Here is a 230,686-nt window from a genome sequence, read left to right as displayed (position 1 = left end):
ATCCATTCGTAATAGGAGACCGTCACGCCGCCCGCGTTGCCGATGATGTCGGGGATGACGCTGATCCCTCGCTCCGCGAGCACCTTGTCTCCCTCGGTCGTGGTCGGGCGGTTGGCGCCCTCGGCGACGAGCTTCGCCTTGATCCGCTCGGCCACCTCGCCGGTGATGGCGTCGCCGAGGGCGGCCGGAATACAGATGTCCGCGTCGACGCCCCAGAAGTCGTCGCGCGCGATCGCCTGGGCGCCGCTGTAGCCCGCGACCGATCGCCGGAGGTTCGCCGGGTTCTCGTTCACGTAGGCCATGAGCGCGCCGACCTCGACGCCGTTCGGGTCGAGGATCGCGCCGTCCGCGTCCTGCACCGCGACGCACCGCGCCCCCATCCGGCACAGGATCTCGGTGGCGGCGGAGCCGACGTTGCCGAAGCCCTGCACGATGAAGCGCGCCCCCGCGAGGGGGAGGCCGCGCTGCGCGTACCACTCCTCGATGCAGTAGGCGAGCCCCTGGCCGGTCGCCCTGGCGCGCCCCTCGGAGCCGCCGATGCGCACGTCCTTGCCTGTGACCACGCCGCGGTGGTTGTGCCGCTCGCGCTCGCCGTCGCTGTACTGGCGGAGGAGCCACGCCATCACCTCGGCGTTGGTGCCCACGTCGGGCGCCGGGATGTCGACGTTGGGGCCGATGAGCTGCTTGAGCCGGTACATGTACCGGAGCGAGATCGACTCGAGCTCCTCCTTGCTGTGCTCGCGCGGATCCATGCGAATGCCCCCCTTGGCGCCGCCGAACGGGACATCGGCGATCGCTGTCTTCCACGTCATCTCGGCGGCGAGCGCGTTGAACAGGTCGAGCGACACGGCCTTGTGGAAGCGAAGCCCGCCCTTGTAAGGCCCTCTCGCCTGGTTGTGCTGGACCCGGTACGCCTTGAAGCGGGCGAACTCGCCGGGCTGGATCCGGTAAAGCCCCTGGTCGCCGAGGCGGATCACGCCGTCCTGCACGTGGATCGAGCCGCTCCGCAGCGCCTCGGGGCGGAGGATGAGCTTGCCGTTGAAGAGCGGGGTGATGGCGGCGCGATTCGGGATCACCGACGCAGGGAGCCGCTCGTACGCCGCGGCCGCCTCGCCGCGGAAGGGGACGAGGCGGTCCTGGAGCTGCGTGGTGACGTAGAAGATGTGCTCGTAGTCGGGCTGCTCGAGCTCCAGCCGGATGCGGGGCGCCAGGCCGATGAGGTCTGCGGCCGTGTGAAACACCACCATGGATTCGCCGAAGATGTTGGTCTCCGGCTCGCGCTCTAGCAGGGGGACGTCTTCCATCGCCGTATGCTGCCTCGACCGCGCGGCGGGGGTCCAACGTTTCGCGCCGGTCCCCGCGCGCCGCTCGACCGCTCGAGCGCGCGACGGACGGGCCGCCGGCCTCGCGCGGAGAGCTGGTGCGGCTCTCCGCGGAAGATCCGGCGGCCCGTCGGGTCGCTCACCGCTGTTTCTGGCCGGCAGCGTGGCCGACGCGCTCAGCGCACGATGTCAGGGGAACATGCCAGGGGCGAACGCTCCGGCCGGGAAGCCACCCGCGCCGCCGAGGCCACCGGGGAAGCCGCCGAGACCCCCGAGGCCCCCGACGCCGAGACCGCCGGGGAAGCCGCCGAGACCACCGAGACCCCCGAGGCCACCGAGGCCCCCGGCGCCGAGACCGCCGGGGAAGCCGCCGAGACCACCGAGGCCACCGGGGAAGCCGCCCATACCACCGAGGCCACCCGGGAAGCCGCCGAGGCCGCCGAGGCCGCCGAGGCCGCCGAGGCCGCCGAGGCCGGGGGCGCCCCACCCGAAGCCGCCCGGCGCACCTCCGAAGCCGCCGGCCCCGAACGGACCGAAGGGCGACCCGCCGTACGGCGACCCGCCGAACGGCCCGCCGGCCTGCCCGACAGGGAACGGCACCTGGCCGACCTGCCCGGGGATCTGACCGATGGGCGCGCCCTTGTCGACGGGACCCGCGATCGGCCCCTGGAGCGGCCCGCCCTTGCCGATGGGCGGCACGCCGAGGCCCGGGTCGAGCGGCCCGCCCTTGCCGATCGGGACCTGGCCGCCGATATCGCCCTTGCCGGGGATCAGGCCGCCCCGCGTCTCCTCCTGGTCTTCCCCCTCCAGCGCTTGAACGCTCGACGCCACGTCGACGTCGGCCTGCTCCAAGTCGGCCTCTTCCGGTGTCACTGCGTCGACCGCGCACCCGGTCATGAACACAGAAAAGAGCATCGCCGCTTGCGCCATCTTCATATCGATTGAGCTAACCATCCGTCCTCCTTCCATGCCCCGCGAGGGCCTTCAGGCCCGCGGTGTCATGTTGAGCGGCGTGGAGAGCAGGCTGCGTGCCCGAGAGCGCGTGTGCAGAGCCTGCCGCGTCGCCCTCTGTCGCTGCCGGCCCGCGACCGGCGAAAGTGCATTGTCTGAATCCGCGCCGGAGGGGAGTTCTGCCCCGTTTCACCGCGCCCGAGCGCCGCCGCGCCGGCGCGTATCGACAGCGCCGCGCAGCGCCGATGTGGGATGCGCCCGGGCGCTGGAGAAAGGCAAATGTCGTCGCGCGCGCGCGGCGCGGCGCGCGGCCGGACGGCATGAGAGCGGCCCGACTTGCTGCTTTATCGGGCCCTCGCAAACCGCATTTCCGAAGACCTGGTCGATCTCTGCAATCGAGGGTCGCCGCGACTCGACATCTTCGCTCCCCGGCCGCGACGCCCGCGCTCCCGCGCACACGACCGCGCGCGCTGGTCACGCCATGCGCAGCCCACTTCAGCCGATAAGGTCCCCGCGCGTCGCTCCTCGTGCGGCAGCCTCGTCGATGGCGCGCGCCGCGCCGCGCCGCGCGCTGTCGCCGTCGTCCGGAACGACGGCGCCGCCGCCGGCGTCGGCGGCGGACGGCGGCCGTTCGCAAGGCAGCAGCGAGCGCGGCCTCCTCCGCGGAGCGTCCAGCGCGACGCAGACGTCCCCGGCGTCGCCGGGAAAGTCGGCGCGATCGCGGCACCTCTTCCTGGCAGGAGCCTGTCTCCTGTTGTAAGACTCATTACGCTAAAGGAGCTCACGCGGCGCCGCCCAGGCGCTGTCCTCGCCACCCCGCGGTGGGCTCACGATGATCTCTGGTGCTCGAAGCGCCGGTTCATGCAGGACACGCGCGGTCTTCGCGCTGCTGCGGGCGCGCTGAAGAGCCGCTCGCCCGGGGGCGGGGCCCGCGACGCGCGATCCGAGGCAGCGCTCTTTCTGAGGAGGGGAATCGCATGCGCCGCTGCGCGACGTGCCCGGGTTCAAGCTGGCTGGCCGTCTGCATTGCTGTCCTGTCGCTGCCCACCGCGGCGTGCAGCGACCCCTCGTTCCGCTCCGATGCGCCGCTCGAGCGCGAGATCGTCCCGGTGAGCTGCGCGCGCGGGCACGTCCTCGGCCCTGGCGGCGCGTGCATGCCGGTGGGCATCCAGGGGTGCGCCGCGCTGTTCATGGAGGACGACGGCCTCTGCCACCCCTCGATGGCGAAATGCCCTGCGGGGACGATCCCGAAGTTCGATGAGGGCTGCGTTCCCGTGGGCATCCCGCGGTGCGCCAAGGAGCTCGAGGGCGACGACGGGCTCTGCAGGCCGACCATGGCGAAGTGCCCGACTGGCACCTTCGCCACGCCGGAAGCGGGGTGCGTGCCGGTCGACGGCCCCGACGGCTGCGGGCCGGGGCGGTGGGGGAGCATCCCTCGCGCGCCCGGGACCCTGTATGTCGACCCGAGCTACCCCGGCGCGGACAGCGACGGCTCCGAAGCGAGGCCGGTCACGACGCTCGCGGCGGCGCTGGAGCTCGCCGCCGAGGGCGGCACGATCGCGCTCGCGGAGGGCACCTATGACGAGCCGGTCGTCGCGACGAGGCCGCTCGCGATCGCCGGCGCGTGCGCCTCGCACGTGCGGATCCGGGGGGTCAGCCAGCTCAGCCACCCTCCCGCGACCGTGGCCGTGCTCGACGCGGGGGAGGTGACGCTGCGGGGGATCGAGATCGGCGGGGACGGCGCCGGCGTCGTGGCGACGGGCGCGAGCGCCGTGACGCTCGAGCGCGTCCACATCCGGGGCGCCGCCCACGCCGGCGTCCTGTCGGGCGGGGGCGCGCGGATCTCGGTGGCGCGGAGCTGGATCGAGGGGACGCGCTCCGGGATCGCGGGGGACGGTACGGGCGCCCTCGCGAGGGACGGCGGCGCGCTGTCCGTGAAGGAGAGCGCCGTCACGGGCAACCACGGCGCGGGCGTGGCGGCGCACCAGGCGGGCGCCACGGCGGCCGTGGTGGGCAGCCTCGTCGAGGGGACGCTGGCGTCCGAGGCCCACCGCGATGGCCAGGGGATCGTCGTCCGCGACGGCGCCGAGGCGTCGATAGAGGCCTCGGCCGTGGTGGGAAACCGGCTTTCGGGGATCTTCGCCATGACGGGCGCCTCGGCGACCCTCTCCAGCGTGCTCGTCGAGGGGACGCTCCCCGGGCTCCACGATCTGAATTTCGGCGTCGGCGTGTTCGCGGCGGAGGGGTCGCGCGTCGCGATCGACTCGAGCGCGGTCGTCGGCAACGCGGAGATCGGCGTCGCCGTCATCGGCGAGGGCGCCGCTGCGACGATGGCGCGGAGCCTTGTCGCGGGCACGGTGGCGGCCGCGCCGGAGTCGCCGCTCGCCGGGTTCGGTGTGGCGGTCGCCCGCGGCGCGGCGATGCACCTCAACGACAGCGCGATCTTCCGGAACCGGGCGGCCGGGGTTCACGTGGTCGATCTGTCCGCCGAGCTGATCGCGGAGCGCAACCTCATCGAGGGCACGCTCGCCGAGGGGGCCTGGGGCGACGGCGCCGGGGTGATCGTGATGGAGGGCCGCGCGACGCTCGCGTCGAACGCGGTCCGCGCCAACGAGGGGAGCGGCCTGTTGATCGGGTATCCCGGGTCCGAGGCGACCGTGACAGGCAACCTCGTCGAGGGGCACGTCGCGCCGGACCGCCGCTCGCCGGTGGGGCGGGGGATCGTCGTCTACCGCGGCGCCAGCGCGGTGCTCGCGGGCAACGTCGTCAGCCGCAACCGCTCCGTCGGCGTCCTCGTCGGCTCGGAGATCCCGGGCGGCAAGGTCGAGATGACGGGTGACCTCATCCAGGACACCTTCGGCGACGGCGACGGCGACGGCGACGGCGACGGCAGCGACGGCGCCAGCGCGGGCTTCGGCGTCGCGGCCGCGGGCTACGAGCTGCGGCTCGACTCGGCCGTCATCCGCGCCAGCCGCACGGCCGGCGTGGCGCTGTTCGGCGCCGACGCCGACGTCTCCAGGACGATCGTCGACGGGGTGGCGGCCGACGCGCGCGCCGGAGACGGCGCGAGCAGCGACGATCTCGTGGCCGACGGCATCCTGGCGCTCGCCGGATCCACGGCCACCGTCGCCGACGTGCGGGTCGCCGGCTGCGCGCGGGCCGGCATCCTGTTCGACCGGAGCGCGGGTGGCCTCTCCAGGGTGCACGTCTCGGACAACCTCTTCGGGCTGGTCGTGCAGGGCTCGCCCGCGCTCGACCGCGGCAAGGAGAGCGTGTTCACCGACAACGTCGCGGCGGACGAGCTCTTGGGGGGCGAGCTCCCGGTGCCTGCATCCGCTCCCCCGCTGTGGTGAAGCGCGAGCCCGTCTGCCCGCTTCGAGTCCTCGCGCGAAACCGTGAAGACATCGAATGGAAACTCCCGCGGTACGTGGTATTCAGGGGAGACGGCAGCGGGGGCTCCGGGGCCCAGGCGCCCAGTCGCCAGCCTGCGATGCGATCCCGAGCCCACCGCGCTTCCTCACAGGGGTCCGGGGCGGACCCCATCGCGCCGCGCCTTCCGGGCTCGATCTGCTTACACCAGCACGGAGCGTGTCCAGGTCTCGCCCCTCGAGACGACCCGTCCTCGATCGCCGGTGCGGAGGTTGAAATTTCTGGTCTTGTCACCGCTCGCGGGTCTCTGTTATAGACGTCCCCCGGCCGAACCAGGAACGCCGCGTCAGCGGTGCTCTGCTTTCTTACGATGGTCGCAGAAAATAACAGTGTCAGTGTTGGGCCTGTCGTCCCATCATGACGCGTGATGACAGCACGAGATCGAGTTGCTGCGATGAGGCTTGACGCACCACGACATCTCCGCTGAAACCCGCCTGAATGAGCAGCGAGAGAACTTGACAACGACCTCGAATCCCCGTTGACACTGATGTGCGAAGACGGCTACAGTGCCGACGTCTGGATGCCGGTATGGTGCGCTGCGTTGCGCGCGTCGAGCTCCAGCAGGCCGCTCTGTCGCGTGGCGGCTCCCCGGAAGATCAATGAAGTGGGATAGGGACGGTGGGCGCTCGGGTGTGCTCACGAGGGCCCCGCGAGGAGCATTCTCATGAGGAATCGGTTCTTGCCCCGTCGGACGTTCGTTCTGTCGGCGCTGCTTCTTTCGGTCGGCGTTACATCGGGCTGCGGGAAATCCGATGTTCAGCAGGACCCCTTGAAGCCCGTGGGTTCTGCGCCCGGCGCGCAAGGCAAGGCCACCAACGCGGACACCTTCCTCACCGTCTCGATCGAGCAGCAAGCGTCGTGGGTTCGCAACTTCAACCCTCTGCTCGCGGCAGGCAACGTTCGCTGGCCCACCGTCGCTGGCATTTACGAGCCGCTCCTCGTTTACAACACGATGAAGGGCGAGTTCACCCCGTGGCTCGCGTCGAAGTACGAGTGGAGCAACGGGAACAAGACGCTCACCTTCACGACGCGCCCTGGCGTCAAGTGGTCCGACGGCCAGCCCTTCACGGCGAAGGACGTGGCCTTCACCTTCGCCCTCCTGAAGAAGCACACCGCCCTCGACCTGCAGGGCGTCTGGAAGTGGCTGACCGCGGTGGAGGCCAAGAGCGACTCCACGGTCGAGTTCTCGCTCACGCGGCCGTACGTCCCCGGGCTCGTGTTCCTCGGGCACCAGCCGATCGTGCCGGAGCACAAGTGGAAGGACGTGGCGGATCCGGTCACGTACACCAACGAGAACCCTGTCGCGACGGGGCCGTTCACCGAGGTGAAGACCTTCCAGAACCAGATCTACGAGCTCGGCCGTAACCCGCACTACTGGCAGCAGGGCAAGCCCGCGGTCAAGGGGCTCCGCTTCCCGGCCTACCCGGGCAACGACCAGGCGAACCTGGCGCTCCTGAACGGCGAGGTCGACTGGGCCGGCAACTTCGTCCCCGAGATCGAGAAGGTCTACGTCGGCAAGGACCCGGCGAATCACCACTACTGGTTCCCGCTCGTGGGCAGCACCGTGTTCGTCTACACGAACACGACGAAGAAGCCCCTCGACGATGTGCGGGTGCGCAAGGCGCTCAGCATGGCGCTCGATCGCGAGCAGATCGTCAAGGTCGCCATGAACAACTACACGCGGCCAGCGGACGCGACGGCCCTCAGCGACGCGCACGAGCGCTGGCGCAGCCAGAAGGTCGTCGAGGGCGGCGACTGGGTGAAGTTCAACGTGGCCAAGGCGAACCAGATCCTCGACGAGGCGGGCTACGCCAAGGGTCCGGACGGCATCCGCGTGAAGGACGGGAAGCCGCTGCGCTTCGACCTCAACGTCGTCACCGGCTGGTCCGACTGGGTGCGGGCGGCGCAGATCGTCACGCAGCAGGTGAAGCAGATCGGCGTCGAGGCGACGCTGAAGACGTACGACTTCAGCGCGTTCTTCGAGGCGCTCCAGAAGGGCACCTTCGACCTGTCGATGGGCTGGTCGAACGAGGAGCCGACGCCGTACAACTTCTACCGCGACCTCGTGGGCACCGCGACCGTGAAGCCGGTCGGGGAGGCGTCGGCGCGCAACTGGCACCGCTTCGGCGCGAAGCAGGCGGACAGCCTCTTCGAGGGGTTCGAGGCCGCGACGGATCAGGCGGAGCAGAAGAAGCTCCTCGAGCAGCTCCAGGAGATCTTCTCCGAGACGGCGCCCTCGATCCCGCTGTTCCCCGGGCCGTCCTGGGGCGAGTACAACACCCGTCGCTTCACGGGGTTCCCGAGCAAGGAGAACCCGTACGCGAAGCTGTCGCCCAACAACCCGCCCGAGTACCTGCTCGTCCTCACCGAGCTCAAGCCGAAGTGACGTTGGCGTGATCTGATCCGGAGAGCAGGTTAGAAGAGAGAGCTTCTGTGCGTTACCTCCTTCGACAGCTAGGCTTGTACTTCATCGCGGCGTGGGCGTCGCTCACCCTGAACTTCCTCATTCCGCGGCTCATGCCGGGCGATCCCGCCTCGGCGATGTTCGTGCGCTTCCGCGGCCAGCTCCAGCCGGAGGCGATCGACGCGCTGCGGAAGGCGTTCGGGTTCACGGGTGAGCCGCTCTACAAGCAATACATCACCTACCTGAGCCACACGCTGACGGGCGATCTCGGCCTGTCGGTCGCTCACTTCCCCGCGAAGGTCACGGACGTGATCGCGACCGGGCTCGGCTGGACGCTGCTCCTGTCGGGCGCCGCCGTGATCCTCAGCTTCGGCCTGGGGACGCTGCTCGGGATCATCGCGACGTGGAAGCGCGGCGGCCTGCTCGACTCGGTCATGCCGCCCGTCCTGATGTTCCTCGGCGCGTTCCCCTACTTCTGGCTCGCGATGGTGTCGCTCTACATCCTCGGGTTCGTGCTCGGGGCCTTCCCGCTGCGCCACGCCTACAGCGACACGCTCTCGCCCGACTGGAGCCTCGAGTTCATCGGGAGCGTGCTGTCGCACATGGTCCTGCCCGCCCTGTCGATCGTCGTCGCCACCATCGGTGGCTGGATGCTCGGCATGCGCAGCGCGATGGTCACGGTGCTGTCCGAGGAGTACATCACGATGGCCCAGGCCAAGGGGCTCTCCCAGTGGCGGGTCATGTTCACCTACGCCGCGCGGAACGCGCTCCTGCCCAACGTCACCGGCTTCGGCATGGCGCTCGGCTTCGTGCTCGCCGGGTCGCTGCTCACCGAGATCGTCTTCTCGTATCCGGGTCAGGGCTACCTGCTCATCCAGGCTGTTCGTAACCAGGATTATCCGCTCATGCAGGGGATCTTCCTCACCATCACGTTCGCCGTGCTGGGGGCGAACTTCCTGGTCGACGTCATCTACGTGTTTCTTGATCCTCGCGCCCGCGGGCGCTGAGGGCTGGGTCCAGGAGAAGCGATGGCTGCGCAACAAGGCAACAGCGGGGGCAATGCCACCCGCGAGGCGGGGTGGATCCGCCGGCTCCTCTCGAATCGCAAGGCGATGGTGGGCACGCTGATCGTGCTCTTCTTCCTGCTGATCTCGGTGCTCGGCCCCACGTTCGTCGGCCAGGACCCGCACGCGTTCGTGGGCATGCCGCACGAGGCGCCCTCGGCCGAGCACCTCTTCGGCACGACGGGCCAGGGGCAGGACGTGCTCGCGCAGACGATCGTCGGCGCGCGGACCTCGCTGGCGGTCGGCTTCGCGGCGGGCTTCGCCGTGATGGCGATCGGCGCGGTGATCGGCATGGCCGGCGGCTACTTCGGCGGCTGGATCGACAGCGTGCTGTCGCTGCTCACGAACGTCTTCCTGATCATCCCCGGCCTGCCGATGGCCGTCGTCATCGCGGCCTACCTGCCGGCGGGGCCGATGACGATCCTGCTCGTCCTCATCATCACCGGCTGGGCGTGGAACGCGCGCGTGCTCCGGTCGCAGGTGCTCGCGCTGCGCGACAAGGACTTCGTGTCCGCGGCCCTGGTGAGCGGCGAGGGGAGCGCGCGCATCATCTTCCGCGAGATCCTGCCGAACATGACGTCGCTGCTCATGTCCGGCTTCATCGGCGCGACGATCTACGCGATCGGCGCGCAGGTCGGCCTGGAGTTCCTCGGGCTCGGCGACCTCAGCGCCGTGACCTGGGGGACGAACCTGTACTGGGCGAGCAACAACGCCGCGCTCCTCACGGGCGCCTGGTGGACCATCGTGCCCACCGGCGTGTGCGTCGCGCTCGTCGGGTTCGCGCTCACGCTGATCAACTATGCGATCGACGAGATCTCGAATCCGCGGCTCCGCGCGGAGGGGGCCTGGTCGCGTATGCTCAAGAGCCGCAAGGTCGCGGTCGGTCCGTCAACGCCGGTAGTGAGGGCTCATGGCGCCTAGTCCGCTTCTCTCAGTTCAGGATCTCCGGGTCGAGTTCATGACCCCGACCGGCCCGGTGTGCGCGGTCGACAACGTCTCCTTCGACATCGCGCCGGGCGAGGTGCTCGGCCTCGCGGGCGAGTCGGGGAGCGGCAAGTCGACGGTGGCGATGGCCATCATGCGGCTGCTGCGCCCGCCGGCGATCATCACGGGCGGGCGCGTGCTCTTCGCCGGGCAGGACGTCCTGTCGATGAACGAGGAGCAGCTCCGCGCGTTCCGCTGGCGGAAGATGGCGCTGGTGTTCCAGAGCGCGATGACGGCGCTCAACCCGGTGCTGACGATCGGCGAGCAGATCGCCGATCCGATCATCGCGCACGACGGCGTGACGAAGGCGCAGGCGATGGAGCGCGCGGCCGCGCTGCTCAAGCTCGTCAACATCGACCCGTCGCGCCTGACCAGCTACCCGCACCAGCTCTCGGGCGGCATGCGTCAGCGCGTCGTGATCGCGATCGCCATGGCGCTCAAGCCGCCGTTCCTCATCATGGATGAGCCCACGACGGCGCTCGACGTGGTCGTGCAGCGGGAGATCCTGCAGCAGATCGCCGAGCTCAAGGAGCGCCTCGGCTTCTCGATCCTCTTCATCACGCACGACCTCTCGCTCATCGCCGAGTTCTCCACGCGCATCGCGATCCTCTACGCGGGCAAGCTCGCGGAGACCGCCCGCGCCAAGGACCTCTTCAGCGATCCGAAGCACCCGTACACGCAGGGGCTCCTCGGATCGTTCCCCTCGGTCCGTGGGCCGCGTCGTCGGCTGCAAGGCATCCCGGGCTCGCCGCCCGACATGCGCAACCCGCCGCCCGGCTGCCGCTTCCACCCCAGGTGCCCGCAGGCCTTCGCGACTTGCCAGCACGAACTGCCGGTCCTCCGTGAAATCGCGCCCGAGCACCGCGGCGCCTGCCACCTCTACTGACCATGACGATGACGCAACCGTACGCTTCACCTGTCCTCGACGTGGTGCGCCTCGGCAAGTACTTCCCTGTCGGCGGCGGGCTCCGCGCGCAGCAGCTCCGGGCGCTGCACGACGCCTCGTTCACGCTCTCGGAGCGCGAGGTCATCGCGCTGGTCGGGGAGTCGGGCAGCGGCAAGAGCACGATCGCCCGGCTGCTCGCGCGGCTGATGCCCCCGAGCAGCGGGCAGATCCTGTTCAAGGGCCGCGACGTGCTCAAGGAGGAGCCGAACCGCGCCTCGCTCGCGTACCGCGGGCAGGTGCAGATGATCTTCCAGGACCCGTTCGGCTCGCTGAACCCGGTGCACACGATCGGCTACCACCTGGAGCGGCCGCTGCTGCTCCACAACAAGGCGCCGAACGCCGCGATCCTCAAGGAGAAGGTTCACGCGCTGCTCAAGACGGTCGATCTGACCCCGCCGGCGGAGGTCGCGGCCAAGTTCCCGTACCAGCTCTCGGGCGGCCAGCGGCAGCGCGTGGCCATCGCGCGCGCCCTGGCGGTGGACCCCAGCGTGATCCTCGCGGACGAGCCGATCTCGATGCTCGACGTCTCGATCCGCATGGGCGTCCTCAACCTGATGGAGCGCCTCAAGGAAGAGCGCGGCATCTCGTACCTCTACATCACGCACGACATCGCGAGCGCGCGCTACGTCGCGGATCGCACGATGGTGATGTACGCCGGTCACATCGTGGAGGGCGCGCCCAGCGAGGAGCTGATGCAGCAGCCGGCGCACCCGTACACGAAGCTCCTGCTGTCGGCGGTGCCGGACCCGAACGGCTCGATCCGCGGCGAGCTGCCGGCCCGCTCCGGCGCGCCGAAGCTCGTCAACCCGCCGCCGGGGTGCCCGTTCGCCGACCGCTGCCCGAGCGTGATGAACACGTGCCGCGAGCAGATGCCCGGGGCCGTCGACGTCGGCTCGGGGCACTGGGTCCGCTGCCATCTCTACTCGCCTGGCATGGTCGCGGCGGCCGCGCCCTTCCAGGCCACGGTGCCGGCCCCCGTCGGGACCCTGCCCGTCTGAGGAGAACCACGAAGCCACATGCCGTCTCTGAGATTTCCCGACAAGTTCGTTTGGGGCGTCGCGACGTCGTCCTATCAGATCGAGGGCGCCACGAGCGAGGATGGCCGGAGCGAGTCCATCTGGGATCGCTTCGCGAAGACGCCGGGCCAGATCACCGACGGGACCAACGGCGACATCGCGTGCGACCACTACCACCGGTGGCCTGACGACATCGCGCTCATGAAGAGCCTGGGCATGATGGCCTACAGGTTCTCGATCGCGTGGCCGCGCATCCTCCCGAACGGTCGGGGCGCGGTGAACCAGAAGGGGCTCGACTTCTACAGCCGGCTGGTGGACGGCCTGCTCGAGGCCGGGATCGAGCCGTACGCGACGCTCTTCCACTGGGATCTGCCGCAGGTGCTCCAGGACGAGGTCGGGGGCTGGCTCCACCGCTCCACGGCGGACGCGTTCGTGGAGTTCACCGACGCGATCACCCGGAAGCTCGGCGACCGCGTGAAGAAGTGGATCACCCACAACGAGCCGTGGTGCACGGCGTTCCTCAGCTACGAGAAGGGGATCCACGCGCCGGGCATGCGCGATTTCAGCAAGGCGCTCACGGTGAGCCACCACCTCTTGCTGTCGCACGGCCTCGCGGTGCCCGTGGTGCGCAGCAACTGCCCCGGCGCCGAGGTGGGCATCACGCTGAACTCGAACTACGCGATGCCCGCGTCGCCGAGCGCCGCGGACCACGACGCGGCCCGCCACTACGATGGCTATTTCACCCGGTGGTTCCTCGACCCGCTGTACGGCCGGCACTACCCGGCGGACATGATCGCGGACTACATCAAGCTGGGCTACCTCCCGCCGGAGGGGCTGACGGTGTGCAAGCCGGGCGATCTCGACATCATCGCGACCCAGTGCGACTTCATCGGCCTGAACTACTACTCCCGGGCGGTCCTGCGGAGCACCAAGGTGCCCGAGGAGCAGAACCTGCCGCGGACGGTGCACGTGGCGCCCGTCTCGGAGCAGACCGAGATGAACTGGGAGGTGTACCCGGAAGGTCTGCGGCGCCTGCTCCTGCGGCTGCACGTGGAGTACGGGGTACCGAAGATCTACGTGACGGAGAACGGCGCGGCCTACTCGGAGGGGCCCGACAAGAGCGGGCGCATCCCGGACGAGCGCCGGCTCAAGTTCCTGCGCGACCACTTCGTCGCTGCGCGGCAGGCGATCGACGCGGGCGTGCCGCTCGCCGGGTACTTCGTGTGGTCGCTGATGGATAACTACGAGTGGGATCGCGGCTACTCGCAGCGGTTCGGCATCGTGTGGGTGGACTACGAGACGCAGCGGCGCACCCCGAAGGACAGCGCGCTCTGGTACAAGGGCGTCATCGCCGCCAACGCCGTCGACGACGGCGCCTCGCAGGCGACCTGACGGGCGGCGCGCCGCGGACCGCGCGGCGCGCCGCGGCTTCGCTGGGCGGGGCAGCTCGGCGAGGCCTCCTCCCGCGCCGTCACGTCACGCGGAGCACCTCGTCGAGGGACGTAACGCCCTCCTTCACCCGGGCGAGCCCGGCCTCGCGGAGCGGTACGAGCCCGACCTTGCGCGCGGCGTCCCGGTACGCGCGCTTGCCGGCCCGCGCCTTCACGAGGTCGCGCAGGTCGTCGTCGAGCTCCAGCATCTCGAACAGCCCGATCCGGCCCCGGTAGCCGGTCATGTGGCACGTCTGGCACCCGACGGCGCGCTTCAGCTCGGTGCCCTTCTCGACGAGGACCCGATCCTCCTCGCCGGTCACGTCGCTCTCGAGCTCGTACGTCTCCGCGCACTCGGCGCAGAGCCGCCGCACGAGCCGCTGCGCGATCACGGCGAGCAGGGCGTTGGCGACGATCCACGACTCGGCGCCGAGGTCCACGAGGCGCGCGACGGTGTCGACAGCGTCCGAGGTGTGCAGCGTCGACAGCACGAGGTGCCCCGTGAGGCTCGCCTGCAGCGCGATCTGCGCGGTCTCGGGGTCGCGCATCTCGCCGACCATGATCACGTCCGGGTCCTGCCGCAGGATGGCGCGCAGGCCGGTGGCGAAGGTGAAGCCCTGCCGCGGGTTGGTCTGCCCCTGCGTGATGTCCCCGAACTCGACCTCGATGGGGTCTTCGAGCGTCACGATGCTGAGCTCGCTGGTCTTCATCACCTTGAGCAGCGAGTAGAGCGTCGAGGTCTTCCCCGACCCGGTCGGCCCGCACACGACGATGAGCCCCGACGGGCGGTCCGCGAGCCGCTCGAGCCGCGGCAGGTCGGACTCGGGCAGCCCGAGCTTCTCGAGCGCGATGAGCTGGTGGCTGAGCAGCACGCGCAGCACGAGCGTCTCGCCGTGGATCGCGGGGAACGTCGAGGCGCGCAGGTGGATGAGCGGGTGGCCGTGCAGCTCCAGGCTGAACTGGCCGTCCTGCGGCAGCCGCCGCTCGGTCATGTCCATCCGCGCCAGCACCTTCACGCGCGAGGCGAGCGACGGCGCGAGCTCGAGGGGGATCTGCCCCTGCGCCACCATCACGCCGTCGACGCGGTACCGCACGCGGAGGCTGTCGCGCTTCGGCTCGACGTGGATGTCGCTCGCGCCCATGGAGACCGCGCGGCGGACCAGGTGATCGAGGACCTTGACCGCATCGAGGTCCTCGGACGACGAGGGGGGGCGGCTGAGGCTCACCGCGCGCCTTTCTTGCCGCCGACGTCGACGGTGCGGAGCGAGACCATCTTGAGCTCGTTCGAGGGAGGGAACGTCGCCCAGACGCTGACGCCGTAGAGGCCGGGCCGCTTGCGGTCGTCCAGCGGGACCTGGATGTCGAATCGATTGCCGGTCACCTGAAGAGGAATAGGCGTCTTGAAGCCCTTCGGGAAGAACGTCGCGTAGGGGGGCGGGATCGGGTAACCGCCCATCTTGAGCAGCTTCTCCGGCGGGATCGGCTTGCCCGCCTCGACCCGCGAGATCCCCACGCCCGCGATCTTCGCCGGCGCCCTGAGCTCGCCGGCCACCCGGATCACCTCGCCGACCTGCGCCCGCCCGGGGAGCGGCTGGTATGTCCCGTAGTCGTCGACGAACTCCTGCGCCATGCAGGCGATGTCGAACCCCTTCGCCTTGGCCAGGCCGACCCCGAGCGAGGTGTGCGGCGCTGTGAGCACGTTGCGCCGGTGCCCGTCGGCCGGGGGCTTCTCGTTCATGAAGGCGTGGTGCACCCGCTCGAGGCTCTCCGCGGAGAAGCGCGGATCCGGGTCGAGCTCGCGCGGGATCGCGTCGGCGAAGCAGCCGGCGTTCTCCATCACGAACCCGTCGCCGCCCGCCGCGGTGTAGCGCTCCTCCGGGACCGATCCGTCGCTGCCCCAGTGTCCGGTGTAGCCGACGCCCACCATGTCCTCGGCGTGCCGCCGCCCCGCGCGCGCCGCGGTCTCGTCCCACGTGACGGGCGGCAGCTTGTGCGCCGCCCGATCGCGGTTCACCAGCGCGAGCACGTACCGCCCTGCCTCCGCGCGCGTCATCCCCCGGCCCGGCGCCGGCGGCGCCGCGGCGGCCTGCGCCTCGCCGCCGTCCTCCTCGCCGCGCGCCTCGCCCTCCTCGGGTCGCGCGCCGTCCTCGCTCGCGCCCTCCACGGCGAAGGCCGCGGGCGGCCCTTCCGCCGGCTCCTTGCCGGCGCCCGCGCCGCACCCGGGCGCGTGGGCGATCGCGGCGACGAGCCCGAGCCACGGCGCCCCGGGCCAGCGCCACCGCCGATCGTCCATCGCCCCGGTCCTCCCTCGTGTGCCTCTCGTGATCCCGCGCATCGTCGCGACGGTAGCGCCTCGGTGTCGCGCGCGCACCCGGGCAGCGCCGGCACCGCGCACGCCGCGCGCCGCGCGCCGCGCGCCGCGCGGCGGCGTGCGCGGCGCCGAGGTGGTAAGCGATGCGCCACGTGAGCACCTCCTCGTCGTCACAGGGCGCGGTCGCCGCGCACCCGCCCGGGGCCTCCGCGATCGTCCTCGCCGCGGAGCGCGAGGGGCGCGCGGCGCGGCCGACCGCCGGCGTGCTGTGGATGATCCTCGCCCAGGCGCTGTTCGCCGTGATGAACGTCCTCTCGCGGCTTTCGTCGGAGCGCGCCCCGTGGCCCGAGGTCGCCGCCTCGCGCGCGCTGGTGGGCGCGGCCACCGCGCTCGGCGTCGCGCTCGTCCGCCACGCGCCGCTCTCCATGGAACGCGGCGACCGGCGCCTCACGTGGGCGCGCTCGCTCTGCGGCACCGGCGCGATGCTCTGCGTCTTCTACACGCTGGGCTCGCCGCAGATCGCGCTCGGCGACGCGGTCACGCTCGGGGCGACGAGCCCGATCTTCGTCGCGATCCTCGCGCCGCGGATGCTCGGCGAGCGGAGCAGCCGGGGCCTCTGGATCGCGATCTTGCTCGCCTTCGCTGGTGTCGCGCTGATCGCCGCGCCGAGGCTCGCGATCGCGGGCGAGACGGCGCTCGTCGCCACGCTGGGCGCCGTCTTCTCGGCGTTCGCCATGATCTGGCTGCGCCGGATCGGCGCCAGCGGGACGCGCGCGAGCCCCGAGTCGGTGGCGCTGCACTTCTCGCTCGTGGCGAGCGCCGCGATGATCGCGCTGTCGATCCCGGTCTGGCGGACGCCCGACGCCCTCGGCGTCGCGCTGCTGATCGGGACGGGCCTCGCCGGCGGCCTCGCCCAGCTCGCGATGACGCGCGCCTACGCGCTCGACAACGCGGCGCGCATCGGCGCGATCGGCTATGTCGGGGTCGCCCTGTCGCACGTGCTCGCCGCCGCCTGGCTCGGCGACGTCCCGTCGGCGCGCCAGGTCCTCGGGGCGGCGCTGGTGATGGCGGCCGGCCTCTGGCTCGCCTCCCAGGCGCTGCGCGACGCGCGGCGGCCAGCGCGTCGATCGACGCGTTGACCGGGTCCACCTCGCGTGAGATAGCCCTCCTCCGCTCAAGGAGGATCTGCATGAAAGCGTTCGCAGTGCAGGGTTCGTTCGGCCTCGACGCGCTCGGCCTGGTCGATCTCCGCGATCCGGCGCCGGGGCCCGGGCAGGTCGTCCTCAGGATGAAGGCGGCGTCGCTGAACTACCGCGACCTGCTCGTCGTAAAGGGTCTTTACAACCCGAAGTTCCGGCTGCCGCTCGTCCCGTTCTCCGACGGTGTCGGCGAGGTGATCGGCGTCGGGGAGGGGGTGACCCGGGTGAAGGTCGGCGATCGCGTGTGCCCGATCTTCAACCAGCGCTGGATCGACGGGGAGCTCACCGCGTCGAAGGCGAGGGGAGCGCTGGGCGGCGAGCTGCCCGGGGTGCTCTCCGAGCAGGTGCTCGTCAGCGAGGAGGGGGTGGTCGCGGCCCCGGCGCACCTCACGGACGAGGAGGCCGCGTCGCTGCCCTGCGCCGCGGTGACGGCCTGGCACGCGCTGTTCGCGGCGAGCCACCTCAAGGCGGGCGACACGGTGCTCGTGCAGGGCACGGGCGGCGTCTCGATCTTCGCGCTGCAGCTCGCCCGGCTCGCGGGCGCGCGCGTCATCGTCACGTCGAGCAGCGACGAGAAGCTCGAGCGCGCGCGGTCGCTCGGGGCGTCGGAGACCATCAACTACCGCGCGACGCCCGACTGGGACACGCAGGCGCTCTCGCTCACCCGCGGCGCGGGGGTGGATCACGTCATCGAGGTCGGCGGCGCGGGCACGATCGCCCGTTCGCTCCGCGCGGCGCGGATCGGCGGGCGCGTGAGCATCATCGGCGTGCTCTCGGGCGGCGCGCCCGAGCTCAACCTGTTCCCGTTCCTGATGAAGCAGATCGTCGCGCAGGGCATCTTCGTGGGCTCACGGGCGATGTTCGAGGACATGAACCGCGCGATCGCGGCGGGCGGCCTGCGGCCGGTCGTCGACCGCGTCTTCCCCTTCGGCGAGGCGCGGCAGGCGCTCGACCACATGGCGAGCGGCGGGCACTTCGGGAAGATCGCGCTCCGGTTCTGACACGGACCGGGCCGGGCGCGGCGTCCGCCCGGGGCTCCGGCGCGGTCCGCTCGGAAGTGGCCTCGCCGGCCCAGGTCGTCTACGAGTCGTGACGCATGGATTCCGCGGCCGGCGCGCTCGCCTGCGCCGCGCGAGAGGTGGTGGACGATGCAGCGCGATCTGGAGACAGAGGTCCTGTGTGGCCAGCTCATCGTGGGCGGATTCGACGGCGCGGAGCCGCCCTCCCGGTATCTCCGGGCGCTCGCCGAGGGGCGGAGGGGCGGCGCGATCCTGTTCCGGCGCAACGTCCCTGACATCGACGCCACGGCGCGGCTCTGTCAGGCGCTCGCCGCGGCGGGCGGCGCCGAACGGCCCCCGTTCATCGGGATCGATCAGGAGGGCGGCCGCGTCACGCGCCTGCGCGCGCCGTTCCTGGCGTTGCCCCCGATGCGCTCGCTCGGCGAGCTCATGGACATCCCGCTGCTGCGCCGCGCGGCCCGCGCCGTCGCGTCCGAGCTGCGGGCCGTCGGCATCAACCTGAACTTCGCCCCGGTGCTCGACGTCGACTCGAACCCCGAGAACCCGATCATCGGCGATCGCGCGTTCGGCCGCGATCCGCGCACGGTCACGAGGGCCGCTGTCGCCTTCCTGGAGGGGCTCCAGGAGGAGGGCGTGATCGCCTGCGGCAAGCATTTCCCGGGGCACGGCGACACCGCGCTCGACAGCCACCTCGCGCTGCCGACCATCGCCCACGGCCGCGGCCGCCTCGACGAGATCGAGCTGCCGCCGTTCCGCGCGGCCTCCCGGGCGGGCGTCGCGTCGTTGATGACGGCGCACATCGTCGTCGAGGCGCTCGACCCCGGCGTCCCGGCGACGCTCTCCCGCGCCATCTGCACCGGCCTCCTGCGCGACGAGATCGGCTTCGAGGGGGTGCTCTTCTCGGACGACCTCGAGATGGCCGCGATCGCGGCGCACTACCCGGTCGAGGAGGCCGCCACCGCGGCGATCTGGGCGGGCTGCGACGCGCTGCTCATCTGCAAGGACGAGGACCTGCAGGACCGCGCGCACGAGGCGCTCGTGCGCAGGGCCGAGCGCGACCCGCGCTTCCGCGAGCGCTGCGTCGAGGCGGCCGCGCGCGGCCTGGAGCAGCGCCGGCTGCGCCCGCCGCGGCCGGCCGCGTCGCCGGCGGAGCTCGCCGAGGTCGTCGGCGGGCCGGCGTCGCGGGCCGTGCTCGAGGACATCGAGCGGGCGCGCGCCGCGCTCGCCGCGGGGGCGGCGACGTGATCGCGCCGCCGGGGGCCGGGCGAGCGGAGCCCGCGGAGCACCCCGACCGCCCGTTCGTCCTGGCCGCGCGCCGGCTCGTCACGTGCGACCCGTCGCGCGCCTCGGCCGGCGATCCGCTCGGCGTGATCGAGGACGCCGCGATCGTCGTGCGGGGCGGCGCGATCGAGGCGGTCGGGCGCCGGCACGAGATCCTGCGCCCCGGGTCGGGCCTCGCGGTCGCGGTGGAGGCCGCGGGGGTCGTGACGCCGGGGCTCGTCGACTGCCACACGCACGCGCCCTGGGTCGGCTCGCGGGACGCGGAGTACGCGGTCCGCATGGCGGGCGGCGACTACGAGGCGATCGCCGCGGCCGGCGGCGGCATCGTCGCCAGCATGCGCGCGGTGCGCGCCGCGACCGCCGACGAGCTCGCGGGCGCGCTGCGCGCGCGCCTCCGCCGGATGGCCGCGCTCGGCGTGACCGCCGTCGAGGCGAAGAGCGGCTACGGGCTCGACGAGGCCTCGGAGCGCAAGCAGCTCGAGGCGGTCGCCGAGGCGGGGGGGGACGCGCGCCTGCCCCGCGTCGTGCCGACGTACCTCGCGCTGCACGCGCTCCCCCCGGAGGCCGGAGGCGACCGCGCGACCTACGCCGCGACCGTCGCGCGCTCCTGGCTGCCCGCGATCGCCGCGGCCGGCCTCGCGCGCTACGTCGACGCGTACATCGACCGGAGCGCGTTCTCGGTGGACGAGGCGCGGCCGGCGCTCGAGCGGGCGCGCGCGCTGGGGCTCGGCGTGCGCGTCCACGTCGGGCAGTTCGCCGACGTGGGTGGCGCCGAGCTCGCGGCCGCGCTCGGGGCCGCGTCGGCCGACCACCTCGAGCACGTCGCGCCGGAGGGCGTCGCGGCGCTCGCCCGGGCCGGCGTCGCGGCCGCGCTCCTGCCGGTCGCGAGCTTCACGCTCCGGCAGGAGCCGCCGCCCGTCGCCGCGCTCCGGGCCGCCGGCGTCCCGCTCGTCGTGGGCAGCGACGCGAACCCCGGGACGGCGCCCACCGAGAGCCTGCCGCTCGCGCTCGCGCTCGCGGTGCGGCTCTACGGGCTCACGGTGGCCGAGGCGATCCTGGGCGCGACGCGCGAGGCGGCGCGCGCGCTCGGCCTCGGCGAGGTGTGCGGCGCCGTGCGGCCGGGGCTCCGCGCCGACCTCGTCGTCTGGGACCTGCCGCACGAGAACGCGATCGTGCAGCCCTGGGGCGCGCCGCGCGCGCGGGCCGTGCTGCGCGACGGCGAGGTCATCGCCGCGGCCGGCTGAGGCGGCCAGCAAGTCAAGCCTGGACGCGCGTACACCCTGCGCGTATGCCGCGCGCATGAGTGACACGCAGAGCCCTGTCGCTGTCCCTGGCCGCACGGACAGCTCCTTTGATCCGGTCCCGCTGCTCGCCGAGGAGCTGAGCCTCCCGCGCCAGGGGGTGTCGGCGGTGGCCAAGCTGCTCGCCGAGGGGGCGACGGTGCCGTTCATCGCCCGTTACCGCAAGGAGGCGACCGGCGGGCTCGACGAGGTGCAGATCCGCGCGATCGAGGAGCGCCGCGCCTACATCCTCGAGCTCGAGGAGCGCCGCGCCACGGTGCTCGCCGAGATCCAGAAGCAGGGCAAGCTCACCGACGCGCTCGGCTCGAAGATCCGCGCCTGCCGCACCAAGGCCGAGCTCGAGGACCTCTACCTCCCCTTCAAGCCGAAGCGCCGCACGCGGGCGATCATCGCGAAGGAGCGCGGCCTCGAGCCGCTCGCGGATCGCGTCTGGTCGCAGCCGCAGGACGGCAGCCCCGAGGAGGAGGCCCGCGCCTTCGTCAGCGCCGAGAAGGAGGTCCCCGACACCTCCGCGGCCCTCGCCGGCGCCCGCGACATCTGCGCCGAGCGCATCGCCGAGCACGCCGACGTGCGCAAGCTCGTCCGCGAGGCCTACGCCAAGGAAGGCGTCATCAAGGTCCAGAAGAACGAGGAGCACGAGGGCAAGCAGACGAAGTTCGACATGTACGCGAGCTTCGAGGAGCCCGTCGCGAACATCCCCTCGCACCGCTACCTCGCGATCCGCCGCGGCGAGGCCGAGGGCGTGCTCCGCGCCGCGATCGAGCTCGCGCCCGAGCCGCTCGTCCCGCCCATCCACGCCGCGATCGGGCTGAAGCCGAGGTCGCCGTGGGCCGGCGAGCTGACGAAGGCCGCGGAGGACGCCGTGAAGCGGCTCCTGCTCCCGGCGGTGCAGAGCGACGTGCGCGTCGACCTCAAGATGCAGGCCGATCGCGCCGCGGTCGAGGTCTTCGCCCAGAACCTCCGCGAGCTGCTCCTCGCCGCGCCGTTCGGCACGAAGGCGGTGCTCGGCATCGACCCGGGCCAGCGCACCGGCTGCAAGTGCGCCGTCGTCGACGAGACGGGCAAGCTGCTCGAGCACACGACGATCTACCTGGTCGGCAGCAGCGACGCGCTCGAGCGCGCGCGGCAGGACCTGCGCCGCATCTGCCGCAAGTACCCGCTCCGCGCGGTCGCCGTGGGCAACGGCACGCACGGCCGCGAGACCGAGGCGTTCGTGAAGGACGTGCTCGCGTCGGAGGGGCTGAAGGAGCAGACGGCGAACGCCGATCCGCGGCCGTCGGAGAAGCTGTACTGCGTCCCGGTGAGCGAGGCGGGCGCGAGCGTCTACTCGGCGAGCGACGTCGCGCGCGAGGAGTTCCCCGACCTCGACCTCACGGTGCGCGGCGCGATCAGCATCGCCCGGCGCCTGCAGGACCCGCTCGCGGAGCTCGTGAAGGTCGACCCGAAGAGCATCGGCGTCGGCCAGTACCAGCACGACGTGTACCAGGGTCTGCTCGCGCGGAAGCTCGACGAGGTGGTCGAGAGCTGCGTGAACCTGGTCGGCGTCGAGCTCAACACCGCGAGCGCCCCGCTGCTCGCGCGCGTCGCCGGCATCGGCCCGAGCCTCGCGAAGAAGATCGTCGCCCACCGCGACCTGAACGGCGCGTTCAAGAGCCGCAAGGGGCTGCTCGACGTGCCCGGCGTCGGCCCGCGGACGTTCGAGCAGGCGGCGGGCTTCTTGCGGGTCCGGGGGGGCGAGCACCCGCTCGACGCGAGCGCCGTGCACCCCGAGCGCTACGGCCTGGTCGAGCGCATCGCGACGGATCTCGGCGTCCCGGTCGGGTCGCTCATCGGCGACACGGCGGCGATCGCGCGGATCGACGCGAAGAAGTACGAGGCCGGCGACGTCGGCTCGTTCACGCTGAACGACATCCTCAGCGAGCTGAAGAAGCCCGGCCGCGACCCGCGCGCCACCTTCGAGCCGCCGAACTTCCGCGACGACGTGCGGACGATGGAGGATCTCAAGCCGGGCATGGAGCTCGAGGGGGTGGTGACCAACGTGACGGCGTTCGGCGCCTTCGTGGACATCGGCGTCCACCAGGACGGCCTCGTGCACGTCTCGCAGCTCGCGGACCGCTTCGTGAAGGATCCGAACGAGGTCGCGAAGGTCGGCGAGAAGATCAAGGTGCGCGTGCTGGAGGTCGACCTCGTGCGCAAGCGCATCTCGCTCACGGCGAAGAAGGGCGGCGCTCCCGCCGGCGCGCGCCCGCAGGCCGGCGGCCCGCCCGCGGGCAACGACGCGCGCTCTCGCAACGACAACCGCCGGCCGGGCCAGGGGCAAGGGCAAGGGAAGGGGCAGGGCGGCAGCTCGGGGGGCGGCTTCCGCAACAACCCCTTCGCGGATCTCCTCCGCAAATGAGCGGTGCCCACGCGTCTTCCAGAGCCCCGGGGGGGCGCTCTAGAAGCCGTGGTCTGCGAAGAAGCGCTCGATCCTGAGCGAGACGAGCTCCGGGAACTCGAGCGCGGTGGTGTGGGTCCCGCCGCGGACCACGAGGATCTCGGACATCGCGATCCGGCGGGCCATCGATTGCGTCAGCGCCCGGGGGGTGAACGTGTCGCGGTCGCCCGCGATGAGCAGCGTCGGGACGTCGATCTGCTCGAGGACGTCCTCGGCGTCGTGCGTACCCAGCGCGCGGAGGTTCCTGAGGAACGCCTCCATGTCGAGCTGACCGAGGGGCTCCAGGCGCTCGGCGGATACCTCGCGGTCGAGCGCCTTCCCGAGCAGCCCCATCCGCTGCAGCCAGATCCTCGCGTCGGGCTGGCCGACGGAGCGACGCGTCATCCGGGTGGCGGCCGTGTGAGCGCGCGCCGCGAGGTCCACGAGCGGCGGGAATAGCCGCCCGACCCCTGGCAGCGGCCCCATCGTCTCGAGCGGCCGGCGGTAGGTGCCGTTCAGCAGGACCAGGTTCGCGGCGAACCCCGGGAGCCGGCGGAACGCCTCCAGCGCGACCTGGACGCCCATGCTCCAGGCCATGAGCGAGCCGTGCCGGACCCCCTCGACAGCGAGGATCGCCTCCAGATCGCGGACATGGTTCGCTACCGCATAGGCGTCCGGGGCGTCCGGCGACGGGCGCTTCGACGCGTACGTCCCGCGGTAGTCCCAGGTGATGAAGCGGTACTGGTCGGACAGGTACTCGATCTGAGCCCGCCACGCGAGGTACGACCCGCCGAGGCCGTTGACCAGCACCACCGTCTTTGCCCCCTCGAACGGCGTCGGCGTCACGCGGTACGCGATGTCGGTTCCATCAAAGCTCGCAACCCGACGCGTTTCCATCCGGAGCGACGAACGCCGCGAGGGCGGCGGAGGCCGACCCCCGCCGGACGAAGAAGAGGGCGGCGCTTGCCGGCCCCCGTTGGATGAGCCGGACGAACAAGGGGGCGGCGGAGGCCGGCCCCCGCCGGATGAAAGGGGCGGCGGAGGCCGGCCCCCGCCGGACGAAAGGGGCGGCGGAGGCCGGCCCCCGCCGGATGAAAGGGGCGGCGGAGGCCGGCCCCCGGATGGAGCGGGTGGCGGAAGCCGACGGCCCCCGGACGAAGCGGGCGGCGGGGGCCGACCCCCGCCGAACTTGAACCACACCATGAGCCCCTGCTTCCTACCCGGTCCCTCCATCGACGGCCATGCTGCCGGCGACGGCCCGCGCGCGGGTCAGGGGCGGGCTCACCCTCCGGCGATGACGCGGCCGCTGGACGGGGTGGCCGCGCGGCGTCGCGATCGCGTGCCGAAACACATCCCGCGCTGCGATCGCCATCGCGTTGACATTCCACGCGGCGCGCCGCTAACGTGCCCGGCGGGTCGTCCGCTCGCCCGACGCTCCCGTTGTGTTGCTGATCTTTTCGTCCCCGCCCGCATCTCGGTCCGCTGGACGCCGGCCCATGTCCTCTGCTGTTGCCGCTCGCGCAGGGGCAGCTCCGGTTCGGGCCGTGGTGGGCCGAACGCCTCGGGCGGGCTTGGAGTTTCTGGGCGAAGTGGTGCAGCGATCCCGTCCCCGAGGAGCCGATGGCTGAAGAAAAGAAGAAGAGCAAAATCGATCTGAAGGCTCGGCTGGGCAAAACGGCGGTAGGCGGGGCACCGGGAGCGGCCGTCCCCCTCCCCGTGCCTGGCCCGCAGCCCGGATCGGGGCCGCCTCCCGACGGGAGCCCGATCCCGGGCGGCATGCCCTCGCCGCATCCGAGCGCGCGTCCCCCCATGCCCTCCGTGGGCGGCATCGCGCCCCCGCCCGGGATCTCGCCAGGCATCCCGCTGCCTCCGTTTGCGCCGCAGCCGCGTCCCGTGATCCAGACGCCGCCGCCCAAACCGACGGCGGCCGCGCAGACCATCAAGGTCGAGGTCGGCGAGGAGGTCGAGCAGGAGCGTCGGAAGGCCTCGAAGCGGACGGCGCTGTACGCGGGCCTCGCCGCGATCCTGGGCATCGGCCTCGGCTTCGCGGCGGGCGGCGCGAAGGAGCGCGGCGATCGCGGCAAGCTCGCGGTCGAGGGCGCCGGGGCGCTCGAGAAGGACGTGCGCACCGCGAACGAGAAGATGCAGGAGCTGAACGACAAGCTCGGCGCCGCCGCGGAGCAGCTCTCGCGGAAGAGCTTCCCCACGCAGCTCACGACCGATCTCGGCGCCATCAACGTCCCGTTCGACGCCACCAACCTGGAGAACAAGCAGATCGGCAGTCTTCCGGGCAGGGTGATGCGCCAGCTCCTCAGCTACACCACCTCGGTCCAGGACCTCAACAAGACCAAGGACAGCCTCAAGAACCTGCTCGCCGCGGCGCAGGCCCCCGTCGAGAAGTCGTGGAAGGAGCAGGACGACCCGGTGGTGAACTTCTCGGTCGTCTTCCGTCGCGACGGCGACAAGACGGTGGCCGAGCTCGTCCCCAACAAGGCTCCGTTCCCGTTCGGCAAGGACTGGCCGGCCAAGTACACGGTGACCCGCCTCGAGCGCACGCAGCAGGGCCTGAAGCCGGCCGAGAAGGAGGCCGCCCGCTGGACCAAGGGCGACATCGCGGGGGGCGACCTGCAGGCGCTCCCGGTCGACCCCCAGTCGGTGGCCGCCTTCACGAGCGAGCAGATCGTCTTCAAGCTCCGCAGCGCGATGATCGACGTCCGCCAGCTCCTCGAGGGCAACAAAGAGAATCCCGCCGCCGAGACAGCCGGCCTCATCAAGGAAGGCGACGATCTCGCGAACGAGCTCCACAAGATCTCCCTCGCCCGGTAAGCGGCGTTCACCCGCTTCGGATACGGGCCCACCTCGACGTTTTCGGTGCTCGGCGCACAGGAGTGCGCCTGTGCGCCGAAAACGCCGATCTGGGCCCGTCTCCTGTGCGGGTGAACGCCGCTTGGCCGGCCGCGTTCAAGACGGCCGTGACCGCCTCTCACCGAGGCGCGTCGCACGCCCGGGCCTCTCGGGCTCATCCCCGCATGAACGGTAGGGCCGAGGGGACCCTGTGCGGCGCGCGGTGCGGGGAGGGCCGTCCGAGCCAGAGAGCGGCCGCGGCGCCGTTCAGGCAGCGCCGCCGGCGCCCATGGCTCGGGGGCGGACGATCTCCACCTTGCCGATCTGCCGCTCGTCGCTGTCCCGCACGATGAACCGCAGCCCGAACTTGCTCACGGCCGTGCCCACCTCGGGCACCTTGCCGACATGCTGCGTGAGCATCCCACCGAGCGAGTCGTACTTCCCCTCCCGGTCGAGCTCCGCGCCCAGGTAGGCCGAGAGATCGCTCATCGACACGGCCGCATCGGCGACCAGCCGGCCGTCGCCGAGGTCCTGGATGGCCGCCCCCTCGTCCGTCTCGTCGTGCTCGTCGCGGATGTCGCCGACGATCTCCTCGAGCACGTCTTCCAGGGTGACGATCCCCGACATCCCACCAAACTCGTCGACCACGATCGCGAGGTGCTGTCTCCGGCTCCTCATCTCCCGGAGCAGCGACGAGAGCGGCTGCGACTCCGCCACGAAATTGGCAGGGCTCCGCGTGATCTCCCGGAGCGTCGTGTTCTTGAGCCGGCGCTCCTCGAGCACCTTGAACAGGTCCTTCGCGTAGAGGAGACCAGCGATGTTGTCGATCTGATCCTTGTAGACCGGATACCTGGAGTGGCCGCCCTCCGTGACGATCTCCAGCACCTTCTCGAGCGGTGTGGAGATCTCGATCGCCTCGACCTTGGACCGCGGCACCATCACGTCCCGCGCCGTGAGATCGGCGAACTCGAGCACATTCCGGATCATCTCCGCTGGTTCTCGTCCGAACAGGCCTGATCGCTCGACCTCATCGACGAGGATCTCGACCTCGGCCTCTGCCACCCGCGGGTCGGACGGCTGCTCGCCGTCCTTCGTCCCCAGCCGGGAGCCGATCCAGCCGAGCGGCACCGCGAGCGGAAGCATCGCGATCTCGAGCGGGCGCAAGAAGCGGACCGCCATCGAGGCTGCCCGATCGGCGTGCTTGCGGCCCAGCGTGGAGCTGACCTCGTAAAGGGCACCGCTCACGACGATGGTCGTCGCCAGCCCGAGATACAGCGCAGCGCCGGGGACGCTCCGCCGGAAGAACAGGTCGAAACAGGCGGCGGTCAGGCTGGTCGACACGACCCAGCCGAGCAGGTAACGGGAGCGAAGCTTGGCGTCTTCTTGACGAATCCGCTCGTAAGCGGCCTTCGTGGGGCCCGTCGACTGCTCGATCAACGCGCCGAGCCGGGTGGCGCTCAGCGTCGTCAGTGCGGTGTCGGCGCCGACGAACAGCGAGCCAAGTACAGCGGAGAGAACGGCAGCGGCGAGCGCTGGCAATGGAACGAGATCGGGACTCAAACCGAGGCTCCTAACGGACGAATCGTAACGGAACAGGCGAGGGGAGCGCAACCGGACCGGGGCGCGAAATCTCAGGAGATGCTGGATCCACGCGCGCTCGCCGGACTCTTTGCAAGACGGACTCCCAGGCTCGACCGGTGGGATCGAGTGCGGCCAGTGAGATGATCCGTGGGTTTACCGAAGTCCAGGATTTTGCTGAATCGTGTGGTTTTCTCTCACACAGAAGGATTTTCGCGGACGTCTGCCGACCCGGAAAAGCCACGCAGGACGGAAAAACGCGGCTCGGGCGGCGTGGACGAGGTGTCGGCGCCGGTGTCGTCAGCGACCTCGGAGGCGCCCAGCGCGATGACATGTCCCCCCGGGTCGAGCCATACAGCGGCCCCGGATTGCGCAGGAGCTGCGGAAAAGTCGGACGCGGTGAGCGTCTGCCCGAGGCGCGCGCGCCGGGCGCCGTGCTCGGTCAGGCGGGCGACGGGCAGGCTGGACGCGGCCGCCTCGGCGAGCGGGCGGATCGCGGCGCGCAGCGCCTCGGCGCCGGCGTCGAGGAGCACCGCCTGCTCCAACGTGAAGGCGCCGCTCGCCGTGCGACGGAGCGCCGACAGGTGCGCGGGGACGTCGAGGTGCGCGCCGAGGTCGCGCGCCAGCGAACGCACGTAGTAGCCCTTGCTCACGTCGAGCTCGAGCTCGAGCGCGGCGGGCTCGCCGCGCCAGGCGCCGGCGAGCGCGAGCGACCGGACCTCGACGGGGCGGGCCGACAGGTCCACGGCCTGGCCGGCGCGCGCGAGGGCGTAGCTGCGCTGCCCCGCGACCTTGATGGCCGAGTACGCCGGCGGCGTCTGAGCCCGGCGCCCCCCCTCCGCGTCGAGCGCCGCGGCGATGCGCGGCGCCGCGGCGGCGAGCGCCTCGCCCCCGGCCGGGACGCCGGCCGCCGCGAGCGCGCCGAGCTCCTCGTCGAGCCACGCGGGCAGGGGCTGCGTCGCCGTGACCTCCCCGTCCGCGTCGAGGGTGTCGGTCCCGACGCCGAGGGCGACGCGCGCCGTGTAGCGCTTGTCCTGCGCGGTCAGGTAAGGGGCGAGCTTCGTGGCCTCGCCGACGAGCACCACGAGGACGCCGGACGCCATCGGGTCGAGCGTCCCGGCGTGCCCGATGCGCTTCACGCCGAGGGCGCGCCGCAGCCTCGCCACGACGTCGTGGCTCGTCGGGCCCTGCGGCTTGTCGATGACCAGCACGCCTTCCGGCCGAGGCCGCCCGCCGTGCGCCCGCTCGGGGCGCGGCGCCGATTCCGCTTCCGCAGTGTGCTCGGGCATGGGTGGAGGATCCGCCTGCGCCGTCTGCTTCATCCGAACCAGACCGATTTCCGCGTGGCCAGCGTGTCGTCGATGAGCCCCTGGATCGTCGCGCGCACCCGCTCGGCGAGGCGCCGCACCAGGATCTCGTCGTCCGCCGCCTCGGGGCCGTAGGCGTCGAACCGCACCGGATCGGCCAGGCGGATCTTCCACTTCGTGGGCGCGGGCACGAGGCCCAGGGGCCCGAGCGCGGGGAACGTCGGCGTGATCGGCAAGTAGGGGATGCCGAGCGCGCGGGTGACGTGCTCGACCCGGTAGAGGAGCGGGTTCGTCTCCTCGGCGCCCACGATGGCGCAGGGGATGAGCGGAGTGCGCGTGCGCAGGCAGAGCCGGATGAACCCGCCGCGGCCGAACCGCTGGAGCCGGTACCGGTCCTTGAAGAGCTTCCCGCTGCCCTTGGCGCCCTCCGGGAACACCGCGATGAGCCGCTCGCCCGCGAGCAGCCGCTCGGCGTTCTCCTGGCAGGCCCGCACGGCCCCGAGCCGGTTCATGAGCGTGCCGGCGAACGGCAGGTAGTACACGAAGTCGTCCGCCAGCCAGCGGAGCTCGCGCTGCGCCGGGTGCTCCCGCCGCACGGCGGCCCGCAGCATCAGCCCGTCATACGGGATGGGCCCGCCCGAGTGGTTGGAGACCACGAGGCACCGCCCTTCGCTCGGGATGTGCTCGACGCCCTCGAGATCGATCCGGAAGTAATGCTTGTACAGGAAGTCGAAGAGCGGCCTGTACCGCGCCTCGGACTTGGGATCGAAGCCGAACTCGTCGACCTCCTCCGTGCGGCTGCGCAGGCCGGCGCGACCCCACTGCCGCAGGTAGAAGTCGGTCGACAGGACGTCCCGCGCCGTCCCGGGCTCGGACAGCGGCGGCTCGTCGGCCGCGGCGGCAGGCGCGCCGCCCTCGCGGGGGCTCCGCTCCGTCTCGGGCCCGCCCGGCGCCGCGCCGCCCGCGGCCTGCGGCGAGGCCCCGGCGAGCATGCTCTTGAGCCGCGCCTCGAGCTCCCGGATCTGGCGCTGCAGCTCCTCGGTCGTCACCGGCACGACCGGCGCGTGCGCCTCGGAGGACTGCGTCTTCCGCCCGTCCGAGGGCTCCGTCGGGCCGATCGGCGCGAGGTAGCGGGTCTCCTCGTCCTCGACGTCGATGCTCGGCACGACGTGCGTGGACCCCGGCCGATCGGACCTCCCCCGCGTCGACGCCGGCGGCCCGTTCACTGCGCCCTTGCGCTCTCGATCGTGTTCAGCGCCCATCCCTCTACCCCCCGACACGCCTCACGCGGGTGTCTCCTGCAAGAGCCGAACGTCCCGCAGGCGCTGCGCGTTGGTGTAATCGAGCAGCGCCTCTCGCGTGGTGTAGACCGGCCGGAACCCCATGACCCGCGCCGCCTTCTCGCCGTCCGCCACGCAGACATAGCGCAGGTACTGGAGGAAGCTGGGCGGCGCGATCGCCGCGTGCGCAGCCCAGAGGGCCGAGACGAGCGGGCCAGCGGCGCTGTGCAGCACGGGCAGGGGCGTCCGGCCCGCGAGGCGCACGATCGTGGAGAGCGGGAGCACGCCGTCGCCCACGATGTTGAACGTCCCCGCGAAATCGCTGTCGATCGCGAGCTTGAAGGCGGCGATCGCGTCGACCTCGTGGATGAACTGCCAGAGCGGGTCGAAGCCGAGCATGGTCATGACCAGCCGCCGCGCCAGGAAGCGGGTGAGGTAGTTCTGGACGGTGGGGCCGAGGATCGGCGCGGTCCGGAGGATGGTGACGGTCGTGCCCTTGGTCCGCGCGCCGAACGCGTTGAACTCCCGCTCGGCGGCCATCTTGTCCGCGAAGAAGCGCTCCTCCGGGTCGGCGCGCAGCGGGTGCTTCTCCGTGAGGAAATTGGGGTTGGTCGGGTGCGCGCCGTAGAGGATCGTCTGGCTCCAGAGGATCAGCTTGCGCAGGCCCGCCTGGCGTACGCCGTGGAGCAGGTGCATCGTGCCGACCGACTCGAGCTCGTGGGCCCAGGCGGTGGCCGGGGTCGGCGACGAGAGGAAGCAGAGGTGGACGAGCGTGTCCACCTGCTCGGCCGCGAGCACCTCGGCGATGCGCTCCTCGGACGCGGGCGCCGTGAGGTCGATCGTGTGGAGCCGCAGCTTGGAGCCGCCCGTGTCCGGCGGCTTGATGTCGATCGCCACCACGCGGGCGATGCGGGGATCCTCCTCGAGGATGCCGATGAGGTTGCGCCCGAGGAACGAAGCGGCGCCCGTGAGCGCGACGACCCGGCCCCTCGGGCTGGACGAGGCGCGCCGGCTCCCCGGCGAGGCCTCCGTCGCCGCAGGGCCGCCGGGGCTGCTGGCCGCCGCGCCCGCCTCGCGGGCAGGCGCAGCGCGGTCCACGCCGGCGGCGAGGCGCTGCTCGGCAGCGTCGTGGGTCGGAGCGGCGGGGTGCTCGGACAGGGAAGCCATGCGCGCGGGCGCGACACTAGCTGGTCGGCCGGCGCGCGCAAGCGCAGCGCGATCGCCGCGCGGCCGGCGTGGGGCTCACGGCCGGGCGGCGCGCGGCGGCGGCGGCGTCACAGCGCCCGGCGAAGCACCGGGTACGGCTCGAACGCGTGCACCTCGACGAATCCGTTCTTCGTGAACGCCGAGGCCGGTCCGGTCCACAGCTCCTCGTCGCTCACCGGCTCCCTCGGGCGGCGCGGCAGGGCCTCGAGGGCGCGCGCGCCCCAGGCGGGCGCTAGCTGCACCGCGCCCGCGACGAGCGCCGTCGCGACGCCCCGCCGACGGTGGGCCGGGTGCACGACGGCGCAGCCGATCAAGAAGACGCCGGCGCGATCGCCCGCGAAGCACGGCAGCCCCTTGTAAAGCCGGCGCTCGTAGGCCTTCGCCACGGCGGCGGCGGGCGCGACCTTGAGCCACCCGACGACGTGCGCCGCGTCCGGCGCGAGCGCCACGAGGCCGCGCGCCTCGTCGCTGCCCGAGGCGAGCGCCTCGGCGAACTCCCGGCGGTTCTCCCCCTGGCCGTCCGAGCACCGCGCGAGCCACTCGTTGTTGGTGCCCCCGAAGTGGTAGTACCGGCAGTAACAGGGCGTGCCGGCGGCCTCGAAGAGCGCCTCGAGCCCGGCCAGGTGCTCCGGGCCCGCCGCCGCCACCGTGATCGATGCGCTCATCGGGGCGCTCCTCCCTCCGCCTTCACGCGACCGGCGCGCGCAGCCCGCGGACCGGCGAGATCTGCTCCCAGGCGTGGGCTGCCCTGAAGAGCCGCGCCTCCTCCAGCGCAGGGCCGATGAGCTGCAGACCGACGGGCAGCGGCGGCCCGCCGTCCGGCGCCGGCGCTGTCGCGCAGGGGACGCTGATCGCGGGCAGCCCGGCCATGCTGGCGGGCAGCGTGTAGACGTCGGCCAGGTACATCGACAGCGGGTCGTCCACCCGCTCTCCCAGCCGGAACGCGACCGTCGGCGAGACCGGCGCCGCGATGACGTCGACCTCGCGGAACGCCTCGTCGAAGTCGCGCCGGATCAGCGTCCTGACCTTCTGCGCGCGCAGGTAGTACGCGTCGTAGTAGCCCGCCGAGAGCACGTACGTGCCGAGCAGGATGCGGCGCTTCACCTCCCGGCCGAACCCCTCGCCGCGCGTGGCCCCGTAGAGGCCCTGGAGATCCGCCTTCCCGCCGCGCTCGCCCTCCACGCGCAGCCCGAAGCGCACGCCGTCGAAGCGCGCCAGGTTGGACGACGCCTCCGCGGTCGCGACGATGTAGTACGCCGCGACGGCGTACCGCGTGTGCGGCAGGTGCACGGGTCGGATCTCGCAGCCGAGCCCGCGCAGGCCCTCGATGGCCTCCCGCACCTTCGCCTCGACCTGCTTGTCGATCCCCTTCGCGAAGTACTCCTCGGGCACGCCGATGCGCAGCCCCGCGACGTCGCGGCCGCACGCGGCCTCGTACTCGCCCACCGGAGCGTCGAGGCTCGTCGCGTCGCGCGGATCGCGGCCCGAGATCACCTCGAGCAGGCGCGCCGCGCCCCTCACGTCCTGCGCGAACGGCCCGATCTGGTCGAGGCTCGACGCGAAGGCGATGAGGCCGTAGCGGGAGACGCGGCCGTACGTCGGCTTGACGCCGACGACGCCGGTGAGGCTCGCCGGCTGCCGGATGGAGCCCCCCGTGTCCGAGCCGAGCGAGCCGGGCGTCATCCCCGCCGCGACCGCGACCGCGCTGCCGCCGGACGACCCGCCGGGGATGCGCGTCAGGTCCCACGGGTTCTTCACCGGGCCGAACGCGCTGTTCTCGTTCGACGAGCCCATCGCGAACTCGTCCATGTTGCACTTGCCCGGCAGGATCGCGCCGGCGGCGCGCAGGCGCGCGACGACCGTGGCGTCGTACGGCGGGCGATACCCGCGCGCCGGATCGGGCGTCTTCGAGCCTCCCGCGGCCGCGCGCGTGAGGATCTTCGAGCCGGCGGTCGTCGGGGCGCCCTCGGTGCAGAGCGCGTCCTTGAGCCCGATCGGGACGCCGGCGAGCGGGCCGAGCGCCTCGCGGCGCGCGCGCCGCGCGTCGACCGCGCGCGCCGCCTCGAGGGCCTGCTCGCCCTGCACCGTGAGGAAGGCGCCGAGCGCGCCGTCGCGCTGCTCGATGCGCGTGAGCGCCGCCCTGGCGACCTCCTCGGCGCTCACCTCGCCGCGCTGCACGAGCGCGGCGAGATCCGGGATGGATCGATCGAGGATCGCTGTGTCCATCGGCGTCACCCCTCGTCCACGAACGCCGGCACGGCGAACCCGTCGTCCTCGACCCGCGGCGCCTCGCGCAGCGCCACCTCGCGCGGCAGGCTCGCCGCCTCGTCGTCGGCGCGGAGCGGCAGCCGCTCGATCTGCACGTGCGCCGTCGGCGGCACCGCCGAGACGTCGAGCTCCTCGAGCTGCCGGACGTAGCTGAGGATGTTGCCGAGATCACCGGTGAGGCGCTCCATTTCCTCAGCGGAGAGGTCGAGGTGGGCGAGGCGCGCTATCGTCAGCGCCTCGTCGCGGCGGAGAGGGGGCGAGTCAGCGTTCGACATGGCGAGCGCCGGATGTAGCACCGCCCGTTCCGCGGACGCCAGCGCTTGGTTGGCCCGCCGCGGCCGGCCGTGGCTCACCGAGGAGCGCCGCGCGCCCCCGAATCTGGCCGCGGTGCGCAAACGGTGATAACGCCGGGCTCCCGCGCGCCCGGCCGCCCTCGGCCCCCCCGGGCAGAAGCCCCGCCCCTCTGCGCGTTGCTGGCGAATGCAGCCCCCGAAACCGCCCTCTCTGCGCCGCGAGCGCATCGGCCTCATCGTCCTCTGCGCGTCCGCGGCCGTGGCGATGTCGCCCGCCGTGGGGGGAGGCGCCCGCGACCGCTCGACCGCGCTCGCCGCGGAGCTCGCGGCGCGCGGCATCACCGCGGCGCCGGGCGACGTGGTGTGGGTGGACCCGCCGCGGGGCGCGTTCAGCCCGCTCGGGGTGCGCTCGCGCGCGGTCGCCCGCGGCGCCGTCCGGGGCGAGCCCACCGACCTCTATCTCGTCGACACGAGGCTCTCGCCGGAGGGCGTCCTGCTCGACGTCTCGGGCGTCCACAACCTCACGGAGACGAGCGGCGCGGACGAGTCGAGGCCCGTGCTCCGCGGCGACGCGCTCGCGTACATCACGCGTCCGCTGATCGAGGCCGCGTCGCCCACCGTGCACGTGCTCGACCTCGACGGGCAGCGCGTGCCGGCCAGCGCCGACTGGACCGCGATCGAGCGGATCCAGCACGCCCTCACGAACTGGCAGGCGACCGGCCGGCTGTGCGGCATCGGCCGGCGGACGTTCGCGATCGACCCCGCCCCGATCGACGAGACCGGCCCCGGCGAGCCTGGCGAGGGCGAGCCCGGGGAAGGTGAGCCCGACGGCGGGAGCCGCCGCCCCGCGAACGCGGGCGACGTCGCCATCGCCCTCGAGGACGACACCGCGGTGGTCGTGCGCGCGAGCGGCCGCGAGGCGCGCCTGCCGCTGCACGGCGTGGACGCGCCGCTGCCCCCGTGGATCCGCGCCGAGTCGTTCGAGGCCGCGCGGCCGGGGAACCTCGTCACGTGGGCGGTCGACCGGGTGCGGCTCGTGATCGGCGACGCCGCGATGCAGACGGTCAAGGCCGTGGCGTTCACGGCGCTCGACTTCGTCCTCCGCAACAAGGAGGCGGTGACGGGCGACACGGGCGCCGAGGACATCGCCTCGGATCTCGGCCAGAGCACGCTCGATCCGCCCGTCCGTCAGGCCCCGATCGACCCCGAGATCGGCTGGCCGCCGTCGCCGCTCGAGCCGTGGGTGACGCCGGCGCTGCCCGGAGAGGGGCAGTGGAACCCGCAGGGCGGCGACGCCTTCGTGCGCAAGCTCGAGGGGCTCCCGCCGGCGTTCATGACCACGTTCGTCCGGGCGGATCGCTCGCGCAAGGCGACGCGCGTCTACATCGCGCTGTGGGATCCGCGCCAGGTGGAGCTCCACATGATGGCGGGCACGGTGGAGCCGAAGGGCGCGACGGGCGAGGCGGGGCCGGGGCTCATCCCGCGCACCCCCGAGGTGATGAAGCGCGTGGTCGCCGCGTCGAACGCGGGGTTCCAGGCGATGCACGGCGAGTTCGGCATGATGGCCGACGGGGTCGTGTACCTGCCGCCGAAGCCCTACGCCGCGACCGTGGCCGTCCGGCGCGACGGCAGCACCGTCTTCGGGACTTGGTCGGAGGACGAGACCATCCCCGACTGGATGCTCTCGTTCCGCCAGAACATGACCGTCATGGTCCAGGACGAGAAGTGGAATCCCTTCGGGCGCACGTGGTGGGGAGGCACGCCGCCCGGCTGGGCCGACAAGACGCACACGGTCAGGACCGGCATCTGCCTGACCCGGGAGCGCTTCGTCGCGTACTTCTACGGCGCCGACGTCAGCCCCGAGGCCCTGGCCCAGGCGATGATCCAGGCCCGCTGCGCCTACGGCATCGCGCTCGACATGAACGCGGGCCACAGCGGGCTCGAGTTCTACCAGGTGGCGCCCAGCGGCGCGCTGCCGCCGCTCGGGCGCCCGCTCCAGGGGGAGTGGGAGGCCGAGGGCGAGGTCTCGGGGCTCTCGGGCTACCGCTTCCGTGGTCGCCGGCTCATCCGCGGGATGGGCCTCATGAACTTCCCCCGCTACATCCGGCGGGAGGCGCGCGACTTCTTCTACATGACGCTGCGGCACCTGCTGCCGGGGCCGGCGCTCGCCACGCGCGCGGCGCCGGCCGAGGCGGGGGAGGGCGTCTGGCGCACCCAGGGGCTCCCGCAGCACGGCTTCCCGTACGCGCTCGCGACGACCGAGATCCGCCCCGATCCGGCGCGGCCCGACGTGCGGCTGCGGGTGCTCAAGGTGGACCCGAGGACCGTCCTGGCCGCGCCGCTGAGCGAGCCCGCGTCGGCCCCGCCGGCCGGGACAGGAGCGACAGTGGCCGTGCTCGCCGACGGCGCCGCGGCGCCCGGCGCCGGCCAGGGCGAGCTCTCGAGCATCTGGCACTCGGCCGGGGCGTTCTCCGCCTCGCCGACCTCCCCGGTGCGCGGTGCGGTCCGGATCGCGACAGGCCACGCCAGCAGCGCGCGGGCCGTGGCCGCGCTGGGCGTCAACGACGAGGACGGGATGCTGATCTACGTCGAGCGGGCGGCGGCCGGGCCGTCCGGCGCCCCGGACCCCGCGCTGTCGCCGGACGCCTCGGCGCCGCCCGCGGCGCCCGTGGATCCGCGGGACGCGAAGCTGCTCCAGGATTTCCTCGCGGGGCTCGGCTGCTCCTCGCGGATCTACCTCCACCGGCCGCTCGCGGTGGCCCTCGGCGGCGATACCGACCTATCCGGCGCCGCGGTTCACCCGCCGTCCGGCCCGCGCGCCGTCCGGCTCACGCGCGCCGAGGCGGCCGGCGCAGGCCGGATGTTCGAATCCACACCGATCGTCCCGCACAGCGTCTGGTATCCGCTGCAGCAGAAGCGCGTTCGGTACTTCAAAAAGCCGAAGAAAGAGGAAAGCGCGGACGGCGATCACTGAGCCTGGCGGCGCCTGGAATCCCGCCTGGGGTGCAGTAGGCGCTTGTGCGTCGGCGGCCCGAGGGATTAAAAAAAGGCGGCTGGTGCACCGTTTGCAGTCCTTCGGAGCTTGCGACATCTCGGCGCCGAGCGGCGCGGGCTCGCTGGGTGAGCGGGGCGCGCTCGACGCGCGATCTGGCGGCGCCGCGTCGAGCGGAGGTTTCCCGGAGATGACGCCGCGCGAGCGCCTGTCCGGGGGCGCGCGCGTCGCGGGCGCCTCGCGACGGACACGGCGGAGGGGCGCGGGCGGCGCGCTGGATCCGCGCGAGATCGCGCCGCGCGCGCGGCATTGGCGTCGCCGCGCTCGTCCTGTTGGCGCTCGCGCGGTTATCGGAGCAGCGGTACGCTGCAGTGGATCAGGTTCACGCAGCGCGCTGCGAGCTGGCCCGCGACGGGGGCCTGCTCGTCCACATCACGCACATCATCCTCGTCGCGCGGAGCAGGCGCGATCGTTTCCCGGAAGCCGCGGCGAACGGCGCCGCATGTCCTGAGGAGTTCCCGAACATGGCCGATACCAAGGGCGGCAGCGATCTAGATGTCTTCGAGGGGCTCGCGAAGAAGTCGTCGCGCACCACGAACCCCGCGCTCGTGCCTCCCTCGCCGCCGACCCGGCAGCGCACGCTGACCGGAGGCGTCAGCTCGCTGCCGCCGGCGCCCAACCAGGGGACGACGCTCCCCGGGGGAATCGCCTCTCCGCTGCCGCCGCCGTTGACGACGAAGGGGACAAGCCCTGGTTCGCTGCCGCCGCCGGTGCCGACGAAGGGGACGAGCCCTGGCTCGCTGCCGCCGCCTGTGACGACGAAGGGGACCAGTCCTGGTTCGTTGCCGCCCCCCTCGCTGCCGCCCGGCTCGCTGCCGCCGCCGGCGACCACGAAGGGGACCAGCCCTGGCTCGCTGCCGCCGCCGATGCCCCCTTCGGCCAAGCCGGGCACGCTGCCTCCCGTGGTGCCGCCCCCCTCGCGACAGCCGTCGCTGCCCGCGATCTCCGTCCCGCCGATCCCGTCGGCGAGCCCGCTGCCCCCGGCGCCGACCAGCGCCGCGCCCGCCTCGCTGCCGCCGGTGGTTCCTCCTCCGATGCGGTTGCCGTCGGTCAAGCCGCCGCAGAAGGCGGCTGACGAGGCGAAGCCCCGCCGCGCGAAGGGCGCTGCGGTCGACATGGACTGGGATGACGACGAGGAGTCGACCCACGTCTACGACAGGGAGGGTAACGACAGGATGCCGGGGCGGACGACCCCGCTGCCGAACGTGAGCTCGTCCACGATCCCGAAGGCGGCCGCGGCGCTGCTCGCGAGCTCCGGCGGCGCGGCGCCGGCCGCGCGGACGCGCACGCCCATCCCGACGCCGCCGCCGATCCCGAACGCGCCGCCGATCCCGGACATCGGCCACCGTCCGCTGTCGCGCAACGACGAGCCCACGGCGATCCGCCCGCGCCCGGCGACGCAGCAGGGGGCCGGCAAGGCGGGCGTCATCCTCGGCGGGCTCGCGCTCGTGGCGGTGCTCATCCTGGCCGTGGTCCTGCTGGTGCCGAAGAAGGGCGCGCTCACCATCGACCTGAAGACCCTGGGCGGCGCGTCGGTCGCCAGGGCCGAGATCTTCATCGACGGCCAGAAGCGCTGCGACACCGTGCCGTGCATCGTGCGCGATCTCGATCCCGGCTCGAAGGCGGTGAAGATCCTCGCCCCCGATTTCCCGCCGCGCGACGCGGTCGAGGTCGTCGAGGGCGGCAAGGAGAAGGTCGTCGTGATCACGCTCGACAGCGCTGGCCAGGCGCGGTCCCAGACCGCGACCGGCCTCAAGATCGCGGGTGCGCCCGGCGTGAAGGTGCTCGTCGACGGCGTGGAGAAGGGCACGCTGCCTGTCGAGGTCAGCGTGCCGCCGGGGGAGCACAAGATCCGCTTCGAGGGCGGTGAGCGCTACGAGCCGCTGGAGAAGACGGTGGAGGTCGGCCAGGGCGAGGCGAAGGACCTCGGGACGGTCGCGCTCAAGGTGGTGAAGGGGCAGGTCACGCTCGATCTCGCCACCTCGGGGGCGTCGGTCAAGCTCGTGAACGCGAAGGGCACGGAGAAGAAGCTGCCGGAGTCGGCCTGGAAGAAGCCGCCGGTCAAGGTGGATGTCAATCCGTCGGAGGGCTGGAAGGTCGTCGCGACGAAGAAGGGATACGAGGACTTCTCCCAGCCGATCTCGTTCGAGGACGGGCAGGCCGAGAAGACGATCCGGATCGCGCTCGCCGAGGTGAGCAAGCCCGAGCCGGCCGCCGCGGTGGCCGCGGCGGCCGCTCCGGCGACGCCCAGGGGGGAGACGGCCGCGCCGAAGCCCGAGGCCCCCGCCGCGCCGAAGGCCGAGGCCCCGGCCGCCGCGCCCGCGGCTGCCGCAGGCGCGGCGACGCTCAACATCAACTCGATCCCTGTCTCGAAGGTCGTCCTCGACGGCCGGCCGCTCGGGAGCACGCCCAAGGTCGGCGTCAGCGTCCCCGCGGGGTCGCACACGGTGACGTTCATCCATCCGGATCTCGGGAAGAAGTCGGTCACCGTCTCGGTCAAGGCCGGAGAGACCAAGACCGCAGCCGTCAAGTTCGACTGACCATCTCGCCGCCAGGCCAGGAGAAGAGTCCTTCTCGGGCGCTCCTGGCCTCGCTCTCCCTCGTTGCCTGTCAGCCTCGCTTGCAGGAACAGCCGCGCGCTCCCGCGGGGCGATTCGATGCTTCGCGGGTGGGAACCCCGGGGCGCTTCGGTTGCGGCGCCCGTGCCCGGCGCCGGCGCGCGCGGCGTCAGCGCTGGACGCGGCTCACCTGTCCTGCTCGATCCGCTCCGCCCACGCGCGCCAGCTCGTCGCGCAGCGCGGCTCGTCGGCGTGCGCGCCCCCCGCGCAGTACGCCGCGTCGCGCGGGGGGCCCAGCACCAGCATCGTCGTCTTGCTGACGAACGGCAGATCGCGCCGCCAGATCTCGCTGAAGCCGTCGAGTCGCCGCCGGTACCCCTCCGCGGCGCGCTCCCCGAGGAGCTTGTCGAGCTGCGTGCGGATCTGCTGCCGCAGCTCCTCGTCGTCCGTGACGGCGAGGGTGCGCTGGAGGAACCGGATCTGCGCCTCGCGCTCGCCCGCTCGCCCAAGGATGCCCGCGCCGCCGAGGGCCTGCCAGCTGATGTTCGCGTCGCCGCCCCCGAGCTCTGCGGCGCGCGCGAGCATCCGGGCGCCCTCCAGGCGCCACTGCGTCCTCTCCGCGGGGTCCGTCACGTACGAGGCCGGCGCGATGAAGGCGACGAACTGGCCGAGCGCCAGCCACAGCTCGCCGTCGAGAGGGCGGTTCTGCACCCCGCGCTCCAGGATCTCGCGCGCCTTGAGGACCTCCTCGCGCGGGGTCGTGGTCGTCTGGAACGTGATGAGCGCGTCGGCGAACAGGTAGGGGTCGCGAAAGGTCGGATCGAGGGCGTTGATCGCGTCGAGCAGCAGGGTGAGGTTCTCGAACCGGCGGCGCTCGAACGTGTGCAGCCCCTGGGACACGAGCACATGCGACCAGAGCAGATCGGCCAGCGCGGAGCGGTAGCCGAGCGACAAGGTGACCACCTCGTCCGGCGGCGGCAGGACGTACACGTCGGAGGTCTCGGCGACGCGCTTCTCGAGGTCCGCGGCCGGCGCGCGCACGCTGCCAATCGCGACGGCGGCGACGGCCGAGAGGGCGGCCGTGACGAGCGCGTCGCGCGCACGCGCAATGCGGGAGAGGAGAGGGCGGGCTGCCGGACGGTCCGCTGTCCCGGGCGCCGGGGAAGCCCCCATCATTCCACCTCGCGGTCCACGAACATGCCCGGAAGCACCCGGGCCGGCTCCCCGGGGATCCGCTCGCCGCGCACCTCGAACGTGGACAGCGCGCCGTCGCCGTCGAGGTCGCCGTGCGCCGTCGCGACGAAGCGCATGGTCTTCGACGCGTCGAGCTCGCTCGTGAACTGGAAGGCAAACGCGTGCGGCCCGTCGAAGCCGAAGTCGAGCGACTTCCACGTGAGGTGCTCCCACGAGTGCGGCGGATCCACCGCACGCACGCCGCGCGGCACCTGGGCCGGGGTCAGCGGGGCCGACGGCGGGAAGCTGATCTCCTGCGGCCGCGATTCGGCGTAGGCGACCGCGCTGGTCACCAGCCGGTCGAGCCCCTCGATCGGCTCGCTCAGCTTGGACGCGCTGAGGTTCCGGAAGAACGCCGGAACGGCGACGGCGAGGACGCTGCCGCCGACCGCGAAGGCCGCGCTGAGCTCCAGCGCGCTCCAGGAGCGCCAGGTCATGGCTCCTCTCTACTCACCCTGCGGCGATGGAACAAGCGCCAGCGCGGCCTGCGTCAGTCCGGATCGTTGTTCGTGTAGATCACGGTGCTGGTCACGATCTCGCCGTTGCGCACCTCGCCGGTGCGGACCAGCGTGCACGTCAGGCCGTCGCCGTCCAGGTCCCCGCGCGCCCCTGCCTCGAACCCCTCCGGGCCGCTGGGGATGGACGCGCCGGGCAAGCCCTGGCTGAGGTAGCCGCTGCCGACCTGGTACGAGTACTGGAAGTAGATGGGCGCGACCGTCGCGAAGCCGAGGCACTGCCAGCCCGCGAGCGTGGAGCCCGTCATGAAGTCGGCGCCCTGCGCCCCGCTCGGCTGGTACTTCGTTCCCTGGACGTCGGCGAAGTTGAAGGGAACCGGCACGGCCGAGGCGCAGAGGAGATGGGTGTTCGCCGCGTCGACGCCCGTGGCGGGCAGGAGCTGCCCGATGTCGCGCTCGCGCTCGTACTGGATGATGGCGCTGCGGGTGATGGCGCCGACGATCTGCTTGGCTTCAGCCGTCTTCGCCGTGGCGAGGTAGCTGCGCACCCCGACGATGGCCAGGGCGGCTAGCACGCCGATGATGGCGACCACGATCATGAGCTCGATGAGCGTGAATCCGCGACTGCGAGATGCTTCCTTCTGCCGCACGGTACGCCCTCATGCTGGATGTGGTCTATGATGCCCGGTCGCCCGATGCGGGGCGCTCCGGAGATGTCCTCGCGCTGGAAGTGGTCCACGAAGCCTGGTCGCCCGACTCGGGGAGAGCCGGGCAACCAGGGAGCACGTCACTCGTACTCGTTTTCGATATGGATCTGCGTGGCCAAGGCGAGCTGTCCCGTCGCGGCCACCACCTGGCCTGCCCGCGAGAAGGAGCTGGTGACGGCGTCGGCGTCGAGGTTCCCGACGGCCGCAGCTTCGAAGAACTCGGCCTCGGTGACGGCGGGGCCGGTCGGCACGACGCGGGCGTTGTGGAGGTAGTGGTACTGGTAGTAGATCGGCTGGGTCATCGAGAACCTCAGGCACTTCCAGCTCGCGGTCGAGGTGCCTTGCTCGAAGTCAGAGCCCTCGGCCGTGTTGGGCTGGTACTTGACGCCCAGCGGGGGGCCGCCGCCAGGCACCGGGGGGGCGCTGTCGCACAGGCTGTGGCTCGCGATGCCGGAGTTGTTCCCGGCCCCAAGGATCTCGGAGGCCGCCGTCTCGCGCTCGAACGCCGCGGCGGCGCCGCGGGTGATCGCGCCCACGGAGTTCTTGGCTTCCGAGGTCTTCGCGCTCGCCAGGTACCGGCGGACGCCGAAGATCGCGAGCGCGGCGAGGACGCCGATGATGGCGACCACGATCATGAGCTCGACGAGCGTGAAGCCTCTTCTGTCGTATCGCTTCAGTGCACGCATGAGTGTCGATCCTCCGTGATGCTTTCTTTAATTGGATGCGTTGCCGAGACTGACCGTCACGACGCCAGTGCGGGGCCCGGCCAGCCCGCAGTGCGAAAACCTCTCCCGCGGAGCAGGCGCGCTCGGCGCTCGCGACGCGGCAAACCATCCTGCTCCGTCACTCCGTGTCGTTCTCCCAGTAGATCCCGGACATCGTCGATGTCGTCAGGAGCAAGGCGTAACTCCCATCCCGATCGCGATCGCCGACCGCCTGGACAACGTACCAGGGCCCCCTGGGCAAAAATTGCGGATCGCCCAGCGGAGCCTGCGACAGCCCGCTCCACGTGAAGCCGCTGTTCGGGGTCGCGGAGAAGCTGTTCCCGATACCGGCCACCGACGCGTAACCGAAACGGACCGCGCCGTCGGTGGTCACGTTGAGCATCCGCCATCCCGCGTAATCGGTGTGGCCCGGGTCGTCCCAGGCGCGCTTCATGTCGCCGAGCGTCCCGCCGGGATACCAGTGGCTCTGATCGAGCGACCCCTGAGAGACGTTCAGGTACTCGAGCATCTCCGCCCGGTAGGACTCCTGCCCACCGCGGATCCCCTGCATCACCGCCTTGGGCTCGGCGATGCCCGCCGAGGCCATGTACCTGCGGTAGCCGACGAGCGCGAGGGCCGCGAGGACACCCACCATCCCGACGACGACGAGGAGCTCGACGAGGGTGAACCCTCGTCGCGCAGCGCGTCGCTGTCGTTGCCCGCTCCGCATTCTCCAGGACCTCTCAGCAGGCGACGTGCCAGGGAGAGCGCGGCCCGGAGTCTTCTTCGACTTGCGCGGAAAGCCCATGAGTTGCCTCGGTTTTCCTCGAGACAGGCGCTCGAGATGCTGGAGGTGTGTGGTTGTGTTCGTTTCCGGCGGTGACGAAAACCGTCACTTCGGGGCATCGGGCGGTGACGATTCTCGTCAGGATCCCTCCGACTCGTCGTCGGTCTCCCCGTCGGCGGCGAGGGCGTGCTTGGCGAGGCGGTAGCGCAGCGACCGGAACGAGACGCCGAGCAGCTTCGCGGCCGCCTTGCGGACGCCGCCGGTGCGCTCGAGCGCCTGGAGGATGAGCCGGCGCTCGACCTCGCCGATCACCTCGTCGAGCATGCACCCGCCGGGCGGCAGCTCCGCGAGCAGCGGGGCCGGGCTCGCGCTGAGCCCGGCGACGGCGGCCGGGAGGTCGCCGAGGCCGATCGAGGGCCCCCCGGCGAGCGCCACCGCGCGCTCCATCATGTTCTCGAGCTCGCGCACATTGCCCGGGAACGCGTAGCCGTCGAGCGCGCGCACGGCGTCCGTCGTCAGGCCGCGGACGTCCTTGCCCAGCTCGGCGGCGAAGCGGCGCAGGAAGCGCTCGGCGAGCCGCGAGATGTCCCCGGGGCGCTCGCGCAGCGGCGGCAGCTCGATGCGGATGACGTTGAGCCGGTAGTAGAGGTCCTGCCGGAACCGGCCCTCGCGGACCTCCGTCTCCACGTTCCGGTTGGTCGCGGCGAGCACCCGGACGTCGACCGCGATCTCAGCGGCGGCGCCGACCGGGCGCACCTTCCGCTCCTGGAGCACGCGGAGCAGCTTCACCTGCAGCGCGGCCGGGAGCTCCCCGATCTCGTCGAGGAGCAGCGTCCCGCCGTCGGCCTCCCGGAACAGCCCCATCGAGCGCGCGCCCGCGCCCGTGAACGAGCCCTTCTCGTGGCCGAACAGCTCGCTCTCCATGAGCGCCTCGGGCAACGCCCCACAGTTGACGACAAGGAACGGCTTCGCCGCGCGGTCGCTCTGGTCGTGGATCGCGCGGGCGACGCGCTCCTTGCCGGTCCCGCTCTCGCCCGTGAGCAGCACGGTCGTGCGCGTCGGCGCGATCTTGGCGATGAGCTCCGAGATCCGCTGCATCGCCGGGCTCGTCCCGAGCGGCTCGCGCGACGGCAGGTCGAGCCGCTCGAGCTGCGCGCGCAGCCGCTGGTTCTCGGCGACGATCGAGCTCTTCTCGAGCGCCTTCGCGGCGAGCGCGGTGAGCTCCGCCGGCGAGAACGGCTTCGTCACGAAGTCGTAGGCGCCGTGGCGCATGGCGTCGAGCGCGCTATCCACGGTGGAGTGCGCGGTCATCACGATCACCTCGGTCGCGCCGCTCCGCGCCTTCGCGGCCCGCAGCACGTCGATGCCCGAGCCGTCGGGCATCACGAGATCGGTGAGGATCAGCGGGAACGGCTGCGGGTTCTGCCGGATCGCCTCGAGGGCGGCGCGCGCGCCGGGCGCGATCACGACCTCGTAGCCCTGGCGGCGGAAGGCGATGGTGAGCACCTGACGCAGGCCCGGTTCGTCATCGACGACCAGCACCCGGGTGGCGTTCGGCGGGATGCTCGGCGGGATCGACGCCATCACGCCAGCCACACTATCACGACCCCCTGCGCGCGCGTCACGGCGGGCGCCGCGCGCAGCGCGCTGTGTCGTCGCGCGCAGCGCGCCGCGTCGTCGCTTCGCTCACGCCCGCTGGCGCTCGAGGCGCCTCGCGCCGCGGCCTTCAGGGGCAGGCGTTGTTCACGACGCCGAGCGGCGTGCGCTCCTCGACGACGAAGCGCTGCGCCTCGCTGTCCTTGTCGCTGCTGCCCTCTTCCTGCAGCTCCTGCCAGACGAGGAGCGTGTCGCAGAGCTCGGCCTCGATCTCGACATGGTACCGGCCGTTCCCGTCGCTGTCGTCCTCGATCACACCCCGCTGCGTCCGCTCGTTGAAGACGCTGACGCGCGCCCCGGGGGTGCAGTTGCCCGAGATCTGCCACACCCCCTCCGCGTCCGCGGAGGGCCGCATCGTGTCGGCCGGCTCGGGCGGGGGCAGCGGCAAGGTCGGGCTCAGGCACGCTGCACCGGCGAGCAGCGAGGTCGCGAGGGCGAAAGCGAAGTGAAGCGCAGCGCGGCGGAGAGTCGGCACGGCACGAGGTGATAGCACACCGTGTGCCGCCCTCTCTCTGCCCGCGAGCGCCGCGAAGCGCCGGAATTCCTCGCCGTCGGGCCGCCACCCGGCGGCCCGACCGTCAATTCTGTTGGCGCTCGCGCCCGTCGGTTTGCAGCACGCGCAGGGCGACGCGCCGCTTCGCCGTCACCGCGCCGAGGTCGCCCGCCAGCGGGGGCGCGGCGCCGCGCTCGTCCTCGTCGAGCACCTCGCCCACCAGATCGTAGTCGCTCGCCTGCGTGATGCGGACCCGACACATCTCTCCCGGACGGACCTCGCCGCCGGAGAGGTAGACCTGCCCGTCGATCTCGGGCGCCTGGCCGGCGTGGCGGCCCATGAGCACGTACTCGTGCTCGTCGCTCGTCCCCTCGACGAGCACCTCGAGCTCGCGGCCGATCATCGCGGCGCTCTTCTTGTGGGAGATGCGCCGCTGGAGCGCCATGAGGCGGCGGTAGCGGCTCGCGGCCGTGCGCGCGGGGACCTTGCCCTCGAGCGCGTGGCTGCGGCTCGTCTCCTCGTCGGAGTAGCGGAAGACGCCGACCCGCTCGAACTCGGCCCAGCGCACGAAGTCGCAGAGCTCCTCGAACTCGGCGTCGGTCTCGCCCGGGTGGCCGACGATGAACGCGGTGCGGAACGTGAGGTCGGGGACGCGCTCGCGCAGCGTGGAGACGACCCGCCGGAGGCGCTCGCCGCCGTGGCCGCGCCGCATCCGGCGCAGCATCGCGTCGGCGGCGTGCTGGAGCGGCATGTCCACGTACGGCACGACCCGCGGGTGGCCGGCGAGCAGCTCGACGAGGTCGTCGGTCATCGTCTCGGGGTAGAGATAGAAGATCCGCACCCAGCGCACGCCCGGCACGTCGGCGACGCGCTGGACGAGCTCCGCGAGCGTCGAGCGCGCCTCGCCGGGCCCGCGGCCCGCGGCGTCGCGGCCGTAGGCGATCGTGTCCTGCGAGATGAGGTTGATCTCGCGGACGCCCGCCGCCGCGAGCTGCTCCACCTCGCGCACCACGTCCGCGATCGGGCGCGAGCGCTGCGCGCCGCGCAGATCCGGGATCACGCAGAACGAGCAGGTGCGGTTGCAGCCCTCGGCGATCTTCACGTACGCGCTGCCGCCGGGGGTCGAGAGGGTGCGCGGATCGGCCGAGCGGATCAGCCACTCGGCGGGGTTGCCGACGAGCATCCGCTCCGCGTCGCCCGCGAGCACCTGTCCGAGCTTGAGCATGTCGCTCGAGCCGAGGAAGTGATCGACCTCGGGCATCTCGCGGGCGAGCTCCTCGGGGTGGCGCTGCGAGAGGCAGCCGGAGACAACCAGCCGCTTGCAGCTGCCGTGCTCCTTGTGCTGCGCCATCTCGAAGATGGCGTCGATCGACTCCTTCTTCGCCTCGCCGATGAAGCCGCAGGTGTTGACGACGATCACCTCGGCGTCGGCGGCGTCGTCGACGTGCGCGTAGCCTGCGGCGCGGGCGACGCCGAGCATCACCTCGGAGTCGACGCGGTTCTTGGGGCACCCGAGGCTGACGAAATGGACCTTGCGCGAGCTCATTGAGTTGCTGCTTCCTCGCTGTCGACGAAGACGACCCGGCCCGCGGCCAGCGTCATCTTGACGCGCCCCGTGAGCTGTCGGCCCAGGAGCGGCGTGTTCTTGCTCTTCGAGCGCAGGCGCGCCGGGTCGAGCACGAAGCTCAGGTTCGGGTCCACGAGGCAGAGCTCGGCGCGGGCGCCGGCCTTGATCGTGGGCGCCTCCAGCCGCGCGACGCGGGCGGGGGCGCGGGTGAGCGCGTCGACGAGCCGCCCGAGGGGGAGGGCGCCCTGGCGCACGAGGTCGAGCAGGACCGGGACGACGAGCTCGAGGCCGATGAGGCCGGGCGACGCCTCGGCGAACTCGCAGTCCTTCTCGAGCGTGGAGTGGGGCGCGTGGTCGGTGGCGATCGCGTCGATGGTGCCGTCCGCGAGCGCCTCGCGGAGCGCGTCGACGTCCGCCTGCTCGCGCAGGGGCGGGTTGACCTTGCACGCCGTGTCGTAGCCGATCACGGCGGCGTCGGTGAGCGTCAGGTGGTGCGGCGTCACCTCGGCGGTCACGGCGATGCCGCGGGCCTTCGCCTCGCGGAGGATGCGGACCGCGCCGAGCGACGAGACGTGCGCCACGTGGTAGCGCGCCCCTGTGGCCTCGGCGAGCAGCACGTCGCGCGCGACGATGATGTCCTCCGCCACGCGGGGCCAGCCCCGGAGGCCGAGCCGCGTCGAGATGGCGCCCTCGTGCATCTGCGCCCCCTCGGTGAGCGCGTGATCCTCGGCGTGCTGGATGACCGGGAGGTCGAACGTCTTCGCGTACTCGAGCGCGCGGCGCATCACCGCGCTCGACGTCACGCAGCGCCCGTCGTCGGACACCGCGACCGCGCCGGCCTCCTTGAGGTCGGCCATCTCGGTGAGCTCCGCGCCCTTCTGGCCGATGGTGATCGCGCCGATCGGGTGGAGCGCGGGCCCGCCGATCGCGCGGGCCCGCGCGACCATGGCCTCGGTGATGGATCGGGTGTCGTTGACCGGCCGCGTGTTCGGCATCGCGCACACGTGCGCGAACCCGCCGGCGGCCGCGGCGGCCAGCCCGGAGGCGATGTCTTCCTTGTACTCCTGCCCGGGCTCGCGGAGGTGGGCGTGGAGATCGACGAACGCGGGGAGGAGCAGGAGCCCGTCTCCCTGGATGATCTCGGCCCGGGCGGCGCGCCGCAGATCGTCGGTCGCCGCGCCGCGACCGACCCGGGTGATGACGCCGTCCTCGATGACGATGTCGACCACCTCGTCGAGCTGATGGGCCGGGTCGACGGCGCGCACGCCGACAAGGAGAAGGAGAGGGGGAGTTGAGCCGATGGCCGCCATGGGAGCGCGCTCCCCCTAGCACATGCGCTTCACGTCGTGCACCGCCGCGGGTCAGCGGGGCAAGGAGGTATGGAGAATGATGGCCGGGAGGCGGCTGCGGGCTCGACGCGGACCGGCCACAGAGGAGACCGCTGCCGGGTCGGCGGGCGAAGACCGGGGACGAGGACGGCAGCGGAGGGGAAGGAGGGGGACGAGGGCGACGAACGGCGACGGAAGAAAAACGCTCGGGGCGTGACGCGGAGCTTGACGAACCGCGAGGGGGCGAGGTAGTGATGCGCTCCCGCTCGCGAAGCTGGCGGAATTGGCAGACGCGCTGGATTCAGGTTCCAGTGGGGTAACTCCCGTGGAGGTTCAAGTCCTCTGCTTCGCACCAAGCGATCGCCTCGCTCTTCTTTAGCCACTGTAGTGGCTCTTTCTCTGCTTGCCTTTGTCGGCGTTTCCTGTGATCGCAGCGCCTCCCGTCCGGGGGGCGCCGCGACGGCGGCTCCCGGCTCGAGCGAACCGGCGTCCCAGGTTGCGACCCCTGCATCGAGCGCCTCGGTCGAGCCCGCGGCGGCGACCGCGCCAGCCGAGCTCGAGCCCCCGCGCGGGGCCGGCGTGCAGGAGTTCGTTTCCCTCGCCACCCTCGCGGATTGCAAGGTCAAGACGGGGGACATAGCGACGTACATCCTGCGCGAGGGGATGGGCATCGCCGGGCGCGCCGACGGCACGTTCGGCGCCGTGTGGCTCGTCGACCTCAAGGGAGGGGAGGCGCAGATCGCGTTCGCCGGCTTCGACAGCGACGCCCGGCAGATCGCCCGGGCGAGGGCGATCTCGATCACGCGCGAGCCGGGGCTCCGGCTCTTCTCCGCGGGGGAGACGTGGACGGTCACGTGGTTCGACGCCGAGGGGCTCGCGTACGCCCGGCCCCGCTGGGAGACGAACCCGCCCGCGGAGACCCTGCGCGTCGGCGCCATCGGCAGGGACGTCAGCGATCACGTCGCCCTCGCGCCCGCTCCGGGCGGCGCCCTGGTGGCGGCGGCGCCCTTCGGGGCCGAGCGCACCAAGCTCGGGGTGTTCCAGTTCGCGCCGGTCGATCCTGCGCAGCCGCAGCTCAAGGCGGTCGGGGTCACGCGCCACACCAGGAAGCCGCGCTGGCCGGCGGTCGCCGTCGACGCTTCCGGCAGCTACCTCGTCGCGTGGCACGACGAGGACGACGGGAGCATCCGGGCCTCGCGGTTCGACGCGTCCGGCAGGGAAGGGAGCACCCACCTCGTCGCGAAGCCCCAGGGCAGCGACCGCTCGGCCGTCGCGACTCAGGAGACGCCGGACAGGGACCAGCGGCTCGGGCTCGTGGCCACCGGCGGCGCCGGGGCGATCCTTGTCTGGAGCGAGGGCCCCACGCTGATCGCCCGCGCGCTGGACGCCGAGGCGCGGCCGCGCGGGGCGCCCTGGGTGATCGGCAAGGGCAAGTGGCGCGCGCTCGCCCCGGGCAAGGACGGAGCGCTCGTCGCGTGGGTCGGCCACGACGGCAAGGCCGATGGGCAGACGCTCCTCGTCAAGCTGGGCGCCGACGGAGCGCCGTCTGCCCGGGGGATCCGGGTGTCGGATGGGGTGAATCCCGTAAAGGATCCTCCTAGCGTGGCCATCGCTGGCGAGCGCGTGGGCGTCGCATGGACGGAGGCGATGAGCCCCGGTGTGAGCACGAAGCGCGCAGTCCTGCGGGTGATCGAGCGCGCCTGTATCCCCTGAGCCCGGCGCGACGGCAGGCCCGCGTATGGCGGGCGTAACGCGGACTCCGGCGCTAGGATGAGGGACGTGAGCCACGCATTCGGCCCGAGTCAGTCACCGCCGAACCGCGATGCGAACGAGCCGGCAGAGGCGCTCCGAGATGCGCGGGCGGACATCCTGCCCTGCGAAGGCGAGCTGCCTGTCAGCGCACCCCCCTGCGACCAGGCGGCGCGCGCGGCTGTCGCGCCCGCAGCGGCGTCGTCGGGCGGCGCTTCCACGCAGCTTCCGTTCATCCAGGACCCCTACCTCACCCCGCCGCTCCCGCCGGAGCGGCGGCAGCTCTCGACGCTGGCGGTGAGCTCGGTCGTGGCAGCCCTCTTCGGTCCGCTCGGGGCCGTCGCCGCGATCGTCTTCGGCTGGGCGGCCCGCCGCGAGATCGAGCGCGCCCCCGGCGCCCGCAGGGGATATGCGCTCGCCAGCGTGGGGCTCTCGCTCGGCGTGCTCCTCACGCTCTGCTGGAGCTCCGCGATCGGCTTCGGCGTGTGGGCGTGGACGACGTACAGCGGCGGCGAGACCGCCTCGGCCGTCGGCGAGGGGGAGACCTCGCCGGAGCCGGCGAGCGCCGCGTCCCCGGCGGCGCCGCTGCCGGACGCGCCTCCTCCGGCGGCTGCGCAGCCCAGCGGCAGCGTCCCACAGCACACGACCCACCGGCGCGTCGGAGGGCTCTCCATCGTCGATATCGGCGTCGACATCTCCACGCTCAGCGAGGAGCTCGCCAGGCAGCGCGCGGAGGCGCACGCCCGCGGCGAGAAGGTCCTCGTGATGACGACGAGCGATCCGTGCGAGCCGTGCCGCGGGGTCGATCGGGCGCTCAGCGACCCGCTGATGCAGACCGCGCTCCGGAGCGTGCGGCTCGTGCGCGTGGACATCGACGTCTTCAAGGAGGACCTCGATCAGATCAAGATGCCGCGGCGGCTCTACCCCGGCTTCTTCCTGCTCTCGCCCGATCTCACGCCGCAGGACGGGATCAACGGCGGCGAGTGGGACGACGACATCGCGCGCAACATCGCGCCTGTTCTCGGGGCGTTCGTGCGAGGCCAGTACACGACCCGCCGCCAGCCGTGGCACCCGCTGCCCGGCTCGGGCATGCGGCTCTGACCGACCTCGCGCGCGCCGCCCGGCCTTCCGTGCGCTGAACAGGGTAAGCTCGTCCCGTGAAGCGCTTCGTCCAGCTCGCCCTCTTCGTCGTCTGTGTCGCGTTCAGCGCCTCGGCGGCCTACAACGTCTTCTCCGACAACGCCGGCGTCGAGCGCGCGGCCGCGCTCGTGGCGTGCGGCGAGGACGCCGCCGCGGGCGCGCCGGAGGGGCGCAGCGCGAGCGACGGCTGCAGAGCGCGGATGACCCGCCTGGAGCGGACGCCGTTCGGACAGACGTTCGAGTTCACCACGGCGAAGCGCACGGTGGATGTCAGGTGCGAGCGGGCGCTCGTGCTCGCCGGCGAGTACCGCTGCAAGCTCCGGTGATCGGCGACGGCGGAGCGCCCCGTCGCCGAGGACCGCGCGCAGGATTGCGCGACGCAACAGGGTCTTTCCGCGCGGAAGTTACGCTATGGTGGGCGGCCGTGACGAACCCGGAAGCGCGCCTGCCTCGCTCGAGCAGCCCCGACGCCCGGCGTGCCGCCGCGCGCGCCGCGTGCGTGCTCGCGGTGGCCGCGCTCTGGGCGTGGCCGGCGTCGGCCGCGCAGGCGCCGCTCGACGCGCCGGTGGCCGCGCCCGCGTCGCCCGGCGCCGCGCCGGCATCGCAGGGCAGGGCGCCGAACCCCGCCCCGTCGCCCGAGGCGGAGGAGAAGCGGCGCCGCATCGAGCGCGCCACCGCGCTGCACGACCAGGCGCAGGGGCTCTACCAGCACGGCGAGTACCGCGCGGCGATCGCGAAGCTCGAGGCCGCGGTGGAGCTCGATCCCGAGGGGAAAGAGCTCATCTACAACCTGGCCGTGATCCACGAGAGGCTGGGCGAGATCGACAGGGCCGAGCACTATTACGTTCGCTACCTCGCGATGGAGACGCTCCCGAAGGAGCGCGAGCAGGTCATGGCGGTCCTCAAGCGGCTGAAGGGGGCGAAGCGGGAGCTCGCCAGCGCGAAGCCGTCGCCGGCGGCGCCCCCGTCCCCCGCCGGGATCGCCGCGCCGCTGCCGCTCCTGCCGCGCGTGTCGCTCCTGCCGCGGCGCTCCGTCGTCGCGGCGAACCCGGGGCCTCCCACGCCCTGGCTCTTCATCAGCGGCGGCATCGCCGCCGGGTCCCTCGTCGTCGGCGGCGTGTTCGCCGCGCTCGCCGTGGCGCGCGATCCCAGCCCCCGCGAGCGCACGGGCGACGGCCTCTCCGTCGCCGATCTGCAGGCCGACGCGAGCGCCGCCCACCGCTACGCCGTCGTCGCGGACGTGGCCGTGCTGGTCGCCGGGCTCTCCGGGGCCGCGGCGCTCTACCTGTACCTCTCGCCGCGCGCCCCCGCGGCGCGATCGGGCGCCTCTCGCCCGGCCTCGACCGCTCGCGCGCTCTCCCCCGTCCCGGGTCGCGGCGAGGGCCCGCCGTCGCGCGGCGCGCGCCCAGGGGAAGCGGCGCCGGAGGTCAGCTTGTCGCTGGGCGCAGACGGCGCCCGGCTCCTGGTGCAGTTCTGATGGGCCCCGGCGCCGCGGGGCGGCGGCTTCACCGGCTGCTCGCGGCGCTCCCGGCGCTCGCGGCGCTCGGCGTCGGGTGCGAGCTCCTCGTCGACGGCGAGCTGGACGCCGTGCTCTGCTCCGAGGAGGGCGCGATCGGGCCCCCGGCGTGCCCCGAGCGCGCCCTCTGCCGGGACGGCGCCTGCGTCGAGATGCTCGGCGAGCGCGCGCTGGGCGCGCCCTGCGCGGCGCACAGCGACTGCGGAGCGCTCGACTTCTGCCTCGATCCCGCCAGGTTCGGCGGCGAGGGGCCGAGCGTCTGCGCGCGCGCCTGCTGCAATTCCAGCGACTGCGATCCCGTCCGCGACGCGGTCTGCTGGGTCCCCGACCAGGGCGGCGGCGGTCTCTGCCGGGTCGGCCGGGACGTCGGCCGGCCGGAGGTGGGGACGGGGCGCACCGGCGATGCGTGCGCCGCGCCTGGTGACTGTCGTTCAGGCATGTGCGTCAACAGCGCCTGCGTCGACACCTGTTGCTCGGACACCAACTGCGCGTCGCCAGCGGTATGCCGCCTGACGACAGGCCTCGTCTCGGCCGGGACGGCCTGGGCGTGCCGGCAGCGCGGGGCGGGCAGCCGCGGCTACTTCGAGGAGTGCGAGGAGCACGCGGACTGCTCCTCCGGGCTCTGTGCCACGCTCGAGGGGATCGGCGACCGGTGCACGATCCCGTGCTGCGCATCGGACATGTGCCCGGCGTCGCCCGGCGACGTGATGCAGATCGTCGGCTGCGCCGAGGTCGGCCTCCGCGAAGGCTCGACCGTCCGGGCCTGCACCAAGCTGCTCGACGAACACAGCTTCTCGGCCGTCGGTGTTCCGTGCACCACGGATGATGCGTGTCGTGGCGGCATTTGCGTCAGGGATCCTGGAGAAAGTCAGGGATTCTGTAGCGATGTCTGTTGCGGCGAGGCGTCGTGCGGCGACATCGCGCGCTTCGGCTGTCGCCCTCACGGGACCGATTCGTCGTGGGCCTTGCGGTGTGAGCCCAAGTAACGGACGATCTCCCCCATCGCGGTGGTAGCTCCTACAGCGGACGGCCAGTTCCCAGCCAGCGCACCCGGGCCAACGGGCGAGCCCAGCCGGGCCATGGCGCTGATTTGCCCGCGATGTCACCACCTTGCGTCGGTCGCTCTGGACGCGAGGAGCTCGTCCAGCGTGCCACCGCCCCCCGCCAGCGAGGGCGGCTCCCGGGCTGCCGCGGGCGCGCGGCTGCCGCGCTGCCCGCACGACGGGCTGGCCCTCGTGAGCCGCGAGGTGCTCGCCGAGGCCGAGGGAGATCCGTTCCTCGGGCTCACGATCGCGGACCGGTTCGTGATCGTCGGCAAGCTCGGCGCCGGCTCGATGGGCACGGTCTACCGCGCCCGCCAGGAGGCGATGGGCCGCGACGTCGCCATCAAGATCCTGCGATCGGACCGGGCCTTCGACGCGCAGGCGAAGGCGCGGTTCACGCGCGAGGCGCGCGCGATGAGCCTCCTCCGCTCGCCGCACACGGTCACCGTCTTCGATTTCGGCGAGATCGTGGACGACTCGTCGGACCCGACCTTCGGCCGCGGTCGCTCCGCGGAGCAGAGCTCACCCGACGGGGCGACGTGGAGCAGCGGCTCCCTCTACCTCGCGATGGAGCTCCTCGAGGGCGAGTCGCTCGGCCAGCGGCTCAAGCGGCTGCGGCGGCTGCGCGTCGGCGACGCCGTCCGCTTCGCGCGCCACGCGCTCCTGTCGCTGGCCGAGGCGCACGACAAGGGGATCATCCACCGGGACCTGAAGCCGGACAACCTGTTCCTGGCCAGGCCGCCGGCGGGCGAGCACGAGGAGATCTGCAAGGTGCTCGACTTCGGCATCGCGAAGGTGATGACCGGCGCCGAGCGGCCGGTCGACGCCCTCGAGACCCAGGCCGGCACCGTGTTCGGTACGCCGCGGTACATGTCGCCGGAGCAGGCGCAGGGCAGGGCGCTCGACGCGCGGAGCGATCTCTACTCGCTCGGCGTGCTGCTCTATCAGATGCTCGCCGGGCGGCCGCCGTTCATCGACGACGACGCCGTCGTCGTGATGGCGAGGCACATCAAGACCGCGCCCGTGCCGGCGATCGAGGCGGCGCCGGAAGCCGGGATCCCGCCGTCGCTGTCGCAGCTCCTCCAGCGCGCGCTCGCCAAGCGACCCGAGGACCGGCCGCGGAGCGCGCAGGAGTTCATCGCGGAGCTCGATCGCGCGATGGACGAGGCGAGGCCGAGCCTGAGCCGCGAGCGCTCGAGCCGCCCTCCGCCGACCGAGGTCGGCGCGACGAGCGAGCTGCTCGCGGTCGTGGGCGACGGCGCGGACGCCTCGCACACGCCGAGCACGCTGCGCCCCGCGCCGCGGCGGCGCGCCTCGCGCGTGGTCGTCGGGACGGTCGCGCTGTCCCTGATCGTGACGGCGTTCGCCGTGCGCGAGCTCCGCCGCCCTGCCGGCGACGGCGTGCGCAGGCTCGAGAAGGGCGTGGCGCACGAGGCGAGGGCGCTCGCGGACGCGGTCGCGAGCGACGCCCCGCCGCGCGCCGTCGAGCCCGCGGTGACAGCGCCGCCGCCCGCGGTGGCAGCGCCGCCGCCCGCGGCGACAGCGGCGCCCGCGTCGCCGAGCCCCGCGAGCGCGGCCAGCGCCGCCGAGCCGACGGGCGCCGCCTCCGCGCCGACGCCGAAGCGAAGGCCGCCGCAGTCGCGCAAGCCGTACGTGAAATTCGACTGATGGCGGCACGCGCGCAGCCTCGCTGCGCGCGCCGCACGCGAGCGCCGGAGGCCCGCTCTCCCGCGAGGCTCGCCGCGAAAAGAGCGGCGGCGACCGATGGCGAATTGCGCCGAGAGTCGCTGTACGAAGCAGAGACGAACGTGTAACTTCGCCGCGCACCGATGGATCCCCGGGAGATGGAAACGCTCATCCAGCGCCTCGTCACGAATCCGCATGACGGGGAAGCCCTGGCGTATGCGCACCGAGCCGGGGAGCAGGACCCACGTTCGTACGCGATGCTGCTCGAGCGCGTCGGCAGCTCCACCGCAGATCCGTCGTACGCGGCGCACTGGCTCAGCGAGGCCGCCAACGTGTGGTCGACCACGATCGGCGACGCGCACCACGCCGCGCGCACGCTCATGATCGCCATCGACAAGGACCCGACGCAGCGGACGGCCGCGGAGCGGTTGGCGCAGCTCTACCGCGAGAAGGGCGATCAGAAGGCGCTCGCCGCGCTGCTGGAGCGGCTCGTGAAGGCGCTCACGCCGCTGCTCTTCGAGCGGCCCGAGGTGCGCGCGCAGCTCACGACCCTGCACGAGGAGCTCGGCAGGCTGTGGAGCGAGCCGCCGCTCTCGCGGCCGGAGCGCTCCCTCGAGAACTGGCGCCGCCTCGCGGAGCTCGATCCGCACAACGTCTACGCCATCTACGCCGCGCGCGAGATGCTGAAGGCGCAGCAGCAGTACGCCGAGGCGATCCCTTACTTCGCGATGGAGCAGGCGCTCGTCGACGACCCGGAGCGGCGGCTCGCCCTGCTGCGCGACGAGGCCGACATCCGGCGCCGCGCCGGCGATCTCGCGGGCTCCACGGTGGCGCTGCGGAACGCGCGCGCGTTCCTGCCGCACGACGTCGGGCTGATCCAGGCGCTCGGCGTCGCCATCGTCGATCGCATCGAGGCCGGCGAGCCGGTGCCCGAGCCGGAGCGCGACGAGGCCGCGGAGCTCTTCGTCGCGCTCGCGGAGACGTACGACGGGGAGTATGGCTACTCGTACTCGGTGTACGCGCTCCGCGCGGCGCCCGGGCACGATCGCGCGATGCAGCTCGCCGATCACTACGCGAAGCAGCTCGGCCGCACCGCCGAGCTCCGCCCGCGCTACGTCGCTTACCTCCAGGTCAACCCGAACGGGTTCATGGCCGCCGAGGCGCGCAAGCGGGCGTCCGTGCTGCCGCCGCCGCCGCGGCTACCGTCGGTGCCGCCGCCCGTCAGCGCGATCGCCGCGTCTTCGCGCGCGGCGTCGGCGCCGCCCGCCGCGGGCGCGGCGCCCTCTTACCCGCCGTCCCCGGCCTCCAGCGTCCCTGCGCCGGTGGCCGCGGCGATCGCCGCTGAGCCCGCGATCGCCGCGTTCGCGCCAGCCGCGCCGCTCGCCCCCACGCCGGCCGCGCCTGCGCCGCTCTCGAGCGCCGCAGCGCCGAGCTCCCGCCCGGCGCCGGGCGCGCCCGGCTCCACGCCGGCCCCCGGGGCCCTCGGCGGCTCGGCCCTCGCAGACGCTCCCCCGCCCCTGGACGACGAGCAGCAGGCCGAGCTCCGCAGGCCGCAGCCGCTCGCCAGGCTCCGCGAGGTGCTCACGGCCGATCCGGCCAACCCGGACGCGCTCGCGCAGGTCGAGGAGCAGCTCCGCCAGAAGCGCAGCTTCGCCGAGCTGCGGGACGTCTTGCTCGCGGCCGCGCGCGTCCCCACGGCGCCCGTCGAGCGCAGGACGGCGCAGCTCCGCGAGGTCGCGGGGCTGTGCGAGTCGCAGCTCCGCGACGTCGACACGGCGGTGCAGGCCTGGAGGCTGCTCTCCGAGCTCGATCCCGCCGACGCGCAGGCCCAGGCCGAGCTGCGGCGGCTGCTCGAGCGGAGCGCGCGCTGGGACGACCTCGCCGCGCTGCTCGAGCAGGAGGCCGCGGCCACGCCCGACGTCGCGCAGAAGATCGAGATCGAGAAGAAGCTCGTCTCGCTCCACGAGCAGAAGCGCCGCGATCCGATCGCGGCCGCGGAGGCGTGGGTCCGCGTCGCGGCCCTGTCGCCCGAGGACGGCACGGCGATCCAGGCCGCCGTCAAGCTCTTCGAGCGGGGCGAGCGGTTCGACCTCGCGGCGCAGGTCCTCGCCGACGCGGCCTCTCGCTTCCAGGACAAGCTCACCCGCGCGCCGCTCCTCCAGAAGCTCGGCGAGCTCCGGATGCGGCTCGGCGAGCCGGGCGCCGCGGGCGACGCGTTCAGCCAGGTGGCCGAGCTCGTGCGGCAGCCGAAGCTGTGGGAGCACGCGGAGAAGGCCTACGTCGCCGCGGGGCGGCTCGTCGAGGCGGCGAGGGCGCTCTGCGAGCGGGCGCTGCTCGTCGACCGCAAGGCGCGCCCCGTGCTCTTCGTCCAGGCCGCGGAGCTGCTCCTCGGCGCGGGCGACGTCGAGGGCGCGCTCGACCGGGTCGCGCGCGCGCTCGAGCTCGACCCGGCGGGCGACGCCGCCGCCCCCGCGATCGAGGACCTCTACCGGCGCACCCACCGGCTGCCCGAGCTCGCGCGGTTCCTGCTGGCCCGCGCCGAGCAGCTCGGCGACCGCGCGCAGCGCGTCGCGGCGCGGCGGGAGGCGGCCACGGTGCAGCGCGAGCTCGGCGATCGCGACGGCGAGCGCGCGACGCTCTCGCTCCTGCTCTCCGACGGCGACGACGCCGAGGCGCTCGCGCGGCTCGCCGAGGACGCCAGCGAGCGCGGCGATCACCAGCTCGGCGCGGAGCTCCTGCGGCGGCTCAGCGCGCTCACGGACAGCAACCCCGGCAAGATCTCGATCGCCATGCGCGAGGCGCGCATGCTCGCGGAGGGCTCCGGCGACATCGACGCGGCGATCGCCCGCTACGAGGCGATCGTCGCCGACCTCGATCCGCAGAACCGGAACGCGCTCCGGGCGATCGCCGCCCTCGAGGAGCAGCGCGGCAACCTGAGGGGCGCCGCCGGCGCGCTCGAGCGCGAGCTCGCGCTCGTGGACGGCCCCGAGCAGCTCGACATCGCGCAGCGGCTCGCGGCCCTCTACGAGGGGCCGCTCGACGATCCGCACGGCGCCGTCAGGGCGCTCGAGGTCGTCCACGCCGCCGAGCCCGACGACCTCGACGCGGTCGCCCGGCTCCAGCGGCTCGCCGAGCGGCTGAACGACTGGCCGAAGGTCGCGCGCCTCATGGCGCTCCTGATCGAGGTGGAGGGCGACGAGGACGAGGCGGCGACGATGACCCGCCGCCTCGCCGAGATCCTGGACCAGGCGCTCGGCAGGAGCGACGAGGCGATGTCCCTCCTCGAGAAGCTCGCCGATCAGGGCGACGAGGCGTGCCGGGAGGCGTACGTCGCGCTCGGCGACCGGCTCGGCTGGAAGGGCGTCGTCGCGACCAAGCTGGTCGCCTGGAACGAGTCGATCGCGCGCGCCGGGCGCGACGTCGCCCTGCGCGGCGCGTTCGAGCGCTTCGTGGAGGTCGGCCGCCACCGCGACGCGGCGCGCGTCGCGATGGAGCTCGCGCGCTCGCGCTCTGCCGACGCCGCCCTCGGGGAGAAGCTCGAGGCGATCGCGGTGGAGCTCCAGGATCGCGAGGCCCTCTCCGTCGCGCACGACCTCCTCGCGCGGGATCTCGCGGGCCCGGCGCGCGCGGTCGAGCTCGTGCGGCAGGCCGAGGTCCGGGTCTCCGTGGGCGTCGATCCCCTGGAGGCCGTCCACCACGGCGAGGGCGCGCTGGCGAGCGTGCCGACCGCCGAGGTCGAGCCGCTGCTCGTGCGCCTCGCGGCGCTGGCCGACGCCCCGAGCCTCATCATCGACCTGTTCGAGCGCCAGGTGGGCCGGTGCCGCACCCCGGCCGATCGCCTCGCGGCGCTCGCCCGCGCCGCCGAGATCGCCTGCGAGCGCGGCGCCATCGACCGGGCGCGGAGCTTCTTCGAGCTGGCGCTCGGCGGCGGCGTCCAGGAGGACACGATCGCCACCCTCGAGCGGGTGGCGAGGGACGGCGACGAGCGGTCCGGCTCGACCGCGCTGCGCTCGATCCTCGCCGAGGCGCTCGCGGCGGGCGGCCACGGCTCGCGCGACGGCGGCCGCACCCGGGCTGCGCTGCTCCGCCGCGCAGCCGCGATCGCCCACCAGGATCTCGGCGACGTCGACCGCGCCTTCAGCTGGCTCGGCGACGCCGTGCTCGCGCACGTGGACGACGCCTCGCTCGACGCGCTCGAGGCCCTCGGGCGCGAGGTGGGCGATCCGCACCGCGTGGGCGCGACGTTGAACCGCGCGCTGGACGAGGTGTTCGACGGCCCGCTCGTGCGCAAGCTCCTCCAGCGGCGGTCCAGGCTGCGGCGCGACGTGCTCGGCGACCGGCAGGGCGCCGCCGCGGATCTGAAGAAGCTCCACGATCTGGCGCCGTCGGACCAGGACGTGATGAACGAGCTCTCCGGCCTCCTGCAGGAGCTCGGCGATCACCGCGGCATGATCCAGCTCTACGAGGACCAGATCCTGCGCGGCCGCGACCCGGCGCAGCGGGCGGAGCTCGCGCGCAAGGTGGCGCGCATCTGGGAGGAGGAGCTCGGCGAGGCGCGCGAGGCGGCGGACGCCTGGCGCCGCGTCCTCCGCATGAAGGCGGGGGATCCGGACGCGACCGCGGGGATCGAGCGGGCGAAAGCCGGCAACCTCAAGCGCACCCCGCCGCCGCCCGTGCTGCCGACAAGGCCGCCGGGCCCGTCGCTGACCGAGCCGCCGCTCGCGCCCCGGGTGCCCAGCCTCGAGACGCTCGGCGCGGAGGCCGCCGTGACGGCGGCGGCCGCTGGCGCTGTCGCGGCCGTGGCGGCGAACGGCCACGCGGGCCCCGGGATGGATGCCGCTGCCGAGGCGCTGCCGGAGGAGCCCGCCGGGCTCGCCGAGGCGTCGGCGCCGCAGCCCGAGCCGCAGCAGGCCGAGGCAACCCACGGCAACGCGTCGTACGATGCCGCCGGGGCCGACGCGAGCGGGGCCGACGCGAGCGGGGCCGACGCGAGCGTCGGCGCTGTCGGCGTGGCGCTGGAGTCCGGGCAGGAACTCGCCCCCGAGGGCGCCGGGCTCGTTGAGCCGGCCGAGCTCGCCGGTGAGGAGGCCGCCCCAGCACAGCCCTCGGACTTCGATGGCCACGCGCCGCAGCAGGCGGCTGTCGGGGACTTCGCGCTTCCGCTGACGGTCGACCCGCCTGCGGTGCCGCCGCTGCCTCTCTCCGACGAGGTCGACGTCGACGCGGAAGAGGTGGAGTTCCTCGACGACGAACCCGGTGCTCCCTAGTCGCATCGATCGGGCGGAGACGCCGCGTGCCGGGGAGATCGTGAGTCACGGAGGCACAGGAGGAGATATGCCCTCTCTGATCCTCCCCCCGGCGCTCCGTCCGGGCGACACCATCGCCGTCATCGCCCCCTCCAGCCCGTTCGAGCCTGTCCTCGCGTGGGTCGGGCTCATCTGGCTCGCCCAGCGCTACCGCGTGCTCTTCGACACGGGCGGTGGTCCTCCGCTCGCCGGCGACTCCCGCGGCGGCGGGGCGCCGTCGCTGTCGGCGCCTTCCAGCCGTGGGCTGTTCGCGCGGACCGGCTACCTTGCCGGCAACGACGCGCGCAGGAGGGACGAGCTCGTCCACGCCCTCTCGCACCCCGACGTGCGCGCCATCTTCGCGGCCCGCGGCGGCTACGGCGCGAACCGGTTCGTCCACCGGCTCGACTGGAGCATCCTCGCCAGGCACCCTCGCTGGATCGTCGGCTTCTCCGACATCACCGCCCTCCACGTCGAGGCCGCGCGCGCCGGCGTCGCGTCGCTCCACGGCCCCCACGTCACCGCGCTCGGCCGCGGCGACGCCCGCGCCCGCGCCGCGCTGATCCGCGCCCTCGAGGATCCGCTCGGTGAGCGCCGCTTCGACGGCCTGAGCACGCTGCGCGCCGGCGCCGCGGAGGGGCCGCTCTTCGGCGGCAACCTGGCCCTGCTCCACGCCTGCGCCGCGGCCGGCCGCCTCCGGGTGCCGGAGGGGTGCGTCCTCCTGCTCGAGGACGTCACCGAGCGTCCGTACCGCATCGATCGCATGCTCTCGACGCTGGAGGTCGGCGGCCACCTCGCCCCGGCCGCGGCCGTGGTCCTCGGCGACTTCGAGCAATGCGACCCGGGTCCCGACGGCGTCACGGTGGACGAGGTCCTCCGCGACAGGCTGCTCCCGCTGGGCGTCCCCGTCGTCGCAGGGCTGCCGATCGGCCATGGCCTCCGCAACGAGCCCGCCATCCTCGGCGGCTGCGCGCGTGTCTTCTCGTGCGGCCCCGACGCCGTGGTCACGCTCGCGGGCGCCTGAGCACCCGGTCGCCACGCCCGCGCCGCGCGGTCACCCCGGCCGCGCGCTCACGCGCTCACGCGCTCACGCGCTCACGCGCTCACGCGATCACGCGATCACCAGAAGATGCCTCTTCGCTCCTTCAGCCCGCGGTTCAGCATCGACTGGATGCGACCCTTCACGAGCGAGACCTTCTCCTGGATCACCGCGTCGTCGTCGTCCGGGTCCCCGCGAAACGTCATCGGCTCGCCGAAATAGATCCGGTATTTGGTCGGCAGCGGGAGCTGACCGCCGGGGAGCAGGAGCTGCGGGATGACGGGGAACGTCGGCATCCCGAGCGCCTTCGAGACCGACTCGAGGTTGCCGAGCGAGATGTACTGCTCCTCGCCCCCGATGACGGCGATGGGCACGATGGGCGTGTCGGTCTCGAGCGCGAGCCGCATGAACCCGAGCCCGAAATCGAGGAGCTGGTAGCGGCTGGAGAACCCCTTCGAGATCCCGCGCGTCCCTTCCGGGAACACCAGGATCGCGGCGCCCATGTCGAGCAGCCGCCGCGCGTTCTCGGGCACGCCGACCACCTGGCCCACGCGCGAGAAGAACGTCGCCACGAACGGCAGCGTCTGCGTCCACTTCTCGACCATGCTCCGCATCACGCGCGGCGGCTCCGCGTCGAGGAAGAGCGAGGCCGCGATGAGCAATCCGTCGAACGGGAGCTGGCCGGAGTGGTTGGCGACCAGCAGCACCCGGCCGGTCGGGACGCGATCGATCCCGAACACCTCGGTCCGGAAATAGAAGCGATGAAAGAACGCGGCGACCCCGATCGCGTACTTCGCCCACTCCCGGTCGAGCCCGAACGGGTCGACGCCGTCGGCCGCCTGCGGGAGCGCGACCCGGCGCAGCCGGTCCTCGAAGTCCTGACCGAGCAGCCGGATCGTGGCGTCGTCGAGGGTGCCGCGCACGCCGTCGACCCCGAGGCGCGCGAGCGGCAGCGCGGTGTGGGTGGCGAAGTGGCTCAGCCTGGCGAGCGTGGTTTTGCCGCCCATGGGCGCGGGACGATAGCAAAACTCGCGTGCGCCTGCACCGCAGGAAGGGCTTGACCATCGGCCGCCTCGAAGCGACCGTCGACCCGATGAGCGAACGAACGCCCGGTCGAGGCCGCCGCCCCGGCGCAGACTCCGATCCGTCCCTCCGGCCCATCCTCATCACGGGCATCTGCGGCCGCCTCGGACGGCGTCTCGCGCGGCGGCTGCACCGCGACCAGCGCGTGATCGGCGTCGACAGGCGCAGCTTCGACGGGCGTCCCAAGGACATCGAGCATCACCAGATCGACATCCGCCGCAAGAAGACCCAGGACATCTTCCGCCAGGAGCAGCTCGCCGCGGTCGTCCACCTCGGGGTCATGCACGATCCGCGGGTGAGCCAGATGGAGCACCACAGCTGGAACCTCGCGGGCTTCCAGCGGCTGCTCGAGTTCGTGGCGCAGTACGACGTGCCCAAGCTCATCGTGCTGTCGAGCGCCAACGCCTACGGCCCGCGCCCGGACAACGCGCAGTTCCTCACCGAGGACGCGCCGCTGCTCGGCGGCGCGTCGTTCAGCGAGATCCGCGACCTCATCGAGGTCGACATGCTGGCGCAGTCGTTCTTCTGGAAGCACCCGCAGACCGAGACGGTCATCCTCAGGCCGGTCCACATCCTCGGCTCCGTGCGGAACGCGCCGTCGAACTACCTCCGGCTCAACGTGATCCCGACGCTCCTCGGCTTCGATCCGATGGTGCAGGTCATCCACCAGGACGACGTCGTCTCCGCGATCGTCGCGGCGCTCCGGCCCGGCGTGCGCGGGATCTTCAACCTCGCGGGGCCGCCGCCGCTGCCGCTCTCGCGCGTCATCGAGATGACGGGGCGGACGCGCGCGACGATCCCCCACTTCGTCATGCAGACCATCATCCCGCGGCTGTGGCGCTTCAGGGCGACGTCGTTCCCGGCCCCCGAGCTCGATCACATCCGCTACGTGTGCATGGTCGACGACCGGCGGGCGCGCGAGATCCTCGGCTACACGCACGGGCACGACATCCAGGAGACCGTGCAGGCGGTCGACGACATCACCTGAGGCGCGCGCCATGAAACGATCGACCCGGATCGCGCGGCTCGTCGACTACTACGAGGACTTCGCGCCCGAGTATGTCTCCACCTGGAAGGACATCCAGCACTACGAGAAGCCCGTCCGCGCCTTCCTGCGCGAGGTCGTCTCGGAGGGAGCGCGCGTGCTCGACGCCGGCTGCGGCCCGGGCCACCTGACCCGCGAGCTCCCGCCGTCCGTCGACGTCGTGGGCTTCGACATCGCCGAGGGCATGCTCCAGATCGCCCGCAAGAAGCGGCCCCACGGCGCCTACCACCGGCACGACTACCACCTGCCGATCCCGCGCTCGTGGGGGCGTTTCGACGTCGCCCTCGCGCTCGGCACGCTGGAGTTCTGCGACGATCTCGCGCTCGTCCTCGCGAACCTCGCCGGCGCGATGCGGCCCGGAGGCCGGATGCTGGTGAGCATCGTCGAGCGGAGGCCGCACGTCAGGTTGCACGAGCGCGCCGCGCGACCGCTCTCCCACGTCGATCTCACGGGCGTGAGCATGTATCTTTACACCTTCGCCGAGCAGACGGACGCCATCCAGCGCGCGGGCCTGCTCCCGCGCAGCTACCGGCTCCACCCGGGCTGGCACCACGCCGAGTACGACGTCGACGTGCTGTACGCGCTCTGGGATCTCGAGGCCCCGCGCAGCAGCGATTGATGCGCCGAGGACGGCGCGCGAGCCTTTCCGCGCCGCGCCGTCCGGGGTAGAGGTGAGCGACGGTTCGATGGAAGTGAAGCTCGGGGGCACCTTCCTGACCTGCGCGATGGGTCCGTTGCACCACGCGGGCACGTGCATCCAGGGCAGCAGGGTGCCGGAGGGGCTCCGCGAGCTCGCGCCCGAGGGGCTCCTCGGCGGCTTCCAGCGCGGCATCGATCAGGCGGCGAAGCTCGCCGGCGTCCGCAGGGAGGACGTCGAGCGCCTGCTCCCGATGAGCGAGGTGCGCGACGCGATCGAGCGGCTCGGCGAGAGCCAGACCGAGGCCGTCGTCGCCTGGGACGTGTACGCGGGGCGCATCGGCGGGCTGCTCGAGGGCGTCGCGGAGGTGACCAACCACGGGCAGGCCCCCGACGTGAGCGAGTGCCTCGAGCGGCTCGCGAACAAGGTCCGGCGCGACCCCCCGTTCGCGGAGCCGCTCCAGATGCTCGCCGACGACGTCGCGCACTGGCACGCGATGATCGGCCGCTGCCGCAAGCTGCTCGACGAGAGCGGCGGCGGCGCGCTCGCCAAGGCGTACCGCCGCCGGCAGCTCCGCAAGATCGCCACGATCGCGGCCTCGGCCCTCGTCATCGTCGCGGCGCTGTCGGTGATCGTGCGCGTGCAGACCGCGCGCGCGCGGGTCGACGCGGCGCTCGCGCGCCCCGAGGTGTGCGCCGTCCGCGACATCGCGCAGGACGATCTGGGCCGCGCGACGGGCGAGCAGCAGCGGCGCGCGGCCGCGCGGGCCGAGGCGTGCGCCGCGATCGAGGCGCGCGAGGCGCGCGAGCGCGAGGAGCGGCAGCGCGCCGAGGAGAAGGCGCGCGAGGAGCAGCGGCTGCGCGCGGAGCGCGACGAGCGGTGCGCCGCGCTCGCCGTGCGGTTCAAGGCCGGGGCGTTCTCCGACGACGACGGCAAGCTCGCCGGCGTGCAGGGCGATCTGCTCCGGCGGATCGCGGGGCGGCGGCTCACCGCCGCCGACGTCGGGCCGAGCGGCCCCGCCTTGCCGTGCGACGGCGCGCGCGGCGGCGACGAGCTCCGCGCGGCGTTCGTGGAGGCGCTGATCGCCTCGGCGTGGGCGTGGGTGCCGTCCGCCGATCCCGGCCCGAGGCTCGGCGAGCTGCTCGCGGCGCGCCGCGCGGAGCTGCCGCCGCGCGCGCGCACGATGCTCTCGGTCCGCACCGCGCAAGAGACCAAGCGCGCCATCGTCTCGGGGGATCCGGCCGCGCTCGGGCGGGCGTCGCGCCTGTGCGCGCTCACGGCCGCGCTAGAGATCGCGAGCGGCCCCGCCTGCGGCGCCCTGGCGAGGCTGAACGTCAAGCCGTCGCCCTAGCGACGCAGCACATCCGCGGTCGCCCATCGGGACGCCGCGCGTCGGCGATCGCCGACCGGGACCGCCCGCGCGCGGCGCAGGGCGCGCAGCGACGGGCGTCGCGGGCGCGGCGAGAGCGAGGGATCTTCTGGTGTGGGCTGGTTCGAGCGGGATCGACCCGCGGCGCGGGCAGCGCGGCCGATCGTGGGAGAGCGCCTACCCCGGGCGCAGCGCGCCGCGCCCGGGAGGCCGTGGGGTCGACTACTTGAAGGCGGGGATCTTGTCCGAGTCGAGCACGCACACGAGCATCTTGGGATCGCACTTCACCTTGAGATCCGCGGAGATGCCGGATGCGTACGGCAGGAAGTAAGGCGGCTCCGGGTCCGGGATGTTGTCGCAGAGCTTGTCATCGGGGACATCGACGGATTCGGTCACCGGTTCTCCGGTCTCCTCATCCACCACCGGCTCTCCGGTCTCGGGGTCCAGCACCGGCTCCTCGACGGTAAGCCCGCAGTGCACCTCGGGCCAGAGCCCGACGACCTTGTACTTCGCGGTGCAGGTGCCCTCGGTGTACGTGAGGTCGGCCTGGAACATGTTTCCGAGGTTCGCGGCCGTCACGTACACTTCCAGGTTGCTCCACTCGTACCTGAGGGAGCGCCCGTCGGCAGGCTCGCCGCCGCCGCCCTCGCCCCCAGCGCCGCCACCGGCTCCGCCCGCGCCGCCGGCCTCGCCGCCCGCGCCGCCTTCGCCGCCGCCGGCTCCGCCAGCGCCGCCAGCGCCGCCGGCTCCACCCGCGCCGCCTTCGCCGCCGCCCGCGCCGCCAGCGCCGCCGCCGGCTCCGCCAGCGCCGCCGGCCTCGCCGCCGCCACCGTCGCCGCCGCCGGCTCCACCTGCGCCGCCGGCCTCGCCGCCGCCGCCGCCTTCGCCTTCGGGCGGGGGCGGGACGAGCAGCACCTCGGCCGGCGACAGCGTCGGGACCCTGCAGATGTTGCTGTCGTCCGGCTCGATCGATTCGAGCGCCCCGATCGCATACGTCTTCCGATCAGGGCTCTCCTCGATCGTCTCGCCGCCGGCCGTCCACGCCGCGCGATCCGTCTGGAGCGCGATGAGCTTCGTGTTCCTGTCGGGATAGCCTCCCGCGTTCGGGTTGTACACCTGCAGCCCCACCGTCGCCCCTTCCACCTGGCCGCAGGGGCTATCGGCGTCTCCCTCTTGCAGGAAGAACTTCGTGGCGAACGGGTAGACGGCGGCGTTGCCGACGGTGCATTCGGGCTTGGGTTGCGAGCAGCCGGGCGACGTGGCCGCCGCGACCGCGGCGAGCCCCGCCAACCAACCAAGCAATCGGATCTTCATCGCTTGTTTCCTTTCGCGAGCGCGCCGCGCCTAGAACGTGACCCGCGCGCCGAAGCGGAACTGCCGGGGCGGCTGGTACCTCGTCGGCTTGCCGAAGTTCGGGTTCTTGAAGCCTTCCCGGTCGAAGGCCTCGCCGTCGAGCGTCTTCAGGCAGGTCGCGCCGTCCGGCCCCTCGAGGTCCGAGACCTCCTTGTCGCGGCACCCGCGCACGTCCACGTACTGCTGGGTGTATCGCTGATCCACCTGGGTGTACGCCTGGAAGTTGAAGAGGTTGAAGACGTCCATCGTGACGGTGAGATAGCTGTCCTTCGAGAGCTTCACCGAGTAGCCGAGGCGGCCGTCGACGTTGTGGACCCACGGCAGCCGCTCGCCGGAGCCGCGGGGCAGGATGAAGGCCTCGTCCGAGCCGTAGAGGGGGTGCGCGCCCCAGAAGTCCGTGGGGCCGCCGGAGCGGGAACGGTAGGTGAGGCCGGCGTCGAGGATCATGTCGTTCCGGATCGGGAACGACTTCGCCCCGTAGACCTTGAACTCGTGCCGGCTGTCGCCGGGCAGGTAGCCCTCGCGGTTGTCGAGCAGCGAGGTCAGATCGAACTCCGAGGTGATGTTCGGGTCGAGCTGGTCGGTCTCCGGGCGGAAGAGGCCCGCGTAGTTGCCGCGCAGGAACGAGAGCGTGTAGCTCACCTGGGCGAGCCACAGATCGGCGAACGTCTTCTGGAAGTAGAGCGTCACCGCGTCGTAGTTGCGCTCCGCCTCGGGGAAGTCCTTGGCGATGCCCTTGCCGGGATTGCCGATGAAGTACGTGCTCCCCTCATCGCGGCTCATGTCCTCGATGACGTTGCTCATCCAGCGCTTCGTGTACAGCGCGCCGATGCGCCCGTTCTCGATGACCTCGTACTCGCCGCCGAGCACGATCTCATCCGAGGACTGCGGGCTGATGTCCGGATCCACCGGCGTCTTGCCGGTGCCGGTCGGCGTCCAGACCGTGTTCGGATCGTAGGTCGCAGGCCCGCCTTGCCCTTCTTCCTGCGCGATCTGGGTGCCCTCGATCCGGTTCTCGTCGCTCTGGCACTGGCCCGGCCCGTCGCCCATCGCGTCCTCGACGTCGGTCGGGTCGCACCCGGTCGCGTCGCCGTTGAGCGCCGCCCTGTGGAACGCCCGGATCTGTCGCTCGTCGCCGAAGGCACGATCGACCAGGTCGAGCGGCACGCTCTCGTAGTAGCGCGCGTAGTTCGCGAAGATCTTGGACTTGCCCTGCTGCGTGATGTCGTAGACGGCGCCGATGCGCGGCGACCACTGGTTCGGCAGCGCCATGCCGAGCTTGCCGTTGTCGTCGAACAGGTACTGGGCGTCGTAGCGGACGCCCACGTTCACCGTCACCTTGTCGAGGATGCTCCAGCTATCCTGGACGAAGGCGCCGAACGTCGTCGACACCGACGACACCGAGGTGATGGGCTGGAGGACGTAGTCGCCGACCTCGGGGCCCGTCAGGAAGCCGAGCTGCCGGGCGTCCTCCCAGTACAGGCCGCTCGGGCTCTCCCGGTAGGAGACCAGCCCCGGGTACGCCTTCTCGTGGTCGTACATCATGACCTCGCCGTCGATCCCGCCCTTGACGACGTGATGGCCGAGGCCCTCGAAGATGCTCGTCACCATCGCCTTGAGCTGCAGGCGATCCTGCGTCGCGTCCTCGACGAAGTTGGGGCCGCCCTCCCAGTACTGGCGCACCTGGCACGGGACGCGGTGGACCATGATGGGCTCGCCGTCGCCGTTGAAGCGCAGGTTCCCGTCCTCGTCGCGAGCCTGCACGTCGCTCTGGCGGCACATCGCCATCGCCTCGGGCGAGATCGCCTCGAACTCCTCGATCGAGTGCCGCGGCGCGCCCTTCGCCCAGGACACGAAAGGCACGCCCGCGAGGCCGTTGCGCGTTCCAATCTCGGAGTCGTCCGGCGGCAGCCGCGCGTTGCGCTGGTGGTGCCAGCCGAGCGTCGCGTCGAGCAGCAGGGTCTTGTTGTTGAACGCCGACGACCACTTCAGCGCGACGTCGGTCGACGACGACACGAACTTGAGCGCGAGCGCGTTGTACCTGCCGATGAGGTTCGAGACATCCATGACGCCGGCCTGCGGGTCGTACGAGTACGTGCCATTGCCGCCGGAGGTGGACGGCGCGCCGTAGACCGACAGCGCGAGGCTGTGGTCCGGGCTGACCTGGTAGGTCAGCTTGCCGAGGTACTGGATCGTCCGCTCCTCACCGCGGAAGTAGCGCGTCGAGCCCGGGAGGGGATCGGCGAGGTTGAACCCTGTGGCCGGGTCCCTCTCGGGCGTCGGGTTGTCGCCCACGTACCGCGTCGCGAACAGGGTGCGCTCGCGCTCCAGGCTCGAGAACGCGAGGTCGAGGCCGCCGTAGAACCAGAGCTTGTCCTTCAGGACGGGGCCGCCGACCTCGAAGCCGTAGTCGCGGATGGCGAGGATGCGGTCGTCGGTCTGGATGGTCTCGCCCTGGCGCCGCACCTTCGTGCCCTCGGCCTCGAGGAAGCCGGGGACGACGTTGAAGAAGACAGAGCCGTGGAACTCGTTGCCGCCGCTCTTGGTCACGACGTCGAGCACGCCGCCGGTCGCGCGGCCGAACTCGGGCATGTACCCGCCGCTCACCACGTTGACCTCTTTGATGAACTCCATCGTGAGCGGCGTGCCGACGATCCCGTACGCGGGATCATTCACGGATAGTCCGTCGATCACGTACTGATTCTCAGGCGACGACGTACCCGCGATCGACGTGCCGAACTCATCGCTCTTCGCGCCGGGGGTGACCGCCGCGATCGACTCGAACGAGCGCGACGCCGTGCCCTTTCCGCCGGGCGGCGCCACGGCGATGCGCCGCGTGAAGTCCTGTGAAATATTCTGTCCGATGGTGCTCGACCCGACGTCGACCGTCGGCGCGCGGCCGACGACGATGATCTCCTCCGCCTTGAGCGCCTCGGGGAGGAGCTCGGCGTTGACGCGGATGGTCGTCCCGCTGCGGATCGCGATCCCGCCGCGGCTGTACGGCTTATACGATTCCTTCTCCAGGCGCAGTGTGTAGTCGCCCGGCGGCAGGTTCGGGATACGGTACTGGCCGGAGCCGTCGGTCACGACGAGCTGCTCTCCTTGCAGCGCCGGCGATGTCGCCGTCACGACCACATCGGCCACCGGCGCCTTGCTCGCGGCGTCGGTCACCCGCCCGACGAGAACGCTGTTGCCCGTCTGCGCGAGCGCCGGGACCGCGGTCAACAATGTCATGGCGAGCAGCAGCGTCGCCGCCCACAGCCTCAACGGCGCACGTAGTAAGCGCGCTCCGTGTTTCATCCTCTTTTCGAGAAACTTCACGGAATTCCCTCCAGAAGTGTAGGGCCCTCGAGTCCCTTGTCACCCTAGACAGGAATCGCGCGAGACAATAGACTTTTTTGTAGTACTTGCTCGCTTGTACACTCCGGGTAGGCGTCGCGCGCTTCCATACGGCGCGGGCCCACCTCGTCGATCGGCTCGAGTTCTAGGAGTTACGACCCCTCATGTTCGACTCGGTACTAGGTCGTGCCACCGCCACCCAGGGGCGTCTCGGGACGGGCGCAGTGCTCTCCATCGTCGCGCACACGGCGATCGCGGGCGCCCTGCTCTGGCAGGCCACGCGCCCTCAGGCCGAGAAGCCGAAGGACGTGGAGGTCACCTTCTTCGCCGCGCCGCCGCCCCCGCCACCGCCACCGCCGCCGCCTCCTCCTGCCGGCGGCGCGAAGCGACAGCCGAAGGTGGAGCAGCGCATCGAGCAGCCGAAGCCTGTCAAGACCCCTGACACCATCTACGACATGCCGGAGAAGCCCAAGGCCAAGGCGCCTGAGCCGGAGCCGGCCAAGGAGGAGGCGCCGGAGCAGCCTGGCGGCGTCGAGGGGGGCCAGGAGGGCGGAGTTGAAGGAGGGACGGTCGGCGGGACGGTCGGCGGCACGCTCGGAGGCACGCTCGGAGGCCAGCTCGGCGGTCAGCTCGGCAGCACGGCGCCACCGCAAAACGTGGTTCTGCCGTTCGGCGCCGGGATGACCCGGCCATCGATGGTCTCGGGGCGAGACCCGCAGTACACGCGCGAGGCGCTGGCCGCGCGCGTGGAGGGGCTCGCGATTGTCAAGTGCGTCATCAAGATCGACGGCGCGCTGACCAATTGCCGGATGGTCAAATCGTTACCCCACATGGATCGGGCGATCCTCGATGCCCTCTCGGCGCGCCGGTACACGCCGGTGATGTACCAGGGGCGCCCGGTCTCGGTGGACTACGTGTTCAACATCCGGCTCAAGCTCCCTTGACCGCCGGGCGCGCGGGTGTTGTTGAACGGGAGGGGCGCGTAGTAGAGAAGGGAACGGGGTAGGTCCGCTCTGCGGTATTGTCGAGTTCGCTGCGGCGTCGAGGGGCGCTGTTTCAGCATAGCTAAAAACATCACGACACCATGGAGCGCCAGGAGGCGCGAGCGAGACGATGCAATTCACGTTGATTGAGCTCTGGGGCCACATGGGCCTCTTCGCGAAGCTGATTGTGTTCGCGCTGGCCCTCATGTCGGTCTCCTCCTTGATCGTCTTCGGCGAGCGCCTCGTCGTGTCGCTCAAGTCGCGCGCCGCCTCCCGCGAGTTCGCGCAGAAGGTGGGCCCGCTGCTCGCCCGGGGCGACTTCGAGGACGCCCAGACGGCCGCCAGGCCCAAGGGCGAGATCGGCTACCTCGGGCGGGTGATCGGCGCGGGGCTCGCGGCGTACGCGTCGAGCGCCCCCGGGCGGCTCCCGGCGCACGGGCACGAGCGCGACGGCGTGTTCGAGTCGGTCTCGCGGGCGCTCGAGCGGCAGGCGCAGCGCGAGGTGCTCAGCCTGAAGCGCGGCTACGGCCTGCTCGCCACGGTCGGCTCGACGGCGCCGTTCGTCGGCCTCCTCGGGACGGTCATGGGCATCGTGACGGCCTTCCAGCAGATGGCCGCGTCCGGCTCAGGCGGCCTCGGCACCGTCTCGGCGGGTATCGCGGAGGCGCTCATCACAACCGCCTTCGGCCTGCTCGTCGCGATCCCGGCCGTCATGGGCTACAACTACCTGCAGGGCTGGGTCGACGCCCGGGCGATCGACATCTCGGAGTCGTCGAACGAGTTCCTCGATATCGTGGCGAAGCGGCTCGACGGCCGCCTCGCGCCAGCCTCGGAAGAGGCCGCTTGATCTGGCCCGCGCGAGGCCGCCTGACCCGGTCTCGAGAGAGGCTGCTTGTCCCGGCCTCGGGAGAGGCCGCTATCGCCCCGGCCTCGGGAGAGGTCGTGGTTGCCCCGGCCTCGGGAGAGGCCGTCGTTGCCCCGGTCTCGGGAGAGGCCGTCGTTGCCCCGGCCTCGGGCGAGGCCGTCGTTGACAGAGCGCCCGCGCCCAGCGGCGCCTGGCTGGTCGCGGTGCGCGGCGCGCGTCGCCGCGCGCCCCAGCGAGGCGCGGCGGCGCGCTCAGCCGGAAGCGAGCGTTCCTAATGGGGATGGCTGTCGGCCCGCAGAAGGGCCCCAAGAGCGAGATCAACGTCACGCCGCTCGTCGACGTCGTCCTCGTCCTGCTCATCATCTTCATGGTCGTCACGCCGATGCTCCAGCGCGGCAAGGACGTGAAGCTGCCGCAGGCCGCGAAGGTGGACGAGGAGAAGAAGGAAGTGGACCCGCTGATCCTCTCCGTCACGCTGGAGAAGACGGTGTGGGTCGAGAACGACCAGTATGACGACGCCGGGCTCTCCGAGCGCCTCTCGCGCGAGTTCGCCGCGCAGCCGGGGCGCAAGGTGCTGGTCAAGGGCGACCAGCGCCTCTCGTTCGGCGACGTCCGCAAGGTGATGGAGACGGCGCGCAAGGCGGGCGCGAAGAGCGTCTCGCTGGCGGTCGAAGAGCTGAAGGGGAGATAGCGGCGATGAGCGCGCGCGCGAAGAAGAAGTTCGTCGTCAAGCCGGCGGTGCCGCTGAACTCCGACATCAACGTGACGCCGCTCGTCGACGTCGTGCTGGTGCTCCTCATCATCTTCATGGTCGTGACGCCGCTGCTCGAGAAGGACATCGGCGTCCGCGTCCCGGACACCGAGCAGGTCAAGGAGGACACCCCGCCGCCGCCCGATCAGCTCGTCGTCCGGGTGAACGCGCAGGGCGAGATCCAGCTCAACGACGAGAAGGTCGAGCGCGCCGATCTCGCGGGCAAGCTCCGGCCGATCCTCGAGCGCCAGAGCCGGCCGCAGGACAGGATCGTCTTCATCGTGGCCGACGACGGCGCCGTCTACGGCACGGTCGTGGAGGTGCTCGACAGCGCGAAGGCGGCCGGCGCGCACACGCTCGGCATGATGACCGAGCTCCCCGAGGCGCCGCCGCCCTGAGCGCGGCGCGGCCGCCGCGCGCGCCTCGCCGGCGGCCCTCTTCAGCGGTCCTCTTCAGCGGCTCAGCGCGTGCGGCGGCGCGCGACGCGAGGCTTGCGTCGCGCGCGGCCGCGACCTAAACCGCCCACCTCGAAAGCGAGGTCGTCGATGTTGCGGACCGAATGGGTGAGTAAGCGCGCCGGGAGCCCGAACCAGAGCCAGATGCACTTCGCGAGGAAGGGCGTCATCACGGAGGAGATGGAGTACGTCGCCCGCCGTGAGAAGCTCGCGCCCGAGCTCATCCGAAGCGAGGTCGCGCGCGGCCGGATGATCATCCCCGCCAACAAGAACCACCTGAACCTGGAGCCGATGTGCATCGGCATCGCGTCGCTCTGCAAGGTGAACGCGAACATCGGCAACAGCCAGACGACGAGCGACGTGAGCGGCGAGCTCGAGAAGCTGCGCTACGCCATCAAGTACGGCGCCGACACGGTGATGGACCTGTCGACCGGCGGCGACATCGACGGCATCCGCCGCGCGATCATCGCGGATTCGCCGGTGCCGATCGGGACGGTGCCGATCTACCAGGCGCTCGAGGCGTGCAAGGGCACGGACAAGATGACGGCCGCTGACCTCATCGACATGCTCGAGCACCAGGCGAAGCAGGGCGTCGATTACTTCACGATCCACGCGGGCGTGCTGCTCGAGCACCTGCCGCTCGTGAAGGGCCGGCTCACGGGCATCGTGTCGCGCGGCGGCTCGATCATGGCGCAGTGGATGATCGAGCACCACAAGCAGAACCCGTTCTACACGCACTGGGACAAGGTGCTCGAGGTCTGCGCCAAGTACGACGTCACGATCTCGGCGGGCGACGGCCTCCGCCCCGGCTGCCTCCACGACGCGAGCGACGCGGCCCAGTTCGCCGAGCTGAAGACGCTGGGCGAGCTCACGAAGCGCGCGTGGGAGAAGGACGTGCAGGTGATGATCGAGGGCCCCGGGCACGTCCCGTTCGATCAGATCGCGATGAACGTGCAGAAGGAGATGGAGCTCTGCCACGAGGCGCCGTTCTACGTGCTCGGCCCGCTCGTCACCGATTTCGCGCCCGGCTACGACCACATCACGAGCTGCATCGGCGCGACGATGGCCGGCTTCGCGGGCGCCGCGATGCTCTGCTACGTGACGCCGAAGGAGCACCTCGGCCTGCCGAACCCCGAGGACGTGAAGCAGGGCCTCATCGCCTACAAGATCGCCGCCCACGCCGCGGACGTCGCGCGCAAGCGCCCGGGCGCGCGCGATCGCGACGACGCGCTGAGCCGCGCCCGCTACGCGTTCGACTGGAAGCAGCAGTTCGCGCTCTCGCTCGATCCGGAGACGGCCCAGGCGATGCACGACGAGACGCTCCCGCAGGAGTATTTCAAGACCTCGGAGTTCTGCTCGATGTGCGGGCCGAAGTTCTGCTCGATGCACATCAACCGCGTGGTCGACGAGTACAACGCGCGGACCGAGACCGAGAACGCGCCCACCAAGCGCTCGCTCGCGCTCATCGATCAGCCATGAACACGGGGCAACCGTGAATGCAGGGCAGCCGTGAACGCGGGGCAGCCGTGAAGCCGACGCGCCTCGCCCTGCTCGCGCTCCTCGCGGTCGCCTTCGCCGCCCCGGTCGCGTGCCGCCGCGACAGCGCCACCTCCGCCTCGTCCTCGCCCCCGTCGTCGGCGGCTGCCCCGCCCTCCGCCTCCGCGGCGCCGCGCCCTCCGAGCCCTCGCCTGACCGATCCGCGCTGGCTTCGCGCCGCCGGCGACGACCCGCTGGAGCACGCGCGGCTGGCGGAGGCCGAGGGCGCATCCGGGCTCCTGGCCGCCCTGGAGGACGGCGGCGACATCGCGCTCGCCGCCCTGCGCGCCCTGCCGTACGCCGACGACGCCGACCTGGCGCTCGGGCCGCTCGCCGAGCGCGCCCGCGCGGCGCCGTCCCCGTCGCTCCCGCCGCTGCTCGACGCGCTCCTCGGGGTCGCCGGGCGCCCCCCGCGTCCGCGCGAGCCGCTCGACCCGGACGGGGCGCGCGCCGCGGCGGCCATCCTCCTCGAGCTGTCGGGCAGGCGCGACCTCCCTGCCGAGCAGCGCGCGGTCGCGATCTCGGCGGCGCGCGCGCTCGCGGAGAAGGGGCTCGTCGATCCGGCCCGGGTCCCCGCCGATCTGGATCCGCCGCTCTCCGGCGCAGGCGCCGGCGGCGGCCAGGCGCCGCGGCCGTGACGCCCGTCGTGGCCGTCGAGGGCGCGCGGCCGTCCTGCGCGGCGCCCGGGCTTCGTCGTCGCGCCGCCGCGCTTTGGGCCCCTTGGGGTTCATTTTGGTAACTTGCCCCCCGTGACGACGCCGTACACCTCCGAGGCCTTCCTCCACCAGCTCCTCGGCAAGGCGCTTGCCGCCCACGCCAGCGACATCCACCTCAAGGTCGGTCAGCCGCCGGGCGCGCGGGTGCGCGGCGACATGGTCTACTTCCGGGTCGACCGGATCCGCCCGGAGGACAGCGAGGCTGCGGCGCGGGTGCTGCTCGCCGGGCGTCCGTCGCGCGAGCTGCTCGCCACGCTGCAGGAGCTCGACACCTCGTATGTCGTCCCGGGTCTCGGCCGGTTCCGGGTCAACATCTACCGCCAGCGCGGCTCGCTCGCGATCATCCTGCGCAGCATCCCGCTCAAGATCCCCACCTTCGACGAGCTCGGCGTCCCCTCGGCGGTGCGGGCGATGGTCGAGCACGACCACGGCCTCTTCGTGGTCGCCGGGACGGCGGGCAGCGGCAAGAGCACGACGCTCGCCGCGTTCATCGGGCAGATCAACGCGACCTTGCCGCGCCACATCGTCACGCTCGAGGATCCGATCGAGCACGTGCACGAGGACAACCGCTCCAGCGTGAGCCAGCGTGAGATCGGCGTCGACACAGCGGATTTCCCGACCGCGCTGCGCTCGGCGCTGCGGCAGGACCCGGACGTCGTGCTCCTCAGCTCGCTCCGCGACGGCGAGTCGCTCGATCTCGCGCTGCACGCCGCGGAGACCGGGCACCTCGTGCTCGCGGCCGTGCACACGCCCGACGTCGCGCGCACCCTCGGCCGGCTCGTCGCGCTGGGCCGGAGCCCCAGCGAGGCGCGCGACCGGCTGGCCGACTGCCTCCAGGGCGTGGTCGCGCAGCGCCTGCTCCCTCGCCGCGACGGCGCGGGGGAGATCCTCGCCTGCGAGGTGCTCGTCGCGACGGCCGCGGTGCGCGAGGCGATCCGCCGCCCGGAGGGGAGCCCGTCGCTGCGCGAGCTGATGGAGAAGGGGGTGACTCCCTATGGAATGCAGACGTTCGAGGCCCACTTGCGGCAGCTCGTCGGCCAGGGGGCGATTGCCAAGGAGACGGCCAAGGCGGTGACGGCGCTGTAGCGGCCCAGGCCTGGAGCCCCCTCGGGGCGGAGGACGGACCCGGTCGCGCGGCTTGCTTGCGGCGGCGCCCCAAGCCTGGGTATGGAGCGAGCCCATGCTCGACGGGATCGAACGCGAAGCGACGGACGACAAGGGTGGACGCAGCGAGCCGAACGGCCGCGCGCCGGCGGCGGGCGCGGTCCGCCACGACTGGACCGTCGAGCAGGCGGTCGCCCTGCACGATCTACCGCTCTTCGAGCTGATCGACCGCGCGCGCTCGCTCCACCGCGCGTTCCACGGCGAGCACGAGGTGCAGCTCTGCACCCTCCTCAGCGTCAAGACGGGCGGCTGCCCCGAGGACTGCGCCTACTGCCCGCAGTCGAGCCACTACGAGACGGAGGTCGGGCCGGAGCGCATGCTCGACGTCCCCGCCGTCCTCGCCGCCGCCGAGCGCGCCCGCGACGGCGGCTCGACGCGGTTCTGCATGGGCGCCGCCTGGCGCGAGGTGAAGGACGGCCCGGCCTTCGAGCGCGTCCTCGACATGGTGCGCGGCGTGAAGTCGCTCGGCCTCGAGGCGTGCTGCACCCTCGGCATGCTCACCGACGACCAGGCGCGCCGCCTCAAGGAGGCCGGCCTCGACGCGTACAACCACAACCTCGACACGTCGCGTAAGGCCTACAAATCCATCATCTCCACGCGCACATACGACGAGCGGCTCGTCACCCTGCGCAACGTCCGGCGGGCGGGCATCACCGTCTGCTCGGGCGGGATCATCGGCATGGGCGAGTCGATCGCCGATCGCTGCGAGATGCTCGTCGAGCTCGCGCGCCTCGACCCCCACCCGGAGAGCGTGCCGATCAACGCCCTCGTGCGCTCGCCCGGCACGCCGCTCGAGAGCCTGCCGCCGGTGGATCCGATCGAGTTCGTCCGGATGATCGCGATCGCCCGGCTCATGATGCCGCGCGCGATGGTGCGCCTGTCCGCCGGCCGGACGGAGCTGTCGCGCGAGGCGCAGCTCCTCTGCATGTACGCGGGGGCGAACTCGATCTTCTACGGAGACAGGCTGCTCACCACGCCGAACCCGGGCCCGGACGAGGACCGCGCGCTCATCGAGAAGGCGGGGCTGCAGCCGATGGCGCCTGCCGCGGCGCCTCCCGCCCGCTAGCCGCCTTCCCGTCGGCCGGCGTGTCGAGCAGCGCGCGCTCCCCCCCGCGCGTCGCGACGTGCACCGTCCGCGTCGGGTACGCGAGCCTCGTCCCGGCCGCGCCGATGATCTCCAGGAAGGTGATCAGGATCTCCTGGCGCATCGTCCTGAACTCCCCGAAGTCGGTGGTCTGGAACCAGGCCATGATCTCGACGTCGAACGACGCGGGCCCGATGCCGATGAAGCGCACGACGACGTCGTCGGGCCAGATGTGCGGGTGCGCCCGCAGCGCGCGCTCGCACCCCTCGAGCACGGCGCGGAGCTGCGCGGGGGTCGTCTCGTACACGAGGCCCAGCACGCACGAGAGGCGCATCCTGTCGCGCGCCGTGTACGACTCGATCTGGAGGTCGGCCAGCTTGCCGTTCGGGATCGTGACCAGCGTCCGGTCGAGCGTGCGGATCCGCGTCGAGCGGAGCCCGATCGTCTCGACCGTGCCGAGCAGCGCGTCGACCTTCACGAAGTCGCCGACCTGGAGCGCCCGGTCGACGCCGATCGAGACCGAGCCGAAGAGGTTCTCCACCGTCTTCTGCGCGGCCAGGGCGAGCGCGACGCCGCCGATGCCGAGGCCGGCGATGAGGCTCGCCACCGGGTAGCCGAGCTCCGACAGCACGGCGATCACGCCGATGATCAGGATCGCGACCTTCGCGATCTTCCCCATGAGCGGCACGAGCGATCGCGCCGCGGGGTTGTCGCGCGTCGCCGGCGCGGCGAGCAGGCGGTCGCTCACGGCGTCGATCGCGCGGAGCGCGAACCAGAAGACGGCGATGAAGAGGCCGGCGCGCACCACCTTGTCGAGGAACTCCTCGGCCGGCACGTAGAGCCCGAGCCAGGGGAGCGAGGCCTCGACGCCGACGAGCGCCAGCGCGAACGTGAGCGGGCCGCGCGCGCCCCCGAGGAGCACGTCGTCGAGCGTGGAGTCCGTCCGCGCGACGAGGCGGCGGAGCGCGGCGCGGATGAAATAGCTCAGCATCATGCCGACGAGCCAGCCGGCGAGCGCGAGGACCGGCAGGGCGAGCCACTGCCACCACAGCAGCTCGCGCGGGCCAGGGCGCAGCAGCGCCGGCGGCAGGTGATCGCGGATCCAGCGGTCCTCGAGCCGCGCGTACCAGTCGTTGACGCGCTCCACCGTGGCGCGCGAGAAGATCCACCGCACCCCGTCGGGCGTCGTGCGCCGCACGAGCCGCACCGGCTGGGTCCCCGTGCGGGTCGGGATCTTGCCGAGCTGCTCCACCCCGGCGCCGAGGTTGTCCTGCGCGTCCCCCAGCGGGAGCGGCGAGAGCGACTCCACGTCGAGCCAGAGGTGCCGATCGAGCACCGCCTTGAGCCGCTGCGCGAGCTCCGCGCCGTTCGCGTTCGGCGGCAGGTCGAGGTACCGCGCGGCCTCGGCGTACTCGCCCGCGCGAGAGAGATCGAAGAACTGGCGCATCGACGCGCGCGGCGAGTCGGGGGCGACCGGGTTCGCCTCGGGATCCGCGCCGTCCTCGGCGCTCACCGCGGCGGGCGCCGCGGGGGCCGGGGGAGGGGCCAGCTCTCCCGCGCGCGCGCCCAGGAGGACGCACCCGGAGACGAGCGCGAACGCGAGCGCAGCGCGGAGCCACCACATCACCGGTGGCCAGAAACGGCGCCGCTTCGGCGCGTCAGGGGGATCGGTCCAGCGCATGGGCCCCTGCTATTCCACCGGGCGGCGCCCCTGTCGACCGGGCGGCGCGGCGCGAACGGCGCGGCGCGCGACGCCGTTCGCGCGGTGCGAACGTCCGCTCGCGGCTACGTCGCTGTGCCGGGCGGCTCGCTCGAGGGCGGCGCGCTCACGAGCGCCGCGAGCGCGCCGCCGTAGCGCGCGAGCCGGCGCGCGCCGAGCCCCGGGATGCGCGCGATCGCGGCGGCGGCGGCGTCGCCGCCGCTGCCCGCCGCGAGCGCGATCTCCACGAGATCCTGCGCGCAGTGCCCCGGCAGCACGACCTGCTCGTCCACCTTCCGCGCCTTCGCCTCGGCCCTGCGCCACCCGGTGATCCGCGTCTCCATCGCGCGGCGCGCGGCGAGCTCCCTGCGCGGCGGGCGGACCTGCAGGAAGAGGGCGCGCTCCTCCTCCGGCACGTCGCCGTCGCTGCGCCCCTGCTCGACGGCGCGGAGCCACGCCGCGACGCACGCCGCCGCCCGGCCCGCGGCGGCCCCGCGCACGGCGCGGACGTCGTCGGCCCGGGCCGGCCTCCGCTGCGCGAGCTCGAGGAGCACCTCGCTGCCGACGATCTTGAAGGCCGGCAGGTCGGCCTCCTCGGCGGCCGCGTCGCGCGCCGCCACGAGGCGCCGCAGGATCGCCCGGCCCTCCGGGTCGAGCGCCTGCGCCCCCTTGATGCGCGCGTAGGCGGGCCGCGGATCGCGCGGCGGGCCGAGCGCGGTCGCGAGCTTGTAGGCGCACTCCTCGGCGATCTCGTCCTCGATCCCGATCGCCCGTCCGCGCTCCGCGAGCCGCGCGTCGAGCGCGAGCAGGTGGAGCACGTCGTCGGCCAGGTAGCGCAGCTCGGCGCTCGCGAGCGGCCTGCGCCCCCAGTCGTGCTGCTGGAGCTGCTTGTCGATCGTCACGCCGAGCTCCGACGCGAGCAGCGCGGCGAGCCCCGTGGCCGCGCACCCCAGCATGCGCGCGGCGACCGAGGTGTCGCGCGCCCCGGCGAGCGGCGCCCCTGCCTCGGCGAGCATGCGCGCGTCGAAGGTGAGGTCGTGCAGCACCTTGGGCGGCCCCGCGGCCCCGAGCAGCGGCGCGAGCGGCGCGACGGGCGCGCGGAGCGCGTCCACGACCGCGACCGCGATGCCGTCCCCCTCGCGGAAGGCGAGCTGGATCGTGCAGAGCCGGGGGCGGTAGGCGAACAGCCCGTTGGCCTCGACGTCGACCGCGAGCGCCTCCGCGCGCGCGGCGCGCTCGACCAGCCGGGCGAGGTCGTCGTCGCGCTCGACGAGGGCGAGGGGGGCCTGGCTCAGCGGGGCCGCCTCTCCCGGCCCGGGCGCGCCGCCGCGCCGCGCCGCGCCCGCGCGGCCGCGCCGACCAGCGCGAGCGCGGCGAGGGCGATCCCGCCGCCCCGGCTGCTCCGGGACGGGGCCGCGGCGCAGCCGCCGTCCTCATCCCGGGCGGGCTGATCGACCGCGCACAGCTCCGAGAAGCCGTGGCGCGGCGTGGGATCGCACTCCTCGATCGGCTCCCCGGGCGGGTACACCGCGCAGATCCCGTCGCGGTCGTCCTGGTCGAGGTCGCGCAGCATGGTCGTCTCCGGCCGGTAGTCGGCGAACATGGTCGCGGAGCCGTCGGTCGAGTGCGAGAGCCCGAGGAAGTGGCCGGCCTCGTGGGTCGCGATGCTCAGCAGGTCGAACGACACCTCCTCGTCGCCGAACGAGAGCGCCACGTCCGACGAGTTGATCTCCATGTCGGCGTCGTAGATGTCGCCGGTCTTGAGGTTGTAGGTGACCGTCGTGAGCGCGAGGGTGTTCCCGCCCCCCGCATACGGCCAGTCGCCGTCCCGGAACGTGATGATGTTCGCGTTCCCCTTGTTCTGGTTGTACTCGTGCGCGTCGCACGCGATCGGGCCCAGGTAGATGACCTCCATGCGCGGGGTCTGCCCGTCGCCGCAGTCGGCCTGCGTCCACGCCGCGAACGCCTTCTCGAAGATCGCCTCGGTCTCGGCGAGCGAGACCTGGATCGAGGCGTCCTCCTGGATGGAGTAGCTGACGCACGGCGACGGCCAGGCGAGCGGGATGCCGCAGTCGTTCGGCTGGGCCGGCGTGCAGACGGCGGCCGTCGACTTGGTCTCGGGACAGACGCTGGTGCGGCAGTAGGCGAGGGCGGGTGAGGGGAGGGCGAGCGTCGCGGCGGCGATGGCGCCGCAGGCCGCGAGGACGGCGGCGGCGCGGGCGCTCCGCATGGCGAGCGCCGGGTTATTTCTGGGCATGGCTCGCCTTCCAGGCGCGGCTCACGGCGTCGCACGCCGCGTCGAGCGTCGCGCCCACGAGCTGCTCGCGCGCCGAGATCGCGGGGCCCGTCCGGGGCAGGACGGTCCCGCCGTCGGGGCTCGCCGCGAGCCGCCGCACGGCGATCCGCGGCGCGCCGGCCACCCTCGCCGTCTCCTCGCCCTGGACGACGGGGTAGTGGCCCTGGGCCATCCCGGAGACCACCATCGCAGAGCCCGCCCTGGAGACGAAGATCATCGCCTGGGCGCCGATCCTGAGCTGCGCGTCGCCCGACACCTGCTGTCCGACGTCCCCGACAACGCCCCCGAGCGTCCTCACCCAGACCTCGCCGTCGGGCTGCCCGGCCACGGGGCGGTCGATCGACAGGCGGGTATAGGTGACGATCCTCCTCGATCCGCCGAGCTCTTCCCACTGGCTGCGCTGCTCGGTCGCGGTGGCGACGACGACGAACGCGGCGCGCGAGACGAGCTCTTCCAGCGAGAGCTGGACGGAGACGGCCGCCTGCGCCGCGCGCGGGCCGGACACGGACAGGAGCGCGCCGGGGCTCACCCCGTCTGCCAGGGCGGAGCCGACGGTCGGCGTGAGGGTCAGCGCGGGTGGCAGCGCGAGGAGGAGGGCTATGCAAGAAGCTCTGGGAGACATGGTCCTGGAAGATACCATGCTGAAGCGCGCGGCGCGCCCGAAGCGCAGGACATGGTCGATGTCCTGGACCCTGTGTCCCGGTCCGACTAGCAGATCGTCTGGGTCGAGACCCCGAGGAGCCTGCGATGACGAGCGATGCGTTGACGATCGGCAGACACACGTTCACTTCCCGCCTGTTCGTCGGGACGGGCAAGTACAAGGACCTGGATGAGACCCGTCGCGCGCTCGAGGCGTCCGGCGCGGAGGTGGTCACGGTGGCCCTCCGCCGGATCAACCTCAAGGAGCGGGGCGAGGGGTCGATGATGTCGCTGCTCCAGCAGGGGCGCGTCACGATCCTGCCCAACACGGCGGGCTGCTACACGGTCGAGGACGCGGTCCGCACCTGCCGGCTGGCGCGCGAGCTCGGGCTGTCCGATCTCGTGAAGCTCGAAGTCATCGGCGACGAACGCACGTTGTTCCCGGACAACGAGGCGACGCTGGAGGCGGCGCGGATCCTGGTGAAGGAGGGCTTTACCGTGCTCCCTTACTGCATGGACGACCCGATCGTGTGCCGGAAGCTGGAGGACATCGGGTGCGCCGCCGTGATGCCGCTGGCCGCGCCGATCGGCAGCGGGCTCGGCATCCGGAACCCGTACAATCTCATGATCATCCGGGAGACCGCGAAGGTCCCGGTCATCGTGGACGCTGGCGTCGGGACGGCGAGCGACGCCGCGGTGGCCATGGAGCTCGGGTGTGATGGGGTGTTGATGAACACGGCCATCGCCGGGGCGCGCGACCCGATCCTGATGGCGCAGGCGATGAGGGACGCCGTGAGGGCCGGGCGGATGGCGTTCCTCGCCGGACGGATGCCGAAGAAGCTCTATGCGACGGCGTCGTCGCCGGAGCAGGGCAAGATCGCCGCGCTGTAGCGTCCGCCGTGGCGCGCGCGTCGCGCTCGCCCCGAGCGGGAAGGGCGCGGCGGCGCGACGATGACGCCGACAGAGGACGGCCCCGTGTCCTGCACACAGGCGTGGCGCTGTGGGAGGACGACATTCATCGTCGTCGTCGTCGTCGTCGTCGTCGTCGTCGTCGCCGTCGAGCGCGCGCCGACGTGGGAAGTCAAACGAACGGCGCGCCGGCGTCATGGTACGCTCACCTGCCTGAGTCAAAATGACACGGAACGCTCATCGCACCGGTCGACACCTCCGTCGTGGCGCGTCATGCGCTCTGGCAGCGATCGCGGCGACCTGACGGTCCGCTCAGGAGAATATGAGCAAGCCCAACGTCTGCATGGTCGTGAACAACCTCGAGGTCGGCGGGCTCGAGAAGGTGGTGCTGAGCCTCCTCGACCGGCTCGGCGATCACGGGTTCGACCTCTCGCTGATCTGCCTCGACGGGGAGGGCCGGCTCTTCTCGGAGGTGAAGCTCCCCCGCTCGAAGTGCCTGGTGATCACCAAGGATCTCCGGCCGGTGCTGCCCGGGGTGAAGAGCGACCCCGAGGCGCTGCTCTGGATCCGGCGCTTCTTTCACCAGCGAGCGGTGGATATCGTCCACGTCCACAACCGCGCTCCGCTCATCTTCGCCGGCATCGCCGCGCGCCTGCTGCGGAATCGGCCGGTGGTCCTCTACTCGGAGCACAACCAGATCAACCGGGCGAAGGGCTTCGATCGGCGCAAGTTCGGCTATTACGCGTACCTCGCCGACGAGATGGTCGCGGTCTCGCACGACCTCAAGCGCATCCTCGTCGACGACGTGAAGGTCCGCGCGCCGGTCCGCGTCATCCACAACGGCATCGACGGGACGCGCTTCACCCGCGCCCTGAACAGCGGCGCGCGGGGGCGCATCCGCGCGGAGCTCGGCATCGGCGAGCAGGATTTCGTGTTCGGGTGCGCGGTGGTGCACATCGAGCAGAAGGGGCTCCGCTACCTGATCGAGGCGGCGCCCGAGGTGCTGCGGCGCGCGCCCGAGGCGCGCTTCGTCGTCGCGGGCGACGGCGCCCTCCGGGCGGAGCTCCAGCAGCGCGCGCAGGCCGCGGGGCTCGGCGACAGGATGATCTTCCCCGGCTATCGCTCGGACGTCCCCGAGCTCGTCTCGGCGTTCGACGCCTACGTGCTCCCGTCGCTCTGGGAGGGGCTGCCGCTCGCGCTGCTCGAGGCGCTCGCGCTCGGCAAGCCGATCGTGGCGAGCCGGGTCGGCGGCGTCCCCGAGATCGTGGAGCACGGGGTGGACGGGTTCCTCGTCCCGTCGAAGGACCCGGGCGCGCTGGCCGAGCACCTCGCGCGCGTCGCGCGCGACGGGGAGCTCCGCGAGCGCGCGCGCACGCGGAGCCCGGCGAAGTTCGCCGAGCAGTTCAGCCTGGAGGCGATGGTCGACGCGCACGTGCGGCTCTTCGACGAGCTCATCGCCCGGCGGCGCGGGGGTGAGGTGCAGCCGAGGCCACGCGCGCAGGCGGCCCCCGCGGAGGCCGAGCCCGCGCGCCCTCCAGCGAGCGCGCCGGCCGCGCCGGCCGTCGCGGAGCGAGCGTGACAGCGAGGAACTTGCGGGCTGATGCGCTGACGGGCTGACGGGTCGAGTCAGACAGGAGGAGCTCTTGCGGCGGATGCGTGTACTGCTTATCACAAAGATTTTCCCGAACGCGGCGCACCCTGACGAGGCGCCGTACAATCGCCGGCAGTTCGCCGCGCTGTCGCGTTACTGCGATGTCCGGGTGCTCGCGACGATCCCGTGGTTCCCCGGCATGGGTCGGCTCTCGAAGTGGCCTGTCGGCTCCAGCGCCCCGCGCGAGGAGGTCATCGACGGGCTCCCGGTGCGGCACCCGCGCTACCTCTACGTGCCGCGCGTCGCGCCGGCCCTGAACGGCCCGCTCTATGCGGCGTCGATGCTCCCTGAGCTCGTCGGGCGCGGCCCGTCGCCTGACGTGATCGTCGGGGCGTTCGCCTACCCGGACGGCTTCGCGGCGGTCTGCCTCGGGCGGCTGCTCGGGGTGCCGGCGGTGATCAAGGTCCACGGCTCGGACATCGACGTGATCCCGCGCGACCGGCGGCTGCGTCGCCCGCTGAGCTGGGGGCTCACGCGCGCGGCCCGGGTGGTCGCGGTGAGCCGCAAGCTCGCGGACGGCGTCGCGGCGCTCGGCGTGCCGCGCGATCGCGTCGACGTGGTCATGAACGGCGTCGACGCGGCGCTGTTCCGGCCGCGGAGCCGCGCCGAGGCGCGCGCGGCGCTCGGCCGGTCGCCGGGCTCGAAGCTGCTCCTCTTCGTCGGCATGCTGGGCCGCGACAAGGGGGTGCTCGATCTGGTCGAGGCGTTCCAGCGGCTCGCGCGCGTGCACCCGGACCTCGAGCTCACGCTCGTGGGCAGCGGCGCCGAGGAGCAGGCGTGCCGGGCGGCCGCGGCCCGGCTGGGCGGCAGGCTGACGGTGACCGGCTACCTGCCGCACGAGCAGGTGTCGCAGTGGCTCGGCGCGTGCGACGCGCTCGTGCTGCCGAGCCTGCACGAGGGGACGCCCAACGTCGTGCTGGAGGCGCTCGCCTCGGGGCGCCGCGTGGTGGCGACGAGCGTCGGCGGCATCCCCGACATCCTGCACAGCACCGAGCTCGGCGAGCTCATCCCCCCTGGCGACAAGGACGCGCTGGCGGACGCGCTGCTGCGCGCCGCGCGGCACGAGTACGACCCGGCGCGGGTCGCGGAGCTCGCCGGCGGGCGCGACTGGGACGACAGCGCGCGCGCCCTCCACGACACGCTGCTGCGGGTCGTCGGCGACACGCGCCGGCAGGGCGCGGACGGGCAGGCGGTCGGCGACGCGCTCTTCAGCGCCCCGCCCCCGAAGGGCGGCCGCGAGAACGGCGCTGCCCGGACGGGCGTCACGCTGGGCTAGCCGCGCCCCCGGCGCCCGCGGGCGCGGCGTCCTCTTGACGCTCGCGCCGGTTCATCGGCGAATGTCCCTCGTGCTCACCGGCTTCCGCGCGGCCCTGGGGCCGCTCGTGCTCCTCGCCGCCGTCGCGCGGGCTCCCTACCAGTGCGCGAGCGAGGTCGACCCGGATCGCCGCACCTACGAGGACCCGAGCGAGGCCCTCTACGACCTGGCCGAGCGCTTCGAGGCGCGCGGCGACCGCGGCGCCCAGCGCGACACGCTGCGGTTCCTGGTCGAGCGTTACCCCTCCAGCCGGTTCGCGCACATGGCCCGGAAGGACCTCGAGGCGCTCGGCGACGCCGGCGCTCCGGACCGCTAGAGGGGGAGCCGGCCATGCTCTCCCCGACGCTCACCCTGATCACCCAGACGGCGGACGTCCCCGAGCCGGTCCTGCTCGCGCGCCTGTCGGCCTTCGGCGCGCTGCCGCCCGAGGCCCGCGCGCGCGTGGCGGTGCAGCTCCGCGACCCCGAGCTCTCCGGCGCGGCGCTCCACGCGCTCGGCCGGCGGCTGCGCGACGCGACCGCCGCGATCGGCGCCTCGCTCGTCGTCAACGACCGCCTCGACCTCGCGCTCCTGCTGGGCGCGGACGGCGTGCACCTCGGCCGCCGCTCGGTCGGGGTGGCCGACGCGCGCGCCCTGCTCGGCCCAGGCGTCTTCGTCTCGGTCGCGTGCCACGGCGTGGACGAGGTGCTCCGCGCCGCGGAGGCCGGGGCGGACGCCGCCGTGCTCTCGCCGATCTTCGCGACGCCCGGCAAGGGCCCGCCGCTCGGCCTGGAGGCGCTCGTCGAGGCGCGGGCCCGCCTCGCCACGGCGCCCCGCGGCGTCGCGCTCATCGCCCTCGGCGGCGTGGACGCGGCCTCCGCGCCGCGCTGCCTGGCCGCGGGCGCGGACGGCGTGGCCGCCATCCGCGCCGACTTCGCGGGCGCGCTGCCGACGATCTTGGGGTGAGCCGCGCCGCGCGCCCGGCGGCGCCCTACCGCGCCCAGAGGTCGGCGAGCGGCAGCTCGATCGCGTCGAACGGCTCGGCCCGCACGGCCTCGTCGCCCTCGTGGGTGTCGAGCAGCGACCACCGGCCATCGTCGAGCCGGTACACCTCGAGCGTCTGCGCGACCGGGTTGATCAACCAGGCGTGGCGGACCCCTTCGCGCCGGTAGATTCGCATCTTCTTGCCGCGATCAACGCGCTCGGTGCGCGGGGAGATCACTTCGCAGACCCAGTCGGGCGTGACGTCGTAATGCGCGGGGGCGTCCTCGGACCCGATCGCGTCGGGCAGCCGCTCGCGGCGCCAGCCGGCGAGATCGGGGACGATTTTGTCGGGCCTCGGTCCGAGGTGGAGCTCGGGCTCATCAAGGATGACCCAGCCTCCCGGTCCACCTCTGCCCCGATCGAAGGGGCCCGTGATACTTGCGCCCAGGAGCGACGCTGTACGCGTATGCGGCCGCGCCGGCCGCGGGAACGTGTGGAGCTCTCCGTCGAGGATCTCGGCGACCATCTCTTCCGGCACGGCCTGAAACGCGGCCTCTACCTCGGGGGCGTTGCCTGGAAACAGCGGGTGCTGCGCGCTCATTCATCGAGCCTAGCATCCGCCGCACCCCGCGCGCCCGGCGCCGGCCCCAGCGCCTCCCTCGACGCTGGCAACCCATCTTGCTACTAGGCCGGGCCATGTCCGAAGCCCCCTCGAAGAAACCGACCGACGGCCCGCTCGAGCCCCTGTTCGACAAGGTGGCGACCGAGCTGAACTTCCCCGCCGACGAGGCGAAGATCCTCGCCTTCTGGAAGCAGCGCCGCATCTTCGAGAAGACCCTCCGCGCCGAGACCCGCGCCACCGGCCCGTCGAGGGGCACGTTCGTCTTCTACGAGGGCCCGCCGACCGCCAACGGCATGCCGCACAACGGCCACGTGCTCACCCGCGCGGTCAAGGACGTCTTCCCCCGCTACAAGACGATGCGCGGCTACGACGTCCCGCGGAAGGCCGGCTGGGACACGCACGGCCTGCCGGTCGAGGTCGAGGTCGAAAAGGAGCTGCGCATCCACGGCAAGGCCGACATCGAGCGCTACGGCGTCGAGCCGTTCATCTCGCGCTGCGTCGACTCCGTCTTCCGGTACACCGAGGCGTGGGAGAGCCTGACCGACAAGATCGGCTTCTGGGTCGACCTCGACAGCGCCTACGTCACCTACCACCGGAGCTACGTCGAGAGCGTCTGGTGGGCGCTCTCGCAGCTCCACAAGAAGGGGCTTCTCTACCGAGGCCACCGCGTCTGTTGGTGGTGGCCGCAGGGCGGCACGGCGCTCAGCGCGGCCGAGGTCGGATCGAACTACAAGACCGTCGACGACCCCAGCGTGTTCGTGGCGTTCCCGCTCGTCGACGAGCCCGACACGGCGCTCTGCGCGTGGACGACGACCCCGTGGACCCTGCCGTCGAACGGCTACGCCGCGGTCCGGCCCGAGTTCGACTACGTCGTCGTCGACGCGGGCGGGGCCGCGCCGGGGGCCGGGAAGCTCATCGTCGCCGCGGCGCTGCGCGAGGAGCTCGCGAAGAAGTTCAAGCGCGACCTCCCGGTGCTCCGTGAGCTCAAGGGGAGCGACCTCATCGGCAAGCGCTACCGCCCGCCGTTCGACGGCTTCTCGAGGTCGCTCGAGGGCGCCACGGCGCGCCGGAAGGACGGCAAGGAAGAGCCGCTCTACTGGGTGGTCCTCGGCGCAGACTTCGTGACGCTCGACTCCGGCACGGGCATCGTCCACATCGCGCCCGCGTTCGGCGAGGACGACTTCAACGCGCACAAGAAGCGCGTCGAGGAGCTCCAGCCCGGGAGCGAGGTCCCGATGCTCTGCGCGGTGCGGCCGGACGGCACGTTCGAGCCCGGGCTCACGCCGTTCTCGGGGATCTGGGTGAAGGACGCCGACCCGCTGATCATCAAGGATCTCGGGGCGCGCGGGCTGCTCGTCCACGAGGAGAAGTACCGCCACGAGTACCCGTTCTGCTGGCGCGCCGACGACGACCCGCTGATCCAGCTCGCGCGGCCGGCCTGGTACATCCGGACGCGGGACAACATCGACAAGGCGATCGCGAACAACCGCGCGATCCACTGGCTCCCGTCGCACATCCAGGAGGGCCGGTTCGGCGACTTCCTCGCGAACAACGTCGACTGGGCGCTCTCGCGCGAGCGGTACTGGGGGACGCCGCTCAACGTCTGGATCTGCAAGGACGACGAGGAGCACCAGCTCGCCCCCGCGTCGGTCGCCGAGATCGAGGCGCTGAACCCGCGCGCCTTCGACCACTTCCACGAGGCGAAGAAGGCGGACCCAGGCCTGAACGACCACCTCATCGTCCACAAGCCGTGGATCGACCGGGTGACGTTCCCGTGCCCGACGTGCGGCGGCGAGATGCGGCGCGTGACCGAGGTCATCGACGCGTGGTTCGACAGCGGGAGCATGCCGTTCGCGCAGTGGGGCTACCCGCACGCGCCGGGCTCGAAGGAGCTGTTCGACCGCGCGTTCCCGGCGGACTTCATCAGCGAGGCGATCGACCAGACGCGCGGCTGGTTCTACTCGCTGCTGATGGTCTCGACGCTCGTCTTCGACGAGGCGACGCAGGACAAGCTCGGGCTGTCGCGCGTCCGGAGCTACCCGCACCCGTACCAGACGTGCGTCGTGCTGGGGCACGTCTGCGACCGTGAGGGCAAGAAGGAGAGCAAGTCGAAGGGCAACTACACGCCGCCCGAGGTCATCCTGGAGCGTGTCCGGATGGAGTTCGCGGCGGTGAAGGCCGGGGATGTGAAGGGCGTCCAGGCGAAGGACGGGGTGGCGTTCATCGCGCGCGAGGACTACGAGGGGCTCGACCTGACGGGCGACGCCGCGAAGGTGCGGATGTACCGCGCCGACCGCGAGGCGCAGCCGCTCGCGATGGAGCTCCGGCCGCAGAAGGGCATGCCGCGGCGGATCGTCGCGCTCTCGGACGCGGATCTCGACCGCCTGGGCCTGTCGCCGGGCCAGAAGGCGCTCTCGGTGATGCCGAACGACGTGCCCCGGCTCCCGCAGCCCGAGCGCGTCACCATCGAGGACCCGGCGACGCCGGCGCCCGGGGCCGACGCGTTCCGCTGGTTCTTCTACGCGTCCTCCCCGCCGTGGACGAACACGCGCCACTCGCTCACGAACGTGCGCGCGTACCAGAAGGAGTTCGCGGTCAAGCTCCGGAACGTCTACTCGTTCTTCACCATCTACGCGAACATCGACGGCTTCTCGCCCGCCGAGGGGAACCCGGACGCGAAGGACACGTCGCCCGCGGCGCTCGCGGCGAGCGCCGGCTACAGGCCGGCGAAGGAGCGGTCGCTGCTCGACCGGTGGATCCTCTCGGAGCTCGCGCTGGCGACGCGGGAGGTGACGGCGCACCTCGACGAGTACCACCTGTACGAGGCCGCGCAGCGGCTGGTCGACCTCGTGGACGCGCTCTCGAACTGGTACGTCCGCCGGAGCCGCGCGCGCTTCTGGGCCCCGTCTCCGACGTTGGTCGAGGATCGGCTGTCGCCGTCCTCTCCGAGCGACCCGCCGGACATCTCCGCGGGCGCCGTGCGGGCGGCGCAGGACAAGCGCGACGCGTACTTCACGCTGTACGAGGTGCTCGTCGCGATCGCCAAGCTGAGCGCGCCGTTCACGCCGTTCCTCGCCGAGGCCATGTACCAGAACCTGGTGCGGCGGCCGTGGCCCGCGTCGCAGCCGGAGAGCGTGCACCTCGTGGCGTTCCCCGAGGCCGACGCGGCCGCGATCGACGAGCCGCTCGCGATCGAGATGCGCGCGGTGCGCGAGCTCGTGTCGCTGGGCCTGCAGGTGCGCACGGCGAACAAGCTCAAGGTGCGGCAGCCGCTCTCGCGCGCGGACGTCGTGCTGTCGCAGCAGGGGCTCGCGGCGGCGGTCGCCGAGCACGTGCCGCTCATCGCCGAGGAGCTCAACGTGCACGAGGTGCGCTTCCTCAAGCCCGGCGAGGAGGGCAGCGCGGTGCGTTACGTGCTCAAGCCGAACTTCCGCGCGCTCGGGCCGAAGCTCGGCAAGAAGGTGCAGCTCGCGAAGCAGGTCCTCGCCAAGGCCGACGCCGCGTCGCTGCGCGCGGCGCTCGCGACCGAGGGCAAGATCGCGATCGCGCTCGACGGCGAGCAGGTCGAGCTCGGCCCCGAGGAGATCGACGTCGCGGTCGAGGCGGGCGAGGGGTTCGCGGCGGCCGGCGGCCGCGCGGGGGTCGTCGTGCTGCACACGGCGCTCACGGACGCGCTCCGCGACGAGGGGCTCGGCCGGGAGATCCTCTCCCGCGTGCAGGGGCTGCGCAAGGAGCTCGACCTCGGCTTCACCGAGCGGATCCGGCTCGCGCTCGACGGCAGCGAGCGCGCCCGCAAGGTCGCCGAGGCGGCGCGCGAGATGCTCATGCAGGAGGCGCTCGCGGCCGAGCTCGTGCTCGGCGGGGCGCCCGCGGCGTGGGGCCAGGCCGAGACGCGCGAGGTCAACGTCGACGGTGAGGCGCTCGCGATCGCGCTCGCGCGCACGGCGTGACGGCACCTGGGGGAGGCTGAGACGCGATGATCACCAGGATCTGCGCCCGTAACTTCCGCAGCATCGGGGAGCGGATCGAGCTCGAGCTCGGGGCGATGACGGTCCTCGTGGGGCCGAACGCCTCGGGCAAGAGCAACGTCGTGGACATCCTCCGCTTCCTCGCCGAGTGCGCGAGCGGAGGGATCGACAGACCGGTTGCTGTTCGGCACGGGCTCGATGCGCTGCGCTACGGAAATGCTCGTGAACCCTCCGATGTGCTTCTCGAAGTGCACATCGAGCGCGAGCAAGGCGCCGGCATCTGGGGCTTCACGCTCACGTCGGCCGACAAGTACGGCAGCTTATCCGTGAAGCGTGAGCGCGCGGTGTGGTTTCCAGGGAAAGCGCCCGATTCCAGGACCCGAACCCGCATCTTTGAGCTCCTCGAGGAGCCCGAGGACAAGTGGACCGAGGAGGAGCGGAGGACGCTCCTCGGCAGCGACACGGGCGGCACCACGCCGACCGGGGACACCGAGTTTTCGGCGCCGCAGCGCTTCGTCACGCACAAGGGGCATCACTACCTGCAAATTCCATCGTCCTTTGGCCACGATGCTTCGCTCTTCCCTCTGCTCGCGCCGGTGGCGCTGTCTCACTTTGCTCCCCTCATGGAGGAGCTGCGCAGCGTCGCGATCTACTCGTTGTTCCCGGACGTGCTGCGCGCTCCACAGCACCCGGATCCATCCAAGCCGATGCGTACAAAGGGCAGCAACTGGGCCTCGACGTTGAGGGCGATCGAGCGATCTACCTGGGGCGCCGAGCTCGTTGCTGCCCTCGGGCGCATCGCCTTGGATATCGACGAGTACCGCGTCACGGAGGCGGGAGGGTTCCTGATCCCGGAGTTCCGCCACGGCGTCGACGTGCAGGGGCGCGAGCGCTGGCACGGGGCTGCGCAGGAGTCGGACGGTACCCTGCGCGTCGCGGCCCTTCTCACGGCGCTCTTCCAGGAGCCCGCGCCGGCGCTCCTGGGCTTCGAGGAGCCGGAGCTGGGCGTACATCCAGGGGCGATCTCGCTTCTCTACGATTTCTTGAAGGAAGCCTCGACGCGCGGCCAGATCCTGCTCACGACGCACAGCCCCGAGCTGCTGGATCTTGTTCCGATCGATGACGTCCTCGTCGTGGAGCGGCGCGACGGCGCGACCACGGTGGCGCGCGTCGAGGAGCGGCAGCGCGAGCTCGTGCGCAAGCGCCTGATGTCGACCAGCGATCTCCTCCACGCCGAAGGCCTCCGCCCCGAGGAGCCCGCGAGCGATGGGTAAGGCCCACCTGGTCGTCGAGGGCCACGGTGAGGTCGAGGCGGCGAGGAACCTGGTCATCCGGCTCTGGGCCGACCTTGGGCTGCCGCATGCGGTCTGGGGGCCCCCGAAGCGCGGCAAGGCGCTCAACACCCGCGCCGGCGTGATGCAGGCCTGCGAGCTTCTGCGCAGCGAGCGCGACTGCACGTTCGCGTTGCTGCTCCGTGATGAGGACGACGGATGCCCGGCCACGGCGGGACCCGAAACCGCGGCGTGGGTTGCTGCTGCGAGCCTGCCCTTTCCTGCTGCTGTGGTGCTGGCGCACCGCGAGTTCGAGGCGTGGTTCCTGCCGTGCATCCACCTCATGGCGGGCCGGGAGATCCGGCCCGGCGTGCGCATCGCGGAAGGCACGACGTGCCCGGAGGATCCCGAGGGCATCCGCGACGTGAAGGGGTGGCTCTCGAAGCGCTTCCCACCGGGCAAGGCCTACAAGCCCACGCTCGACCAGCTCAAGCTCACCCAGTGGATCGACTTCGGCGTGCTGCGCGCGTCGCAGGCGAGGTCGTTCCGCACGCTCGAAAACGCGCTGCGGTTCCTCGCTGCGCCCGGACCTCTCAGCGTCTACCCGCCTCCGCGACCCTAGCGCACGGTCGTCGGCTCGCCGGCGCGATTTCGTGCCGGGCCTTACCATCCTCCGAGCGCGTCCGCCTTGCCGCGCGGGGTTGGCGCTGCTTCTGCAAGGTTCTTGTTGCGGCCATCTCTGACGAGGCGTTCGATGATCGTCGTCGGGTGGGGTGCATCGGAGATCCTCAAGACGGTACGGAGGGCCGCGTGGAGCCGGCCCGGGATGGGCGGCTAACCGCCCTGGCGTCAGGATCTTTCCGGAGCGAGACCGTGGCAGCGTCCAGCGGTCCTCTCCCCCGTCGGCCGGATGTCCCGGAGGCGCAGCGCCGCGTCCCTGGCGGCTGCTCCGGCGTCCCTGGCGACTGTTCCGGCGTCCCTGGCGACTGTTCCGGCGTCCCTGGCGACTGTTCCGGCGTCCCTGGCGACTGTTCCGGCGTCCCTGGCGACTGTTCCGGCGTCCCTGGCGACTGTTCCGGCGTCCCTGGCGGCTATTCCGGCGTCCCTGACGCGCAGCGCGATGAGTCTCTGAAGCGCAGCTGCGTGTCCCTGGCGGCTATTCCGGCGTGCGTGGCGGCTATTCCGGCGTGCGTGGTGGCTATTCCGGCGTGCCTGGTGGCTATTCCGGCGTGCGTGGTGGCTATTCCGGCGTGCCTGGCGGCTATTCCGGCGTCCCTGGCGGCTGCTTCGGCGTCCCGGAAGCACGATCCAGCCGCCCCTGCCGGCGGTCTCGCAGCGCGGAAAGGGGGATGGATGTCCTCGAGCCGAGGCGCCGTGCCGCGATGATCACCCACGTCTACGTCAGCAACTACGGCAGCATCGGGGCCGGCCTCGAGCTCACGCTCGGGGCGCTGACCGCGCTGGTCGGCCCGCCCGGCTCGGGGAAGGGCTGCCTGCTCGACGCCGTGCGGTTCCTCGCCGAGTGCGCGAGCGGGGCGCTCGATCAGGCGGCGTCGAGCCGCCGCGGCGGCGCGCTGCAGCGGCCTCGCCGCGACGGCGCGCTCACCACCCTCGGCGTCGCGGTCTCCAGGACCGAGGGCCACGGGTTCTGGCTCGTGCAGATCGAGCCGGGGGAGCGGGACGGCGAGATCCGCGTCAAGAGCGAGACCGCCGCCTGGTGGCAGCGCAGCGCGCTCACGCGGCTCGTCAAGCCGGGCCTGCGCGAGGTGTTCGACGCGGGCAGCGACTCGCCCGAGGTCTCGTTCGACCGGCTCAAGGGCAGCCCGAAGGGGTTCTCGCGCAAGGACAAGGGGCGCAGCGGCACGCTCGCCTACCGCGGGGTCGCGCCGATCGCCGTGAGCGGCGCGAGGCTCGTCCTGCCGCTGCTCTCCGACGGCCCGCTCACCCCGATGCTCGACGAGCTGCGCCGCGCCGTCCTCTACTCCCTCGCGCCGCGCACCCTCCGCGCGCCCCAGAAGCTCAGCGCCTCCCGGCGCCTCCGCGCGAGCGGCGACAACTGGGGCTCCGTCCTCCGCGCGGTCGAGAAGGAGCGCTGGAAGGACGACTTCCTCGCCGGGCTGTCGCAGGTGATCGGCGACGTCGACGGCGCCCGCGCGCTCTCGTCCGGCGGGCTCCTCGTCCCGGAGCTGCGCCACGGCGTCGACGGCGACGGGCGCGAGCGCTGGCGGGCCGCCGCCGACGAGCCGGACGCCACGCTGAGGCTCGCCGCCATGGTCACGGCGCTCTCGCAGGAGCCCCCGCTCGTGCTCGCCGGCTTCGAGCACCCCGACGCCGGGCTCGATCGGGGCGCGCTGCCGGCGCTCCTCGAGTACGTGCGCGGCGCCTCCGCCCAGCGGCACATCCTGCTCACGACGGAGAGCCCCGCGCTGCTCGACCTCCTGCCGCTCGACGCCATCTACGCGGTGGAGCTCCGCGACGGCTCGACCGCCGCGTCCCCGGTCGACGAGCCGCAGCGGAGAGCCCTGCGCGAGCAGCTCGCTGCCCCGGAGAGCCAGCGCGCCCGCGCCGCGCGCGCCGAGCACGCCCCCGGTGCCTCCTGAGCCGCCGGCTACGACGCGAGCCGCTGCGTGAGCGGCGCGAGCGGCGAGGCGTCGTACCGCGCGAGCAGGTCCTCGGGATCGCGGTAGAGCGCCGCGCAACCGGCCTCGAGCAGCTCCATCTCGGGGAAGCCTCCGCAGAGGAGCCCCACCGTGAGGATGCCGAGCTTCGCCGCGGCCTCGGCGTCGGACGGCGCGTCGCCGACGAGGACGACCTCGCGCGGATCGACGCTGCCCAGCCGGTCGAGCGCCGCCTCGAAGAGATCCGGGTGCGGCTTCGATCGCTCCACGTCGTCCGCCGACACCGTCCCCGAGACCAGATCGCCCACCCCGGCGAGCGCGACGCTCGCGTCGAGCTCGCCGCGCGGCGTCGAGGAGGCGAGGACGATCCGGCGCCCGTCGCGCGCGACGCGCTCGAACAGCGCGCGCACCCCCGGAAAGGCGCGCGCGCCAGGGAGGAGCTCGCGCCCGTAGAGCGCGTCGTGCAGCGACGCGACGCCGGCGCCGATCCAGCCGATCTCCTCGGGCGACAGGAACACCGGCAAGAGCTCGCCCGCGCCCTTGCCGATCTGGCGCCGCAGCCGCTCCAGCGAGACCTCGCGGCCGAACCGGCGGAAGGCGAGCTGCCAGGCGGCCGCGTGCAGGTCGACCGTGTCGAGGATCGTCCCGTCGACATCGAAAATGACCGCGCTGACGCTGACCACGAGGCGGCACGTTGTGCGGGGCTGGACGCACCGCCATCGGAGGGCTCCCGACGGCCCGCGCCCGCAGGCCATGCGACGGCGCCCGCCGCGCGGGCGCGAGCGGCGCTCGACCGAAGGCGCGATAGACTCGACCGAGGGGGGCGAGCGGGCAGGGCGATGCGATCATGAACCGGCGGCTGACGGCACTCTCGGTCCTCCTCGGCGCCCTCGTCGGCCCGGCCAGCGCCGCCGCCGCGGAGCCCGGGCCCGCGCTGCTCGTGGCCGATCTCGACGACGACGACGCCGACGGCGTGCCCGACGGCGAGCAGCCGCGCGTGCCGCCCTCGCCGGATCTGCTCGCGCTGCGCATGCCGCGCGGCGCGGCGCCCGCGACGATCCCCGCTGGCGTGCGGCTCCTCGTCGACGGCAGCCCCGTCCAGCCCGCCAGCGCGATCCCCGCGAACGCCCGCCGCGTCGAGCTCCAGGCGACCCGCGCCGGGCGGAGCGAGATCGCGCTCGCCGGGAGGACGGTGGCGATCAGCGCCTTCGAGATCCGCGCGATCGACGGCGCCGGACGCCGCATCGACATGGCGCGCTCCCACGCCTCGCTGCAGCGCACGCCCCCGGACCGGCTCGGCGACGATCCGTTCGGCAACCTCGACGACCCCGACGCGATCCGGCTGCTCGTGATCGGCGCGCCGGACGACGTGCCGGTGACCCTCGACGTCCACTCCGCGGCGCCGTCCGGGAGGGTGATCGACCGCCTCGCCAGCGTGCCGCTCGGCCACGTGCCGTGCCCCGAGGACGTCCCGCCCGGCCTCGTGTGCGGCTCGACGCGCCCCCTCCGCGCGGTCGCGGACGACATCGATCGCAACCACCCGATGATCGCCGACCGCTCCGTGAAGGGCGAGGTCGGCGGGGCGCTCGTCGTCGCCGTGCCCGGCGGGCCGAAGCTCCAGATGATCCGCATCGCCGGCCCGCGCACCTCGCCGCTCGGGCCCCTCGGGCGCACGCGCGCGCGCCTCCGGATCCTCATGGTGCGCCCGCGCGCGGGCGGGCCGCCGCCCATGGGCGGGGACGACGCGGGCGCCGTCGCGATCGCGCGCGCGGAGGTCGAGCGCGCGAACGCCCTCTGGGGCGCGTGCGGCGTGAGCTTCGGCCCGCCGGAGGAGCTCGACATCTCCTTCGTCGACCCCCCGCGGCCCCACCTGCTCGCGATCGGCTGCGACCACGGGCTCCCGGCCAGCGGCGGCGCGATCCGCGTGCGCGTCGACGGCCACGAGGTGACCGCGACCATCGCGCCCCGCATGCGCCCCGACGCCGCCGCCCGCGCCGTCGCCGCGGCGATCGCCGCCGCGGGGTTCTCGGTGCGCCTCTCCGACAACCCCGTCATCGGCGCGGGCGCCCACGGGACCACCGACGTGCTCGTGCGGCGCCCGGGCGGCGCGCTCGCGACGATCGAGCCGCCGGCGTCGGGCGCGCTGAGCACCGACGCCACGCTCACCGCGTGCATCGGCGCCGTCGAGCTCGACGACGGCCTCCAGCACTTCAGCGACACGGACGCGATCGCCGGCACCGTCGAGGAGCGCGCGCTGCTCAAGGCGTTCGACGACGGCGACCCCGCCACCGTCGACGTCGTGATGGTCCCGAGCTTCGCGGGCGGCGGGCGGATCGGCGAGTCGTTCATCTTCGCGGACGGCGGGGCGATCCGGAACACGATCATCGAGGACCGCGCCGGCCTGCGCGCCGATCGCGCCTCGTTCGCGCTGTCGCACGAGCTCGGGCACGTGCTGCTCGACGAGCCGGGGCACCCGGACGACTTCGGCATCGACACCCCGACGCGGCTGATGGACGCCGACGCGGCCAACGCCTCGGCCTACGGGCCGCGCCGCCTCACGGTCGACGAGTGCGCGCGCGCGATCCGCCAGAGCGGCGCGCCCCCGGGGCGCAATGAAGGCGGATCCCGCGCGCCCCCGCCGCGCGGCGCGGCCGGGGCCCCTGACCGCGCCGCGGGAGCCCCGCCGGGCGGCGCCGCGGCGGCCGCGCGGCAGGGGCCGGGCGGCGCGACCGGGTTCCGGCCGAGCGGGCCCGTGCCCCTGCTCGCGCCCTGGCCGCTCGCGCCGCTCGGTCGAGAGAGGTGAGGCGACCGCGGCGCGCTGTGGTAGGAGCGGGCCCATGCGCGTCTGCCAACGGAGCGGCCTCTTCAGCGGCGTCGCGGCCCTCGCGTGCGCCACGGTCCTGCTCGAGATCGCGCTCACGCGGATCCACGGGGCGCTGTTCGGGCAGCCGCACGCGTTCGTCACGCTCGCGCTGTCGCTCGTCGGCGCCGGCCTCGGCGGCGCGCTGCTCTATGTCGCCCCGTCGCTCGTCCGCCCGCCCGCGCTCTTCGCCCGGATGGCGGCGCTCTCCGCGCTCGCGTCGGGCGCGACGCTCGCCGCGATCATCCTGGTCGCGCAGCGCGGGCCGGCGTCGGTCTCCGCGCCGGGGTCGCTCCCGTGGCTCGCGCTGGTCTACGCCGCGTGCACCGTCCCGTTCGCCCTTTCGGGCCTCGCGCTCGCGGCCGCGATCCGGCACGCCGCCGCCGAGATGCCCCGCCTCTACCTGCTCGACCTCGTCGGCGGGTCGCTGGGCGGGCTCGCGGCGGCCGCCGCGCTCCGCGCCGGCGCGCCCCGCGCCGCGCTGGCGGCGGCGATCTTCTTCGCCGTGGCGGGTGTGTTCTTCTTCCTCGGGTCGCGCCGCGAGGGCGAGCAGCGGGCCCCCGGCGGCCTCGTCGCGACCTTCGTGCTCGGCAGCGTCGTGCTCCTCGCCGGCGACGTCGGCGCCCCGTGGCTGCGGCTCGCCGGCCTCCGCCGGACCACCCCCGACCGGACCGAGCTCGAGGCCTGGAGCGAGCGCTCGCTGATCACGGTCGACCGCCCGCGGGCCGGCGCGGCGATGCTGCGGATCGACGGGGTCGCGGCGAGCCCGATCCTCGACGCGAAGGCGACGCCGCCGCCGCAGCCCGAGGACATCGCCTACGCGCTCCACCGGGACCAGGGCCCCGCGCTCGTCGTCGGCGCCGGCGGCGGGCGCGACGTGCGCGCCGCGCTCAAGGCCGGCCAGAAGGACGTCGTCGCGGTGGAGAGCGATCGCGCCGTCGTCGAGCTGATGCGCGGGAAGTACGCCGAGTTCAGCGGCCGCCTCTACGACAAGCCCGAGGTCCACCTCGAGCTGGGCGACGCGCGGAGCTTCGCCCGGCGCACGCCGCTGCTCTTCAGGAACATCGTGATCCCGTCGCCCGACACCGCCGAGGCAGCCGCGACCGGCGCGCTCGCGCTGTCGGAGAGCCGGCTGGCCACGGTCGAGGGCCTCGGCGACTTCCTCGCGCGCCTGCTGCCCGAGGGGACGCTCGTCGTGAGCCGGCCGGAGGGCGACCTCGATCGCCTGCTCGCCCTCACGGCCGCGGCGCTGCGCCGCGCTGGCGCGGCCGAGCCGAAGGACCACCTCTTCGCGTGCAGCGCCGCGCAGCGGACCGCGCTCCTCGCCCGGCGCACGCCGCTCGCGCGCGCGGACATCGACGCGCTCCGCCGCCACTGCCGCAGGCACAAGCTCGCGGAGGCGTTCGCCCCCGACCGCCCGCAGACCCCGATCCGCGCGTGGCTCGCCGCGGCGGCCGACGCGCGCGCGGCGGCGCCCGACGCGACGAGCGACCTCACGCCGCCGACCGACGACAGGCCGTTCTTCTCCTACGCCGTCCCGCCGCGCCGCCTGCCCGCGGTGCTCGTCGACTGGAAGGCGCTCCGCGCCGAGCACACGGGCCTGTTCGCGCTCGCGGCGCTGCTCGCCGTCGCGTCCGGCCTCTTCGCGATCGCCGCGCTGCTCCCGCGGCTCGCGGCGCGCGCCGGCCGCTTCCTCCGGCGCGCCGACGCGGCGGCCCCCGCGACCGACGCGGCGGCCCCCGCGACCGACGCGGCGGCGCCCCCGCCGTCCCGCGCCCGCGCCCTCGCGTTCTTCGCGGCGATCGGCGCGGGCTTCGCGCTGGTCGAGCTCGCCGTCTTCCGGCACGCGCTCCTGCTGCTCGACCTGCCCTCGCACGAGCTCCCGGCCGCCCTCGTGATCCTCCTTGTCTCGGCCGGCCTGGGCGGCCTGCTCACCGCCCGGGTGGCGCCGAGCGCCGCGGCCGGGGCCTCGGCGCAGGTGGCCGAGGCGCTCGCGGCCGCCGCGGCGCTCGGCGCGGTGGGGCTCGTCCCGCTCGCGCGGTGGAGCCTCGGGCTCGCGTCCTTCCCGCGCGCGCTGCTCGCGGTCGTGCTCCTCGCGGCGTTCGGCCTGCTCGCGGGCTCGCTCGTGCCGCTCGGGGTCAAGCTCGTCGACGCGGCCGCGCCGGCGCTGCTCCCGCTGTGCTGGGCGCTCTCGGCCCTCGCCGGCGCGGCGGCGATGGCGCTCGGCGCGCTGTGTGCGATGAACCTCGGCTACAGCGCCCTGCTGCTCGGCGCCGGCCTCACGTACCTCCTCGCCGCGGCGACGGTGCCGCCCGCCGCGGCCGGCGCGGCCGCCCTCGGCGACGCGGAGCGCGAGCGTGGCTGGCGCGACGAGCGCGACGGCGCCGCGGCCGGCGCCCCGCCGGCCGGCGAGGCCGCGGAGGAGCGGCCCGACGTGCCCGAGGCGGCGCCGATCGCGTGAGCGCCCGGCGCGCCGGCCGCGTCAGCGCCGCGCGCCCTCGACGAGGCGGCGGCGATCGCGCGAGCGCCCCGGGCGCCGGCCGTCAGCGCCGCGCGGCCAGCAGGAGGTGCGCGAGCAGGCCCGCGATGTTGTAGGCGTCGTCGCCGCCCCGGTGGTGCGTCCCGGCGAGCGGCAGGCCCACGCGCTCCAGGGCCTCGGCCATCCCGACCTCGCGCGGCAGCGCGCGCGCCACCGCGAACAGGGTCTTCACGTTGAGGTGGCTCGGCCCGAACGGGAACGGCACGCCGCGCGCCTGGCACTGCCGCTCGAACATGCACCGGTCGTAGTCGCCGTAGCTCGCCCAGAGGCGGTCCTGCGCCTTGAGCTCGCCCCGCAGGATCGCGCACGCCTCCTTGAACGAGACGCCCGCGTCGACGTCCGCCTGGGTCAGCGTCGTGAGCGACGTACAGAACGGGCTCACGCGCGAGCGCTCCGGGCGCACCAGGATCGACCGCCGGTCGCGCCGCCGGCCCGAGCCGACCTCCAGCGTGCACACGCCGATCTCGATGATCTCGTTCTCCTCGCCTCGCGGCGGGTCGCCGTCCCAGCAGGTCGATTCGACGTCGATCACGAGGATGAGATCAAGACGCTTCGCCATCCAGCGCTTCCCCTACATGTCGTGATGGGTGCGCTGTGATCGTAACGGGGATGGGGACGCAAATTCATTCAGGATTTGCCCGACAGTCCAGAAACGCCTCGGGCGGTTCGCTTTGTCCGGGCAAAAACTGAGTAGATACGGGACATAAGCGCGATGGGCACCGGGCGGGGATCGGTCGTTTCGGTCGCCAATCCGCTTGCCTGGAGGGCGTGGACCATGGACACTCGTCAGGTAATTTCTGACGAGGTTCTTCGAGTGAATCCTGGCTGCCAGCTCCAGCGCTCACCCGGCTCAGGCTGTGACCGGACCGCGCTCGCTGAGGTGCTCCCCGAACCGGCCGCCGACGACCGCGAGGTCGCGACGGACCGACGGCTGCCTCCTCGTTCCGGCATCGTCCGCCACGCGGGCCGGTGCCGCGAGGAGGCGCGGGGCGGCGCGGCGGCGGAGAAGGCGCGGCCCGCGGCGCGGGGCGGCGCGGCGGCGGGGCGGCCGGCGTGTGGGACTGCCGCGGTCGATCCGCTCGTCGGCCGTACAGAGCAGGGACTGCACATCGAGCGGCTCATCGCCGAGGGGGGGATGGGCGCGGTCTACGCGGCCCGACGCGTCGCGACGGGCGAGGCCGTGGCGCTCAAGGTGCTCCGGCGCGCGCACGCCGGGGACCGCGGCATCGAGAGCCGGTTCGACCGCGAGGTGCGGCTCGCCCGCCGCATCGATCACCCGAACGTCTGCCCTGTGCTCGGCGAGGGGCGCCTCTCCGACGGGCGGCCGTTCTTCCTGATGCCGCTCTTCGAGGGGGTCACGCTGGGCGAGGAGGTGCGGCGCAGCGGCCCTCTGCCGATCGGCCGCGCGCTCGCCCTGGCGGACCAGATCCTCGCCGGCCTCGCGGCCATGCACGCGGCGAAGGTCGTCCACCGCGACCTCCAGCCGGGCAACATCCTGCTCGTCGACGAGGCGCCGGGCGCCGGGGCAGGGGAGGGGGCGCCGGGGGAGGGGGCGCCGACGGTCAAGCTCATCGATCTCGGCTTCGCGCACGAGCCCGGCGTCGACACGGGCGACGGCGTGACGCCGGACAGCCCCGGGTCGCTCGTGGGCACCCTGCTGTTCATGTCGCCGGAGCAGGCGATGCGCAGCCGCGCGATCACCGAGCGGAGCGACCAGTTCGCCGCCGCGCTGCTCATTTACTATGCCCTCTCGGGCAAGCTCCCCTTCCGGGGTCGGGGCGACCTCGACGTGCTCGTCGCCATCGTGCGCTCCGCGCCCGTGCCCCTCCGGCGCGAGCGCCGTGACGTCCCGCGCGTGCTCGACGAGGTGCTGGCGCGCGCCCTGTCCAAGCACCCCGACCACCGCTTCGCCGGCGCCTCGGCGATGCGCGCCGCGCTCGCCGCCGCCCGGGCGTAGCCCCGCGCCCACCGGCGCCCGGCGAACGTGTGGGGTGTCGGCGCGCGCGGCGCGCTCGCCGCGCGGCGGCCCGCTCCTTGCCATGACGGTGCCGCCTGCACGGCGCCGCGCAGCACCGCGCGCGGGCTGTGCAAGCGCTGCCCAAGGGCGGCGACGCGGCGCGGTGAGCTTCACGCGAGGGGAACCCCATGGACGCACTCGATCTCTTGGAGCAGCAGCACCTCGAACTCAGCGCCCTGATGGCGCGCATCGCCGCCGAGCCCAGCCCGGGGCTCCGGACGTCGATGGTCGCGCAGCTCTCCCGGATGATCGACGCGCACGTACGGATCGAGGAGACGTACCTCTATCCGGTGTGTGCCGAGCGGATGGGCGGCGACAGGAAGCCGCTCCACGAGGCGTACGAGAAGCACGGGCTGGCGCGCTTCGCCGCCGACAACCTGCTGCGCACGCGCGCGACCGACGTGCGCTTCGAGGCGCGCCTCAAGCTGCTGCGGGAGGTGTTCGTCGACCACGCCGACGAGGAGGAGAGCGTCCTCTTTCCGAGGGCGAAGCGCGGGCTCACGGACGAGCAGCTCGACGTGATCGGCTGCGAGCTCGAGCGCGCGTACGAGGTGCTGCTGCGCGTCGGCGTCTCCGTGGGCGTCCCGCTCGTGCGACCGCAGCGCGGGTGGCCGCGGCGCGGCACCCACGCCGGGCGCGCCCTCCGCCCCATGGCGCGGCGGCGCAGCGAGGCGCTGCGCGTCCGCGGCGAGTGAGCGGACGGCGCGCCCGCCAGCGGACGGCGCGCCCGGCGTGGGTGCCGCGCCCGCCAGCGGACGGCGCGCCCGCGCCGCGTTTACACGGGGACGGGGCCGCCGAACGCGCCGAGGAAGCGCGCCACCCAGACGGTGACCATCAGGACCGCCAGCGCGACGCCGAGCCGCGTCACCCACGCGCCCTGCACCGCCTCGGTCGCCGCGATGCGGCCGTCCTTCACGTAGACCGCCGCGTTGTACGCGATCGCGGCGATGACGAGCGGCGCCATGATCGGGGAGAGCGGGTGGAAGTGCAGCGCCTCGGCCACGCGGCCCTGCGCGAGGGCGAGCGTCGCGCGCGTGAGGCCGCAGCCGGGGCAGGGGTGGCGGGTGACGATCGCGAACGGGCAGAGCGGGACGCCGCACGCGACGAGGAGCCCGGCGAGCGCCGCGATCGCGCCGACGCGCGCCGCGCGGCCGCGCGGGGTCGCCGCGCTCCACCGGGACGGTGCCGGTGGAGCGGGCGCGGGGGCGTCGGGCGGACAGGACAACGGAGGAGGACGGCGGCGCGGGTGGACCGCTGGTCTAGCGCGCGCTCACCGCGCGCTCACGCGGCGTTCGGGTCCCAGACCTCGTTGAGGTCCTTCGCCAGGGCGTAGAGCGGGAGGAAGATGTAGAGCACGATGCCCTCGGCCTGCGGGTTGCGCGAGCCGGCCATCTGCTTGGCCCGGGTCACCTGCTCCGGCACCTTCACCCAGAGGAAGTAGTAGTTGAGCAGCGGGATGAAGACGTACCAGGGCTTGAACTCCGGGTCCTTCGTCGCCTGCTGCAGCTCGTTCAGCATCGCCCAGAGCTGCCAGATGGCGTAGACGAAGCACACCATGCCGATCACGCAGACCGTGATCGGGTTGCGCGTCTCGCCCCGCACGGCCAGCGCGCCGCCGCCGCCGTAGGCGCCCAGGTTGCTGCCGCCCTGCCCGAACTGACCGGCCGTCGCGAGCGGGCCGCCGGCAGGCGACGCGCCGCCGTAGCCGCCCGGATCGCTCGTCCCCGGCGCGGGCGATCCGTAGCCGCCCTGCGGGCTGCCGTAGCCGCCGCCCTGCGGGCCGCCGTAGCCGCCGCCCTGCGGGCCGCCGTAGCCGCCACCCGGGGGGCTGCCGTAACCGCCGCCGCCGGGAGGGCTGCCGTAACCGCCGCCGCCGGGAGGGCTGCCGTAGCCGCCGCCGCCCGGGGGGCTGCCGTAGCCGCCGCCCGGAGGGCTGCCGCCGTAGCCGCCCTGCGGATCCTGGCCCGGAGGCGGACCGTAGCCGCTCGCGCTGTGCTGCGGAGGCTGGCCGTACCCGGGCTGCTGGCCGTAGCCGGGCTGCTGGCCGTAGCCCGGGGGCTGGCCGTAGCCGGGCTGCTGGCCGTAGCCCGGGGGCTGGCCATAGCCCGGAGGCGCGCCGCCGGGGCCGCCCATCGGATCCTGGCCAGGGGGCGAGCCGAACGGATTGCCGCCCGCGCCCTGCGGGGGCTGGCCGTAGCTGCCGCCGGGCGGCGGGAACGCGCCGGGCTGCGGGCCGCCGGGCTGCGGCTGCCCGCCCGGACCGGTGTACCCGGGGAGCTGGTCGATCGCCATCGTGCCGCCGAGCGGGTTCACGCCCTGGTTCGGCTGCTGGCCGAACGGCGCGTAGCCGCCCGACGGGCTCGCGGCCGCGCCGCCGAAGGCGGGGCCGGACGGCTGCTGCGGCGGGGCGGACGGCGACCCGTAGCCCATCCCGGGCGGAGGTGGGGCAGGGGGAGGCCCGGCCGAGGCGCCGAGCCCCGCCGGGGGGACGCCGACCACCGTGCCGGCGAGGCCCTGCGGCGGGCTCGGGATCGCGGGCATACCCGGCGGGGCGCCGGCAGGCGGCGCCGGAGGCGGAGGCGCCCCCGGGGCCCGCGGGCCCGCCGCGCCCGCCCCGGAGGGCTGACTCATCAGCATGGTGCCCTTGAACTTCGGCGCGGCCGCTCCCTTCAGGTTGAAGCCGCACTTCGTGCACGTGGACGCCGTTTCCGAGTTTTGCGTCCCACAATTCGGACAGAACACGCACCACCTCCGGAGGGGGGTTCGCTGCACCGCATGTCCGCGCCCTGCGCGCGTCGTAATGGGCGCGAAGGGTAGTTGAAGCGCCTTCCCGTTCTCAAGTGAAAGACGAAGAACGCTGCGGACGTCGACCGAGGCTACGCGTTCTCCGCCAGAAAACCCAGGGAGTTCTCTCCAGGGGACGCGGTGAGAGCGCCTCGCGCGCGTCTCGCCCTGCGCCGCGCGCGAGCACGTCGCGCGCAACGTCTGCGCGAGCACCTCATGCAGACGTTGCGCGACGCGCTCGCGCAGCGGTTGCGCGAGGGCCCCGTCCGCCGGCGGAGCTCCTCGAAGGATGAACACTCAACCCCCCGGATTTGCTGGGGTGCATCGCGGCCCTCGCGCTCGCGTCGACGCGCCCGCGAAGCCTCGCCCGCCGCGCCGCGCACCGGCCGTGACGGGCCGGCCGGCTCGCCGTGTGCTCCAGGCACCACCTTTCTTGGGCAGCGGAACCCTTTCTGTTATTCGCCGGAGGTTTCCCCCCGGCGCGCCTTGACAGTGACCACCGTCGCTCACTAGCGTGCCCGCGCCTCGGGAACGGCTCCGTGCGACGGATAACCGAATGCCCGGCCACCGGTGCGCGGGGCTGTCCGCCTCCGGTGGGCGCCTCTCCACAGGAGGCGCACGAGGTGACGCCCGGCTCTCCGGGCGAACCCCTCGCTTGGAAGGGACCCGCGTTGCGGGGTCCCCCACTGCATGTCGAAGCGGGCACGCCGCGACCGCGGCGCGCCCAGGGAGCCAGCGGACCGTGCCAACAGCCGACATGACCGAAGATTTTGCGCTCAGCGCCGACCGGAAGGTCGAGTTCGAGAAGATCCTCGCGCGCTACCCGAACCGCCAGGCCGCGTGCATCCCGGTGCTCCACCTCTGCCAGAGCCAGGAAGGGTGGGTCTCCGGGCGGGTGCTCCGCTGGGTCGCCGAGCAGCTCGGCCTCCCGACGGCGCACGTGCAGGGCGTCGCGACCTTCTACACGCTCTTCAACAAGGAGCCCGTGGGCAAGCACCAGGTCTGGGTCTGCCGGACGCTGAGCTGCGCGCTCAACGGCGCGGACGCGGTGCTGCACCACTGCGAGAAGCGGCTCGGGATCCGGGTGGGCGAGACCACGCAGGACGGCAGGGTCACGCTGCGCACCGCAGAGTGCCTCGCGTCGTGCGGCACCGCCCCGATGATGCAGGTCGATCGCGACTACCACGAGGGCCTGACGCTCGAGAAGGTGGACGCGATCCTCGATCGGTTGACGAGGTGACGAGATGCTCCGGCTGACGCGCTACCTGACCAAGAACTACGACAAGCCCGACGGCCACAAGCTGGCCGTGTACGAGAAGGGCGGCGGCTACCAGCAGGCGAAGCGCGCCCTCGGGATGACGCGCGAGGCGCTCGTCGAGGAGATGAAGGCGGCCAACATCCGCGGCCGCGGCGGCGCCGGCTTCGCCATGGGCGTGAAGTGGAGCTTCATGCCGTGGCCCCCGAAGCCCGAGCGGCCGCACTACCTCGTCATCAACGCCGACGAGGGCGAGCCCGGGACCTTCAAGGACCGCACGCTGATGGAGAAGAACCCCCACGCGGTCGTCGAGGGGTGCATCATCGGCTGCTTCGGGATCGGCGCCCACGCCGCGTACATCTACGTGCGCGACGAGCTGCACCTCTCGAAGGCGCGGCTCTGGGAGGCCATCGAGGAGGCGCGCGCCAAGGGCTACCTCGGCAAGCGCCCGTTCGGGATCGACTACCCCGTCGAGGTCTACGTCCACACGGGCGCCGGCGCCTACATCTGCGGGGAGGAGACGTCGCTCCTCAACTCGCTCGAGGGCAAGCGCGGCGAGCCGCGGCTCAAGCCGCCGTTCCCCGCGCAGTTCGGCGCGTTCGGCATGCCGACCACCGTGAACAACCTCGAGACGATCGCCGCGGTGCCGACGGCGCTCGAGCTCGGCGGCGACAACTTCTCGAAGCTCTCCGCGCTGCACCACCTCAAGGACGGCGGCTGTCGCCTCTTCGGCGTGAGCGGCCACGTGAACAACCCGGGGATCTTCGAGGCGTGCGTCGGCGTGACGCTGCGCGAGATGATCTACGACTTCGCCGGCGGCGTGAAGCACGGCAACCTCCTCGCGGTCATCCCGGGCGGCTCGTCGTGCCCGATCCTGCGCGCCGACGAGGTCGTGAACGCGCCGAGCGACAAGTCGCCGCTCCACCCGTGGCACGGCCAGAGCGTGCTCGACGTGCCGCTCGGCGTGGACACGTTCCGCGCGCTCGGGACGATGCTCGGGACCTGCTGCGCCATCGTGCTCAGCGACAAGGCGTGCCCCGTCCTCGCGATGCACAACCTGATGCGCTTCTACCGCCACGAGTCGTGCGGCCAGTGCACGCCGTGCCGCGAGGGCAGCGCGTGGATCCACCGGATCCTCGACCGCATCGTGCACGGGGAGGGGACGATCGAGGAGCTCGATCGGCTGCACGAGATCGCCGACAACATCATGGGCAACACCATCTGCGCCTTCGGCGAGGGAACGGCGATGCCCGCGCTCGGCTTCCTGCGGAAGTTCCGCAAGGAGTTCGAGGCGTACATACAGACCAAGGGCCGGTCGTCGACAGGGGTGCTCTCGCCGTGAAAATCTTCGAATTCGCCTTCTTCGGGCTGGCGTCGCTGCTGGTCCTCCTCGGCGGCCTGGCCACGGTCGCGGCGCGGAACCCGATCCGGGGCGCGATGGGGCTGCTCACGTCGATCGTCGGCATCGCGGGCCTCTACCTGATGCTGGCCGCGGAGTTCCTCGCCGCGATCCAGATCCTCGTGTACGCGGGCGCGGTCGTCATCCTCTTCCTCTTCGTGATCATGCTCCTCGGCCCGTCGGCGACGTCGCCGCGCGACGCGCGCACGGCGGTGCCGCGCTACATCGGCGCCGGCGTCTTCATCATCGGCGCCATTGGCGCGCTGGTCCTCACGGCGAGCGCCGGCAAGCCCGGCGTCACGGCCCTGCCGCCCGCCCCCGAGTCGCTCGGGACGATCGACGCGCTCGGGCACGAGCTCTTCACGAAGGGGATCGTGCCCTTCGAGCTCTCGGGCGCGCTGCTCCTCGTCGCCGTGATCGGCGCCGTCGCCGTCGCCCGCGGCAGGCAGGTCGATCCCACGCTGCTGCCGGCCGCGCCCGCGTCGCCGGATCCGCGCGATCAGGTCCCGGTGCGGGACGTCGCGACGCCGGACGCGCAGCCGGGCGCCCTCACGGGCCACTTCACCCTGTCGACGAAGGAGCCGAAGTCATGATCTCCGTCCCCATCGAGTACTACCTCGTGGTCGCGGCGGTGCTGTTCGCGATCGGGTCGGTGGGCTTCCTGCTGCGCAGGAACCTCCTGGTCCTGCTGATGAGCATCGAGCTGATGCTCAACGCCGTGAACCTCACGCTCGTCTCGTACAACCGGGTGCACCCGCAGGATCACGCCGGGCAGATCTTCACTTTCTTCGTCATCGCCATCGCGGCGGCGGAAGCCGCCGTGGGTCTCGCGATCGTGCTCGCGTTCTACCGCATCCGGAAGACGATGCGCTCGGACGACGCCGATCTCCTGAGGAGTTAGCGTGGAAGCCCTGAGAGTCTTATTCCCCGCGTCCGAGTTCGCGCTGCTCGCGGTGGTGCTCGGCCTGCCGGCGCTCGGCGCGCTCGTGAACGGCCTGTTCGGCAAGCGGCTCGGCAAGGACGCGGTCCGGCTGATGGCGCTCGCCGCGCTCGGCGGCGCCTTCCTGGCGGCCGTGACGACGTTCCTCATGCTCCCGCACGAGGGCGGCAAGCTGAGCTGGACGGCCTGGCGCTGGTTCTCGATCACGGGCCGGATGGGCCAGTCGATCCCGATCGACGTGGCCTTCAGCGTCGACGGCCTGAGCGGGACGATGATCCTCGTCGTCACCGGCGTCGGCTTCCTCATCCACCTCTACTCGTCCGCGTACATGCGCGAGGACCCGGGCTACTACCGGTTCTTCGCGTACCTGAACCTGTTCTGCTTCTCGATGCTCGTGCTGATCATGGCCGACAACCTCGCCGTCCTCTTCGTGGGGTGGGAGGGCGTCGGCATGTGCAGCTACCTGCTCATCGGGTTCTGGTTCAAGGACGACAAGAACGCGAGCGCCGGCAAGAAGGCGTTCGTCGTCAACCGCATCGGCGACTTCGGCCTCCTCGTCGCGATGGCCATGCTCGCCTACTACTCGGGCACCCTGAACTTCGACGGCATCGCCGCGAACGCGGGCAACCTGCTCTCCGCGGTGAAGGTCTGGCCGATCGGCAACATGTCGGCCGACACGGTGCCGGGCTTCCTGAGCTTCATCGTCCCGTCGCAGCCGGTGCTCGTGTACGCCTCGACGCTGATCGGGCTCGCGCTGTTCCTCGGCTGCGCCGGCAAGAGCGCGCAGATCCCGCTCTACGTCTGGCTGCCGGACGCGATGGCCGGCCCGACGCCGGTCTCCGCGCTCATCCACGCCGCGACGATGGTGACCGCGGGCGTGTACCTCGTGGCCCGGCTCTCGGCGGTGTTCGTCCTGTCGCCGTTCGCCATGGCGGTGGTCGCGGTGACCGGCGTGCTCACGGCGATCTTCGCGGCCTCGATCGGGCTCTTCCAGAACGACCTGAAGAAGGTGCTCGCCTACTCCACGGTGAGCCAGCTCGGGTTCATGTTCATCGGCGTGGGCGTCGGCGCGTTCGCGGCCGGCTTCTTCCACGTCCTCACGCACGCCTTCTTCAAGGCCTGCCTCTTCCTCGGCGCCGGCTCGGTGATCCACGCGATGCACGCGCGCATCCACGACACCGACCGGTCGCAGGACATGCGGAACATGGGCGGCCTCAGGGAGCACATGCCCCTGACGCGCTGGACCTTCCTGCTCGCGTGCCTCTCGATCGCGGGCTTCCCCGGGTTCGCGGGGTTCTGGTCGAAGGACGAGATCCTGTGGCGCGCCTTCTCCAGCCGGATCGAGTCGGTCTCGACGCGCGGGCAGCCGGTGTGGCAGTGGCCCGACTGGCTCGGCCCGGCGATCTACACCGTCGGCATCATCGCCGCGACGATGACCGCCTTCTACATGTTCCGCGCGTACTTCCTGACGTTCCACGGCGAGTTCCGCGGCTGGACGATCGTGCGCGGCTGGAAGGATCCGCACCCGCACGGCCACCACGACGATCACCACGCGCACGCGCCGGGCGAGAAGCTCGAGGGCCCGGTGCCGCACGAGTCGCCGCTGCCGATGACGATCCCGCTCATCGTGCTCGGGGCGCTGTCGGTCTTCGCCGGCTTCCTGATGGCGGAGCCGCTCGTGCACCTCACCCACTCGCACGCGTTCGCGCCGCTCGCGCACCTGCTCGAGCCGGTGTTCTCGATGACGTCGCGCGCGGTGGTGGAGCGCGAGGCGGCGAAGGGGCTGATGTGGGCGATGATGCTGCCCGGCGTGGCGGCGTGCTTCGCCGGCATCGGCCTGGCGATGCTCGTGTACTGGAACCGGCGCGGCGAGCCCGAGCGGCGCTTCGCCCAGCAGTTCCCGCGGCTGCACGGGCTCATCTACGACAAGTGGCGGATCGATGAGCTCTACAACGCCACGGTCGTGGGCATGGTCGACGCGCTGGCCGACATCTTCACGATGGCGGACAAGTGGATCATCGACGGCGTGATCGCGAAGCTGTCCGCCGCGGTGGTCGGGTTCTTCGGCACGGTGCTGCGCGCGCTCCAGACGGGCCGCGTGCAGGTGTACGCCGCGTCGATGGTCATCGGCCTCGCCGGCGTCGGCTGGTTCATGGTCAAGCCGCACGCCGACGCGCACGTCGACGACGCCGATCTGCGCCGCTCGGGCGAGGTGAGGCTCTCGGCGGCGCCGGGGCTCGGCTACCGGTACCGCTGGGAGGCGCCCGGGCTGCAGTCGGGTGACTTCTCCGAGGCCACCGACGTCACGGTGAAGGTCGAGCCGGGCGAGACGAAGGACGTCGTGCTCCGCGTGCGCAACGCCTTCGACCGCGAGGCGACGGAGACCTTCTCGTTCTCGCGGCCGCCGGGCCGCAAGAACCCCACGGACCCGACCACGATGCTGGTCCCGAACGGTGCCACGCCCGCCCCGGGGACGACCCCGGCGGAGCAGACGAAAGGCCTGCGATGAGCGCGCTCGACCTCGTAACCCAAACCTGGCCGGCGCTCGCCGCCGGCGTCGTCGGAGCGCTCCTCCCGCGGGGCGACGGGCACGCCGCCCACGCGGGCGACGACGACCACCACGGCGGTCACGACCACCACGGCGACGACGACCACCACGGCGGTCACGATCACCACGGCGACGACCACGCTCACGGCGCGGCCCACGCCGGCGGGTACACCGCCTGGCAGCGGGTCGGCCTCGGGCTCGTCGCGGCGCTCACCGTCCTCGGCGTGCAGTGGCTCTGGCCGTCGGACGCGCCGGCCGCCGCGGTGGACACGTCCGGGGAGTGGTCGTCGCTCCTCAACGTGCTGATCGCCCTGCCGTTCGTGGGCGCCGCGGCGGTGCTTTTCGTGCCGCGGCAGATGCTCTCGCTGCTCCGGGGCTTCACGCTGGCGGTGCTCGGCGCGGGCTTCCTGGCGTCGCTCTGGCTGCTCAGCGTGCCGATGACGGCGGGCTGGCACTTCCAGTCGATCAAGGAGTGGATCCCGTCGCTCGGCATCCGGTGGCACGTCGCGATCGACGGGATCAGCCTCTGGCTCGTCCTGCTCACGACGTTCATCGCGCCGATCGCGGCGTACGCGTCGTTCGGCTCGATCAAGAGCCGGATCAAGGAGCTCTGCTTCTGCCTCCTGCTCCTGCAGGGGGCGATGCTCGGCGCCTTCGTCGCGCTCGACCTGTTCCTGTTCTTCCTCTTCTGGGAGCTGATGCTGGTGCCGATGTTCGTGATGATCGGCATCTGGGGCGGCGTCGAGAAGATCAAGGCCGCGGTCAAGCTCTTCATCTACACGATGGCGGGCTCGATGCTGATGCTCGCGGGCATCGTGTACCTCGTGTGGGCGAACCAGAAGCTCACGGGCGCCTACACGTTCGACTACCTCGCCCTCTCGCGCGTGGTGCTGCCGCGCAGCACCCAGATGCTCTGCTTCTGGGCGTTCTCGATCGCGTTCTTCATCAAGGTGCCGATGTGGCCGGTGCACACGTGGCTGCCGGACGCCCACGTGCAGGCGCCGACCGGCGGCTCGGTGATCCTGGCCGCGGTCATGCTGAAGATCGGGACGTACGCGTACCTGCGCTTCTCGATGGGGCTCTTCCCCGGGCCGGCCTCCAGCCTGGCGGCGAACCTCGCGGGCATCGCGATCCTCGGCGGCGTGATCTACGGCGCGCTCGTCGCCTGGAAGCAGTCCGACGTGAAGCGCCTCGTGGCGTACTCGTCGGTCGCCCACCTGGGCTACGTGATGCTGGGGCTCTTCGGCGTGACGCCGAGCGGGATCCAGGGCGCGGTGCTCCAGATGGTGAACCACGGCGTCTCCACCGGCGCGCTCTTCCTCCTGGTCGGCGTGATCTACGACCGGCGCCACACCCGCCAGGTCTCCGAGTTCGGCGGCCTCGCCAAGGTGATGCCGGTCTACGCGACGCTCTTCCTGATCGTGACGTTCGCCTCCGTCGGCGTGCCCGGCACGAACGGGTTCATCGGCGAGTTCATGATCATCATGGGCACGTACGCCTCCGAGCGCCTCGGGACGTTCAGCGGGATCCACACCGTGGGCGCCGCGGCGGGCGTCATCCTCGCGGCCGTCTACATGCTGAGCGTCGTGCAGAAGATGTTCTTCGGGCCCCTCACGAACCCGAAGAACAAGCACCTGCCCGACGTCACGCCCCGCGAGGCGCTCGCGCTCGCGCCGCTGGTCCTGATGATCTTCGTGATCGGCCTGTTCCCTGCGATCTTCCTCGATCGGATGAAGGAGTCGGTCCTGTTTACCTACAACCAGTTCAAGGTCGTCTCCGGGCAGGCGATCCTCTTCGCGGACGAACGGAACGCGAAGCTCCTGCCCGAGGACACGTTCTCCCCCGCGTTCCTCAAGGGGGCGCCCGTGCTGCGGCCCGGTGAGGGCGCGCCGGGGGCGGGCGGGGACGAGCAGGCCCGAGGCGATCGGCGCGACCGTCGCGATCGTCAGACCGAAGGCAAGGTCGCGGCGCGCGGGGAGGAGGCGGCGCGATGAGCTACGGGATCTTCCTCGCCGTCTCGCCGCTGCTCGTGATCACGCTCGGCGGGACGCTGCTGATGCTCGCGGAGGCGTTCTCGCACCGCCGCGAGGAGTCGCACGACCGCCTCTCGGGCCCCTCGTCCGACATCGCGCTCGGGACCGCGATCACGCTCCTCGCCGGGGCGGTGTTCTCGGGCGCGGTCGGGTTCGTCGGCCCCGAGACGCTCGACGGGGTCGACGCGCTCGCCCCCTACCTGATCATCGACCGCTTCACGCTCTTCTTCTCGTTCGTCCTCTGCCTCGGCGGCGCGCTGGCGGCGCTGCTCGCGGGGGGGTACCTCCCGGAGCACCGGCTCGACCGCGGGGAGTTCTACCCGCTGCTGACCTTCTCGACGGTCGGCGCGATCATCCTCGCCGGCGCGGGGGACCTGCTGACGCTGTTCCTCGGGCTGGAGACGATGTCGCTCGGGGCGTACGCGCTGACCGGCTTCCGCCGGACATCGCCGCGGAGCAGCGAGGCGGCGATCAAGTACTTCCTGCTCGGCTCGTTCGCGGCGGCGCTGCTGCTCTACGGCGGCGCGCTGATCTACGGGGCGACGGGGCACACCGACCTCGCCGGGATCCGCGACACCATCGCGGCCGCGACGGGGGACAAGGCGCCGAACCCGGCGCTGCTGCTCATCGGGGCGGCGCTGGTGCTCGTCGGGCTCGCGTTCAAGGTGAGCGCGGTGCCGTTCCACATGTGGACGCCCGACGCGTACGAGGGCGCCCCGACGCCGGCCACCACGTTCATGGCGGTGGCGGTGAAGGGCGCGGCGTTCGCGACGCTGCTGCGCGTGCTGCTCGGCGCGTTCGGCGGCCCGGCGCTCTCGTCGTGGGCGGCGGGCTGGCCGCCGGCCGTGGCGGTGATGGCGCTGCTCACGATGACGGTGGCGAACCTCATCGCGGGCCGGCAGGAGTCGGTGAAGCGGATGCTCGCCTACTCGAGCATCGCCCACGCCGGCTACCTGCTCGTCGGCGTGGCGGCGGCGGTGCGGTCCAGCGAGGACGCGCAGGCGAGCGTGATGTTCTACCTGCTCGCCTACACGGTCTCGACGGTCGGCGCCTTCGGCACGCTCATCCTCTGCGGCAGCCGCGGCGCCGAGGCGGTGAGCTACGAGGACCTCGCCGGCATCGGCAAGCGGCACCCCGTGGCGGCGCTCGCGTTCTCGCTGTTCCTGCTCTCGCTGGCGGGCGTGCCGCCGACCGCGGGCTTCTTCGGCAAGCTGTACATCGTCAAGGCGGCGATGGGCGCCGAGCTGTACACGCTGTCCGTGGCGCTGCTGCTCAACAGCGTGCTGTCGGCCTACTATTACCTGCGGGTGCTCGTGTACATGTACATGCGCGAGCCGGCGCCGGGCGCGCCGATCGCCCGGCCGATGCGCTCGGGCTACGTCAACGCGGCCCTCGTCCTGTCCGCCGTGCTGGTGATGGTCCTCGGCATCTGGCCGACGACCTCGCTGGGCATCGCCGTCCGCGCCGTCCTCGCTTCCCACTGAGAAAAGCGGACCGCCCGGCGGTATAGCCGGGCTGCCAACTCGTATGGCGATGACGCCACCGCCGCTTGCGACGGTGGCGTCGTTGCTTGCGGCGATCGCGCGCTGCTGCGCGGGGCGCGCAAGTTGCTAAAGTCGGCGCCGATGCGAGGCGGCGAGAACATGCAGAGAACAGCGGACAACTGGCGGATGCGGGCGGCGGGTGTCGCGCTGCTCGGGGCGATCGGGTGCCAGAGCGGCAACACGACCGGAGGCGCGCCCGCGGGGAGCGCGGCGCCGGCCGCGGCGAGCGCGGCGCCGACGGCGAGCGCGGCGCCGACGGCGAGCGCGGCGCCGACGGCGAGCGCGGCGCCGACGGCGAGCGCGGCGCCGGCGGCGGGGAGCGCCGCGGCGGCGGCGAGCGCGATGCCGGCGTCCGATATCTCGCTGACGTCGGAGAGCGTCCTCAAGGTGATGAACCCGAAGCGGCGAGAGCCGTACAGCGGGCCCACGGGGACGCTGCGGGGACGGGTCACCATCAAGGGCGATCCGCCGCCGGACACGAGGCTCAGCTTCCCGGCCGGCAAGTGCGGCGAGGCCGCGGCCACCTACGGCCGGCTGTTCCGGGTCGGGCAGCAGAACGCGCTCGCGGACGCGCTCGTCACCGTCGTCAACTACAGCGGCTACGTGCCCGAGCGCGAGGAGGCCGAGAAGGTGACCATCCACGGGTGCGCGTTCTCGAGCCGCACCGTGGCCATGACCTTCGGACAGCGGCTCGAGGTCGCGAACCTCGACCCGCTGGAGTCGTACATGCCGAACCTCGAGGGCGCCCCCTTCATGGCCGTCCTCGTCGCCATGCCGCAGGGGGAGGCGGTGAAGTTCCACCCGCCGCAGCCGGGCTACTACCACCTCGTGGACAAGATGCCGAAGCCGTTCCTCAAGTCAGAGGTCTTCGTGCTCAAGTTCGCGACGCACGACGTGACCGGCCTCGACGGGCAGTTCGAGATCAAGAACATCCCCGTGGGCAAGGTGCTCACGGCCGCCCTCCTGCCAGCCATCGATCAGGACGTGAAGAAGGAGATCGAGATCAAGGAGGGCGACAACACGCTCGATTTCGAGCTCACCTTCGATCTCGCGAAATACACCGAGAAGAAGGGCGCAAAAACGCCCTCGCCCTGAGGCACGCGTCAGCGCGCGGCGGGCGCGCCGACCGCCAGCTCGCGCTGGACGCGCTGCGCGACCTCCCGGGAGAGCGGATCCCCGGCGCCGGGCGGCGGCAGCGGGCCGAGCCAGGTGAGCGCGGCGTCCCGGCCGACCCGACGGAAGAGCAGCTCGGCAAAGAGGAGCCGCGCGAGCGGCGAGGGGGGGACCGCCGGGCCGCCGCCCGCCGCGGAGGCGTGGAGCGCGTCGGTGGCCCGGGTCAGCGCGTCGAGGTCGCCGGTCAGATCGGCCGCCACCGCGAGCGCCACGAACGCCGAGGCGCTCGCCGGATCGGCCCCCGCGACGAGCTCGGCCTGCTCGCGGGCCTCGCCGGCGCGGCCCAGGGCGGCCGCGCGCACCGCGACCTCGGCGGGCGGGAGGTCCGCGTCGCGCGCGAGGCGACGGGCGCGGCGGAGCTGCCCGAGGACGAGCGCCTCGTCGAGCTCGGCCAGCGGTCCCGGCGAAGGCGGCGGCCGCCCGGCGGCGACGCCGGGCGGGGCGAGCTCGCGCAGGCGCCGCGCTGCCTGCTCGGCCGACGCGCGATCGCCGGACATCACGGCGGTCGCATGGAGGGCGCGCCATGCGTCCGCCGACCGGGGGCGGCGCACGAGCAGCGCCCGCAGCGCGCGGCGCGCGTCGTCGGTCCGGCCGAGCCGCCGCAGGATCTCGGCCCGGAGCAGGAGGCCGTCGTCGCGCTCGGGATCGAGCTGGATCGCCCGCTCGACGCGCCCGAGCGCCGCCTCCAGCCGGCCCGCGGAGAGATCGCAGCGCGCGTGCTCGCGGTGGGCCGGCTCGTAGTCGGGGTCGATCGCGCGGGCGCGGGCGAACGCGTCGTCCGCGGCCGCCTGCTGGCCGAGGCGGCAGCGGACAGCCCCGACGCGGGTCCAGATGTCCGCGCTGTCGGGGTCGCTCTCCTCCGCCAGCTCGTAGGCCTGGAGGGCCGTCGCGAGATCGCCGCGCGCCTCGGCCTCGGCGCCGATGGCGTACAGCGCGTACGAGCGCGCGTCGATGTGGCGGCCCACGAGGATCTGGCCGTCCACCGAGCGAGCGACCCGGGGCGCAGCGCACCCGGCGAAGGCCGCGAGCAGCGCGACGCACGCGAGCGGCGACAGCCGCGCCGCCGCGCGGCGAAGGGCCGCGCGCAGGGGGCGATCTCGGCGGGGGAGGGCTGCGCGCACGCGGCGATCTCGGCCAGGGAGGGCTACGCGCACGCGGCGATCTCGGCGAGGAGGCGATCGTTTTCCTCGCGGAGGCCGACGGTGATCCGGAGCCGGTGCGCGAGGCGCCCGCCCGCCGCGTGGAAGCTGCGCACGAGGACGCCGCGGGCCGCGAGGGCGTCGAAGACCTCGCCGGCAGGGCGGCGCGTGCCGACCCAGAGGAAGTTCGCGTGGCTCGGCGCGACCGAGAGGCCGAGGTCGGTCAGCCCGCGCGCGAGCCGCTCGCGCTCGGCCGTCACGGTCGCCGCGACGTGGCGGAGCTCGCCGTCGAGCTCGCGCAGCGCGAAGGTGGCCGCGCGCTGCGACGGCACCGGGATGTTGTAGGGCTGGCGCACCTTGTCGAGCTCGGCCACGAGCTCCCGCGCGCCGATGAGCCAGCCGACGCGCAGCGACGCGAGGCCGATCTTCGAGAGCGTCCGCAGCACGGCGACGTTCGGGTGCCTGCGCCAGAGCGCGAGCTGGTCGCGCGGGGCGAAGTCGATGTACGCCTCGTCGACGATCACCAGGGCGTCCTTCGCCGCGCCGATGACCGCCTCGAGCCGGTCCTCCGACATGAGCGCGCCCGTCGGGTTGTTCGGCGAGGCGATGAAGACGACGTTGGGCCGCGCGAACGCGACGGCGCGCGCGAGGGCGGCGACGTCGAGATCCCAGCCGGCGTCGAGCGGGACCTCGACGGCGCGCATGCCGCGGGCGCGCGCGCTCAGCTTGTACATGACGAAGGTGGGGCTCACGCTCACGACGCTCGCCGCGTCCGCGCCTTGCCGCGGGCGGCCGAGCGCGGTGAGCACCATCGAGATCACCTCGTCGGAGCCGACGCCGGCCAGGATCTCGTCGGGGTCGACGCCGCAGCGGGCCGCGATCGCCTCGCGGAGCTCGACGAGGCGCGCGTCGGGGTAGCGGCCCCAGTCCTCGGGCGCCGCGGCGCGCTGGAGCGCGGCGCGCGCCTCGACCGAGAGCAGCGGCGGGCTCTCGTTCGCGTCGAGGCGCACCGGGAAATGACCCGCGACCGGGGTGTAGGCGTGGAGCTCGGCGAGCTCCGGACGGAGCAACGCGGGGATGAACTCGGGCAGCGGCATGTCTCGATCCACGGTCGGCGCGGGCCCGGGGAGGGCGGAGGAGAGCGGTATACACCCCGTGCCTGACCGGGAACACCTCGACGTGCGCTACAAGGTGACCCCATGTCCACGATGAGCCGTGCGACCGTGCTCGTGCCGTCGCTGTCGTCCCCCGTCGCGCCCGAGCAGAACGTGATCTTCTCGCCGGATTTCCCCCTGGAGGAGCGGGGGGGCAAGGCGGCCGCCGCGCCGCGCGCCGCGGGCGTGCCCTGGTCGGTCGGGCGCGTCGTCCGGGGAGAGGTGTCGCTCCTGGAGCTGCGGCAGGAGATCGCGCGCAGGTTCGGCCCCGTCCCTGACGGCGCCCTGCCGGAGAGCGCGCCCGGCGACGCCCCCGGCGCGTACGCGTTCTCGTTCGTGCGCCCGTCGTTCGCGTCGCCCTTCGCGAGCCGGCGCGAGGGCGTCTTCTTCGGCGAGCGCGTCCTGCCGTGCTTCGGGCTGTGGAGGGATGTCGACGACGCGACGTGGTCGAGGGCCGCGGCGCAGGTGGAGGTGCATCACCACCGAGGCCCGGACGACTTCGTGATCGGGCTCGAGGCCAGGGGTGAGGAGCGGGTCGTCGTCGCGCGGTGCCCGCGCCCCGAGACGCTCGAGGCCGCCGTCGCGCAGGTCGTCGCGCTGGCGCGCAAGCCGCGGAGCTGGCTACGGAGGTGGCTCGGCGCGAAGCCGTTCGATCGCGACTGCGCGCTGAAGATCCCCCCGCTCGATCTGTGCGTGGTCCGCGTCCACGATGAGCTCATCGGCAGGCCGCTCGCGGACGGGGACGGTCCCCCGCTCGGCGACGCCCGCCATGCGGTTCGCTTCCGCCTCGACGGCGACGCGCTCGCGCCGAGCGAGCCCGGGGAGATCTCCCTCGGGCGCGGCGACATGTACGATCGCTACTTCGTCTGCGACGGCCCGTTCCTCGTCGTGGTCCTGGGCGGGCCGTCGAGGGACGAGGTGCGGCTCGCGGCCTGGATCGAGGCGCTGGACGCGCCGGAGGACGCGACCGGCGCCGCGCCCTGACCGGTGGGCCGCCGCCCGTCACTGCCCGAACGTGTACCAGCGCGGTTTGACGTCGGTGATCAGGTGGCCGCCGCCGTTGACGTGCAGGCCGCCCGGGGCGTTGCCGGACCCGAGGCCGGTGGGCATCCCGCTGACCAGCCCCGACTTCCCCGCGTTGGCCCGCTCGGCGGCGGAAGCGCCTGGCGCGCCCACCGCGGTCGCGCCCGACGTTGTCGCTCCGGTCCGATCGGCGACCGCCTGGGCGACGCTCCGGCCGAGGAGGCTCGGCTTCGTCCCGCCGTTGCACGTGACGACGTCCACGCGCGTCCCGGGCGTCTTCCCGTTGAAGCCCGCGGCGTTCAGCTTGTCCGCGAGCTGGGCCCCCGAGATCTTCTTCCCCGCCCACTCGACGCTGCCAGGCCAGCCGTGGGTGTCGATGACGACATCGGTCTCGCCCTTGAGGCTGCCGGGGACGACCTGGTTGGGCTTGAGGATCGTCGCGCCCGGGTACTTGGTCGCGTACTGCGAGTAGTACGCGCTGTGGAGCTTGGGATCGTTCGAGGCCGTGATGATCGTGAGCAGCCCGAGCGGGTCGATGAACAGCGTCGGGTTCGGGACGAAGCCGATCTCCTGCACCGAGCCCGACAGGCCGATCGGATCCGGCGTGATGAACACGCGCAGGTCGGGCGCGTAGTAGCGGAACCGGTTGTAGTGCAGCCCGGTGAGCTCGTCGGCGCGCTGTCCGGCGAAGCGGAGCGCGCCCGGCTCGCCGCGCCTGTGCGCGACCTCGCCCCAGGTGGTCAGGTCGATCTCGGTGACCTGGCCGGCGGCGTCGAGGTAGAGCCACGGCGTCCCGGCGGCGTCCGTCGCCACGAGGCGGAAGCTCGCGCCGCCCTGGGACTCGAGCAGCGGCATGTGGCCCGGCGTGTCGAAGACCCGGCGCGTGATCTGCCCGCTCGAGGTGCGCTCCTCGACGATGCTGTCGCCGTCCCAGCCGAACCAGGTGCTCCCCTGGCCGACGATCTCGGCCACGCGGCGGCCGAGCGCGTCGTAGATGTGCTGGACCCTCAGCCCGTCGCCGCGCACCGCCTCCGTGAGCCGATCGTTGTCGTCGAACGCGTAGCGCCACGTGCGCTTCGGGTCGGGCGCGTCCCGGCCCGACAGCCGGCCGAGGCGGTCCCAGTAGAGGGTCTGCTCGCCCACCGCGAGCGGCCGCCCGCCGGCGCCGACCGAGCCTTCGCCGCGCGGCATCGCGGTGCCGTGGGGCGAGAAGGAGAACGCCTCGGTCACGCCGAGCCCGCGCGCCTCCACGGGCCGCCCGTGCGCGTCCAGCTCGTAGCGGCGCTCGCCGCGCTCGGAGTCGACGACGGCGTCCAGCGCCCCGACCGGGTGCCAGCGGTAGGCGCGCGCCCGGACGACCTCGCCCGGCGCGCCCTCGACCCGCACCTCGACGGGGAAGCCCTCGGCGTTGCGCCGGGTCAAGATGGCCCCGATCCCGCCCTCGCGCCGGCGGGCGCGCTCGCCGTCCTGCGCGTCGCGCTCGAAGATGAAGCGCTCGGCGGCGTCCGGCTGGCCGACGCCCATCGCCGTGACCCGCCCGTGGACGTCGTGCTCCAGCGCCACGCGCCAGCCGGATGAGTACCTGCGCCCCACGAGCTTGCCGCCCTCGTCGTAGTCGTAGCTCGTGACGAACTTGAAGCCGCCGCAGGTCTGGGCGTCGCGGAGGATCGCGCCGCGATCGTCGTACGCGAGCTCGGTCGTGCAGGCGCCGTTCGTCGCGCGCACGACGCGCCCGAGGGGGTCGTACTCGAAGCGCTCGACGAGGCCGGAGGAGTACTCCCGCGCGACCACGTTGCCCGCGCCGTCGCGCGCGAGCCGCACGAGCGACTCGTCGGGCCGGAGGACCGACACGAGCCGGTCCGCGCCGTCGTACTCGTAGCGGTACTGGAGCCCGGTGAACGTCGTCTCGCGGACGAGGTTGCCGGACGGGTCGTAGACGAACGTGCTCCGCTCGCCCGCCGCGTTCTGGATCCAGCGCAGCCGGAGGAGCGCGTCGTACCCCATGAGCCAGCGCGAGCCGTCCGGCAGCGCCTGCTCGACGAGCGCGCCGGCGACGTGGCGATAGCGCGCGCGACCGCCGCCGGGGTACGAGGTCGCGGTGCACAGCTTGAGCCCGTCGAACGCGTGCTCGGTGCGCTGCCCGCTCGGCCCGACGACGCCGACGACGTTCCCGGACGAGTCGTACTCGAGCGTGGTCGCCGCGCCGCCCGGCGACTCGATGCGCACCGGCATGCCCAGGAGATCGTAGACGTAGGTCCACACGCGCTCTCCCTGGGCGTAGCGGACCAGGTTGCCGTGCGCGTCGTACTCGAGCGTGTCCGCGAGGCCGTTCGGGTACGTGATCTTCGTGTTCTTGCCGCGCGCGTTGTACTCGGCGGTCGTCTTGCCGCGCGCGTCCTCGAGCTCGATGACCCGCCCCTGCTTGTGCAGCGCGGTGGAGCGGGCGCCGTTCGGGGCGATGGTGGTGACCCCCTGTCGCTCCGCGTCGATCTGGTACCGGATCGTGCCGCTGCTGTCGCTCAGGGACGCCAGCCGGCCGGAGGCGTCGTAATGGCGCCGCTGCGTGACGCCGGCGCCGTCGGTGACCGCGACGAGCCGCCCGACCGCGTCGTAGCGGAAGAGCATCGCGTAGCCGCGCGGGTCGACGTAGCGCTCGACGAGGCCGAGCGCGTTGCCCTCGTAGCGGTGCACGTGGCCGAGCGCGTCGGTGACGGCGGCCTGGTGAGGCCCGGGCCCGTACGCGATGCGCGTGTGGAAGACGCCGCGGGGGCCGCCGGGCGCGTGCGCGTCGGGGTCGCCGAGCGCGGCGAGGATGTCGGCGCCGGGCAGCTCACCCCAGGTCTCGACGCAGCGCCGCTCGCCGCCCACGTCCTGGTACACGAAGTGGAAGACGACGCCGTCGGGGCGCGTCTCCGAGAGCAGGTAGTGCTCGTCGTCGTAGCTGAACCGGGTCTCCGCGCCGCCCGCGTCGATGACCCGCACGAGATCGCCCCGCCCGTCGAGCTCGTAGGTCACGAGGCGCCGCCGGTGCTCCTTGCCGTCGGCGTCGGTGACGGAGACGTTCCAGATCCGCAGGTTCCCCTCGCGGGAGAGCGCCGCGCGGCGGCCGACGGAGTCCGTGATGGCGACGATCTCGTCCTGGTCCCAGTCGAGGAGGGCCGCGTTGCCGAAGCGATCGCGCAGCTCGACGAGCGCGTACGACCTCGGATCCGCGGTGGGCCGGAGGACCCGCACGAGGTCGTCGTCGAGGTCGACGACGAGCGCGTCGCCGTCGCGGAGCACCTTCCGGCCGTGGGGGAGCAGGAACGCCTCGTCGGCCCCGGGCAGCGGCATCTCGGTGCGGCGCTGCTGATCGTCGATGAGGACGAGGCGATCGCCGCTGCGCTCGGCGCGCCAGGCGAGGCCGTGCGACCAGCCCCAGCCGAGGCCGCAGCGGTGGCGCACGGCCGAGGTGCTGTAGGTGCGGACCCACTGCACCCAGAGGAACCCGGGGAGCGTGAAGTCCACGGCCGGGATCGTGAACAGCGTCCCGGTCACGACGTCGATCGGGTGGCCCGCGGCCGCCTGACCCTCGGCGCCCGGCGGCGCCGGCGGGCTCGGCGGCCCTGCGCCCTGGCTGCTCCCGCCGCCGCCCCCGCCGCTGTTGCTCCCGCCCTGCGGCCCGCCGCCGCCCGGCCCCCCGGCGCCGCCGCCCGTGCTGCCGCCGCCGCCGCCGCCGCCGCTCGCGTTGCTCGCGCTCGCGCCGGCGCCGACGGTGATGCTCTTGTTCATCTGGCCCATGCTGCCGGTGATGCCGGCCATGCCGAGCTCGATGAGGACGTTCGGCGCGCCGAGCCACGGGAAGCAGGGGCCGGCCGTGTTGAGGCTGACCACCTCCTTGAGCGTGCCGGGCTCGTTGCCGTGGCACGCCTTCATGCAGCCGCCGACCGTGAGGATCTTCGCGCCCTCGATCTTCGTGCGCATGCACGGATCGATGATCCCCTCGGCGACGGTGCCCATGGTCGGGTAGGGGATGGGCAATGGGCTGGGCGCGGCCGGGGTCAGGCACACGCTCACCGCCATTCCGGTCATCTGGTGTCCGGATTTCTCGGTGATCGTGTCCAGGTGGAGGGCAGTGACCTTACCCATGGTGGCAAGATGCTCTCACGGCCCCTGAGACGTCTGCAACCGCGAGCACGACTCCGGTGACCCGGGAAAGCTGCATGGCCCGGAGCGCGGATCAGGGGGTGGTCGCCGTGCGGGAGGGGCATGATCGGACGGGGGCCCCGGACCAACGAGCCACGTGAATCGCTCCAGTGCCTCTCCGGATCACCGCGCGGAGCTCACGCCCTCCCACCGTCAACGCGCGACGAGGCGCATCGCGGGGCGGCTGTGCTGGCTGTGCTCCGCCTCGAGCTCCTCGAGCTCGAACGCCCGATCGATGTCCATGTCGAGCTCCTCGAGCTCACGCTGCGTGCTCTCGCCGTTGTCCAGGTCGTCGAGCTCGCGCATGAACCGGTCGATCTCCGCGCACGTCGACGGCGTGTCCACCGGCGTCATCGATTGCTCGTGCATGAGCTGGATGAGCTCCAGGATGGCGGCGAGCTTCTGCGAGACGACCTCGAGCCCCTCGCGCGTCTGGCTCCAGCACTCGGCGCGCCGGTAGGCGATCGTGAGCCGCCGCTCGGACAGCCCGCGCGTGCGGCCCGCGGACGTGCTCCGGACCGCCTCCAGCGCGCGGATCGTCTCCATCAGCTCGGTGTGGTTGGTCATCGCGAGCGACTCCTGGCCAGCCTTGTGCGCGATCGCGAGGCGGATGTAGCTCATCAGCAGCCGGCTCAGGCCGAAGCCGTCGTCGAGCAGCATCGGGACGGCGCCGCCGCGCCGCCGGATGTTCTCGCGGGTACGGTCGATCAGCCGGTCGAGCCGCGCGAGCTCCTGCTGGTGCCGGATGTCCATCTGCCGGATCAGCGACTCGCGCGCCCTCGACCACGCCGCCCGATCGGCCTCGTCGAGCTGCGCGTCGATGCTGCGGCGGAAGTAGCCGCGCCAGGGGACGAGGCACAGGATGAGGAGCTCCGCCCCGAGGCCGATCAGCAGGAGCAGCGGGCTCCAGCCGATGAAGCTCAGGAGGAGCGCGCTCCCCACGACGAGGAGGTTGTACGGGTGGACCAGCACCCGGCCCACGTACGTGCGCGCGGTGCGCCTCCGCAGCGGTGCGACCTGGACGCCGAACGCCGCCAGCGTCGCCCTCGACTCGGCCAGGCTCGCGCCAAGCACATCCTCCAATCGGCAAAGCTCTCGATCGCACGTCGTCATGGAGTCCCCCCTCTCACCTGGTCCGCTGGTCCTCGTGCCACCTCGCCCCGTCGACCACCCCCCGCCGCCGAGCCAGCCGACCGGGCGATCGACGCAGGCGCGCGCCCCCGCACCGGCGCGCCAGCGCGCTGTGAACGCAGGTCACGCTCGCGCGGCTCACGCCGGCGGCGGCCGGCCCGCGGAGCCCGCCCCCGGAGGACCAGGAGCCCGCCGCGCTCATCGGCCGCCCAGGCGGTATCACCTTGAAAAATAAAGCTTTTCTGGCGGCGCTGCGGCATCGCCAGGTCCACGAAGTTCATGCTCTTTCCGCTCTTCGCATCTCGAAGCCCCGTGGAGCTCCGCGGTGCGCCGTCGAGGCGCAGCGCCGCGGTGGATCCCGGAGCGAGCAGAGCGGGGTCCGTGCCAAGCGCCGCGGCACCGCGCGGCGCACGATCCGGCGAGGGGGCGCGGCTAAGTGGGGGAGACGCGCGGCGCGGGGGGCGGACGGGCTGCGTCCAGCACGTGGACGCCGGGCGCGCCGAGCGACATCGGCACGCGATCGAGGCCGGACGCGCGCGCCGCCTCGAGGAACGCCGCCGAGGGCGGCGCGGGGCCGACGAAGATCGAGACGTCCCCGCCGCCGGCGCCGCTCGGCGCGAGCGCTGCGCCCTCGGCGGTCGCGGCGGGGCGGAGGCGCCTGAGCGCGGGGGTGACAATGGGCGCGCCAGCCCGGTCGCCGAGCTCGGCGAGGGCGTCGACCTGGCGATCCAGCGCGGCCACGAACGCGCGGGCGTCCTCGGCAGCCACGGCGGCGGTCGCCCCCTCGGCGGCCACGCCGAGCAGCGCGCGGTGCGCCGCGGGGTCGCGGGCGGCGAGCGCGCGCACGCGCTCGAGCATGTCGCTCGTGCGCGCCGCGGCGTCGCTGGCGAAGACCTCGATCGCGAGCCGGCCCGGCAGCGCGTGCGGCGCGACAGCGAGCTCGCCGCCCGGCCCGAGCCGACAGCAGAGGACGCCGCCGTAGACGCTCGCCGCGACGTCGACGCCGCTGCCGCCGCCCTGCGCCCGCCGGTGCGCCGCGAGCGCGTCGAGGAAGAGCGCGCGGGCGTCCCAGGCGGGCATCGGCTGGCCCACAGCGGCCGCCGCGGCCGCCGCGGTCGCCATCGTCGTCGCGGCCGCCGCCGCGCGCGCCGCGAGGGTCGCGACGAGGATGGCCGCGCTCGATCCGAGGCCGAGCTTGCGGCTCGCGGCGATCGGCGCGCCCGCGGTGGAGCCCGCCGCCGGCTCCGGTGTGGACCGGAGCGCGGAGGCGTCGAACCATACGGCCTGGTCGAGCGCGCCCGCGTCGATCGCGGCCTGGACCTCGTCCGTGACGAGGTCGGCGGGGCGCGCCGGGTCGGCGAGGACGTACCGATCGACAGCGGCCACGAGCGCGGGCGCGCCCTCGAGCACGGCGTACGAGCCCGAGAGGACCAGCTTGCCAGGCGCGCGGACGATCACGGGCTCACGCTCCCGTCGGGGGGCGCGAGGTGGGCGCCGCCGCCGGGGGCGGCCGAGATGGTGCGGAGGACGCCGGGGACGGCGAGCAGCGCCTGCTCGACGGCGCCCCGCGCCTCGGGGGTCGTGAAGACCTTCACGTGCGGGCCGGCGTCGATGGTGAAGAACGCCGGCGTGCCCCCGCCGCGGAGCCGCCGCACCGCGGCGATCACCTCGACGGTGGCGCCGGTCCAGTAGAGCAGGCCCGGCGAGGCGGCGATGCTCGAGGCGTGCATGCACAGGGCGCTCGCCTCGGCCGCGGCGCCGAGCGCCGCGAAGTCGCGGGCGAGGACCGCCGCGCGGACCGCCTCGAAGAGCGACGGCGCGGCGTCGACCCAGGCAGGGAAGTACGGGCTCGTCATCGCGGTGTGCCGCATGCCGTCGCTGGAGCCGACGTCCTTCGGCCCCTCGCGCGTCACCGCGATCACGACAGCGAGCGGCCAGTGGCCCTCCGGCGCGAGCGGCGTGGCCGCGAGCGATTCGTCGCCGGGGCGCCCGGCGCGGAGCTCGACGAAGCCGCCGAACGCGGAGCGCGCGGCCGAGACCGAGGTCTTCCGCGCGAGATCGCTCACCAGGGCGGGCGCGGTGGGCAGGCCCGCGGCGGCGCTCGCGGCGAGCGCGAGCGCGGCGAACGCGGACGCGCTCGAGGCGAGGCCCGCGGCGGTGGGGAAGTCGTTGCGGCTGACCACGCGGGCGCGCTCGCGCCGGTCCGAGGCGGCGCGGACCCGGTCGAGGAGCCCGGCGACCCGGCGCGTCGCCTCCGCGTCGGGCGGCAGCGCCGCGCCGCCGAGGTGGAGCTCGTCGCGATCGAGCGAGGGATCGAAGGCGACCTCCGTCGTCGTGGCCATGCCGGCGAGCGTCACCGAGAGGCTCGGGACGGCGGGCAGGTTGTGCCCGTCGGGCCGTTTGCCCCAGTACTTCGCGAGGGCGATGTTCGGATGGGCGATCGCGGTCGCCCGGCTCACGGCGCTCATGCTTGCTCCTCGGCCATCCTCGTCGTCACGCTCGTCTCGCCCGCCTTCACCCGGGTCACGAAGCCGCTGTAGCCCGCGTCGTGCCAGGCGGCGAGCACGCGGTCGGCGGCCTCGGGCGCGGCGCCGCCGTCGCCGGGCGGAGGGGGCGGCAGCAGCGCGATGACCGAGCCGCCGCCGCCGGCGCCGGTGAGCTTGGCGCCGAGCGCGCCGGCCTCGCGCGCGAGCCTGCAGAGGGCCTCGATCGCCTCGGTCGAGACGAACATGCCGGCGAGCAGCATCTGGTTGAGGTCCATCAGCCGGCCGAGCCCGATCGCGTCGCCGGCCTCGACGGCGAGGGCCGCGTTCTCCACGAGCGCGGCGATGCCGGCGATCGAGCTCTCGGCGAGCGTGGGCTTGCGCTCGAAGAGCTTCGCCACGAGGTCGACCATGCTGCGCGTGGACGACGGCACGCCCGTCGCGCCCACGCAGAGCCAGAGGTCGTCGCGCGGGACGATCGGGGTCGCGCCGCGCGCCCGGGTGAAGCGGAAGCACCCGCCACGGGCCGCCGCCGTCGTGTCGACGCCCGACGGGTTGCCGTGGAACACCCGCTCCCAGGCGGCCGCGGCGGCCAGCACGGGGGACGCGGGCGCGAGCGCGAGCGCGGTCTCCGCGCGCGGCTCGGCCGCCGCGGGCGAGGCGGCCGATTCCGCGGCGACGGACGCCACGGGGGTCTCGCGCGCGAGCGCGGCGACCGCCCGGGCGATCGCGACCCCGAGCGCCGCCGAGCTGCCCAGCCCTCCGCCGGGCGGCAGCTCGCTCTCCGCGGCCACGCGCACCGGGCCGGCGCCGGGGAGCGCCTCGAGGAGCGCCGCGAACGCCTGCGCGACCTCGCCCTCGGCCGGCGCCGCGCCGCGCTCACCCCCGCCCAGCCAGAGCTCGCTCGCGCCGGACGACCGCGTCGCCCGGGCCCGGGCGCCGCGCTCGATGCCGGCGGCGAGCGCCGGGGCGCCGTACACGACGGCGTGCTCGCCGAGCAGGATGACCTTGCCGGAGGCGTGGCCGAGCGCCTCGGTCATGCGCCCGTCCACCGGAGCGCGCTCGCCGCCCCGCACAGGATCTGCCGGGCGGACGCGCTCACCGGCAGCGAGCGCCCGAGGACCTCGGCCTCGCCGCACAGGGCCGAGAGCCGCTCCTCGACCGCGCGCCGCGCGCCGCACGCCTCGAGCGCCAGGCTCGCGGCCGCCACCGCCTCGCCGCTCGCGTCCTTGCGGCCGAGCGCGCCCTCGACGGCGCGCCGCCCCGCGGCGTCGAGGCGCCCCTCGGCCGCCGCGAGCACGGCGGTGCGCTTGCCGGCGCGCAGGTCGTTGCCGACCGGCTTGCCGGTCGCGGCGGCGCTGCCGAAGGTGCCGAGCAGGTCGTCGCGGAGCTGGAAGGCGACGCCCACCGGCGCCGCGAACCGCTCGAGCGCCGCCACCGTCTCGGCCGGCGCGCCGGCCAGCGTGGCGCCGAGCGCGAGCGGGCCGCGCACCGTGTAGCTGCCGGTCTTGAGCGCGTGCATCTGCTCGACGTCCTCGGCCCGCCCGACCACGTCGAGGTGCTGCCCGATCACGACGTCCTCGTGCATCTTGCAGAACAGCCGCACGGCCGCGAGCGTCGTCGCCGGGGGCGCCTCGGCGCCCGCGAGCGCGCTCAGCGCGAAGCTCCAGGTGAGATCGCCGGCGAGGATCGCCGACGAGGCGCCGAGGTGCGGGTCGCCGAGCACGTCGGTCAGCGCGACGTGCGCGGTGCGGTCGCCCCGCCGGACGGTGTCGCCGTCGATCCAGTCGTCCTGGATGAGCAGGTAGGTCTGGAGCAGCTCGAGCGCGACGCCGGCGTCGATGGCGGGCCCGAGCGGCGCGTCCGGCGCGACGCCCTGGTAGGCGGCGACGAGCAGCCCCGCGCGGAACCGCTTGCCGCCGCGCAGGGTCAGGCTCTTCGCCTCCAGGGCCATGGCCGCGACCTCGCGGCCGTAGCGCTCCACGTCGGTCACCTTGTCGCGCCAGCGCCGCTCGAGCGCCTCCTCGACGCGGGGGCGGATCGAGGCGAGGAAGTCGAGGAACAGCCGCGCGCCGGGGTCCGCCGTCCCCTCGAGCGTCCGATCGCCGGCCCGAAGCGCGCCCTCTCCGTCCTTCGTGTGCGCTGTCATGGAATGCGCGGCAGCCTAGGAGCCGGGCGCGAGCCGGTCAATCTGCGCCGCCAGCGCGCGCTGCCCGGCGCCTCGCCCGGGAGCGCCGCCGGCCGGCGGAGCGGCGCTGCGGCGCGCGGCGCGCCGTTCACCAGGCCTCGATGTCGGGACCGGGCCCGCCCGCGGCGCGGACTGCGGAGGAACGCGCTCCCGGAGGGCGCATGAGCGTGAGGGGGGGAGTCCGCGGCGAGACGCAGAGTCGACGCGGCGTGGAGGCGCCGAGCTGTCGAGTCGGCGAGCCGGCGTTGCGGGAGGGAGACAGCGAGACGAACGATCTCCCCGCCTCTCCGCTTCGCTGACAAATTCCGCGGTTCGCGCGGTTTCATCCTGATCCGCGCCCTGCGCGGGCCGAGGTGGCTTGGGATCTGCAATGCGTGGGCGCGCGCCCCGGGCCGGGAGCGCCGCGCGCAGGCTTCCTGCGAGATGGCTCCTCCGGAGTCGCGCGCGGCGCCGCGCGCGACCGGAGGAAAGAGGGGACTTTCATGAAGAGACCGCTGGATGGGATGTCGAGCCTCTTTCTCCTCATGATCGTCGGCGCCGCCGCGTGCAGCGGTCACGACGCCCGCGAGGATCGCCCGGAGAGCGCCGGCGACGGTGCGTCCGGCACGGCGCCCGGCCCGGCGCCCTTCGCGAGGAGGGCGACCTTCCTGCCCGCCTACCGCGTGATCGGCCCCGGCGCCGACGTGGAGCGGGCGGCCGCGCTCGCCGGCGCGCTCGGGCTCGCGGAGGAGGGCTTCCGCGGGGGCGCCTTCCTGGCGGCCGACGGCGCGATTCGCTACCTGGATCGCGCGCGATTCCAGCGCTTGCCGACGAGGAAAGGCGACGCGCCGGCGCCCTGGTTCCGCGACGAGCGCGGCTTCGCCACCTCGCGGGGCGACGACGCGATGGACTTCGAGGCGCTCGCGGCGATGCGCGTCCTCCCCGAGCCCGACGCGGCGGCGCGGGCGTGGGCCGCGCTGGATCTCGCGCGCCTGCCGATCGGGCGCGACGTCGCCGTGGGCCACTCGCTCTTCGAGGCGGTCGACGCAGCGGGGCGCCGCGTGGCGCGGGCCGAGCTCGACACGCAGGTGAGCTTCCGGGACGCGCTCGAGGGGCTCCGGCTGATCGGCCCCGGGGCCAAGGTCCGGGTGACGTTCGACGCCGGGGGCGCCGTGACCCACCTGATCTACGCGCGGCGCGAGCTCGAGCGCGGCGAGGACGTCGCGATCGTCCCGCCCTCCGGGGCGCCCGCGCTCTGCGCCGGCGCGCTGGGCGGCGGCGCGACGCTCACGGCCGAGCCGGAGCTCGTCTATTACGCGCCGCCGCTCTCCCGCGAGGTGCAACGGATCCTGCCCCATTACGTGTGCAGCGCGCGGCGCGGCATCGGCGCTCAGGCGGTGGACGTCCGCAAGGCGATCGTACCGGCCGTCATGAACGCTCCGAGGGCCGCGATCTCGGCGCGCGTGGACGGCGCGATCGGCACCGCGGAAGCGACTGTCACCGGGGGTACTGCTCCCTACACGTACAGGTGGGTATCTTCGGCTCGCCTGATGGACGCCGCGGGCGCCGGCGGCGCGAGGGTGCAGATCGCGCCGGGCGACTCCGGTGTTCGCGGGCAGACGGAGACGCTCTCTCTCTATGTCACGGACGCCGACGGCCTGGTCGCGACCGCGGCGCGGCAGGTCTCGTTCGCCCGCGCGGCGCCGTGGTCCGGGGCGCCGGCCGCGTCACCCGGGTTGCCCGCGCCGCCCGACGTGTCGCCGGGGAACGAGGGCCGCGCCGCGGTCGGCGCGGAGTGGGTCGGGCTCTGCGGGGGCCTCGATCACTCGGCGGCGAACGTCGACGGGCTGCTGAAGAGCTTCCAGGCGGGCGGCGTCGAGGATCGGTTCAACTGGGGTGACCAGCGCGCGTGGGAGGTCGATTTCAAGGACCCGAGGCTGGGCGGCCAGGACGCGTCGTACGCGGACTCGGTCGATCTCACGTTCTATACCGGGCACGCGAACGGCCTCGGGTTCATGTTCTGCAGCGCCATGACCGACCAGTTCCTTCACTTCAGCGAGGCGCACTGGGGCAACTCCAACCTCGAGTGGATGGTGGTCGCCGCCTGCGGCCCGCTCCAGGACGACGCGGGCGCGTGGCGCTTCCGGTGGTCGGGCGCGTTCGACGGCCTGCACCTCCTGGTCGGTTATGCGACCGAGTCGTTCGACGACACGACCGAAGGAGCCATGTTCGCGGACTACCTGCTCGACGACGCGAAGCCGACGCCGCTGCGCCAGGCGTGGGTGACGACCGCGATAGAGGTCCAGCCGGACGACGACGTGATCTACGCCGTGATGGGCGCCTATGGCCAGGGATGGACGCTCCCCAACTACGACGATCACTTCTGGGGCAAGGGCCCGGTCGGCCCGGACCTCCGGGGCGCCGAGCGGATCGGGTTCTGGCGGCTCGCCGGGCCTACGTAGCCGAGCTCAGTAACCGAGCCACTTCGGATCGAGCTCGATCGAGTACTGATCCACGAACCTGAACACGACCCCTCCCGCGTCCGTCCTCGCGCTGATCGCGTACACGGACTCGTTCGCCTGAGGTCGATGGTCGGTCGGGCTGAACGAGATGGGCCCGGCCGTCATCCCGTCGAGCACCACGTTCTGGAAGCCCTCGAGCGCGGCCTTCAGGTCCTCGCCCGTCGGGCTCTCGTGGCCGGCGTCGACGGCTCGCTCGACGGCCTTGCGCCACATGAGCGCCGCCGCGTGGCCCTGGACGTAGAACTGGTCCTGGTACCTCTCGAGCGGGCGGCCGTCCTTCTCCCGGTACGTCCGGTGGATGCGCAGCATCTCCGCCATGCCGCTCGAGTGCTGCGTGTCGCCGAAGATGGGCACGGGGAACAGGCCGTAGAAGATGCCGGCGCACGCGTCCCCGCAGATCTCCAGGGTCCTCTCGCCGATCCCCCAGTTGTTCGCGATCACGCGGAGCTGCCAGCGGTCCTTCTCCGGGAACGCGCGATCGATGAGCCGCTGCGCGGCGGCGGCGCCCTTGCCGACGAAGGACGAGGAGACGACGCTGTTGCCGGCCCAGAACCAGCTCGTGGGGACGTAGGACGGGTTCGCCCGCTTCTTGTCGATCTCCCGCTCCACGTAGCGAGTCACCGCCTCGACGATGATCCCCTCGTCCTCGAGGGACGACGTCTGCGGGACGATCAGATCCTCGCCGAGCAGCATGCCAGGGAGCTGCTCGACGTACGATTTGCCCGCCGCCAGCGGATCGACGCAGTAGAGACACCGGTCGATGGTCTCGTGCACCATCGCGATGCGCCCGGGCGCGATCTTCCAGGCCGCCTTGATCCCGATGCGGATCGCGGTCGAGTAATCCGTGGCCGGGAAGAAGATGTACGGATAGCCCGGGCTCGTCTTGTGCTCTGTCGCGACGACGCTCTGGCCGAGCGCGTTGAACTCGTCGTACTGGACGTCCGCCGAGATCGGCACCGGCGTGGCGAGCGAGCCGGCGTACGAGCCGGGGATGATGAGCTTCTTCTCGTGCGTGAGCCTCGGCGCCACGCGGGTGGTCGGCCCGGTGCCGAAGACGAACAGCGTGGAGACCTCGCCCCACGCGGGCTCGCGCCGCCACGCCGCGATGACCTCCTCCGTCCTGGCCGGGTCATACTGCGCATCTCGCATGTCGACGTCGATGGAACAGCCACGGAGGCCTCCCGGGCTGCTGTTGAGGTGACGAAGGTAGTCGTAGACTCCGTGGCTGTAGGGCGGCGCGATGTCGGTGGCAGTCCCCGTGTCGTCGGTCGTGATCCGGACGCGGAGCACCCCTGTGCAGCGAGCGCCCACGGCCGCGGCAGACCCGGCGACGGAGGCCGCCGCGGCGCCGGCCGCGGGCGCCTGCCCGTCCGGGCGGAGCACCGAGATCACCACCGCCGCGATCAGGGCGGCCACGCCGAGCCCGGCGATCAGGTAGCTGCGGTGTTGAGGCGTGGCGGCCGTGCGGAGCGTCGACCTCCGGTCGATCGAGTCGGACGCGGTGCGCGGCGTCGTGTTCCCGATCTCCCCATCGGTGCTCAGGGTCTGGAGGCGCCGCCCGTCCGGGCCCTCGATCTGGCTCAGCCGGGAGTGGCGCTCCTGGTGCGCGTCCGCCGCGCTCGCGCTCCGGTCGAGGTGCGCCTTGACCTGCCGCTGCATGCTCGCCCGGCGCTCCGCGAACAGGCCCCGCATCCTCGCGCCGACCTCGTCGGCGCCGACGTCCTCGCCCCCCCCGCGCAGGTAGTCCTCGAGCGCCGCGCGCATCTCCTGGGCGGTCGCGAACCGCCTCGTCGGGTCGCGATCGAGCGCCCTCGCCACGATGGCGTCGAGGGCCGGCGGGATGTCCGGGTGGACGAGCGAGGGCCGCCGGATCTCGTCCAGCGCCGCGAGCTTCCAGAGCGCGCTCACGGCGTCGCCCCCGAACAGCCGCTCGCGCGTGAGGAGCTCCCAGAGCACGATGCCGGCCACGAAGATGTCGGCGCGCCGGTCGATCGACGCGCTGTCCGCCGCCTGCTCGGGCGCCATGTAGGACGTCTTGCCCTTCAGCTTCCCGGTCTCGGTGAGGTTCGCGTTGATCGACGCCTTGGCGATGCCGAAATCGAGCAGCTTCACCGCGCCGTCGTAGGTGACGAAGATGTTGTGCGGCGAGACGTCGCGGTGGACGATGCCGAGCGGCGTGCCGTCGTAATCGCACAGCTCATGGGCGTAGTGGAGGCCCGAGAGCATGTCGGCCACGATCCGGACCCAGACGCCGCGCGTGAAGGCCTCCGTGCCCGCCTCTCCCTGGGCCACCGCCCGCATGATCGCGTTGAGCGGCTGACCCTCCAGATACTCCATCACGGTGAAGTAGCCGGCGTCGTCCTCGCCGACCTCGTAGGTCTGGACGATGTTGGGGTGGTTGAGGCGCGCGGACAGCTTCGCCTCGTCGAGGAACATGGTGACGACCCGCTCGCCGTCCGCGGCCATGTCGCGGTGGCGCTTGACAACGACGAGCTTGTTGAAGGCGCCCGGGCCCCGCGCGATCGCCAGGAACACGTCCCCCATCCCGCCGCGGCCGAGCTTCGCGATCAGGCGGTATTTGCCCATGATCGCCGTCTGGGTCGGCTCCGCGTCCGAGGTGTCTTGACCCGTGCCCACCATGTTCCCGGCTGTTCTCAGGGGCGCGCGCCGCTCCGAGTGGATTGGCTATAGGAACAAAGGTGTTTATCGTTGTCAACGCCCGCGGCCCCCGGCGCCGGCTCGGGGTGCTGCGCGGCTTGCGTGGGCTGCGTGGGCTGCGTGGGCTGCTTCTGACGCACGTGCTCGCGATCGGGTGGTTGAGGTCGCGGCATGAATGCGTTCATGTGGTGATGCCACCGAGTTGAGATCATCGATTCGGAGGCGGCTCGTGCGATTACCGCAGGGGTGTCATTTTGTGGCAACACGGTCTGCGTCGGCGCCGCGGCGGGCCGGTGACGTGGGGCGTCCCGAGGTCGCTCTTCGTGCCCCGCTGCGAGCACGAAGGTGCACGCGGTGAGCGGGTTGGACGGAATTGTTCTCCACCCGACCGGCTCCGGCGCCGGGGATGCAGCGACGCGCGCGCTACCGGGGGGCAGGTTCGCGCCGTGTCCTCTCGAGGTGCTCGTAGGGCGCGCGCGTCGTCAGGCGCGCGTCGTCGACGGGGCCGCCGACGGTGAAGTGATAGAGGCTCTGGAAGGCGTCGCCGGTGATGCCGCAGAGCTCGTGAAACACGTCATCGAAGTAGCAGCCGATGCCGGTCGCGCGCACGCGGCCGCCGCTGTCCCGCGCGGCCTCGGCCTCGAGGTAGAGCGCGTGGCCGAGGACGCCGGCCTCCCAGAAGAGCCGGCGATACCAGGGCGCGCCGCGCTCCCGGAGCGTGGCGCCGAGGTCGGCGACCATCCCGAGGCTGAACGCGCCGTCGGCGGCGATCTCCTGGTGGCAGCTCACGATCTGCGCGGGGCCGCGGAGATCGGCCTCGGAGAGGCGGTAGAGGCGAAGGTGGTCCGGGCACCCCGCCGGCTTCTCCCAGTCGAAGGGGTGCGCGAGCGCGGCGCGCAGCCGCTCGTGCGCGGCCTCCGACCGCTCGAGCGCGTAGAGGCCCTGCGCGAGGCCGCGGACGCGGTGCACGAAGACGACCGCATGCACCAGCGGCGCCCACGGGAGCGCGTCCCACGGGGGCACGCCGGGGCGGGGGAGGAGGCGGTCGAGCATGGCGTAGAACGTCTCCGCGCCGATCGAGGTGCGGCCGTCGAACGCGGTGGCGCTCCGCCGCGCGCGGATGACCTCCGACGCGAGGGCGCCCGCGCCGCCCGCGCCGCCCGCGCCGCCCGCGCCGTCCGCGCCGTTCACGCCGCCCGCGCCGCCCGCGCCGTCCGCGCCGTTGACGCCGCCCGCGCCGTTGACGCCGCCCGCGCCGTTGACGCCGCCCGCGCCGTTCACGCCGCCCGCAAGCGGCGGCAGCGCGGCCTCGGGGGCGGCGGCGGGCTCCTCGGTGTGAGGCTTCCACGTGGCCCGGGCGGCGTCGTCGATGACGTCCCAGTCGACGTGGCTCGGGCTCAGCGCGTTCGCGCGGCCGGCCCACGCGCCGTCGACGACGAGGCGGATCACCTCGGCCGCGCTCGCGCCGACCGCGCGGGCGGCGGCGAGCGCCGCGCTCCGGTCGAGCGGCGCCGCCGGCACGAGGAGCAGCGCGGCGTCGGGGTGCTCGCGATCGGCGGCCGCGACCCCGGCGAAGTCCGCGTCGCGATCGAGGCCGAGCAGCGCGGACAGCTCGGCGTCGCCGAGGTCGTCGAGCAGCACGGCGGACCAGCCGAGCGCCGCCGCGGCGTAGCGGATCGCGGCGAGGGCGTGCCCGGCGTCGTGCTGGCAGTAGCGGAACGCCCGCTCGCCGTACTTCCACGCCTCGCGCCAGTGGACGGAGCTCAGCCCCACGACGAAGCTCCCCGGGGGGAGGAGGCCCGCGAGATCGCGGGCGGCGGCGGGGTCCAGCGAGGCGCGGCGCTCGAGCGCGTGGTCGCGGCTCACGTAGTGATAGAGACCGGCGGGCACCCCGGGCGCGCCGGCGAGGAGCAGGTATCCCTCGGTCGGGTGCAGATTCCCGCTCGAGGGGTTGCACCGCAGCGCCCAGCGCGAGCCCCCGGTCTCCTTCCAGGCGGACAGGCCCAGGGAGAGCTCGAAGAGGGCCGCGATCGAGCCGAGATCGACCGCGGCGGTCGGCACGGCGCCAGGGCGGTAGAGGTCCCGGTACGCGGCGGTGAGCCCGCCGGCGCGGAGCGGCAAGAGGAGCTGCGGGGCGCCCTCGAAGGTGCGGAACGGATCGGGCTGCGTGCTCCAGTCGAGATACCCCAGCGCGCGGGCATACCGATCGAGGCGGTGCTTCGTGCGCGCGTGGTACGAGAGCGCGCGTTCAACGGGGGTTGTCGACATGGGCGGCTCGCGGCGCGCAGCGTAGCAGCGCCCCGGGGCGTCGCTACAGGAGGAGGCGGGCCGGTCCGTTGTCGATTCTCATCGCGCGCTCCGTGGTTCAACATCGCGCGGTCCAGCATCACCGCCGCGCGTCCCCCGCGGCCATCGCGCGTTCCCCGCGACACGCCCCGCGGCGCGTCCCCCACCGAGCGTTCCCTCCGAAGCCCGAGCCCATGATTCGCCTCCTCGCGGACAGCCCCCTCCTGCTGCTCTTCCTCGTCTCCGCCGTCGGCTTCCTCGTGGGGCGCCTCCGGATCGGCGGCTTCCACCTCGGCGTCGCGGCGGTGCTCTTCGTGGGCCTCGGCGCCGGCGCCGTCGACCCGGCGCTGCAGCTCCCCGAGTTCGTGCCGGCCTTCGGCCTCGCCCTCTTCGTCTACACGGTGGGGCTCAGCAGCGGCCCGGGGTTCTTCGCGTCGCTGCGACGCCGCGGCCTGCGGGACGCCGGCCTCGCCGCCGGCGCGCTCCTCGTGGCCGCCGCGCTCGCGGCGCTCGCCGGGCGCCTCGCCGGCCTGCGCGGCGCCGTCGTCGCCGGGATCTTCGCGGGCGCCACCACGAGCACCCCGGCGCTGGCCAGCGCCCTCGAGGTGATCAAGTCCGCGCCCGAGGCCGCGCGCGAGGCGCTCTCCAGCGGCGCCGTGGTCGGCTACTCGGTGACCTACCCGCTCGGGGTGCTCGGCACGCTCGGGGCGATCGGCCTCTTCCAGCGGCTCTTCCGGGTGGACCCCGACGCTGAGGCGCGGAGCCGGCGCGGCGCCGGGGCGGGCGGGCAGCGCCTCACCAACGTCACCGTGCGCGTCACCCGCGACGAGGCGCTCGGCGCGCCGGCCGGCGAGATCCGGCAGCGGCACGGGCTGCACGTGCTCTTCGGCCGCATGCGCCGCGGCCAGCAGCTCGCGATCGCCACCGACGCGACCGTGTTCGAGCGCGGCGATCTCGTGGGCGTGATCGGGGGCGAGGACGACGTGCGCGCCGCCGCGCTCCTGCTCGGCGAGGCCACGACCGAGCACCTGGAGTTCGACAGGTCCCTCATCGATTTCCGCCGGATGTTCGTCTCCCGCCCCGGCGTCACCGAGCGGCCGCTGCGCGCGCTCCGGCTCCCGGAGCGCTTCGGGGCGATCATCACGCGCGTCCGCCGCGGGGACGTGGAGCTCTTGCCCGACGATCAGACCGAGCTCGAGCTCGGCGACCGCGTGCGCGTCGTCGCGCCGCGCGAGCGCATGGAGGCGGTCGCGCGCTACCTCGGCGACTCGTTCAAGGCGATCTCGGAGATCGACGTGATCACGTTCAGCCTCGGCATCGCCCTCGGGCTGCTGCTCGGCGCCGCGCCGATCCCGCTGCCGGGCGGGGCCCCGATCAAGCTCGGGTTCGCGGGCGGGCCGCTGCTCGCGGGGCTCGTCCTCGGCCGGGTGGGGCGAACGGGGCCGCTCGTGTGGACGCTGCCGTTCAGCGCCAACCTCACGCTGCGGCAGCTCGGCGTGGTGATGTTCCTCGCCGGCGTCGGCACCCGATCGGGCTACTCGTTCGCGCGCACGCTCCAGCAAGGCGGCGCCGCGGCGCTGATCGTGAGCGGCGCGGCGATCACCGCGGTCGTCGCCGTCGGGACGCTGATCGTCGGCCACCGGCTGCTCCGGATCCCGATGGGCACCCTCACCGGGATGCTCGCCGGCATCCAGACGCAGCCGGCGGTGCTCGCCTTCAGCCTGGAGCAGGCGCGCAGCGAGGCGCCGAACACGGGGTACGCGTCGGTCTATCCGGTGGCGACGCTCGTGAAGATCGTCGCGGCGCAGCTCCTCGTGCGGCTGCTCTGACGAGCTCGCCCGCAAGGACGGTGAGATCCGCGCCGCGCGAGATCGGCCTCACCCAGGCGCCGCGCCGCGCCGGTCGGAGATCGCAGGACACGACGCGGGTACAGCGGTCGGTCAGCGCGCGGGCTGCTCGTCGTTGCGCGCGCGGTGGAATAATCCAGCGCTGGTGCTCGCGAAAACTTCTTGAAACATTGTGTGAGCCGGGGACTGGAAACCAGTCACGCGGTCTCCTAGCGGTCGGGCGGAGGTGGCGGGACTCACATCCTGCCGAACAACGACTACCGCCATGCCCATGCCCAACATCCCGGACCCACCAGAGCCAGCACCGACAGCGCCGGCTCCGTCGACGTGGAAGTCGGATCTCGTCTCAGGGTTCCTCGTCTTCTTGATCGCTCTCCCGCTCTCCCTCGGCATCCGGCGCCCTCGGCGACTTCTTCCCCTCCTCGGTGGTGCGCGGCATGCTCGCCGCCATCGGGATCATCATCTGCTCGAAGCAGGTCCGCACGCTCAAGGAGCAGCTCGTTGTCTTCGTCGCCACCGCCGCGATCACCATTGCGACCGATCTGCTCGTGGGGGTCGTGGCCGGGATCGCCGTGGAGATGTTCATCCATGTGCTCCACGGGGCGCCGCTCCGCAGCCTCTTCCGGCCGGAGATCGAGGAGCACGTCGAGGGCGGACGGCTCGTGCTGCGCGTCAAGCAGGCCGCCGTCTTCAGCAATTACCTCTCGATCAAGCGGAGGCTCGCGCGGCACCGGGACGTCCGTGCCATCGAGATCAACTTCGCCGCTACCCGCCTGGTCGATCACACGGTCATGGCCAACCTGCACGACCCTCAAGGCCCTGATCGAGCGCGAGGGCCGGACGCTCTCGCTGTCGGGCCTCGACGACCACGGCCCGATGTCGTCGCACCCGCTCTCCGCGCGGAAGAAGGTGGCCTTCGCAACGGCGGTGAGCCGGTGAGCCGGTGAGCCGGTGAGCCGGTGAGCCGCTGAGTCGGTGAGCCGCTGAGCCCGCACGGCGTGCGCGAGGGGCGCGAAAGCTGCGCGTGCGCGCCGCGCTTTTTGGAGCGATACTCCAGGAGACGTACGATTGACATGAACGAGCCAAGTGCGAAGTCCAGCGCAGACGAAGCTCCAGTAGAGCGCCTGCGCGCCGTCCTCCAGCACGCCGGTCACCTCCTGCCCTCGCAGGGGCCCATCGGCGTGTTCGTCCACCACAACACGCTGCACGCGTTCCAGCACCTGCAGTTCCACGACGCGCTCGCCGCTGCGAGCGCGCTGTTCGAGGCAGAGCCGTACCTCTCCGAGGCGGAGTTCCGCGCGCACATCGCGTCGGGCCGGATCGGCGACCAGGACGTCGAGGCGGCGCTCGCCGAGCGCTTCGCCGAGCGGCCTGACGAGCGCCGCGGGCCGCTGTCACGCAACCAGATTGAGCGCTTCGCGCTGCGCTTTCCCATCGAGGCCGCCACCGAGGCGGGGCTCCGGTGGCGCATCGCCGAGGCGGGAGAGACGCGCAGGTTGAGGCCCGACCTCCCGGCCGAGCCGCGCCGCCGGATCCTCGTCGGCACGGCGCGATGGCTGGTCGAGCGCCCCGAGGCCGCCGCGCGCCTCGTCGCCGAGGGCGGCTACGACCTCGAGGTCCGCGCCGCGCTCGCGCTCTGGGACGCGTGCCGCAGCGCGCCGCTGCCGCCGGCGGCGTCCGCCGAGGTGCCGCTCGCCGACCGCGTGGGTGTCGATCGATCCCACCGCGATCTGCTGCTCGCGCTCACGGGGGAAGATCCGGCCGAGCTCATCAACCCGCTCTTCATCCGGCTCCTCGGCGCCTACCTCGACGAGGGCGTCGCGCACTGGGCGATGCCGGACCGCGCGCAGGGGCTCTTCCGCGCGTTCCGCAGCCTCGTGCTGGAGGGCGCGAGGCCGGCCGGCGCGCACCTCGCCGGGCTCGGCGCGGAGCTCGACCGGATCGGGGCGGACGCGTCGCCCGCGGCCGTCGTCATAGGCGCCCTGCGCGAGCTCGGCGTCGCGGAGGACCGCTGGGAAGGTTACGTGACGCGCGTCCTGCTCGAGCTGCCGGGCTGGGCCGGCATGGTCCACCGGCTCGAGCGCACCCCGGGCGACCGGCCGCAAGGCGCGCCGCCCGCGTCGCTGATCGAGTACCTCGCGGTGCGCCTGACCCTCGCCCGGTACGCCCTGCGCGACGTGGCGCGCCGGCGGCTCGGGTTCGAGGGGCCCCTCGCGGGGCTCGTCGAGCACGCCCGGCTCGCCGCGAGGCGCGCCGGGCCGCCGCCGCGCTCGCCCGACGTCGATCGACCGTTCCTCCTGTTCCAGCTCGCGCAGCTCGCGGGGCTGTCGGTCGCCGAGATGGAGGCGCTCCCGCAGGCCGATCGCGCCTGGGCGCTGGAGGTGCTCGAGGCGTTCGACGAGACGACGCGGCGGCGCCTCCTGCACGAGGCGTACGAGCATCACCACCGGGTCGAGGTGCTGCACGGCATCGCGGCGAACCTGCGCCGCCCGGCGCACGAGCGCGCGGTCGTGGCCCCTCGGTTCCAGATCGCGCTGTGCATCGACGACCGCTGCGAGGGCCTCCGGAGGCACTTCGAGGAGCTCTCTCCGCGGCACGAGACCCTCGGCATCGCCGGGTTCTTCGGCGTGCCGATCCGGTTCCGCGGGCTCGACGACGCCGGCCACGTGAGCCTCTGCCCCGTCGGCGTCGAGCCCGCGCACGAGATCGTCGAGCGGCCCCGCGAGGAGGGCGCCTTCCATCTCCGGAAGGCGCGCCGCAGGCGCTGGGCGCGCTTCGTCCACACCCTCGGGCACGGGACCCGGACCCTCTCGCGCGGCCTCCTGCTCACGCCGACCCTCGGGCTGCTCTCCACGATCCCGCTCGTCGGGCGCGTCCTGTTCCCGAAAGCGTTCGCGCGGCTGCGCCGCGCCCTCGATCGCCGCCTCCTGCCGGCGGTGCCGACCCACCTCCACAGCCCGCACGAGGAGGGCGCTCCGGCGGGCAGCGGAGGGGCGCCCTTCACGGCCGCCGAGAAGGCCGCGAGGGTGGCCGCGACGCTCGAGATCATGGGGCTCACCCGCCGCTTCGCGCCGGTCGTGGCGGTGCTCGGCCACGGCGCGTCCAGCGTGAACAACCCGCACCAGTCCGCGTACGACTGCGGCGCGTGCGGCGGCCGGCAGGGCGGCCCGAACGCGCGGCTGTTCGCCGCCATGGCCAACGACCGGGAGGTGCGCGCGCTGCTGCGCGGCCGCGGCATCGACATCCCGGACGGGACCTTCTTCCTCGGCGGGATGAACAACACGACGACGGAGGAGATCGTCTTCTACGACGAGCACCTCGCGCCGGCGTCGCACCGCGGCGAGATCGAGGCGCTCGAGCGGGCCCTCGCCGAGGCGCGCAAGCGGCACGCGCACGAGCGCTGCCGCCGCTTCGCGTCGGCGCCGGAGCGCCTGAGCCCCGAGCAGGCGCTCGCGCACGTCGAGGCGCGGGCCGTGGACCTCAGCGAGGCCCGGCCCGAGCTCGGGCACGCGACCAACGCCGTCTGCGTGATCGGCCGCCGCGAGCTCACCCGCGGGATGTTCCTCGACCGCCGCGCGTTCCTCGTCTCGTACGACCCGACCCAGGACCCGACCGGGGCGATCCTCGAGCGCGTCCTGCTCTCCGCGGGGCCGGTCGGGGCGGGGATCAACCTCGAGTACTACTTCTCCCGCGTCGACAACCTCCGCTATGGCGCCGGGACCAAGCTGCCGCACAACCTCGCCTCGCTGCTCGGGGTCATGGACGGCTCGCTGAGCGATCTGCGCACCGGCCTGCCGAAGCAGATGATCGAGATCCACGAGCCGGTGCGCATGCTCACCGTCGTGGAGGCGAGCGCGGAGGCGGCCACGGCGATCTGCGCGCGGCAGCCGGCGCTCCGCGAGCTCGTCGTCAACGGCTGGATCCAGCTCGTCTGCCTCGACCCGGCGACGGGCCGGTTCGAGCGCTTCACCCGCGGGGCCTTCGCGCCGTTCACGCCGCCGGAGCACCCGCTGCCGGCGGTCCAGCGGTCCGTCGACTGGTACGCGGGCAAGCGCGGCTTCATCCCGCCCGCCATCGTCCGCGCCGCGCTTCCACGGTCCCTGACGGAGGTCTCTTCCCATGCTGCCTGACGTCCTCCTCGGCAAGCTCGCCGCGGTCGCCGTGCTCTCGCCGGCGGTCGTGTTCGCGGCGCTCGGCGCCTACCTGCTCCTCCTGCGCACGCCGAGCGAGCGCGTCGTGTCGGGCGTCGTGCTGTCGGCGCTCTCGCTCTCGCTCGTCGCCTCGCTCGTCGCCTGGGGCTCGTCCGTCGTGGCGCCCTACACCTTCCTCTCGGTGGAGCTCGGGCGCTGGTTCGAGGTCCCGGGCTACGCGTTCCACATCGTCCTGCTCGTCGACCGGCTGTCGACGACGATGATGGTCCTCGTCTCGCTGATCGCGCTCGTCACCGGCAGGTTCTCGGTCGCGTACCTGCACCGCGAGCCAGGGTTCGCGCGGTTCTTCCTGCTCCTCGCCCTGTTCTCGGCGGGCATGCTGGCGCTCGTGTCCGCGGGGAGCATGGACCTGCTCTTCGTCGGCTGGGAGCTCGTCGGCGCGACGAGCGTGCTCCTCGTGGCGTTCTTCCACGAGCGCGCGGCGCCGGCGCGGGCGGCGCTGCGCGTCTACATCACCTACCGGCTCTGCGACGTGGGGCTGCTCGTCGGCGCGGTGCTCATGCACTCGCTCGCCGGCTCCGCCAGCTTCGGCGAGGTGTTCGGCGGCGCCCCGTGGCCCGGGTCCGCCGCCGCGATCGGCGCCTCCGGGGCCACGGCGCTCGCGCTGTGCCTGTTCTTCGCCGCGATGGGCAAGAGCGCGCAGTTCCCCGTCGGGACCTGGCTGCCGCGGGCGATGGAGGGGCCGACGCCGTCGAGCGCGCTCTTCTACGGCGCGATCTCGATCCACGCGGGCGTGTACCTGATGCTGCGCGCGGCCCCCGTGCTCGAGCGCGCGCCCGCGGCGAGCGCGGTGGTGGCCTGCGTCGGGGCGCTCACGGCCGTCTACGGGACGCTGGTGGGCCGGGTGCAGGCGGACGTGAAGAGCGCGCTCGCGTACGCGACCATGTCGCAGGTCGGGATCATGTTCGTGGAGATCGGGCTCGGGTACTACCGGCTCGCGCTGGTGCACCTCTTCGCGCACGCGTGCCTCCGGTGCCTGCAGATGCTGCGCGCGCCCGCGGCGCTCCGCGACGCGCAGGAGATCCGGGCCGCGCACGCCAGCGAGCCGCTGCCGCACCTCGCCATCGCCGCCCGCGTGCTGCCGGCGTCGATCGTGCGGCGCGCCTACTGGGCCTCCCTCGAGCGCTTCCAGGTGGAGGTGCTGCAGCAGCGGCTCATCGCGGCGCCGCTCATGCGCCTCGGGCAGGTGATCGACGGCTTCGAGCGCCGCTGGGTCGCGGCGCTGAGCGGCCTCGCCGAGCGCGACGGGGGCCGCGCCGTCGAGGCGGGCGCTCCCGGCGAGCGCGCGGGCGCGGCGGCGCCGGCGCCCCGGACGAAGGGGGCGCGGTCATGAGCATGTTCCTGATCCTGGCGGCGACGATCCTCGCGCCCGCGCTCGCCGCGCTCCTGGTCTACCGCGCGCGCGGCGACGCCGCCGCGCGACGCGTGGCCCTCGCCGGCGCGGCGCTCACCCTGGGGCTCTCGCTCGCTGCGCTCGCGCTGTTCCACGCCGGCGGCGGCGCCGCGGTCGACGCGATCGGCCCCGCCGTGCCGCTCCTCGGCGTGCGCGTCCGCCTCGTCCTCAACGGCTTCAGCGCCTCCCTGCTCCCGCTGCTCGGCGCCATGCTGCTCGCCCTGATCGCCGCGGGCCCGCGCGCCGCGCTCGATCGGCGGAGCCTCGCGGCGGTGCTCGCCACCGGGAGCGCCATCCTCGGCGTCTACTGCGCCGCGGACCTCGTGGTGCTCGCCGTGGCGTGGGTCGCCGCGTTCCTGCCGGGCGCGAGCCTCATCGCGCGGCGGGGCGCGGCCGATCAGCTGCTCCGGCGCACCTACCGCATCTTCCTCATCGGCGGCACGGCGCCGCTCGTCCTGGCGCTCGGCGTCATGGCCGCGCTCGCCGCGCGGCGCGGCGTGGCGCTGCCGTTCGACATCCAGGAGGTCGCCCGCGCGGGCATCCCGGAGGCGTGGCAGTCGCCGCTCTTCGCGCTCATCGGCATCTCGGTGCTGATGCGCATGGCCGCCGTGCCGTTCCACGGCTGGCTGCCGGTGCTGCTCGAGCGCGGGCCGCTCGGGGTGACCGTGCTGCTGGCGGAGATGCAGGTCGGCGTTTGCGTGCTCGTGCGCGTGGTGGTGCCGCTCCTGCCGGAGAGCTGCGCCGAGGACATGCCGATCCTCGCCGCGCTGGGGCTCTTCAGCGCCCTGCACGGCGCCGTCCTCGCGCTCACGCAGACCGATCTCCGCCGGATGATCGGGTACCTCGTGGCGAGCCAGAAGGGGCTCGTGCTCCTCGGGATCGCGTCGATGAACCCGCAGAGCCTGAGCGGCGCGCTGCTCCAGAGCTTCGCCCTGTCGATCGCGGTCACCGGGGTGACGATGGTCGTCTGGGCGATCGAGGCGCGCACGGGCACCGCGGACGTGAGGGAGCTCGGCGGCCTCGTGGCCAGGACGCCGCGCATGGCCGCGTTCTTCCTCCTGCTCGCCTACACGACGATCGGGCTCCCGGGGGCGCTGACGTTCATCGGCGAGGATCTGCTCCTGCACGGGATCCTGCACGTCCACCCCGTGCTCTCGGTGCTGATGCTGGGCGCGACGGCGCTCAACGGGATCACGATGTTCCGCGCGTTCAAGCGCACCTTCCTGGGCCCGCTCCCCCGCGGGGCGAAGGGCGCCGCCAGCGTCGAGCCGCTCCTGTTCCGCGAGCGCGCGGTGCTGCTCTCGCTGCTGGCGCTGACCGTGACCCTGGGCGTCGCGCCGTCAGGGCTGCTCGCGCTGCACGCGCCGGTGGTCGAGCGGGTGCTCGCCGACGTGAGCCACGGCGCGGGGGGCGCCATGGCGCACGGGCACGCAGAGTAGCCCCCTCGTCTGGCTCACAGGCGCGCGCGTGGGCTGAGCCCGCGCGGCGGCCGGATCACCGCGCCGCGTGGCGCCGGTCTGCCCGGACGGCGTGGGGGCTCTGGCCCCGGAGGTCGGCGGGATCGGGATCCTCGTCCTCGTCCGGATCGGGGCCGGGATCGAGGATGAAGGCGCATCGGGTCCACGCGCCGCCCGCGATCGCGGCCTGCACCTCGGGCGAACCCGGCTGCTGCAGCGCGGCCCGCTCCTCGTCGGTGAGCAGCGCATCCTGCCGGTCAGCCGCCAACGCGTCCTGCTTGAAGGGGTCGATGCTCAGCTCCGTGAGCAAGTTGAAGAGTCGATCCATGAATCCTCCTGTGTTCAGTCGTCCTTGGTCTGGAGCTCTCGACGCTCGCGCGGCGAGAGCGGCTTCGTGCGAAGAGCGCTCCACGTGGGATCGAAGGCCACCAGCGCGATCGCCTCGACGGACAGGTTGTTTCGCATGCTCGCGATGGACCGGCCGCCCTCCCGGTCTTCGAGCACGTCCAATCCCCGAAGCATCGTGTCGATCTCGCTCCTTGTCGACTCGAGCACCTTCCGGGTGTGCTCGATGACCGCCGGCGCGAGGGGGTCATTCAGGTGCTTCAGCCCGACGGCGATGAAGTAGCGCGAAAAGACATCCGCCGGATTCTTCTTCACTGCGCGGAGCGCCGAGGCGACGGATTCATGGAAAGTCCCGGCGCAGCTCAGGAGCTTTGCGGCGGCGGCGTGGATCGGCAGCCGTTTATCGACGTCCAGCGTGAGCGCGTCCAGCAGGCAGTCGCGCGCGTCGAGGAGCCCGGGCTTCATGTCGGACTGCTCACGCGCGATGAGGGCAAGGACGCACGCCTTGAACGCGCTGACCCACGCGTACCCTGGGTTGAGCTCGCGGGCCTTGTCGAGGTCCTGCAGCGCCCGCGCAGCGGCGTCGCTCCCGCTGGGGCCCCGCGCCTCGGGCGCCGGCGTGAGGCCGTCGTCCAGCTCCAGGGCCGGCACCAGCCTGGGCATCACCTCGAGCCAGTACTTGTACGTGTACGTCGCGCCCCGGTGGGCGAACGTCCAGGCGCTGCCCGGCGACAGCTCGGCAGCTCGTTCGAGGAGCTCGATCCCGCGGTCGATCAGCGCGTGCTGCTCGCGCCAGTCCGCGGGCGCGCCCGTCCTGCCCAGCCTGTAGCTCGCGTGCATCCGGTGGGCTTCACCCCAGCGCGCGTACGCCCATCCGTAGTCGGGCTTCAGCTCCAGCGCCTTCCTGAAATCGGCGCAGCAGGGCTCCCAGTCGTCGAGCGCGGCACGGGCGGCGCCGCGGTGGGCGTAGGCCCACGCGTACTCGCCGTCGATCTCGATCGCCTCGGTGAACAGCCGGATCGCGTCCGTGTACTGGCCGTTCTTGCGGCGCACCTCGGCCTCCTGGGCGAGGCTCTTGCTCTGTCTGCGCTTCTCTTTCACGTCTTCGTTTTGACCTGCCATGAGATCGCCTCGTCAGTGCACAAGCGGTGAATCCACCCCGGCTCCGGCGCCGCCGTCCCAGCCGATGCGCTCCAGCACCTCCGGGTCGACGGCCGCCCGCGCGACCGGCGGCACGTACAGCGTCGAGACGTCGTCCACCGGCGCCGCCGAGAGCGCCGAGAGCGCCACCCGGTCCAGGCGAGGTGAGGCGAGCGCATGCGCGGCCGCCTCGTAGATCACCACCTCGTGGGCGGCCGGGTAGCTCCGGCGGAGGCGCTCGCCGAGGGCCTCGAGCCCGCGGCGGATGCGCGCGGCGTCCGAGGGATCGAACACGCCGGCGCAGCCGACCCCGCCGATCTGGCAGAGCACGAGCGGCGTGCGGGCGTCGATCTCCCGCCCCCGGATGAGGAAATCGGTCGCCTCGAAGAGCTGGAGTCCGTCGCGGCCGGGATCCAGCCCGAGATCGGCGAAGAGGCAGTCGATGGACGAGACGCCGGGCAGCATCCGGGCCGAGAACCCCTCGTCGCGCGCCTGCCGGATCGCCTCGTGCGCCGCGCTCGCGAGCACGCCCGGGTGCCCGTAGAACACCGCGCAGACCTTCAGTCCTTTGCGTACCTCGCCCAGGATGCGCTCGACCATCTCCGCGTAGATCGACCGCCGCGGGGTCTTGCCCTCCCCGTAGGGCAGCGACTCGGCCGCCGGGTTCAGGCTGCGCACCCAGCGCGCGGCCCAGGCGTCGGCGACCGCGAAGAGCACGCGATCTGCGCGCTGGATCGCGCGCTGGGCGGCGAGGGTCGTCTGGCCGGCCCACTGGATGCCGATTCCCACGACGACGAGAGATCCATTGGTTGACATACGCTCTGCCCCGTGCCGGCGTCCACGCGTCGGCCGCAGGGGCGATCCATGGTCGTTCCCCCGGCCCCCATGGCTTCATTTTCTCTCTTAACGTGACGTCGGCCCCGCATCAATCGAACGTGCATTGACCGCGCCTTGACCCCGCGCGCGGGCGCGGCGCTGCCCTCGGACGAGGCGCGCCGAGGTGGCCCGCTCCGCGATCCGCATCGTCCACGCGGGACGGCTGCGACGGTGGCCGGCATCGCGCGGCGCGTGGCGGGCGGATCTCCGGCGCGTCGGCGCACGAATTGCTCCAGGGCGCACCTGGTGCGCGCGATCAGGGCGTGCCGGCCGGGCTCAGGGAGAATCGATGCAGCCAACCGGGCGCATTTCGGCCAGAATTACCGCGAGGGCGGGCAGGGCCTGCGCCTTGCTAGCGCGCTTGATCAAGAAAGCGAGGAGGGTACGCCAGTGTCCGTAGCAGCCAGCCATAGCAGCCAGAACTCGGTCCATTCGGAGCCGCCTCCGCCTGTCTCGATCCCCGGTCTGCGAACGGCGATCGCCAACGAGAAGCTCCGGCTGTGGATCGCGGAGGTCGTCGCGCTGTGCCAGCCGGACAACGTGCACGTGTGCGACGGCTCGAAGGAGGAGTACGACGCGCTCTGCGAGCAGATGGTCAAGGCGGGCACGCTGATCCGCCTGAACCCGGAGAAGCGCCCGGACAGCTACCTCGCGCGCTCCGACCCGAGCGACGTGGCCCGCGTCGAGGACCGCACGTTCATCTGCAGCCGGCGCAAGCAGGACGCCGGCCCCACGAACAACTGGGCCGAGCCGCAGGAGATGAAGGCGACGCTGCGCCGGCTCTTCGCCGGGTCGATGCGGGGCCGGACGCTCTACGTCATCCCCTTCAGCATGGGCCCGGTCGGCTCGCCCTATTCGCACATCGGCGTGGAGCTCAGCGACTCGCCGTACGTCGCCGCGAGCATGCGCATCATGACGCGCATGGGGCGCAAGGTGCTCGAGGCGCTCGGGGACGGCGATTTCGTCCCGTGCCTGCACTCGGTCGGCATGCCCCTCGCCCCGGGCCAGAGCGACGTGCCGTGGCCGTGCAACGCGGAGCACAAGTACATCGTCCACTTCCCGGGAGAGCGGCTGATCTGGTCGTTCGGGAGCGGCTATGGCGGCAACGCGCTGCTCGGCAAGAAGTGCTTCGCGCTGCGCATCGCCTCGGTGCTCGGGCGCGAGCAGGGGTGGCTGGCCGAGCACATGCTGATCCTGGGCGTAGAGTCGCCGAAGGGCGAGAAGACGTATGTCGCCGCGGCCTTCCCGAGCGCGTGCGGCAAGACGAACTTCGCCATGCTCATCCCGCCGAAGGCGTTCGCGGGCTGGAAGATCACGACGGTGGGCGACGACATCGCCTGGATGAAGCCCGGGCGGGACGGCCAGCTCTACGCCATCAACCCGGAGGCGGGCTATTTCGGCGTGGCCCCGGGGACGTCGGAGAAGTCGAACGCGAACGCGATGGCGACCATCCGGAAGAACACGATCTTCACGAACGTGGGGCTCACGCCGGACGGCGACGTGTGGTGGGAGGGGATGACCGACGAGCCGCCGCCGGAGCTCATCGACTGGCAGGGGAAGCCCTGGACGCCGGACTGCGGGCGCAAGGCGGCCCACCCGAACGCGCGCTTCACGACGCCCGCGTCGCAGTGTCCATCGATCGATCCGCGCTGGGACGACCCGAACGGCGTCCCCGTCAGCGCGATCATCTTCGGCGGGCGGCGGGCGACGACGGTGCCGCTCGTGTACCAGTCGTTCAACTGGAGCTTCGGCGTCTACATGGCGGCGACGATCGGCTCGGAGATGACGGCCGCGGCCGCCGGCAACATCGGCCAGGTCCGCCGCGACCCGATGGCGATGCTGCCCTTCTGCGGCTACCACATGGGCGATTACTTCAACCACTGGCTGCAGATGGGGCGCCAGATCGTCAATCCGCCCCGCATCTTCTCGGTGAACTGGTTCCGCAAGGACGACCAGGGCAACTTCCTCTGGCCCGGGTTCGGCGAGAACATGCGTGTCCTCAAGTGGATCGTCGATCGCGTGCACGGCCGCGGCTTCGCCGAGGAGAGCCCGCTCGGCTGGATGCCGCGCTACGAGGACCTCGAGTGGCGCGGCATGGAGCGCTTCTCGAAGGAGCAGTTCTATCAGCTCATGGCCGTCGACCGCGAGGCGTGGAAGGTCGAGTTCGGGTCGCACGGCGAGCTCTTCGAGCGGCTCTACGACCGGCTGCCCAAGGAGTTCTTGCTGATGCGCGAGCTGCTCCTGTCCCAGCTCTGGCGCTCTCCGGAGCGCTGGGAGCTCGCGCCCGAGCGGTACCTCGTCGAGCACGAGGAGCACGATGACGCCGAGGAGCCCGCCTCGTAGATAGAGAGGCGCCTCCCGGGTGCAGCACCGGCGCCGCGCGTGGCGCCGGTGCTGGCGACATGACCGTCACCTAGGCGAGGCGCAATTCACGGATCCTGCGCTGGAGCGCTCGCTTCGAGACCTTGAGGCGCTCCACCATCGCGTCGATGTGGCCCTCGCACTCCTGGTAACAGCGGGCGACCTCGTCCGGCGGGAGGTGGCTGGCCTGGCGGACCTGCGGACAGCTCTCCACGAGGGCGTAGAGCGATGTCCGCGAGATCCCGAGCTGCTCCGCAGCGGCCTTGAAATCCCACCGGCTCCGGCGGAGCGCGTCGATGAGCTCCTCTTCACCGACGTCGGAGGGCTTGCGCCAGCCGGCGCCCTTGGCCGGGCCCGAGCTCGCCGGCGCAGCCGCCGCGCTCTCCTGTCGAGCCCAGCTCGCCGCGGCCGCGCGCTCCCCGCCGGCGTGACGCCGCTGCTCCGGGGCTGCCCGCTGGAGCAGGTGCTCGATCGCCGGCGCCTCCTCCAGGCGCGCTGCGCCCCGGCTCCCCACGACGAGCTGCCGGGTCACGTTCCGGAGCTGGCGAACGTTCCCCGGCCAGTCGTACCGCGCGAGCCGCGCCACCAGCGACGCCGGCAGCCAGGGGGCTCCGTCGGGCGCCGGTGAGTCGAGCCGGTGCGCCTCGCCCGAGGTCGCGAGCTCCTCGCGCAGGAAGTGAAGGAGCAGGCGCCCGATGTCGTCCCGGCGACCGCGGAGGGGAGGGAGCGTGATCTCGTAACCGGCCAGGCGGTGGAGCAGCGGGGCGCGAAAGGCCCCCTCGGCCACTCTGGCCTCGAGATCGGCGTCCGTGGCGGTGATCAGGCGAACGCGGGTGTTCTTCGGCTGCTGGGCGCCCACCGCCTGGATCTCGCCCGTCTCGAGGGCCCGGAGGAGCATCGCCTGCACGTCGAGCGGCGCTTCGCCGATCTCGTCGAGGAAGAGCGTCCCGTCCTCGGCCAGGCCGAAGTAGCCGGGCCGGCTGCGCACCGCGCCGGTATACGAGCCGCGCTCGGCGCCGAAGAGCTCCGCGGCCGCCAGCGAGGGAGGGATCGCCGCCATGTTGACGGCGACGAAGGGCTGATGGCGCCGGTCGCCGGCCTGGTGGATCGCCCTCGCGACGAGCTCCTTTCCGGTGCCTGTCTCGCCGCGCAGGAGGATCGCGACGCCGAGGTCGGCGACGCGGCGGATGTCCCGGCGTGTCCGCTCCAGGCCGTCGTTGTCGCCGATCAGGCCGAGGCGATCTCCCGGCTCGGGCGGGGACGGATCCGTCAGATGGAGCAGCAGGACGACGCGCTCGGCCAGCTCGATGACGGCGCCCCGCGTCACCTCGGCGAGCGAGAGATCGCGGCTCGCCTCGAGCGGCGCGCCGTCGACCGCGGCGCGCGCGCGGCCCTCCGCCGCGCAGAGCCGGATCCGGCCGTCGGGCAGCGCGATGAGGCGCAGGGGCTTGCGGCTGAGGTGGGTGTCGCCGAGCGGCGCGCGGCGGGCCGCGCCCGGCGGACCGAAGTACGGCTCCATCCGTGACAGCGCGACGGCATCGCGTAGCGCGAGGTCGGCGAGGACGGCGCGCTCTCCGACACGCTCGAGATCCGGGTGGTAGAGGACGGTCAGCGCGGGAACGAGGCGCGCGCAGGCCCGCCGCGGGGGGGCGACGTCGGGGTGCTGCGTCGTCGCGGCCGCGAGCGTCGTGAGTCCTGTGCGCCCAACCGCCATGGCGCACGAGGATACGCAACCATGGAAAAGCCTTGCAAGCTCGGTGACCGATCGCGGATACTCTGCATCTCCGCGCGGCGCGCTTCGCGACGCGTACATTGAACCACATCGGGCAGATCGCGGTCGCCGCATCACCAGGGCGGCGGCGCGGCGGCCGTTGACACGATGTTTGTGTACGCGTAGGTAGTTTTTTTGTGAAGGAGCAGACGATCGGCGGGAGGTACGCGCTGCGGCGCGAGATCGGCCGCGGCGGCATGGGGGTCGTCTGGGAGGCCTTCGATCAGATGCTCCGCCGGCCGGTGGCGATCAAGCGGATGACGCCCGAGAGCGTCGCATCCGCCGAGGCGCGGCAGAACTTCGAGCAGGAGGCGACGACGGTCGCCCGGCTCCGGAACGAGCACATCGTCCAGATTCACGACTACGGCATCGACGGAGGGTCGCCCTACATCGTCATGGAGTTGCTCGAGGGGGAGGACCTCGAGAGCCGGCTCCGCCGCACGCGTCAGCTTCCGGCATCGGCCGTGCTGCCGCTGGTCCGGCAGATCAGCGCGGGCCTCGAGGCTGCGAGCGCGGCGGGCATCGTCCACTGCGACCTCAAGCCGGCGAACGTCTTCGTCGCCCGGGGCGCGTCGGGCGAGTCCGTGAAGATCCTCGATTTCGGCGTGGGATGGAGGCTGTTCGAGGGGAGCGACGAGGACCGGCACGACTGGACCGGCGCGCGCTTCGGGACCCCGGCGTACATGAGCCCGGAGCAGGTCCGCGGCGCCGTTCCCCACCTCCTGGCGGACCTGTGGTCGCTCGGTGTCATCATCTACCGCGCGCTCACCGGCCATTTTCCTTTCTCGCCCACCGACGTGCGAGAGCTGATGGTCAGTATCTGCACGGACCCGTTCCCGCCGCCCTCGTCGCGCAACGCCGCCCTCCTGCCGGGCTTCGACCGCTTCTTCGAGCGCGCCCTGGCGAAGGACCGGACCCGGAGGTTTCAGTCGCCTCGCGAGCTCTGCGCGGCGTTCGCCGCGGTGTGCGACGCGGGCAGCAAGCCCGCCAAGATCCTCGTCGTCGACGATGAGCCCGACGTCCAGCTCCTGTTGAAGCTGCACTTCCGGCGCAACAAGAGCCGCGCGCCCTACGAGCTCGTCTTCGCGGACAATGGCCAGCTCGCCCTGGACGAGCTCCGGCGGCACCCGGACATCGACATCATCGTGACCGACATCAACATGCCGGTCATGGACGGGCTTACGCTCCTCGAGCGTATCCCTGAGGTGAACCCGCTCGCGAGGACGGTGATCGTGTCCGCCTACGGCGACATGACCAACATCCGTCGCGCCATGAACCGCGGTGCATTCGATTTCCTGACCAAGCCGCTCAATTTCGACGACCTCGAGGCGACCCTGGAGAAGACCCTTCGTTCCGTGAAGGAGCACCAGCGGAAGTCCCAGGCGAACGAGGAGAACGATGTCCTGCGGAAGTTCACGAGCGCGGCCCTGGTCGAGCGGCTCCGGGCGCTCGGCCCTGCCGGCGCAGCGGCGAGCGAGGCGCTGGAGGCCACCGTCGTGTTCGCCGACGTCTTCCGGTTCACCCGCGTCGCGCAGGAGAAGCCGCCCGCCGAGGCCACACGGCTGCTCAACGCCAACTTCGAGGTGATCGTCCCGGAGCTCCTGGCGCAGGGGGGGGTCGTGGACAAGTTCGTCGGCGACGCGGTGATGGCGGTGTTCCACGGGCCGGAGCACCTCGAACGGGCGCTGAAGGCGTGCCTCGCCGTGCGCGGGCAGATCGAGACGATCGCTCGGCGGACCGGCGACGACTCGCCTTATGCGCACGGGGTGTGCACCGGCGTCTCGACGGGCAGCGTCCTGGCGGCGGGGATCGGATCACACGCGTACGGCCAGCTCGGCTACACGGTGCTCGGCCACGCCGTGAACGCCGCATCGCACCTCGCGCGCGCGGCGCTGGCCGGGGAGATCCTCGTCGATGAGGCGGTCTACGGGGCCGCCAAGGACAGGTTCACGTTCGAGAGCGCGGGCGAGCGGAGCATCTGGCCGAGGGCCGAGTCGACGACGGTCTACCGGGTGGTAGGGCGCGAGGCGGCGCGGGTCCTGCTCGGGGAGGAGCCTACCGTGGAGATGGGGCGCGAGCCCAGGCGGGCCTAGGTCCGGCGTGGCCGACATGTCGGCCGACACAGCGCCGACACGTCGGGCTGGCGCCTGACGGGGCGCGCTGTGTCGGCGCCACGTCGGCTGCGTCGGGAGGGGCTGCGTGGCGCAGGTGCGCTGCGCGGCGGCCACGCGCGGGAGGGATGGTACGGGGCGTGCAAACCACGCCGGCGGCCGGATCGGATCGATCCAGAACGTCGCGAGGTGACCCTCTTGGCACAGCCACCCGACAGCGTGACATCCACCATCGACCGACGCGAGGGCTCGCTCGTCGTCGTCGGCACCGGCATCCAGTGGGCCGGGCAAACCACCCTCGCCGCCCGCCGCGCCATCGAAGCAGCGGATACCGTGCTCTTCGCGGTCGCCGACGCTGGCACGGTGAGCTGGCTGCGCTCGCTGCGCGCCGACGCCGTGTCGCTCCGGTACGGCGAGAGCGACGGCCCCCCGCGCCGCGAGGTCTACCGGCGGATGGCGGACGACATCCTCGCCGAGGTGCGCCGCGGCGCGCGCGTATGCGCCGTGTTCTACGGTCACCCGGGCGTCTTCTCGACGCCGGCGCACGAGGCCATCCGCCGCGCGCGGAGCGAGGGGTTCAGCGCGCGGATGCTCCCCGGCGTGTCGTTCCTGGATTGCCTCGTCGCCGATCTCGGCCTCGATCCCGGTCACGAAGGCTTCCTGGCCTACGAGGCGACGGATTTCCTGATCCGCAGGCGCCCCTTCGCGATCCATACGCCGCTCGTGCTGTCGCAGATCGCGCTGATCGGCAATCCGCAGGTGTTCGACCAGCGGGCGAGCGGGCGGATCCAGCGGGGGCTCTCCGTGCTCGGCGAGGTGCTCTGCGATAGCTACCCGATCTCGCACGAGGCGATCGTCTACGACGCCTCGACGCACCCGATCGAGCCGCCGAGGATCGCGCGGCAGCCGCTCAGCGACCTGGGCAACGCGCCGGTGAGCGACGTGTCGACGCTCTATATACCGCCGGTCGGGCCGGCGCCGGTGGATCGGGCGATGTGGGAGCGGTTGACGGGCGACGATGACCGGCGCCCGGCTTGTGCAATCGCGTGAGGTACCGGCTCGAGAATCGAACTGGAGGTGAGATATGGGCTCAGCGGAGAACGCGGTGCGAGCAGAGAGCCTGAGGCTCTCAGGGAACTACTCGGGGGCGATCGAGCTCTTCAGCGATGCGATCAGCGCGAGGCCTGACTACTGGTGGGCGTACGCGCACCGCGCTGCCGCTCGCGCCGCCTTGGGGAACTTTGTCGGAGCGTACGATGACTTCAAGCTCGCGAGGCCATATTACAAATCCAGCAACCAGCTGTCGTGGTTCCTGGGACAAAAGGCCGAGCTATTTCGCTTGTGGGCGCGCGCGACGCTCATGGGCGGAAATGATGCGCAGGACGAGCCGGGGCATTGGGACAAGGACGAGGACGTGAAAGACGCACCTCCGGATCTCGGAAGGGCCGGCTATGACATCGCAGCGAACCAACGCCCGGCGGAGTCGAGCAGCGCGGCGTGTGCTCACAAGGCCTTCGAGCAGATGAGTTGCGCGATTCGACTGTTCTCGAAAGCGCACGACATCACTGACTGTAACCCGTGGATCCTCGCCCACCGAGGCGCGACATACACGATGCGCTACTGGGTCGGCCACCCCCATCGGCGCTTCGCGGGCGGTACGGCTGAAGATTTCAAGCTGGCCCAGAAGGACTTCGAGGATGCTTGTGAACGCAATTCGGGTTATGGATGGGCCTACGCTTTCCATGCCGTCCTCGTCGCGCTGTACGATGACGCGCCGGTCGACGCCGGGAAGAAGGGCGCCGTGCTGCACGAACCCGGGCGTCACGACATGCTGGAGAGGGCCATGACCCTGGTCGGAAAGGCGTCCATCAACGGCTTGGACCGGACTCTGACGATTCTGCGCATCATCATGGCGCTCGCGACCTACAGGGCCGGCAAGGCTGCCGCGATGGGGGTCGATCCCTCGCCGGGGTTCAAGACGGCGGCGGAGTATGCATGGCAGACACTGCAGATCGACAGCGAAGAGGCGGCCGCGCGCTACTTCGTTGCTGATAATGTACACCACGTGTCGAATCCTGCGGACGCCGATGCGCGGCACACCATCGTTCGCGCCCGCGCAGAGCTGCGCGGGGTTCGAGCTCGGATCATCGCCATGGAGGGTGGCCTCGACTGTATGGAAGGAAAGTTCGCCGAAGCGTGCGAGAAGCTCGAGTTCCTGCGGCGCAACTTCGACGTCGAGGCGTATTCTCTGGTGAGACGAGATCCGGCGTGGGCACGCGTGCGGGAAGGTAAATCTCCGGGCGCGGACGGTGAGCTGAAAGGCCTGGCCGACGCGCACAAACATTACAGAAGATTGTTCCAGTTCTGAGACGAAGCGCGTCGTCATCATCCGATATGACTGCCAGGAGGACGCAATGAATTCCGCCTCTCGACTCTTGACCGAGCTCAGCATCGATCCCTTCCGTCTCGATGACTTCTTGCGTGATCCGGATCCGCTCCTCGCAGAGGAGGGGGTCGCGCTGGAGGGGCTCGCTGGCTGTACGGACCCGTCTGCCGTCGCGGCCGACGAGACCTGGACACGCTGCGCCGCGTGCTTCGATCCCGGCTACGACCCGCTTCCCGATCCGGATGTGCCCATCCCGCCGCAGCTCTCGCGTCGCGCATGACGAGCTAGGAAAGCCCGCCTCAGCTCGAACGAGCGCCGTCTCGAGCCCAGCGCGCGCAGGCTCGTGCTCGCCTTGCTTCGTCAACCCCGGAGCCCACCATGATTTCCACCCTCTTCGATTGCGACGTTCACGATGTCCTGCACGCCGGTAAACACACCGCCGTATACCGCGCACGCCGGCGTGTTGACGGGGTGCCGGTGGTGCTGAAGGTGCTGGAGGACGTGCACCCATCCCCGCGTCGCATCGCGTCGCTGCGCCACGAGAACGCGCTGCTCCGCCAGTGCGCGTCCGAGAACGTGGTGCGCACCTTCGGGATCGAGGAAGACCAGGGCCGTTTCGGGATCGTCATGGAGGACTTCGGCGGCGTCGCGCTCAAGGCGGCCGGCCTCGCTGGAAAGCTCACGACCCAGGATTTCCTCGGGATGGCCATCCAGATCGCGGAGGCCGTCGAGGGAGTTCACCATCGTCGCGTGGTGCACAAGGACATCAACCCGTCCAACGTGCTGATGCACCCAGAATCTCGGCAGATCAAGCTGATCGACTTCGGGATCGCCACCGTCCTCGCGGACGAGGATCCCGGGTTCAGCAGCCTGAACGCGCTGGAGGGGACGATCGCGTACATCTCGCCTGAGCAGACGGGGCGGATGAACCGGCCGGTCGACGAGCGGACGGACCTCTACTCGCTCGGTGTGACGCTGTTCGAGCTGCTCACGGGCCGCCGCCCCTTCGTCACCGAGGACCCGCTGGAGCTCGCGCATTGCCACATCGCGCGCCGGCCTCCGTCTCCCCTGGAGCTCGACCCGACGGTGCCCCGACAGGTCGCCGAGATCATCCTCAAGCTTCTGGCGAAGGACGCCGACGAGCGTTACCGGTCCGCTCACGGGCTGCGGGTCGATCTGGCCCGTTGCCTCGAGGAGCTGCGCCACGGAGGGGTCATCGAGCCGTTCGCGCTCGGCGCCGACGACAGGTCGGATCGTATTCACTTCCCGCAGCACCTGTATGGCCGGGACGCCGAGGTCAAGCGGCTGCTCGACGGGTTTGAGCGGTCGACGCGCGGCGCGCTGCTGATGCTCGTGTCAGGGTACGCAGGCATCGGCAAGACGGCCTTGATCCGCGAGGTGCACCGGCCGCTCACGGCGCGGCGCGGCTACTTCGTCGCAGGGAAGTACGACCAGGTCCAGAACGGGCCTTACAGCGCGTTCATCCAGGCGATCCGGGCGCTCGTCCAGTATGTCCTGACCGAGAACGAGGCGCAGCTCGGCGACTGGCGCGACCGGCTGCTCTCCAATCTCGGGACCAACGCCGCCGTGCTCGCTGCGGTGTGCCCGTCGGTGTGCGCGGTCCTCGGACCTCAGCCGGCGCCGCCGCCGCTCCAGCCTGACGAGGCGCGCAACCGCCTCCACGAGGCGGTGCACCAGCTCGTGGCGCTCTTTGCGCGGCGCGAGCACCCGCTCTGCCTCTTCATCGACGATCTCCAGTGGGCCGACGCCGACTCGCTGAAGCTGCTCCGGGAGCTCATGCACATGGCGCGCGACCAGGCGCTCCTCGTGCTTGGCGCCTACCGTGACAACGAGGTCGGCGAGTCCCACCCGCTCCGCCTGACGATCGAGCAGATCGCGGCGCAGGGATCGAACGTGGAGCGGCTCGCCCTCGCGCCACTCGCGCCCGACGACGTCGCGAGCCTGCTGCAGGGGACGCTCGGCGCAGCGTTTGACGGGGCCGCGCGGCTCGCCGATCTCGTCCTCGCCCGGACCGACGGCAATCCGTTCTTCATGCGCGCCTTCATCACGTCGCTCCGCGCCGACGGATCGCTGACGCCTTCACCCTCGGGGTGGCGCTTCGAGATCGACGAGATCCGGAAGCGCGGCGTCACCGACAATGTCGTTGAGCTCCTCTCGTCTCGCATCGAGCGGCTCCCAGTCGCGACGCAGCACCTGCTCCGCCTCGCCGCCTGCATCGGCAGTCGCTTCGAGCTCGGGATGCTCGCGGGGATCGCCGCGCGCCCCGTGGCGGACGCGGGGCGTGAACTCTGGGACGCGGTCGCCGAGGGGCTCGTGCTCCCGCTCGACCGCGTCCACTCACCCGTCGAGGCGGCGGCGAGCCCCGACATCCGATTCCGCTTCGCGCACGACCGCATCCAGGAGGCCGCGCTCGCCTCGCTCGACGAGGACAGCCGCGTGCGCCTGCACCGCGAGGTAGGGAGAAAGCTCCTCGGGCAGATCGAGGCTCACGAGGAGCGGGAAAAATGGCTGTTCGAGATCGTCGGCCAGCTGAATCGAGGCCGGCCGGCGATCTCGGACCCGGCGGAGATCGAGGAGCTCGCCCGCCTCAACCTGCGCGCGGCGCAAAAGGCGCTGGAGGCGGCGGCGACCGAGCCTGCGCTGCGCTATGCGCAGGCTGGCATAGCCCTTCTCTCCGAGCAGGACTGGGAGATCCGGCACGAGCTCGCGCGTGACCTCCACGACTGCGGCATCGAGGCAGCGTTCGGGTGCGCCGCGCTCGACACGGTGCAGAGTCTCTCGGCCGCGCTCCTGCGACACGCGCGCACGCCCCTGGCGGAGGCGCGGGTCCGCCGCATCGAGGGCCAGGTGCTCTTCGCCCAGATGCGCGTGACGGAGGCGATCGACACCTTCGCCCAGCTTCTAGCGCGCCTCGGCTTCCCGCTCCCCTCGCCGGCCACACCGGAGGCAATCGCCGAGGAGATGCGGCGCACCGAGGAGGCGCTCGCCGCCTGTGGAATCGAGAACCTCGCCGGCCTCCCGCGCTGTACGAACGAGGCGGCGCGCGCCGCCCTGGATGTGCTGAACCGGATGGTGTTCCTCACGGTCTCTGTTTCGCACAGCCTGTTCGCGCCCGTCATATGCAAGGCAGTGCAGATCTCGCTCGCGCACGGGAACACCGCTGAGTCGGCATTTGCATACACGAGCTTCGGTATCCTTCTCACCCACGCGGAGGACTTCGAGCGAGCTGCCCGCATCGGCGATGCGGCTATCGCGCTCTCCGATATGATCGGCGACAATGGGGTCCGCGCGCTGGTCTACATCTACGCGCACTATCAGCTCATTCACTGGAAAGTACCGTTGTCCGACACTGCGCGTCATTACATGGAGGCGTACCGCTACGCGATGGAGGCCGGCAGCCCGTTCAGCGCCTCCTGCGCCGTGACGTGCTGGTCCGGCGTGCGCCTCCTCGCAGGCGATCCGCTGGGCGAGGTCGCCGCGGATATGGAGCGTTACGCCGAAGTCGCTATTCGGTTCCACCAGAACGTCGTCAAGGCCTGGCATGACGTGTTCCATCAGTTTGCGCGCAACTTGTGCGAGGAGGTGCCCGACCCGACGCGCTTCGGCGGGCGGGTCTACGACGAGGACGCCCGGCTTCCGACCGACCGCGCCGACGGTGGCGCGATGGCCAACTATCACCTCTGCAAGATGATGCTTTGCTACATGTTCGGCGACTTCGAGCGCGCCGCCGCCCACGCGTGCGATCGGGAGCCATTCACCGCGGTCACCGCGACCTCATACTACGGTCCCGTCGTGGCCTTGTGGGACTCGCTGGCGCGGCTCGCCGTCCTCGGGCGCTCCAATGAAGAAGAGCAGGCGCGGCTCCTGGCGGCCGTCGCCGCCAACGAGCGGAAGCTCGAGGTGGCGCTCCCGCTCTGTCCCAAGACGATCGGGCACAAACTCGCGCTCGTGCAGGCGGAGCGCGCGCACGTCGAGGGGCGCGACGCCGAGGCGCGCACGGCGTTCGAGCGCGCCGTCACGCTGGCGCGCGGGAGCGGCTATGTCCACGAAGAGGCGCTCGCTTGCGAGCTGTCGGCGCGGTTTTATTTGAAGCAGCGCGAGGTGCGCCAGGCGCGCACCCGATTCCGCGAGGCGCACGAGGCCTACCTGCGCTGGGGCGCGGTGACGAAAGCAAAGGCGCTCGAGCGCGAGCTGCCCCACCTCGTCCCGCGCGTCGCCAGCGTCACGTTCAGCCCTGTCACGCTGACGGGCACGCGCGGCGGCGAGTGGGACCTGAACGTGCTCGACCTGATCAGCGTGATCAACGCCTCCCAGGCGATCTCGCGGGAGGTCGACCGCGAACGGCTGCTCATGCGCCTCATGGACCTCCTCATCGAGACCGGCGGCGCCGAGTCGGGCGTTCTCCTGCGCGAGCACGACGGCCAGTGGCTGGTCGAGGCGGAGAAGAGTCTCAATGAGGAGCAGGTGAGCGTGTTCCAGTCCATGGACATGACGGATTTGAAGGCCCGGGGGTTTCGCGGCGTGCCCGAGTCGGTGATCAACTACGTGGCGCGCACCGGCGAGCCGCTTGTCATCGATGACGCCATGGCGAGCCCGCAGTTCCGTCGCGATCCTTACGTCGCCCGCCACCAGGTGGTCTCGATTCTGTGCTTCCTGCTCCCCCGGCAGGCCGAGCGGAGGAGCGTCGTTTACCTCGAGAACAACCTGATGAAGGGTGCGTTCACGCCCGGCCGCATCAAGATCCTCCTGCTCCTCTCGACGCAGGCGGTGATCTCGCTTGAAAATGCGGTGCTGTACCGGACGCTCGAGCGACGGGTCGAGGAACGCACGCGAGAGCTGCAGGAGAAGAATGAGGAACTCGTGGCGGCGATGACACGCCTGCGCGAAGCGCAGGATCGCCTGATCGTGCAAGACCGCCTGGCGTCGCTCGGAACGCTCACAGCCGGCGTCGCGCACGAGCTGCGCAACCCGCTGAACTTCGTGAACAACTTCGCGCAGCTCGGGGTCGGCCTCGTCCACGAGGCCAAGACCAAGCTCGGCGAGCTCCCGGAGGTCGATGCAGCCGTCAAGGAGCCGCTGACGAACCTCCTCGAGGACATCGAGGTCAGCGTGAATCGGATCCAGGAAAACGGCCGCCGGATGGACGGCATCGTCGGATCCATGCTCGAGCACTCGGGCGGCGGGAAGGGAGAGCGCCAGGAGACGGACTTGAACGGGCTCGTCGAGCAGTTCGCGTCGTTCGCCGTGCAGGAGCTGCGCGCCCGCAGGCCGCCGGTCGACGTGACGCTCGCGCTGGAGCTGGACCGGTCGATCGGACGGATCGTGGTCGTGCCACAAGAGATCAGCCGCGTGATCCTGAACCTCGTCAACAACGCGGGGTACGCGGTGAGTGCGAAGCTGAAGGCGACCCGCGACCCGCGGTACCAGCCTCACATCCGGGTCGCCACGCGCAATGCCGGGGACCGCGTGGAGCTCCGGGTCCATGACAGCGGCGTCGGCGTCCCGGCGGACATCCGCGACCGCATCTTTACCCCGTTCTTCACAACGAAGCCGACCGGCGAGGGCACCGGGCTGGGCCTGTCCATCTGTTACGACATCGTCGTCAAGGGCCACCGTGGCAGCATCCGTTTCCATTCGAAGGAGGGCGAGTTCACCGAGTTCGTGGTCGCCCTGCCCAGGCAGCTTGCGTGACGCCGCCGCCCGCCTCGAGCCGCCCGCCCACGCGCGCGCCGCAGGGAGGTGAAGACGCCGCTGCGCCCCACCGACGCGGTCGCCCTCTTCCTGGACACGAGCTGAGCGGCGGAGCGCCCAAGGGCCCGTGTTTCGCCGCGTCGTACGGAGCGGAGGCCGCTCGACGCGGGTCGACTCACCACCTCCAGCATCGGATGGGAGAGATGGACGAGACGACGAGGCGCGACGACGAACGCCGTCGCGCGCGAGAGCTGGCGGAGCGCGGGCACGCCTACTGGAAGCAGGGCAATCACTCCGCCGCGATCGAGTGGTTCACGCGTGCGCTCTCGGCGGATCCGTGTGATCCCTGGACGCTCATGCGTCGCGGCGCCGCCCGGGCGGCGATCAACGACGTCGCCGGCGCAGCCGAGGACCTGAACCGCGCGAAGGCGATGGTCCCGGGGGAGGAGTGGCGCAGCCGGCGGCACTGGGCCGCCGCGCAGCTTGGGGAAGGGATCCGCTCCTCGATCCGGGATGCAGCACTCCCGCCGGAGGAGGGAGCGGCAGGGGTCGAGGCGATGCTCGCGAACATGGACGCGTCGATAGCGGCGTTCACCGAGGCGATCCAGGAGGATCCGAGCAGCGCCTGGGCCTACGCGCACCGCGGCGCAGTCGCGACGCTCGCGCACTGGCTCGGCACGCGGACCGGCGTCGATCCGGAGCGGGTGCGCCGCTATGCCGGGTCGGCATGGGACGACCTCGACGCGGCGCTTCGCCTGGACGGCGTTTACAAGTGGGCGCTCGTCTTCCGTGGCCTCCTGCTCACGATCAGGGGGTCCAACGAGCCCGACGATGGCGAACGCCGGGCGCTCTTCGCGCGGGCGGCCGTGAGCATCGAGGCCGCCGGTCGCGCGGACGAGAGATTCCCCGTGCTGCGCGCGTTCACAGAGTTCGCCCTCTACAACCGGGACTTCGACGAGGTGATCGAGGTCGGCTGGAGGCAGCTCTCGAAGGATCCCGCTGACACGGTCACCCGCTATTGCGTCGCCAACGCGATGGTGCACCTCGCCGGCCGAGCCGACGCCGACGACCCCGCGGTCGCGGAAGCGCGCCGCTCGGCCGCGGGCGCCGTCGCGGCGCAGGCGCGCAGGGGGATGCTGGCGAGGCGCTCCCAGACCTGCGCCATGCTGGGCGGGCTGGCGATGCTGGAGGGCAATTACGAGCGCGCCGCGGCCATGCTGGACGACGTGCTCGATTACCCCGACATGGATACGCTGGTGTTCATGCGCCGCGATCCGGCGTGGGACCTGGCCCGCGATCCCGCGACCGGTGCGCGCGACCCGCGCCTCTCCGCCGTGGTGGCGGCCTACGCGAAGCTCTTCCCGCAGACGTCTGGGCGCTCCGCGGATACCGCGGCGGAGTGAGCGTCGGAGTCGAAGGCGGAGTCCTGTCGCTCGATCACATCGCCGAGCCTACCGCTCGTCCCCTCGATCCACTTACGTCCGAGCGCGCGGTGCACCTCGCATCCCCTGCGTCAGGGTGGTTCAGTTCCTTTCATCGGCTCGCCCTCTGCATCATTCCAGGATCGCTGTCCACTCTGCTGCTCCCATCGGCCGCTGCGCGGATCCATCGCGACGGCTGCACGATTTCACGACGGCTGTTCATTAAGTTTCCTGCGCGTGCGGACGGAAGCACGTGCGTCTCTGCCGACCTGCGTCACCATGGCAGAGGTATCTTGAGAAGGAGCAGCTCACCGCGTCCGGGCACGCGGGGCCACTTGGCTCATTCACGTCATTCGTGTCGGTGGCCGGACGAGCGGAGAGCTGCGGAGCGAGAGGAAACTGATGATCGCTTACACTGGAAATAAGTACTGGATAGCACCTCTGATGCTCGCAACGATGTCTCTTGCGTGTGTGGCGCAGGAGGACGACATCGCCGCATGGGACGCCGACGGCCTCCTCGATCAGGACCAGCAGGGCGTCACGGGCGTGGACGCGGGGGAGACGCTCCTCGTCGGCACGGCGACCGTCGCCGGCACCACCGTGTCGCTGAACGCCGGCACGGTCGACGCCCACCCGATCGTCGCCGTGGCGTCGGGGGCGGTCGCCAAGCTCAAGGTCTACGTCGACGCGACCAACACCGCGACGACCCTCCGCCTCGGGCTCTACGCGCGGTCGGGCTCCGCGCCGGGGGCGCTCGTCGCCGCGTGCAACGTGACCAGCGTCACGAACGGCGGCTGGAACGAGTGCGCCGTCCCGGGCAGCCCGAGCGTCACCAGCGGCACCACGTACTACGTGACCGTGCTCGCGCCGTCGGGCGGCAACCCCGTGAAGACGCGCAGGGCCGGCGGCACCACCACGTCCTACTGGAAGGCGGGGCAGAGCACCCTCCCGAACCCCTATGGCACGCCGGGGGGCAGCTTCTCCGCGGGCCTGCTCTCCTTCACGGCCGTGGCGGCGAGCACCACCACCCCCACCGACACGATCAGCTGCCCTCCCGGGTACACCGAGGCCTTCCGGGACGACTTCGACGGCACCAGCGTGGACACCACGAAGTGGACCATCGCGAACCAGAACACCAATGCAGACGCCGAGTACATCCGGCTCACGCACATGCTGGCCTCCAACGTCTCGGCCTCGGGCGGCACCCTGAAGATCGCGTCGAAGCGCCACTGCAGCGACCCGTATCCGACCCTCTCTCCCGAGAACCCGGGGCAGTGCGCCGGGGGGACCAACTACTACTCCGGCGGCTTGATCATGGGGAAGCGAGGCCACGCGGCCGGCAAGGGGATGATGATCTTCCGCGCCAAGATGCCCTCTCCGGTCCAGGGCTACTTCCCGGCGCTCTGGGCCAGGAACACCCATAGCTGGCAGACCAACACGTACGGGGAGCTCGACCTGGTGGAAAAATGGTGGGACCCGCTCACCAAGGGGGTCCACTCGGACGACGACCTGATGGCGCAGACCACGTGGATCTACGACGGGGCGAACAGCCTGCACACGAACGGGAACGTCTTCGGTCCGTACGCCGGGTCCAGCGCCGGATTCCACGTGTGGGAGGTCGAGTGGGACGCCACCGTGACGCCGGCGACGATCAAGTACTACTACCGCGATGCGCCCAGCTCCACCCGTCACCACATCCGCACGGTCACGTACAGCTCGGGGTGGAACGGGGCGATGACGGACGCGCTGATGAAGGCGGCCATCGACGACACCGGCTGCAGCGCAGGCAACTGCGGCTTCCGGCCGTACGTCGACTTCGCCGTCCAGCCCGACACGCGCTATCACGTGAGCCCGGACGCGGCGACGACGTACGACCCGACCGATCTCGAGGTCGACGCCGTGATCACCTGCGACGGGTAGGCCTCGTCGCGCGCGGCGGCGCCGCCGTCACGCCGGCTCGTCGCGCTCGACGTCAATGTGCACGAGCACCTCGGCGTCGGGCTCGAGGGCGAGGATCGCGTCGCGCGCGCGGTCGCCCGTCGCGTGCGCGCGGGCGAGGGGGATGTCGCCCGGCAGCTCGATGTGCACGTTCACGAACAGCGTGTGCCCGGCGACCCGCGTGCGCAGCGCGTGGTGGCCGAGGATCTCGCCGGCCGCGCGCAGGGCGTCGAGCGCGGCCTCGATGGCGCGGACGCGCTCGTCGGGGGCGCTCGTGTCGATGAGGTCGCGCACGCCGAGGCGGAGGAGGGACCCCGCCGAGGTGAGGATGTAGACGGCGACGGCGATCGACAGGACGCCGTCGACCCGGGTGAAGCCGGTCGCGTACGTGACCGCGACGCCGACGAAGACCGCGAGGTTCGCCGCGATGTCGGTGCGGTAGTGGACGGCGTCGGCCTGGATGGCGCTCGAGCCGGTGCGCGCGGCGACGCGGCCGAGGTACGTGACGAGCGCCGCGGTGACCAGCGCGGCGGCGGCCATGGCGCCGAGCGTGACCGCGGCGAGGCGGAGCGGCTCGGGCGAGAGCAGCCGCCGGACCCCCTCGACGAGCAGGTAGACGCCCGAGCCGCCGATGAGCAGGCCCTGGCCGGCGGTCGCGAGCGTCTCGATCTTCGCGTGGCCGAACGGGTGCGAGCGATCGGGCGCGGCGTGGGCGAGCTGGATGGCGAGGGCGTTCGCCGAGGAGGCGAAGAGGTCCGTGAGCGAGTCGACGGCGCTCGCGGTGACGGCCATGGAGTGGCCGAGCTGGCCGGCGACGAGCTTGCCGAGGGCGAGGCCGCCGGCGGTCACGGCCGCGATGCGGCCGGCGCGCAGCGCGGCGCGAGCGCGGGCGGCGGGGTCGAGGCGACCGCCAGGGCCGCGGGCCGCGGCAGGGCCGCCGCGGCCGGCAGGAGCGCCGCGGCCGGCGGGGCCGGGCTCCGCGCCGGCAGGGCCGGGCTCCGCGCCGGCGGGGCCGGGCTCCGCGTCCGGATCGAGGCGCGCGGCGGCGTCGGGGAGGGCGCCGGGGTCGGGGAGGGCGCCGGGGTCGGCGGCGCGCGCAGCGGGAGACCTTCCGCTCATCGCGGGCAGGCTACCCGCGGCGCCCGCGCTCGTCATGCCCGCCGCGCGCCTCGCCTCGACCCGGCCGGGCGCCTCACCGCCGAGAGGCCCGCGCGTCGTCCACCTGCGCGAGCGAGAGCCCCATGATCAGGTCGTCCACGAACGCCCCGTCGTCGGCGCGCACGAAGCCGCGGCGCGTCCCCTCGTGCGCGAACCCGACCGACCGGTAGAGCGCGATCGCCCGGGCGTTGTCGGCCCGCACGTAGAGCTCGACCCGCAGCACGCGACCCCCGTCCGCGTCGCGGTGCGCGCGCGCCCACTCGAGCAGCCGCTCGAGCAGCGCCCGGCCCACCCCGAGCCTCTGCGCCTCCGGGTGCACGCCGAGCCCGAGGATGCCCACGTGGCGCACCATCCTCGGCCTGAGCCGCAGCAGCGTCACCTCGCCGGCGAGGCCGACCCCCTCCAGCTCGGCGGCCAGGCACAGCGCCGAGCCGTCCGTCGCCGTGAGCCCAGCGCGGTCCCGCTGCTCGGCGTACGCCGCTGCGTCCGCCGGCAGCTCGTCCTCGTGCTTCACGATGCCCTGCCGCGCGCGCACGATCGCCCGCTCGAGCTCGAGCTGAGCGGCGGCGTCCTCGCGCGCGACCTCCCGGATGATGCAGTGACGGCCGCCCCGGAGCGGGGCTCGACGCGGTTCGAAGCGCATGGTGGGCTCCGAGGCTAACGGCCGCCGCGCGCGCTGTTCGAGCGGGAAATTCCCCTTTCGCGCTGGGACGGCCCCCGCCTCGAGATGGCGCCGACGGACACGCCGACGCCGGCCGGCTCATCCGAGCCACGCCCTCGCCAGATCGAGCAGGCGCGCGTGCGCGGGCACCGCCTCGAGGAAGCTGCGCCGCCCCCGCGCTGGCCCCGTCGCGCCGCGGGCTACGCCACGGCGCGGTTCAGGTTCGCGGGCGTGCCCGCCGCCGACGGGCGGAGCTCGACCTTGACCCACCCCGCCTCGCGCCGATCGAAGGCCTTGTAGGCGTCGATCGCGGACTCGAGGGGCGCCTGCTTCGTGATGATCGTGGTGGGATCGACCTGGCCGGTCTGCACGAGGTCGACGAGCTTCGGGATGTACTTCCTGTGGTTGCAGTTGCCCATCTGGAGGGTGAGGTTCTTGTTCATCGCCTCTCCGATGGGGAACGTGCGCGACGTCTGCGGATAGACCCCGATCACCGAGATCGTCCCCGCCTTGGCCACGCACCGGACGGCCCACTGCAGCACCTGCGACGGGCCGTCGCCCGCGCGGAAGGTGTCGCCCTTGGTCCGCGCGTCCGGGGAGATCTGCTTGACCTCGAGGTCGAACGCCTTGGCCTGCTGCTTCGCCTCCTTGTGGGCGGGGCCGTCGTGCGGCCGCTCGGCGTCGACGCCCACGGCGTCGATCGCCCGGTCCACGCCGATGCCGCCGGTGAGGCGCATGATCGCCACCAGCGGGTCCTCGGCGGAGAAGTCGATCGTCTCGGCGCCCTGCGCGCGCGCCATCTCGAGGCGATCGGGGACCTGATCGACGGCGATGATGCGCCCCGCGCCCATGAGCTTGGCGCTCGCGATCGTGAACAGGCCGACGGGGCCGCAGCCGAAGATGGCGACGGTGTCGCCGGGCTTGATCTCGGCGAGCTCGGCGCCGAAGTACGCTGTCGGGAAGATGTCGGAGAGCAGGATGGCCTGGTCGTCGCTGACGCCGTTCGGCAGCTTCACGAGGCCGACGTTGGCGAAGGGGATGCGCGCGAACTCCGCCTGGAGCCCGTCGAACGGCCCGGACATCTTGGGGCCGCCGAAGAACGCCGTGCCCGCGTGCTTGCCGTTCGGGTTCGCGTTGTCGCACTGCGCGTAGTACGCGGCGCGACAGTAAGAGCAGTAGCCGCACGCGATCGTCGACGGCACGACCACCCTGTCGCCCTTGCTCAGGTTCCTGACGTCGGCGCCGAGCTCCTCGACGACGCCGACCGCCTCGTGGCCGAGCACGGTGCCCGGCACCATCCCCGGCATCGTGCCACGGATGAAGTGGAGATCGGTCCCGCAGATGGCGCTCGCCGTGATCCGGATGATCGCGTCGGTCGGCTCCTTGATCTTCGGCTCCTTGATGTCGTCCATCCGGATGTCGCCGATGCCGTGAAAGACTACCGCCTTCATGAGTGCTCGCTTTCTCCCTTCAGGGTCCTACCGGCGCGCCGGGCTGCCCGCCCGGCGGCGCGATGCACACAGGTCGTGCGTCCAGACGCCGCTTTCCGTGCCGATCCCGTGCCAGCGCGCGAGCGGAGCGCGGTGAGGAGCGGACAGAAGAGCCGTCGATGTGCCAGAGCGGTGGAGCGCGGGCGGTGGACGCGGCGAGAGCGATCTGCCGAGTCCGGCGGTGTGAGCTGCTCCTCATGGGAACAGTTCGTGGCGATTTGTCTCGGCTGTGGCCAGCTGGCGCTTCTTTGGTGGAGGTGCCTGCCTGCTCGGCTGATAGCCTCGGCGCATGTCCACCCTGCCGCCGGGGCCGAGCAGCAAGCTCTTGAGCCTGATCCGGTACCTGCGGGATCCCATCGGCTGCATGGTGCCGTTCGCGCGCAGGTACGGAGATCCCTTCACGTTTCCCGGCAAGCCGCCGCTGGTGTGCACCGGTGATCCCGTTGGCATCAAGGCCATCTACACGGCGGATCCCGACACGTTCGCCCCGCTGTCGGCGGACCTGGCCGTGTTCCTGGGGCAGAGCTCGCTGCTCCTGCAAAAGGGCCCCGAGCACCGCCGGCTGCGCAGGCTCATGATGCCGCCGTTCCACGGCGCGCGCATGCGCGCCTACGGGGAGGCGATGTGTCGCCTGGCCGAGCAGCACACGGCGGACTGGCGGCCGGAACAGCCCGTGACGGTGCACGAGGTCGCGCAGCGGATCTCGCTCGACGTGATCTTGCAAGCCGTCTTCGGCGTGAGCGAGCCAGGGCGCATGGCCGAGCTGGCCGCGCTGCTCCTGGAGCTCCTCGACGGGATCTCGCCGCTCATCGCGATCTTCCCGTCGCTGCGGCGCGAGCTCGGCGGGGTCGGCCCGTTCGCCGCGTTCCGGCGGCGGCAGCGCCTCGTGCACGACCGGCTCGACGCGCTGATCGCGGCGGCGCGCGCGGCCGGCCCGCGCGAGGACATCCTGAGCCTCCTGGTCGAGGCCCGCGACGAGGACGGCCGGCCCATGACCGACGAGGAGATCCGGGACCAGCTCATCTTGCTGGTGTTCGCCGGGCACGAGACCACGGCCATCTCCGTCGCGTGGGCCTTCTACGCGCTGCACCGGCCCGAGAACGCCGCGGCGCTGGAGCGGCTGCGCGCCGAGCTCTCGGCGCTGGGGCGCGACCCGGGGGTGGAGGCGCTGGATCGGCAGCCGTACCTCGAGGCCGTCTGCCAGGAGACCCTGCGTCGCTACCCGCTCGCGCCGGCGCCCGGCCCGCGCATGCTGCTGCGTCCGCTGGAGCTCATGGGCCACGCCCTGCCGGCCGGCGTGGGGGTGAGCGTGGCGATCGGGGTCGCGCACTTCCGCGAGGACGTCTATCCCGAGCCGCTGCGCTTCCATCCGGAGCGCTTCCTCGAGCGCAAGTTCACGCCGTTCGAGTTCGTGCCCTTCGGCGGCGGGGCGCGGCGCTGCCTCGGCGCGGCCATGGCCGCCTACGAGATGCGGCTCTTGCTCGGCACGATCCTGCGGCGTTACCGGCTGCGCCTCGCGTCCCTGCGGCCCGACCCGGGGAAGGTGCGCGCCGCCAATGCCGGGCCGGCGCACGGCGTGCGCATGATCGTCGAGGAGCGGCTGGCGTAGCGCGCCCGCGTCGACCAGCGCGCTCCGGGGCTGCGCGGGCTGCGCCTGTCCCGGCTCGATGGCAGCAGGAGGCCGATCGAGCTCCTTGGCCCCCGGCGCCCCGCTCGCCGCGGCGCCGCATCGGCTGACGTCGACCGATCGCCAGTCACAGGAACACCCACCGTCAATGGCCTGCTCCCCGGTCCGACCCGGCCGGAGATGCGGTGTCTCGGGCGGAGCCGATCACCGCCCTTCGCGCCGCAGATTCCCTGTCTGCGCCCGCGCCGGCGCCGCCGCGTACGCCGCGAGCGCGCGCCGGACCGGGCCGCGATCGCGGCCGCCCGCCCGCACCGGGTCGGCCTCGCCGACCAGCACCGACAGGGCGCGCGCCTGCGTCCTCGCGGCGGCGGCCAGGGCGGAATCGCCGGCCTGCGCGGCGAGCGCCGTGAGCCGCCGCGCCGCGCCGAGCGCCGCCGGCAGCGCGCCGGCCGCGACGTACGCGGCCGCGAGCTCCTGCAGCAGCCCGGCGTCGTCGCCCCGGAGCGCCACGGCCGCCTCCAGGTCGGCGATCGCCTCGTCGCGCCGCCCCTCGCGCGCCCGGAGCGCCGCCCGGGCGCGGTGGCCCTCGACGAAGCCGCGCACGTGGTCCAGCCCCACCGTGTACGTGCGCTCCGCCTCGCGCAGATCGCCCGCCCGCTCGTACAGCGCGCCGAGCCCGAGGTACGCCGGGCCGTAGGTGGCGTCGAAGTGGACCGCCTCCAGGTACCGCGACAGCGCCACGTCGGCCTCCCCGGCGGCGGCGCGCGCCCCGGCCTGGCGCGTCAGCTCGGCCGCCTGCGCCGTCGCCCAGCCGACCGCCTGCGCCGTCGCCCCGCCGACCGCCTGCGCCGTCGCCCCGCCGACCGCCTCCGACGCGCGGGCCGGCGCGGCCCCGTGGAGCAGCGCCGCGGCGAGCGCGATGGCGACGGCGACGGCGACGGCGTGCGCTCGCCGCACCGCGCCCGCCGCTCCGCCGCACCGCACTGCGCACACCGCCCCGATCGTACCGGCGGCCGACCGGCCGGGCAATCGCGCGCCCGCGCGGCGCGCTCCGCCGCGCCGCCGCGTGGTCCCCGCCACGCCGCAGCGCGCCGCTGAACGCCGCGCCCCGCGCGCCTGTCCGGAAGGCAGCCGCCCGGCGCGAGTTCGCGTAGGATGCGGGGTCATGGGTGACGATCTGCGCTTCCCGGACGCGTTCCTGTTCGGCACTGCCGGCTCGGCCACGCAGGTCGAGGGGCACTGCGCGCAGAGCGACTGGGCCGCGTTCGCGCGCGAGCCGGGGCGCGTCCGCGGCGGGGACACGCCGGACGCCGCGTGCGACCAGCTCCACCGCTTCCGCGAGGACGTCGCGCTCCAGGCGCGGCTCTGCATGGGGGCCCACCGGCTCTCCATCGAGTGGGCGCGGGTCGAGCGGGAGCCGGGCGAGTTCGATCCGGCCGCGTGGGACCACTACCGCGACGTCCTCGGGGCGCACCGCGAGGCGGGGATCACCCCCATGGTCACCGTGCACCACTTCACCCTGCCGCGCTGGGTCGCGCTGCGCGGCGGGCTCCTCTCGCAGGAGCTGCCGGCGCTCCTCTCGCGGTTCGCCGAGCGCGCCGTCGAGGCGCTCGGCGATCTCTGCCAGCTCTGGGTCACCGTCAACGAGCCCAACATGCTCGCCCTCCAGGCGCACCTGCTCGGCGTCTGGCCGCCGGCGCGGAGCTCGCCGGTCGAGGCGGTGCGCGCCCACCAGAACCTCTTCCGCGCCCACGCCGCCATGTACCGCGCCATGCACGAGGCCGCGGGCCGCCGCGGCCACTCCATCGAGGTCGGCGTCGCGCACCACCTGCGCGTCATCGAGCCGGAGCGGTTCGGGCGCCTCGCCGACCGCATGTGGGCGGCGCTCTTCGAGCGGCTGTTCAACGACGCGTTCGCGCGCGCCGTGTGCGACAGCGGCCTGCACGACTTCTTCGGGGTGAACTACTACAGCCGCGATCTCGTCCGCTTCTCGGCCGCGCACGCGCGCGCCGGGTTCCTCCGGCGCCTCGTCCCCGAGGGCTCCGAGGTGAGCGATCTCGGCTGGGAGATCTACCCGGAGGGGCTCGGTCACGTGCTCGACGCCTGGTGGCCCCGCGCGCGCGTCCCGATGTACATCACCGAGAACGGCATCGCCGACGCCGACGACGACCAGCGCCCGCGGTTCCTCGTGCGGCACCTCGCCGAGGTCGCGCGGGCGATCGAGCGCGGCGTCGACGTGCGCGGGTACATGCACTGGTCGCTGCTCGACAGCTTCGAGTGGGCCGAGGGCTACGCCCCGCGCTTCGGGCTGGTCGAGGTCGACCACGTGACCCAGGAGCGCAGCCCGCGGCCGAGCGCCGAGCTCTACGCGCGGATCGCGCGCGCGCGCCGCATCGACGCCGGCGGCGTGGGCGGCGCGTTGATGGAGGGCGGCGCCGCGCCCGCGTGACGGACAGCACCCGAGAGGCACGACCCATGCGCATCGCGCTGCTCTACCCACCGCCCTGGAAGATCCCCGCGCCCGGCGAGGCGCCGGACACGAGCGGCGACGGCCCGCCGGCCGATTATCGCGACGGCGACCTCGACCCGGACTTCCACCAGACCCCGTACGGGCTCTTCTCGCTGGGCGCGCAGGCGATCCGGGCGGGCCACCAGGTGAAGGTGCTGAACCTCTCGTCGTACCCGTTCTCGCAGGTCGAGCGGATCGTGCGCGAGCTCGACGCCGACGTCTTCGGCCTGTCGTGCTGGACCGCCAACCGGCGCGGCGTGGCGCTCACCGCGCGCTGCATCCGGCGGCTCCACCCCGCGGCGCACATCGTCGTCGGCGGCCCGCACGCGACCCCGCTCGCGGCCGAGATGATGCGCCATCACCCCGAGATCGACACGGTGGCGCTCGGCGAGAGCGAGCACTCGTTCCTGGAGCTCCTCGACCGCCTCGAGGCAGGCCGGCCCGCGCTCGGCATCGCCGGCACGGCCTACCGGGTCGACGGCCGCGTCGAGCTCGGCCCGCCCCGGGCCGCGATCGAGGACCTCGACGCGCTCGAGTCGCCGCACGACCACTTCGCCACGCACATCGTGATGACCTCGCGCGGCTGCGCCTGGGCCTGCACCTTCTGCGGCGCCGAGGCGACCTGGGGCCGCGGCTTCCGCGGCCAGTCGGTGCCCTACGTGCTCGACGCGATCGAGGCGGCCGTGAACAAGCTCCCCGTGAAGATGGTCCAGGTCAAGGACGACACCTTCACGACGAACAGGAAGCGCGTCATCGAGATCTGCCGCGGCATCCGCGAGCGCAAGATCTCCTTTCTGTGGAGCTGCGACACGCGCGTCGACGTGCTCGGCGAGGACCTGCTCCGGGAGATGCGCCTCGCCGGCTGTCAGCGCCTGAGCCTCGGCGTCGAGTCGGGCTCTCCGTCGATCCTGAAGAACATCGACAAGAAGATCACGGTCAAGAAGATCATCGAGTCGACCGAGCTCGCGAAGAAGTACGGGATCCAGGTCCGCTACTACATGATGCTGGGCAATCGCGGCGAGACGGCGGAGACGTTCCGGGAGACGCTCGCGTTCCTGGAGGAGGCGAGGCCGCACCAGTACATCTTCTCGTGCCTGTCCATCTACCCCGGGACGCGCGATTTCGACGACGCCGAGGCGGCCGGCTGGCTCGAGCGCGACGTTTATTTCCGCGGCGACTTCCAGGAGCTCAAGACGCCGTTCGACGCCTCGGAGGAGGACACGGCGCTGATGAGCGCCTGGTTCGAGAAGAACAAGGGGCTCCGCGAGCTCTATTGCGAGGGGGTGGAGGAGCGCCGGGCGATCCTCGCGCGGCTCGGCGATCACCACGCGGCGCACCTGGAGCTCGGGGTCGCCTACCTCGACGCGGGGCAGCTCGACCTCGCGGAGCGCCACGCCGCGCGCGCGCTGGAGCTCGGCCATCCGCTGCCGGGGCTCGCGTACAACGCGCTCGCGTGCGTCGCGGCGGCCCGGCGCGACTGGCAGGCGATGCAGGATCACTTCACGGCGGCGGCGAAGCGCGATCCGCAGCACGCGGTGCTCATCCGCAACGTGCAGGCGGCGCGGGCGTGGTACGCGAAGGGCGGTCCGGACCGGGGGCTGCCGCTCGACCTCGTCGCGCGCTGCGACTTCCAGCTCCTCGAGCGGACGGCGCAACCCGCGCTCCCGGGGCCGCTGCCGGAGGACTTCGCGGCGTGGCCGCCGGCCGCAGCCCGGCCCGCGCGCGCGGCCGAGGCCCAGGCGGGCGGCCGCGAGGCGGCGGCGCAGCGCGGGCGGCTCCGCGTCGTGCCCTCGTAGCGACGCGGGGGAGCGGCACGCGCGGAACGCGAGCCACGCGCGGGACGAGAGCGACCGACTGTTTCCGTCGGGACGCGATACCGGTGTTTCCGCAGGACTGCTTCCGTCGACGCGCGACACCGGCGTTTCCACACCGGACCACGGGATCACCGGATCAAGGGATCTCGTGTCGACTTCGTGCGGCGCCTCGAGTCGCTCATTGACACCACGTTGTGGGCCTTGATACGCACAATATCGCCGCTCTGTGCTCCGTTCGCGAACCTCGGCAGTCGAGGTCGCGCGACGTTGTTGGGTGGTCCGCGTCGGGGGGCAGGCAGCGGCATCTGGGGACGGATCCGCCTTTGGGCGAAGGAGCGCTGTGATGAAAAAGACTGTCAAGATCACAATCCTCGGGGCGATTTCGACGCTGGGCCTCGCCGCGTGCGATGCGGGCACCGTCGGTCAAACAGGGGATTTCGGCGGCGAGAGCGGCGAGCGCGTCGGCCGGGCGACGCAGGCGCTGTCGGTGTGTGTGGACGTCCAGCGCGGCCTGCCCGGCAGCGCTGTCGAGGACACGTTCCTCGACGCGGCGGCGCCGACCCACGCGAGCGGCGGCAGCCTGCTCCTGTACAGCGGCCTGTGGAGCGGCGGCGAGAAGCGCTCGCTCCTCAAGTTCGATGTGGGCTTCATCCCTGCGGGCTCGGTCATCGACTCGGCCACGTTGAAGCTCTACCAGGTCTGGAGGACCGGCGAGAGCACGGTGCGCGTGCACAAGGTGACCTCGCCCTGGTCGGAGGCGACCGCGACGTGGGCGAGCTCGGCCAGCAGCTATGACGCGGCCGTCGCGAGCACGATCGCGGCGCCCAGCCAGATCGCCGGCTTCGTCACGGCCGATCTGACGGCGCTCGTCCAGGGCTGGTCCGACGCAGGGGACAACCAGGGCATCGCGCTCGAGGAGGATCTGGTCCTGAAGACCGAGTTCAAGAGCAGCGAGGAGGCGAACGCGGCGAGGCGGCCGATGCTGAGCGTCTGTTACACGGCGCCCACCTGCGACGACGGCGTCCAGAACCAGGGCGAGTCCGGCGTCGATTGCGGGGGTCCCTGCGATGCATGTCCCCCGGAGGGCGTGAGGATCACCGCGCCAGGGGAGGCCTACGGGCACCACGGCGCGTGCGAGGGCTGGAACGGCTGCGGCGACGCGGCCACGTGCGCGCTCTGGGCGTGTGAGATCAACGGCTACCCCTCGGTCGTGTCGTACGGCGCGGATGCGCCGTGCACCGAGTTCGACAACTGCAATCTGTTCTTCTCCCGGGGGGACATCGAGTGGAGCTGGGGTAACTGGTGCGAGGTCCGCGGCGTCACCGACATCGTCTGCGGCGGGGCGGTGCCCCCGCCGGACCCGACCTGCGACGATGGCGTGCAGAACCAGGGTGAAGAGCGCGTCGACTGCGGCGGCCCCTGCGCCGCGTGCCCGGACGGCGTGCTGATCACCGCGCCGGGGGAGGCCTACGGGCATCACGGCGCGTGTGAAGGCTGGAACGAATGCGGCGATGCGGCCACGTGCGCGCTCTGGGCGTGTGAGATCAACGGCTACTCCCAGCTCGTGTCGTACGGCCCGGACGCGCCGTGTACCGAGTTCGACAACTGCCACCTGTTCTTCTCCCAGGGGAACATCGAGTGGAACTGGGGCAACAGCTGCGAGGTCCGCGGCGTCACCGGCGTCGTCTGCGCGAACTAGGTACCGCTCAGGTACCGCTCATGGTCGAGCCCGCCGAGCAGGCGCGGGGCGCGCGCTGCCGGGTTCCGGCGGGCTTCGGGGCATGCTACCCGCCCTCCATGTCGTCGACCACAGACCACGGCCGGCCCGGCGCCGTCGCGGGGCCGGAGGCGGAGCACCCTGTCCAGAGCGCGCGGGCGCCCAGCCACGCCGAGCGCTGCCGCACCCTGGCGGAGCGCGCCCGCGCCGCGACGCTGTGCACGCAGGCGCGGGATCCGGCGGGCTATCCCTATGGATCGCTCGTCACGGTCGCCGTGGACGCGCACGGGCGCCCGTTGCTGCTGCTCTCGGCGCTCGCCGAGCACACGGGCAACCTCAAGGCGCGCGCCGAGGCGTCGCTGCTCCTCGCCGAGCCCGCCGAGGGCCGGGCAGACCCGCTCGCGCTCGGGCGCATGACGCTGATCGGCCCGTGTCGCCCGCTCGAGGGCCCGGAGGCGGCCGCCGCCCGGACGAGGTTCCTCGCGGCGCACCCGCGCGCGTCGTATTACGTGGATTTCACTGACTTTTCCTTCTACCGGCTCGACCCCGTGTCGATCCGCTATGTCGGCGGCTTCGGCCGGATGTCGTGGGTCGAGGCCGCCGAGTACGCGGCCGCCGAGCCCGATCCGCTCGCGCCCGACGCCGCGCGCATCCTCGAGCACATGAACGCCGATCACACAGACGCCGTCCTCGCGTATGCGAAGGCGCTCGCCGGGATCAGGGACGCCACGGGCGCCACGATGACGTCGGTCGACCGTTACGGCTTCGAGCTGGACGTCATCACGCCGGCGGGGCCGAAGGCGGCGCGGCTCGCGTTCGGCGCGCCGGTCACGACGACCGACGAGGTGCGGAAGGCCATGGTGGCGCTGGTGCGCGAGGCGCGCGGCCGCAGCGCCTGAGCGACGACCGCGACGGCGGGCATCGCGCTCGCCTGATCACGAGAGCGCCCGGCCAGGTGGCCCGCAGGGCGGCAGTGCCGTCGCCGCCATGGCGCCGCCACCTCCGGAGCGCCCCTCGTGCCCCAGCATTCCCCGGCGCCGCGCTGATCTCGGCGCGCCGTCCTGCTGGCACGCGACCTGCCAACCGCGCGCCGCATGGGAAACGCCGACATCACCCTGCGTCACATCGCCCGACGGCGCCCCGGAGACCTGGCGCGCGTATTTGCCCCAGAGCACCGCTCGGTCGAGGTCCTCGGCTGGATCGACACCCAGGTGACGAAGCTCGAGCGACGCCTCGACAAGGCGCTGCGTCTGCGCGTCGGCGGTCGGCGAGGAGCGGAACGAGCTAACTACCGCGCTCCTGGTGATGGCGGCCATCGACCCTTGGGGACATGATCTGCGGAAGGAGCTCGCCATGCTGTTCGATGACAGGGAGACCGAGAAGAAGCTGCTCCGGAGCATGCCGATCATCGGCGAAATGATCCTGGAGGCCGAGCGGCAAGCAGCCCAGCGCGCTGAGAAGAGGGGTGAAAAGCGCGGCGAGAAGAGGGGTGAAAAGCGCGGCGAGAAGAGGGGTGAAAAGCGCGGTGAGAAGAGGGGTGAAAGGCGGGGGGAAAAGAGAGGCGAGCAGAAAGGAGCGCAGAAGGCCATCGCGGAGCTGCTCGGCCGCCTCTTCGCCCGGCGCGTCGGGCGCCGGCCGACGACCGAGGAGGAGCAATCCATCGTCGAGCGCGCGCTCGCGATGGGACCGGGCGAGGTCGAGGATGCCTTGCTCGATCTCGACGCCGAAGCGCTGGTGCGCTGGCTCGCCGAGCCGATCCGCCGGTGACGAGCCCCTGCCGCCCGTCACCCCTCGCGGCGCCGCGGGCCGCTCGGCACCTTCCCGCGGCGCGCGCGCGCCAGCGCGTGGTGGAGCCCGCTCTGGAGCGAGCTCAGCGTGACGATCTCCCGTAGATCGATGCCGATGCCCACCATCGTCTGCGCGACCTCGGGGCGGACGCCCGTCAGGATGACCTCCGCGCCGAGCAGCTTGACCGCCTGAGCCGCCCTGAGCAGCGAGTCCGCGATCTCGGCGTCCACCACCGGCACGCCCGTGACATCGAGGATCACCGTGGCCGCGCGCTGCGCCACCACCCCGTGCAGGAGCCGCTCCAGGAGCTGCTCGATGCGCACCCGGTCGAGCCGGCCGACGAGGGGCATCACGAGGATCCCCGCGTCGAGCGGGATGAGCGGCGTCGAGAGCTCCCGGATCGTCGCCTCCTGCGCGTGGATCATCTGCTCCTGGAGCGCGGCCCGCTCCGCCTCGGCCCGGCGGAGCTCGGTCACGTCGTACCCCTCGGCGATCACGAGGACGCTCTCCCCCGACGCGCCGAGGATCGGCTTCATCTTCAGCTCGATCGTGGCCGCGCGCCCGCCCGGCCCGTGAATCTGCACCTCGCACGAGGAAGGCGCGCCCGACGCGGCCTTCTGGACGCACGCCTCGATGTGCTCCTCCGCGCCGGGCGCGCCGCCCCAGAACGGCGCCCGCCAGAGCGGCTCGCCGCGGCCGTCGCCCGGTCGAGCCCCGGTGAAGTCGGCCATCGTCCTGTTGACCTCGAGCAGGTCCCCCTTCGGGGTGAGCAGGCCGATGAACATCGTGGTCTCGTCGAAGATCGCGCGGAACTTCTGCTCGCTCTCGCGGAGCGCCTGCTCGCGCCGGAGCTGCTCCGTGATGGGGCGCGAGAAGGCCGAGAAGAACTGCTCATCACCGCTCTGGACGAGGTGCGAGCTGACCTCGACGTCGATCACGTGACCGTCCTTGTGGACGTGCCTGGCGAGGAAGCGGAGCGCGCCCTTGGCCCTGATCTCCTCGATGACGGCGGCGACCTCGTGCGCCGGCCGCGCGTCGATCTGGCCGATGTGCATCGTCAGGAGCTCGCTCCGATCGTATCCCACGATGCTGGCGAAGGATGGATTGCAGTCGAGGATCTCGCCGTTCATCCCGACGACGTGGAATCCCTCGATGGCCGCCTGCAGGATCAGCCGCGTCCGCTCCTCGCGGCGGCCGAGCTGCTCGTGCAGTCTCTCGATCTCCTTGCGCAGCCCGGCGTTCTCCGCCCGGAGCCGCTCGATGCTGTCCTGATCTGTCGCCACCTTCGCTATTCCTTCCGCCACCCCGCCGCCGCGCCCGGCCGCCGCCGCGGCCGCTCTGCCTCGCGCGGCGAGACCTCATGACGATAGCCGATCCTGGCGCGGGGCTACGCGCCCGTCGCAGCGAGCGCGCCCTTTCGCCCGCGCTCGCCCGCGAGCGGACATCCTCTGCTGATGGAGGGAGATCTGCGCGAACCCCGCCGACGGCGTGGCCCCGGGCACGGAGCCGCTGCCCGCTCGCGCTCCCCCGCGCCGCGCCGCGCCGCGCCGCGAGACGAGCGCCGCCGGCGCACGACCCGGAGAGGGCGGGCCCGGGGCCCGCGCCGATCTCGCCCGCAGCGCCTGGGCGCCGCATCTGTGTGTGGTCTGGATTACAGCTATTGAGTTTGAGTCAACTGGATGGATGTAGCTGCGATCACGCTCATTGTTGACACCTCTCGTGACAGCGAGTCCAATGTTTGCCGCGAAGCGCGACGTTCAGGAAACGCGACGTTCAGGAAACGCGAGGCATGGGATCCCGTGACAGCACCCCTCGATGTGATCGCGCCGAGCTCGTGGAGCTCCTGGGTCGGACGCTCGGCAGCGCCGCGGCGGCGGAGGTCGTCGACCGCGAGGGGAAGAGGCTCGGGCTGAAGGACGACAGCATGCCGCTCGACACGGCGTACGCGGTGCTCGACGCGCTGGCGGCGATGCCCGGCGTGATCGGCACCGCGGCCAGCGTCGCGCGGACCGAGCTGCGCGTCGCGGCGGTCCGGCGCCGGCTCGGGGAGCGGCATCGGCGGTAGACCCCGGGGGCCCGCGGCCGGGCCGGAGTGACGTGAGAGGATCTTCATGGTTTCGGAACCGACCAGTCGACCCATCCTCGTCGTGGACGACAATCCGGACATCCATGTGCTCATGGAGCGGATGCTCGTGCCCAGGTCGCTCCACGATCCGGAGATGGCCCGCGGGCTCCACGCCCTCGAGTCGCGCCTGTTCGGCGCCGAGCCGCCCGAGGAGGCCTCCGACGTCCTCCACGGGCTCAGGTTCTCCATCGACTCCGCCCACTCGGGCAAGGATGGTATCGCCCTCGTCGAGGCGAACCCGAGCAGGTATTTCCTTGCGTTCGTCGACATGCGCATGCCGCCGGGCATCGACGGTATCCAGACGATCAAGGGGATCTGGCGCGTCGCGCCGGACATCTACACGGTCATCTGCACCGCCTATTCCGACTATAGCTGGGACGAGATCGCGAGCGACCTCGGGTGCGCGCCCAACCTGCTGATCCTCCGCAAGCCGTTCGAGGCCATGGAGGTCCGGCAGATCGCCGCGACGGTCGCGCGGATGTACGACTCGCTGTCTCGCGTGAAGGCGTCGGTGAGCAAGCTGGAGGAAGAGCTCGTGATCGCCATGGAGAGCGTGTCGCAGCTCGAGGAGCGGTCGAGGGCGCTCCTCGCCGAGATCGCCGACCCGTGCCTCCTGCTCGATCGCGAGGGCGAGATCCTCGGCGCGAACCCGAGCGCCCACGAGCTGTTCGGCGTGGACGAGAAGCTGCTTTACGGGCGCGACGTGGCGTCGGTGCTCGTCGACGTCCAGGCCCCGCTCCCGAGCGCGCGCGCGGTCGCGCGGAGCCGGCTCGTCTGCCCTCACAGCCGCGCGCTCGAGGCCAGCGTCACGCTGACCCCCGTCGGGTCGCAGCCCGGCGCTGCCGGCGAGTTCATCGCGCGGATCCGGGTGACCCCTGCGGCGTGAGCGCGCCAGTCTCCCGGCGGCCCGACGGGGCTCGATGACTGGAGCGTGGCTGGCGCGCGGCAGCCGCGCCGCCGCGCGGGGGTGTCGCGGCGGAGTTGCGCGCGGTTCGAGGTCGTCCTCGCGATGCTCCGCGCGGCCGCCTTCATGGTCCCGTCCGGGCTCGGCGTGCAGGACGCCGGCTATGTCGCCCTCCTCGGCGCGCTGGGCGTGCCGGGCGCCGTCACGGTGGGCGCCGCGTTCGTCCTGATCAAGCGCGCCAAGGAGATCGTGTGGATCGCGCTCGGGCTCCTGGTCTTCTTCGGCGGCCGGGTGGTCTACCGCGAGGCGCCCGAGAGGGCCTGAGCCCGGGGGACAGCGACCTGCGCCGACGCGTCGTCGCCCACGGGGGCCGCCCGGGTCGGGATCGTCCCCGGCTGCGCGCCGACGGCGGGCGAGCCGGCGCGAGGGACGCCTCATTTGCCCGTGGCGAAGCGCAGTGATTCTGGCAGCATCCGCGGCGAACACGCCGTGCGTTGGGAGCCGCTCCGGCAACCTCCAGAGCTCCTGGTATGCTGGCCACTTCACGTTATGTCGACCTGGAGCTCCTGCACGAAGGGGCCGATACGGTCCTGTACCGAGCCCGGCGTCGAGATGACGGCCAACCGGTGGTGCTCAAGGTCCTGCGACGCGACCACGCGAGCCCCCAGGCCCTCTGGCGCCTGCGCCGCGAGCACGAGATCGCCGGGGCGGTCGAGGCGTCGGCCGCCATCGTCCGGCCGCACGCGATCGAGCGGCTCGGCGATCAGATGGCGCTGGTCCTGGAGGACTTCGGCGGCCGCTCGCTGGACCGGCTCCTCGGAGGGCCGATGCCGCTCGAGCGCTTCTTCCCCCTCGCCCTCCGCCTGACCGACGCGCTCGCCGAGCTGCACCGCCACCACATCATCCACAAGGACATCAAGCCCCAGAACCTGCTCTACAACCCCGAGACCGGGCAGGTGAAGATCACCGATCTCGGGATCGCCTGCCTCGCGCAGCGCGAGCACCAGCACCTCGCGCCCGTCGGGCTCATCGAGGGGACCCTGGCGTACATGGCGCCCGAGCAGACAGGCCGGATGAACCGCTGGATCGACGAGCGGACCGATCTCTACTCCCTCGGCGTCACCTTTCACCAGATGCTGACTGGCACCCTGCCGTTCCAGGCCGGCGATCCCGTCGAGTGGGTCCACTGCCATGTCGCGCGGATGCCGCCGCCGGCGCACGCGCTCGTCCCCTCGATTCCCCCGCTCCTGTCCGCGGTCGTGCTCAAGCTGCTCTCCAAGGCCGCCGAGGAGCGATACCAGAGCGCGACCGGCCTGCGGCGCGACCTGGACGAGTGCTTCGCCCGGTGGCGGGCGACCGGCACGATCGACGCCTTCCCGCTGGGCCAGCGCGACGTCTCGGACCGGTTCCAGATCCCGCAGCGGCTGTACGGGCGCGAGCGCGAGGTCGAGGCGCTGCGCGCCGCGTTCGAGCGGGTGGTGGCGCAGGGCCGGCCAGAGCTCGTGACGGTGGCGGGCTACGCGGGCATCGGCAAGTCGTCGCTCGTCGCCGAGCTGCACACGCCGGTGGTGCGGGAGCGAGGCTCCTTCCTCTGCGGCAAGTTCGACCAGGCCGCGCGGGACGTCCCCTACCGCGCTTTCCTTCAGGCGTTCCGAGCGCTCCTGCAGGAGATCCTCGGCGCGACCGAGGAGCAGGTCGAGCGCTGGAGAGGGCACCTGCGGGAGGCCCTCGGCCCTGACGGGAGGCTGCTCGCGGACGTGCTCCCCGAGATCGAGCTGCTCCTCGGCCCACAGCCGCCCGTGCCCGAGCTCCCGCCCACCGAGGCCCAGAGCCGGCTGCTCGCGACGCTCCAGCGCTTCGTCGCGGCGACTGCACGGAAGGAGCACCCCGTGGCGCTCTTCCTCGACGATCTACAGTGGGCCGACGCGGCCAGCCTCCTCTTGCTCGAGCAGCTCGCCACCTACGCCGGGTCCGAGCACCTGCTGCTGGTCGGCGCGTACCGAGACAACGAGGTCGGCCCCGCGCACCCGCTGCGGCTCGCGCTGGCCGAGGCGCGGAAGCGCGGCGCCGTGATCTCCGAGCTCGTCCTCGAGCCGCTCTCGACCGCCCACGTCACCGCGCTGGTCGCCGAGGCGGTCCACGCGCCCGCGGGGCAGGTCGAGCCGCTCTCGCGGCTGATCCACGAGAAGACCGGCGGCAACCCGTTCTTCGTGCTCCAGTTCCTGATGGAGCTGCACCAGGAGGGGCTCATCGCCTTCGACGCGGAGGAGGGCCGGTGGCGATGGGACATCGCCGCGATCCGCGACAAGGGGTTCACCGACAACGTCGTCGAGCTGATGGCGGCCAAGCTGAGGCGGCTCTCGGCCTCGGCGCAGGACGCGCTCAAGCTCGCCGCGTGCCTCGGCAGCAGCGTGGACCTCGACACCCTCGCGGTGGTCGCGAACCGCCCGGCGACGGAGCTCGCCGAGGCGCTCGAGGAGGCCGTGCGCGAGGGGCTGCTCCTCCGCCGGAACGACAGCTACCGGTTCCTCCACGACCGCGTGCAGCAGGCCGCCCACGCCCTCATCCCGGCGGCGCAGCTCGCGGAGGTGCACCTCTGCATCGGTCGGCTGCTCCTGAAGGGGCGGAGCGTGGAAGAGGGCGAGGAGGCGCTCTTCGACGTCGTGGGCCACCTCAACCGCGGCGCCGCGCTCATCCGCTCCCCGGCGGAGCGGGGCGACCTCGCCGCGCTGAACCTCCGCGCTGGCAGGCGAGCCCGGGCGGCGGCGGCCCACGAGTCCGCCGCCGCCCTCTTCGCCGCTGGCATGGCCCTCCTCGGCGAGGATCGCTGGGAGACGCAGCACGAGCTGACCTACCACCTGAGCCTCGAGCGCGCGCGCTCCGCGTACGTCACCGGCAGCTTCGAGGAAGCCGAGCGGCTCCTGGAAGAGCTCATGGATCGCGCGAGGGCCAAGATCGAGACGGCCGCCGTCGTCGAGCTCGCCGTCGCCCTGTCCCAGACCCGCGGACGATGCGCCCGTGCGGTGGAGATCGGGCGCTCGTGGCTCCGCGCCTGCGACATGGATCTTCCGCTTCACCCCACCGACACACAGATCGAAGAGGAGACGAAGAGCGTCTGGCAGGCCCTGCGCGACCGACCGATCGAGGACCTGATCCGCCTGCCCCCCATGACGCACCCGGAGACCAAGGCCGTGATGGCCGTGCTGCAGGGGGTGACGGGCCCTGCGATCTTCGTGGATCACAACCTGCACTATCTGCTCGTCATGCGCATGGTCAAGCTCAGCCTGCACCACGGCAACGCCGAGAGCTCCGCCCTCGCGTACGCCGCCTTCGCGAGGCTGATCGGCCCGAGGTTCGGGCGACACCAGGAGGCTTACCTGTTCGGAAAACTCGGCCACGACCTGGCAGACAGGAGCGGCTCTCTCACCACGAAATCGCTGGTGTTCACCCTCTTCGGACAGATCGTCGTCTTCTGGACACGCCACTACAGAGAGACGTATCCGTACACGCGCGCCGGCTTCAGCGCCGCGGCCGAGTCCGGCAATCTGACCATGGCGTGCCTCAACTGCGTCTGGGCCGCGCTGTTCCCGCTGCTCTGCGGCGAGCCGCTGGAGGACGTGCTTCACGGGGTCGAAGAGCGTCTCGGCTTCGTGCGCAGGGCCGATTATGCGTTCGCGCACAGCGCCCTCGTCGGCGGCCACGCCGTGATCCAGATGCTGCGAGGCAGGCCGGTCCACTTCCCGACGCTGGACGGCTCCGATCTGGATGCGTCGGCCTTCGAGGCGCGGCTGAAGGAGGGGGATCTCCAGGGCGCTCGCGGTCTCTATCACAGCTTGAGGGCCCAGGCGCTCTTCGTGCTCGGCTCTCCCGGAGAGGCGCTGGCGGCAGCGACCCTCGTGACGGCCGAGCACCCCTGGAGGACCGAGCCGTACGCGCCCCTCGCCGAGAACGTCTATTATCTCGCGCTCGCGCTCGCGGCCCTCTCGGACGGCGCGCACGAGGCGCAGCCGTCCCCGACCGAGGCGCTCCCCGCGCAGCTCCTCGACTGCGAGCGGCAGCTCGGCGAGTGGGCCAGGAGCTGCCCCGACAACTTCCTCCACAAGCACGCGCTGGTCGGCGCCGAGATCGCCCGGCTCCGAGGGCACGATCCGGAGGCCGGCCGGCTCTACGAGCAGGCCATCGCGTCGGCGCGGGAGGGCGGCTTCGTCCAGCACGAGGCCATCGCCAGCGAGCTCGCCGCGGGGTTCTGCCGCGCGCGCGGCCTGTCCACGCCCGCCGACGCTTACCTGCGGAACGCCCGCGCCGGCTACTTCCGCTGGGGCGCCCACGCCAAGGTCGAGCAGCTCGATCAGCGTTATCCCTTCCTCGTCGAGCGCAAGCCGCTCGCGCCCACCCTCACCTTCGCGGTGCGGGCCGAGCAGTTCGACGTCCTGTCCGTGGTCAAGGCCTCGCAGAGCATCTCCGGCGAGCTCAGGCTCCCGCGCCTGCTCGAGATGCTGCTGCGCATCGTGGTCGGGCACGCGGGCGCCGAGGAGGGATACGTCCTCCTGGTCCGGGAGGAGCGCCTGTCGATCGCGGCGATCGAGGCGCCGGGAGGCGCGGTACGGCTGCCCGGCGCGGGCGAGGCGCCTTCGGCCGCGCTGCCGCAGTCCGTCCTCAACTATGTTCGCCGGAGCCACGAGCGCGTGCTGCTCGACGACGCCGCCGCCAGACACCCGTTCGTGGAGGACGAGTATTTCCGGCGCAAGCGTCCGAGATCAGTGCTGTGCCTCCCCATCATGCGACAGGACCGGCTGCTCGGCCTGCTCTACCTCGAGAACAACCTCGTGACCGGGGCCTTCACCCCCGGGCGGCTCAGCGTCGTCGAGCTGCTCGCCTCGCAATCGGCCATCTCGCTGGAGAACGCCATGCTCTATTCCGAGCTCGAGCAGGAGAACGCCGAGCGGCGGCGGGCGGAGCAGGAGCTGAAGGCCAACCAGCAGACCCTCCAGGCCATCATCGACAACTCGGCGGCGTCCATCTACCTCAAGGATCATCAAGGCCGACATCTGCTCATCAACCGGCACGTGAGCAACATCTTGCGCCTGCCGCCCGAGAAGATCCTCGGCAAGACCGTCGCCGATCTGTTCCCTGCTCCGCTCGCCGCGGCCATAGAAGACCATGACCGGCGGGTGCTCGCTGCGGGCGTGCCGATGGAGTGGGAGGAAGAGGTGCCGCTGGAGGACGGGCTGCACACCCTCCTGTCGGTCAAGGTCCCGCTGGGCGAGGGGCCCGCGCCCCGCACGATCTGCGGCATTTCCACCGACATCACCGAGCGCAAGCGGGCCGAGCGGGCCGAGCGCTTCCTGGCCGAGGCGAGCCGGAAGCTGATGATGCTCGGCTATGGCGCCACCTTCGAGAGCGTGGCGCAGCTCGCGGTGCCTGAGCTCGCCGACCAGTGCGTCGTCGACGTGGACCCGGACGACCACGCGCCGGGCAGCGCGGTCGTCGCAGGGGTGCCCTGCGAGCAGGTGGAGGCGTTGAGGGAGGCGCTGCGTCTTGCGGGGGCGCCACCGGCCGGGTCCGGCGGCGAAGCGGGCCCCGCCGCGCCCCTCTCCCAGCAGGTGCACCGGCTCGACCAGCCCGTCAGACACCGCCTGGAGCAGCTCGACATCCACGCATGGCTCCGGGTCCCGCTCCTCGCGCGCGACAGGTGCCTCGGGGTGATGACCCTGCTGGCGACCACGCCTCGGCGCCGTTACGGCCCCGACGAGCTGCGGCTGGCCGAGGAGCTGGGGCGCCGCGCGGCGCTCGCGCTCGAGACAGCCCGCCTGTACGCCGAGGCCCAGGAGGCCATCCAGCGGCGGGACGAGTTCCTCCTCGTCGCGTCGCACGAGCTCAAGACCCCGCTGACCTCGCTGCAGATGCAGGCGTACCTCGTCGGGCGGCTGCTGGGTCGTTACCAGCGCGCGGAGGTCGCCCCGGAGCGGATCGACGCGTCGCTCCAGGTCCTCAACCGCCAGATCGCGCGGCTCGGGCGCCTCGTCGACGAGCTGCTCGACGCGACGCAGCTGCACGCCGGGCGGATGACGCTCGCGCGCGCGCCCGTCGATCTGGCGGCGCTGGCGCGCGAGGTCGTCGAGCGGATGGACCAGCCGATCGCGAGCGCGCGCTGTCGCGTCCAGCTCGATCTGGACGAGCCCGTGGTCGGGCGCTGGGATCCGTCGCGCCTCGAGCAGGTCCTCGTCAACCTCCTGTCCAACGCGATCAAGTACGGCGCCGGTGGCCTCATTCACGTCGTCGTGCGCCGGCAAGAAGGGCGCGCGCTGCTCTCGGTCCGGGATCACGGGATCGGCATCGCCGAGGCGGATCACGCCAGGATCTTCGAGCGCTTCGAGCGCGCTGTGTCGGTCCGGAACTTCGGCGGACTCGGCCTCGGGCTCTACATCGTCCGCTGGATCGTGGTCTCGCACGGCGGCACCATCCGCGTGGAGAGCAGGCCGGGCGCCGGCGCCACGTTCCGCGTGGAGCTCCCGCTGGAGCCGGCGGAGATCGAGGCGGAGGGAGCACACCTACCGGCCGGCCGAGGGACGTCGTAGAAGCGATCTCGATGACCCGCTCGGACGTGCTGCGCCCGGATGTGCTGATCGTGACAGCGCTTCAGGATGAGCTGGAGGCGGTGCTGGCGGCGGGAGGGGCGCCGGGCGAGGAGACCGCGCCGGCCGGGGAGATCGCGGGACAGGACGTCGGGGCGCGGTTCGGATGGGAGGAGAAGCGCGACAGGCCGCGGTTTCGTTACCACGCGCGGATGATCCCCAATGAGCGCGGCGAACCGCTGGTGATCGCGGCGGCGTGGATCGGGGAGATGGGGCCGACGGCGACGGCGGCGCGCGCGCAGCAGCTCCTCGGCGATCTGGAGCCGGCGGTCCTGGCGATGTGCGGGATCTGCGCCGGATACCGCAAGGAGGTGTCGCTGGGCGACGTGATCGTCGCGGACCGGGTGTACCTCTACGATGACGGCAAGGCGGTCTCCGGCGCGGGCGGCGACGACTTCTGGCAGGACATCACCACGTACAACCTCGAGGCGACGTGGCGCCACGACGCGGCGTTCTTCGCGCGCGAGTTCGCGGCGGCGGCGGAGCCGCTGCGGCGTGGCCGGCCGGTGCCGAAGGAGGCCCAGCGGCGCTGGTTGCTGCACGCGCTCGACGCGCACGAGCGGCGCGGCGGCCCCGCGCCGCTGGAGCACCCGGAGCGCCGCGCCCGCTGCCCGCGGTGGAGCGATCTGGTGAAGGAGCTCGAGGACGGATCCGGGGGCGCGCCCGCGTCGAGGGCGCTGATCCGGCTCGACAACGAGCGGGGCGCCTACGCGCTGACGGACGCCGGGCGCGCGTGGGTGACGCGGGACCGCAACGTCTACCCGGACGGGGCGCCGGACGCGCCGGCCTTCCGCGTGCACGTGGGGCCGATCGCGACGGGCAGCGCGGTGCGCGAGGATCCAGAGCTCTTCAAGCGGCTGCGGCGGTCGGCGCGGAAGACGCTCGGGGTGGAGATGGAGGCCGCGGCGGTCGGGTCCGTGGCCGAGCGGGAGGGGATCCGGTCGATCATCGCGAAGGCGGTGTCGGACCACGCCGACCACGAGAAGGACGACAGCTTCCGCGAGTTCGCCTGCCGGGCGTCGGCGGAGCTGCTCCTCGCGTTCCTGCGGCGGCAGCTCCGGCCGCGGCCTCAGCTCGCGGTGGAGCGCGAGGACGCCGAGGTCCCCTCGGTGCGGCGGGGGCCCATGTCGACGCGGGCGCGGCCGCAGAACGAGCTGGTCGGGCGGGTGGAGCGGGCCTGCCGGCTGCGCGAGGAGGGGGCCACCCTCGTCGAGCTGGAGGCGCGGCATCCGCTCGCGGGGCTGCTGGAGGTGTCGCGCCCCAAGCAGGGGAGCCCGTGGCGGTTCCCGCTCGGCGTCGTCGACCGGCCGCTCGACGACGAGGCGCTCGAGGCGTTCGGCGGCGTGCTCGAGGCCTACCGCGCGGAGAACCCCTACGTGCAAGGGAAGCTGATCCACGTGGGGGAGCGCGCCCCGGAGGCGCTCGGCCGGAAGGCGCGGGCGCGCGGGATCGAGATCGCGACCTTCGGCGAGTACCAGCGCCTGCTCGACCTCTCGCGGTACGCCGAGCGGCAGCTCGCCCGGGTCGAGGCCGACGATCGGTACCCCGCGTCGCTCTACGTGGAGCAGCGGGCGAAGCACCGGCTCGGCCGGGCGCCCTGGGAGGCCACCGGGGACGTGCTGCAGGAGATCCTGTCGGTGCTCGACTCCGAGCACGGCCGGCTCTTGCTCGTGCTCGGCGACTTCGGGACGGGCAAGACCTTCCTGATGCGTGAGCTCTGCCGGCGGCTGACCGCCGCCGGCGGCCGGACGCCGGTGCTGGTGGAGATGCGGGCGCTGGAGAAGCGGCGGTCGCTGAACGAGCTGCTCGCGCAGCACTTCGCCGCCGCGGGGATGGGCAAGATCGACCTCGACGGGTTCCGCTACCTGCTCGCCGAGGGGCGCGTGATCCTGCTGTTCGATGGCTTCGACGAGCTGGCGTTCCGGGTGAGCTACGACCGGGTGCTCGAGCACTTCGCCACGGTGCTGGAGGCGGCGTCGGAGCGCGCCAAGGTGGTGGTCACCAGCAGGACCGGGCACTTCCTCACGGACCGCGAGGCGAACAAGGAGCTCGTCGATCGCGCGGAGCAGACGGGGCACGCGCGGCTGTTCAAGCTGGAGCCGTTCGGGGAGGACCAGATCCAGCGCTTCCTCGGGAAGCTGCTCGGCGACGACGGCGCGGCCAAGGCGAGGTTCGAGCTGCTGCGCGACGTGGAGGATCTGCTGGGGCTCTCGGCGAACCCGCGGATGCTGAGCTTCATCGCGGAGATCGGCGCGGAGGAGCTCAAGGCCGCGCGATCGCTGGCGGGCAAGATCACGTCGGCGGCGCTGTACGAGCTCCTGCTGCGGCGCTGGCTGCGCGGCGATCTGAAGCTGGCGACGGACACGGCCGAAGATCCTGCGCTGGGGGAGGCGCAGCTCTGGAGGGCGGTGACGGATCTGGCGCTGCTGCTCTGGCCGAAGGTGGACCGCGGCGTGGGCATCGAGGAGATCCCGCGCGAGCTGATCGCGGCCGCGCAGGCGCTGGATCCGAGCCGGAAGCCCGCGGAGGAGGGGCTGGTGCGGCACCAGCTCGGGTCGCGGTCGCTGCTGGTCCGGGACGAGACGGGCACCTTCTCGTTCCTGCACCAGTCGATCATGGAGTGGCTGGTCGCCGACGCGGCGGCCGCGGAGGTGAAGGCGTCCGGCGAGGCGCCGGTGCTCGCGCAGCGGGAGATGAGCGACCTGATGGCCGACTTCTTCATCGCGCGGGCGGGGCGCCAGGCGGCGACGCGGTGGGCGGCGTGGAAGCTGGGCGCGCCGGGGCAGGAGGTCGCGGGGAAGAACGCGCTGCGGGTCGAGCGGCGGCTCCGGGTGGGGGCGCTGGAGGAGGACATCATCCCCGTCGACGTGGTGCTGGACTTCGAGGGGGAGAACCTGTCCGGGCAAGACTTCTCCGGGCAGGACCTGCGCGCGGCCAACTTCCAGCGGGCCAACCTCGCCGGCGCGACGCTCATCGGGGCGGATCTGCGCGGGGCGAAGCTCGGGGGGGCGAGGCTCCTGCGCGCGGATCTGCGGCGGGCGCTGCTGCAGGGGGCGGACCTCAGCGCGGCGGACCTGTCGTGGGGCAACCTGAGCGAGGCGGACCTCACCGCGGCGAAGCTCCTGGCCACGACGCTGCGGGGCGCGAAGCTGCTCGGCGCGAAGCTGCCCGGGCTGTCGGAGGAAGACGCGCTCGGGGCGGCGCTGACGGCCAGCGACGCGATGCCGATGTGGGGCGCGGGCTCGGTCGTGCTCGCGGTGGCGTTCAGCCCGGATGGGATGCTGCTCGCGACCGGGCACTACGAGGGCACGGTGCGGATCTGGGACGCCGTGACGGGGGCGGCGCTCCGCGTGCTCCAGGGCCATGAGGGCTGGGTCCAGAGCGTCGCGTGGAGCGCGGACGGCAGGACGCTCGCCTCGGGCTCGTCCGACAAGACCGTGCGGCTGTGGCAGGGCAGCACGGGCAAGGCGCTCGGCGTGCTCATGGGCCATGAGGGACCGGTCCTGAGCGTGGCGTGGAGCGCGGACGGCGTGACGCTCGCCTCGGGCTCGGAGGACCAGACCGTGCGGCTATGGCAGGGCAGCACCGGCAAGGCGCTGGGCGTGCTCCGGGGCCATGAGTACGTGGTCTTCAGCGTGGCGTGGAGCGCGGACGGCGTGACGCTCGCCTCGGGCTCGGGCTACACGGTCCGGCTGTGGCATGGCGGCACGGGCCAGCCGCTGGGCGTGCTCCGGGGCCACGAGGGGCCGGTCCTGAGCGTGGCGTGGAGCGCGGACGGCCGGATCCTGGCCTCGGGCTCGGAGGACAGGACCGTCCGGCTGTGGCATGGCGGCACGGGCGAGGCGCTCGGCGTGCTGCGGGGCCACGACGATCTGATCTGGAGCGTCGCCTGGAGCGCGGACGGCATGACGCTGGCCTCGGGCTCGGAGGACAAGAGCGTGCGGCTGTGGCAGGGCACCACGGGCAAGGAGCTCGGCGTGCTCCAGGGGCACGAGAACACGGTCAAGAGCGTCGCCTGGAGCGCGGACGGCATGAGGCTGGCCTCGGGCTCGCTCGACAAGACCGTCCGGCTCTGGCAGGGCAGCACGGGCAAGGCGCTCGGCGTGCTCACCCACGCGACGCGGGTCGCGAGCGTGGCGTGGAGCGCGGACGGCGTGACGCTGGCCTCGGGCTCGTCGGACGACACCGTGCGGCTGTGGGAGGGCAGCACGGGCAAGCAGCTCGGGGTGCTGCAGGGCCATGACCGCTGGGTCAAGAGCGCAGCCTGGAGCGCGGACGGCGTGACGCTGGCCTCGGGCTCGGGCGACATGACCGTGCGGCTGTGGGAGGGCATCACGGGCAAGCAGCTGAGCGTGCTCCAGGGCCATCAAGGCGAGGTGCTGAGCGTGGCGTGGAGCGCGGACGGCGCGACGCTGGCGTCGGGCTCGGGCGACAGGACCCTACGGCTGTGGCATGGCGGCACGGGCGAGGCGCTGGGCGTGCTCCACGGCCATGAGGGAGAGGTGCTGAGCGTGGCGTGGAGCGCGGGCGGCGCGACGCTGGCGTCGGGCTCGGGCGACAGGACCGTCCGGCTGTGGGATGGCGGCACGGGCCAGGCGCTCGGCGTGCTCCATGGCCATGAGGGAGAGGTGCTGAGCGTGGCGTGGAGCGTGGATGGCGCGACGCTGGCGTCGGGCTCGGGCGACAGGACCGTTCGGCTGTGGCAGGGCAGCACGGGCAAGCAGCTGCGCGTGCTTCAGGGCCATGAGGGAGAGGTGCTGAGCGTGGCGTGGAGCGCGGACGGCGTGACGCTGGCGTCGGGCTCGAGCGACAAGACCGTTCGGCTGTGGCATGGCGGCACGGGCAAGGCGCTGCGCGTGCTCCAGGGCCATCGAGAAGGGGTCCGGAGCGTGGCCTTCCACCCGGACGGCCGCACGCTCGCTTCCGCCTCGTACGACGGCACCATCCGCCTCTGGAACGTCGCGACCAAGCGCTGTCTCGCCATTCTCCTCCCGCTGCCCGAGGGCTGGGTCGCCTTCACGCCCGACGGTCGTTACAAATTCGGGGGCAACCTCGCCGGCAACTTCTGGCACGCCATCCATCTCTGCCGCTTCGAGCCCGGCGAGCTCGATCCCTATGTCCCCGGGCTCCGCCTCGAGGACGACACGCCGCTCCTCACCGCGGCCCCGCGCCACGCGCCGTCGCTCTGAGCAGGCCCTCCGCTGCGCTGGCCGCCCGCTGCGCTGGCCGCGTATCACGTCATTCCCGTCTGCGCGCGGCCGCCGTCGCGACGTGTCCCGGCCTCGACGCCGGCCCCTCCGTCATGGCATGAGGGATCCATGCCCGAGCGAGCGCTCTCGATTCCCCTCTCCGACGGCAATGCGGTCTCGGGCGTGATCCACGCGCCCGCTGTGCGCGCGAAGCGCTCCGGCGTCGCCGTGGTGCTGGGCCATGGGGCCGGCGGCGACATGCACGCGCCGCTGCTGGTCGACGTCGCCAGGGGGCTCAAGGACCGCGGGCACACGGTGCTGCGCTTCAACTTCCCGTACAAGGAGCTCGGCCGGAAGGCGCCCGACAGGCGGGAGAAGCTCGAGGCGGCCTACGAGGCCGCGATCGCGAGGCTGCGGAAGGAGAAGCCGGATCGGCTGGTGATCGGCGGCAAGTCGATGGGCGGGAGGATCGCCTCGCTCCTCGCGGCGCGGGCCGTCCCTTGCGATGGGCTCGTCTTCCTAGGCTACCCGCTGCACCCCGCGGGCAAGCGCGACGCGCTCCGCGACGAGCACCTCTCGGCCATCAAGGCGCCGATGCTCTTCCTCCAGGGGACCCGAGATCCGCTCTGCGATCTCGAGCTCCTCCGGCCGGTGCTGAAGCGCCTCGGCCGCCGGGCGCGCCTGCATGTGGTGGAGGGAGGCGATCACTCGCTCGAGGTCCTGAAGTCGGCGGGGCGGACGCGGGAAAGCGTGCTTGACGAGATCGTTGCCGGCATCGAGGGCTGGCTCGTGAAGCGGGTCGCCGGCATGAAGGCATGACGTCGGGAGGGCGCTGCGGGGGCGAGCACACTCGACCCGCGAGCCGCCCCGCTTGCCGAGGTCGCGGACGCGGTGGAACAGCGGCTGGTCGGCCGCGAACGCCGGCCCGGGCGTGAAGCGCGCGAGGACGAAGACGTTGTCGAGCATTCTGGCGCAGAACGGCACAAGCCGTTGCGTGCGACATCGACTGTCGCGCAGGAAATCGAGTGGCACGTTTGGTGCTGGTTCGCTGCGCATCCACGGAGGCCATCGATCATGCGCGGGGCGTTGACTACGCATGTCCTACGGATCTTGAGCGCCGGTATCCTCGCCGGCCTGTCGCTGACGGTTGGGTGCCGGGGCGGTACCAGCGTGGCCCCAGGCACAGGAGGGGCCGGCGGCGCCGGCGGGAGCGGCGGCGCCGGCGGGAGCGGCGGCGCCGGCGGGAGCGGCGGCGCCGGCGGGAGCGGCGGCGCGGGCGCCGTACCGGTGACGTGCGATTCGCAACCGGGTAACCACGACGACGCCTGTCCCGCGGACGCGCCTTGCGCGATCACGCTCGACGTGGAGGTGACCTGCGCCGATCTCGGGTTTGCGGAACTCGGAGCGCTGGCCGTGCCGGCGGCGGGCGCGACGTACCTCGTCACGAGCGGCAGCTACGCAACGCGGCTGTTCGAGCTCCACGGCGAGGTGGCAACGCAACGCGACCTCGACATGGCTGCCAGTACCGTGAGCGTGGCGCTCTCGCCGGATGGGACGGCGTATGTCGCGGCGGATGAGACGCAGGCCTGGCGCGACGGCGACCCCGGCGGTGTCGTGTTCCTGCCGCTCGCCGGCAGCGCGACCGAGAAGCAGCGGGTGTTCGGCCGCGACGGCAAGTACGTGCCAGTCTGGGATCTCGCGATGGACTCCAGGGGCGAGCCGCACATCTGGTTCACCATGGACGCGCCCGACGGCCTCGCCCACGCGACGCGCACGCCGAGCGGCACCTGGGACGTCGTGCCGGCGACCCGGCCGGGCGGCGGCGAGTGGACCCGCTTCGCCCTCGCGCCCGACGACGCGCCGCTTGTCTTCGGGTTCGTCCCGGCGGATTCCTCGGCATGGCAGCTCACGGTGCTCGATGGCACCACGGAGCGGAGCCTCGGCGCTCCGACGAGCCCGCTCGAGTACGATCCCATCGCGCCGCCGAAGCCCGCCGGCCAGGCGACGATTCCCCGCTTTGCCGCGGTCGTGCAGCACCCCGACGGGCTGCGGCTGGCGAGCGCCGCCGAGGGCGACGGCTTCGACGAGATCGCGATCCCCGGCACCGCGATGCCGACGTACGGCTGCGAGCTCGGGTTCGGCGGGCCCGCGCAAGACGGCTGCCCGGCCGAGTGCCACGAGGTGACCTCGGGGCTCGAAGGGGCGGCCTTCTCGGCCGCGCGCACGAGCGATGGCGACGTGTGGATCGCATTCGCGATCAGCCACATCGACTGGACGGTCGCCTACGAGGTGCAGGACGTCGACGTGACGGCCACCTGCGTCGGCAACATCGCGGCGGACGCCAGCCGCGGCGAGCTACGCCTCGTGCGCGTGCCGGCCGCCGGGGGCGCGCCCGAGGTCGCGCTTGATCTGCCGCTCCCCGCGATCGCGGGCGATAGCCACTCCGCCGATTCGCAATGGGAGCGCCCGCTCGTCCATGTCTCCGCGTTCGGCGCGGAGATCACCGTCGCTGTGCGCACGCGGGCGTCTCGGTCCGGGCCCTACACGGTGCGCGCGCTGCGCGTCGACACCTCGCTCGTCGACCTTGCCGCGCCAGGTGACTGAGACGCGCGCCCAGACGCGGCCGCGTCATCCGGCGCCGCCAGCGCCGCCTGGTCCTTGTAACACTCCTCGACTCACGCCTGGCCTCGTCCATGTCGGCGCTCGACGCCAACATCTCCGATCGAGGATCGGGTCGAGGAGGGCATCGATCCCGCGAACAACATCGTCGTGACCGACGACGCCGGTGTTGCGGGCCGCACCCGGCCGATGTGCCTGTATCCAGTACCCGGAGGCTGCGTGATGCAGCGACCCGAGAGGCCACCGGCAAGCCGTGTGCGGGAAATCCGCACGCACGGTTTGAAAGGGGATCTTGCCCTTCATCGCCAGGCTTCACGACCGGGCGGAAGAAAGTAGGATCTACCAATGCGCTCCTGGCACCTCCTCCTTGCGTTGAGTGTTTCAGCGGCCTGCGAATCCTCGAATCTCAGCGCCGAAACGACGAGCGGCGCGGGCGCGGCGGGCGGCTCCGACGGCGTGGGCGAGACGGGCGGCGCGGGCGCGGTGGGTTCCGGGGACGCGGGCCTGACGTCCAGCTCCAGCGGCGCGGGCGGCGCGGGCGGCGCGGGCGGCGCGTGTACGCCATGGAGCGATGCCGGCGATATGTGCGCGACGACGGTCGAGTGTGTGGCGCCCAGCGCCGCGTGTGCGTGCAGCGGCGGCGCCGTGGGTTGTCTCGACGCCGTGACCTTCCAGCCGCTCGAGCTCCGCGGCCCTACGGTGCCGCCGCCGGACGGCGCGTGCTGCGACACGGAGGGGATGACCTGCGGCGGGTACTCGGACTGCGGGCCGGTCTGTCATTGCCAGGGCGGCGCGTGGTCCTGCACGAGGCCGGCCGCGTGTCAGCCTCTCGTGTGCCCCACGGACACCGAGGCGCTGCTCATGCTGGACGGCACGGCGTGTCCGGAGCACGTCGGCCTCGAGTGCCCCGAGGAGCCCGGCTGCACCTCCGTGCGCTGCACGTGCGCGCTGAATCCGGAGACGGGAACTGCCTCGTGGCAATGCCTCATGATCCCCTGCTGAACGCCGCCGGCGGCTCGAGACCCGCGCGCGCAGACGAGATCCGCGCACACCCTCGCGTGGCCGCCGGCGTCGATCACGGCCACGTGATCCTCGCCGACCTCGACGCGCGGCTGCGACGGATCCAGCTCGAGCGGCTCCCCGCCTCGCCGCGAACGCAGGGCCACGCGTTCAACGTCCATGTGCAGAAGGACGGGAGCATCGTCGCGACCTGCTCCGGCCATCAGCCGGGCAACACCCCGACCGGTTTCTCTGGCGGGCTGTCTGGCCCGCGGTGGAGCCCCTCGCGCGGCCATGGCACGCTCGGTGGCTGCGCTGCGGCCTTCCTTCCGGCGGAGGGCGCGGAGGGCTAGACTCGGCGCCCGAGAGGCAACTCCCCGTCGATGCGCTGCTCGCTCTGTCATCGCCGGATCGTCGCCGCCGCGAGGTGCCCGCTCCACGGCGGCGCTGCGGCCACCGCCGAGGTGGTCGCGGCGCATGGCGCGCCGCGCGTGACGGGGTTCGATGGGCTCCGCCTCCTCGACGAGGGCGGCTTCGCCCGCGTGTTCGCGGCCTCGCGGCGCGAGGACGGCCTCGCGGTGGCGCTCAAGATCGCGCGCGACCGAGGCGATCCGCGCTTCTCGCGCGAGGCAGCCGCGCTCCGGCGGATCGGCCCGCCCGCGGTGCCGCGGCTGCTCGCCGAGGGCGAGGTCGAAGGAGGCTTTCCGTACCTCGTCCTCGAGCTGCTCGAGGGCGAGACGCTGGCGCGGTGGATGGCGGCGCTCCCCGGCGCGGGCGCGGCCGCGCCGGCCGACGCCGCGCGGCTCGTCGACGCGCTTGGCGCCGCCGTCGACCGGATCCATGCGGCCGGCGTCGTGCACCGGGATCTCAAGCCGGAGAACGTGATGGTCCGGCCGGCGGAGGCGCCGGCGTGGGAGGTCGCCCTCCTCGATCTCGGGCTCGCGCGGATGGAGGAGGAGAACGGCGCGACGGGGGAGGGGGGGCAGCCCACGCATACGGGGCTCCGGCTCGGCAGTGTGGTGTACATGGCTCCGGAGCAGTGCCTCGACGCGCGCGACGTCGACGCCCGTGCGGACCTGTATTCGCTCGGCGTCATCGCGTTCGAGCTGCTCACGGGACGTCCGCCCTTCGTGGGAGACGCGTCGGCGGTCGTTCACGCGCACGTCTCCCAGCGCCCGCCGCGGCCGTCGGAGCTCGCGCCCGTCCCGCGAGGCATCGACGAGGTCCTGCTGCGCGCCCTGGCCAAGGCGCGGGTGGAACGCTTCGGGTCGGCGCGCGCCTTCTCCGGGGCCCTCCGGGCGGCGCTCGCGGGCATCGTGGCCTCTCCGCCCGCGCGGAGGGTCGAACAGCGGCGCGATCCCGCCCCGCCGCAGCGCAGCCCCGTGGCGCTCCTCGCGGTCCGCTCCGCCGCGCCCATGGACCAGGTCGTCGGCATCGCCGCCTCCTTCGGCGGGCGGCTCGCCAGGGTGCAGGACGGGATCTACGTCATCGCCTTTCCCGGGGCGGCCCGCCCGCGCGCCCGCGCCGCCCTCGCGGCCGCCCGGCGGCTCGTGGCCGCGCCGGACCACGTGACCTCGGTCGCGGTGCACGTCGCCGAGCTTCAGGTGCGCGAGGGCGCGGCCGGGATGGTCTTCGCGGGCCCCGCGCTCGCCCGGCCCGCGACCTTCTGGCCCCCCGGCGCGGCGGCCCCGGTGGCCGTCACCGCGGAGGCGGCCGCCCTCCTCGACGAGGCCGCCGACGAAGGCGTCGGCGCGGGCTCGGCCCCGCCGGAGACCCCGGCGGCCGATATGCCGCTCCGGGGGCGCGACGAGCTCGTCGCCGAGCTCGTCGCGCAGGCGCGCGACGCGTGGCGCGACGGCGCGCCGCTCCTGCTCACCCTGCTCGGCGAGGTCGGCCACGGCAAGACGCGCGTCTGCGAGGCCGTCGCCGCGGCGCTCTCGGCCGAGCCGGACGCCCAGGCGATCGCCGTCGCCGCGAGGCCGCCCGACGTCGCCGAGCCGGCGGGGCTCGTCCGCGCGCTGCTCCGCGCCTCCCTCGCCCTCGCGCCCGGCGCGGGCGCGCCCGCGGTCCGCGAGGCGTGCGTCGCGCGGCTCGGCCCCGAGGTCGGCCTCGCCGCGTGGCCGGCGGTCGCCCACGCGCTCGACGCCCTCCCCGAGACCGAGCCCGCCGTCGCCGCGGTGCTCGCCGCGCCGGGAGCGCTCCGCCAGACGCTGGCGCGGGCCGCCGGCGAGGCGCTCCAGCGGCTCGCGCGGGAGCGCCCGCTCGCGCTGATCGTCGACGACGCGCACCAGGGCGATCAGGCCGGCCTCGACGCCCTCGAGATCGCGACCCTCTCGGGCGCCCGCGCGCCGCTCGCCGTCCTCGTGGCGGCGACCCCGGCGCTGTCCGCGATGCGGCCGAGCCACGGCGAGCGGGCCGCGCGCGCCCTCCAGCGGGCGCTCCCCCCGCTCGACCCGGGCGCCGCCCGCGCGCTGCTCCTCGACCGGCTGTACCCGGTCGAGTTCGTGCCGGAGCCGGTCGTCGCGGGTCTGCTCGACGCCGCGCAGGCGGTCCCGCTCTTCCTTGTCGAGCTCGCCGCCGCGCTCCGGCAGGCGGGCGCCATCCGGAAGGTCCGCGGCGGCCCGGGGTGGTACCTCGCCGGCGACGTGATCGCGCGCGGCGAGGCGGCGCCGATCATGAGCCGCCTCGCGCGGCGCGCGCTCGCCGGCCTGCCGCCGCCGCTCGCGGAGCTCGCGGAGGTGTGCGCTGTCGCGGGCGACGCGCTCGCGATCGACGAGCTCGGAGGCCTCGTCGACGCGGCGGCGGCCGAGGGCGCCGTCGCCGCGTGCCGGGACCTCGATCCGGGCGTCGGCCTGTCGCGGCTCGCCCGCCGCGGCCTGCTGCGCGCCGCGGACGGCGAGCGGCTCGCGTTCGCGCACCCGCTCCTCCGCGAGGCGATCGAGGCGGAGGTGCCCGCGGCGCTGCGGCGGCGGCTGCACGCGATCGTCCTCCGCCGCCTGCTCGCGGCGCCCGCGGAGCGCCCCGCCCGGCTCGCGCAGATCGCGCGCCACGCGGCGGCGGCCGGCGCGCACGCCGAGGCAGCGGCGGCCTGCTTCGAGCTCGCCGAGGACGCCCGCCGGCGCCACCTCTATGTCGACGCGGAGCGGCACTACACCGCCGCGCTCGCGGCGCTCGAGCCGGCGCTCGCAACGTCCGATCCCACGCGCGCGGAGGTCGAGCCCGCGCCCGCGGCGATTGCGCCGGCGCCAGCGCGCCCCGTGAGCCGGGCCGCCATGCTGGCCGGCCGGGGGAAGGTTCGCTACCGGATCCAGCGCTTCGACGACGCGGCCGGCGACCTCCGCGCCGCGCGGGCGCTCGCGGAGGCGGCCGCGGACGGCGCGATGGTCGCCGATCTGCTGCTCGAGGAGGCGACGATCCTCGACTGGTGCGACGACTTCGCCGGCTCCCGGGCGCTCATGGATCTGGCGCGGCCGCTCGTGGCGCGGCTCGGGGACGCCGGGCTCTCGGCGCGCTGCGCGATCGCGGTGGGGCGCGGGCACTACCGCTGCCAGCGCCTCGACGAGGCGATCGCGTGCCTCGCGCCGGCGGCCCGGCGCGCCGAGGCGCTCGGCGACCACGAGAGCCACGTGATCGCCCTGCTCATGCTCGGGCCCGCGCTCGTGTACACCGGTCGCCTCGACGAGGCGGAGGCCCGGTTCGAGGAAATCACGGCCCTGTGCGCCCGCGTGGGCGACCGGCTGCACCTCGGCGCCGCGCTCATGAACCGCCTCGGGCTGCGCATCCTGCGGGGCGATCGGGACGGCGCGGTGGGCGACATGCGGACGGCCGTCGCCCTGGCCCGCGAGCTCGGCAACGCGTATCTCGAGCGCGGACCGGCCCACAACCTGGCCGAGCTGCTCTACTGGGGTGGCGAGCTGGAGGAGGCGCTGCCGCTCGCGGTGCGCGCCTGGGAGCTCCAGATGCGGTTCTTCCAGGCGAGCCCCTTGCCGGACTATGCCCTGCTCGTCGCGCGGATCCACTGCGCGCGCGGCGCGCTCGACGACGGGCGGCGCCACCTCGACTGGGTGCGGCGCCATTGCGATCTCGGCGCCGCGCCGCCGGTCACGCGGGTCCTGGTGCGCCTCTGCGAGCGGCTCGTCGAGGGCGACGACGGGGAGGTCGCGCCGTGGGAAGCGCTCGTGGCCGAGACGCGGAGCGCCGCGCTCATCAGCGAGGAGATCGAGGTGCTGTGCTTCGCCGCGGCCGCCGCGCTCCGCGCCGACCGCCCCGAGGAAGCGCGCCGCTGGCTCGACCGGGCGACGACGCAGGCCGCCGGCTCCCGCTTCTGGGAAAGGAGGCTCGCCGATCTCGAGCAGCGCCTCGCCGGAGATCCGATGTCGTGAGCGCCGCGCGGGCTACGGCGGCGCGGGGCTGTCGCCGGCGCGGCGACAGCCGCTCGGCCCGCCGTGGCTTGCGCGGCGACACCCGCCGCTGCCGGCATTCAGGATCCGCGCGTCGCCGGCGCTCGACGGGTTGGCGCGCGATATGCTCTGGGTGGCGACGCTCCTGCTCCCTGTCGAAAGGCACGACCATGAACCGACGAATCGCTCGCCTCGGGGTCTCCTCGCTGTTTGTCGTCGCGCTCGCCGCCGGCGCCTCCGCCGCGCGCAGCGCGACGATCCCCATCTTGCACAAGCTGCCGCTCCAGGTGACGGCCAACCGCGTGAAGCGCGATGTGCTCGGCGCCAACATGCTCACGACGAACAAGGAGAGCCTGAGCGCGCTCATCACCTCGCCGCTCAACAAGGCGTCCTTCGAGAAGGGGCCGCTCCATCGCGCGCTGCTCGATCCGCGCGCCCGCGAGGTGATGGCGACCCTGGTGGAGTGCGCGCTGGGCGGCGATCAGCCGCCGGTCACGTGGTCGCCGACGAAGGAAGACCGGAGCGCCAGGGCAGCGCAGGACGAGGCGGCTCGCAAACCGATGTCTCCGCTGACCGATCCTCGGAAGGCCATGAAGGACGCCGACGCAGCCATCGTCGCCGACCCCGGCTCGTGGTCAGGCAGCCTGGGGCTCTGCCGCGACTGGGCCACGAACGCGCCCAGCGAGGCGTGCCAGGAGGTCGTCTCTGCCTGCCTGCTCGCCAGGAACAACGCAGAGGGGGTCTCCCTCGGCATCTCGCTCCGCGGCGATCCGGCGATCACGCCCGGCCCGGTAGATCCCGAGCGGGGAAAATTCCCGTGGCGGGAGGGCGCCTTCTTCGGCAACCTCTTCCTTCCGGGCGAGCTGGAGCCGTCTGCGGAGGTGAAGCTCCAGTCCGATGCAGGGCGCACCGTCGTGGACAGGCCGCCGCTCAAGGAAGATACGGTCGTCTACAAGCAGGCCTATGCCTGCGGCGGCTCGAACCGGGCCGTTCATCCGTTGAGCCTCGACGTCCCGCCGGACATCTACATGCAGACGCGCGTCTGCGGGCGTAATTCCCTCGGTGTGTTGCCGAGGGCGAGCCACAGCTCGAATCCGGGGTGCATCGCCGTTTACCAGGGCACGTGCGAGCCCTCGCCCGAGATGAACGTGGGCGGCCGGAGCGGCTCCACGACCGGCACGACGTCGCCGATCACCGCGAGCAGCACGACACCGCCTCTCGGTCCGTTCTCGATCCCGGTGTGGGCGAGCACGAAGTGCTCCACGACGGATGATACGTACCAGAGCTGCAAGGTCGGCTCCAGGACATGGTCCCACCCCCTCACCGTGTTCCTGAGCCGACGGGACGCCCTCGTGCAGTTCAGCGACGCCGCGCTCGAGCAAATCAAGAGCGGAATCGCCCGGCGCGGTCCCCCGCAGCAGTCGGGCGCGACGGTGCCCCGGCCTCCCGAGGCGCAGCGCCAGCGCACGGCGCCGCCGCCGCCGCCGCCCGCCAGGCGGTGAGTCGCTCGTCGGGCGCCGCGGCGCGCGCCGTGCGAGGAGGCTCGCGCCTCGCCTCCATCTGCGGCGAGCTCCCTCGGCTCGCCGAGCCGTCCGGCCGCGGGCCGGGGCGCGCACGATGAGGCCGGGGGAAATGACCATGGCGGAACGAGCCGGGCGCGATCTAACTAGGTGAGCGGCTGACCGACAAGCGCGCCGACCATGGCGCGCAGCGGATCAGGCGCGCGGCGACGAACGCCGAAAGGGCTCGCTCCCGATGGCCTCGCGGGGCGGCGTGCTGCGAGGTATCGGCGAGAAGCTCACCCAGGTCCACCGACGCATCGGACCACGAGGGAAATACACATGAACGAGCGTGGATACGCCGTCACAGGTAAGGTGATCGCGCGAGAGACGGGCGGGGGCGTGTCGAGCCTACCGGTCGTCTTGTTCGAGATCGATCGGCGCGACGCGGCGTGGGGGGCCTCTTTCGCCTGCCTGCAGCGCACCGCCGAGCACGGCATCTCCGACGTACCCGGTCGCAGGCTCGGCTCCGTGCTCACCGGCCCTGATGGCCGCTTCGCGCTGCAATTCCACGATCATGCGTGCGCTCCCTCGGCTCCGTGCCGGGGACCAGACTTGCTCGTCCTCGTGCTCGGTCAGGAAGGTCTGCAGGCAAGCAACCTACAGGGGAGCGTCCTCGCTGCGACGAAGATCCTCGGCGCCGCGAGGAAAGAGGCTGTCATCCTGCGCGTAGGCGTCGAGCAGCTCACGGCCGCGGGCGTTCACGGCGTCGCGCACGAGCGTCGCGCCGAGTCCGTCGATGCGGCTCTCGAGCACGCGCACGCGCTCCAGACCGCGGTGCGCCAGTCGACGGAACGGCATATCGCACGGGCGTACCATCGCGCCGTCGAGCCCAGGAAGACCGCGACCGCGGCGCTCGAGCGTTTTTCACTCTCCCGGTTCGCGCCCTCGACGCGCGCCGGATCGAGCTACGTCTCGCACCGCGCGTCGGTCGCGGAGAAGCTCGACCGGGCTGTTGAGCAGCGGATGAAGGACATCCCCGAGCGGCTTGATGCATCCATATCGCGGACGATGCGCATCAAGGTCGTCGACCCGGCGGCCCTCCGCAACTGGGGCATGCTGCCCGACCCGAACGGCGCCGTGACGGCCGACGTCCCCTTCGCGCGCGTCGTCGAGCTGCTCCGCCGCTTCGTGACGGGCGGCTCGATGGAGCGTTCTCGGTCGTGGCTCGAGATCGCGTGTGCCGAGCGAAAGGCCACGCGCGAGTTCGAAGCGGCTCTCACCCGATGTACGGCGGCGCCTTCACCGGATCCGGCACCATCGGTGGCCGGACCGGACGCAGCTCCGATCGACTCGTCGAGGATCGTGCGCGAGCATCTCGCGCGACAGCTCGCCCACGTGACGGCGCCCGAGGTCGAGCTCCAGTACGGCGTCCAGCAGGACAACAAGATCACCGCGACGATCGCGCGCCCGGCGCCGAGCGACGTGACGGCGTATCACGACTTTCACGAGCTCCAGATCGCCTTTGAGCATCTGTGGAGCGAAGCGTTCGACGACAAGATCCCACAGCTCTTCCGAGACGTGTACGCCGAGATGGTGAAGTTCTCTTCGAAGGCGTCGGGGGAGCTCACGCTGCCGCAGGTCGAGAGCGTCGACGACATGAAGCGCCTGTACCAGGAGTTCCGTTCCCTGCAGACGATGCTCCGCGAGAGCGACAAGGAGGCGCGGGTACCTCTCCCGGTCCCCGAGCGCGTGAAGGGGATGCTGCCAGAGCTCACCGAGACGGATTGGGGGGGCGTGGATCCATCGTCGCGCGCGAAGCTGATCGCGATGGCCGACGAGTATGCAGGTCTCGCCTACGAGGATCTCGCCGACCAGCTCGAAGCGGCGGCGACGCTGGGCGACAGCCGTCGCAACGACGCGAACAGGATGCGGGAGCTCCGCGACGAGGCGCGTCAGATCGTCTCGGCGAGCCACAACCACCGCGCGCCCCCGAGGAAGGATGGGCCGCCGCCGCGCGTGACCGCGAACCCTGACGGCCGCCCTCGCGCCGAGGGCGCCGATACGGGGAACAGCCGCCTCGACGAGCTGTTCCGGGAGCTCGATCAGCGGCTCGCCGAGCCGTATCGCTTCGACGTCTTCGCGCGCGACTCGGTGAACCTCGGCGTCATGCTGACGTACCGTCAGAAGTGGGTTCCCAGGGACTATCAAGTGGGCTCGCTGGTGTCCACGATCCCGCTCGCTCCCAAGGAGGTCCGTCGGTATTCGACCAAGCGTGTCGTCAAGAAGACCAGGTCCGAGCGGGAGCTCGAGGACCGCGAGCAGTCGAGCCGCACCGAGCGCAACAGCACCTCCCGAGCCGACGCGGAGATCGTGCGGCAGGCTCGCGAGAAGACCGCCTTCGAGACCACCGCGAAGGGCACGATCAACGTCGGCATCTTCGAAGGGAGCTTCGGCACCCGCTTCGGGGTCGACGCCGAGAAGGCGTCGTCCGACACCAAGAAGAACTTCCGCGAGGCCGTGCTGAAGGCAGCGGACGAGTTCCGGCGGAAGCACACGACCGAGGTGCAGACGTCGACCTCGGAGGAGGTCGAGGCGGTCACGTCGGGGGAGGTCTCGAACCCCAACGACGAGATCACCGTCACGTACCTGTTCTACGAGCTCCAGCGGCAGTACGAGATCAGCGAGCTGCTGCATCGACTGACACCGGTGGTGCTCGTGGCGAACGACGTGCCGAAGCCGGATGAAGTCGACGAAGATTGGCTCATCGCCCATCGCTGGATCCTGCAGCGCGTGCTGCTCGACGAGGCGCTGCGTCCAGCGCTGGAGTACCTCACGAGCAGCATCGCCGGAGACCAGCTCGCGCTCGAGGCGATGCGCGGCAGCGTCGAACGGCAGATCGCGCTCGTCGAGCAGGTGACGCGCCAGGTCGCGGCCAAGACGAAGCTCGCAGAAGGGGCGTTCGAGGAGCTACGCGCGCTCGTCCAGCAGGCGAGGTCGCCCGCCGACGCCGAGAAGATGCAGAACATCGCGATGGCGATGTTCCTCGGGCCGTTCGCGCTCGCCGCGGGCACGGGCGACGACGAGGCCGCGGAGAAGCGGGAGGAGATCGCCAAGATGGCGCTCGAGCGCGCAGACCAGGCCGCGTCGCAGATCTCCGCGCGGCTCACCCGGGAGGTCACCGCGCTTCAAGAGGCGGTCGACAAGTATGTAGAGGCGCTCCGGGGGCACTTCGATCACGCGCTTGCGATCTCCTCGCTTCGCATCCACGTGAAGCAGAACATCCTGTACTACATGCAGGCGATCTGGGACCATGAACCCACGGATCAACGATACTTCCGGCTCTACAACGTCAGTGTGCCGTGGATCGTCGCGGCGAGCGGGAATGGCCTCACGCTCAGCGCTACAGCGACTCCCTCGTCGAGCGGCGGCTACTGGCTCGACGCCTCGCTCCCGATCGCAAACGGCGCGAGCGGGACCGCGTACTATGAAAAGATCTACCGCAAGCTCTCTGAAGTCGCGGACCTCGACAACCTCCTCGGTTACAAGGGGAACTACATGATCTTCCCTGCGAAGGAGCCGAGCTATCTGCACCTCTACATGATGCAGGACTACATCGATCCAGAGTCCGGCGGTCTTCGTGACCCCGACGGGTTCTCGTCGCTGTCGAGCGACGAGATCCTCGAGCACCTGTGCTGCTTGCAGCAGCTCGATCCCGGCTTCGTCGAGCGGAACCGTGAGCGCCTGCTCGCCGAGCTGAAGCAGCGAAAGGCGAGCCACCGCCGCGAGAGCGAGCTCGTCGTGGTCCCGACCGATTCGCTGTACATCGAGGCGCTGCCTGGCGTCCATCCCGTGATGGAGCCGTTCAAGCGGGCGCACCGGGCGCTCGATGTGAAGAAGGTGCAGTCCGACGTGCGGCACGGCGAGATCGAGAACTTGAGGCTCGCCGCGCGTCTCCTCGCGGGCGAGTTCGAGGATCCGGACATTGAGAAGCGCATCGAGGTCCGCGGCGGAGCGAACGTCGGTGTCGACACCTGACGACGAGCAGAGGGCGGGGGCTGCGCCCGCCCCGCAGCGGGGCACGTCCGATCGTGGGACGGATGCTCGCCTCGCCGCGGGCGCCGGCATCAAGTCAGCCCCGAGGCGCCCGACCGCGGCGGGGCTCACCGAGCTGGGGCGGGATCCAGCGGCCGCTCATCGTGCATGGCGGAAGCTGCGCGACAGCGATCGCGAGAAGGTGTTGAAGACGATGGCGGAGGACTACGGACCTCTCTTCGCGTCGCGCTTCGTGGAGCTCGCCGGCGCAGGGTTCGTCCCACGCCAGCAGCGCGCGGCTGGATACGGCGACGCTGCACCTGGCATGTTGCGCGCGCGCGGATACGCGCACGCAGGGCATGTTTTCTGGGTGAATCCCCAGGGCCATTGGTACCAGCGAAGGTGGAAGCCGGAGCCGTCCACGAGGCCGGACGAGTCGACGTTTCGGCGCGAGCACCCCGATCTCGCGGCAGCGCGCGATGCCGTCGATCGCGCGGCAGCGTCGAAGGAGCGGATCGAGGACCTCATGGATTCTTACGAGCGGGTCGGTGCGAATGAACCGCGGCACCCCCTCCTCCTCACAGCTCGACGGGCAGCGAACGCGCTCGATGGCGAGATCGACGCAGCGAAGCGGGCGCTCAAACAGCGTCTCGACGACCAGACCGAGCGGGTGGTGCCGGGCGATCGCAAGCACATCCTGAGCGAGATCGATCGACTCGACAGGATCTGGTCGCAGGTGTCCAAGCGAGTTCTCGAGGGCGACTAACCCGCACCGGTTGGATCCCCGGTCCGTCGTGTCCACATCTGTCGGAGGCCGACATCATGCCTGCTCCTGCCACTTTCGCCGGGTACGCCGTCCGCGGCACGGACGGCGCCCGGTTGCGCGAGAACGACCGGGCGACATCCTACAAGGAGGAAGTACCCACCGAGCGCGCGATTGAACGATGGGCTCGTCAGCGAGGCTTCGCGCTCGACTGGAAGCCGTCCGAGCTCCCGCCGACCACCGCGACCACGACCGCGACCGCGAAGCCGAAGGATGTGCGCCCGAGCCGACCGCCTCGAGAGCGTCACCCGGAGGTGAATACACCCTTGCCGCGCAACGGGGTGGGCTACGGGACGTATCAGCGTGAGGCCAGACAGTTTGCGCGTCAGCAGGTGATCGATGCGATCGAGAAGGTGGGGCGCCTGTGGGCAGCGCGACATCCCGATGGCCCGAAATTCTTCGTCGGAGACATCAGTCAGAGCGGGGGAGGCGAATTCGGGCATCTGTCGCATCGAGAGGGCGTTGATGTGGACATTCGCTACGTACACGACGACAGGCCCGATGGTCGAGGCACGATCACCGACCGCACCTACAATCGCGCCAGGACTCAGGAGCTGATCGACATCATCCTGACGGAGAGCGGGCTTCGCGTGCGGTACATCTTCTCGGATGACACGCACCTGCGGGGTACCAGGATTGCTCGCGACAAGAAGGGGAAGCTGATCCGTCACCACGATCATTTCCATGTGAGGTTCGTGGTGCCGTGATGCGCAGGGCCAGATCGGCGGAACAGCGTACCGACGGCGGATCTCTTGACGCCTGCGTGGTCGGATGAGATCCTTTCGGGCGATGTGCGCGCGGGGGGCAAGGGACGGTGAGCGGCGCGACCGCGACGTGAAGGTGTCTCGCGCGATCGTCGGCGGGTGCAAGCTCGTGATCGTCAGCTTCCGGGTCACGGAGGCGCCGTCGCCCCTGGGCGGCCTCTCCGAGGCAGAGCGGGCGGTCGTGCGCCATGCCCTCGCGGGCGAGAGCAACGCGCAGATCGCCGCCCGGCGGGGGGTCTCGGCGCGCACGGTCGCCAACCAGCTCGCCTCCGCCTACCGCAAGCTCAAGGTCGGGTCGCGGGCCGAGCTCGCGGCGGTCGTTCACGGCGCCGACGCTCGAGCGCGCGCCGACGCTTGAGGCGGGCGGCCCGGTGCGGCAGGCTCCTTGCGAAGCGCGCCGAGGTCCGCCCGGGCCATCACGGCGCCCGACCGGAGGGGCCTTCCATGGATGCCATCGGGTGGGTGGAGCAAGCGTACCGCGTCGAGCTCTCAACGGCCGCGTGGCTCGACGCGCTCGCGCGGGGGGCCAAGGAGTACTTCGACGACGGCATGGGTACGCTCGCGATGTGCTACGACGCCTCGGACCCCGAACGGCCGCGCATGCTCGACGTCTGCAGCATCGACACGGCGCGCGACCAGCGGCAGGTGCTGCCCGCGATGTTCGCGGCCCACGGGCCCACGCTGGTGCACACCTCGCTGCGCTTCAGCGGCTGCACGTCGATGAGGCGCCGCTTTGTCGAGCTGTTCGGCGAGCGGGAAACCGCGGGGCACGTCGAACGGCTCTTCGAGTACTGCGGGGGCGCCCGGCCGGCCGACTTTCTGCAAGTGAGCGCGTTCGAGCCGGATGGCTCGGGGGTGATGTTCGGGGCGTTCCGCCGAACGTCTCGCCCGCCGCCCCGTCGCGAGCTGCGGCGCTGGCAGCGGCTCGTGGCGCACCTGCACTCGGCGGTCCGGCTGCGCCGCTCGCTCGGCGGGGCGGGCGCCATCGACGCGACAAGCGCGGAGGCCGTCGTCGAGGCGGGCGGCCGCGTACAGCACGCGACCGGGCCCGCGCGGCAGGCGCTCGGCTCGCTGCGGGAGGCCGCGTGGGCCATCGATCGCGCGCGCGGCCGCCGGTCCGACCCCGACGAGCGCCTCGATCTGTGGCCGGCGCTCGTCTCGGGCCGCTGGTCGCTGCTCGAGCACTTCGAGCGCGACGGCCGGCGCTATTTCGTTGCCGTCGAGAACGAGCCGGCGTGCCGCGACCCGCGCGCGCTCACCGAGCGCGAGCGGCAGGTGGTTCACTTCGCGGCGTTCGGGCACTCGGACAAGTGGATAGCCTATGCGCTTGGCCTCTCGGCCTCGCGCGTCGCGTCGCACCTCGCCTCGGCCCGGCGAAAGCTCGGCCTCCGCTCGCGCGTCGAGCTCGTGCGCTTTCTGCGCGAGCTCGGCGGCGCCGGGCCGCGAGGAGCCCCACGGGAGCCCCGTGGGGCTGCGGTGTGAGGGGGCTCCGTCACACCATGGCAGCGACCACGAGGCCTCACGACCCCACCGGCACCCTCGCCGACGAGGACCCGAGCGCCTCCGACGACCTCGCCCCCGGCACCCTCGCCGGCGATTTCCTCGTCGAGGAGGCGCGGAGCCACGGCGGCTTCGCGGTGGTCTACCTGGCCACGCAGCTCGCGACGGGGCGCCCCGTCGCGCTCAAGGTCCTCCGGCGGCGCCTCGCCGCAAGCTCGCGGATCCTCGAGCGATTTCAGCAGGAGGCCGCCGCCCTCCGGCGCCTCGCCCACCCGCACATCGTCGAGATCCTCGGCGCTGGCGACCTGCCCGACGGCAGGCCCTACATCGCGATGGAGTGGCTCGAGGGCCGCACGCTCCGGCAAGAGCTCCGCGCCCGCGGCGCGCTCTCGGTCGCGGAGGCGCTCGCCGTCGTCGAGGAGGTCGGCGGCGCGCTCTCCGCCGCGCACGCGCTCGGGATCGTCCACCGCGACGTCAAGGCGCAGAACATCATGGCGATCCCGCGGGGCGGGTGGTTCACGACGCGGCTCCTCGACTTCGGGATCGCCAAGCTGCTCGAGCCCGAGCGGCTCGGCCGCGCGCCGATCTTCACGCAGAGCAGCGTGCTCGGGACGCCGGGCAGCATGGCCCCCGAGCAGATCGCCGGACGCCCCGTGGACGCGCGGACCGACGTCTACGCGCTCGGCCTGCTCTTGTACGAGCTGCTCACCGGGCAGCCCGCGTTCCAGGCGGACAACCTGGTCGAGCTCGAGGAGCTCCAGCTCTTCGCCCCGCCGCCGCGGGCGGGCGACCTCGTGGCCGTGCCGCCGGCCGTGGACGCCGCGCTCGCGCGCTGCCTCCAGAAGTCGCCGGACGCGCGCTACCCGGGCGTGGACGCGCTCCTCGCCGACCTCCGCGCGGCGCCGCTCGCGGCGCGGGAGGAGGCTGCGGTGAGCGACGCCGCGGCGCTGCACGTGGGCGTGAGCCTCGACGCGGCGGACGAGCTCGACGCGGCGGCGTTCGACGACGCCGAGGCCGTCCTCGCGATGGCCCGGCGCGCCGCGGTCGACGCGGGGCTCGTCACGGTCGTCGACGGCGGCGGCGTGCTGGTCGGGGCGACGACGCTCCCCCGCGATCCGGAGGGGGGCCGCGCCGCCCGGGCCCGGCTCGTCCGCGCGGCGCGCGCGCTCGAGGCGACGATCGCCGCCCGGCCCTCGCCGAGCCCCGCGGTCCAGGTCGCCCTGGTGCTGCACGCCGCGCCCGCGCGGGTGCAGGGCGCGAGAGGACAGGAGCGGTTCCAGGGCGGAGAGCTGCTGCGGCTCGACGAGTGGACAGCGGGGTGTTCCCGGAGCGGCCTCGTGATCACGCCCGCGGCGCGCGCCGGGACCGACGAGCGATGAGCGCTGTCGCCCGCGCGTCGCAGCGCTGAGCGCTCGAGTCGCCTGACGGGCGACACGACCTCGCGGCGGCGCCGACTCGGCCTCTCGCAACAGGTCTGAACGCCGCGGCGATGCGCGGCTGAGGCGGCTGGCACGCGCGGTGCTCAGCGTCCGACACGGCTGGCGCGCGCTGGTGAGATCCGGAGCCACGGAGTCGTCCGCTCCGCTCCCCGGCGCCGCGCGAGGCCGCAACCCGTCGCGTCGCGCACGCGACGACAACCCCGAGGTCGAGAGCTGCTCATGAAACACCGATCGAACATGGGACTGGCGTGCTCCGGGACGACCGGAGCGCGCTGGATGACCGCCCTTCTCGTGCCCTCGCTCGCGCTGCTGCTCGGCGCGTGCACGACGGACGCGCCCCCCGAGCCGGAGGACGCGGGCGCGCGCCCCGTCGCCACCGCGCGCACCGCCGAGGAAGCGCGCGCCCTCGCCGCGGCGAACCCCGTCGAGGTCGAGGAGGAGCACGCCCGCGGGCCGGCGCACGCGCTGCGGCCCGCGCGGTCCGGCGCGCTCTTCGACTCGGCCACACGGGCGTTCGAGTGGGGCTGGTCCGTCGCCCTGGTCGAGGTCCGCGAGGCCGCCCCGGAGCAGGCGCGGCGCGTGAACGGGGCCGGTCGCTTCGCCGCCGGCGCGGCGATCGAGGAGTCGAGCGCCGAGGTCGCGCTCGTCGAGGGCGTGACCGGCGCAGGGGGCGCCGCGCTGCCGGCCCGCTTCCGGGCGATCCTCCGGGCGCGGACCTCCGAGATCGACGCCGAGGGCCGGGTGGCGAACGTCGTCGAGGGGCAGCGCGACGGCCGCCCCGCGCTGAGGCCCGCGAAGGGGGACAAGGTCCTCCTGTTCGTCGTGCCCGACAGGGAGCGGCCCGGCGCGTACCGCAGCATCGGCGCCTTCGGCGTCGACCGCGAAGGGCGCGTCGTCGATCCGGTCCTCGGGCTGAGCGCCGCGAGCCCCGTCACCGCGGTGCTCGCCGAGGCCGCGCGCGGCCGCGACGAGGTCGACGCCCGCCGCGCGCGCGCCGCCGCGGGCGAGGAGTGATCGCGCCGCCCGCCGACAACAACCCTGTCCTCTGGAGCACCGCCATGTCGAGACGAATCGGTACGTTGATCTTCGGCCTCGTGACCCTCTCCGCGGGCTCCGCCCGCGCCGGGACGTTCATCGTTCATTACCAGACCGCCAATCAGCCCTCGTTCGCGGGGCGCACGCAATCGCAGACGACGCAGGATTACATCAACGCGATGATGGCCTCGTTCCGCGAGGTCGAGCTCCGCTCGCAGGGCGCGGCCAACTTCCAGCTCGCGGGGATCGACGAGGCCAACCCGCCCTGCGGCGGCGGCCACATCCGGGTCCGCTGGGATGCCGTCAACGCGGGCGGCAACTGCGCCTTCACGCAGCCGACCACGGGAACGCTCTGCAACGACATCTCGTTCGACGCGACCGGGCTCGTGCCGCTCAACCCGCGCTGGACGCCGGACGCCTCGTCGCGCTGCACGAGCTTCCAGGCGGTCATGACGCACGAGCTCGGGCACATGATGCTCCAGAACTTCGGGCTCCACTCGGCGAACTCGGTCGTCTCGAACCCGCCGAGCCCGGACCTGCTCTCCCGCCACTTCTGGAACTCGGACATGTCGCCCTCGTTCACGTTCGCGCGGCACTGGTACGGCTTCCGGATGGAGAGATACACGCCGTCCACGGGCGCCTCGACGCTCGTGAAGGACTGGACCTCCTCGCCGACCTTCCCCGGGGCGTCGATCGCGCCGGGCGACCTCGCGACCCAGCCGTATAGCTGGGCCTGGGGCGACAACTCGGGGCTCTTCTTCCGCAAGGGGGACGGCGCGTCCACCGCCGGCGCCGCGCGGGATTTCACGTGGAACTCCGGCGTCTCTCGCGAGTTCGCCGCCTACCACGGCGTCTGCCTCGCCTCGGACATGAATGGCAATTACCTGCTCGCGTGGCCGAGCATCAACGAGGTACCGGCCTTCTACACCGACGCCACGAAGACGGCGATCGACCCGATGAGCGGGGCCCGCGCGGTCCAGTTCATGGTGTCGAGCGATCGCGGCCAGAGCTGGAGCTCGCCGGCGGCCATCCCGTTCGCGTTCACGCGGACGAGCGTCGGCTGCTCGTTCGATCCGGCGGCGGGGCGCTTCGTGGTCGCCTACTCGGGCTCGGGCGAGGAGGGCCTCTGGACGACGAGCCGCCCGAGCGCGGGGGGCGGCGGCTGGTCCTTCCCGGCCCGGCTCACCACGCCCGGCGTGGTCGTGAGCACCCCGGACCCGCCCTCGGTCGCCTTCGACGCGATGGGCTCGAGTGGGCCTGGGTGGGTGAGCTGGTACGACAACCTGTCAGGGTCGACGATGGGCCGTATCATCTTCGACGCCGCGGGCAATCGCTACGTGTTCAACGGCCAGCCGTTCGTGTCGCCGACGCTGTCGGGCGACGACGGGATGCTGCACTCGCGCCATGCGGTCGCGGTGGTCGACGGGCGACCCCACGACATGTACACGTTGAACCTCTCGCCTGGCTCGACCCAGCTCCACGTCCGCGCGCGCAACATGGATGCGGCGCGCGTCGAGAGCTCGAGCAGCGAGGTGGCGCCGCCCGCGAACCTGGCGCGCTACGCCGGCGCGGCGCGGCGTGCGACCGCTGGATCGTCGGAGGTGATGCTCATCAGCCCGTTCATGATCAACCCGAGCCTGTGACGAGGCTGCGGGCGGCGCGGGCGCGGGCTCGAGAGGGGGCGCGCGCCGCGCGGGCGCGCTACTCGCAGGGCAGGATGCGCAGCACCTTGATCCTGGTCCTCGTGCTGCCGGGCGCGACGAATGCCACGCTCCCGTCGGGGAACGCGACGAGGTCCTGATAGCGGTTGCCGAGCACGTCGACCTTCAGCGGCTCGCCTTCGGCCGCGCCCGTCGCGCGGTCGCGGGTCTGCACGTACAGCACGCGCCCCGGGTCGTTGCGGGCGATGTCGCCCGCGGCCGTGGTGCTCTCCCAGGCGGCGATCATGCGGGATTCGCCGTAGGCTGCCAGGTGAGGCGCGCGGTGGTTCAGGCCCGCGTCGCTGGCGATCGTGATGTCCTGATCTGCAGCGCCGTCCGTGAAGTGGAGCAGCCGCACCTCCGCGAGCCCGTTCGAGCCCGCCGGCTGGCCCGGCCGGATGTTGCTGGCCGTGAGCCAGGTGCCGCCGCCGACGGCGGTCACGAGGTTTCCCAGGTTCGAGTACGCGAGATCGACCGGATAGATGGTCGTGTAGCTGGGCGCGAGCGCGATGCGGTTGTTGTTGTCGGTCTTGCACACCGTCACGAACTTGCCCGCGCGCTCGTCCCAGAGGATGCGCTCGTAGCCGCTGTGGCTGCAGCCCCAGTCGAAGCCATCGCTCTGAAGCGCCCCGTTCGCGTCGACGACCTTCATGCGATCGCCCTGGTGGATGTTGATACACCCCCCTTGCGAGACGCTGATCGCGGCGCCGAAGTAGCCCGCGTAGCGCGAGCCGTCGAAGGCGATGCGGCCGTGGTGAGCGTACCACCAGATCATATACACGCTGGGCCCCGTGGGGCCGGTCGAGTAGGGCGGCAGCGCGGCGCTCGAGCTGGTGAGCTTGGTCGCCCAGGTCTCGCTCGTGCCGTCGAAGCGAACCATGTACATGTCGTGACAGGGGATCGGGGGGGACGGCGGCGTGCCGCAGAGGTTCGCCGGCGCGCCGCAATTCAATGTTCCGCCGCCCTCTGCGTCGCGGGTCAGCAGCAGGACCCCGCCGTTGTCGTCGGCGTGCAGATCGGAGAAGCCGTTTGCCGGCAGGCCGATCGGGAGGCCCACGACCTGATCGCCGCGGTCGAGCTGGATCACGTGGACCTGGTCGTCGTCGCTCATCCAGGCGAGGCGCGAGCCGCGGGACGGCAGCGGCGAGATGACGAGCGGCATCAGCGCGGCCTCGTCCTCGTTGTTGCTCACGGGAATGCCGACGTCGATCTCGGTGATGCGGATACGGTCTCGGGTGATGCCGCACGCGCCTGGGCCAGGATCGCCGCCCGCGCCGCCGCCGCTGCTGGCGCTCTCCCCGCCGGCGGTGCCGCTGCTGGCGATTCCCCCGCCGGCGGTGCCGCTGCTGACGCTGCTCGTCCCCCCGCTGGTGCCGCTGCTGGCGCTCCCCCCGCCGGCGGTGCCGCTGCTGGTGCTCGTCCCCCCGCCGGTGCCGCTGCTCGCGCTGGCCCCGCCGGCGCCGCCGCTGGCTGTCGAGCCCGACTCTCCGACGCAGGCGGCGGGCCAGGTGGCAAGAACCAGAGACGAGACGACTCGCATGTACCGTATCGACATCTCATCAAGCTACAGCTCGGATACCTCGCATCACAAGCGTTTCATGAAGAGCAGAAATGCACACGGCAATGGCGCCCCTGGCAGCGGCGCACCTCACCGCACCCTCGGCACGCCTTCAGCACGTCTTCAGCAACCGAGCAGCCGCACCATCTTCCCGCCGTGCGCCACCTCCCGCACGAACAGCTTCTCTGCCCACGACCGCTCCTTGCGCAGGTCGAACATCACGAGCCACCCTTCGCCGAGCCCCGCGTGATCCAGGTACCGCGCCACCTGGTCGAGCGCGTCGGTCTCGGTCTCCGTGTCACGGCGGACCTTCACCTCGATGGCGTGGCGCTCGTCGCGCCAGCAGATCATCAGGTCGAGCGCGCCGCGCCCGAGCCCATAGTCGCGCTCCACCCGTCCCCCGCCGTTCACGACCCGTTGCAAGAAGGCCATCAGCATCAGGTGAGGCCCGGACTCGCGGTAGCCGAACCCCTCGGCGGCGAGGTGGCCGTCCTTGCGCCAGAACGCTTGCCAGTCGGTGAAGAGCTTGCCCATGTCGAGCGAGCCGTCCGGGCGGACGTACGCGGCGGGCTCGGCCGGGATCTGGGCCTGGCGAATGAACGTCAGCGCGCGGGGGACGACCTCTCGATAGATGGGATTCGCGATCTCGAAGCGCCCCTTGTGGAAGCGAATCAGGCCCAGACCGAGGGCGTAGGAGAAATCGTCGTCGAGCACGTCGCTGTCCGTCTGCCCGCCGGCCAGCATGGGATCGAGCACGCGCTGCACCCGGGGCTCGCGCAGGCGGGCGATGAGCGAGTCGATGTGCGAGCGGCGCTCCAGGATGAGGGTCTCCTTGGCCGCCTCGACGTGCGCCGGCGTGATCGGGACGGCGCGATCCCGCACGTCACGGCGGACGATCTGGTCGGCCATCGCGTTGGTCAGCCAGGGATGCCCCTGTCCCAGCTCCCAGATCCGCTGCGCGGCCTCGGGCTCGAAGCGCTGTCCGGTCGCGGCGGTGTGCTGCGCGAGCAGCTCGGCCACCTCGGCGTCGGTGAAGGGGCCGAGCGTCATCGCCTCGGCGGTGATGTTGAAGGGGGACGTCGTGCCCAGCCAGGCGACGGCGCGCCGCTGCTCCACGGCGAGCGCGTAATCGCGCACCTGGCGCTGGCCGATGAGGGCGACGCTGGAGGGATACGGAGTCCGGCTCCGATCGAGATAGCCCTGCCGGAGCTGGGTCAGGAACGAGACCATCGCCGCGCCCACGAGCCCGTCCGCCTCGTCGAAGAGCACGACCAGCGGCCTGTCGCTGCGCGCCGCGAGATCGCGCAGGTAGCGCACGACGAAGGTGCTCGCGGGGTCGACGCAGCGGACGTCGTCCGCGGGGCGGCCGAGGTCGGGCAGATCGCGCTCGACAGCGGTGTCCAGGGCGTAGAGGACGGCCTCGAAGGCCTTTGCCGGGTCGGGCTCCTCGCGGGCGACCTGGAGGTCGACCCAGGCGGCGCGGAGGCGGCCTTCGCGGTTCAGGTGCTCGACCAGCCAGCGGGCGCTCGTGGTCTTGCCCGTCTGGCGGCCGGCGTGGAGCGTGAAGTACTTCCGGTGTTCGATGTGCTCAAGGACCGGCCCGAGCCGGCGTTCAGGCGGGAGCATGTAGTGCTCGCCGGGGATGCAGGGGCCTGCGGTGTTGAACGACAGGTTCACGGGGGGGAAACTACCACGCATGCGGCGGCGAGCCCGGCGCGGTCCCGCGCCGCGCGACGAGCACGGCCCCCGAGGGCCGAGCAGCCCGTCAGCGCCGCCCGGGCAACCACGGGTGAGCCCGGGCGGCCCGCGCGGCGCTACCCCTCCGGATCGCGCTCCGGCCCGAGCCCGTGCCGGTGGAGCAGGCGGTACAGGTACCGCCGATCCAGCCCCGCGGCGGCCGCGGCGCGCGAGACCTTGCCGCCGTGGGCGCGGAGCAGCGCCTCGAAATACCGCCGCTCGAAATCGGCGAGCACCCGGTCGCGCGCCTCGGCGTAGGGCACGCCGACGTCGATCTCCGCCGGCGCGCTCGGCGGCGCGTGATCGCCCATGGGCGGCGGCGCGCGGAACACCAGATACTGCTCCACGTAGTTCCTGAGCTCGCGCACGTTGCCCGGCCACGCCGCGCGCTTCATCCGGGCGATGACCTGCGGCTCCCGCAGCGCCGCGGCCTCCTCCGGCGTCGCGTGGAGCGCGGCGAGCAGATCGTCGAGCAGCGCCGGGATGTCCTCCGGCCGCTGCCGGAGCGGCGGCATCGGGATGCGCACGACCGCGATCCGGAAGTAGAGATCGGCCCGGAAGCGGCCCGCGTTGACCTCGGCGCGCAGATCCCGGTGCGTGGCGGCGATGACGCGCACGTCGACCGGCCGCGGCGTGTTGGTCCCGACCCGGCGGATCTCGCGCGCCTCGAGCGCCCGCAGGAGCTTCGGCTGGAGGTCGAGCGGCAGCTCGCCGATCTCGTCGAGGAAGATCGTCCCGCCCGACGCCTCCTCGAAGGCGCCGATCCGCTGCTCGCCCGCGCCCGTGAACGCGCCCTTCGCGTGGCCGAAGAGCTCGCTCTCGATGAGGTTGCCGTGGATCGCCCCGCAGTCGACGACCACGAACGGCCTGTCCCGCCGCGCGCTCCGCTCGTGCACCGAGCGCGCCGCCTGGCTCTTGCCGGTGCCCGTCTCGCCCTCGAGCAGCACCGTCACGTCGCGCTCCGCGGCCCGCGCCAGCATCGCGAACACCGCCCGCATGGCCGCCGACGCGCCCGACAGCGCGCCGAACCGCGCCTCCTCCCAGAGCGGGAGGCGGTTGTGCTCCGTCCCGAACTCGAAGCGCGCCACCGTCTTGCCGAGCCGGATGAGGCTCCCGGTGCGCAGGAGGGCCTCGACCACGTGCACGCCGTCGACCACGGTGCCGTTGTGGCTCCGGAGGTCGCGGACGCGCGCGCCGGCCGCGTCGATGCGGATCTCGCAGTGAAACCGGGACACCGTGGCGTCGGCGACCACGAGGTCGTTGCCCTCGCCCGACCCGATCGCGCACCGATCGGCGGAGGAGTCCCAGACGGCGCCCCTGGCCGGACCCTCCACGAGCTCGACGCGGAAGCGGCGGACCATGCCCGCGCTGTCGTCCCGGCGCGCGCCCGGGTGGGTCAGCGTGTCGGCGCCGCCGGCGGCTCTCTTGGGAGGTTCGCTCGCCATGGCGACACGATACTACGGCGACGTCCCGCCCATCGAGGCGGCCGCGGCGCAATCGCGCTCAGAAGAACCCGATCGGCCCCGGCGACCACGGCAGCTCCACCGCCTCGCCGATCGCGGGCGGCGCCACGCGGCGGAGCTTCCCGTCGCGCCACGCGAGGAGCACGAGCCCCGGGTCCTCGAGGGGCGCGCCGAGATCGACCTCGATCCGCGAGGGCCTCCCGTCCTCGACCTCGGCGACCCGGATCGTGGCGCCGCACTGGGCGACCTGGAAGCCCGCCTGGATCGGCGCGGACGGCGCGCGGTACAGGGCCTCGAACGCGCCTGTCAGCATCGTCCGGCCGATCGGCGCGAGCGTGAACGACGACGGGCCGGTGCGCGTGAGGCGGTGCGGGGCCTTGGCCATCGAGAGCATCGACCAGCAGGACATGGCGTCGGGCGACTCCAGGGCGATGATCGTCGGGGGATACATGGACGCCATCGGATCCGACGAGGCGGCGAGGAAGACCCGCTTGCGGGGCGGCGCCCCGATCTCCGCGGTGCGGGCGACGTCCTCGATCTTCCGCGCCATGTCGGCGCTCGCGCGGGTGCCGGCGACGAACAGGATCGGCGCGAGCGCGACGTGCACGACCGCGAGCAGCCCCGCGCCGGCGCGCCGGCCAGCGGACGCCAGCCCGGGCGAGGCGCCGCGGCGGAGCCCGTGGAGCACGAGCACGGCGAGGAGCGGCGCGATCCCGAGGTTCGGCAGCAGCAGGAGGCGCGCCCCGGGGAAGCCCCCGAGGGTCGTGAAGAGCGCGAGCAACGCCCCGGGGACGAGCCAGCGCAGGGCGGCCCGCTCGCGCCCGGGGACGGCGGGGAGGCAAGCGCGGTAGAGCAGGGCGACGCCGGCCGCCGACGCGAGCCCGAGCGCGACGAAGGGCGCCCGGGGGAGCGCGTTGGACAGGTCGGCGGGCACGGCCGCGATGGCGTTGCCGATCAGGATGGGCACGCGCTCGGCGGCCGCGGCCGCGAACCGGAGCGGGGTGGCGAGCGGATCGACGTAACCGCCGGTGTTCGCGGCGCCGCCGCCGAAGGCCTTGTAGGCGGCGAAGTACGCGAGCAGGCCGACCGCCGGGAGCGCGCTGGCCGCGCGGGCGCGCCAGCCCGCCGCGCGGCCCTCCGGCGCCGGACCGAGGAGCTGGTAGGCGACCCAGTACGCCGCCCCGCCGAGCGCCGCCTCGCCGCCGAGGAGCCCGATCCCGAGCCCGAGCGGGCCGAGGTACCGCCCGGGGCGCCAGCCCTCCTCGCGGTAGCGGAGGTGGGCGAGCAGCCCGAGCACCACCGGGAGCGCCGCGAGCAGCAGGTGCTGGCACGAGATCCAGCCGGCCGTGTTCATGTGGCTCTCGTTCACCGCGAAGATCAGCATCGCGAGCGCCGCGGTCGCGCGCGGGAGCACCCGGAAGAAGAGCCTGCCGGCGGCCGCGACAAGGCCGACGTACAGCGCGATGGACACGAGGTGGTACCCGAGCGGCGCGTGGCCGAAGACCGCGCGCTCGAGCGTGATCAGCGCGCTCGTCAGGGGGCGGACCAGGTGGAGCTTGAGCTCCGGATCGGCCCACCACGGGATCCCGCCCAGGGCGATGCGCGCCTGCGTCGCGCGCGGGTCGCCGCTGAAGAAGTTGTAGAGATCGTACCAGGGCGGCGAGCCGGGAATCAGCCCCTCGAGATAACAGAGGAAGATATAATCATCGCTGTAGAAGGCGATGGCGACGGTGGGCGCCGCCAGCGCGAGCGCGACGAACAGGACAGCTTTGAAGAATCGAGGGTGGCAGAGCCACCGCTCGGCGCGATCCGGCAAGCTCGTTTTCATTCCGCCTCGCCGGCATCACTAGGGTGCCCGCCGCGCGACGTGTAGATGGGAGCGGTCGATCGGCCGCGAGCCGACGCCCTCAGCGCATGTCGTCGATCGCGCCGCGGATGAGCCGCACGAGGTCGCGCCGCATCTCGGCGCTCACCGTGTGGCCGACGTCCGGGTAGCTCTGCAGGCTCGCCTTGACCCCGAGCCCGCTCAGCGTCGCGATCGCGTCGCGGGTCGGGCCGAACGGCACGCGCCGGTCGGCGTCGCCGTGCAGCGCCACGAGCGCGGGAGTCGCCGGATCCACCGCGCTCCCGGCGGGCAGCACCGCGGCGGGCACCCAGCCGCTCACGGGGAAGGCCGCGCCGACGACGCGCGGGTGGCGCAGCGCGAGCGCGAAGCTGAGCGCGCCGCCCTGGGAAAAGCCGGTCACGACGGCCTTGCCGCGCGTCGGCCGCTCGGCGGCGATCCGCTCGAGCGTCGCCGCGAGCGCCCCGGCCGCGCGCAAGATGCCCTGTCCCACATCGTCGCTCCCGAGCGCCTGCTGGAGCGGAAACCACGAATAGCCGTCATGGTACGGCGTGAGCCCGCGCGGCACGATGAGGCGCGCCTTGAAGTCGGCGCCCGAGAGCAGCCCCGCGAACGACTCGGGCCTGTCGCCGAGCCCGTGAATCGCGACGACGATCGGGAGCGCCTCGCTCCGGTCCGCGCCGCCGGTGATCTCCTCGATGTACTCGACCGCGGCGGCGGGGGCCGTCGCGCTCGCGGCCGGCGCGGCGGGAGGCGGCTGCGACCCGGCGCCCGCCGCGACGCCGCCCCCGGGCGGCGCCGCCCGCCGCTCGCACGCTGTGAGCGAGACGAGCAGCGCGAGCGCAGGCCAGGCGGAGCGGCGGCGGAGGTGAGAGGGGCGCATGGAGGAGAGCGTGCTGAATCGTCTGCTCGGCAGCAACAACGAACTTACCCCGGAGGCGACGCGCGCCCGCCCCGGCAGGAGCGCCGAGCCCTCGAGATCTCCCGCGAGCTCCGGCGTTCACCGGAGATCAGCCGCGCGAGAGCGCGAATCTGGCGCCGTTGGATTTGTTTGCTTCAGGGCGATCGACCGCGCCGCCGTGGAAATAAGGGCTTTTGGGGTTGTTAGTAAAGAGTGCTTCCAACATAACAAGATGGAGCTGCTTATCGGGAGAATTCGATGAACTCACTGGCTTATCGATTGACCAGCTCCCCGCGATGGCGGCGGATGCTCGGCGCAGGGGTGAGCGTCGCTGCGCTCCTGCTCTCGGGGTGTACGGGCTCCGTGGGGGACACGGACGAGGGCGGCGGCCCCGCGCCGGGCGGCTCGACGGGCGGCTCGACGGGCGGCGCGGCAGAGGCGCAGGTCGCCGAGCGCAGCATGTTCCCGCGGCTGAGCCACGCGCAGTGGGAGAACACCGTGCGCGACCTCCTGCGCCTCGACGACAGGCCCGGTCTCTCGGCCTCGTTCACCACCGATCCGCTCGGCGGCGTGTTCGACAACAACGAGGCCGCGCTCCAGGTGACGCCGGGGCTCTGGGGCGATTACCAGCGGGCCGCCGAGGAGCTCGCGGCCATGGTGGTCGACGACGAGGGCAAGCTGGGCCGGCTCCTCCCCGCCGATCTGCCGGCCGAGCCGGAGGCGCGGGCGCAGGCGTTCATCGAGCGGTTCGGCGAGCGGGCGTTCCGCCGCCCGCTCACGGCCGAGGAGCGGGGCGAGTACCTCGCGCTGTTCGGCCGGGGCGCGGAGCTCTACGAGGGGGAGGAGCCGTTCGCCGCGGGCGTGCGCGCGGCGCTCGAGGCATTTCTACAGTCACCCCACTTCGTCTACCGCGTCGAGGTCGGCGCGGGGCCGGCGAGCGGCGGGCTCATCCCGCTGAGCGGATACGAGATCGCGACGAAGCTCGCGTTCCTCTTCTGGAACACGATGCCCTCCGACGAGCTCCTGGCCGCGGCGCAGGCGGGCGAGCTCTCGACCCCGGACGGCGTCCGCGCGTACGCGGAGCGCATGCTGGACGACCCGCGGGCCCGCGAGGTCGTCGGCGCGTTCCACCGCCAGCTCTACGACTACGAGATGTACCACGACCTCAACAAGGACCAGGCGCTCTTCCCCGAGTTCGTCCCCGAGATGGGCGACGCCATGCAGCGCGAGGCGGAGCTGTTCGTGGACCACGTCGTGTTCGACAAGGAGGGCGGGCTCACCGACCTGCTCACCTCGCGCACCGCGTTCGTGAACGGCGACCTCGCGGCGGTCTACGGCGTCGACGGCGAATTCGCGAACGAGTTCGAGCAGGTGGAGCTCGACGAGGCCCAGCGCTCGGGGCTGCTCACGCGGCTCGGCTTCCTCGCGGCCAAGGCGACGGCGCGGCAGCCCGACTCCATCCACCGCGGCGTCTTCGTGAACCTCAGGATCCTCTGCGCCACGCTGCCGTCGCCGCCCGACAACGCGACAGGGCTGCCGCCGGGCGAGCAGGCGACGAACCGCGAGCGCGTCGAGGCGCACACCGGCAAGGGCACGTGCGGCGAGGCGTGCCACGCCACGCTCATCAACCCTGCCGGGTTCGCGTTCGAGCATTACGACGCGATCGGCAAGCACCGGACGACCGACAACGGGACGCCGGTCAACGCCGCGGACGCCTACTGGCTCGGCGGCGAGCCGCGGACGTACGCGGATGCCGTCGAGTTCAGCCGGCTCCTCGCCGAGAGCAGCGAGGCGCACGCGTGCTACGCGAAGCACTGGATCGAGTTCGCCCAGGGCCGCGACGCGCGCGCGAAGGACCAGGCGTTCGTCAAGGAGCTCGGCGAGGCGTCGCGCGGCGGCGCCTCGACCCGGGAGCTCATCCTCCGGATCGTCTCCTCCACTCCCTTCCTCGCTCGTGTCCCCGCGGAGGCGCAATGATCACCCGACGACGTGTGCTTCGAGGCCTGTTTGGCGTCACGGTCGCCCTTCCGTTCCTGGAGACCTTCGCGCCCCGGCGCGCCGCGGCCGGCGCGGGCGACGTGCCGCCCTTCGCGATCTTCATGCGCCAGGCGAACGGCGTGGCGCAGGCGGTCGGCGACGAGCCCGAGATGTTCTGGCCCAGGGAGACAGGCGCGGTGTCCGCCGAGTCGATGGCGCAGGACAGCGACAGGGCGGTGAGCGAGCTCAAGGATCACGCGAGCAAGCTGATCCTGGTGCGCGGCGTCAAGTTCGCGTTCCAGGGCAACGGGTGCGGCCACTCCGGCGGCGGCAACCAGTGCCTCACGGCGGCGCGCGTGTCGGAGGACCCGTCGGGCAACGAGTCGCTCGCGATGGGCGAGTCGATCGACAACCGCATCGCGAGCGAGCTCAACCCGCCCGGCGTCGAGCCGCTGACGCTCTACGCGGGCAGGATGGCGGGCTACATCAACGAGGTGCTCTCGTACCGCGGGCCGATGCAGCTCCGCGCCGCCGAGCGCAACCCGTTCAACGCGTACCAGAAGCTCTTCGGGCTCGTCCAGGCGGACGCCGAGGCGACGAAGGCGCTCGCCGCGCGCCGCGCCAGCGTGAACGACCTGGTCCGCGGGCAGATGAAGGCGCTGATGAGCCGGAGCGACCTCAGCAAGAGCGATCGCGCGCGGCTGGAGCTCCACTTCGACAGCATCCGCGACCTCGAGGTCTCGATGGCGTGCGAGCTCCCGGCGGAGCGGGTCGCCGAGATGGAGGCGATCGCCCCGAAGGCGGGCAGCAACGACAACGTGGAGGCCGTCGCCCGCATGCAGCTGGACATCATCGCGCTCGCGATGGCGTGCGGCGTGACGCGCGCCGCGACGCTCCAGGTGGGCGACGGCAACGACGGGACCGAGTACACGATCGGCGGCGTGCGGCAGAAGAGCTTCCACAAGATCTCGCACCGCATCGACAGCGACGGCTCCGAGGGCCCGCCGATCGAGGGCGCGCAGGAGCTGCACCACCAGATCGACCGCATCCACGCGCGCATCTTCAAGCACCTGCTCGACCGGCTCGCGGCCTACGAGCTCGGCTCGGGGACGCTGCTCGACCACGGCGTGGCCGTGTGGCTCAACGACCTCGGCGACAAGTACCACTCGTACAGGAAGGTCCCGTACATCCTCGCCGGCGGCGCCGCCGGCTACCTCAAGACGGGCCAGTTCGTCGACGTGAACATCACCAACAACAAGCTGCTCAACACGATCGGCGCGGCCGTCGGCTGCACCAACGGACAGGGCGGCCCGCTCGACGACTTCGGCGACGAGAGCCTGGAGGGCGGGCTCGTCGGCGAGATCCTGAAGGCCTGAGCGCGTCGTCGACCCCGCGCCCCGCGCCCCGCCCGTCCGGGGCCGACGGCGCGGGGGCTCCGCCGCTCAGGAGAGGAGCTCGACCGCGACCTCGACCGTGGTCTTCTGGCCGTTGCGGAGCAGGTCGACCTTGACCTTCTCGCCCGGCTTCTTGCTGTCGAGCGCGTTGTAGAGCGCGTCGTAGTCGGGGACCGGCGTGCCGTCGATGCCGACGATCACGTCGCCCAGCACGAGCCCGCGGTCGCCCTCGGAGAGGCCGCGCAGGCCGGCCTTCTCGGCGGGGCCGCCCGGGACGACGCCCATCACGATGACGCCGCGGATGCCGTTGCGGCGCTCGAGGCGGTGGGCCGGGTCGAGCTGGATGCCGAGGCCGACCTGCTCGGCCTTCCCGGTCCTGATGATCTGCGGGACGATCCGCGCGATTGTCGTCGAGGGCACGGCGAAGCCGATGCCGGCGGACGCGCCGCTCTTCGAGAAGATCATCGTGTTCATTCCGATGAGGTGCCCGCTCGAGTCGAGCAGCGGGCCGCCGGAGTTGCCGGGGTTGATGGCGGCGTCGGTCTGGATCATGTCGCGGATGGTCACGCCGCCCGCGCCCTCGACCTGGCGGCCGAGCGCGCTGATGATCCCCGTGGTCAGCGTGTGATCGAGGCCGTACGGGTTGCCGATCGCGATCGCCTTCTGCCCGACCTCCAGCGGCTCGCGCAGCGGCGCGACCTGGATCGCCTTGAGCATCTCCTTCGGCGCGTCGATCTTGAGCACCGCGATGTCCTTGCGTGGCTCGACGCCGACGACCCGCGCCGGGAACGTCTTCTCCCCCTGGAGCCGGACGATGAGCGACTGGGCGTTGTCCACGACGTGGAAGTTGGTGACGATGTGCCCGTCGGCGTCCCAGACGAAGCCCGAGCCGGAGCCGGCGGGCACCTCGACCGCGGTCCCCCAGAAGCGGTCCACCACGAGGCGCTTCTGCGTCACGAACACCGTCGCGGGGGCGACCTCGCGGAACACGGAGATGGTGTTGCGCTCGTCCTCGATGAGCGCGCCCTTCGAGGGCGGCGGGACGGGGGGCGGCAGCACGTCGATCGTCGAGGGCGTGGGGGGCGCGTCCGGGACCTTCGTCGCGCTCGGCGACTGGGGGTCGCCGGGGGTGGGCCTCTCCTTGCATCCCGGGGCGACGACGAGGGCAGCGGCGAGCGCGGCGACGGCGATCGAGGCTGAGAGTCGGGCGTGTTCGCGGTGGCGCATGCAGCCCAATCTAGCCTGCGATCGGCGGGCCGTCTCCTTTGCGGCGCCCGGGGGGGCCACGCGGCGCGGCAGTCTGCCGCGCGCAACGGATGCGCGGGAGCGAGGACGGCGGCCCGGCGCGGTGGCGACCGATCGGATCCGAGATGCAAACCGGCGAAGTTGCGGTAGAGGTGGCCCTGACGGATGAAGCCCATGACCTCCTCTTCAACGAAGTTTCAGACCACCCCCCCGGCCGTGAAGGAGCCCGTCAAGGTGCTCCTGCTGGAGAACATCCACCAGAGCGCACACGAGCTCTTTCGGTCTCGGTCGTTCGAGATCGAGACGCGGAGCTCCGCGCTGAAGGAGGACGAGCTCATCGCCGCGCTCGCGGGGGTGGACGTCGTCGGCATCCGGAGCAAGACGCACGTGACGGCGCGCGTCCTCGAGAAGGCCGACAAGCTGCTCGCCATCGGCTGCTTCTGCATCGGCACGAACCAGGTCGATCTGGACGCGGCGAACCGGCGCGGGGTGCCGGTGTTCAACGCGCCGTTCAGCAACACGCGCAGCGTCGCCGAGATGATCATCGCCGAGTGCGTCATGCTGGCCCGGCAGCTCGGCGACAGGTCGCGCGAGGTGCACGCCGGCACCTGGAAGAAGGTCTCGAAGGCCTGCTACGAGATCCGCGGCAAGACGATCGGCCTCATCGGCTACGGCCACATCGGCCAGCAGCTCGGCGTGCTCGCCGAGGCGATGGGCATGCGCGTGGTCTACTACGACATCGCGCAGAAGCTCCCGATGGGCAACAACCGCCCGCTGCCGACGCTCGAGGCGCTGCTCGCGGAGTCGGACTACGTGTCGCTGCACGTGCCGGCGACGCCGGAGACGCACAACATGATCGGCGCGGCCGAGCTCGCGCACATGCGCAAGGGGTCGTACCTGCTGAACGCGAGCCGCGGGACGGTGGTGGTGATCCCGGCGCTGGCCGAGGCGCTGAAGAGCGGGCACCTCGCGGGCGCGGCGATCGACGTGTACCCGGAGGAGCCGGAGTCGAACTCGGACGGGTTCAACACGGAGCTGCGGGAGCTGCCGAACGTGATCCTGACGCCGCACATCGGCGGGTCGACCGAGGAGGCGCAGGAGGCCATCGGGCGGGAGGTGTCGCGGGCGCTGACGCAGTTCGCGACGACGGGGGCGACGACGGGGGCGGTGAACTTCCCGAACGTCGAGCTGCCGCCGCTCAAGGGCACGCACCGCGTCCTCAACGTGCACCGCAACGTGCCCGGCGTGCTCCGCGACGTGAACCGCATCGTGTCGGACGTGAACGCCAACATCGACAGCCAGGTGCTGTCGACGGACGCGAACATCGGGTACCTCATCATGGACCTGTCGCAGGACGTGTCCGCGGAGGTGAGCCGGCGTATCGGGGCGCTCGAGACGAGCATCCGGACGCGCGTGCTTTACTGAGCCGGATCGGCGCGGGCCCGGCCTAGCGAGGAATCTCCTCAGATTCCTCGGAAAAAAATCACAGGGAGGCGGGGAGGCGGGGAGGAAGATCTTCGAAATACTCCCTGTCTCCCCGCCTCCCTGTTCAATTTCTCCGCTGGAAGGGCTGCTCAAGGGGGGGATTCCTTGGCCTGGCCTACGGTCGATGAGGGAGGGCGAGATCCGGTCGCCAAGGCGTATCGTGAGTCGCTGACGAGCGGTGAGCACCGTCGAGAGCGGGGCTCGTGAGCCAGGCGCGGAGCATGCGCTTGCGGGCGCGAGGCGCACCATTGTTCGGCAAGGCCGAATAATGATGTGTCGAAAATGCCGATTCACAGGCGAATCGAGGTGGCGCAATCTCGGGGGCTATCCGAGGCGAGGTGACCGGGAGACCGGCCGCGCAGGGGCGGCAGGACCGGGGCTCGCCTGGCTTGACCTGGAGGACTTGCGATGAAGATCGAGAGGCTCTTCAACGTGCTGATCGTGAGCGGCGCGGCCGTGGGACTCGCCGCTTGCAGCGACGACGGCGGCGGCGCCGGCGCAGCGGGGACCACGGGCACGACGAGCGGGAGCGCCACCGGCAACGGCGGGGAGGGCGGGGGCGGCGGAACCGCCAGCAGCGGCAGCGGCGGGGAGGGCGGGAACGGAGGCGGCGGGGGCGCGACGGCGGGGAGCGGGGGCGCGACGGCGGGGAGCGGTGAGGGCGGCGCGAGCGTCTCTGTGGGGAGCGGCGGAGGCGACGGCGCGGGCGGCGAGGACAGCCTCGAGTGCTCGGAACAGGTAGCGCCGGATGACGCGTGCGGTTGCCCCTGCTGCTGGATGGGCGCGTGCCTCAACACCGAGCCGTGCTGCGCAGCGTTCTGTGAGGCGGGCAACGACGGCGAGGGGTGCTGTGGTGGCTGACGGCAGCTCGGCTGGGGCGCGCGGGGCCGCGGCCGGGGTCTGGCGGGGCCGGGCGCACGCGGAGCTCGAGGCGGCGGCGCGGTTCTCGCGGCTCGCCGAGCAGCTCGAGGCGGCCGGCGCCGTGGCACCCGTGGTCGCCATGGCGCGCGCGGCGGCGGCGGACGAGCGGCGCCACGCGGACCAGTGCGCGGCGCTCGCGGCCGAGCTCGGGGGCGCGGCCTTCACCCCGAGAGCGGTCGCGGGGGCGGCCGAGGTGGCGCCGCGCGGGCTCGAGCGGCGCGAGCGGCTGCTCTACGAGGTCGTCGCGATGTCGTGCGTCACCGAGACGCTCAGCGCGGCGCTCCTCGGCGAGATGGTCGAGCGGGCGACCGACCCCTGCGTGCGCGAGACCATGCAGCAGATCCTCCGCGACGAGGTGGACCACGCGCGGCTCGGCTGGGCGCACCTCGCGGCCGAACGGCAGCGCGGCTGCGCCGACGTCATTGGCCAACACCTCCCCGCCATGCTCGCCGGCACCGTGCACGAAGAGGTGTTCTCGTCATGGGCGGAGCACCCGGAGCAAGAGGCGCTGTCCGGCCTCGGCGCCCTCGGCCGCGGCGAACGCAGGCGGATCTTCGACGAGACCATGCGGCGCGTGGTCCTCCCGGGGCTGCGCCACTTCGGGATCGACACGGGACGCGGCGAGCAGTGGCTCGCAGCCCGGACCGGGTGACGAGGCGCGCAGGCCAGGTGGCGATCGCCAGGGGACGTCGAGCACGTCGACGTCCCCTGGCGCGCCGGCGAGGTCGCGACGCTGACGCACCCG

At 72.6% G+C, this 230,686-nt stretch carries 159 protein-coding genes, 1 tRNA gene and 1 pseudogene (1 of these 161 only partly in view); 101 read left to right on the top strand and 60 right to left on the bottom strand.

What is annotated here, in order from left to right:
* Window positions 1-1,304 carry the 5' portion of a Glu/Leu/Phe/Val family dehydrogenase gene (locus WME76_RS19015; RefSeq protein ID WP_437961503.1) on the bottom strand. The gene continues 238 nt to the left of window position 1, outside the view, so only the first 1,304 of its 1,542 coding nucleotides appear in the window; the start codon lies at window positions 1,302-1,304; its stop codon lies beyond the left edge, outside the window.
* Between the two features lie 207 nt (window positions 1,305-1,511).
* Window positions 1,512-2,258: a hypothetical protein gene (locus tag WME76_RS19010; protein WP_437961502.1), complete on the bottom strand. Its 747-nt coding sequence runs from the start codon at window positions 2,256-2,258 to the stop codon at window positions 1,512-1,514.
* Between the two features lie 992 nt (window positions 2,259-3,250).
* On the opposite strand from WME76_RS19010, the gene WME76_RS19005 reads away from it, so the two are divergent.
* The 7 genes from WME76_RS19005 (at window position 3,251) to WME76_RS18975 (ending at window position 13,508) form a co-directional block, all read left to right on the top strand.
* Window positions 3,251-5,626: a right-handed parallel beta-helix repeat-containing protein gene (locus tag WME76_RS19005; protein ID WP_437961501.1), complete on the top strand. Its 2,376-nt coding sequence runs from the start codon at window positions 3,251-3,253 to the stop codon at window positions 5,624-5,626.
* 740 nt (window positions 5,627-6,366) lie between these two features.
* Window positions 6,367-8,088: an ABC transporter substrate-binding protein gene (locus WME76_RS19000; protein WP_437961500.1), complete on the top strand. Its 1,722-nt coding sequence runs from the start codon at window positions 6,367-6,369 to the stop codon at window positions 8,086-8,088.
* A 47-nt stretch (window positions 8,089-8,135) separates the two neighbouring features.
* Entirely contained in the window at window positions 8,136-9,113 is a 978-nt protein-coding gene (locus tag WME76_RS18995) for an ABC transporter permease (protein ID WP_437961499.1), read from the top strand.
* A 21-nt stretch (window positions 9,114-9,134) separates the two neighbouring features.
* On the top strand, window positions 9,135-10,091 hold the full coding sequence (locus WME76_RS18990; protein WP_061614210.1) for an ABC transporter permease: 957 nt from the start codon (window positions 9,135-9,137) through the stop codon (window positions 10,089-10,091).
* A gap of 37 nt (window positions 10,092-10,128) precedes the next feature.
* The gene (locus WME76_RS18985; protein WP_437961498.1) at window positions 10,129-11,040 is read left to right on the top strand and encodes an ABC transporter ATP-binding protein; all 912 of its coding nucleotides are present in this window, start codon (window positions 10,129-10,131) and stop codon (window positions 11,038-11,040) included.
* A gap of 2 nt (window positions 11,041-11,042) precedes the next feature.
* A complete protein-coding gene (locus tag WME76_RS18980; protein WP_437961497.1) occupies window positions 11,043-12,098 on the top strand; it encodes an ABC transporter ATP-binding protein in 1,056 nt (351 codons plus the stop codon).
* Window positions 12,099-12,116: 18 nt separating this feature from the next.
* Window positions 12,117-13,508 (top strand): GH1 family beta-glucosidase, encoded by a 1,392-nt coding sequence (locus WME76_RS18975; RefSeq protein WP_437961496.1) that lies wholly within the window; start codon window positions 12,117-12,119, stop codon window positions 13,506-13,508.
* A gap of 79 nt (window positions 13,509-13,587) precedes the next feature.
* Here the strand turns inward: WME76_RS18975 and WME76_RS18970 are convergent, their stop codons facing one another.
* Both WME76_RS18970 and WME76_RS18965 read right to left on the bottom strand, forming a co-directional pair.
* A complete protein-coding gene (locus WME76_RS18970) occupies window positions 13,588-14,772 on the bottom strand; it encodes a GspE/PulE family protein (protein ID WP_437961495.1) in 1,185 nt (394 codons plus the stop codon).
* Window positions 14,769-15,839, bottom strand: a complete 1,071-nt coding sequence (locus WME76_RS18965) for a CAP domain-containing protein (RefSeq protein WP_437961494.1) — start codon at window positions 15,837-15,839, stop codon at window positions 14,769-14,771. Before WME76_RS18965 ends, WME76_RS18970 begins: the two co-directional genes overlap by 4 nt.
* A 161-nt stretch (window positions 15,840-16,000) precedes the next feature.
* Here WME76_RS18965 and WME76_RS18960 point away from each other — a divergent pair, with 161 nt between their 5' ends.
* From WME76_RS18960 to WME76_RS18940, 5 genes are all read left to right on the top strand, one after another.
* A complete protein-coding gene (locus WME76_RS18960) occupies window positions 16,001-16,996 on the top strand; it encodes a DMT family transporter (RefSeq protein WP_437961493.1) in 996 nt (331 codons plus the stop codon).
* Between the two features lie 50 nt (window positions 16,997-17,046).
* Window positions 17,047-18,057, top strand: coding sequence for a zinc-dependent alcohol dehydrogenase family protein (locus tag WME76_RS18955; protein ID WP_437961492.1), 1,011 nt, complete (start codon window positions 17,047-17,049; stop codon window positions 18,055-18,057).
* Window positions 18,058-18,204: 147 nt separating this feature from the next.
* The gene (gene nagZ / locus WME76_RS18950) at window positions 18,205-19,320 is read left to right on the top strand and encodes a beta-N-acetylhexosaminidase (RefSeq protein ID WP_437961491.1); all 1,116 of its coding nucleotides are present in this window, start codon (window positions 18,205-18,207) and stop codon (window positions 19,318-19,320) included.
* On the top strand, window positions 19,317-20,600 hold the full coding sequence (gene hutI / locus WME76_RS18945; RefSeq protein WP_437961490.1) for an imidazolonepropionase: 1,284 nt from the start codon (window positions 19,317-19,319) through the stop codon (window positions 20,598-20,600). The genes nagZ and hutI overlap by 4 nt, the downstream gene beginning before the upstream one ends.
* A 55-nt stretch (window positions 20,601-20,655) precedes the next feature.
* A complete protein-coding gene (locus WME76_RS18940) occupies window positions 20,656-23,055 on the top strand; it encodes a Tex family protein (RefSeq protein WP_437961489.1) in 2,400 nt (799 codons plus the stop codon).
* Window positions 23,056-23,094: 39 nt separating this feature from the next.
* Here the strand turns inward: WME76_RS18940 and WME76_RS18935 are convergent, their stop codons facing one another.
* Window positions 23,095-23,970 carry an alpha/beta fold hydrolase gene (locus tag WME76_RS18935; protein ID WP_437961488.1) on the bottom strand — a complete coding sequence of 292 codons (876 nt, stop codon included), beginning with the start codon at window positions 23,968-23,970 and terminating at the stop codon, window positions 23,095-23,097.
* A 996-nt stretch (window positions 23,971-24,966) separates the two neighbouring features.
* On the opposite strand from WME76_RS18935, the gene WME76_RS18930 reads away from it, so the two are divergent.
* Window positions 24,967-25,899: a formin gene (locus WME76_RS18930; protein WP_437961487.1), complete on the top strand. Its 933-nt coding sequence runs from the start codon at window positions 24,967-24,969 to the stop codon at window positions 25,897-25,899.
* A gap of 285 nt (window positions 25,900-26,184) precedes the next feature.
* On the opposite strand, the gene WME76_RS18925 is transcribed toward WME76_RS18930, so the two are convergent.
* The 7 genes from WME76_RS18925 to gatC form a co-directional block, all read right to left on the bottom strand.
* The gene (locus tag WME76_RS18925; RefSeq protein WP_437961486.1) at window positions 26,185-27,477 is read right to left on the bottom strand and encodes a hemolysin family protein; all 1,293 of its coding nucleotides are present in this window, start codon (window positions 27,475-27,477) and stop codon (window positions 26,185-26,187) included.
* A gap of 215 nt (window positions 27,478-27,692) precedes the next feature.
* Complete coding sequence (locus WME76_RS18920; protein ID WP_437961485.1) at window positions 27,693-28,784, bottom strand: tRNA pseudouridine synthase B; 1,092 nt, start codon at window positions 28,782-28,784, stop codon at window positions 27,693-27,695.
* A gap of 29 nt (window positions 28,785-28,813) precedes the next feature.
* Window positions 28,814-30,064: a lysophospholipid acyltransferase family protein gene (locus WME76_RS18915; protein ID WP_437961484.1), complete on the bottom strand. Its 1,251-nt coding sequence runs from the start codon at window positions 30,062-30,064 to the stop codon at window positions 28,814-28,816.
* 21 nt (window positions 30,065-30,085) lie between these two features.
* Window positions 30,086-31,249, bottom strand: a complete 1,164-nt coding sequence (locus WME76_RS18910) for an NAD-dependent epimerase/dehydratase family protein (protein WP_437961483.1) — start codon at window positions 31,247-31,249, stop codon at window positions 30,086-30,088.
* A gap of 107 nt (window positions 31,250-31,356) precedes the next feature.
* Window positions 31,357-31,953 carry a GNAT family N-acetyltransferase gene (locus tag WME76_RS18905; protein ID WP_437961482.1) on the bottom strand — a complete coding sequence of 199 codons (597 nt, stop codon included), beginning with the start codon at window positions 31,951-31,953 and terminating at the stop codon, window positions 31,357-31,359.
* A gap of 22 nt (window positions 31,954-31,975) precedes the next feature.
* Entirely contained in the window at window positions 31,976-33,514 is a 1,539-nt protein-coding gene (gene gatA, locus WME76_RS18900; protein WP_437961481.1) for an Asp-tRNA(Asn)/Glu-tRNA(Gln) amidotransferase subunit GatA, read from the bottom strand.
* A gap of 5 nt (window positions 33,515-33,519) precedes the next feature.
* On the bottom strand, window positions 33,520-33,831 hold the full coding sequence (gene gatC / locus WME76_RS18895; protein WP_061615366.1) for an Asp-tRNA(Asn)/Glu-tRNA(Gln) amidotransferase subunit GatC: 312 nt from the start codon (window positions 33,829-33,831) through the stop codon (window positions 33,520-33,522).
* 205 nt (window positions 33,832-34,036) lie between these two features.
* Between gatC and WME76_RS18890 the strand changes: the two genes are divergently transcribed.
* Together WME76_RS18890 and WME76_RS18885 are read left to right on the top strand one after the other, a co-directional pair.
* The gene (locus WME76_RS18890) at window positions 34,037-36,823 is read left to right on the top strand and encodes a hypothetical protein (protein WP_437961480.1); all 2,787 of its coding nucleotides are present in this window, start codon (window positions 34,037-34,039) and stop codon (window positions 36,821-36,823) included.
* Window positions 36,824-37,212: 389 nt separating this feature from the next.
* Entirely contained in the window at window positions 37,213-39,441 is a 2,229-nt protein-coding gene (locus WME76_RS18885) for a PEGA domain-containing protein (RefSeq protein WP_437961479.1), read from the top strand.
* Window positions 39,442-39,645: 204 nt separating this feature from the next.
* On the opposite strand, the gene WME76_RS18880 is transcribed toward WME76_RS18885, so the two are convergent.
* From WME76_RS18880 to WME76_RS18840, 9 genes are all read right to left on the bottom strand, one after another.
* On the bottom strand, window positions 39,646-40,500 hold the full coding sequence (locus tag WME76_RS18880) for a hypothetical protein (RefSeq protein ID WP_437961478.1): 855 nt from the start codon (window positions 40,498-40,500) through the stop codon (window positions 39,646-39,648).
* A 131-nt stretch (window positions 40,501-40,631) separates the two neighbouring features.
* Window positions 40,632-41,129 (bottom strand): hypothetical protein, encoded by a 498-nt coding sequence (locus WME76_RS18875; RefSeq protein ID WP_437961477.1) that lies wholly within the window; start codon window positions 41,127-41,129, stop codon window positions 40,632-40,634.
* 53 nt (window positions 41,130-41,182) lie between these two features.
* Window positions 41,183-41,797 carry a type IV pilin protein gene (locus tag WME76_RS18870; protein ID WP_437961476.1) on the bottom strand — a complete coding sequence of 205 codons (615 nt, stop codon included), beginning with the start codon at window positions 41,795-41,797 and terminating at the stop codon, window positions 41,183-41,185.
* Window positions 41,798-41,934: 137 nt separating this feature from the next.
* Window positions 41,935-42,540, bottom strand: coding sequence for a type IV pilin protein (locus WME76_RS18865; RefSeq protein ID WP_437961475.1), 606 nt, complete (start codon window positions 42,538-42,540; stop codon window positions 41,935-41,937).
* A gap of 157 nt (window positions 42,541-42,697) precedes the next feature.
* On the bottom strand, window positions 42,698-43,288 hold the full coding sequence (locus tag WME76_RS18860) for a prepilin-type N-terminal cleavage/methylation domain-containing protein (protein WP_437961474.1): 591 nt from the start codon (window positions 43,286-43,288) through the stop codon (window positions 42,698-42,700).
* A 195-nt stretch (window positions 43,289-43,483) separates the two neighbouring features.
* The gene (locus WME76_RS18855; RefSeq protein ID WP_437961473.1) at window positions 43,484-44,929 is read right to left on the bottom strand and encodes a sigma-54-dependent transcriptional regulator; all 1,446 of its coding nucleotides are present in this window, start codon (window positions 44,927-44,929) and stop codon (window positions 43,484-43,486) included.
* A gap of 142 nt (window positions 44,930-45,071) precedes the next feature.
* Window positions 45,072-45,476, bottom strand: coding sequence for a hypothetical protein (locus WME76_RS18850; RefSeq protein WP_437961472.1), 405 nt, complete (start codon window positions 45,474-45,476; stop codon window positions 45,072-45,074).
* A gap of 103 nt (window positions 45,477-45,579) precedes the next feature.
* Window positions 45,580-47,040, bottom strand: a complete 1,461-nt coding sequence (gene rimO, locus WME76_RS18845; protein WP_437961471.1) for a 30S ribosomal protein S12 methylthiotransferase RimO — start codon at window positions 47,038-47,040, stop codon at window positions 45,580-45,582.
* Window positions 47,037-48,371 (bottom strand): dihydroorotase, encoded by a 1,335-nt coding sequence (locus WME76_RS18840; RefSeq protein ID WP_437961470.1) that lies wholly within the window; start codon window positions 48,369-48,371, stop codon window positions 47,037-47,039. Before WME76_RS18840 ends, rimO begins: the two co-directional genes overlap by 4 nt.
* A 286-nt stretch (window positions 48,372-48,657) precedes the next feature.
* Here WME76_RS18840 and WME76_RS18835 point away from each other — a divergent pair.
* From WME76_RS18835 to WME76_RS18795, 9 genes are all read left to right on the top strand, one after another.
* Window positions 48,658-48,744 (top strand) — tRNA-Leu (locus WME76_RS18835).
* Window positions 48,745-48,968: 224 nt separating this feature from the next.
* Complete coding sequence (locus tag WME76_RS18830) at window positions 48,969-50,102, top strand: hypothetical protein (protein ID WP_437961469.1); 1,134 nt, start codon at window positions 48,969-48,971, stop codon at window positions 50,100-50,102.
* A 66-nt stretch (window positions 50,103-50,168) separates the two neighbouring features.
* On the top strand, window positions 50,169-51,239 hold the full coding sequence (locus WME76_RS18825) for a DUF4190 domain-containing protein (protein ID WP_437961468.1): 1,071 nt from the start codon (window positions 50,169-50,171) through the stop codon (window positions 51,237-51,239).
* 56 nt (window positions 51,240-51,295) lie between these two features.
* On the top strand, window positions 51,296-51,604 hold the full coding sequence (locus WME76_RS18820; protein WP_437961467.1) for a hypothetical protein: 309 nt from the start codon (window positions 51,296-51,298) through the stop codon (window positions 51,602-51,604).
* Between the two features lie 98 nt (window positions 51,605-51,702).
* Window positions 51,703-52,755: a tetratricopeptide repeat protein gene (locus WME76_RS18815; protein ID WP_437961466.1), complete on the top strand. Its 1,053-nt coding sequence runs from the start codon at window positions 51,703-51,705 to the stop codon at window positions 52,753-52,755.
* The gene (locus tag WME76_RS18810; protein WP_437961465.1) at window positions 52,755-53,780 is read left to right on the top strand and encodes a hypothetical protein; all 1,026 of its coding nucleotides are present in this window, start codon (window positions 52,755-52,757) and stop codon (window positions 53,778-53,780) included. The genes WME76_RS18815 and WME76_RS18810 overlap by 1 nt, the downstream gene beginning before the upstream one ends.
* Before the next feature lie 162 nt (window positions 53,781-53,942).
* Window positions 53,943-55,505, top strand: coding sequence for a serine/threonine-protein kinase (locus WME76_RS18805; RefSeq protein WP_437961464.1), 1,563 nt, complete (start codon window positions 53,943-53,945; stop codon window positions 55,503-55,505).
* A gap of 176 nt (window positions 55,506-55,681) precedes the next feature.
* The gene (locus WME76_RS18800; RefSeq protein ID WP_437961463.1) at window positions 55,682-60,790 is read left to right on the top strand and encodes a hypothetical protein; all 5,109 of its coding nucleotides are present in this window, start codon (window positions 55,682-55,684) and stop codon (window positions 60,788-60,790) included.
* A 67-nt stretch (window positions 60,791-60,857) separates the two neighbouring features.
* Window positions 60,858-61,832 (top strand): S66 peptidase family protein, encoded by a 975-nt coding sequence (locus WME76_RS18795; protein WP_437961462.1) that lies wholly within the window; start codon window positions 60,858-60,860, stop codon window positions 61,830-61,832.
* Window positions 61,833-61,927: 95 nt separating this feature from the next.
* Here WME76_RS18795 and WME76_RS18790 read toward each other — a convergent pair whose 3' ends face one another.
* Window positions 61,928-62,854, bottom strand: coding sequence for a lysophospholipid acyltransferase family protein (locus tag WME76_RS18790; protein ID WP_437961461.1), 927 nt, complete (start codon window positions 62,852-62,854; stop codon window positions 61,928-61,930).
* An 86-nt stretch (window positions 62,855-62,940) separates the two neighbouring features.
* Here WME76_RS18790 and WME76_RS18785 point away from each other — a divergent pair, with 86 nt between their 5' ends.
* The 3 genes from WME76_RS18785 to WME76_RS18775 all read left to right on the top strand — a co-directional run bounded on the left by WME76_RS18785 (window position 62,941) and on the right by WME76_RS18775 (window position 65,963).
* On the top strand, window positions 62,941-63,918 hold the full coding sequence (locus tag WME76_RS18785; protein WP_433937513.1) for an NAD-dependent epimerase/dehydratase family protein: 978 nt from the start codon (window positions 62,941-62,943) through the stop codon (window positions 63,916-63,918).
* Window positions 63,919-63,928: 10 nt separating this feature from the next.
* Window positions 63,929-64,594 carry a class I SAM-dependent DNA methyltransferase gene (locus tag WME76_RS18780; protein ID WP_437961460.1) on the top strand — a complete coding sequence of 222 codons (666 nt, stop codon included), beginning with the start codon at window positions 63,929-63,931 and terminating at the stop codon, window positions 64,592-64,594.
* 67 nt (window positions 64,595-64,661) lie between these two features.
* Window positions 64,662-65,963, top strand: a complete 1,302-nt coding sequence (locus tag WME76_RS18775) for a hypothetical protein (protein WP_437961459.1) — start codon at window positions 64,662-64,664, stop codon at window positions 65,961-65,963.
* Between the two features lie 240 nt (window positions 65,964-66,203).
* Here the strand turns inward: WME76_RS18775 and WME76_RS18770 are convergent, their stop codons facing one another.
* Both WME76_RS18770 and WME76_RS18765 read right to left on the bottom strand, forming a co-directional pair.
* Complete coding sequence (locus tag WME76_RS18770) at window positions 66,204-67,295, bottom strand: hypothetical protein (protein ID WP_437961458.1); 1,092 nt, start codon at window positions 67,293-67,295, stop codon at window positions 66,204-66,206.
* A 30-nt stretch (window positions 67,296-67,325) separates the two neighbouring features.
* Window positions 67,326-70,568 carry a TonB-dependent receptor gene (locus tag WME76_RS18765; protein ID WP_437961457.1) on the bottom strand — a complete coding sequence of 1,081 codons (3,243 nt, stop codon included), beginning with the start codon at window positions 70,566-70,568 and terminating at the stop codon, window positions 67,326-67,328.
* 269 nt (window positions 70,569-70,837) lie between these two features.
* Between WME76_RS18765 and WME76_RS18760 the strand changes: the two genes are divergently transcribed.
* The 8 genes from WME76_RS18760 (at window position 70,838) to bioB (ending at window position 78,209) form a co-directional block, all read left to right on the top strand.
* Window positions 70,838-71,617, top strand: a complete 780-nt coding sequence (locus WME76_RS18760; protein ID WP_437961456.1) for a TonB family protein — start codon at window positions 70,838-70,840, stop codon at window positions 71,615-71,617.
* Between the two features lie 169 nt (window positions 71,618-71,786).
* Window positions 71,787-72,503 (top strand): MotA/TolQ/ExbB proton channel family protein, encoded by a 717-nt coding sequence (locus tag WME76_RS18755; RefSeq protein WP_437961455.1) that lies wholly within the window; start codon window positions 71,787-71,789, stop codon window positions 72,501-72,503.
* A 292-nt stretch (window positions 72,504-72,795) separates the two neighbouring features.
* A complete protein-coding gene (locus WME76_RS18750; RefSeq protein ID WP_061616370.1) occupies window positions 72,796-73,212 on the top strand; it encodes an ExbD/TolR family protein in 417 nt (138 codons plus the stop codon).
* A gap of 5 nt (window positions 73,213-73,217) precedes the next feature.
* Complete coding sequence (locus tag WME76_RS18745) at window positions 73,218-73,670, top strand: ExbD/TolR family protein (protein ID WP_433937506.1); 453 nt, start codon at window positions 73,218-73,220, stop codon at window positions 73,668-73,670.
* 150 nt (window positions 73,671-73,820) lie between these two features.
* A complete protein-coding gene (gene thiC / locus WME76_RS18740; protein WP_081426894.1) occupies window positions 73,821-75,206 on the top strand; it encodes a phosphomethylpyrimidine synthase ThiC in 1,386 nt (461 codons plus the stop codon).
* Between the two features lie 47 nt (window positions 75,207-75,253).
* The gene (locus tag WME76_RS18735) at window positions 75,254-75,901 is read left to right on the top strand and encodes a thiamine biosynthesis protein (protein WP_437961454.1); all 648 of its coding nucleotides are present in this window, start codon (window positions 75,254-75,256) and stop codon (window positions 75,899-75,901) included.
* Window positions 75,902-76,012: 111 nt separating this feature from the next.
* Window positions 76,013-77,065 (top strand): type IV pilus twitching motility protein PilT, encoded by a 1,053-nt coding sequence (locus WME76_RS18730; RefSeq protein ID WP_437961453.1) that lies wholly within the window; start codon window positions 76,013-76,015, stop codon window positions 77,063-77,065.
* A 94-nt stretch (window positions 77,066-77,159) separates the two neighbouring features.
* Window positions 77,160-78,209, top strand: coding sequence for a biotin synthase BioB (bioB, locus tag WME76_RS18725; protein WP_437961452.1), 1,050 nt, complete (start codon window positions 77,160-77,162; stop codon window positions 78,207-78,209).
* On the opposite strand, the gene WME76_RS18720 is transcribed toward bioB, so the two are convergent.
* The 4 genes from WME76_RS18720 to WME76_RS18705 form a co-directional block, all read right to left on the bottom strand.
* Window positions 78,151-79,908, bottom strand: coding sequence for a mechanosensitive ion channel family protein (locus tag WME76_RS18720; protein ID WP_437961451.1), 1,758 nt, complete (start codon window positions 79,906-79,908; stop codon window positions 78,151-78,153). The genes bioB and WME76_RS18720 overlap by 59 nt on opposite strands.
* A 104-nt stretch (window positions 79,909-80,012) precedes the next feature.
* Window positions 80,013-81,221: an HRDC domain-containing protein gene (locus WME76_RS18715; RefSeq protein WP_437962127.1), complete on the bottom strand. Its 1,209-nt coding sequence runs from the start codon at window positions 81,219-81,221 to the stop codon at window positions 80,013-80,015.
* Window positions 81,218-82,183 (bottom strand): matrixin family metalloprotease, encoded by a 966-nt coding sequence (locus tag WME76_RS18710; protein ID WP_437961450.1) that lies wholly within the window; start codon window positions 82,181-82,183, stop codon window positions 81,218-81,220. The genes WME76_RS18715 and WME76_RS18710 overlap by 4 nt, the downstream gene beginning before the upstream one ends.
* On the bottom strand, window positions 82,170-82,844 hold the full coding sequence (locus WME76_RS18705; protein ID WP_437961449.1) for a hypothetical protein: 675 nt from the start codon (window positions 82,842-82,844) through the stop codon (window positions 82,170-82,172). The genes WME76_RS18710 and WME76_RS18705 overlap by 14 nt, the downstream gene beginning before the upstream one ends.
* Before the next feature lie 125 nt (window positions 82,845-82,969).
* On the opposite strand from WME76_RS18705, the gene WME76_RS18700 reads away from it, so the two are divergent.
* The 5 genes from WME76_RS18700 (at window position 82,970) to WME76_RS18680 (ending at window position 87,681) form a co-directional block, all read left to right on the top strand.
* Complete coding sequence (locus WME76_RS18700; protein ID WP_437961448.1) at window positions 82,970-83,752, top strand: thiazole synthase; 783 nt, start codon at window positions 82,970-82,972, stop codon at window positions 83,750-83,752.
* 340 nt (window positions 83,753-84,092) lie between these two features.
* Window positions 84,093-85,349, top strand: coding sequence for a glycosyltransferase (locus WME76_RS18695; protein WP_437961447.1), 1,257 nt, complete (start codon window positions 84,093-84,095; stop codon window positions 85,347-85,349).
* Window positions 85,350-85,422: 73 nt separating this feature from the next.
* On the top strand, window positions 85,423-86,697 hold the full coding sequence (locus tag WME76_RS18690) for a glycosyltransferase family 4 protein (protein WP_437961446.1): 1,275 nt from the start codon (window positions 85,423-85,425) through the stop codon (window positions 86,695-86,697).
* Window positions 86,698-86,758: 61 nt separating this feature from the next.
* Window positions 86,759-87,052, top strand: coding sequence for a tetratricopeptide repeat protein (locus WME76_RS18685; protein WP_437961445.1), 294 nt, complete (start codon window positions 86,759-86,761; stop codon window positions 87,050-87,052).
* Between the two features lie 14 nt (window positions 87,053-87,066).
* Window positions 87,067-87,681: a thiamine phosphate synthase gene (locus WME76_RS18680; protein ID WP_437961444.1), complete on the top strand. Its 615-nt coding sequence runs from the start codon at window positions 87,067-87,069 to the stop codon at window positions 87,679-87,681.
* A gap of 25 nt (window positions 87,682-87,706) precedes the next feature.
* On the opposite strand, the gene WME76_RS18675 is transcribed toward WME76_RS18680, so the two are convergent.
* Window positions 87,707-88,300 (bottom strand): Uma2 family endonuclease, encoded by a 594-nt coding sequence (locus WME76_RS18675; protein WP_437961443.1) that lies wholly within the window; start codon window positions 88,298-88,300, stop codon window positions 87,707-87,709.
* Window positions 88,301-88,395: 95 nt separating this feature from the next.
* Between WME76_RS18675 and ileS the strand changes: the two genes are divergently transcribed.
* The 4 genes from ileS (at window position 88,396) to WME76_RS18655 (ending at window position 96,160) form a co-directional block, all read left to right on the top strand.
* Window positions 88,396-92,271, top strand: a complete 3,876-nt coding sequence (gene ileS / locus WME76_RS18670; protein ID WP_437961442.1) for an isoleucine--tRNA ligase — start codon at window positions 88,396-88,398, stop codon at window positions 92,269-92,271.
* A gap of 26 nt (window positions 92,272-92,297) precedes the next feature.
* The gene (locus WME76_RS18665; RefSeq protein WP_437961441.1) at window positions 92,298-93,563 is read left to right on the top strand and encodes an AAA family ATPase; all 1,266 of its coding nucleotides are present in this window, start codon (window positions 92,298-92,300) and stop codon (window positions 93,561-93,563) included.
* Window positions 93,556-94,182 (top strand): DUF4276 family protein, encoded by a 627-nt coding sequence (locus WME76_RS18660; RefSeq protein WP_437961440.1) that lies wholly within the window; start codon window positions 93,556-93,558, stop codon window positions 94,180-94,182. Before WME76_RS18665 ends, WME76_RS18660 begins: the two co-directional genes overlap by 8 nt.
* Before the next feature lie 760 nt (window positions 94,183-94,942).
* A complete protein-coding gene (locus WME76_RS18655) occupies window positions 94,943-96,160 on the top strand; it encodes an AAA family ATPase (protein ID WP_437961439.1) in 1,218 nt (405 codons plus the stop codon).
* 8 nt (window positions 96,161-96,168) lie between these two features.
* Here WME76_RS18655 and WME76_RS18650 read toward each other — a convergent pair whose 3' ends face one another.
* Window positions 96,169-96,861 carry an HAD family hydrolase gene (locus WME76_RS18650; protein ID WP_437961438.1) on the bottom strand — a complete coding sequence of 231 codons (693 nt, stop codon included), beginning with the start codon at window positions 96,859-96,861 and terminating at the stop codon, window positions 96,169-96,171.
* Window positions 96,862-97,025: 164 nt separating this feature from the next.
* Between WME76_RS18650 and WME76_RS18645 the strand changes: the two genes are divergently transcribed.
* Entirely contained in the window at window positions 97,026-98,981 is a 1,956-nt protein-coding gene (locus WME76_RS18645) for a hypothetical protein (protein WP_437961437.1), read from the top strand.
* A 34-nt stretch (window positions 98,982-99,015) separates the two neighbouring features.
* Window positions 99,016-101,499: a hypothetical protein gene (locus WME76_RS18640; RefSeq protein WP_437961436.1), complete on the top strand. Its 2,484-nt coding sequence runs from the start codon at window positions 99,016-99,018 to the stop codon at window positions 101,497-101,499.
* 82 nt (window positions 101,500-101,581) lie between these two features.
* Here the strand turns inward: WME76_RS18640 and WME76_RS18635 are convergent, their stop codons facing one another.
* Window positions 101,582-102,136, bottom strand: coding sequence for an exonuclease domain-containing protein (locus WME76_RS18635; RefSeq protein WP_437961435.1), 555 nt, complete (start codon window positions 102,134-102,136; stop codon window positions 101,582-101,584).
* Between the two features lie 321 nt (window positions 102,137-102,457).
* Between WME76_RS18635 and WME76_RS18630 the strand changes: the two genes are divergently transcribed.
* Both WME76_RS18630 and WME76_RS18625 read left to right on the top strand, forming a co-directional pair.
* Complete coding sequence (locus tag WME76_RS18630) at window positions 102,458-103,534, top strand: serine/threonine-protein kinase (protein ID WP_437961434.1); 1,077 nt, start codon at window positions 102,458-102,460, stop codon at window positions 103,532-103,534.
* A 188-nt stretch (window positions 103,535-103,722) separates the two neighbouring features.
* Entirely contained in the window at window positions 103,723-104,289 is a 567-nt protein-coding gene (locus tag WME76_RS18625; RefSeq protein WP_437961433.1) for a hemerythrin domain-containing protein, read from the top strand.
* Window positions 104,290-104,369: 80 nt separating this feature from the next.
* Here WME76_RS18625 and WME76_RS18620 read toward each other — a convergent pair whose 3' ends face one another.
* The 3 genes and pseudogenes from WME76_RS18620 to WME76_RS18610 form a co-directional block, all read right to left on the bottom strand.
* The gene (locus WME76_RS18620) at window positions 104,370-104,819 is read right to left on the bottom strand and encodes a DUF2752 domain-containing protein (protein ID WP_437961432.1); all 450 of its coding nucleotides are present in this window, start codon (window positions 104,817-104,819) and stop codon (window positions 104,370-104,372) included.
* 56 nt (window positions 104,820-104,875) lie between these two features.
* On the bottom strand, window positions 104,876-106,231 hold the full coding sequence (locus WME76_RS18615; protein ID WP_437962254.1) for a hypothetical protein: 1,356 nt from the start codon (window positions 106,229-106,231) through the stop codon (window positions 104,876-104,878).
* A gap of 39 nt (window positions 106,232-106,270) precedes the next feature.
* Window positions 106,271-106,336: pseudogene (locus WME76_RS18610) on the bottom strand (zinc-ribbon domain-containing protein); the annotation flags it as partial.
* A 799-nt stretch (window positions 106,337-107,135) separates the two neighbouring features.
* Between WME76_RS18610 and nuoE the strand changes: the two are divergent.
* The 8 genes from nuoE (at window position 107,136) to WME76_RS18570 (ending at window position 117,192) form a co-directional block, all read left to right on the top strand.
* Window positions 107,136-107,618 (top strand): NADH-quinone oxidoreductase subunit NuoE, encoded by a 483-nt coding sequence (gene nuoE, locus WME76_RS18605; RefSeq protein ID WP_434048636.1) that lies wholly within the window; start codon window positions 107,136-107,138, stop codon window positions 107,616-107,618.
* 4 nt (window positions 107,619-107,622) lie between these two features.
* Complete coding sequence (gene nuoF / locus WME76_RS18600) at window positions 107,623-108,975, top strand: NADH-quinone oxidoreductase subunit NuoF (protein ID WP_061618488.1); 1,353 nt, start codon at window positions 107,623-107,625, stop codon at window positions 108,973-108,975.
* Window positions 108,972-109,625, top strand: coding sequence for an NADH-quinone oxidoreductase subunit J family protein (locus WME76_RS18595; protein WP_437961431.1), 654 nt, complete (start codon window positions 108,972-108,974; stop codon window positions 109,623-109,625). The genes nuoF and WME76_RS18595 overlap by 4 nt, the downstream gene beginning before the upstream one ends.
* The gene (gene nuoK, locus WME76_RS18590; protein WP_061618490.1) at window positions 109,622-109,933 is read left to right on the top strand and encodes an NADH-quinone oxidoreductase subunit NuoK; all 312 of its coding nucleotides are present in this window, start codon (window positions 109,622-109,624) and stop codon (window positions 109,931-109,933) included. Before WME76_RS18595 ends, nuoK begins: the two co-directional genes overlap by 4 nt.
* Window position 109,934: 1 nt before the next feature.
* Window positions 109,935-112,481: an NADH-quinone oxidoreductase subunit L gene (gene nuoL / locus WME76_RS18585; RefSeq protein WP_437961430.1), complete on the top strand. Its 2,547-nt coding sequence runs from the start codon at window positions 109,935-109,937 to the stop codon at window positions 112,479-112,481.
* Window positions 112,478-114,514, top strand: a complete 2,037-nt coding sequence (locus tag WME76_RS18580) for a complex I subunit 4 family protein (protein ID WP_437961429.1) — start codon at window positions 112,478-112,480, stop codon at window positions 114,512-114,514. Before nuoL ends, WME76_RS18580 begins: the two co-directional genes overlap by 4 nt.
* Window positions 114,511-116,037 (top strand): NADH-quinone oxidoreductase subunit N, encoded by a 1,527-nt coding sequence (locus WME76_RS18575; RefSeq protein ID WP_437961428.1) that lies wholly within the window; start codon window positions 114,511-114,513, stop codon window positions 116,035-116,037. The genes WME76_RS18580 and WME76_RS18575 overlap by 4 nt, the downstream gene beginning before the upstream one ends.
* A gap of 159 nt (window positions 116,038-116,196) precedes the next feature.
* Window positions 116,197-117,192: a hypothetical protein gene (locus WME76_RS18570; RefSeq protein WP_437961427.1), complete on the top strand. Its 996-nt coding sequence runs from the start codon at window positions 116,197-116,199 to the stop codon at window positions 117,190-117,192.
* 8 nt (window positions 117,193-117,200) lie between these two features.
* Here WME76_RS18570 and WME76_RS18565 read toward each other — a convergent pair whose 3' ends face one another.
* Entirely contained in the window at window positions 117,201-118,391 is a 1,191-nt protein-coding gene (locus WME76_RS18565; protein ID WP_437961426.1) for a tetratricopeptide repeat protein, read from the bottom strand.
* Between the two features lie 23 nt (window positions 118,392-118,414).
* The gene (gene hisC, locus WME76_RS18560; RefSeq protein WP_437961425.1) at window positions 118,415-119,506 is read right to left on the bottom strand and encodes a histidinol-phosphate transaminase; all 1,092 of its coding nucleotides are present in this window, start codon (window positions 119,504-119,506) and stop codon (window positions 118,415-118,417) included.
* A 102-nt stretch (window positions 119,507-119,608) separates the two neighbouring features.
* On the opposite strand from hisC, the gene WME76_RS18555 reads away from it, so the two are divergent.
* A complete protein-coding gene (locus WME76_RS18555; protein ID WP_437961424.1) occupies window positions 119,609-120,547 on the top strand; it encodes a hypothetical protein in 939 nt (312 codons plus the stop codon).
* 18 nt (window positions 120,548-120,565) lie between these two features.
* Here the strand turns inward: WME76_RS18555 and WME76_RS18550 are convergent, their stop codons facing one another.
* The 6 genes from WME76_RS18550 to WME76_RS18525 all read right to left on the bottom strand — a co-directional run bounded on the left by WME76_RS18550 (window position 120,566) and on the right by WME76_RS18525 (window position 130,534).
* Window positions 120,566-124,714, bottom strand: a complete 4,149-nt coding sequence (locus WME76_RS18550; RefSeq protein WP_437961423.1) for a PAAR-like domain-containing protein — start codon at window positions 124,712-124,714, stop codon at window positions 120,566-120,568.
* Window positions 124,715-124,924: 210 nt separating this feature from the next.
* Window positions 124,925-125,845 carry a hypothetical protein gene (locus tag WME76_RS18545; protein WP_233561936.1) on the bottom strand — a complete coding sequence of 307 codons (921 nt, stop codon included), beginning with the start codon at window positions 125,843-125,845 and terminating at the stop codon, window positions 124,925-124,927.
* Window positions 125,846-126,334: 489 nt separating this feature from the next.
* Complete coding sequence (locus WME76_RS18540) at window positions 126,335-127,360, bottom strand: hypothetical protein (RefSeq protein ID WP_437961422.1); 1,026 nt, start codon at window positions 127,358-127,360, stop codon at window positions 126,335-126,337.
* Window positions 127,357-128,370, bottom strand: a complete 1,014-nt coding sequence (mvaD, locus tag WME76_RS18535) for a diphosphomevalonate decarboxylase (RefSeq protein WP_437961421.1) — start codon at window positions 128,368-128,370, stop codon at window positions 127,357-127,359. Before mvaD ends, WME76_RS18540 begins: the two co-directional genes overlap by 4 nt.
* Window positions 128,367-129,425 (bottom strand): mevalonate kinase, encoded by a 1,059-nt coding sequence (mvk, locus tag WME76_RS18530; protein WP_437961420.1) that lies wholly within the window; start codon window positions 129,423-129,425, stop codon window positions 128,367-128,369. Before mvk ends, mvaD begins: the two co-directional genes overlap by 4 nt.
* Entirely contained in the window at window positions 129,422-130,534 is a 1,113-nt protein-coding gene (locus WME76_RS18525; RefSeq protein WP_437961419.1) for a polyprenyl synthetase family protein, read from the bottom strand. Before WME76_RS18525 ends, mvk begins: the two co-directional genes overlap by 4 nt.
* A gap of 521 nt (window positions 130,535-131,055) precedes the next feature.
* Between WME76_RS18525 and WME76_RS18520 the strand changes: the two genes are divergently transcribed.
* Entirely contained in the window at window positions 131,056-133,014 is a 1,959-nt protein-coding gene (locus WME76_RS18520; RefSeq protein ID WP_437961418.1) for a DUF6345 domain-containing protein, read from the top strand.
* A gap of 6 nt (window positions 133,015-133,020) precedes the next feature.
* Here WME76_RS18520 and WME76_RS18515 read toward each other — a convergent pair whose 3' ends face one another.
* Window positions 133,021-135,714, bottom strand: a complete 2,694-nt coding sequence (locus WME76_RS18515; RefSeq protein ID WP_437961417.1) for a protein kinase domain-containing protein — start codon at window positions 135,712-135,714, stop codon at window positions 133,021-133,023.
* A gap of 441 nt (window positions 135,715-136,155) precedes the next feature.
* On the bottom strand, window positions 136,156-138,000 hold the full coding sequence (locus tag WME76_RS18510; protein WP_437961416.1) for a nitroreductase: 1,845 nt from the start codon (window positions 137,998-138,000) through the stop codon (window positions 136,156-136,158).
* 212 nt (window positions 138,001-138,212) lie between these two features.
* Here WME76_RS18510 and WME76_RS18505 point away from each other — a divergent pair, with 212 nt between their 5' ends.
* From WME76_RS18505 to WME76_RS18485, 5 genes are all read left to right on the top strand, one after another.
* Window positions 138,213-139,847, top strand: a complete 1,635-nt coding sequence (locus WME76_RS18505) for an aspartate:alanine exchanger family transporter (RefSeq protein ID WP_437961415.1) — start codon at window positions 138,213-138,215, stop codon at window positions 139,845-139,847.
* 455 nt (window positions 139,848-140,302) lie between these two features.
* Window positions 140,303-140,812 carry a hypothetical protein gene (locus WME76_RS18500; RefSeq protein WP_437961414.1) on the top strand — a complete coding sequence of 170 codons (510 nt, stop codon included), beginning with the start codon at window positions 140,303-140,305 and terminating at the stop codon, window positions 140,810-140,812.
* Window positions 140,813-140,938: 126 nt separating this feature from the next.
* Window positions 140,939-143,995 carry a YbcC family protein gene (locus WME76_RS18495; protein WP_437961413.1) on the top strand — a complete coding sequence of 1,019 codons (3,057 nt, stop codon included), beginning with the start codon at window positions 140,939-140,941 and terminating at the stop codon, window positions 143,993-143,995.
* A complete protein-coding gene (locus WME76_RS18490; protein ID WP_437961412.1) occupies window positions 143,985-145,409 on the top strand; it encodes a proton-conducting transporter transmembrane domain-containing protein in 1,425 nt (474 codons plus the stop codon). Before WME76_RS18495 ends, WME76_RS18490 begins: the two co-directional genes overlap by 11 nt.
* The gene (locus tag WME76_RS18485; protein WP_437961411.1) at window positions 145,406-146,908 is read left to right on the top strand and encodes a complex I subunit 4 family protein; all 1,503 of its coding nucleotides are present in this window, start codon (window positions 145,406-145,408) and stop codon (window positions 146,906-146,908) included. The genes WME76_RS18490 and WME76_RS18485 overlap by 4 nt, the downstream gene beginning before the upstream one ends.
* Before the next feature lie 55 nt (window positions 146,909-146,963).
* On the opposite strand, the gene WME76_RS18480 is transcribed toward WME76_RS18485, so the two are convergent.
* Genes WME76_RS18480 through WME76_RS18470 form a run of 3 tightly spaced genes read right to left on the bottom strand, consistent with a single transcriptional unit; the run spans window position 146,964 to window position 149,200 of the window.
* Window positions 146,964-147,254, bottom strand: coding sequence for a hypothetical protein (locus tag WME76_RS18480; RefSeq protein ID WP_437961410.1), 291 nt, complete (start codon window positions 147,252-147,254; stop codon window positions 146,964-146,966).
* 14 nt (window positions 147,255-147,268) lie between these two features.
* Entirely contained in the window at window positions 147,269-148,393 is a 1,125-nt protein-coding gene (locus WME76_RS18475; protein ID WP_437961409.1) for a tetratricopeptide repeat protein, read from the bottom strand.
* Window positions 148,394-148,405: 12 nt separating this feature from the next.
* Window positions 148,406-149,200, bottom strand: a complete 795-nt coding sequence (locus WME76_RS18470) for an SAM-dependent methyltransferase (RefSeq protein WP_437961408.1) — start codon at window positions 149,198-149,200, stop codon at window positions 148,406-148,408.
* 552 nt (window positions 149,201-149,752) lie between these two features.
* Between WME76_RS18470 and WME76_RS18465 the strand changes: the two genes are divergently transcribed.
* Window positions 149,753-151,630 carry a phosphoenolpyruvate carboxykinase (GTP) gene (locus WME76_RS18465; protein ID WP_437962126.1) on the top strand — a complete coding sequence of 626 codons (1,878 nt, stop codon included), beginning with the start codon at window positions 149,753-149,755 and terminating at the stop codon, window positions 151,628-151,630.
* Window positions 151,631-151,700: 70 nt separating this feature from the next.
* On the opposite strand, the gene WME76_RS18460 is transcribed toward WME76_RS18465, so the two are convergent.
* Window positions 151,701-153,362 carry a sigma 54-interacting transcriptional regulator gene (locus WME76_RS18460; protein ID WP_437961407.1) on the bottom strand — a complete coding sequence of 554 codons (1,662 nt, stop codon included), beginning with the start codon at window positions 153,360-153,362 and terminating at the stop codon, window positions 151,701-151,703.
* Between the two features lie 194 nt (window positions 153,363-153,556).
* Between WME76_RS18460 and WME76_RS18455 the strand changes: the two genes are divergently transcribed.
* The 7 genes from WME76_RS18455 to WME76_RS18425 all read left to right on the top strand — a co-directional run bounded on the left by WME76_RS18455 (window position 153,557) and on the right by WME76_RS18425 (window position 166,969).
* Window positions 153,557-155,512, top strand: coding sequence for a protein kinase domain-containing protein (locus WME76_RS18455; RefSeq protein ID WP_437961406.1), 1,956 nt, complete (start codon window positions 153,557-153,559; stop codon window positions 155,510-155,512).
* 216 nt (window positions 155,513-155,728) lie between these two features.
* Window positions 155,729-156,580: an SAM-dependent methyltransferase gene (locus WME76_RS18450; protein ID WP_437961405.1), complete on the top strand. Its 852-nt coding sequence runs from the start codon at window positions 155,729-155,731 to the stop codon at window positions 156,578-156,580.
* 34 nt (window positions 156,581-156,614) lie between these two features.
* Window positions 156,615-157,898: a hypothetical protein gene (locus WME76_RS18445; RefSeq protein ID WP_437961404.1), complete on the top strand. Its 1,284-nt coding sequence runs from the start codon at window positions 156,615-156,617 to the stop codon at window positions 157,896-157,898.
* A 46-nt stretch (window positions 157,899-157,944) separates the two neighbouring features.
* Window positions 157,945-158,196: a hypothetical protein gene (locus WME76_RS18440; RefSeq protein WP_437961403.1), complete on the top strand. Its 252-nt coding sequence runs from the start codon at window positions 157,945-157,947 to the stop codon at window positions 158,194-158,196.
* Window positions 158,197-158,294: 98 nt separating this feature from the next.
* Entirely contained in the window at window positions 158,295-163,628 is a 5,334-nt protein-coding gene (locus tag WME76_RS18435) for a trifunctional serine/threonine-protein kinase/ATP-binding protein/sensor histidine kinase (RefSeq protein WP_437961402.1), read from the top strand.
* A 203-nt stretch (window positions 163,629-163,831) separates the two neighbouring features.
* The gene (locus WME76_RS18430) at window positions 163,832-165,031 is read left to right on the top strand and encodes a tetratricopeptide repeat protein (RefSeq protein ID WP_437961401.1); all 1,200 of its coding nucleotides are present in this window, start codon (window positions 163,832-163,834) and stop codon (window positions 165,029-165,031) included.
* A gap of 474 nt (window positions 165,032-165,505) precedes the next feature.
* A complete protein-coding gene (locus tag WME76_RS18425) occupies window positions 165,506-166,969 on the top strand; it encodes a hypothetical protein (protein WP_437961400.1) in 1,464 nt (487 codons plus the stop codon).
* Window positions 166,970-166,996: 27 nt separating this feature from the next.
* Here the strand turns inward: WME76_RS18425 and WME76_RS18420 are convergent, their stop codons facing one another.
* The 3 genes from WME76_RS18420 to WME76_RS18410 form a co-directional block, all read right to left on the bottom strand.
* Window positions 166,997-168,106: a cation diffusion facilitator family transporter gene (locus WME76_RS18420; protein ID WP_437961399.1), complete on the bottom strand. Its 1,110-nt coding sequence runs from the start codon at window positions 168,104-168,106 to the stop codon at window positions 166,997-166,999.
* Window positions 168,107-168,179: 73 nt separating this feature from the next.
* The gene (locus tag WME76_RS18415) at window positions 168,180-168,788 is read right to left on the bottom strand and encodes an N-acetyltransferase family protein (protein ID WP_437961398.1); all 609 of its coding nucleotides are present in this window, start codon (window positions 168,786-168,788) and stop codon (window positions 168,180-168,182) included.
* 218 nt (window positions 168,789-169,006) lie between these two features.
* Complete coding sequence (locus WME76_RS18410; RefSeq protein ID WP_437961397.1) at window positions 169,007-170,257, bottom strand: zinc-dependent alcohol dehydrogenase; 1,251 nt, start codon at window positions 170,255-170,257, stop codon at window positions 169,007-169,009.
* A 328-nt stretch (window positions 170,258-170,585) separates the two neighbouring features.
* Here WME76_RS18410 and WME76_RS18405 point away from each other — a divergent pair, with 328 nt between their 5' ends.
* On the top strand, window positions 170,586-171,905 hold the full coding sequence (locus tag WME76_RS18405; protein ID WP_437961396.1) for a cytochrome P450: 1,320 nt from the start codon (window positions 170,586-170,588) through the stop codon (window positions 171,903-171,905).
* 222 nt (window positions 171,906-172,127) lie between these two features.
* Here WME76_RS18405 and WME76_RS18400 read toward each other — a convergent pair whose 3' ends face one another.
* A complete protein-coding gene (locus tag WME76_RS18400) occupies window positions 172,128-172,916 on the bottom strand; it encodes a tetratricopeptide repeat protein (RefSeq protein WP_437961395.1) in 789 nt (262 codons plus the stop codon).
* Window positions 172,917-173,088: 172 nt separating this feature from the next.
* Between WME76_RS18400 and WME76_RS18395 the strand changes: the two genes are divergently transcribed.
* From WME76_RS18395 to WME76_RS18380, 4 genes are all read left to right on the top strand, one after another.
* Window positions 173,089-174,372, top strand: a complete 1,284-nt coding sequence (locus WME76_RS18395; RefSeq protein WP_437961394.1) for a glycoside hydrolase family 1 protein — start codon at window positions 173,089-173,091, stop codon at window positions 174,370-174,372.
* A gap of 26 nt (window positions 174,373-174,398) precedes the next feature.
* Window positions 174,399-176,228, top strand: a complete 1,830-nt coding sequence (locus tag WME76_RS18390; protein WP_437961393.1) for a radical SAM protein — start codon at window positions 174,399-174,401, stop codon at window positions 176,226-176,228.
* A gap of 361 nt (window positions 176,229-176,589) precedes the next feature.
* On the top strand, window positions 176,590-177,945 hold the full coding sequence (locus WME76_RS18385; RefSeq protein WP_437961392.1) for a DNRLRE domain-containing protein: 1,356 nt from the start codon (window positions 176,590-176,592) through the stop codon (window positions 177,943-177,945).
* A 98-nt stretch (window positions 177,946-178,043) separates the two neighbouring features.
* Window positions 178,044-178,862 carry a HugZ family protein gene (locus tag WME76_RS18380; RefSeq protein ID WP_437961391.1) on the top strand — a complete coding sequence of 273 codons (819 nt, stop codon included), beginning with the start codon at window positions 178,044-178,046 and terminating at the stop codon, window positions 178,860-178,862.
* Window positions 178,863-178,898: 36 nt separating this feature from the next.
* Here the strand turns inward: WME76_RS18380 and WME76_RS18375 are convergent, their stop codons facing one another.
* Complete coding sequence (locus WME76_RS18375; protein ID WP_437961390.1) at window positions 178,899-179,279, bottom strand: hypothetical protein; 381 nt, start codon at window positions 179,277-179,279, stop codon at window positions 178,899-178,901.
* Window positions 179,280-179,316: 37 nt separating this feature from the next.
* Between WME76_RS18375 and WME76_RS18370 the strand changes: the two genes are divergently transcribed.
* Window positions 179,317-179,730 carry a hypothetical protein gene (locus WME76_RS18370; RefSeq protein ID WP_437961389.1) on the top strand — a complete coding sequence of 138 codons (414 nt, stop codon included), beginning with the start codon at window positions 179,317-179,319 and terminating at the stop codon, window positions 179,728-179,730.
* A gap of 17 nt (window positions 179,731-179,747) precedes the next feature.
* Here the strand turns inward: WME76_RS18370 and WME76_RS18365 are convergent, their stop codons facing one another.
* Window positions 179,748-181,034 carry a PAS domain S-box protein gene (locus WME76_RS18365; RefSeq protein ID WP_437961388.1) on the bottom strand — a complete coding sequence of 429 codons (1,287 nt, stop codon included), beginning with the start codon at window positions 181,032-181,034 and terminating at the stop codon, window positions 179,748-179,750.
* A gap of 506 nt (window positions 181,035-181,540) precedes the next feature.
* Between WME76_RS18365 and WME76_RS18360 the strand changes: the two genes are divergently transcribed.
* The 19 genes from WME76_RS18360 (at window position 181,541) to WME76_RS18270 (ending at window position 215,360) form a co-directional block, all read left to right on the top strand.
* Complete coding sequence (locus WME76_RS18360; RefSeq protein WP_437292027.1) at window positions 181,541-181,816, top strand: hypothetical protein; 276 nt, start codon at window positions 181,541-181,543, stop codon at window positions 181,814-181,816.
* A 46-nt stretch (window positions 181,817-181,862) separates the two neighbouring features.
* A complete protein-coding gene (locus WME76_RS18355; protein WP_437961387.1) occupies window positions 181,863-182,762 on the top strand; it encodes a PAS domain-containing protein in 900 nt (299 codons plus the stop codon).
* Between the two features lie 45 nt (window positions 182,763-182,807).
* Entirely contained in the window at window positions 182,808-183,104 is a 297-nt protein-coding gene (locus WME76_RS18350; RefSeq protein WP_437961386.1) for a hypothetical protein, read from the top strand.
* A 206-nt stretch (window positions 183,105-183,310) separates the two neighbouring features.
* Window positions 183,311-189,358, top strand: a complete 6,048-nt coding sequence (locus tag WME76_RS18345; RefSeq protein ID WP_437961385.1) for an AAA family ATPase — start codon at window positions 183,311-183,313, stop codon at window positions 189,356-189,358.
* An 11-nt stretch (window positions 189,359-189,369) separates the two neighbouring features.
* On the top strand, window positions 189,370-194,604 hold the full coding sequence (locus WME76_RS18340; protein ID WP_437961384.1) for a phosphorylase family protein: 5,235 nt from the start codon (window positions 189,370-189,372) through the stop codon (window positions 194,602-194,604).
* Window positions 194,605-194,733: 129 nt separating this feature from the next.
* The gene (locus tag WME76_RS18335) at window positions 194,734-195,423 is read left to right on the top strand and encodes an alpha/beta hydrolase family protein (RefSeq protein ID WP_437961383.1); all 690 of its coding nucleotides are present in this window, start codon (window positions 194,734-194,736) and stop codon (window positions 195,421-195,423) included.
* Between the two features lie 72 nt (window positions 195,424-195,495).
* On the top strand, window positions 195,496-197,208 hold the full coding sequence (locus WME76_RS18330; protein WP_437961382.1) for a hypothetical protein: 1,713 nt from the start codon (window positions 195,496-195,498) through the stop codon (window positions 197,206-197,208).
* 360 nt (window positions 197,209-197,568) lie between these two features.
* On the top strand, window positions 197,569-198,225 hold the full coding sequence (locus WME76_RS18325) for a hypothetical protein (protein WP_437961381.1): 657 nt from the start codon (window positions 197,569-197,571) through the stop codon (window positions 198,223-198,225).
* Between the two features lie 56 nt (window positions 198,226-198,281).
* Complete coding sequence (locus WME76_RS18320; protein WP_437961380.1) at window positions 198,282-198,575, top strand: hypothetical protein; 294 nt, start codon at window positions 198,282-198,284, stop codon at window positions 198,573-198,575.
* Window positions 198,576-198,605: 30 nt separating this feature from the next.
* Entirely contained in the window at window positions 198,606-202,604 is a 3,999-nt protein-coding gene (locus WME76_RS18315; protein ID WP_437961379.1) for a serine/threonine-protein kinase, read from the top strand.
* A gap of 188 nt (window positions 202,605-202,792) precedes the next feature.
* Entirely contained in the window at window positions 202,793-204,124 is a 1,332-nt protein-coding gene (locus WME76_RS18310) for a hypothetical protein (RefSeq protein WP_437961378.1), read from the top strand.
* A 198-nt stretch (window positions 204,125-204,322) separates the two neighbouring features.
* Window positions 204,323-208,159, top strand: coding sequence for a hypothetical protein (locus WME76_RS18305; protein WP_437961377.1), 3,837 nt, complete (start codon window positions 204,323-204,325; stop codon window positions 208,157-208,159).
* 211 nt (window positions 208,160-208,370) lie between these two features.
* Window positions 208,371-208,922, top strand: coding sequence for a hypothetical protein (locus WME76_RS18300; RefSeq protein WP_437961376.1), 552 nt, complete (start codon window positions 208,371-208,373; stop codon window positions 208,920-208,922).
* A gap of 56 nt (window positions 208,923-208,978) precedes the next feature.
* Window positions 208,979-209,686, top strand: a complete 708-nt coding sequence (locus tag WME76_RS18295; protein WP_437961375.1) for a penicillin-insensitive murein endopeptidase — start codon at window positions 208,979-208,981, stop codon at window positions 209,684-209,686.
* Between the two features lie 127 nt (window positions 209,687-209,813).
* Entirely contained in the window at window positions 209,814-210,101 is a 288-nt protein-coding gene (locus WME76_RS18290) for a response regulator transcription factor (protein WP_437961374.1), read from the top strand.
* 86 nt (window positions 210,102-210,187) lie between these two features.
* Window positions 210,188-211,225: a response regulator transcription factor gene (locus WME76_RS18285; protein WP_437961373.1), complete on the top strand. Its 1,038-nt coding sequence runs from the start codon at window positions 210,188-210,190 to the stop codon at window positions 211,223-211,225.
* Between the two features lie 17 nt (window positions 211,226-211,242).
* Window positions 211,243-212,622, top strand: coding sequence for a serine/threonine-protein kinase (locus tag WME76_RS18280; RefSeq protein WP_437961372.1), 1,380 nt, complete (start codon window positions 211,243-211,245; stop codon window positions 212,620-212,622).
* 336 nt (window positions 212,623-212,958) lie between these two features.
* Window positions 212,959-213,696, top strand: coding sequence for a hypothetical protein (locus tag WME76_RS18275; RefSeq protein ID WP_437961371.1), 738 nt, complete (start codon window positions 212,959-212,961; stop codon window positions 213,694-213,696).
* A 44-nt stretch (window positions 213,697-213,740) separates the two neighbouring features.
* A complete protein-coding gene (locus WME76_RS18270; protein WP_437961370.1) occupies window positions 213,741-215,360 on the top strand; it encodes a hypothetical protein in 1,620 nt (539 codons plus the stop codon).
* A 58-nt stretch (window positions 215,361-215,418) separates the two neighbouring features.
* Here the strand turns inward: WME76_RS18270 and WME76_RS18265 are convergent, their stop codons facing one another.
* The 5 genes from WME76_RS18265 to WME76_RS18245 all read right to left on the bottom strand — a co-directional run bounded on the left by WME76_RS18265 (window position 215,419) and on the right by WME76_RS18245 (window position 222,901).
* The gene (locus WME76_RS18265; RefSeq protein ID WP_437961369.1) at window positions 215,419-216,957 is read right to left on the bottom strand and encodes a hypothetical protein; all 1,539 of its coding nucleotides are present in this window, start codon (window positions 216,955-216,957) and stop codon (window positions 215,419-215,421) included.
* A 141-nt stretch (window positions 216,958-217,098) separates the two neighbouring features.
* Complete coding sequence (locus tag WME76_RS18260) at window positions 217,099-218,652, bottom strand: AAA family ATPase (protein ID WP_437961368.1); 1,554 nt, start codon at window positions 218,650-218,652, stop codon at window positions 217,099-217,101.
* A gap of 137 nt (window positions 218,653-218,789) precedes the next feature.
* Window positions 218,790-220,157: a sigma 54-interacting transcriptional regulator gene (locus WME76_RS18255; RefSeq protein WP_437961367.1), complete on the bottom strand. Its 1,368-nt coding sequence runs from the start codon at window positions 220,155-220,157 to the stop codon at window positions 218,790-218,792.
* Window positions 220,158-220,215: 58 nt separating this feature from the next.
* Window positions 220,216-222,003, bottom strand: coding sequence for a hypothetical protein (locus WME76_RS18250; RefSeq protein WP_437961366.1), 1,788 nt, complete (start codon window positions 222,001-222,003; stop codon window positions 220,216-220,218).
* A 79-nt stretch (window positions 222,004-222,082) separates the two neighbouring features.
* Window positions 222,083-222,901, bottom strand: coding sequence for an alpha/beta hydrolase (locus tag WME76_RS18245; protein ID WP_437961365.1), 819 nt, complete (start codon window positions 222,899-222,901; stop codon window positions 222,083-222,085).
* Between the two features lie 276 nt (window positions 222,902-223,177).
* Between WME76_RS18245 and WME76_RS18240 the strand changes: the two genes are divergently transcribed.
* Both WME76_RS18240 and WME76_RS18235 read left to right on the top strand, forming a co-directional pair.
* Window positions 223,178-224,896 carry a DUF1592 domain-containing protein gene (locus tag WME76_RS18240; RefSeq protein WP_437961364.1) on the top strand — a complete coding sequence of 573 codons (1,719 nt, stop codon included), beginning with the start codon at window positions 223,178-223,180 and terminating at the stop codon, window positions 224,894-224,896.
* A 14-nt stretch (window positions 224,897-224,910) separates the two neighbouring features.
* A complete protein-coding gene (locus WME76_RS18235) occupies window positions 224,911-226,272 on the top strand; it encodes a DUF1552 domain-containing protein (RefSeq protein ID WP_437961363.1) in 1,362 nt (453 codons plus the stop codon).
* 66 nt (window positions 226,273-226,338) lie between these two features.
* Here the strand turns inward: WME76_RS18235 and WME76_RS18230 are convergent, their stop codons facing one another.
* Window positions 226,339-227,517 carry a S1C family serine protease gene (locus tag WME76_RS18230; protein ID WP_437961362.1) on the bottom strand — a complete coding sequence of 393 codons (1,179 nt, stop codon included), beginning with the start codon at window positions 227,515-227,517 and terminating at the stop codon, window positions 226,339-226,341.
* Window positions 227,518-227,700: 183 nt separating this feature from the next.
* On the opposite strand from WME76_RS18230, the gene serA reads away from it, so the two are divergent.
* The 3 genes from serA (at window position 227,701) to WME76_RS18215 (ending at window position 230,593) form a co-directional block, all read left to right on the top strand.
* On the top strand, window positions 227,701-228,960 hold the full coding sequence (serA, locus tag WME76_RS18225; protein WP_437961361.1) for a phosphoglycerate dehydrogenase: 1,260 nt from the start codon (window positions 227,701-227,703) through the stop codon (window positions 228,958-228,960).
* Window positions 228,961-229,428: 468 nt separating this feature from the next.
* Window positions 229,429-229,881: a hypothetical protein gene (locus tag WME76_RS18220; protein WP_437961360.1), complete on the top strand. Its 453-nt coding sequence runs from the start codon at window positions 229,429-229,431 to the stop codon at window positions 229,879-229,881.
* The gene (locus WME76_RS18215; protein ID WP_437961359.1) at window positions 229,874-230,593 is read left to right on the top strand and encodes a ferritin family protein; all 720 of its coding nucleotides are present in this window, start codon (window positions 229,874-229,876) and stop codon (window positions 230,591-230,593) included. Before WME76_RS18220 ends, WME76_RS18215 begins: the two co-directional genes overlap by 8 nt.
* Window positions 230,594-230,686 lie beyond the last annotated feature (93 nt).

Origin of the sequence: Sorangium sp. So ce119 (assembly GCF_051524405.1) — a bacterium.
Classification (GTDB): Bacteria; Myxococcota_A; Polyangia; order Polyangiales; family Polyangiaceae; genus Sorangium; species Sorangium cellulosum_G.
This window is presented reverse-complemented; position numbering and strand designations above follow the sequence as displayed.

Excerpts from the sequence above, each read along its gene's own strand:
- WME76_RS19010 (WP_437961502.1), bottom strand. The coding sequence starts at position 2,258 with ATGAAGATGGCGCAAGCGGCGATGCTCTTTTCTGTGTTCATGACCGGG.
- WME76_RS19005 (WP_437961501.1), top strand. The coding sequence starts at position 3,251 with ATGCGCCGCTGCGCGACGTGCCCGGGTTCAAGCTGGCTGGCCGTCTGC.
- WME76_RS19000 (WP_437961500.1), top strand. The coding sequence starts at position 6,367 with ATGAGGAATCGGTTCTTGCCCCGTCGGACGTTCGTTCTGTCGGCGCTG.
- WME76_RS18990 (WP_061614210.1), top strand. The coding sequence starts at position 9,135 with ATGGCTGCGCAACAAGGCAACAGCGGGGGCAATGCCACCCGCGAGGCG.
- WME76_RS18985 (WP_437961498.1), top strand. The coding sequence starts at position 10,129 with ATGACCCCGACCGGCCCGGTGTGCGCGGTCGACAACGTCTCCTTCGAC.
- WME76_RS18980 (WP_437961497.1), top strand. The coding sequence starts at position 11,043 with ATGACGATGACGCAACCGTACGCTTCACCTGTCCTCGACGTGGTGCGC.
- WME76_RS18975 (WP_437961496.1), top strand. The coding sequence starts at position 12,117 with ATGCCGTCTCTGAGATTTCCCGACAAGTTCGTTTGGGGCGTCGCGACG.
- WME76_RS18965 (WP_437961494.1), bottom strand. The coding sequence starts at position 15,839 with ATGGACGATCGGCGGTGGCGCTGGCCCGGGGCGCCGTGGCTCGGGCTC.
- WME76_RS18960 (WP_437961493.1), top strand. The coding sequence starts at position 16,001 with ATGCGCCACGTGAGCACCTCCTCGTCGTCACAGGGCGCGGTCGCCGCG.
- WME76_RS18955 (WP_437961492.1), top strand. The coding sequence starts at position 17,047 with ATGAAAGCGTTCGCAGTGCAGGGTTCGTTCGGCCTCGACGCGCTCGGC.
- nagZ (WP_437961491.1), top strand. The coding sequence starts at position 18,205 with ATGCAGCGCGATCTGGAGACAGAGGTCCTGTGTGGCCAGCTCATCGTG.
- WME76_RS18940 (WP_437961489.1), top strand. The coding sequence starts at position 20,656 with ATGAGTGACACGCAGAGCCCTGTCGCTGTCCCTGGCCGCACGGACAGC.
- WME76_RS18935 (WP_437961488.1), bottom strand. The coding sequence starts at position 23,970 with ATGGAAACGCGTCGGGTTGCGAGCTTTGATGGAACCGACATCGCGTAC.
- WME76_RS18920 (WP_437961485.1), bottom strand. The coding sequence starts at position 28,784 with ATGCCCGAGCACACTGCGGAAGCGGAATCGGCGCCGCGCCCCGAGCGG.
- WME76_RS18915 (WP_437961484.1), bottom strand. The coding sequence starts at position 30,064 with ATGGGCGCTGAACACGATCGAGAGCGCAAGGGCGCAGTGAACGGGCCG.
- WME76_RS18910 (WP_437961483.1), bottom strand. The coding sequence starts at position 31,249 with ATGGCTTCCCTGTCCGAGCACCCCGCCGCTCCGACCCACGACGCTGCC.
- WME76_RS18905 (WP_437961482.1), bottom strand. The coding sequence starts at position 31,953 with ATGAGCGCATCGATCACGGTGGCGGCGGCGGGCCCGGAGCACCTGGCC.
- gatA (WP_437961481.1), bottom strand. The coding sequence starts at position 33,514 with ATGGACACAGCGATCCTCGATCGATCCATCCCGGATCTCGCCGCGCTC.
- gatC (WP_061615366.1), bottom strand. The coding sequence starts at position 33,831 with ATGTCGAACGCTGACTCGCCCCCTCTCCGCCGCGACGAGGCGCTGACG.
- WME76_RS18890 (WP_437961480.1), top strand. The coding sequence starts at position 34,037 with ATGCAGCCCCCGAAACCGCCCTCTCTGCGCCGCGAGCGCATCGGCCTC.
- WME76_RS18875 (WP_437961477.1), bottom strand. The coding sequence starts at position 41,129 with ATGACCTGGCGCTCCTGGAGCGCGCTGGAGCTCAGCGCGGCCTTCGCG.
- WME76_RS18865 (WP_437961475.1), bottom strand. The coding sequence starts at position 42,540 with ATGCGTGCACTGAAGCGATACGACAGAAGAGGCTTCACGCTCGTCGAG.
- WME76_RS18860 (WP_437961474.1), bottom strand. The coding sequence starts at position 43,288 with ATGCGGAGCGGGCAACGACAGCGACGCGCTGCGCGACGAGGGTTCACC.
- WME76_RS18855 (WP_437961473.1), bottom strand. The coding sequence starts at position 44,929 with ATGGCGTCGATCCCGCCGAGCATCCCGCCGAACGCCACCCGGGTGCTG.
- rimO (WP_437961471.1), bottom strand. The coding sequence starts at position 47,040 with ATGAGCTCGCGCAAGGTCCATTTCGTCAGCCTCGGGTGCCCCAAGAAC.
- WME76_RS18840 (WP_437961470.1), bottom strand. The coding sequence starts at position 48,371 with ATGGCGGCCATCGGCTCAACTCCCCCTCTCCTTCTCCTTGTCGGCGTG.
- WME76_RS18810 (WP_437961465.1), top strand. The coding sequence starts at position 52,755 with ATGGGCCCCGGCGCCGCGGGGCGGCGGCTTCACCGGCTGCTCGCGGCG.
- WME76_RS18800 (WP_437961463.1), top strand. The coding sequence starts at position 55,682 with ATGGAAACGCTCATCCAGCGCCTCGTCACGAATCCGCATGACGGGGAA.
- WME76_RS18795 (WP_437961462.1), top strand. The coding sequence starts at position 60,858 with ATGCCCTCTCTGATCCTCCCCCCGGCGCTCCGTCCGGGCGACACCATC.
- WME76_RS18790 (WP_437961461.1), bottom strand. The coding sequence starts at position 62,854 with ATGGGCGGCAAAACCACGCTCGCCAGGCTGAGCCACTTCGCCACCCAC.
- WME76_RS18785 (WP_433937513.1), top strand. The coding sequence starts at position 62,941 with ATGAGCGAACGAACGCCCGGTCGAGGCCGCCGCCCCGGCGCAGACTCC.
- WME76_RS18780 (WP_437961460.1), top strand. The coding sequence starts at position 63,929 with ATGAAACGATCGACCCGGATCGCGCGGCTCGTCGACTACTACGAGGAC.
- WME76_RS18775 (WP_437961459.1), top strand. The coding sequence starts at position 64,662 with ATGGAAGTGAAGCTCGGGGGCACCTTCCTGACCTGCGCGATGGGTCCG.
- WME76_RS18770 (WP_437961458.1), bottom strand. The coding sequence starts at position 67,295 with ATGAAGATCCGATTGCTTGGTTGGTTGGCGGGGCTCGCCGCGGTCGCG.
- WME76_RS18765 (WP_437961457.1), bottom strand. The coding sequence starts at position 70,568 with ATGACATTGTTGACCGCGGTCCCGGCGCTCGCGCAGACGGGCAACAGC.
- WME76_RS18760 (WP_437961456.1), top strand. The coding sequence starts at position 70,838 with ATGTTCGACTCGGTACTAGGTCGTGCCACCGCCACCCAGGGGCGTCTC.
- WME76_RS18755 (WP_437961455.1), top strand. The coding sequence starts at position 71,787 with ATGCAATTCACGTTGATTGAGCTCTGGGGCCACATGGGCCTCTTCGCG.
- WME76_RS18750 (WP_061616370.1), top strand. The coding sequence starts at position 72,796 with ATGGGGATGGCTGTCGGCCCGCAGAAGGGCCCCAAGAGCGAGATCAAC.
- WME76_RS18745 (WP_433937506.1), top strand. The coding sequence starts at position 73,218 with ATGAGCGCGCGCGCGAAGAAGAAGTTCGTCGTCAAGCCGGCGGTGCCG.
- bioB (WP_437961452.1), top strand. The coding sequence starts at position 77,160 with ATGCTCGACGGGATCGAACGCGAAGCGACGGACGACAAGGGTGGACGC.
- WME76_RS18720 (WP_437961451.1), bottom strand. The coding sequence starts at position 79,908 with ATGCGCTGGACCGATCCCCCTGACGCGCCGAAGCGGCGCCGTTTCTGG.
- WME76_RS18710 (WP_437961450.1), bottom strand. The coding sequence starts at position 82,183 with ATGCCCAGAAATAACCCGGCGCTCGCCATGCGGAGCGCCCGCGCCGCC.
- WME76_RS18705 (WP_437961449.1), bottom strand. The coding sequence starts at position 82,844 with ATGTCTCCCAGAGCTTCTTGCATAGCCCTCCTCCTCGCGCTGCCACCC.
- WME76_RS18700 (WP_437961448.1), top strand. The coding sequence starts at position 82,970 with ATGACGAGCGATGCGTTGACGATCGGCAGACACACGTTCACTTCCCGC.
- WME76_RS18695 (WP_437961447.1), top strand. The coding sequence starts at position 84,093 with ATGAGCAAGCCCAACGTCTGCATGGTCGTGAACAACCTCGAGGTCGGC.
- WME76_RS18690 (WP_437961446.1), top strand. The coding sequence starts at position 85,423 with ATGCGTGTACTGCTTATCACAAAGATTTTCCCGAACGCGGCGCACCCT.
- WME76_RS18685 (WP_437961445.1), top strand. The coding sequence starts at position 86,759 with ATGTCCCTCGTGCTCACCGGCTTCCGCGCGGCCCTGGGGCCGCTCGTG.
- WME76_RS18680 (WP_437961444.1), top strand. The coding sequence starts at position 87,067 with ATGCTCTCCCCGACGCTCACCCTGATCACCCAGACGGCGGACGTCCCC.
- WME76_RS18675 (WP_437961443.1), bottom strand. The coding sequence starts at position 88,300 with ATGAGCGCGCAGCACCCGCTGTTTCCAGGCAACGCCCCCGAGGTAGAG.
- ileS (WP_437961442.1), top strand. The coding sequence starts at position 88,396 with ATGTCCGAAGCCCCCTCGAAGAAACCGACCGACGGCCCGCTCGAGCCC.
- WME76_RS18665 (WP_437961441.1), top strand. The coding sequence starts at position 92,298 with ATGATCACCAGGATCTGCGCCCGTAACTTCCGCAGCATCGGGGAGCGG.
- WME76_RS18660 (WP_437961440.1), top strand. The coding sequence starts at position 93,556 with ATGGGTAAGGCCCACCTGGTCGTCGAGGGCCACGGTGAGGTCGAGGCG.
- WME76_RS18655 (WP_437961439.1), top strand. The coding sequence starts at position 94,943 with ATGATCACCCACGTCTACGTCAGCAACTACGGCAGCATCGGGGCCGGC.
- WME76_RS18645 (WP_437961437.1), top strand. The coding sequence starts at position 97,026 with ATGAACCGGCGGCTGACGGCACTCTCGGTCCTCCTCGGCGCCCTCGTC.
- WME76_RS18640 (WP_437961436.1), top strand. The coding sequence starts at position 99,016 with ATGCGCGTCTGCCAACGGAGCGGCCTCTTCAGCGGCGTCGCGGCCCTC.
- WME76_RS18635 (WP_437961435.1), bottom strand. The coding sequence starts at position 102,136 with ATGGCGAAGCGTCTTGATCTCATCCTCGTGATCGACGTCGAATCGACC.
- WME76_RS18625 (WP_437961433.1), top strand. The coding sequence starts at position 103,723 with ATGGACGCACTCGATCTCTTGGAGCAGCAGCACCTCGAACTCAGCGCC.
- WME76_RS18615 (WP_437962254.1), bottom strand. The coding sequence starts at position 106,231 with ATGCTGATGAGTCAGCCCTCCGGGGCGGGCGCGGCGGGCCCGCGGGCC.
- nuoE (WP_434048636.1), top strand. The coding sequence starts at position 107,136 with ATGACCGAAGATTTTGCGCTCAGCGCCGACCGGAAGGTCGAGTTCGAG.
- nuoF (WP_061618488.1), top strand. The coding sequence starts at position 107,623 with ATGCTCCGGCTGACGCGCTACCTGACCAAGAACTACGACAAGCCCGAC.
- nuoK (WP_061618490.1), top strand. The coding sequence starts at position 109,622 with ATGATCTCCGTCCCCATCGAGTACTACCTCGTGGTCGCGGCGGTGCTG.
- WME76_RS18580 (WP_437961429.1), top strand. The coding sequence starts at position 112,478 with ATGAGCGCGCTCGACCTCGTAACCCAAACCTGGCCGGCGCTCGCCGCC.
- WME76_RS18575 (WP_437961428.1), top strand. The coding sequence starts at position 114,511 with ATGAGCTACGGGATCTTCCTCGCCGTCTCGCCGCTGCTCGTGATCACG.
- WME76_RS18570 (WP_437961427.1), top strand. The coding sequence starts at position 116,197 with ATGCAGAGAACAGCGGACAACTGGCGGATGCGGGCGGCGGGTGTCGCG.
- hisC (WP_437961425.1), bottom strand. The coding sequence starts at position 119,506 with ATGCCGCTGCCCGAGTTCATCCCCGCGTTGCTCCGTCCGGAGCTCGCC.
- WME76_RS18555 (WP_437961424.1), top strand. The coding sequence starts at position 119,609 with ATGTCCACGATGAGCCGTGCGACCGTGCTCGTGCCGTCGCTGTCGTCC.
- WME76_RS18550 (WP_437961423.1), bottom strand. The coding sequence starts at position 124,714 with ATGGGTAAGGTCACTGCCCTCCACCTGGACACGATCACCGAGAAATCC.
- mvaD (WP_437961421.1), bottom strand. The coding sequence starts at position 128,370 with ATGAGCGCCGTGAGCCGGGCGACCGCGATCGCCCATCCGAACATCGCC.
- mvk (WP_437961420.1), bottom strand. The coding sequence starts at position 129,425 with ATGACCGAGGCGCTCGGCCACGCCTCCGGCAAGGTCATCCTGCTCGGC.
- WME76_RS18525 (WP_437961419.1), bottom strand. The coding sequence starts at position 130,534 with ATGACAGCGCACACGAAGGACGGAGAGGGCGCGCTTCGGGCCGGCGAT.
- WME76_RS18520 (WP_437961418.1), top strand. The coding sequence starts at position 131,056 with ATGAAGAGACCGCTGGATGGGATGTCGAGCCTCTTTCTCCTCATGATC.
- WME76_RS18515 (WP_437961417.1), bottom strand. The coding sequence starts at position 135,714 with ATGGTGGGCACGGGTCAAGACACCTCGGACGCGGAGCCGACCCAGACG.
- WME76_RS18510 (WP_437961416.1), bottom strand. The coding sequence starts at position 138,000 with ATGTCGACAACCCCCGTTGAACGCGCGCTCTCGTACCACGCGCGCACG.
- WME76_RS18505 (WP_437961415.1), top strand. The coding sequence starts at position 138,213 with ATGATTCGCCTCCTCGCGGACAGCCCCCTCCTGCTGCTCTTCCTCGTC.
- WME76_RS18500 (WP_437961414.1), top strand. The coding sequence starts at position 140,303 with ATGCTCGCCGCCATCGGGATCATCATCTGCTCGAAGCAGGTCCGCACG.
- WME76_RS18495 (WP_437961413.1), top strand. The coding sequence starts at position 140,939 with ATGAACGAGCCAAGTGCGAAGTCCAGCGCAGACGAAGCTCCAGTAGAG.
- WME76_RS18490 (WP_437961412.1), top strand. The coding sequence starts at position 143,985 with ATGCTGCCTGACGTCCTCCTCGGCAAGCTCGCCGCGGTCGCCGTGCTC.
- WME76_RS18485 (WP_437961411.1), top strand. The coding sequence starts at position 145,406 with ATGAGCATGTTCCTGATCCTGGCGGCGACGATCCTCGCGCCCGCGCTC.
- WME76_RS18480 (WP_437961410.1), bottom strand. The coding sequence starts at position 147,254 with ATGGATCGACTCTTCAACTTGCTCACGGAGCTGAGCATCGACCCCTTC.
- WME76_RS18475 (WP_437961409.1), bottom strand. The coding sequence starts at position 148,393 with ATGGCAGGTCAAAACGAAGACGTGAAAGAGAAGCGCAGACAGAGCAAG.
- WME76_RS18460 (WP_437961407.1), bottom strand. The coding sequence starts at position 153,362 with ATGGCGGTTGGGCGCACAGGACTCACGACGCTCGCGGCCGCGACGACG.
- WME76_RS18445 (WP_437961404.1), top strand. The coding sequence starts at position 156,615 with ATGGGCTCAGCGGAGAACGCGGTGCGAGCAGAGAGCCTGAGGCTCTCA.
- WME76_RS18440 (WP_437961403.1), top strand. The coding sequence starts at position 157,945 with ATGAATTCCGCCTCTCGACTCTTGACCGAGCTCAGCATCGATCCCTTC.
- WME76_RS18435 (WP_437961402.1), top strand. The coding sequence starts at position 158,295 with ATGATTTCCACCCTCTTCGATTGCGACGTTCACGATGTCCTGCACGCC.
- WME76_RS18430 (WP_437961401.1), top strand. The coding sequence starts at position 163,832 with ATGGACGAGACGACGAGGCGCGACGACGAACGCCGTCGCGCGCGAGAG.
- WME76_RS18425 (WP_437961400.1), top strand. The coding sequence starts at position 165,506 with ATGTCTCTTGCGTGTGTGGCGCAGGAGGACGACATCGCCGCATGGGAC.
- WME76_RS18420 (WP_437961399.1), bottom strand. The coding sequence starts at position 168,106 with ATGAGCGGAAGGTCTCCCGCTGCGCGCGCCGCCGACCCCGGCGCCCTC.
- WME76_RS18415 (WP_437961398.1), bottom strand. The coding sequence starts at position 168,788 with ATGCGCTTCGAACCGCGTCGAGCCCCGCTCCGGGGCGGCCGTCACTGC.
- WME76_RS18410 (WP_437961397.1), bottom strand. The coding sequence starts at position 170,257 with ATGAAGGCGGTAGTCTTTCACGGCATCGGCGACATCCGGATGGACGAC.
- WME76_RS18405 (WP_437961396.1), top strand. The coding sequence starts at position 170,586 with ATGTCCACCCTGCCGCCGGGGCCGAGCAGCAAGCTCTTGAGCCTGATC.
- WME76_RS18395 (WP_437961394.1), top strand. The coding sequence starts at position 173,089 with ATGGGTGACGATCTGCGCTTCCCGGACGCGTTCCTGTTCGGCACTGCC.
- WME76_RS18390 (WP_437961393.1), top strand. The coding sequence starts at position 174,399 with ATGCGCATCGCGCTGCTCTACCCACCGCCCTGGAAGATCCCCGCGCCC.
- WME76_RS18385 (WP_437961392.1), top strand. The coding sequence starts at position 176,590 with ATGAAAAAGACTGTCAAGATCACAATCCTCGGGGCGATTTCGACGCTG.
- WME76_RS18380 (WP_437961391.1), top strand. The coding sequence starts at position 178,044 with ATGTCGTCGACCACAGACCACGGCCGGCCCGGCGCCGTCGCGGGGCCG.
- WME76_RS18375 (WP_437961390.1), bottom strand. The coding sequence starts at position 179,279 with ATGGCCGCCATCACCAGGAGCGCGGTAGTTAGCTCGTTCCGCTCCTCG.
- WME76_RS18370 (WP_437961389.1), top strand. The coding sequence starts at position 179,317 with ATGCTGTTCGATGACAGGGAGACCGAGAAGAAGCTGCTCCGGAGCATG.
- WME76_RS18360 (WP_437292027.1), top strand. The coding sequence starts at position 181,541 with ATGGGATCCCGTGACAGCACCCCTCGATGTGATCGCGCCGAGCTCGTG.
- WME76_RS18355 (WP_437961387.1), top strand. The coding sequence starts at position 181,863 with ATGGTTTCGGAACCGACCAGTCGACCCATCCTCGTCGTGGACGACAAT.
- WME76_RS18345 (WP_437961385.1), top strand. The coding sequence starts at position 183,311 with ATGCTGGCCACTTCACGTTATGTCGACCTGGAGCTCCTGCACGAAGGG.
- WME76_RS18340 (WP_437961384.1), top strand. The coding sequence starts at position 189,370 with ATGACCCGCTCGGACGTGCTGCGCCCGGATGTGCTGATCGTGACAGCG.
- WME76_RS18335 (WP_437961383.1), top strand. The coding sequence starts at position 194,734 with ATGCCCGAGCGAGCGCTCTCGATTCCCCTCTCCGACGGCAATGCGGTC.
- WME76_RS18325 (WP_437961381.1), top strand. The coding sequence starts at position 197,569 with ATGCGCTCCTGGCACCTCCTCCTTGCGTTGAGTGTTTCAGCGGCCTGC.
- WME76_RS18315 (WP_437961379.1), top strand. The coding sequence starts at position 198,606 with ATGCGCTGCTCGCTCTGTCATCGCCGGATCGTCGCCGCCGCGAGGTGC.
- WME76_RS18310 (WP_437961378.1), top strand. The coding sequence starts at position 202,793 with ATGAACCGACGAATCGCTCGCCTCGGGGTCTCCTCGCTGTTTGTCGTC.
- WME76_RS18305 (WP_437961377.1), top strand. The coding sequence starts at position 204,323 with ATGGCGCGCAGCGGATCAGGCGCGCGGCGACGAACGCCGAAAGGGCTC.
- WME76_RS18300 (WP_437961376.1), top strand. The coding sequence starts at position 208,371 with ATGGCGGAGGACTACGGACCTCTCTTCGCGTCGCGCTTCGTGGAGCTC.
- WME76_RS18295 (WP_437961375.1), top strand. The coding sequence starts at position 208,979 with ATGCCTGCTCCTGCCACTTTCGCCGGGTACGCCGTCCGCGGCACGGAC.
- WME76_RS18285 (WP_437961373.1), top strand. The coding sequence starts at position 210,188 with ATGGATGCCATCGGGTGGGTGGAGCAAGCGTACCGCGTCGAGCTCTCA.
- WME76_RS18280 (WP_437961372.1), top strand. The coding sequence starts at position 211,243 with ATGGCAGCGACCACGAGGCCTCACGACCCCACCGGCACCCTCGCCGAC.
- WME76_RS18275 (WP_437961371.1), top strand. The coding sequence starts at position 212,959 with ATGACCGCCCTTCTCGTGCCCTCGCTCGCGCTGCTGCTCGGCGCGTGC.
- WME76_RS18270 (WP_437961370.1), top strand. The coding sequence starts at position 213,741 with ATGTCGAGACGAATCGGTACGTTGATCTTCGGCCTCGTGACCCTCTCC.
- WME76_RS18265 (WP_437961369.1), bottom strand. The coding sequence starts at position 216,957 with ATGCGAGTCGTCTCGTCTCTGGTTCTTGCCACCTGGCCCGCCGCCTGC.
- WME76_RS18255 (WP_437961367.1), bottom strand. The coding sequence starts at position 220,157 with ATGGCGAGCGAACCTCCCAAGAGAGCCGCCGGCGGCGCCGACACGCTG.
- WME76_RS18250 (WP_437961366.1), bottom strand. The coding sequence starts at position 222,003 with ATGAAAACGAGCTTGCCGGATCGCGCCGAGCGGTGGCTCTGCCACCCT.
- WME76_RS18245 (WP_437961365.1), bottom strand. The coding sequence starts at position 222,901 with ATGCGCCCCTCTCACCTCCGCCGCCGCTCCGCCTGGCCTGCGCTCGCG.
- WME76_RS18240 (WP_437961364.1), top strand. The coding sequence starts at position 223,178 with ATGAACTCACTGGCTTATCGATTGACCAGCTCCCCGCGATGGCGGCGG.
- WME76_RS18230 (WP_437961362.1), bottom strand. The coding sequence starts at position 227,517 with ATGCGCCACCGCGAACACGCCCGACTCTCAGCCTCGATCGCCGTCGCC.
- serA (WP_437961361.1), top strand. The coding sequence starts at position 227,701 with ATGAAGCCCATGACCTCCTCTTCAACGAAGTTTCAGACCACCCCCCCG.
- WME76_RS18220 (WP_437961360.1), top strand. The coding sequence starts at position 229,429 with ATGAAGATCGAGAGGCTCTTCAACGTGCTGATCGTGAGCGGCGCGGCC.